Origin of the sequence: Caballeronia sp. M1242 (assembly GCF_017220215.1) — a bacterium.
Lineage (GTDB): Bacteria > Pseudomonadota > Gammaproteobacteria > Burkholderiales > Burkholderiaceae > Caballeronia.
This window is the reverse complement of the sequence record NZ_CP071129.1, coordinates 2,385,272-2,613,848: the sequence shown is the minus strand read 5'-3', so window position 1 is coordinate 2,613,848 and position 228,577 is coordinate 2,385,272. Positions and strand designations below refer to the sequence as shown.

Genomic DNA, 228,577 nt, shown 5'->3' with positions numbered 1-228,577 from the left:
GCCGCGATGGCGGCTGCGGTGCCCGTCGAGGTCGTCCTCGGAACGGCGAAATGAGCATCCGGAAAGGGGCCGCAAAAAAACTCGCGTCATCACCTTGTCATCGGCGTTTGCTTGGCCTAGAATTCCGCTCCTCGTCGCAAGATGAGCGCCGCCAGAGAAACAGGCGGTCTCCGAAGTCCTCAGTTTTGAAAGCGAAAGCAGAAAAAAGCTGTTGACAAGGAGAAAAAGATTCTTCATAATCTCGTTTCTCTGCTGCTGATGCAGCGACGCAAGACGAAGCGGTTGAGCCCAGTGCTCGATGCGGCGAGGTGAAAAGTCTTGGCGGATTGCTCTTTAAAAACTAACAGCCGATAAGTGTGGGCGCTTGATGGCGAGTGCGGTTGCGGTGCTTAGGCGCTGCAGCATAAGCAAAAGTATCAAGAGTCTCACACGAAGTATCAGAGGAAGGTTTATCTGTCTTAGGACGGATTAATCATCGTCAGTACGTTGAGTGAGCGACCGGTTTCTAACGGAACCGAAAACAGTAACAGGCATTGAACTGAAGAGTTTGATCCTGGCTCAGATTGAACGCTGGCGGCATGCCTTACACATGCAAGTCGGACGGCAGCGCGGGCTTCGGCCTGGCGGCGAGTGGCGAACGGGTGAGTAATACATCGGAACGTGTCCTGTAGTGGGGGATAGCCCGGCGAAAGCCGGATTAATACCGCATACGATCTACGGAGGAAAGCGGGGGATCTTCGGACCTCGCGCTGTAGGGGCGGCCGATGGCAGATTAGCTAGTTGGTGGGGTAAAGGCCTACCAAGGCGACGATCTGTAGCTGGTCTGAGAGGACGACCAGCCACACTGGGACTGAGACACGGCCCAGACTCCTACGGGAGGCAGCAGTGGGGAATTTTGGACAATGGGGGCAACCCTGATCCAGCAATGCCGCGTGTGTGAAGAAGGCCTTCGGGTTGTAAAGCACTTTTGTCCGGAAAGAAAACTTCGCCGCTAATATCGGTGGAGGATGACGGTACCGGAAGAATAAGCACCGGCTAACTACGTGCCAGCAGCCGCGGTAATACGTAGGGTGCGAGCGTTAATCGGAATTACTGGGCGTAAAGCGTGCGCAGGCGGTCTGTTAAGACCGATGTGAAATCCCCGGGCTTAACCTGGGAACTGCATTGGTGACTGGCAGGCTTTGAGTGTGGCAGAGGGAGGTAGAATTCCACGTGTAGCAGTGAAATGCGTAGAGATGTGGAGGAATACCGATGGCGAAGGCAGCCTCCTGGGCCAACACTGACGCTCATGCACGAAAGCGTGGGGAGCAAACAGGATTAGATACCCTGGTAGTCCACGCCCTAAACGATGTCAACTAGTTGTTGGGGATTCATTTCCTTAGTAACGTAGCTAACGCGTGAAGTTGACCGCCTGGGGAGTACGGTCGCAAGATTAAAACTCAAAGGAATTGACGGGGACCCGCACAAGCGGTGGATGATGTGGATTAATTCGATGCAACGCGAAAAACCTTACCTACCCTTGACATGGTCGGAAGTCTGCTGAGAGGCGGACGTGCTCGAAAGAGAACCGGCGCACAGGTGCTGCATGGCTGTCGTCAGCTCGTGTCGTGAGATGTTGGGTTAAGTCCCGCAACGAGCGCAACCCTTGTCCTTAGTTGCTACGCAAGAGCACTCTAAGGAGACTGCCGGTGACAAACCGGAGGAAGGTGGGGATGACGTCAAGTCCTCATGGCCCTTATGGGTAGGGCTTCACACGTCATACAATGGTCGGAACAGAGGGTTGCCAAGCCGCGAGGTGGAGCCAATCCCAGAAAACCGATCGTAGTCCGGATCGCAGTCTGCAACTCGACTGCGTGAAGCTGGAATCGCTAGTAATCGCGGATCAGCATGCCGCGGTGAATACGTTCCCGGGTCTTGTACACACCGCCCGTCACACCATGGGAGTGGGTTTTACCAGAAGTGGCTAGTCTAACCGCAAGGAGGACGGTCACCACGGTAGGATTCATGACTGGGGTGAAGTCGTAACAAGGTAGCCGTATCGGAAGGTGCGGCTGGATCACCTCCTTTCTCGAGCTTCGCACACCAAGTTAAGCGCTCACGCTTATCGGCTGTGGTTTAGAAACAGGCTAAGGGTCTGTAGCTCAGTCGGTTAGAGCACCGTCTTGATAAGGCGGGGGTCGTTGGTTCGAATCCAACCAGACCCACCATGTCGGCGGTCGTTAGCGCGTGAGCGCTTACGAAGGCCCCACCCTCGAAGAGGGCAGGGTCAATAGACGCGGGGGATTAGCTCAGCTGGGAGAGCACCTGCTTTGCAAGCAGGGGGTCGTCGGTTCGATCCCGTCATCCTCCACCATCAATCTTCAATGCCTAGCGTTCACGAGCAGTGAATGTTAAGCATTGGCGATTGCTAGCCAGTTGATGCTGTAGGTATTGCAAGACACCTATCGGCTAAACGTTCTTTAACAATCAGGAAGAAGTAGTAAAGAGATTATCTGAAAGCACTTAGAGATGGGTGTGAGTAGGGTAGTCAGGGTAGTGATTGTATCGAGTATGAAAAGTGATCTTCATTGATGACTTGGAATACGGCACAACGCGAATACTCAGCCTATGACAGAGGTGTCGCGAGACACACTCGTTATAGGGTCAAGCGAACAAGTGCATGTGGTGGATGCCTTGGCGATCACAGGCGATGAAGGACGCGGTAGCCTGCGAAAAGCTTCGGGGAGCTGGCAAACGAGCATTGATCCGAAGATGTCCGAATGGGGAAACCCACTCCGTATGGAGTATCCATAGCTGAATACATAGGCTATGTGAAGCGAACGCGGTGAACTGAAACATCTAAGTAACCGCAGGAAAAGAAATCAACCGAGATTCCCAAAGTAGTGGCGAGCGAAATGGGAAGAGCCTGTACTCTTTATTTGTATTGTTAGCTGAACGCTCTGGAAAGTGCGGCCATAGCAGGTGATAGCCCTGTAAGCGAAAACAGTATGAAAGAACTAGGGGTACGACAAGTAGGGCGGGACACGTGAAATCCTGTCTGAAGATGGGGGGACCATCCTCCAAGGCTAAATACTCGTGATCGACCGATAGTGAACCAGTACCGTGAGGGAAAGGCGAAAAGAACCCCGGGAGGGGAGTGAAATAGATCCTGAAACCGCATGCATACAAACAGTCGGAGCCTCGTAAGGGGTGACGGCGTACCTTTTGTATAATGGGTCAGCGACTTACGTTCAGTAGCGAGCTTAACTGATTAAGGCAGGCGTAGCGAAAGCGAGTCCGAATAGGGCGATCAGTTGCTGGGCGTAGACCCGAAACCAAGTGATCTATCCATGGCCAGGTTGAAGGTGCGGTAACACGTACTGGAGGACCGAACCCACTAACGTTGAAAAGTTAGGGGATGAGCTGTGGATAGGGGTGAAAGGCTAAACAAACTTGGAAATAGCTGGTTCTCTCCGAAAACTATTTAGGTAGTGCCTCGTGTATCACCTTCGGGGGTAGAGCACTGTCATGGTTGTGGGGTCCATTGCGGATTACTACGCCATAGCAAACTCCGAATACCGAAGAGTGCAATCACGGGAGACAGACATCGGGTGCTAACGTCCGGTGTCAAGAGGGAAACAACCCAGACCGCCAGCTAAGGTCCCAAAGATTGGCTAAGTGGGAAACGAAGTGGGAAGGCTAAAACAGTCAGGAGGTTGGCTTAGAAGCAGCCACCCTTTAAAGAAAGCGTAATAGCTCACTGATCGAGTCGTCCTGCGCGGAAGATGTAACGGGGCTCAAGCCAGTCACCGAAGCTGCGGATGCGAGTTTTACTCGCATGGTAGGAGAGCGTTCCGTAAGCCTGCGAAGGTGCGTTGAAAAGCGTGCTGGAGGTATCGGAAGTGCGAATGCTGACATGAGTAGCGATAAAGGGGGTGAAAAGCCCCCTCGCCGTAAGCCCAAGGTTTCCTACGCAACGTTCATCGGCGTAGGGTGAGTCGGCCCCTAAGGCGAGGCAGAAATGCGTAGCTGATGGGAAGCAGGTCAATATTCCTGCACCATTGTTAGATGCGATGGGGGGACGGATCGCGGAAGGTTGTCCGGGTGTTGGACGTCCCGGTCGCTGCATTGGAGAAGGTGCTTAGGCAAATCCGGGCACGTAATTCAAGGGTGTGGCGCGAGTGACTTCGGTCACGAAGCAATTGGAAGTGGTTCCAAGAAAAGCCTCTAAGCTTCAGTCTAACGATGACCGTACCGCAAACCGACACAGGTGGGCGAGATGAGTATTCTAAGGCGCTTGAGAGAACTCGGGAGAAGGAACTCGGCAAATTGGTACCGTAACTTCGGGATAAGGTACGCCCTGGTAGCTTGACTGGCCTGCGCCAGGAGGGTGAAAGGGTTGCAATAAACTGGTGGCTGCGACTGTTTAATAAAAACACAGCACTCTGCAAACACGAAAGTGGACGTATAGGGTGTGACGCCTGCCCGGTGCCGGAAGATTAAATGATGGGGTGCAAGCTCTTGATTGAAGTCCCGGTAAACGGCGGCCGTAACTATAACGGTCCTAAGGTAGCGAAATTCCTTGTCGGGTAAGTTCCGACCTGCACGAATGGCGTAACGATGGCCACACTGTCTCCTCCCGAGACTCAGCGAAGTTGAAGTGTTTGTGATGATGCAATCTCCCCGCGGCTAGACGGAAAGACCCCATGAACCTTTACTGTAGCTTTGCATTGGACTTTGAACCGATCTGTGTAGGATAGGTGGGAGGCTATGAAACCGGAACGCCAGTTTCGGTGGAGCCGTCCTTGAAATACCACCCTGGTTTGTTTGAGGTTCTAACCTTGGTCCGTGATCCGGATCGGGGACAGTGCATGGTAGGCAGTTTGACTGGGGCGGTCTCCTCCCAAAGCGTAACGGAGGAGTACGAAGGTACGCTAGGTACGGTCGGAAATCGTGCTGATAGTGCAATGGCATAAGCGTGCTTAACTGCGAGACCGACAAGTCGAGCAGGTGCGAAAGCAGGTCATAGTGATCCGGTGGTTCTGTATGGAAGGGCCATCGCTCAACGGATAAAAGGTACTCTGGGGATAACAGGCTGATACCGCCCAAGAGTTCATATCGACGGCGGTGTTTGGCACCTCGATGTCGGCTCATCTCATCCTGGGGCTGTAGCCGGTCCCAAGGGTATGGCTGTTCGCCATTTAAAGAGGTACGTGAGCTGGGTTTAAAACGTCGTGAGACAGTTTGGTCCCTATCTGCCGTGGGCGTTGGATATTTGAAGGGGGCTGCTCCTAGTACGAGAGGACCGGAGTGGACGAACCTCTGGTGTACCGGTTGTCACGCCAGTGGCATCGCCGGGTAGCTATGTTCGGAAGAGATAACCGCTGAAAGCATCTAAGCGGGAAACTCGCCTTAAGATGAGATATCCCCGGGGCTTCGAGCCCCTTGAAGGGTCGTTCCAGACCAGGACGTTGATAGGTCAGGTGTGTAAGTGCAGTAATGCATTGAGCTAACTGATACTAATTGCCCGTAAGGCTTGATCCTATAACTGGTGTGTCTTAAGCCACCCCGAAGCGGGTGCGCCACCGGTTGAGTAGCGACTGTGCCCACAGTCACTACCCCAAACCACTACTTCTTCCCCGATTGGTTGTCGCGCCCTCAACGCGAGACAACATCCCCTTAAAGCCTGATGACCATAGCGAGTCGGTCCCACCCCTTCCCATCCCGAACAGGACCGTGAAACGACTCCACGCCGATGATAGTGCGGATTGCCCGTGTGAAAGTAGGTAATCGTCAGGCTCCCCCTTGCTCAAAACAAAAACCCCACCCCTCAAAGGTGGGGTTTTTGCGTTTGGGGCGACGACTATAAGTGAGAGCCTCATCGATTCGCTTCGCAAGAAGTACTTGACAACCGCGTGTTGTTACCCCATAATCGATAGTTCTCTGCGGAGGGGTGCCCGAGTGGCTAAAGGGGGCAGACTGTAAATCTGTTGGCTTACGCCTACGTTGGTTCGAATCCAACCTCCTCCACCAGAATTCAAGCGGTAAGGGAATCCAACCCTCGCGGGTGTAGCTCAATGGTAGAGCAGAAGCCTTCCAAGCTTATGACGAGGGTTCGATTCCCTTCACCCGCTCCAGTGTCGGTTTTGTAGTGCCCATGTGGCTCAGTGGTAGAGCACTCCCTTGGTAAGGGAGAGGTCGGCAGTTCGATCCTGCCCATGGGCACCAGCTGTATCAGTCTAGTAAGTTGCGCGCGGCGCAAGGTGCGAAAATCCTGTTAGGAGTCGAAAATGGCCAAAGGTAAATTCGAGCGGACCAAGCCGCACGTGAACGTGGGCACGATCGGTCACGTTGACCACGGCAAGACCACGCTGACGGCAGCGATCACGACGGTGCTGACCGCCAAGTTCGGCGGCGAAGCCAAGGCGTACGACCAGATCGACGCGGCGCCGGAAGAAAAGGCACGCGGCATCACCATCAACACCGCGCACGTCGAGTACGAAACGGCTAACCGCCACTACGCACACGTCGATTGCCCGGGCCACGCCGACTACGTGAAGAACATGATCACGGGCGCCGCGCAGATGGACGGCGCGATCCTGGTGTGCTCGGCCGCTGACGGCCCGATGCCGCAAACGCGCGAGCACATCCTGCTGGCCCGTCAGGTTGGCGTGCCGTACATCATCGTGTTCTTGAACAAGTGCGACATGGTGGACGACGCCGAACTGCTCGAGCTCGTCGAAATGGAAGTGCGGGAACTCCTGTCGAAGTACGACTTCCCGGGCGACGACACGCCGATCATCAAGGGTTCGGCCAAGCTCGCGCTGGAAGGCGACAAGGGCGAACTCGGCGAAGTGGCGATCATGAGCCTGGCCGACGCGCTGGACACGTACATCCCGACGCCGGAGCGCGCAGTTGACGGCGCGTTCCTGATGCCGGTGGAAGACGTGTTCTCGATCTCGGGTCGCGGCACGGTGGTAACGGGCCGCGTCGAGCGCGGCGTCATCAAGGTCGGCGAGGAAATCGAAATCGTCGGTATCAAGCCGACGGTGAAGACGACCTGCACGGGCGTGGAAATGTTCCGCAAGCTGCTCGACCAAGGTCAAGCGGGCGACAACGTCGGTATCCTGCTGCGCGGCACGAAGCGTGAAGACGTCGAGCGCGGCCAAGTGCTGGCCAAGCCGGGTTCGATCACGCCGCACACGCACTTCACCGCTGAAGTGTACGTGCTGAGCAAGGACGAAGGCGGCCGTCACACGCCGTTCTTCAACAACTACCGTCCGCAGTTCTACTTCCGTACGACGGACGTGACGGGCTCGATCGAGCTGCCGAAGGACAAGGAAATGGTGATGCCGGGCGACAACGTGTCGATCACGGTCAAGCTGATCGCCCCGATCGCCATGGAAGAAGGTCTGCGCTTCGCAATCCGCGAAGGCGGCCGTACCGTCGGCGCAGGTGTCGTTGCGAAGATTATCGAGTAAGAGCCAGAGATCTCTCGGTAGTCTGTAGTTTTCGGGGTCGGCGAAACCGTCGGCCCCAAATGGTTTAGGGGTATAGCTCAACTGGCAGAGCGTCGGTCTCCAAAACCGAAGGTTGGGGGTTCGATTCCCTCTGCCCCTGCCACATTCTCGCGCCAGGTGGCGCTGCTTAAGGTGTTATGGCGAATCCTTCAGTCGAAACTGTAAATACTTCCAGCGATAAGTTGATGTTGGTGGCTGGGGTATTGTTGGTCTTGGCCGGGTTCGTGGGTTTCTTTCTGCTCAGCGGCCAAGAGTGGTATGTCCGCGGTGCGGCGCTTGCTGTCGGTTTGGTTGCTGGTGTCGCTGTCGGCCTTCTTTCTGCGCCCGGGAAGGGCTTCATTGCCTTCGCGAAAGACTCGTACAAAGAAGTTCGAAAGGTCGTCTGGCCTACGCGCAAAGAGGCGACGCAGACCACGCTGGTGGTCTTTGCATTCGTCCTCATCATGGCCATCTTCCTTTGGCTTAGCGACAAGTCAATCGAATGGGTAATTTTCTCGGCGATTCTGGGTTGGAAATGATATGAGCGATACTCCGACATCTCCGAGTGGAAAGCGTTGGTATGTGGTGCACGCCTACTCCGGCATGGAGAAGAGCGTGCAACGTGCGCTTCAGGAGCGCATCGAGCGAGCGGGAATGCAGGACCAATTCGGTCAAATTCTCGTTCCGACGGAAGAAGTAGTGGAAGTCAAGGGTGGCCATAAATCGGTCACCGAGCGTCGTTTCTTCCCGGGCTACGTCCTGGTTGAAATGGAAATGACGGATGAAACGTGGCACCTCGTCAAGAATACGGCGAAGGTGACCGGTTTTGTCGGCGGTGCGCGCAATCGGCCGAGCCCCATCTCCCCGCGCGAGGTCGAAAAGATCATGTCGCAGATGCAGGAAGGTGTCGAGAAGCCGCGGCCGAAGACACTGTTCGAAGTCGGCGAGATGGTGCGTGTGAAGGAAGGTCCTTTCACCGACTTCAACGGGAACGTCGAAGAAGTCAACTACGAGAAGTCCCGGGTCCGCGTTTCGGTCACGATCTTCGGGCGTTCGACGCCGGTTGAACTCGAATTCGGTCAGGTCGAGAAGGTGTAAGAATACGTCGCGCGAGGTCATCGGTCTCGCGCGATTCGCGCTTACGGTCCGCGTAATGGCCGTTGAGGAGCGTCAGTAGTCGTCAAGTCGAACGCGCGCTATCACTCACCGAACGCTTACGCGTTCAGCAGAGGTTTTCAACATGGCAAAGAAAATCATCGGCTTTATCAAGCTGCAGATTCCTGCAGGTAAAGCCAATCCGTCGCCGCCGGTCGGTCCGGCGCTGGGCCAGCGTGGCCTGAACATCATGGAGTTCTGCAAGGCGTTCAACGCGCAGACTCAGGGCATGGAGCCGGGTCTGCCGGTGCCGGTCGTCATTACGGCATTCGCGGACAAGAGCTTCACGTTCATCATGAAGACGCCGCCGGCTACCGTTCTGATCAAGAAGGCAGCCGCAGTGCAGAAGGGCTCGAGCAAGCCGCACACCGACAAGGTCGGCAACATCACCCGCGCTCAAGCGGAAGAAATCGCGAAGACCAAGATGCCGGACCTTACGGCAGCTGATCTGGACGCAGCCGTGCGCACCATCGCCGGTAGCGCGCGTTCGATGGGTATCACTGTGGAGGGCGTGTAAATGGCTAAGCTTTCGAAGCGCCTTCAGGCATTTGCAAACAAGGTCGATCGTCAGAAGCTGTATCCGATCGACGACGCGCTGAACCTGATCAAGGAATGCGCAAACGCCAAGTTCGACGAGTCGATCGACGTCGCCGTTCAGCTCGGCATCGACGCAAAGAAGTCGGACCAAGTGGTTCGTGGTTCCGTCGTTCTGCCCGCCGGCACCGGCAAGTCGGTTCGCGTTGCAGTGTTCGCGCAAGGCGACAAGGCCGAGCAAGCACGTGCAGCTGGCGCGGACGTGGTCGGCATGGAAGACCTGGCTGAGCAAGTCAAGGCCGGCAATCTGAACTTCGACGTCGTGATCGCTTCGCCGGACACGATGCGCGTGGTCGGTACGCTGGGCCAGATCCTCGGTCCGCGTGGCCTCATGCCGAACCCGAAGGTCGGTACCGTGACGCCGGACGTCGCTCAAGCGGTCAAGAACGCCAAGGCTGGTCAGGTGCAGTTCCGCGTCGACAAAGCCGGTATCATCCACGGCACGATCGGCCGTGCGTCGTTCGAACCCGCTTCGCTGCGTCAGAACTTGTCGGCGCTGATCGACGCGCTGAACAAGGCGAAGCCGGCGACGAGCAAGGGCGTGTACCTGCGCAAGATCGCGCTGTCGAGCACGATGGGCGTCGGCGTTCGCGTGGACCAAGCCACGCTCGCGCAACAATAAGAATTTCGACGCGGTCGCATGACCGCGTTCTCAAGGGCTTTGGGCGGTTGCGCAACAGTCGTTTAGTTGGGTAACCGGTTGTCAAAGACCGTTGGTGGCGGTGCAGCAGTTGGGCGGCGCCTTAATTCAAGCCAACGCAGATGGCGAACCCGAAACAGTTTTGCAGTGGTTGAAGCCGGTTGTCGATCGTTCTCAGACGGTCACCAACCGCTTGAAATACTCCTAACAGTCGGACGCCGTTGTCGAACGTGGTGCATGAAGGTTGGACACCTGAGTGCATCGAATCTGGAGGTTTAACCGTGCCACTGAACAAAGAAGATAAGCAGGCAGTCGTCGCTGAAGTCGCCGCGCAAGTCGCGAAGGCTCAGACGATGGTGCTCGCTGAGTATCGTGGGATCACGGTTGGCGATCTGACCAAGCTGCGCGCGAAAGCGCGTGAGCAACAGGTGTATCTGCGCGTGTTGAAGAACACGCTGGCGCGTCGCGCCGTCGAAGGTACGCCGTTCGCTCCGCTGGCTGAGCAGATGACCGGTCCTCTGATCTACGGCATCTCGGAAGATGCCATTGCCGCAGCCAAGGTCGTCAACGACTTCGGCAAGAGCAATGACAAGTTGATCATCAAGGCTGGTTCCTACGAAGGCAAGGTGATGGACAAGGCGGGCGTGCAAGCGCTGGCCAACATCCCGAGCCGCGAAGAGCTGCTCTCCAAGCTGTTGTTCGTCATGCAAGCACCTGTTTCCGGCTTTGCGCGCGCTCTCGCCGCGCTGGCAGAGAAGCAAGGCGAAGCTGCATAACGTCACGCTTGAGCCACAGTTGCTCAGTTAGGTAAAGATCGCTAGCTCGATCCGAATTCAATTTAGGAGTATTTCAAATGGCAATCGCAAAAGAAGACATCCTGGAAGCCGTTGGCGCGATGTCGGTTCTGGAACTGAACGAGCTGGTCAAGGCGTTCGAAGAGAAGTTTGGCGTGTCGGCAGCTGCTGTTGCTGTCGCTGGCCCGGCTGCTGGCGGCGCTGCCGCTGCTGCTGAAGAGCAAACCGAATTCACGGTGAACCTGCTCGAAGCTGGCGCAAACAAGGTCTCGGTCATTAAGGCTGTTCGCGAACTGACGGGTCTCGGCCTGAAGGAAGCGAAGGACCTGGTCGATGGCGCACCGAAGCCCATCAAGGAAGCGGTGCCCAAGGCTGCTGCTGAAGAAGCGAAGAAGAAGCTGGAAGACGCAGGCGCGAAGGCTGAAATCAAGTAAGTTTCATTGCGCTGTGCGAAGGCTGGCGGTTTTTCACCGCCGGCCTTTTTGTGCTTTGTGGGGACCGAGTTTTTATGCGCGTTGGCAAGCATAAATGTCCCCGCAGAAGCCAAAGACAACGGTCGGGTCGGCAATATATTCCGGCAGTTGTCTTTGTCTTCTGAAGCGACTGCAGAAGGCAAGTTTGGTCGGGTAGCGGGAAACACAGGCATCCGCTGCCGTCAGCCAGCGGTTGGTAGCGGCCAACCACCAAGCTTCTAGACTCGCGCGTCCTCCCCGGACAGCGGCGCGGGTCTCAGTCGGTGAACACCGGGCCGTGTCGTCGAGGTATCCCGCCTCGGTAACGCCCGCCGTGATTCGGAGATCGTATGCAATATTCCTTCACCGAGAAGAAGCGTATTCGCAAGAGTTTCGCGAAGCGCCCCATCGTTCACCAAGTTCCCTTTTTGCTGGCGACCCAGCTTGAATCATTCCAGACGTTTCTGCAAGCGGATACGTCTTCTTCGCAGCGCAAGGCAGAAGGCTTGCAAGCTGCGTTCACCTCTGTTTTCCCGATCGTTTCGCACAACGGCTTCGCGCGGCTCGAGTTCGTCAGCTACATGCTGTCGCCGCCCGCATTCAACATCAAGGAATGCCAGCAGCGCGGCCTGACCTATTGCTCGGCCCTGCGCGCGAAGGTCCGTCTCGTTCTGCTCGACAAAGAGTCGCCGAGCAAGCCCGTCGTGAAGGAAGTCAAAGAACAGGAAGTGTACATGGGCGAAATTCCGCTCATGACGCCGACCGGTTCTTTCGTCATCAACGGTACCGAGCGCGTGATCGTGTCGCAGCTCCACCGTTCGCCCGGCGTGTTCTTCGAGCACGACAAGGGCAAGACGCATAGCTCCGGCAAGCTGCTGTTCTCGGCGCGTATCATTCCTTACCGCGGTTCGTGGCTCGACTTCGAGTTCGACCCGAAGGACGTGCTGTACTTCCGCGTCGACCGTCGCCGCAAGATGCCGGTCACGATTCTGCTGAAGGCCATCGGCCTGACGCCGGAACAGATCCTCGCGAACTTCTTCGTTTTCGACAACTTCGCGCTGATGAGCGAAGGCGCGCAGATGGAATTCGTGCCCGAGCGTCTGCGCGGCGAAGTGGCGCGCTTCGACATTCAGGATCGCGAAGGCAACGTCATCGTCACGAAGGACAAGCGGATCAACGCGAAGCACATTCGCGACCTCGAAAACGCCAAGACGAAGTTCATCTCGGTGCCCGAGGAGTATCTGCTCGGCCGCGTGCTCGCGAAGAACGTGATCGATCCCGAAACGGGCGAAGTCATCGCGAACGCTAACGAGGAAATCACCGAAACGGTCCTCGAAAAGCTGCGCGAAGCGAAGGTCAAGGAAATCCAGACGCTGTACACGAACGATCTCGACCAGGGTCCGTACATCTCGTCGACGCTGCGTATCGACGAAACCGCGGACAAGATGGCCGCGCGTATCGCGATCTACCGCATGATGCGCCCGGGCGAGCCGCCGACCGAAGAAGCGGTCGAGGCGCTGTTCAATCGTCTCTTCTACAGCGAAGACGCGTACGACCTGTCGAAGGTCGGCCGCATGAAGTTCAACCGCCGCGTGGGCCGTGATGAAATCATCGGGCCGATGACGCTGCAGGACGACGACATCCTCGCGACCATCAAGATCCTCGTCGAGCTGCGTAACGGCAAGGGCGAAGTGGACGACATCGACCACTTGGGTAATCGTCGCGTGCGTTGCGTCGGCGAACTCGCGGAGAACCAGTTCCGCGCGGGTCTCGTGCGTGTCGAGCGTGCTGTGAAGGAACGCCTCGGCCAGGCCGAAAGCGAAAACCTGATGCCGCACGACCTGATCAACTCCAAGCCGATTTCGTCGGCGATTCGCGAGTTCTTCGGTTCGTCGCAGCTGTCGCAGTTCATGGACCAGACCAACCCGCTGTCGGAAATCACGCACAAGCGTCGCGTTTCCGCACTCGGCCCGGGCGGTCTGACGCGTGAACGCGCAGGCTTCGAAGTCCGCGACGTGCATCCGACGCACTACGGCCGCGTGTGCCCGATCGAAACGCCGGAAGGTCCGAACATCGGTCTGATCAACTCGCTCGCGCTGTACGCGCACCTGAACGAATACGGCTTCCTCGAAACGCCGTATCGCAAGGTGGTCGACGGCAAGGTGACGGACCAGATCGACTATCTGTCGGCGATCGAAGAAGGCCGTTACGTGATCGCGCAGGCGAACGCGGCAGTCGCGGAAGACGGCACGCTGACCGACGAACTCGTCTCGTCGCGTGAAGCCGGCGAAACGCTGATGGTCACGCCGGATCGCATCCAGTACATGGACGTGGCGCCGTCGCAGATCGTGTCGGTCGCGGCATCGCTGATTCCGTTCCTCGAGCACGACGACGCGAACCGCGCGTTGATGGGCTCGAACATGCAGCGTCAGGCCGTGCCGTGTCTGCGTCCGGAGAAGCCGGTCGTCGGTACGGGCATCGAGCGTACCGTGGCGGTCGACTCGGGCACGACGGTTCAGGCCATGCGTGGCGGTGTCGTGGATTACGTGGACGCGGGCCGTATCGTGATTCGCGTGAACGACGATGAAGCCGTCGCCGGCGATGTCGGCGTGGACATCTACAACCTGATCAAGTACACGCGTTCGAACCAGAACACGAACATCAACCAGCGTCCGATCGTGAAGATGGGCGACAAGGTCTCGCGCGGCGACGTGCTGGCCGACGGCGCCTCGACGGATCTGGGCGAGCTCGCGCTCGGTCAGAACATGCTGGTCGCCTTCATGCCGTGGAACGGCTACAACTTCGAAGACTCGATCCTGATCTCGGAGAAGGTCGTCGCGGACGATCGTTACACGTCGATCCACATCGAAGAACTGAACGTCGTTGCTCGCGACACCAAGCTCGGACCGGAAGAAATCACGCGCGACATTTCGAACCTCGCGGAAGTGCAGCTTGGCCGTCTCGACGAGTCGGGCATCGTGTACATCGGCGCGGAAGTCGAAGCAGGCGACGTGCTGGTCGGCAAGGTCACGCCGAAGGGCGAAACCCAGCTGACGCCGGAAGAAAAGCTGCTGCGCGCGATCTTCGGCGAAAAGGCATCGGACGTGAAGGACACGTCGCTGCGCGTGCCGTCGGGCATGAGCGGCACGGTCATCGACGTGCAGGTGTTCACGCGCGAAGGCATCACGCGTGACAAGCGCGCGCAACAGATCATCGACGATGAACTGAAGCGTTACCGCCTGGACCTGAACGATCAGCTTCGTATCGTGGAAGGCGACGCGTTCTCGCGTCTCGCGCGCATGCTGAACGGCAAGGTCGCGAACGGCGGTCCGAAGAAGCTCGCGAAGGGCACGAAGATCGACCTCGCGTACCTCGAAGACCTCGACCACTACCACTGGTTCGACATCCGCCTCGCGGACGAAGAAGCAGCGGCGCAGCTGGAAGCCATCAAGGACTCGATCGAGCAGAAGCGTCACCAGTTCGACCTCGCGTTCGAAGAGAAGCGCAAGAAGCTCACGCAAGGCGACGAACTGCCGCCGGGCGTGCTGAAGATGGTCAAGGTGTATCTCGCCGTGAAGCGTCGCTTGCAGCCTGGCGACAAGATGGCGGGCCGTCACGGTAACAAGGGTGTCGTGTCGAAGATCGTGCCGATCGAAGACATGCCGTACATGGCCGATGGCCGTCCGGCCGACGTCGTGCTGAATCCGCTCGGCGTGCCGTCGCGGATGAACGTGGGTCAGATTCTCGAAGTGCATTTGGGCTGGGCCGCGAAGGGTCTCGGCTGGCGCATCGGCGAGATGATGCAGCGTCAGGCGAAGATCGAAGAACTGCGTCAGTTCCTCACGCAGATCTACAACGAGTCGGGCCGCAAGGAAGAGCTGGAAGGCTTCTCGGACGACGAGATCGTGGAACTGGCGAAGAACCTGCGCGAAGGCGTGCCGTTCGCGACGCCGGTGTTCGACGGCGCGACGGAAGACGAAATGTCGCGCGCGCTGGACCTCGCGTTCCCGGACGACGTGGCGCAGAACCTCGGCATGAACGCGTCGAAGAACCAGGTCACGCTGCACGACGGCCGCACGGGCGAGCCGTTCGAGCGCAAGGTCACGGTCGGCTACATGCACTACCTGAAGCTGCACCACCTGGTCGACGACAAGATGCACGCGCGTTCGACCGGTCCGTACTCGCTCGTCACGCAGCAGCCGCTGGGTGGTAAGGCGCAGTTCGGTGGCCAGCGTTTCGGTGAAATGGAAGTGTGGGCGCTCGAGGCGTATGGCGCATCGTATGTGCTGCAGGAAATGCTGACGGTCAAGTCGGACGACGTGACGGGCCGGACGAAGGTGTATGAGAACCTCGTCAAGGGCGATCACGTGATCGACGCCGGCATGCCGGAATCCTTCAACGTGTTGGTGAAGGAAATCCGCTCGCTCGGTATCGACATCGATCTCGACCGCAACTAATCGGACTACGGAGAGAAAGCAATGAAAGCTCTGCTCGATCTATTCAAGCAAGTCCAACAAGAAGAAGTTTTTGATGCGATCAAGATCGGCCTCGCGTCGCCCGACAAGATCCGTTCGTGGTCGTTCGGCGAAGTGAAGAAGCCGGAGACCATCAACTACCGCACGTTCAAGCCGGAGCGGGATGGTCTGTTTTGCGCGAAGATTTTCGGGCCGATCAAGGACTACGAGTGCCTGTGCGGCAAGTACAAGCGCCTCAAGCACCGTGGCGTGATCTGCGAGAAGTGCGGCGTCGAAGTGACGCTGGCCAAGGTGCGCCGCGAGCGCATGGGTCATATCGAACTGGCTTCGCCGGTCGCGCACATCTGGTTCCTGAAGTCGCTGCCGTCGCGTCTGGGCATGGTGCTCGACATGACGCTGCGCGACATCGAGCGCGTGCTGTACTTCGAAGCGTACGTGGTGATCGACCCGGGCATGACGCCGCTAAAAGCGCGGCAGATCATGACGGAAGAGGATTACTACAACAAGGTCGAAGAGTACGGTGACGAATTCCGTGCCGAAATGGGCGCGGAAGGCGTGCGCGAACTGCTGCGTTCGATCAACATCGACGAGCAGGTCGAGCTGCTGCGCACCGAACTCAAGAACACGGGTTCCGAAGCGAAGATCAAGAAGTACGCGAAGCGCCTGAAGGTGCTCGAGGCTTTCCAGCGTTCGGGCATCAAGCCTGACTGGATGGTGCTCGAAGTCCTGCCGGTGCTGCCGCCGGAACTGCGTCCGCTCGTGCCGCTGGACGGCGGCCGTTTCGCGACGTCGGACCTGAACGACCTGTATCGCCGCGTGATCAACCGTAACAACCGGTTGAAGCGTCTGCTCGAACTGAAGGCGCCTGAAATCATTGTCCGCAACGAAAAGCGGATGCTGCAGGAAGCCGTCGATTCGCTGCTCGACAACGGTCGTCGCGGTAAGGCCATGACCGGCGCGAACAAGCGTCCGCTGAAGTCGCTCGCTGACATGATCAAGGGTAAGGGCGGTCGTTTCCGTCAGAACCTGCTCGGTAAGCGCGTGGACTACTCGGGCCGTTCGGTGATCGTGGTCGGCCCGACGCTCAAGCTGCACCAGTGCGGTCTGCCGAAGCTGATGGCGCTCGAACTGTTCAAGCCGTTCATCTTCAACAAGCTGGAAGTGATGGGCGTCGCGACCACCATAAAGGCTGCGAAGAAGGAAGTCGAGAACCAGACGCCGGTGGTGTGGGACATCCTCGAAGAGGTGATCCGCGAGCATCCGGTCATGCTGAACCGTGCGCCGACGCTGCACCGTCTCGGCATTCAGGCTTTCGAGCCGGTGCTGATCGAAGGTAAGGCAATCCAGCTGCACCCGCTGGTTTGCGCGGCGTTCAACGCCGACTTCGACGGTGACCAGATGGCTGTTCACGTGCCGCTGTCGCTCGAAGCGCAGATGGAAGCGCGCACGCTGATGCTGGCGTCGAACAACGTCCTGTTCCCGGCCAACGGCGATCCGTCGATCGTGCCGTCGCAGGATATCGTGCTCGGCCTGTACTACGCATCGCGTGAAGCGATCAACGGCAAGGGCGAAGGCCTCACGTTCACGGGCGTGTCGGAAGTGATCCGCGCGTACGAGAACAAGGAAGTCGAGCTGGCTTCGCGCGTCAACGTGCGTATCACCGAAATGGTGGCGAACGAAGACACGAGCGAAGGCGCACCGAAGTTCGTGCCGAAGGTCACGCTGTACGCGACGACCGTTGGCCGTTCGATCCTGTCGGAGATTCTGCCGCCGGGCCTGCCGTTCTCGGTGCTGAACAAGCCGCTGAAGAAGAAGGAAATCTCGCGCCTGATCAACACGGCGTTCCGCAAGTGCGGTCTGCGCGAAACGGTGATCTTCGCCGACCAGCTGATGCAGATGGGCTTCCGCCTCGCGACGCGCGCCGGTATCTCGATCTGCGTGGACGACATGCTCGTGCCGCCGCAGAAAGAGACGATCGTCGGCGACGCCGCGAAGAAGGTGAAGGAGTACGACCGTCAGTACATGTCGGGTCTCGTCACCGCGCAGGAACGCTACAACAACGTGGTCGACATCTGGTCGGCAACGTCGGAAAGCGTCGGTAAGGCGATGATGGAGCAGCTCGCAACCGAACCGGTCATCGACCGTGACGGCAACGAGACGAAGCAGGAGTCGTTCAACTCCATCTACATGATGGCCGACTCGGGCGCGCGTGGTTCCGCGGTGCAGATTCGTCAGCTGGCCGGTATGCGCGGCCTGATGGCGAAGCCGGACGGCTCGATTATCGAGACGCCGATTACCGCGAACTTCCGCGAAGGCCTGAACGTGCTGCAGTACTTCATCTCGACGCACGGCGCGCGTAAGGGTCTGGCGGATACGGCACTGAAGACGGCGAACTCGGGTTACCTGACGCGTCGTCTCGTGGACGTGACGCAAGATCTGGTCGTGGTCGAAGACGATTGCGGTACGTCGAACGGCGTGGCGATGAAGGCGTTGGTCGAAGGCGGTGAAGTCGTCGAAGCGCTGCGTGACCGTATTCTCGGTCGCGTCGCGGTGGCGGACGTCGTCAATCCGGAAACGCAGGAAACGCTGTTTGCGTCCGGCGATTTGCTGGACGAAGACGCGGTGGAAGAGATCGAGCGCCTCGGCATCGACGAAGTGCGCGTGCGCACGCCGCTCACCTGCGAAACGCGCTACGGCCTGTGCGCCGCGTGCTACGGCCGCGACCTCGGCCGCGGTTCGCGCGTGAACGTCGGCGAAGCAGTCGGCGTGATCGCGGCGCAGTCGATCGGCGAGCCCGGCACGCAGCTGACCATGCGTACGTTCCACATCGGTGGCGCGGCATCGCGTGCGGCGGTTGCATCGACGGTGGAAGCGAAGAGCAACGGTACCGTGCGTTTCACGGCCACGATGCGCTACGTGACCAACGCGAAGGGCGAGCAGGTCGTCATTTCGCGTTCGGGCGAAGCGATCATCGCGGACGACTTCGGTCGCGAGCGTGAGCGTCACAAGGTTCCGTACGGCGCGACGCTGCTGCAACTCGACGGCGCTCAGATCAAGGCCGGTGCGCAACTGGCTCAGTGGGACCCGCTGACGCGTCCGATCATCACCGAGTGGGGCGGTACGGTGAAGTTCGAAAACGTCGAGGAAGGCGTGACGGTCGCCAAGCAGATCGACGACGTGACCGGTCTTTCGACCCTCGTCGTGATCGACGCGAAGCGCCGCGGCTCGCAGGCTGGCAAGAGCGTGCGTCCGCAGGTGAAACTGCTCGACGCGAACGGCGAGGAAGTGAAGATCCCGAACACCGAGCATTCGGTGCAGATCGGCTTCCAGGTCGGCGCACTGATTACCGTGAAGGATGGTCAGCAAGTACAGGTCGGTGAAGTGCTGGCGCGTATCCCGGTTGAAGCGCAGAAGACGCGTGACATTACCGGTGGTCTGCCGCGCGTGGCCGAACTGTTCGAAGCGCGCTCGCCGAAGGACGCCGGCATTCTGGCGGAAGTCACGGGCACGACGTCGTTCGGTAAGGACACGAAGGGCAAGCAGCGTCTCGTCATCACGGACCTCGAGGGCAATCAGCACGAGTTCCTGATCGCGAAGGAAAAGCAGGTGCTGGTGCACGATGGTCAGGTCGTCAACAAGGGCGAAATGATCGTCGACGGTCCTGCGGATCCGCACGACATCCTGCGTCTGCAGGGTATCGAGGCGTTGTCGCGCTACATCGTGGACGAAGTGCAGGACGTGTACCGTCTGCAAGGCGTGAAGATCAACGACAAGCACATCGAAGTGATCGTGCGTCAGATGCTGCGCCGCGTGCAGATCGTCGACAACGGCGATACGCGCTTCATTCCGGGCGAACAAGTCGAGCGGTCGGACATGCTCGACGAGAACGACCGCATGATCGCGGAAGACAAGCGTCCGGCGACGTACGAGAACGTGCTGCTCGGTATCACGAAGGCTTCGCTCTCGACCGATTCGTTCATCTCGGCAGCGTCGTTCCAGGAAACGACTCGCGTGCTGACCGAAGCGGCGATCATGGGCAAGCGCGACGATCTGCGCGGTCTGAAGGAAAACGTGATCGTCGGCCGTCTGATTCCGGCCGGTACGGGTCTCGCGTTCCACAAGGCGCGCAAGAGCAAGGAGTCGGCGGATCGCGAACGCTTCGACCAGATCGCTGCCGAAGAGGCATTCGATTTCGGTACGCCGGAAACCCCGGCAACGGAGCAGCAGCCGCATACCAACGAGTAAGCGTCTTTCGCTCGTAGCACCTCGAACCGCCCGGTTTTCGCCGGGCGGTTTTTTTTTCGCTGCTTCTTTTCGTTCTCGCGCGTCGGCCGAACGGCTAACGTTGCGATTCACGCGTGGGCGCGCGCGCTCGCGTTGATAGAATTCGTTAACCTCCACGCCGCAGTTCGCGCTTCTTTTATGTCCCGTCCGCTCGAAATTCTCAACGAAGTATTCGGCTATCCGGCCTTTCGCGGACAGCAGGCGGAAATCGTCGAACATGTCGCCAACGGCGGTGATTCGCTCGTGTTGATGCCCACGGGCGGCGGAAAGTCGCTGTGCTATCAGATTCCGTCGCTGGTGCGCAAAGAGGCGGGCTTCGGCGCGGGCATCGTCGTTTCGCCGCTAATTGCGCTGATGCAGGATCAGGTTGCCGCGCTCACCGAACTGGGCGTGCGGGCGGCGTATCTCAATTCGACGCTTTCGGGCGCCGAGGCCGCCGCGACGGAGCGCGCGTTGCGCAACGGCAGCATCGATCTGCTGTACGTCGCGCCCGAGCGTCTCATGACGCCGCGGTTTCTCGATCTGCTCGGAAGCTCGCCGGTTGGGCTTTTTGCGATCGACGAGGCGCACTGCGTCTCGCAATGGGGCCACGACTTCCGGCCTGAATACATTCAGCTGTCCGTGCTGCACGAGCGATTCCCGAACGTGCCGCGCATCGCGCTGACCGCGACGGCGGACGCCATCACGCGCGATGAAATCGTGCACCGCCTCGCCCTCGACGACGCACGCATCTTCGTGTCGAGCTTCGACCGGCCGAACATCCGCTATCGGATCGTCGAGAAGGACAACGCGCGCTCGCAACTGCTCGACTTCATTCGCGCCGAGCACACGAACAAGGACGGCACGACGGACGCCGGCGTGGTCTATTGCCTCTCGCGCCGGAAGGTGGAGGAAACCGCCGACTGGCTCAAGGGGCAGGGCGTTCGCGCGCTGCCGTACCACGCCGGCATGGAGTTCGAGACGCGCCAGAAGCATCAGGAGATGTTCCAGCGCGAAGAGGGCATCGTGATGTGCGCGACGATTGCGTTCGGCATGGGCATCGACAAGCCGGACGTGCGGTTCGTCGCGCACCTGGATTTGCCGAAGAGCGTCGAAGGCTATTACCAGGAAACCGGCCGCGCGGGCCGCGACGGTCTGCCCGCGAACGCGTGGATGGCCTACGGCCTGGGCGATGTCGTGCAGCAGCGCAAGATGATCGACGAATCCGACGCCGACGACGCGCACAAGCGCGTGCAGACGGGCAAGCTGGACGCGCTCCTCGGTCTATGCGAAGCCGCGACGTGCCGCCGCGTGCGCCTGCTCGCGTACTTCGGCGAGACCAGCACGCCGTGCGGCAATTGCGATACGTGTCTGGAACCGCCCGCGTCGTGGGACGCGACGCGCGAGGCGCAGATGGCGCTGTCGTGCGTGTATCGCGCGCAGAAGGCCAGTGGTTTCCACTTCGGCGCGGGGCATCTGATCGACATCCTGCGCGGCACGCGTAGCGAGAAGGTCTTGCAGCGCGGGCACGACAAGCTGTCCACCTTCGGCGTCGGCGCGAGCCTTTCCGAGCCGGAGTGGCGCGCGGTTTTCAGGCAGCTGGTCGCATTTGGCTTTCTTGCCGTCGATCATGACGGGTTCGGCGCGCTCGTCCTGACCGACGCCAGCAAGCCCGTCCTAAAGGGCGAAGAGCGCGTCACGCTGCGCAAGTACGTGAAACCGGTGCGCAACCGGCAGTCATCTGGCCGAACCGGCGAGCGCGCCGATCCCACCGCAGGCATGTCGCCGCGCGAGAAAGCGCGCTGGGATCGCTTGCGCACATGGCGCGCCGAGACCGCCAAAACCGACGGCGTGCCCGCGTACGTGATCTTCCACGACGCGACGCTCGCCGAAATCGCGCGGAGTGATCCCGATACGATCGACGACTTGCGGCACATTCCGGGCATCGGCGTTCGCAAACTCGAGCGTTTCGGCGACGAACTGCTCGACGTGGTCGGCGCGGACTGAGGTTGCATCGGCGAGTGAGCCAGGATTTCACGCAACGTATTGACCGCATTGGCATTTTCAGAATATCATGCTAGGTTCTCGTTCTTGGCGCATTTCGGGATCCTGTTCAACGCGGGGTCCGCGCAAGTAAGAGCCATTCACGAGAAAGTCAGACGCGCGATTCCTTCGCTTTGCCCGTTCGGAATTGCGCCGATTTTGTTCATTTTTAGGATTAAACGATGCCAACCATCAATCAACTGGTTCGCAAAGGCCGCGCGTCGGAAACGACGAAGAGCAAGTCGCCGGCCCTGCAGGACTGCCCGCAGCGTCGCGGCGTGTGCACCCGCGTGTACACGACGACGCCGAAGAAGCCGAACTCGGCACTTCGTAAAGTTGCCAAGGTTCGTCTCACGAACGGCTTCGAAGTCATTTCGTACATCGGTGGTGAAGGCCACAACCTGCAGGAACACTCGGTCGTGCTGATTCGCGGCGGTCGTGTGAAGGACTTGCCGGGTGTGCGTTACCACATGGTCCGCGGCTCGCTGGATACCCAGGGCGTCAAGGATCGTAAGCAGGCTCGCTCGAAGTACGGTGCGAAGCGTGCCAAGGCTGGCAAGTAATCGCCGGTTCGAGTAGTCGAAGTAGTTTCAGGTCGCCGCAAGGCGGTTAATGCGGTAGTGCCGGATGTGCCGGTGCTGTCGAGTAAGTGGTCACCCGGCCAAGCTGGTTTAGTCGAGAGATGGATCGGGTTAGTTGGTGGCCGCGGAGCGAAAAAAGCGCTCCAACTGAAAAAGTAAAGGAAGAATCATGCCGCGTCGTCGCGAAGTCCCCAAGCGGGAAGTATTGCCGGATCCGAAGTTCGGCAACGTAGATGTAGCCAAGTTCATGAACGTGCTGATGTTGTCCGGCAAGAAGTCGGTTGCCGAGCGCATCGTGTACGGCGCTTTTGAACAGATCCAGACCAAGGGTGGCAAGGACCCGCTGGAAGTGTTCACGGTCGCGCTCAACAACGTGAAGCCGGTGGTCGAAGTGAAGAGCCGTCGCGTTGGTGGTGCGAACTATCAAGTTCCGGTCGAAGTGCGTCCCTCGCGTCGTATGGCATTGGCGATGCGTTGGTTGCGCGAAGCCGCGAAGAAGCGCAGCGAAAAGTCGATGGCCCTGCGCCTGGCAGGTGAGCTCTCCGAAGCGGCCGAAGGCCGCGGCGGCGCGATGAAGAAGCGCGACGAAGTTCACCGCATGGCAGAGGCTAACAAGGCATTCTCGCATTTCCGTTTCTAAGCTCCCGCTCATAGGGCAACGGAAAAATCAGGGCGGGTGCGCTAGTTCGGCGCCTCGCCCGTTTGTGTTAGGGCGCTGCCGGCTCATTGATTGAGTCGGCGCGTCGACCGAATAAAGGATCCCAAGTGGCTCGCAAGACACCTATCGAGCGCTACCGCAACATCGGTATTAGCGCTCACATCGACGCCGGCAAAACGACGACGACCGAGCGCATCTTGTTTTACACGGGCGTGAACCACAAGATCGGTGAAGTTCACGACGGCGCAGCAACGATGGACTGGATGGAGCAGGAGCAGGAGCGCGGCATCACCATCACGTCGGCTGCTACCACGGCCTTCTGGAAGGGCATGGGCGGCAACTATCCCGAGCACCGCATCAACATCATCGACACGCCGGGACACGTCGACTTCACGATCGAAGTGGAGCGCTCGATGCGCGTTCTCGACGGCGCGTGCATGGTCTACTGCGCAGTGGGCGGCGTGCAGCCGCAGTCGGAAACGGTGTGGCGTCAGGCGAACAAGTACAAGGTTCCCCGTCTCGCGTTCGTCAACAAGATGGACCGTACCGGCGCGAACTTCTTCAAGGTCTACGACCAGCTGAAGACGCGTCTGAAGGCGAACCCGGTGCCCGTCGTCGTGCCGATCGGCTCGGAAGAAAACTTCAAGGGCGTCGTCGATCTGCTGAAGATGAAGGCGATCATTTGGGACGAAGCGTCGCAAGGCACGAAGTTCGACTACGTCGACATCCCGGCTGAACTCGTCGACACGTGCAACGAGTGGCGCGAGAAGATGATCGAGTCGGCTGCCGAAGCCAGCGAAGAGCTGATGGAAAAGTACCTCGGCGGCGAAGAGCTGTCGGAAGCGGAAGTCGTGAAGGCGATCCGTGACCGGACCATCGCGTGCGAAATCCAGCCGATGCTGTGCGGCACCGCGTTCAAGAACAAGGGCGTGCAGCGCATGCTCGACGCCGTGATCGACTTCCTGCCGTCGCCGGTCGACATTCCGCCGGTTACGGGCGAGCTCGAAAGCGGCGAGAAGGCCGAGCGCCGTGCTGCCGACGACGAGAAGTTCTCGGCACTCGCGTTCAAGATCATGACGGACCCGTTCGTCGGTCAGCTGATCTTCTTCCGCGTGTACTCGGGCGTCGTGAATTCGGGTGACACCGTGCTGAACGCGACCAAGGACAAGAAGGAACGTCTCGGTCGTATTCTGCAGATGCACGCGAACCAGCGCGAAGAAATCAAGGAAGTGCGCGCGGGCGATATCGCGGCGGCCGTCGGCCTGAAGGAAGCCACCACGGGCGACACGCTGTGCGATCCGCAGAACCCGATCGTGCTCGAGCGCATGATCTTCCCGGAGCCGGTTATTTCGCAGGCTGTCGAGCCGAAGACCAAGGCTGACCAGGAAAAGATGGGCCTGGCGCTGAACCGTCTGGCGCAGGAAGACCCGTCGTTCCGCGTGCAAACGGACGAAGAATCGGGCCAGACCATCATTTCGGGCATGGGCGAGCTCCACCTCGAAATTCTGGTCGACCGCATGAAGCGCGAATTCGGCGTGGAAGCGACCGTCGGCAAGCCGCAGGTTGCGTACCGCGAAACCATTCGCACGACGGCGGCTGACGTCGACGGCAAGTTTGTCAAGCAGTCGGGTGGTCGCGGCCAGTACGGTCACGCGGTCATCACGCTTGAGCCGAACGAGCAGGGCAAGGGCTACGAGTTCCTGGACGAGATCAAGGGCGGCGTGATTCCGCGCGAATACATCCCGGCCGTGGACAAGGGTATCCAGGAAACGCTGAAGTCGGGCGTGCTGGCAGGCTTCCCGGTTGTGGACGTGAAGGTGCATCTGACGTTCGGTTCGTACCACGACGTGGACTCGAACGAAAACGCGTTCCGCATGGCCGGCTCGATGGCCTTCAAGGAAGCAATGCGCAAAGCAAGCCCGGTCATCCTCGAACCGATGATGGCCGTGGAAGTCGAAACGCCGGAAGACTACATGGGCAACGTGATGGGCGATTTGTCCGGCCGTCGCGGTATCGTCCAGGGCATGGAAGACATGGTTGGCGGCGGCAAGATCGTTCGCGCCGAAGTGCCGCTGTCGGAAATGTTCGGCTACTCGACCTCGCTGCGCTCGCTGACGCAAGGCCGTGCAACGTACACGATGGAATTCAAGCACTACGCTGAAGCTCCGCGTAACGTCGCCGACGCGATCATCAACGCCAAGGGTAAGTAATACCCGCAAGTCATTCGGCGCAAGCCACAAGCTTTAACCGATAACCAAACTTTGAAAGAAGGTAATCATGGCAAAAGGTAAATTCGAGCGGACCAAGCCGCACGTGAACGTGGGCACGATCGGTCACGTTGACCACGGCAAGACCACGCTGACGGCGGCGATCACGACGGTGCTGACCGCCAAGTTCGGCGGCGAAGCCAAGGCGTACGACCAGATCGACGCGGCGCCGGAAGAAAAGGCTCGCGGCATCACCATCAACACCGCGCACGTCGAGTACGAAACGGCTAACCGCCACTACGCACACGTCGATTGCCCGGGCCACGCCGACTACGTGAAGAACATGATCACGGGCGCCGCGCAGATGGACGGCGCGATCCTGGTGTGCTCGGCCGCTGACGGCCCGATGCCGCAAACGCGCGAGCACATCCTGCTGGCCCGTCAGGTCGGCGTGCCGTACATCATCGTGTTCCTGAACAAGTGCGACATGGTGGACGACGCCGAACTGCTCGAGCTCGTCGAAATGGAAGTGCGCGAACTCCTGTCGAAGTACGACTTCCCGGGCGACGACACGCCGATCATCAAGGGTTCGGCCAAGCTCGCGCTGGAAGGCGACAAGGGCGAACTCGGCGAAGTGGCGATCATGAGCCTGGCCGACGCGCTGGACACGTACATCCCGACGCCGGAGCGCGCAGTTGACGGCGCGTTCCTGATGCCGGTGGAAGACGTGTTCTCGATCTCGGGTCGCGGCACGGTGGTGACGGGTCGCGTCGAGCGCGGCGTCATCAAGGTCGGCGAGGAAATCGAAATCGTCGGTATCAAGCCGACGGTGAAGACCACCTGCACGGGCGTGGAAATGTTCCGCAAGCTGCTCGACCAGGGTCAAGCGGGCGACAACGTCGGTATCCTGCTGCGCGGCACGAAGCGTGAAGACGTCGAGCGCGGCCAAGTGCTGGCCAAGCCGGGTTCGATCACGCCGCACACGCACTTCACCGCTGAAGTGTACGTGCTGAGCAAGGACGAAGGCGGCCGTCACACGCCGTTCTTCAACAACTACCGTCCGCAGTTCTACTTCCGTACGACGGACGTGACGGGCTCGATCGAGCTGCCGAAGGACAAGGAAATGGTGATGCCGGGCGACAACGTGTCGATCACGGTCAAGCTGATCGCCCCGATCGCCATGGAAGAAGGTCTGCGCTTCGCAATCCGCGAAGGCGGCCGTACCGTCGGCGCAGGTGTCGTTGCGAAGATTATCGAGTAAAATCTCGGTCTTTCTTGCAGTAGCAGTACAGAAGTGATGTGACCGGGGCCGGGTGTTCGCCCTCAGCGAATGCCTGGCCCCTCGCTCTTTTGCCAAATCGGCGGCGCAATACCGCCTCGCTCTTTTTCTAAGGAATCGTCATGCAGAACCAGAAAATCCGCATTCGTCTGAAGGCTTTCGACTATCGCCTGATCGACCAGTCGGCAGCCGAGATCGTCGATACGGCGAAGCGGACTGGCGCGATCGTCCGTGGCCCGGTGCCGCTGCCGACGCGTATTCAGCGTTTTGACATCCTGCGTTCGCCGCACGTCAACAAGACGTCGCGCGACCAGCTCGAAATCCGCACGCACCAGCGCCTGATGGACATCGTCGACCCGACGGACAAGACCGTCGACGCACTGATGAAGCTCGACCTGCCGGCTGGTGTCGACGTCGAAATCAAGCTGCAGTAAGCCTACAAAGCTCCGCCGGCGTCTCGGACGGAGCTAAGTCTTTGATTGCTTGCAGAAAACGAAAAGCCTTGTTATACTCCAAGGCTTTTCGCGCATTTGCGCAAAAAAGTGCGCCTTGTTTCTCGTAGCAGGGCGGACATTTTGAAATCAGCCCCGACCAATCGCAGTCGGGAATGGAGAAAACGATGAGCCTTGGACTCGTAGGTCGCAAGGTTGGCATGACCCGTATCTTCACGCCTGAGGGGGACTCGATCCCTGTCACCGTGCTGGACGTGTCGGACAACCGTGTGACGCAGATCAAGACCGTTGAAACGGATGGTTATACCGCCGTTCAGGTTGCATTCGGTACTCGCCGCGCTTCGCGCGTGACGAAGCCGTTGGCGGGTCACCTCGCCAAAGCCGGCGTTCAAGCTGGTGAAATCCTCCGCGAATTCCATATCGATACCGCCAAGGCAGGTGAACTGTCGAACGGCGCCGTCATCGGTACGGACATTTTCGAAGTCGGCCAGAAGGTTGACGTGCAAGGCACGTCGATCGGTAAGGGCTACGCCGGTACCATCAAGCGTTACAACTTCGCTTCGGGCCGCGCATCGCACGGTAACTCGCGTTCGCACAACGTTCCGGGTTCGATCGGTATGGCGCAGGATCCGGGTCGCGTGTTCCCCGGCAAGCGCATGACGGGTCACCTCGGTGACGTGACCGTCACGGTCCAGAATCTCGAAATCGCCCGCATCGACGCTGAGCGCAATCTGCTGCTCGTCCGCGGTGCTGTTCCGGGTGCGAAGGGCGGCAAGGTCTTCGTGACCCCCGCCGTCAAGACCCGTGCTGCGAAAGGAGCGAAATAATGGAACTTAAGCTCCTGAATGCCAATGGTCAGGAAGGCGCTGGCGTGACCGCATCGGACGTCGTGTTCGGTCGCGATTACAACGAAGCCCTGATTCACCAAGTCGTCGTCGCTTATCAGGCGAACGCACGTAGCGGCAACCGCGCTCAGAAGGATCGTGAGCAGGTCAAGCACACCACGAAGAAGCCGTGGCGCCAGAAGGGTACGGGCCGCGCTCGTGCCGGTATGTCGTCGAGCCCGTTGTGGCGTGGCGGTGGTCGCATTTTCCCGAACTCGCCGGAAGAAAACTTCTCGCACAAGGTCAACAAGAAGATGCATCGCGCAGGCCTCTGCTCGATCTTCTCGCAGTTGGCTCGCGAAGGCCGCATCTCGGTGGTCGAGGATCTCGCGCTCGAAGCGCCGAAGACCAAGCTGTTGGCTGATAAATTCAAGGCGATGGGTCTCGATTCCGTGTTGGTCATCACCGATACGGTCGACGAAAACCTGTACCTCGCGTCGCGCAACCTGGCCCACGTGGCGGTTGTCGAGCCGCGTTACGCCGACCCGCTCTCGCTGATCTACTTCAAGAAAGTGCTGATCACGAAGGCTGCGGTCGCTCAGATCGAGGAGTTGCTGTCATGAGCGAAGTTCGCAAAAACGATCATCGTTTGATGCAAGTTCTGCTCGCGCCGGTGATCTCCGAAAAGGCGACGCTGGTTGCCGACAAGAACGAACAAGTCGTGTTCGAAGTCGCGCCGGACGCCACGAAGCAGGAAGTGAAGGCTGCTGTCGAGCTGCTGTTCAAGGTCGAAGTCAATTCCGTCAACGTGCTCGTCACGAAGGGCAAAGCCAAGCGCTTTGGCCGCTTCAACGGCAAGCGCAAGGACGTGAAGAAGGCGTACGTCTGCCTGAAGCCCGGCCAGGAAATCAACTTTGAAGCGGAGGCCAAGTAATCATGGCAATCGTGAAAGTTAAGCCGACCTCGCCGGGTCGCCGCGCGATGGTCAAGATCGTCAACAAGGATCTGCATAAGGGCAAGCCGCATGCTGCGCTGCTCGACTCGCAATCCAAGTCGGCGGGCCGTAACAACAACGGTCGCATCACCACGCGTCACCAAGGTGGCGGTCACAAGCAGCACTACCGTATCGTCGATTTCCGTCGCAACAAGGACGGCATCCCGGCAAAGGTCGAGCGTCTCGAGTACGACCCGAACCGTAGCGCGAACATCGCGCTGGTTCTGTACGCAGACGGCGAGCGTCGCTACATCATCGCGCCGAAGGGCGTGGCGGTCGGCGCGCAGCTGATGTCCGGTTCGGAAGCGCCGATTCGCGCAGGCAACACCCTGCCGATCCGCAACATTCCGGTCGGTACGACGATCCACTGCATCGAAATGCTGCCGGGCAAAGGCGCGCAGATCGCGCGTTCGGCTGGTACGTCGGCCATGCTGCTGGCACGTGAAGGCATCTACGCGCAGGTTCGTCTGCGTTCGGGTGAAATCCGCCGCGTGCACGTCGAGTGCCGTGCAACCATCGGTGAAGTCGGTAACGAAGAGCACAGCCTCCGTCAAATCGGTAAGGCCGGTGCAAACCGCTGGCGCGGTATCCGTCCGACGGTGCGTGGTGTTGCGATGAACCCGATCGATCACCCGCACGGTGGTGGTGAAGGCCGCACGGCTGCAGGTCGCGATCCGGTGAGCCCGTGGGGCACGCCGACGAAGGGCTATCGCACCCGCAGCAATAAGCGCACGACGACGATGATCGTCCAGCGCCGTCACAAGCGTTAAGGAGTAGGCAATGACACGTTCTGCTAAAAAAGGTCCGTTCTGCGACGCTCATTTGCTGAAGAAAGTTGAGGCGGCTGCGTCCACGCGTGACAAGAAGCCGATCAAGACCTGGTCGCGTCGTTCGACGATTCTGCCGGACTTCATCGGTCTGACGATCGCCGTCCACAACGGCCGTCAGCACGTTCCGGTGTACGTCACGGAAAACATGGTCGGCCATAAGCTTGGCGAGTTCGCACTGACCCGTACGTTCAAGGGTCACGCGGCCGACAAGAAGGCCAAGAAATAAGGGGCTATCAAGATGGAAGTGAAAGCAATTCATCGCGGTGCCCGCATCTCGGCGCAGAAAACGCGCCTTGTGGCTGACCAGATTCGTGGTTTGCCGGTCGACAAGGCGCTGAACGTCCTGACGTTCTCGCCGAAGAAGGCGGCGGGTATCGTCAAGAAGGTCGTGCTGTCTGCGATCGCGAATGCGGAACACAACGAAGGCGCCGATATCGACGAGCTCAAGATCACGAGCATCTACGTCGACAAGGCCGCTTCGCTGAAGCGTTTCACCGCACGCGCAAAGGGTCGCGGTAACCGCATCGAGAAGCAATCCTGTCACATCACTGTGACGGTCGGGAATTAAGGAGCCATACGATGGGACAGAAAATTCATCCGACTGGCTTCCGTTTGGCCGTCAGCCGCAATTGGGCTTCGCGCTGGTACGCGAACAACAACAATTTCGCGGCGATGTTGCAGGAAGACATCGGTGTTCGTGAATACCTGAAGAAGAAGCTGAAGAACGCGTCCGTCGGCCGCGTCGTGATCGAGCGTCCTGCAAAGAACGCGCGCATCACGATTTTCAGCTCGCGTCCGGGTGTCGTGATCGGCAAGAAGGGCGAAGACATCGAGTCGCTCAAGTCCGAGCTGCAGAAGCGCATGGGCGTTCCGGTTCACGTGAACATCGAAGAAATCCGCAAGCCGGAAACCGATGCTCAGTTGATCGCCGATTCCATCACGCAGCAGCTCGAGCGCCGGATCATGTTCCGCCGTGCGATGAAGCGCGCGATGCAAAACGCGATGCGTCTTGGCGCCCAAGGCATCAAGATCATGAGCGCGGGCCGTCTGAACGGTATCGAAATCGCTCGTACCGAGTGGTATCGCGAAGGTCGCGTGCCGCTCCATACGCTGCGCGCCGATATCGACTACGCGACGTCCGAAGCGAAGACCACGTACGGCATCATCGGCGTGAAGGTGTGGGTCTACAAGGGCGACACGCTCGGCCGCAACGAAGCGCCGGTAGTGGAAGAAGTCGCGGAAGAGAAGCGTCCGCGTCGCAACGCACGTCCGGGTGGCGATCGCCGTCCGCGTCGTGACGGTGAAGGTGCGCCGGCTGGTGCACGCCGCGGCGGCCCCCGTCGTGGCGGCGCCGGCGGTGACGCGAAGAGTGGAGAATAACGATGCTGCAACCGAAACGCAGAAAGTATCGCAAAGAGCAGAAGGGTCGTAACACCGGCAAGGCGACGCGCGGCAACGCGGTGTCGTTCGGTGAATATGGCCTGAAGGCTATCGGTCGCGGCCGTTTGACCGCGCGTCAAATCGAAGCGGCGCGTCGTGCCATGACGCGTCACATCAAGCGTGGCGGCCGGATCTGGATCCGCATTTTCCCGGACAAGCCGATTTCGCAAAAGCCGGCAGAAGTGCGTATGGGTAACGGTAAGGGTAACCCGGAGTACTACGTCGCTGAAATTCAACCGGGCAAGATGCTGTACGAAATGGACGGTGTCTCCGAAGAACTGGCGCGCGAAGCGTTCCGTCTGGCTGCAGCCAAGCTGCCGCTGAAGACGAACTTCGTCATCCGCCAGCTCGGCGCCTAAGGAGTAAACGATGAAGGCATCTGAACTTCACCAGAAGGACCAGGCGGCGCTCAACAAAGAGCTGTCGGACCTGCTTAAGGCGCAATTCGGCCTGCGCATGCAACTCGCGACCCAGCAGCTCACGAACACGAGCCAGCTGAAGAAGGTTCGTCGCGACATCGCACGTGTGCGGACTGTCCTGACTGAAAAGGCGAACCAGAAATGAACGATAGCGTAAAAACCTCGCTCAAGCGGACGCTGGTCGGCAAGGTCGTCAGCAACAAGATGGACAAGACGGTTACCGTGCTGGTCGAGCACCGTGTGAAGCACCCGATCTACGGCAAGTACGTTGTGCGCTCGAAGAAGTACCACGCGCACGATGACGCGAACACGTACAACGAAGGCGATCTCGTCGAAATCCAGGAAACCCGTCCGATTTCGAAGACGAAGGCCTGGGTTGTGTCGAAGCTGCTCGAAGCGGCTCGCGTGATCTAAAGCTGAAGTATCGCGATGCAGTAAGTAGTGTCGCAGTAAGTTTCGCTTGCAAGACCGGGATTATTTGTTATAATCTCGGTCTTCCCTCTTTGTGGGAGCCCCGTCGCGGGCGAAATTGGTGGGGGAAGCCGGTTCGGGCGCCAGCCTGTATCGACAGATTCACCGGATTGCGATGGCGGGTTTCGTCTGCCTTCGCTGCCTGTTCTAACCCAAGCAGCCGATTGGCTGACGGGACCAAGACTGACCGGATGTGCCATGGTGGTGCGACCGGATTAAGTTGGGAAAGATAAACCATGATCCAGACCGAAACTCGGCTTGAAGTGGCCGACAACACGGGTGCGCGTGAAGTCATGTGCATCAAGGTGCTCGGCGGCTCGAAGCGTCGTTACGCTAGCATTGGCGACATCATCAAGGTGACCGTCAAGGAAGCGACGCCGCGCGGACGCGTGAAAAAGGGCGAAATCTACAACGCCGTGGTCGTTCGCACGGCCAAGGGCGTGCGTCGCCAGGATGGCTCGCTGATCAAGTTCGACGGCAATGCCGCTGTCCTCTTGAATACCAAGCTCGAGCCGATCGGCACGCGTATTTTCGGGCCGGTGACGCGTGAACTGCGTAGCGAACGATTCATGAAGATCGTTTCGCTCGCGCCGGAAGTGCTGTAAGGAGTCGCGATGAACAAGATTCGCAAGGGTGACGAAGTCATCGTCATCACCGGCAAGGACAAGGGCAAGCGCGGCACCGTGCTGGCCGTTGCGGAAGACCGTGTGACCGTCGAGGGTATCAACCTCGTCAAGAAGCACGTGAAGCCGAACCCGATGAAGGGTACGACGGGCGGTGTGGAAGCCAAGTCGATGCCGCTGCACATTTCGAACGTCGCACTCGTCGACGCGAACGGCAAGGCATCGCGTGTTGGCATCAAGGTCGAAGACGGCAAGAAGGTTCGCTTCTTGAAGTCGACCGGCGCCACGCTCAACGCCTGATGCGGAGTTAAAAAATGGCTCGTCTGCAAGAGATTTATAAAGAAACGGTTGTGCCGCAACTCGTCGAAAAGTTCGGCTACAAGTCCATCATGGAAGTGCCGCGCATCACCAAGATCACCCTGAACATGGGCCTTGGCGAAGCCGTCGCTGACAAGAAGATCATCGAAAACGCCGTGGGCGACCTGACGAAGATCGCCGGCCAGAAGCCGGTTATCACGAAGGCGCGCAAGGCAATCGCAGGCTTCAAGATTCGTCAGGGCTACCCGATCGGCGCGATGGTGACGCTGCGCGGTCAAGCGATGTACGAATTCCTGGACCGCTTCGTGACGGTTGCGCTGCCCCGCGTGCGCGACTTCCGTGGCGTGTCGGGCCGTGCATTCGACGGTCGTGGCAACTACAACATCGGTGTGAAAGAGCAGATCATTTTCCCCGAAATCGACTACGACAAGATCGACGCGCTGCGTGGGCTGAACATCAGCATCACGACCACCGCGAAGACTGACGACGAAGCAAAGGCGCTGCTCGCCGGCTTCAAGTTCCCGTTCAGAAACTGAGGTTACCGTGGCTAAACTGGCACTGATCGAACGTGAAAAGAAGCGCGCACGCCTGGCCGCGAAGTACGCTCCGAAGCGTGCTGAACTGAAGGCTGTGATCGAAGACTCGAGCAAGTCGGACGAAGAGCGTTACTTCGCTCGCCTCGCGCTGCAACAACTGCCGCGTAACTCGAACCCGACTCGCAAGCGTAACCGCTGCGCAATCACGGGTCGCCCGCGTGGCACGTTCCGCAAGTTCGGACTTGCGCGTAACAAGATCCGCGAAATCGCATTCCGCGGCGAAATCCCTGGCCTCACCAAGGCGAGCTGGTAATAGGAGAAACATAAATGAGCATGAGTGATCCTATCGCCGATATGCTGACTCGCATCCGCAATGCGCAGATGGTCGAGAAGGTTTCGGTGACTATGCCCTCGTCGAAAGTCAAGGTTGCGATTGCGCAGGTTTTGAAGGACGAAGGTTATATCGACGACTTCGCAGTGAAGGCTGAAGGTGCGAAGACGGAATTGAATATCGCGTTGAAGTACTACGCAGGCCGTCCGGTGATCGAGCGCCTCGAGCGCGTGTCGAAGCCCGGTCTGCGCGTGTACCGCGGTCGCAACGACATCCCGCAGGTCATGAACGGCCTGGGCGTTGCCATCGTGTCGACGCCGAAGGGTGTGATGACCGACCGCAAGGCGCGCCAGAACGGCGTCGGCGGCGAAGTCATCTGCTACGTCGCTTAACGCCGAAGGGAGAAGAAACATGTCTCGAGTAGGTAAAAGCCCGATCGCGCTGCCGCAAGGCGCGGAAGTGGCCGTCAAGGGCGACGTCATCACCGTCAAGGGGCCGCTCGGCACGATCTCGCAAGCGGGCAACCCGCTGGTGACCGTGGCGAACGACAACGGTACGCTGAACTTCGCGCCGGCCAACGAAAGCCGTGAAGCGAATGCGATGTCCGGCACGATGCGCGCCCTGGTGGCGAACATGGTGCACGGCGTCACTAAGGGTTTCGAGCGCAAGCTGACGCTGGTTGGCGTCGGTTATCGTGCGCAAGCGCAAGGCGACAAGCTGAACCTGTCGCTGGGTTTCTCGCACCCCGTGGTGCACCAGATGCCGGAAGGCATCAAGGCTGAAACCCCGTCGCAGACCGAAATCGTGATCAAGGGGATCGACAAGCAGAAAGTCGGACAAGTCGCGGCGGAAGTGCGCGGCTATCGTCCGCCGGAGCCCTACAAGGGCAAGGGCGTGCGCTATTCCGACGAGGTCGTGATCCTCAAAGAAACGAAGAAGAAGTAAGGGTGCGCAATCATGGATAAGACTCAATCTCGCCTGCGCCGCGCTCGTCAGACGCGTATCAAGATCGCTGAGCTGCAGGTCGCGCGTCTCGCCGTGCATCGCACGAATACGCACATCTACGCGCAAGTGTTCTCGGCGTGCGGCACCAAGGTGCTCGCAAGCGCCTCGACGCTCGAAGCCGAAGTGCGCGCAGAGCTGGCCGACAAGTCGGGCAAGGGCGGCAACATCAACGCTGCAACCCTGATCGGCAAGCGTATTGCCGAAAAGGCCAAGGCTGCCGGCATCGAATCCGTCGCCTTTGACCGCTCGGGTTTCCGCTACCACGGCCGCGTGAAGGCGCTGGCTGATGCGGCGCGCGAAGCCGGGCTCAAGTTCTAAGGGAAGAATTCGTCATGGCAAAGATGCAAGCGAAAGTTCAGGCTGACGAACGCGACGACGGCCTGCGCGAAAAGATGATTTCGGTCAACCGCGTGACCAAGGTCGTGAAGGGTGGCCGTATTCTCGGCTTCGCCGCACTGACCGTGGTTGGCGACGGCGATGGCCGCGTCGGCATGGGCAAGGGCAAGGCGAAGGAAGTTCCGGTTGCCGTTCAAAAGGCAATGGAACAAGCCCGCCGCAATATGTTCAAGGTGCCCCTGAAGAATGGCACGTTGCAACACGAAGTTCACGGCAAGCACGGCGCTTCGGCGGTCCTCCTCGCTCCGGCGAAGGACGGTACCGGCGTGATCGCTGGCGGTCCGATGCGCGCAGTGTTCGACGTGATGGGCGTGCAAAACGTTGTGGCCAAGAGCCACGGTTCGACGAACCCGTACAACCTCGTCCGTGCGACGCTGGATGGCCTGCGCAAGCAGTCGACTCCGGCCGACATCGCGGCGAAGCGTGGTAAGTCCGTCGAAGACATTCTGGGCTAAGGTGGGCACCATGTCTGAAAAAACTGTCAAGGTTCAGCTCGTCAAGAGCCTGATCGGGACCCGCGAATCGCACCGCGCAACGGTGCGTGGCCTCGGCCTGCGTCGCCTGAACTCGGTCTCCGAGCTGCAGGACACGCCGGCAGTGCGCGGGATGATCAACAAGGTCTCGTACCTCGTTAAGGTCATCGCCTAAGCGGCCGACCACGGATCCAAGGAGTTGAACATGGAATTGAATAACCTGAAGCCGGCGGAAGGCGCGAAGCACGCTAAGCGTCGCGTCGGTCGCGGGATCGGTTCGGGCCTCGGCAAGACCGCGGGCCGCGGCCACAAGGGTCAGAAATCGCGTTCGGGCGGCTTTCACAAGGTCGGCTTCGAAGGCGGTCAGATGCCTCTGCAGCGTCGTCTGCCGAAGCGCGGCTTTACCTCGCTGACGAAGGAATTCGTCGGTGAAGTGCGCCTCTCGGATCTCGAGAAGCTGCCGGTCGACGAAATCGATCTCTTGGCGCTGAAGCAAGCGGGTCTGGTCGGCGAGCTCATCAAGAGCGCGAAGATCATCAAGACCGGCGAGATCAGCCGCAAGGTCACGGTGAAGGGCCTGACGGCAACGAAGGGCGCCCGTGAGGCAATCGAAGCCGCTGGCGGCTCGTTCGCCGAGTAACGCGCTTTCGCCGTTACTAGCACTAGCATCGGAGAAGGTTCTTGGCTAACAGCCCGAGTCTCGCAAAACCCGGTCGAAGCGCGGCGAAATTCGGCGATCTGCGTCGGCGTGCAGTGTTCCTGCTGCTGGCGCTGATCGTCTACCGCATTGGTGCGCACATTCCGGTTCCCGGCATCGATCCGGATCAACTGGCCAAGCTGTTCCAGAGCCAGTCGGGCGGCATCCTTGGCATGTTCAACATGTTCTCGGGTGGCGCGCTGTCGCGATTCACGATCTTTGCGCTGGGCATCATGCCCTACATTTCGGCGTCGATCATCATGCAGTTGCTGTCGATCGTGTCGCCGCAGATGGAGGCGTTGAAGAAGGAAGGGCAGGCGGGGCAGCGGAAGATCACGCAGTACACGCGTATCTTCACCGTGGTGCTCGCGACCTTCCAGGCGTTTGGTATCGCGGTGGCGCTGGAGAATCAGCCCGCTTTGGTGCTGGACCCCGGCATGGTGTTCCGGCTGACGACGGTCGTCACGCTGGTGACGGGCACGATGTTTCTGATGTGGCTGGGTGAGCAGATCACGGAGCGCGGTCTCGGCAACGGCATCTCGATCATCATCTTCGGTGGTATCGCGGCGGGTTTCCCGAACGCGATCGGCGGTCTGTTCGAGTTGGTCCGCACCGGTTCGATGAGCATCATCTCGGCGATCATCATCGTCGTGCTGATCGCGGCGGTCACGTATCTGGTCGTGTTCATCGAACGCGGTCAGCGCAAGATCCTCGTGAACTACGCGAAGCGCCAGGTCGGTAACAAGATTTACGGCGGACAGTCGTCCCATCTGCCGCTGAAGCTCAACATGTCGGGTGTGATTCCGCCGATCTTCGCGTCGTCGATCATCCTCTTCCCGGCAACCATCCTGAACTGGTTCAGTTCGGGTACGCGCACCAACTGGTTCGCGAACACGCTGCACGGCGTGGCCGAGGCGCTTAAGCCCGGTCAACCGGTGTACGTGCTGCTGTATGCGTTGGCGATCGTTTTCTTCTGCTTCTTTTACACCGCACTGGTGTTCAACAGCCGGGAAACCGCCGACAACTTGAAGAAGAGCGGTGCATTCGTTCCGGGTATCCGTCCGGGCGATCAGACTGCACGGTATATCGACCGCATCCTCACGCGTTTGACGCTGGCCGGTGCGATCTACATTGTGTTCGTGTGCCTGTTGCCTGAGTTCTTGGTGTTGCGCTGGAACGTGCCGTTTTATTTTGGTGGAACGTCGCTGCTGATCATTGTCGTCGTCACGATGGACTTCATGGCTCAGGTGCAGTCGTACGTTATGTCGCAACAATATGAATCGCTGCTCAAGAAGGCAAACTTCAAGGGCGGCAATGTCCCGATGCGTTAATTAAGGACTATGGCCAAAGACGATGTAATCCAGATGCAGGGCGAGGTGATCGAAAACCTGCCCAACGCTACTTTCCGGGTGAAATTGGAAAATGGCCATGTCGTCCTGGGACACATTTCTGGAAAGATGCGGATGCACTACATCCGCATCCTGCCGGGCGACAAGGTTACGGTTGAATTGACGCCTTACGATCTGTCTCGTGCACGGATCGTGTTCCGGGCGAAGTGATTTGAAAAAAGGGTAATATCATGAAAGTGATGGCATCGGTTAAGCGCATTTGCCGCAATTGCAAGATCATCAAGCGCAAGGGCGTTGTGCGCGTGATTTGCAGCTCTGATCCGCGCCACAAACAGCGTCAAGGCTGAACGCCGCGCTTTTGCTTGCGCTTTTTGTTTGAGGAAAAACAATGGCTCGTATCGCAGGGGTTAACATCCCGAATCACCAGCATACCGAGATCGGCCTGACGGCAATCTTCGGCATCGGTCGCACGCGCGCTCGCGGCATTTGCACCGCAGCTGGTGTGGAATTTTCGAAGAAGGTCAAGGACCTCACTGACGCAGACCTCGAAAAGCTGCGTGACGAAGTGGGCAAGTTCATCGTCGAAGGCGACCTGCGCCGTGAAGTGACGATGAACATCAAGCGCCTGATGGACTTGGGTTGCTACCGCGGCATGCGTCACCGCAAGGGCCTGCCCCTGCGTGGCCAGCGCACCCGCACGAATGCCCGTACGCGCAAGGGTCCGCGTCGTGCAGCGCAATCGCTGAAGAAGTAAGCGGAACTGACAGTTACAGGAAAACGTAATGGCTAAGGCTTCGAACAACTCCGCGGCGCAACGCGTTCGCAAGAAGGTTAAGAAGAACGTCGCCGAGGGCGTGGTTCACGTTCACGCGTCGTTCAACAACACCATCATCACGATCACCGATCGTCAAGGTAACGCTCTCGCGTGGGCGACGTCGGGCGGTCAGGGTTTCAAGGGCTCGCGTAAGTCGACGCCGTTTGCAGCTCAGGTCGCAGCCGAATCGGCTGGCCGCGTGGCGATGGAATACGGCGTGAAGAACCTCGAAGTGCGGATCAAGGGCCCCGGTCCTGGCCGTGAATCGGCGGTGCGCGCGCTGCATGGTCTTGGCATCAAGATCACCGCGATCTCCGACGTGACGCCGGTCCCGCACAACGGTTGCCGTCCGCCGAAGCGCCGTCGCATCTAACGCGATGACGCAAACGCATGCTCCTGCTGATGCGAAAGTATCGGCGGGATTCGTGCGTCGTGAATTGACTAAGCCCACCGTTCGGCCCAAAGGGTTCGGACTAGCGCGGACGAAAGTTCGCGTGATTAATTTTTAAGGATTCAACGTGGCACGCTATACCGGTCCCAAAGCCAAGCTGTCCCGCCGTGAAGGCACCGATCTGTTCCTGAAGAGCGCGCGTCGCTCGCTCGCCGACAAGTGCAAGCTCGACAGCAAGCCCGGCCAGCACGGCCGCACCTCGGGCGCGCGTACGTCCGACTACGGCACCCAGTTGCGCGAGAAGCAGAAAGTGAAGCGTATCTACGGCGTTCTCGAGCGTCAGTTCCGCCGCTACTTCGCTGAAGCCGACCGCCGCAAGGGCCCGACGGGCGAAAACCTGCTGCAACTGCTCGAGTCGCGTCTCGACAACGTCGTGTATCGCATGGGCTTCGGCTCGACCCGCGCTGAAGCGCGTCAGCTCGTGAGCCACAAGTCGATCATGGTGAACGGCCAGGTCGCCAACATCCCGTCGCTGCAAGTGAAGGCCGGCGATGTCGTCTCCGTGCGCGAACAGTCGCGCAAGCAGGCGCGTATCGTCGAAGCGCTGTCGCTGGCAGAGCAAGGCGGCATGCCGAGCTGGGTGTCGGTCGATGCGAAGAAGTTCGAAGGTACGTTCAAGTCGATGCCGGAGCGTAGCGATATCGCTGGCGACATCAACGAAAGCCTGATCGTCGAATTGTATTCGCGTTAATCGCGCGGCCTTCGCGCAGTAACCGGATCTGCAGCCGGGGAGCCTGATTGCTCGTGGCAAAGGGGCATCCCCGGCTGTGTATTTTCAGGTTGTTACCGGTCAGCCTTATCGGTGTAACGAGCCGAGGGTATTGAAAAGGAAAACCTATGCAAACCAGTTTGTTGAAGCCCAAGATCATTGCAGTTGAATCGCTTGGCGAAAGCCACGCGAAAGTGGTTATGGAGCCGTTCGAACGCGGCTATGGCCACACCTTGGGTAACGCGCTTCGGCGCGTGCTGCTGTCGTCGATGGTGGGCTACGCGCCGACCGAAGTGACGATCGCAGGCGTCGTGCACGAATACTCGACGCTCGATGGTGTGCAAGAGGATGTGGTCAACCTGCTGTTGAACCTGAAGGGCGTCGTCTTCAAGCTGCACAACCGCGACGAAGTCACGGTCACGCTGCGCAAGGAAGGCGAAGGCGTGGTCACTGCCGGCGATATCGAACTCGCGCACGACTGCGAGGTCATCAATCCGGAACACGTGATCGCTCATCTGTCGAAGGGCGGCAAGCTCGACGTTCAGATCAAGATCGAAAAGGGCCGCGGCTATGTGCCGGGCAACGTGCGTCGCTACGGCGAAGATTCGGCGAAGATTATCGGCCGCATCGTGCTGGACGCGTCGTTCTCGCCGGTGCGTCGCGTCAGCTACGCCGTGGAAAGCGCGCGTGTCGAACAGCGTACCGACCTCGACAAGCTCGTGATGAACATCGAAACCAACGGTGTCATTTCGCCGGAAGAAGCGATCCGTCAATCGGCGCGCATTCTGGTGGATCAGTTGTCGGTGTTCGCAGCCCTGGAAGGCACGGAAGCGGCAGCGGAAGCCCCGTCGCGCGCGCCGCAGATCGATCCGATCCTGCTGCGTCCGGTGGACGACCTCGAACTCACGGTTCGCTCCGCGAACTGTCTGAAGGCCGAGAACATCTACTACATCGGCGATCTGATCCAGCGCACGGAAAACGAGCTGCTGAAGACGCCGAACCTGGGCCGCAAGTCGCTGAACGAAATCAAGGAAGTGCTGGCTTCGCGTGGCCTGACGCTCGGCATGAAGCTCGAAAACTGGCCGCCGGCCGGGTTGGACAAGTAAAGTCTGCAAGTCATCGCGGACGTCGCGCTGTAACTGGCAAAGACGCGGATTTTGCTTTAAAATCCGCGTCTTGCTTTTTTCTTCGACCGGCCCGTGCGCCTTTTCCGTGAAAGCGGAGCGCAATAGAAGAGCTGGATCAAAACTCGTTAAAGGAACTGAAAATGCGTCACAAGCATGGTCTGCGGAAACTGAACCGCACGAGCAGCCACCGTCTGGCAATGCTCCGTAACATGTCGAACTCGCTGATCGAGCACGAAGTCATCAAGACGACGCTGCCGAAGGCCAAGGAACTGCGCAAGGTCGTCGAGCCGCTGATCACGCTCGGCAAGAAGCCGTCGCTGGCAAATCGCCGTCTCGCGTTCAACCGCCTGCGCGATCGTGATTCCGTCGCGAAGCTGTTCGACGTGCTCGGCCCGCGCTACGCGAACCGTCCGGGTGGCTACCTGAGCATCCTGAAGTTCGGTTTCCGCGTCGGCGACAACGCCCCGATGGCGCTGGTCCAGCTGATGGATCGCCCGGAAGTCGAAGAAACCGAAGAAGTTCAGGAAGCTGAATAAGTTTCGGTAGTCAGCAAAAAGGCCAAGCTCAGCTTGGCCTTTTTGCTTTTGGCGTTACCTTTCCGTGGGCTGGTTCGGTAGTGATGCGGCGCAGTGCGCGAATGCTACGATATTGGTCGTTACCTGCTTATCTGGAGCCGCGAGTGAACGTTCCCGTCGTCCTGATGCTGACCACGTTGCCCGATGCCGAATCGGCGAACGCGCTCGCTCAGGGCATTCTCGAAGCGCGTCTCGCCGCGTGCGTCACCAAGCTCGGCGCGGTTGAATCGCACTATCACTGGAAGGGCGCGGTGGAGTCGTCGCAGGAAGTGCAGATGCTGATCAAAACGAGCGTCGCGCGTGCAGATGAGCTTCAGCGGTTCGTCGCGCAGCGGCATCCGTACGAAACGCCCGAGATCCTTGTCTGGCAGGCGGACGCTTCGCCGGCTTACGGCCAGTGGGTCAATGCAGAAACGCAGCGTTCTATTCATGTTTGAGCTTTTCCGACTCTTCGGGCGTCGCGCGTGGGGCGCCTTGCTGCTGCTGGCCGTGTGCTGCGGTGTGATCGGCGCGGCGCGCGCTGCCGACGATTTCCTCGACCCGGCTGTCGCGTTCCGATTCAGCGCCTCCGAGCAGCCGGGCGAAGTCGACGTGCGGTACAAGATCGCCGACGGCTACTACATGTACCGCGAGCGGTTCGCTTTCGCGGTCAAGAGCGGCGAGGCGACTATCGGCGCTGCTCAATTGCCGGCGGGCAAAGTCCACTTCGACCAGACGTTTAACAAGGACGTCGAGACGTATCGCGGCGAGTTGCTGATCCGCATTCCCGTCGCGCAGGCGAAGGGCCCCTTCGAACTGGCCGTAACATCGCAAGGTTGCGCCGATCAGGGCATCTGTTACCCGCCGATGGAGCGCACGTATCGCGTGAAAGGCGCCGCGTTGCAGCCTGCGGGCGCTTCGACGTCGAGCAAACCGGCGACGGATGCATCGCAATCCTTCTTCGAGCGCGCAACGAGCGCCGACTACGCGCAGTCCATGCTCGAAGGCGGCGGGTTCTTCGCCGTCGTCGGTCTGTACTTTCTGGCGGGTATGGTGCTGAGTCTGCTGCCGTGCTCGTACCCGATGATCCCGATTCTCTCCGCCATTATTGTCGGCGAGGGCGCGCGCGTGACGCGGGCGCGCGGCTTTGCGCTTTCCGTTTCCTATGTCGTCGGCATGGCGCTCGTGTACACCGCGCTCGGCGTGGCGGCGGCGCTGATCGGCCAGAGTCTCGGCGCGTGGCTCCAGAACCCGTGGGTGCTCGGCGCGTTCGGCGTCGTGCTCACCGTCTTCGCTGTCACGTTGATCTCGGGCGTCGATATCGCGCTGCCCGAGCGGTGGCAGAGCAGCGTGAACGAGGCATCGCAGAAGCGCAGCGGCGGCAAATTCGCCGCGGTCGCCGTGATGGGCGCGTTGTCGGCGCTCGTCGTCGGCGCGTGCATGACGGCGCCGCTTTTCGCAGTGCTGGCGTTCATCGCACATACGGGCAACGCGCTACTCGGCGGTGCTGCGCTGTTCGCGATGGGCATCGGTCTCGGTGTGCCGCTGCTGGTTATCGGGCTCGGCGCCGGCTCAATTCTGCCGCGAGCGGGCGCATGGATGGACGGCGTGAAGGTTTTCTTCGGCGTCATGCTGCTGGCGGCGGCGTTGTGGATCGTGTGGCCGGTGATCGGCGGCGTCGCGCGTATGTTGCTCGGCGCGCTGTGGCTCTTGATTGCGGCCGCGTCGCTCGGCGTCTTCGGCGCGGTCACGGCTAGGCCGGCAACCGTGTGGAAGCGCCTCGGGCGCGGGCTCGGTGCAGTTTGCGTGATTTGGGCGGCCGCGCTTATCGTCGGTCTCGCGGCGGGATCGACCGATCCGTTGCAGCCGCTCGCCGTTCTGACATCGCGCGCCGATCCGTCCGCGACTGCCGCCGCGCGGAATCAATCGCCGACTTTCGCGCCAGTGCGATCGTCGACGGAACTGGACTCAGCCGTCAAAGCCGCCGCCCGCCCGGCGATGCTGGACTTCTACGCGGACTGGTGCGTCTCCTGCAAGGAAATGGAGAACCTGACCTTCTCCGATGCCCGCGTTCAGGCGCGACTCGCCCAACTGAACCTGCTGCGCGCCGACGTCACCGCGAACAATGCGGACGATCAGGCGCTGCTGAAGCGTTTCAAGCTGTTCGGGCCACCGGGCATCATTTTCTTCGACGCTCAGGGCAACGAGGTTTTGCGCGTCGTCGGCTATGAGTCGGCGGACACGTTCCTGAAGCGCCTCGACAAGCTCGGGCCTTCGAACGGCTAAAAGAAAAGGGCGATGCCCCAAGGCATCGCCCTTTGATCTTCCAAAGCGCAGTTTTACTTCGACGCGCGCAAAATCCGCGCAGCGTCCAGCGCAAAGTACGTCAGCACGCCGTCCGCGCCCGCGCGCTTGAACGCGAGCAGCGATTCCATCATTGCCTTGTCGTGATCGAGCCAGCCGTTCTGCGTCGCGGCCTTGATCATCGCGTACTCGCCGCTGACCTGATACGCATACGTCGGAAAGCGGAACTCGTCCTTCACGCGCCAGACGATATCGAGATACGGCATGCCGGGCTTGACCATCACCATGTCCGCGCCTTCCTCGATATCCATGCGCACTTCGCGCATGGCTTCGTCCGAGTTCGACGGGTCCATCTGATACGTCATCTTGTTACCCTTGCCGAGATTGCCGGCGGAGCCGACCGCGTCGCGGAATGGGCCGTAGAACGCCGACGCGTACTTCGCGGCATACGCCATGATGCGCGTGTGGATGTGGCCGTCGCTTTCCAGCATTTCGCGGATCGCGCCGATACGCCCGTCCATCATGTCCGACGGCGCGACGATATCCACGCCCGCTTCCGCCTGCGTGCGCGCCTGATCAACGAGGATTTCGCTCGTTTCGTCGTTCTTGACGTAGCCTTCTTCGTCGAGCACGCCGTCCTGGCCGTGGCTCGTATACGGGTCGAGCGCGACGTCGGTCAGCACGCCGAGCATCGGAAAGTTCTTCTTCAGTTCGCGCACCGCGCGCGGAATCAGACCATCGGGATTCGTCGCCTCGCGGCCGTCGGGCGTCTTGAGCGACGGCTCGATCGCCGGGAAAAGCGAAATCACCGGCACGCCCAACTCGACGCATTGCTCGGCGACCTTCATCAGCAGATCGACGGACGTGCGCTCGACGCCCGGCATCGACGGCACCGCCTGACGCACATTCGCGCCTTCGACGATGAACACCGGATAAATGAGGTCGTTGGTGGTGAGAATGTTCTCGCGCATCAGACGGCGCGAGAAGTCATCGCGGCGCATGCGGCGCGGGCGATGATGCGGATAAAAACTCATGACTCGACTCGGATTGACGTGCTTCAGGAGGAGATCCAAAACGTGCGCTGTGTGCCGCAAAGCCATGCTGGACAAGCCGGCGAGCGTTTCGGAGGCGATTTGAGACAATGGTATATCATAGCCAGCGAGCAAGGCGCTCGCGCCGCGCTCCCCGCTTCTCCTCCCTGAGCGGGTGCCTGTCGTTATTCGATAAGGCTGTTCACCCGCCGTCATGCGGCGGGTTTTTTTATCCCGCTCGCAACTCTGCTGCCACTACGAGATCACTCGGCCGCGTCTTCGGATGCCGCTTCGGCGGGCAAAAGCCAGCTTTCGATCAATTCGTGCGCTTCGTCGAGGCCCGTGCGCTTGAGGGCGGAAAACAACTGCACGCTCAACTCCCCGCGATAACCGGCGGCCTTGTATTCGCCGAACGACTTCTGCGTCGCGCGCAGGGCGTTGGTCATCTCTTGTCGCGTCAATTTGTCGCACTTTGTGAGGAGCGCGTGGATCGGCTTGCCGGTCGGCGCGAACCAGTCGACCATGATGCGGTCGAGTTCCGTCAGCGGACGGCGCGAATCCATCATCAGAATCATGCCGCGTAGTTGCGCGCGGCTCTGAAGGTAGGTCGAGAGCAACTGCTGCCAGTGCGCCTTCGCCGCGCCGGGCACTTCGGCGTAGCCGTAGCCCGGCAAGTCGACGAGATGCCCGACCGGCGCGGCTTCCGGCCCCACTGAGAAGTAGTTGATGTGCTGCGTGCGTCCCGGCGTCTTACTCGCGAACGCGAGCCGTTTCTGATTGCAGAGCACGTTGATCGCCGTCGACTTTCCGGCGTTCGAGCGACCCGCGAATGCGATTTCCGGCTGCGGCGTCGGCGGAAGATCGCGCAGGTGATTGACCGTGGTGAAGAAGCGGGCTTGATGGAGCAGAAATGGCATTGGCGGGCGGGACGAAAGCGCGCGAAAGAGCGCGAGAGAGAGGCGTCGACTCGAAGCCTAGAGAACCCCGGCGATACTGGGCATGCCCCGACTGGCGTCTTTGCGTGTAGCGGGTTATTGTACAATACGACGGATTTTTAAAGACCCGCATGGGCGCAAGACCCAGGCTGCAGGCGTCACCCATAAAGGAGCGAGACAGTTTCAGGGCATCTTTTGAGCCCTTTCGTTCGGGTACTTGCGGCCATATCCGGCTGCCGTCGTTTTTTGCAGAACCTAACATTCTCACAAGACGAAAAACAGGGTACGCGAATGAACCGACTGTACAGGTCTCTGGTGGTGCTTCAGGCAGCGGCGGCTCTCGGTGGATTGGCGGTATCGGTTTCAGTGAATGCGGCGGAGGCGGCACAGCCGGCCAAGCCGGATGCGGCAAGAGGGCAGGCCATCGCGACCCAGGTTTGCGCAGCGTGTCACGCAGCGGACGGCAACAGCGCCGGCGCCGCGTTTCCCAAGCTCGCGGGGCAGCACGCGGACTACATCGTCAAGCAGTTGAAGGATTACAAGACGCAGCCGGGCGCAAAGGCGCCGGCCCGCAACAATCCGATCATGACGGGCGTTGCCGGGGCGCTGTCGGATCAGGACATGGTGAACGTGGCGGCGTACTTTGCGTCTCAGCAAACCAAGCCGAACTACGCTCGCGACAAGACCGACGTCGCGCTCGGCCAGAAGATCTATCGCGGCGGCATCGCCGACAAGGGCGTGCCGGCGTGCGCCGCGTGCCACGGCGCGACGGGCATGGGCATTCCGGTGCAGTATCCGCGGCTGTCGTGGCAGTGGGGCGATTACACCGTCGCGCAACTCAATGCCTTCGCCCAGGGCACGCGCAACAACAGCGAACCGATGCACGCCATCGCGTCGCGCCTGAACGAAGCGGAAATGAAAGCGGTAGCGGATTACGTCGCCGGATTGCATTAAACGCAGCACGAGAGCGTCCAGCGGTCCCCGGCGAAGAGCAAAAACGCGGGGAATCGCCCATACTACGCACGAAGCCGGCCCACAGAGGCAGGCGCGAAAACAAGAAAAAGGGTGGGACGTCGGTCGGTCAGACCGCTTACGTCTCCACCCTTTTTTGCTGTCAGCCGGAGTTTGAATGAGCATCACCACATCGGGATTGCAGTCGAAATCGAGCCGTCGCGCCATGAAGCATTTCGTCGAGCTCGTGAGTTCGATGCGCTTTGCCATCGCCTTGCTGGTCGTGCTGGCGATTGCGAGCATCATCGGCACCGTGCTGACGCAGGAAGACCCGTATCCCAACTACGTCAACCAGTTCGGCCCGTTCTGGGCGGACATCTTCCGCGGCCTGAGCCTCTACAACGTGTACAGCGCGTGGTGGTTCATGCTGATCCTCGTATTCCTCGTGATTTCGGTGTCGCTGTGCGTCGTGCGCAATGGCCCGAAGATGATCGCGGATATCAAGAACTGGAAGGATCGCGTGCATGAAGGCAGCCTGCGCGCGTTCCATCACAAGGGCGAGTTCCTGGTTGGCGCGGATCGCGCTCAGACTGCTGCGACGCTCGAACGCCTCAGCGCGAAGATGGGCTATCGCTTCGTCCGGCGCGAGACCGACACCGGCGCGACGCTGATCGCCGGCAAGCGCGGCGCGCTCACGAAGCTGGGCTATATCTCGGCGCACCTCGCGATCGTCGTGATCTGCATCGGCGGGTTGCTGGACAGCAATCTGCCGATCAAGCTGCAAATGTGGCTCTTCAACAAGACGCCGGTCGCCACGAACGCGGTCATCAACGACATTCCCGCCGAACATCGCCTTTCCACGTCGAACCCGACGTTTCGCGGCTACGCCTGGGTGCCGGAAGGGCAGTACGTCGGCACGGCCATTCTGAATCAGCAGGACGGCTCGATCATTCAGGACCTGCCGTTCTCGATTCAGCTCGACAAGTTCATCGTCGATTACTACTCGACCGGCATGCCGAAGCTCTTCGCGAGCGATATCGTCGTGATCGACCACAAGACCGGCAAGCGCATTCCGGCGCGCGTCGAAGTGAACAAGCCGTTCACGTACGACGGCGTGTCCATCTATCAATCCAGCTTTCAGGACGGCGGCTCCAAACTCGAAATGACCGCCTGGCCGATGACGGGCGGCAGCGCGAAGACCTCGCCCTTCAACGGGACGATCGGCGGCACCGCGCCGGTTGCATCGCAGTTCGCGGGCGCGCAGGGCGAAACCGTCGAATTCACGGATTTCCGCGCGATCAACGTCGAGAACATGACGGACGGCAGCGGCGCGCCGGATGCGCGCGGCGTCGGCAAGAAGGAAACGCTGCGCGACGCGTTCGACGAGCGTCTCGGTTCCGGCGCGAAGACGTCGCGGCCGACGGATCTGCGCAATATCGGCCCGTCGGTGCAGTACAAGGTGCGCGGCACGGACGGCCAGGCGCGCGAGTACAGCAACTACATGCTGCCGGTAGATGTCGGCGGTCAGCGAATGTTCCTCGCCGGCATGCGCGTGAGCCCGAACGATCCGTTCCGCTATCTGCGCATTCCCGCCGACGAGCAAGGCTCCGTCAAGCAGTGGATGAACTTGCGCGCCGCGCTGCAAACGCCCGCGACGCGCGCCGCGGCGGCTCACCGATTCGCCATGCGCTCGGTGCCGCAGGAAAACGCCGAGTTGCAGAAGCATCTGGAAGAAAGCGCGCTGCGCGTGCTGAACCTGTTCGCCGGCGCGGACGCAAACGGCGCGACGAGCGCGAATGGTCAGATGAACGGCGGTTTCCAGAGCATCGCCGCATTTATCGACAAATCCGTGCCGAAGGGCGAACAAGAAAAGGCCGCGGGCCTGCTGATGCGCATGCTGGAAGGCGCCATGTGGGACGTCTGGCAACTGTCGCGCGAGCAGAACGGCGAGCCGGACGCGAAGATCGACGAAAAGAGCACGGCGTTCGTTCAGGCTTCCATCAACGCGCTTTCTGACAGCTTTCTGTACGGTTCTCCCGTCTTCCTGCAACTGGATTCGTTCAAGCAGGTGCAAGCCTCGGTATTCCAGTTGACGCGCGCGCCGGGTAAAAAAGTGGTGTATCTTGGCAGCCTTCTGCTGGTCGTCGGCATCTTCTCGATGTTCTATGTTCGTGAACGCCGGCTCTGGTTCTGGCTCAAAGATTCGGGGCAGGGCGGCGCAAGCGTGCTGATGGCCATGTCCACAGCGCGCCGGACGCTCGACTTCGAGAAGGAATTCGAGCGCACGCGGGCGTCGGTCGGCGCGGCGCTGGGCGCTTCGCCGATCGACCCGGCCGCGCCACCGACCGCTCAGAATGCGCCGGCGTCCGCCGCGCCGCAATCGCAATCCGAAGCCGCGAGCTCGGAAGTTTCATCACGGTAAGATCATGGACCTCACACAGACTTCCTCCCACGCCTCCGCCAAGACGGAACGTCCGGCATCGAGCCTTCCCGATGTCGCCGTGTTCGACGACCGTCCGTTCTTCCGCAGGCTCGGCGCGCTCGATTGGCTGTTCGCCCTCGCGATGGTCGCGGGCGCGGGTTTCGCGCTCAACCGCTATCACGCGTACATGGACGGGTACGACACGGCGGTGCTGGTCGGCGCCGTGCCGACCTTCGTCGTGCTCGGCTGGCGCTGGAAGCCGGTGCGCTTGCTGATCGCGCTGATCGCGGTCATGTCGCTGCTGTCGATTCAGCTTTATCAGCACGATCTGGCGCGCGCCGACACCAATTTCTTCCTCAAGTATTTCCTGTCTAGCCAGTCCGCGATTCTGTGGATGAGCGCGCTCTTCATTCTCGCCACGCTCTTTTACTGGATCGGGCTCGTCACGCGGTCGCAGACGGGCGGCGCGATCGGTTCCCGCATGACCTGGGTCGCCGTGCTGATGGGCTTTACCGGCATGATGGTGCGCTGGTACGAGTCGTACATGATCGGCAGCGACGTCGGCCACATTCCCATTTCGAATCTGTACGAAGTCTTCGTGCTGTTCTGCCTCATCACGTCGCTGTTCTACCTCTACTACGAGCAGCATTACGCCACGCGGCAAATGGGCGCGTTCGTTCTGCTCGTGATCAGCGCGGCCGTCGGCTTCCTGATGTGGTATTCGATTGCGCGCGACGCGCAGCAGATTCAGCCGCTCGTACCCGCGCTGCAAAGCTGGTGGATGAAGATTCACGTGCCGGCGAACTTCATCGGATACGGCAGCTTCGCGCTTTCCGCGATGGTGTCGGTCGCGTATCTCGCCAAGCAGCGCGGCGTGCTGGCGGACCGCCTGCCGTCGCTCGAAGTGCTCGACGACGTCATGTACAAGTCGATCGCGGTCGGCTTCGCGTTCTTCACCATCGCGACCATTCTCGGCGCGCTCTGGGCGGCGGAAGCGTGGGGCGGCTACTGGAGCTGGGACCCGAAGGAAACGTGGGCGCTGATCGTCTGGCTGAACTACGCGGCGTGGCTGCACATGCGGCTGATGAAGGGCCTGCGCGGCGCGGCGGCGGCGTGGTGGGCGCTCACGGGTCTGATCGTGACGACGTTCGCGTTCCTCGGCGTCAACATGTTCCTGTCGGGCTTGCACAGTTACGGCAAGCTGTGAGCCGGCCGGCATAGAAAAAGGAGAAACCGCCATGCGTCGCGCTGGCGGTTTTTTTTCGTTTGGGCGCGGAATACGGGCACTGGTTCTGCTGTTTGCCTGTGTATCGCGAAAGCAAAGGAGTCGGCTCCATGTGGATCAAACGTAATGGCGCGCTTTACGGCGACGACATCCCCCGTCACGAGATCACGCCGCGCGACGTGTTCGAAAACCGCCGCCGCGCGCTGCGTTCGTTGGGCGCGCTAGCGGCAACGGGACTCGCGGGCGCGAGCGGTCTCGCCCACGCGACGCTGACTTCGCCCGATGCGAAGGGTCAGAAGCTCGCCGCGAAGACCAATGCGAAGTTCGTCGCGCTTGACAAGCCGACGCCGCTCAAAGACGTCACCACCTACAACAACTTCTACGAGTTCGGCACCGACAAGGGCGATCCGGCCGAGCACGCGGGCACGCTGCGTCCGCGGCCGTGGAGAGTGTCGGTGGAAGGCGAGATCAAGAATCCGAAGGTCTACGACATCGACGAGATCCTGAAGCTCGCGCCGCTGGAAGAGCGCATCTACCGGCTGCGATGCGTCGAAGGCTGGTCGATGGTCATTCCGTGGATCGGCGTATCGCTGTCCGAGTTGATCAAGCGCGCCGAGCCGACGGGCAACGCGAAGTACGTGCAGTTCATCACGCTCGCGGACCGTTCGCAGATGCCGGGCCTCTCCACGCCGATCCTCGACTGGCCGTATTCCGAGGGTCTGCGCATGGATGAAGCGATGAACCCGCTCACGCTCCTGACTGTCGGCCTGTACGGCGAAGTGCTGCCGAACCAGAACGGCGCGCCGGTGCGTATCGTGGTGCCGTGGAAATACGGCTTCAAGAGCGCGAAGTCGCTGGTCAAGATCCGCTTCGTGGAAAAGCAGCCGCCGACGAGCTGGAACACCTACGCGCCGAACGAATACGGCTTCTATTCGAACGTGAATCCGAACGTGGATCACCCGCGCTGGAGCCAGGCGACGGAACGGCGCATCGGCGAGGACGGATTCTTCACGCCCAAACGCAAGACGCTGATGTTCAACGGCTACGGCGATCAGGTCGCGTCGCTGTATCAGGGCATGGACCTCAAGAAGAACTTCTGACCATGCCGACGGCAACCGATATCAAGACGGCGCAGCCGCGGGCGCGCGCACAGACGGGGCCGCGCTGGATCGTGCCCGCGAAGGTCGTCGTGTTCATTGCCGCGCTGTATCCGCTCGCGCGCCTCGTGCTGCTCGGCGTGACGGGCGTGCATGGCGGGCTGGGCGCGAACCCGATCGAGTTCATCACGCGCTCGACCGGGCTCTGGACGCTCGTATTCCTGTGCATCGCGCTCGCCATCACGCCCGCAAGACGCCTGACCGGCGTGACCGCGCTCGTGCGCTTTCGCCGCATGATCGGGCTCTTTGCGTTCTTTTACGCCGCGCTGCATTTCACGACGTACTTCTGGTTCGACAAGTGGTTCGACGTCGCAGAGATTCTGAAGGACATCGGCAAGCGGCCGTTCATCACGGTCGGATTCGCGGCGTTCGTGTTGCTGATTCCGCTCGCCGTCACATCGCCCAAAGCGATGGTGCGCAAGCTCGGCCGACGCTGGCAGACGCTGCATCGCGCGATCTATGTCATCGCCGCGCTCGCCATCCTGCACTTCTGGTGGATGAAGGCGGGGAAGCACGATCTGATACTGCCGAAGATCTATGGCGCGATCGTGATTGCGTTGCTCGGCTGGCGTCTCGTTGTGTGGCTGAAGGCGAAAGCCGCGACGCGCGCATGAAAAAAGCGATGCCTCGGCATCGCTTTTTCGGTCTGCGTTCGAGCGAGCGTCAGTCCGGCAGGATCGACTCTCCGGCGAACAACTGCCGCACCTCTTCGCGTTGGCGCACGAGGCGGGCGCGCTCGCCGTCGACCATGATTTCGGCGGCGCGCGGGCGCGTGTTGTAGTTCGAGCTCATCACGAAGCCGTACGCGCCGGCCGAGCAGATGGCGAGCAGGTCGCCCGGCTCGACAGCCAGATCGCGATCGCGTCCGAGCCAGTCGCCGCTTTCGCAGACGGGGCCGACCACGTCGTACCGGTGCGCGGGCGCATCTCGCTTCACGACCGGCACGATGCGATGAAACGCCTCGTACATCGCGGGGCGCGCGAGGTCGTTCATGGCGGCATCGACGATTGCGAAGCTCTTCACCTCGCCCGGCTTCAGGTATTCGACGCGCGTCAGCAGCACGCCCGCATTGCCGACGAGCGAGCGCCCCGGCTCGAAGTACACTTCCCGCTGACCGTGGCCGCGCTTTTGGATATGCGCGAGCAGCGCGCGCACGAAATCGCCGATATCGGGCGGCGTCTCGTCGTCGTACGTGATGCCGAGACCGCCGCCGACGTCCACATGACGAATGGACATGCCGTCCGCTTCGATCTGCTCGACGAGTTCGAGCAGTTTGTCGAGCGCGTCGAGATACGGGCTGATTTCCGTGATCTGCGAGCCGATATGACAGTCGATGCCGACGACGTCGAGATTGGGCATCGCGTGCGCCTCGCGATACGTCGCGCGCGCGTCGCTGAACGCGACGCCGAACTTGTTCGACTTGAGGCCCGTGGAGATGTACGGATGCGTCTTCGCGTCCACGTCCGGGTTCACGCGCAACGAAACCGGCGCGCGCTTGCCGAGCGACTTTGCCACTTCGTTGAGCGCGTGCAGCTCGGGAATCGACTCGACGTTGAAGCATTTGACGCCCGCTTCCAGCGCCTCGCGCATCTCCGCCGCCGACTTGCCGACGCCCGAAAACACCGTGTTCTCCGCCTTGCCGCCCGCCGCGAGCACGCGCGCCAGTTCGCCCGACGAGACGATATCGAAGCCGGCGCCCATGCGCGCGAACACGTTGAGCACCGCGAGATTGCTGTTGGCCTTCACGGCGACATGCACGACCGCGGGGCGTCCGGCGCACGCATCGGCGTAAGCGCGATAGGCGCGCGTCAGCGCATCGCGTGAATAGACGTAGAGCGGCGTGCCAAACTGCTGCGCGAGCGACGCGGCGGAGACGCCTTCGGCGTGCAGCACGCCGTCGACATAATGGAATGCGGAATCACTCATGCGTGCTTGGAATGGAAGATGCGCGGTGCGCGAAGAGCTTGCCGGTCACTCGGCCGACGACGCGGCTTTCGGTGCCGCGGGCGTCGATTTGAGGTCGGTCTCGGGAGCGAGCGAAAGCGGTGCGCCGGACGTGTCGGGCACGTCGCCCGCCGCGTTCGCTCCGGTCTTGCCGGCGCGCGACGCGGTTTCGTCGCCGGGAGTCACGTCGGAAGGCGGCGTATCCTGAAGGTTCTCAGGGCGCTGCGGCATGGGAGGCACGACGGGGAGATAAAGCGGACCGCGTTGCCCGCAACCGCCGAGCGTGAGCGTGGTCGCGGCACAAACGCTGACAGCCGCTACAATCGCGCTCATCCTGAAAACAGCTCGCATGACCGTCCCTGTACATAGAATCGATGGAGTTTAGCATGACAGACCAGGAATACCTGACCTTGGCGGAGGCCGTGCTGACGGCGATCGAGCGGTCCGTCGACGAGGCCGAAGCGGACATCGAATTCGAGCGAAGCGGCAACGTGTTGACGCTCGAATTCGAGAACCGGACGAAGATGATCGTGAACCTGCAGCCGCCGAAACACGAGGTCTGGCTCGCGGCGAAGGCGGGCGGATTCCACTACAAGTACGTCGACGGCCAGTGGCGCGATACCCGCGATAACAGCGAGTTTTTCGCGGCGCTGTCGCAGCATTCCACCGCGCAGGCAGGCGAGCCGGTCAGCTTCAAAGCGTGACCGGCGCGGGGCGCGCGACGCTTATTGCCCCTTGAACAGATTCATGATGTCCTGCTTTTCCTGTTCGCCGACGTCCGGCGTAGGCGTGGGCGCGGTCACGCCCGACACGCCGCCTTCCTGCGGCGGCGCCTGACTGACGCCGATGGTCGCGATGAACCCGTGGCCCGGCGTCATGTCGTCGTAGTACAGTTCGCCGCCGAGCGATTTCACGTCGGGCGGCATTAACGGCTTGTACTCGGGCACGCCTTGCAGCGCGCGGCTCATGTAGTCCATCCAGACCGGCAGCGCGAGCCCGCCGCCGGTTTCCTTGTCGCCAAGGCTGCGCGGATTGTCGTAGCCGACCCACGCGATCGCCACGAGCGAACGCTGGTAGCCGGCGAACCACGCGTCGCGCGAATCGTTCGTCGTGCCGGTCTTCCCGGCCAGATCACTGCGCTTGAGCTGATTCGTCTTCGCGGCCGTGCCGTGCTGCGCGACGCTTTGCAGCAGGCTGTTCATCACATACGCGTTGCGCGGCGTGATGGCGAGCGGCGCGCTCTGCTGCGCGACGAGCGGTTGCGGATGCGACACGACCGCGCCGTACGGGTCGGTGATATCGGCAATCAGATACGGATTCACGCGATACCCGCCGTTCGCGAACACCGCGTAGCCGGCGGCCATTTGCAGCGGCGTGACGAGACCCGCGCCGAGCGCCATCGGCAGATAGGCGGGATGGCGGTCGGCGTCGAAGCCGAAGCGCGTGATGTACTGCTGTCCGTACTTCGTGCCGATGGTGTTCAGAATGCGGATCGACACCATGTTCTTCGACTTCTGTAGCGCGGTGCGCATGGTCATCGGGCCGTCGAAGCCGCCGCCGTAGTTCTTCGGCTCCCACGCCTGGCCGCCGGTTTCCGCGGCGCTGAAGAAGAGCGGTCCGTCGTTGATGATCGTCGCCGGCGACAAGCCCTTCTCCAGCGACGCCGAGTAAATGAACGGCTTGAAGCTCGACCCCGGCTGACGCCATGCCTGTGTGACGTGGTTGAACTTGTTCTTGTTGAAGTCGAACCCGCCGACGAGCGCGCGGATCGCGCCGTCCTGCGGCACCATCGAAATGAGCGCGCCTTCCACTTGCGGCAGTTGCGTGATGGTCCAGTCGCCGTCGTCGTTCTTCACGAGCCGCACGATGGCGCCCGGACGAATGCGCTGGTTCGGCTGCGCGCGCGGCGAAAGCGCGTTCGCGACGAAGCGCAGATTGCTGCCGCTCACGGTGGCCACGTTGCCGTCGATGAAGCTCGCCTTCACTTCCTTCGTGCTCGCCGCCGTCACAACAGCCGCGACGATTTCGCCGTTGTCCGGATGCTCGGCGAGCGCGTCGTCGATAGCCTGTTCGCGGTCGTCCGCGTTCGACGGCAGATCGATGAAACCCTCCGGCCCGCGATAGCCGTGACGCCGTTCGTAGTCCATCAAGCCTTTGCGCACGGCGTGATACGCGGCGTCCTGATCGGCGGAATCGATCGTCGTCACGACGTTGAGGCCGCGCGTGTACGCTTCCTCGCGATACTGCGCGTACATCATCTGGCGCACCATCTCCGCGACGTATTCGGCGTGAACGCTGAACTCGCGCCCCTGGCCCTTTACGACGAGCGGCTGCTTGGCCGCTTGTTCGTACTCGTCCTCGGTGATGAAGCCGAGTTCGCGCATGCGCTGAAGGATGTACTCCTGGCGCACTTTCGCGCGCTTCGGATTGACCACCGGGTTATACGCCGACGGCGCTTTCGGCAGACCGGCGAGCATGGCGGCTTCCGCGAGCGTGATGTCCTTGAGATCCTTGCCGAAATAGACGCGCGCCGCGCTCGCGAAACCGTAGGCGCGCTGCCCGAGATAGATCTGATTCATATACACCTCGAGAATCTGATCTTTCGTCAGTGCCCGCTCGATCTTGTACGCGAGCAGCATTTCGTAAATCTTGCGCGTATAGGTCTTCTCGCTCGACAGGAAGAAGTTTCGCGCGACCTGCATGGTGATCGTGCTCGCGCCCTGCGATGCGTGGCCGTTCGTCAGCGCGACGCTGCCCGCGCGCAGAATGCCCGTCAGATCGACGCCGCCGTGGTCATAGAAACGCGCGTCTTCGATGGCGAGCACCGCCTTCTTCAGATGATCGGGCACGTCCTTGATACGTACGACGCTGCGGCGCTCTTCGCCGAATTCGCCGATTAGCACGTGATCCGCCGTATAGATGCGCAGCGGCACCTTCGGACGATAGTCGGTGAGCGCTTCGAGCGACGGCAGGTTCGGCATCGCGACGACGAGCGCATAGCCCAGCACCAGTCCAGCACAGACGATCAGCGCGAAAACGCTGACGAGAAAACCGAGAAACAGCCGCGTGTACCAGGGGCGTGATGCCTTCTTAGGCCGTTCGGGCGGCGTGGCAGGCGGATTGGTCGGGGAAGAGGATTGCATAGCACCACCAAAAACAGTCCCGCGATTATAGCCGTCCGGGTTTCGGGTTTTTCCTAGGGACTCCAGACACCTGACCGATGCATCGCGCTGGCTTTTCCACCTCCAACAATACCCGCGATAGCCCCGCAAAACATCCTGCCACCGCACGCGTTAGCCATTCGGCCGAATGTTCGCCATGCGCCGCCGTCGCGACAATTCTTCAATGCATGCGCACGAACGGTTCGGCGCGCGAGTAAGAGAAGGAGTGGTCATGAGAAACGAAAATGCCTTGCGCGGCACGATGCTGACGGTGACGCGCCGGTTCGCGGCGGGCATCGACGTGAGCGAGGACGCGGTGCGCATCGCCGTGTTGAGCCGGCGTCTGAAAAGGGACTCGACGGTGTGCGTCGAGCATCTGGATAAAGTGCCGCTCGCGCCGGGCGCGGTGGTCGGTAGCGAGTTCATCGACCGTGCCGCCGTCGTCGCCGCGCTGCGCGAAGTGGTCGCGCGCCTGCCGCAGAACGGCGCGTGGCGGGCGCTGCGTTGCGCCATGGGACTGCCGGCGTCCGCGACGCACACCACGCGCGTGCCGCTCGCGCGCCTGATCGAATTGCGCGAGCCCGACATGGCGACCCTTGGCGCCGACCCTTGCGGACTGCTCGAACCTGCGGTGCTCGCCGAAGCCGAGCGCGTGTCGGGCATCGAGCGCAGCGCGCTGGCGGTCGACTGGTCGGTGCGATCGCGCGAGGGCGGCCAGCCGGACGTTGCCATTTCCGCGACGGCGCGTCAGCACGTCGAAGCACGCGTGGAAACGGCGGCTGCGGCGGGCATCGCGCTGTGCGCCATCGACGGCGAGCCCGCCGCAGCGCTGCGCGCGATGCGTCATTCCGGCAGAACGGAGCTGGGTTCCGAGGCGCGCTACGTGGCGTGCTGGCTCGAAGGCGGGGGCTTGCACGGCTGGCTCGTGAACGCGGGTGAAGTCGAGCGCGATTTGTTCTATCCGGCGCCGGAGTACGGCAGCGCCTTGGACGCGCTGCGCGATCTGGCGGGCGCCGCGCCGCTCGGCGGCATCTTCGTGGGCGGGCAAGAGCAGTTGCTGAAACAGGCCGGGCTTTCCCTCGAAGCGTTGACCGAGGTCTTCGGCTGTCCGGTGCTGCCGTTCGAGTCCGCGCCGTATTGCCACGGCGCATCCGAGATCGCGGGCGCGCTGAAACATTCGCCGGTCTTCGCGGTGGCCTTCGGACTCGCACTGCGCGAGGTGCTGCAATGACGAGCGCCGCCATTGTCGAAGGATTCAACCTGCTTCCTCATCGAGCGCTGAAACGTCGCTCGGTGCGGCGTCAGCGGATCGCGATTCTCGCGGCTGCCGGGCTGGCGGGATGCGCGGCAGTCGGCGGCGTCGTCGGCTGGGACGCGTTCGAGCGGGCGCGTCTCGACCACCGCCGCATCGCGCTCGAAGCGACGCTGCGCGCATCGAGCGCGCAGATCGACGAGCACGCCCGGCTGCTGCGCGTCGAAGGCGAACGGCGTCGCGCGCGCGAGGCCGCGCAGCCGCTCGCCGCCCCGCGCGATCGCTTTCTCGCGCTTCTCGATGCGCTCGCGGACGGACCGGCTTCGAGCGAAGTCGCGCTGCAACGCGTCTCGCAACGCGCGGAAGAAGTGGAACTGGCCGCGCTCGCGCCCGACTCGCAGACGGCGGCGCGCTGGCTCAAGCGTCTGGAAGGGCTGCGCGGCGTGCAATCGGTGGAAGTCGTGGAGATGAAGCGGCGCGCCGACACCGTGTCGCCGGGCAGGCGCGAACCCGTCGCGCCCGTCGCGCCCGTTGCGCCCGTTGCGCCCGTTGCGCCCGCCGCCGACCGTTACGAGTTCACGGCGCTCGTGCGCTATGCACCGGCGGCCGGCAAGCCGATACCGGCGAGCACGAAAGCGTCGATCACGAGGAGAGCCCGATGAGCACGATCAGCATGAATTTCCCCGCGCGCCCGCGCCAGCCGCTTCTTCAGCCGCTCGATCAATGGTCGAAACGCCGGACTGCGATCACGGCGGTGGCGCTTGCATTCGTCGTCTTCGCGCTGGCTTTGCAAACCTGGCGGAACGCCGGCTTGAGTCAGCGGGATGCGAGCCGCGCCGCGCTCGCCGCGACGCAGCGCAAGCTGGACGACGCAGGGCGCGTGGCTGCCCAACTGCCCGATCTGCGAACCCGCGTGGCGGCCAGCGCGATGAAGCCCGAAAACTGGACCGCCGGCGATGCGCTGCACGCCGTCGCCGCGCTCGCCGCGCAGAACGGGCTGCGCGTGACCGAGATCGATCCGCAAGCATCGAAAAGCGGTGCGCCGAAAACGGCGCTGGCGCCCTCCGAACGCGCGCTGACGTTTCGCGCGGAAGGCGCGTTTCCCGAGATACGACGCTTTCTGGAGGCACTTTCCGGACTGCCGCGCCTTGTTATTCCGGAGGCGGTGCAGATCAGGCGGCAGGCGGGCGCGCTGACCATCGACGCGACGCTGCGCATCCACGACACATTGCCCGCCGTGCCGCTCGCGGAGCCGCCGCGCATGGACGCGTTCGTCGTCGATCCTTTCGCAAAGGACGGCGCTGCCGGTTCTTCGCGCGGCGCGGGCATGCTGCTCGTCGGCACCTTCGTCGGACGGCATCGCGCGATGGCGGTCGTGCAGAGCGCCAAGAGCGTCGAGCATGTCGAGCCGGGGCAGACAATCGGCGGTGAGCGGCTCGAGCGCGTGCAGCCGCGTGTCATCCAGCTCGTGAGCGGCGAAGGCACGTCGCGCACGCTCACGTTCGCGGAGGATGGCAAGTGAGCGCGGCCGTTTCGATCCTCCGCGCCGTCGGCGTCGCTGCGCTGGTGATCGCGCGCGCGGTGAACGCGGCAGAAATTGGCGATGCCCCGGTTGCGCCGTTGCCGCCGCTGCCCGCTTCGTTCGATACCTTGCCGACCGACCAGTTCGCCATCGATACGAGCATGCCGGCAGCGTCGGCGTCGCCCGTGATCGTGCCGCCGCCTGCGGGCACGTCCGCGCAGCCGGCCGCGAGTGCCGACGAGCCGCTCGAAGGCCCGCCCGTGCCGCTGCCGAAGCTGCAACGGCTGAGCGCATCGGATAACGCACGCCCCGCCGCCGACGACGGCAAGCCGATCACGCTCGACCTCAAGAACGCGGACCTGAGCGCCGCGCTGCAGAGCTTCGCGCGCTTCACCGGGCTCAACATCATCGCGAGCGAAAAGGTGCGCGGTCAGGTGTCGATCAACTTGGCTTCCGTGCCCTGGCGGCGCGCGTTCGATACGCTCCTCGACGTCAACGGGCTTGCCATGGAGCAGCACGGCAACGTGATCTGGGTCGCGCCGCTCGCCGAACTCGCCGCCCGCGAAAAGCTGCGATACGAAGCGCATGCGCGCGCCGCCGATCTCGAACCGCTCGCGAGCCGCACGTTCCTGCTGCGCTATCCGCGCGCCGAGGACGTTCGCAAGCTGCTCACCGGCTCCGGCACGCAGCGCGTGCTGTCCAAGCGCGGTTCTGCGATGGCCGATGCGCGCACCAACCTGCTCTTCGTCACCGACCTCGACGCACGCGTGCAGCAGATCGCCGATCTGATCGCCTCGATCGACAAACCGACGCCGCAAGTCATGATCGAAGCGCGGATCGTGGAGGGCGAGACCGGGTTGTCGCGCAATCTCGGCGTGAAACTGGGCGTCGCGCCGACGGGCGATGCGGCGCGCGGGATCGCAGGCGGCAAGGACGGCGTGGTATACGATCTGTCGGCGCAGCCTCTCAATGGCTTCGACGCGGCGACGGCCGGCCTCACGCTCTTCGCCGCGCAAGCCACGCGGCTGCTGGATATCCAGCTGAGCGCGCTCGAAGCCGAAGGGCGCGGGCAGGTCGTGTCGCGGCCGCGCGTCGTGACGGCGGACCGCGCGAAAGCCATCGTCGAGCAGGGCACGGAGTTGCCGTATCAGGCGAAAGTCGGCAATGGCGTCTCCGGCGTGCAGTTTCGCCGCGCTGCGCTCAAACTGGAGGTCGAGCCGCAGATCACGCCGCACGGTCATGTCGTGCTGGATCTGGATGTGGCGAAGGACAGCGTCGGCGAACAGACCGTGTCCGGGCCCGCCATCAATACGAAGCACGTGCAGACGCGCGTCGAAGTGGAGGACGGCGGCACCGTGGCGATCGGCGGCATCTATTCGGACGACGACCGCGAGGACGTGACGGGCGTGCCGGGACTGATGAGACTGCCGCTCATCGGCTGGCTTTTCCGTCACGACGGGCGTCGCAGGGCGCACAGCGAGCTTGTCATCCTGATCACGCCGCATGTGATTGCGTCGGACGGATAGCGGCACGCTGATGGCCGGCGGAGCGCGAATTGGCGCGGCGGGCGCGACTCGACAAAGCGGGCGGTTTGCCCTTAAGCTGCCGCACGAACAAATTCGATACCGTAAAGGATTGACGTTGCAGGAAGGGCACGCGAACGCGAACATTTTTTTCGTCGGACTCATGGGGGCGGGTAAAACCACCGTGGGCCGCGCGGTTGCGCGCCGTTTGCAGCGCGATTTCATCGACTCGGACCTGGAGATCGAGGCGCGCACGGGCGCGCGTATCCCGGTGATCTGGGAACTGGAAGGCGAGAGCGGGTTTCGTCAGCGCGAAGTCAATGTCATCGACGAACTGTCGCAGAAGAGCGGCATCGTGCTCGCAACGGGCGGCGGCGCGGTGCTGCGCCCGGAGAACCGGGAACATCTGAAGAATCGCGGCATCGTCATCTATTTGCGCGCCAATCCGCACGATCTCTGGCAGCGCACGCGCCGCGACAAGAACCGGCCGCTTTTGCAGACAGACGACCCGCGCGGCAAGCTCGAAACGTTGTTCCGCACGCGCGACCCGCTCTATCACGAGTGCGCGCACTTCGTCGTGGAAACCGGCCGCCCGACCGTCAACGCGCTCGTCAACATGGTCCTGATGCAACTGGAGGTGGCCGGCGTCATCAAGTCGGCTAAGTCATAATGTCCGCCATGATTACCCCAACGATCACCGTCAATGTCGAACTGGGCGAGCGCGCCTATCCCATTCATATCGGCGCGGGTCTGATTGGCCGCACCGAGCTTTTCACGCCGCATATCAAGGGTTCGTCGGTCGCGATCGTCAGCAATTCCACGGTCGATCCGCTCTACGGCGACACCTTGCGCGCCGCGCTCGAACCGCTCGGCAAGAAGGTGACGACCGTCGTGCTGCCTGACGGCGAAGCGCACAAGAACTGGGAAACGCTCAACACTATCTTCGACGCGCTGCTGTCGAACCGCGCCGACCGCAAGACCACGCTCATCGCGTTGGGCGGCGGCGTCGTCGGCGACATGACCGGCTTCGCGGCGGCATGCTACATGCGCGGCGTGCCGTTCATTCAGGTGCCGACCACGCTGCTGGCGCAAGTGGATTCGTCGGTGGGCGGCAAGACCGGCATCAACCATCCGCTCGGCAAGAACATGATCGGCGCGTTCTACCAGCCGCAAGCGGTCATCGCGGATATCGGCGCGCTGCATACGCTGCCTGAGCGCGAACTGGCGGCGGGCATTGCGGAAGTCGTCAAGACGGGCGCAATCGCCGATGCCGAATTCTTCGACTGGATCGAAGCGAACATCGGCGCGTTGAATGACCGCGGCGAAAGCGCGCTTGCGCACGCGGTCAAGCGTTCGTGCGAGATCAAGGCTTCGGTGGTAGCGTCGGACGAGCGCGAGGGCGGACAGCGCGCCATCCTCAATTTCGGCCACACGTTCGGCCACGCGATCGAAGCCGGCCTCGGCTACGGCGAATGGCTACACGGCGAGGCCGTCGGCTGCGGCATGGTGATGGCGGCGGATCTTTCCGTGCGCCTCGGCAGGCTCGACGATGCCGCGCGCAAGCGGCTCGTGCGTGTGATCGAAGCGGCAAAGCTGCCCGTCCGCGCGCCGAAGCTCGGCGACGACCGTTACATCGACCTGATGAAGGTCGACAAGAAAGCCGAAGCCGGCGAGATCAAATTCATTCTGCTGACCCGCTTCGGCGCGACGGAAATCACCGGCGCGCCCGATCAGGCCGTGCGCGAGACGCTCGCTGCCAGCGTCTGATCAATCGGGCATCAGCCGGGACCACGACGATGCACGACGAAGCGGAGCCGCCGGTGAGCGAAACAGAAGCTGGATTTGGAGTGCCTTCGTCGCTTGCGCTCGAAGCGCATCTCGCGCCGTACGCGGCGCGGTCGGCGTTGTCGCGCGGGCGCCGGCATGCGGAGCCGCCGCCCGCCGCACGCACGGAGTTTCAGCGCGACCGCGACCGTATCGTGCATTCGACCGCCTTTCGACGGCTCGAATACAAGACGCAGGTCTTCGTCAATCACGAAGGCGACCTCTTTCGCACGCGTCTTACGCATAGTCTCGAAGTCGCGCAGATCGCGCGGTCGGTCGCGCGCAATCTTCGCCTCAACGAAGATCTGGTCGAAGCGATTTCGCTCGCGCACGATCTCGGCCATACGCCGTTCGGTCACGCCGGCCAGGACGCGCTCAACGAATGCATGCGCGATCACGGCGGCTTCGAACACAACTTGCAGAGCCTCGCGGTCGTCGATCAACTCGAAGAGCACTACGGCGCGTTCAATGGCCTGAACCTGTGCTTCGAAACGCGCGAAGGCATTCTCAAGCATTGCTCGCGCGAAAATGCGCGGCAACTCGGCGATCTCGGTGAGCGGTTTCTCACGGGCAAACAGCCTTCGCTCGAAGCACAGATCGCGAATGTCGCCGATGAAATCGCGTACAACAATCACGACGTGGACGACGGCCTGCGCTCCGGCCTCATCACGCTCGACCAGCTCGCGGAAGTGAGCTTGTGGCACACGCATTTCGAAGCGGCTCGCGCGGAGTTTCCCGCCATCGAAGGGCGCAGGCTGATTCACGAGACCATTCGGCGGATCATCAACACGCTGATCGTCGATCTGATCGAAGCCACGAGCCGCAATCTCGCGCGCGCCGCGCCGGCCTCGCTCGACGACGTGCGCAATGCGCCGCCGCTCGTCGCCCATAGCGACGAAGTCGCCGCGCAAGCCGCCACGCTGAAGCGTTTCCTGTTCAAGAACCTGTACCGGCATTACCGCGTCATGCGCATGGCCAATAAGGCAAGGCGCGTCGTGACCGGTCTCTTCGACGCCTTCACCGACGATCCGCGCCTTCTGCCGCCGGCGTATCAGGCGCGCATTGCGGCAGCGGAGGAGTCGGCGAACGATCCCGCCGCGCCCAGCCACAACAGCACGCAGGCGCGGCTCATCGCGCATTACATCGCGGGCATGACGGATCGGTACGCACTAAAAGAATATCAACGCCTGTTTGTCATCGACAACAACTAACATCGCGCGATTCACGCGCAGACGTTCGACAACCGGAGACTCACTCGATGCGATGCATGCCCTCGTTCCGTTCCCTCTCGGCCGCGGCCATTCTGGCTTTCGGCGCTAGCACGGCGGCTCAGGCCGCGACGGAAATCCAGTTCTGGCACGCGATGGAAGCCGCCCTCGGCGAGCGCGTGAACGACATCGCGAACGACTTCAATGCATCGCAGAGCGATTACAAGATCGTGCCGGTGTTCAAGGGCACGTATGACCAGACGCTCGCGGCGGGCATCGCGGCGTATCGCAGCGGCAACGCGCCCGCGATCCTGCAAGTCTATGAAGTCGGCACCGCGACGATGATGCAGGCGAAGAAGGCCGTGCTGCCGGTCTACGACGTCTTCAAGCAGGCGGGCGTTCCGCTCGACGAGAAAGCGTTCGTGCCGACCATCTCCGGCTATTACAGCGACGCGAAGACCGGGCATCTGATCTCGATGCCGTTCAACAGTTCCACGCCAGTCCTGTACTACAACAAGGACGCGTTCAAGAAGGCGGGCCTCGATCCGAACCAGCCGCCAAAGACCTGGGCCGATGTCGAAGCCGATGCGAAAAAGCTCAAGGCCGCGGGCTACTCGTGCGGGTATTCGTCGGGCTGGCAGAGCTGGATTCATCTCGAGAACTACAGCGCGTGGCACGCCGCGCCGTTCGCATCCAAGAACAACGGCTTCGATGGCCTCGACGCCACGCTCGAATTCAACAAGCCGCTGCAGGTCGCGCATATCCAGTTCCTGCAGAACATGGCGAAGGACGGCACGTTCACGTATGTCGGCCGCAAGGACGAGCCCGTCTCGAAGTTCTATAGCGGCGACTGCGGGATCATCACGAATTCGTCGGGATCGCGGGCGACCATCCAGAAATACGCGAAGTTCGAGTACGGCGTCGGCATGATGCCGTACGACGCGAGCGTGAAGGGCGCGCCGCAGAACGCGATCATCGGCGGCGCGAGTCTGTGGGTGCTCTCGGGCAAGGACCCGGCGGTGTACAAGGGCGTCGCGAAGTTCCTCGCGTATCTGTCGTCGCCGAAGGTGGCGGCGAAGTGGCATCAGGACACGGGTTATCTGCCGGTGACGACGGCCGCCTACGAACTCACGCAGAAGCAGGGCTTCTACGACAAGAATCCCGGCGCGGACATCGCCATCAAGCAGATGTTGAACAAGCCGCCGCTTGCCTACACGAAGGGCTTGCGCCTCGGCAACATGCCGCAGATCCGCACGGTCGTCGATGAGGAACTGGAGCAAGTCTGGGCCGGCAAGAAGACGCCGCAGCAGGCGCTCGATTCTTCCGTTCAGCGCGGCGACGAACTTCTGCGCCGCTTCGAGAAAAGCGGCGGCTGAACAAGACGCTCGACGCTTAAGCGCCCGCGACTCGCGCGGGCGCGCTTGAAGGACATGTCAATGGAAAAACGGTCTCGTTTCGACGCGAGCGTCTTGCCGTATCTGCTGGTCGCGCCGCAGCTCGCCATCACCGCGCTCTTTTTTCTGTGGCCGGCGGGCGAGGCGCTCTGGCAGGCCACGCAAAGCCAGGACGCATTCGGCACATCGAGCGAATTTGTGGGCTTCGCGAACTTCAGGCAGCTTTTTGCGGACCCGCTCTATCTTTCGTCGTTCAGTACGACGATGATTTTCTGCGCGCTCGTGACCGTGTCGGGCCTCGTGATATCGCTCGTGCTCGCCGCCTGCGCGGATCGCGTGACGCGTGGCGCGAAGGCGTATCAAACGCTGCTCATCTGGCCGTATGCGGTCGCGCCCGCCATCGCTGCGGTGCTGTGGTCGTTTTTGTTCAACCCGAGCATCGGGCTCGTGACGTATGCGCTCGCCAAAGAGGGCATCGTCTGGAATCACGCGCTCAATGGCACGCAGGCGATGTTTCTCGTCGTGCTCGCGTCCGTCTGGAAGCAGGTCAGCTACAACTTCCTGTTCTTCTACGCCGGGCTTCAGGCGATCCCGCAATCGCTGATCGAAGCCGCCGCCATCGACGGCGCCGGTCCCGTGCGACGTTTCTTCGGCATTGCGCTGCCGCTCCTTTCGCCGACGACGTTCTTCCTGCTCGTCGTCAATCTGGTCTACGCGTTCTTCGATACCTTTCCCGTCATCGACGCCGCGACGGGCGGCGGACCCGCGCAATCGACCAAGACGCTCATCTACAAGATCTTCGCGGAAGGGTTTCAGGGCCTCGACATCGGCAGTTCCGGCGCGCAGTCCGTCGTGCTGATGGTGATCGTCGTGGCGCTCACCATCGTGCAGTTCCGCTTCGTCGAACGCAGGGTGCAATATTCATGATCGAGAATCGCCGCGGCTTCGATATCTTCTGTCATGCGGTGCTGATACTCGGCGTCGCGCTGGTCGTGTTTCCGGTCTATGTCGCGTTCTGCGCGGCCTCGATGAGCGCGAAGGAAGTCTTCACCGTGCCGCTTTCGCTCATCCCGAGCACGCATCTGTTCGAGAACGTCGCGCATATCTGGACGCACGGCAGCGGCAACGCCGCCGCGCCTTTCGGGCGCATGCTCGTCAACAGTCTCGTGATGGCGCTCGTCATCTCCATCGGCAAGATCGCGGTGTCCATCATTTCGGCGTACGCCATCGTGTTCTTCCGCTTTCCATTGAAGAACCTCGCGTTCTGGCTAATCTTCGTCACGTTGATGCTGCCAGTCGAAGTGCGCATCTTTCCGACGGTGCAGGTCGTTTCGTCGATGCATCTCGCGAACACGTATGCCGGGCTCACGCTGCCGCTCATCGCCTCGGCGACGGCCACGTTCCTGTTCCGCCAGTTCTTCATGACGCTGCCCGACGAACTGATGGAAGCGGCGCGCATCGACGGCGCGGGGCCGCTGCGCTTTTTCTGGGACGTGGTGCTGCCGCTTTCGAAGACGAACATCGCGGCGCTATTCGTCATCACGTTCATCTATGGCTGGAATCAGTATCTCTGGCCCATTCTCATCACCAACGAGCAGTCGCTGCAAACGGCGGTGGTCGGCATCAAGAGCATGATCGCCTCGGGCGATACGGCGACCGAGTGGCATCTCGTGATGAGCGCGACGCTGCTCGCGATGCTGCCGCCGCTCGCGGTCGTGTTGACGATGCAGCGGTGGTTCGTGCGCGGCCTCGTCGATGCGGAAAAATAATAAGGAGAACCGGGTTCAATGGCTGCACTGACACTCCAGGGCGTCAAGAAGACTTACGACGGCAAGCAGTACGTACTGCATGGCATCGACGTGGCGGTGAACGACGGCGAGTTCGTCGTGATGGTCGGGCCTTCGGGCTGCGGCAAGTCGACGCTTCTGCGCATGGTCGCGGGCCTCGAAAGCGTGTCGGAAGGCACGATCGAGATCGGCGGGCGCGTGGTGAACAAGCTGGAGCCGAAGGATCGCGATATCGCGATGGTCTTTCAGAATTACGCACTTTATCCGCACATGAGCGTCGCGCAGAATATGGCGTATGCGCTGAAGATCGGCGGCGCGGACCGCGCGACCATCGAGAGTCGCGTCGCGAATGCCGCGCGTATTCTCGAACTCGAACACCTGCTCGCGCGCAAGCCGCGCGAGCTGTCGGGCGGGCAACGTCAGCGCGTGGCAATGGGGCGCGCGATCGTCCGCGAGCCGGCCGTCTTTCTCTTCGACGAGCCGCTCTCGAATCTCGACGCCAAGCTGCGCGTGCAAATGCGCCTCGAAATACAGCGCCTGCATGCGCGTCTCGCCACCACGAGCCTGTATGTGACGCACGATCAGATCGAAGCCATGACGCTCGCGCAGCGCGTGATCGTGATGAACAAGGGCCGCGCGGAGCAGATCGGTGCGCCGACGGACGTGTACGAGCGTCCCGCGTCGGTGTTCGTCAGAGCTTTATCGGTTCGCCCGCGATGAATCTGCTCGAAGGCCGCTTGTCGGAAGATGGTTCGGTGTTCGAAGTGGCGCACGGCGGACCGAAGCTCCCGGTTGTGGGCGCGCAGGGATTGACGCGCGATATGTGCGGGCGCGAGTGGATCATGGGCATTCGCCCGGAACACATGACCCCCGGCTATATCGAAACGGCTAGCGCCACGCTCGACGTCGATTCGGCCGAATTGCTCGGCGCGGACAATCTCGCGCATGGCAAGTGGGGCAAGCATGACGTGGCGGCGCGCTTGCCGCACGCGCATCGGCCGCAGCGGGGCGAGAAGCCGCTGGTTTCGGTGCCGGCGCGGCAACTGCACTTTTTCGATCCGGCTACCGGATTGCGCGCCAATTGAGGAGAATCGCGATGAGAACCTGGCCGTATCCCGCTATCGTCGCGCATCGCGGCGGCGGCAAGCTCGCGCCGGAGAACACGCTCGAAGGCATCCGGACGGGCGCGCGTCTCGGCCTAAAGATGATCGAGTTCGATGCGAAGCTGTCGGCGGACAACGTCGTGTTCCTGCTGCATGACGACGACGTGGACCGCACGTCCAACGGCCACGGCGCGGCGAAGTCGATGATTTATGCGCACTTGCGCGCGCTCGACGTCGGGTCGTGGTTCAGCGAGGAATTTGCCGGCGCGCACATGCCGACGCTCGCGGAAGTGCGCGAGCTGTGCGCGTCGCTGAATCTCGCGGCGAACGTGGAGATCAAGCCGTGTCCGGGGCGCGAAGTCGAAACGGGCGAAGTCGTCGCGCGCGAGGCGGCGCGTCTTTGGAATGGCGCCGAGCCCGCGCCGCTGCTGTCATCGTTTTCGTTCGAGGCGCTGGAAGCCGCGCGCAACGCCGCGCCCGATCTGCCGCGCGGCATGTTGTACGAGCGCGTGCCGGCGGACTGGCGCGAGCAGACCGCGGCGCTCGCGTGTGTCTCGCTGCATGCGGACCATCGTTCGCTCGACGAAACGCTCGTGCGCGACATCCGGGACGCGGGCCTGCGCGTGCTCGCCTACACCGTGAACGATCCCGAGCGGGCACGCCTGCTCGCGCGATGGGGCGTCGATGCGATCTGCACGGACCGCATCGACATCATCGGCGCGGACTTCCTTGGCAGCTAGCCGGGCGTAGAGTCGGGCCGAGAAGCGTCAGCGGGCGCGCGCCAGCAGCACGCCCGCGAGCAACGCGAGACCGCCGACCAGCGCGATGGTTCGCCACGGCCTGTCGCGCAAGTAGGCGTCGGCGTCGTCCATGACCGCGGCGGCGCGCTCGCGCACTGCCGCTTGCGAGTCGTTCAGACGGGCGCGGGCCGCGTCCACTTGGTCACTGATGCGCGCGCGCAGCATCGCGGCATCGGCGGATGCGCCTTCGCCCAAGAGCTCTTCGAGTTCGGAAAGCAGCGCGCGCAGTTCGGTGCCGATATCTTCGGCAGCCTCGCGGCCGTGGCGCGCCATGCGGCGTGCGCGGCGGCTCGTGCTGTTCCATGAATCTCCGATGGCGTCTCGCGTGTTAGGCAGTGCGTTCATGATCGCTCCGTCGATGGATGAATCGTGGATGGATGACACTCCGCTTTCGCGGCGGAAAGTGCCATTGAGCAAGTTGGATGCCGGTGCCAGCGCGCAATGCACAGGCCGTTGACGCGTAATTACTGCATGACATGCGCCGCCGCGCAAGTCACATTTACAAGGCGCGTGTAAAAGAAAACGCCGTCATGCTGACTGCACGACGGCGTTCGGACTGCATAGCGAATGTTGCTCACGCGATCAGAATCGATAGCCGACGCGCAGATACGTCACGATCGGATTGATGGTGATCTTCGCCTGCGACTGCACGTTAAGCGTGCCGACCGGCGTTTGCGCTTGCGTGCTCAACTTGGCGGTCGCCTTCAACGGAATGAAGGACACGGAGAACGCCGCGAACCAGTGTTGTGTGAAATTGTACTGAGCACCCAGGTTGAAGACCGGCGCCCACGAACTATCCGTATCGACGGTGGTCGGACCATGCAGCACGGTGCTCTCGAATGCGCCGTTGCTGATCTGCGCATCGGTGAACCAGGTGCGCGTCACGCCGATGCCGGCAAAGGGGCGGAATTTCGCGTCAGGAGCGTTGAAGAAGTATTTGAACAGCAGCGTGGGACTCCACTGCTTGGCGCTGCCGATCTTGCCGTACTGCGAAAGCGTTCCGGTTCCGTTGAGATCGAACGAGGGCGGAATGCCTATCTCGAACTCGCTGGCAATGTGGTCGGTGATGAAATAGCCCAGCGTGAAGCCGGCGGTATCAGCGCTTCCGATGCCGGCGCCCGTGCCGGGTACGCTGATATTAACGGGAGATCCGCCTACACTTGTTTCTTTGAGCGGACCGCTGCTGTCTTGCGGTGCAAAGTGAAACCAGCCTGCAGTTGCGTAGATGGACCCAGCCGATTGCGCGTGTGCCGCGGTGGACACACATGCGAGCGCTGCGATCCCCGCCATGACTTGTTTTAATTTCAATTTGTGCTCCTCCTGAAAGCACGCCCATTATGAACACATCATTTCAAAGTCACCATAGCGGCACGGTAGAGCATTTTCCCTAGGGCGAGAGACCGCTTCGGAGTCCCGTTGCACGGCCCTTGCATGCGTCTTGTGTTCCCGCTGCAGCAGCGTCTCCAGTCAGCCCCCGCTTGGGGTAACACAAACGCGACCCATGGAATATCCAGAATGGCACGGCTTGCACGACTCTACGTCCCCGAACAGCCGCAGCATGTCATCCTGCGCGGTCTCGACCAGCAGCCCGCCTTCGTCGACGACCAGGACTACGAGCTTTTCATCGAATGCCTGAGGACGGCCTCACGCGATCACCATCTCGCCATCCACGCTTATGCGCTGATGCCGCAAGCCGTCCATCTGCTCGTCACGCCCCGCGACGAGGCCAGCTTGCCCAAGGCGATGCAGGCGGTCGGCCGGCGTTACGTCGCGCACTTCAACCGGCGTTACACGCGGCGCGGCACATTGTGGGAAGGCCGGTATCGCGCGACGGTCATCGAGGGAGAGCGGTACTTTCTCCTGGCCACGCGCGTCGTCGAGATGGCGCCGGTGCGCGCGCAGCTCGTCGCGTCGCCGCAGGACTACAAGTGGTCGAGCTACCGGCATCACATCGGGCTGACAGTGGATTCGCTGATCACGGACCACTCGCTGTTCTGGCTGCTCGGCAACACGCCGTTCGAGCGCCAGCACGCGTACAAGGAACTGAGCGAGCAACCGCTCGACGAGCGCGAGACGACCCGTCTGCTTCAGGCGACGCTCAAGGGCTGGGTGCTCGGCAGCGATTCGTATCGCGAGTGGGCGGCGCGCGCCGCGAACCGCCGCGTGTCGCCGCTGCCGCGCGGGCGGCCGCGCAAAATCCGGGAAACGCCCCAGACGCAGTGAGAGCGCCGCGCCGTAATAAACGGCGGCCCGATTTGCGGGACGCCGTTTATTTTTGCCGCTTTATGATATGGCACCAAATAAAAGAGGCCGCTATGCACCATTTCGATAATAGGTGACAGACCATCGAATTTAATTTGCCATCTTTTTGATTCGTCGCGTATATTTCGATTTCCGGCGTTTATTGCGATGCAGCGCGAGCGCTGCGCGACCGGCTCCGCGTCTTGCGGCGCAGCCGAAAGCGCCGGGGCGAGAGATAACAAAACGGTTCAACGGCCGAGTCGGCCCCCACAGTAGAGACGGTGTCCCATGAACGATCATCAGCAGCCGGCAGCCGGTTCGCTTCCCGCCGCGCAGGGCATGTACGACCCCGCGAACGAACACGACGCGTGCGGCGTCGGCTTCGTCGCCCATATCAAGGGCAAGAAGAGCCACGAGATCATTCAGCAAGGTCTCAAGATTCTTGAGAATCTGGATCACCGTGGCGCGGTCGGCGCGGATCCGCTGATGGGCGACGGCGCGGGCATCCTCATTCAGGTGCCGGACGGTTTCTATCGCGAGGAAATGGCCAAGCAGGGCGTGACGCTGCCGCCCGCTGGCGAATACGGCGTCGGCATGATCTTCCTGCCGAAGGAACACGCGTCGCGTCTCGCGTGCGAGCAGGAACTGGAGCGCACCGTGAAGGCCGAGGGGCAAGTCGTGCTCGGCTGGCGCGACGTGCCGGTCGACGCGACCATGCCCATTTCGCCCGCCGTGAAGGCGAGCGAGCCGCTGATCCGCCAGATCTTCATCGGGCGCGGCAAGGATATCGTCGTGACGGATGCGCTGGAGCGCAAGCTCTACATCATCCGCAAGACGGCGAGCCATCGCATTCAGGCGCTCAAGCTCAAGCACGGCAAGGAATACTTCGTGCCGTCGATGTCGTCGCGCACGGTCGTCTACAAGGGGCTGCTGCTGGCCGGTCAGGTCGGCGTGTATTACCGCGACCTGCAAGACGAGCGCGTCGTGTCCGCGCTCGCGCTCGTGCACCAGCGTTTCTCGACGAACACGTTCCCCGCATGGGAACTGGCGCACCCGTACCGCATGATCGCGCACAACGGCGAGATCAACACCGTGAAGGGCAACGTCAACTGGCTGAACGCGCGCACCGGCGCCATCGCCTCGTACGTGCTCGGCGACGATCTTCCGAAGCTCTGGCCGCTAATCTATCCGGGCCAGTCGGACACCGCTTCGTTCGACAACTGTCTCGAACTGCTGGTGATGGCGGGCTACCCGCTCGTCCACGCGATGATGATGATGATTCCCGAAGCATGGGAACAGCACACGCTGATGGACGACAACCGCCGCGCGTTCTACGAATACCACGCCGCGATGATGGAGCCGTGGGACGGTCCCGCCGCGATCGCGTTCACGGACGGCCGCCAGATCGGCGCGACGCTCGACCGTAACGGCCTGCGCCCGGCGCGCTACATCGTGACGGACGACGACCTCGTGATTCTCGCGTCGGAATCCGGCGTGCTGCCCATTCCCGAATCGAAGATCGTCAAGAAGTGGCGTCTTCAGCCGGGCAAGATGTTCCTGATCGACATGGAGCAGGGCCGCATCATCGAGGACAAGGAACTCAAGGACAACCTCGCGAACGCGAAGCCGTACAAGAGCTGGATCGACGCCGTGCGCATCAAGCTGGACGAAATCGAGCCGAAGGCGGAAGACGTCGAAGCGCAGCGCCGCGAGGCCGCCGCGCTGCTCGACCGCCAGCAGGCGTTCGGCTATACGCAGGAAGACCTCAAGTTCCTGATGGCGCCGATGGCCCAATCGGGCGAGGAAGCCGTCGGCTCCATGGGCAACGACTCGCCGCTCGCGGTCATGTCCAGCAAGAACAAGACGCTCTATCACTATTTCAAGCAGCTGTTCGCGCAAGTGACGAACCCGCCGATCGACCCGATCCGCGAAAACATGGTGATGTCGCTCGTCTCGTTCATCGGGCCGAAGCCGAACCTGCTCGACACCATCAACATCAACCCGACGATGCGCCTGGAAGTGTCGCAGCCCGTGCTCGACTTCAAGGACATCGCGAAGATCCGCGCCATCGACACGTACACCGGCGGCAAATTCCGCTCGTACGAGTTGAGCATCTGCTATCCGGTCGCGTGGGGCAAGGAAGGCGTGGAAGCGCGCATCGCGTCGCTGTGCGCCGAAGCCGTCGATGCCGTGAAGTCCGGCTACAACATCCTGATCGTGTCGGACCGCAAGATGGACCGCGACAACGTCGCGATTCCGGCGCTGCTCGCCACCTCGGCCATTCACACGCACCTCGTGCAGCACGGTTTGCGCACAAGCACGGGCCTCGTCGTGGAAACGGGTTCGGCGCGCGAGACGCATCACTTTGCGCTGCTCGCGGGCTACGGCGCGGAAGCCGTGCATCCGTATCTCGCGCTGGAAACGCTCGCCAACATGGCCGAAGGGCTGAAGGGCGATCTGTCGGCGGACAAGGCCATCTACAACTTCACGAAGGCAGTCGGCAAGGGCCTGCACAAGGTCATGTCGAAGATGGGCATTTCGACGTACATGTCCTATACCGGCGCGCAGATTTTCGAAGCGGTCGGCCTGTCGTCGGATCTCGTGGAGAAGTATTTCAAGGGCACGGCGTCGAAGGTCGGCGGCATCGGCATCTTCGAAGTGGCCGAGGAAGCCATTCGCCTGCATCGCGATGCGTTCGGCGACAACCCCGTGCTCGCGACCATGCTGGATGCGGGCGGCGAGTACGCGTACCGCGTGCGTGGCGAAGAGCATATGTGGACGCCGGATGCCATCGCCAAGCTGCAACATTCGGCGCGCAGCAATTCGTACCAGACGTACAAGGAATACGCGCACCTCATCAACGACCAGACCCGGCGTCACATGACGTTCCGCGGCCTGTTCGAGTTCAGGCTCGACCCGGCGAAGGCCATTCCGCTCGACGAAGTGGAACCGGCGAAGGAAATCGTCAAGCGTTTCGCGACGGGCGCGATGTCGCTCGGCTCGATCAGCACGGAAGCGCACGCCACACTGGCGGTCGCGATGAACCGCATCGGCGGCAAGTCGAACACGGGCGAAGGCGGCGAGGACGAAACGCGCTATCGCAACGAACTGCGCGGCATTCCGATCAAGACTGGCGATTCGCTGCAATCGATCATCGGCAAGGAAGTCGTCACCGACATTCCGCTGAAGGACGGCGATTCGCTGCGCTCGAAGATCAAGCAGGTCGCGTCCGGCCGCTTCGGCGTGACGGCGGAATATCTGTCGTCGGCGGATCAGATCCAGATCAAGATGGCGCAGGGAGCGAAGCCCGGCGAAGGCGGCCAGCTGCCCGGCCACAAGGTGTCGGACTACATCGGCAAGCTGCGTTATTCGGTGCCGGGCGTGGGCCTCATCTCGCCGCCGCCGCACCATGACATCTATTCGATCGAAGACCTGGCGCAGCTCATTCACGATCTGAAGAACGTGAATTCGTCGTCGAGCATTTCGGTCAAGCTGGTGTCCGAAGTGGGCGTCGGCACCGTGGCGGCGGGCGTCGCGAAGGCGAAGGCGGATCATGTCGTGATCGCCGGTCATGACGGCGGCACCGGCGCGTCCCCGCTGTCGTCGCTCAAGCATGCCGGCACGCCGTGGGAACTCGGCCTCGCCGAAACGCAGCAGACGCTCGTGCTCAACCGCCTGCGCGGCCGTATCCGCGTGCAGGCCGACGGCCAGATGAAGACCGGCCGTGACGTCGTGATCGGCGCGCTGCTCGGCGCGGACGAGTTCGGCTTCGCGACGGCGCCGCTCGTCGTCGAAGGCTGCATCATGATGCGCAAGTGCCACCTGAACACGTGCCCGGTCGGCGTCGCGACGCAAGATCCGGTGCTGCGGGCGAAGTTCACGGGCCAGCCGGAACACGTCGTCAACTTCTTCTTCTTCGTTGCGGAAGAAGTGCGCGAGATCATGGCGCAGCTCGGCCTGCGCAAGTTCGACGACCTGATCGGCCGCGTCGATCTGCTCGACACGAAGAAGGGCGTCGAGCACTGGAAGGCGAAGGGACTGGACTTCTCGCGCATCTTCTATCAGGTGCCGGTCAGCGAAGAAGTGGCGCGCAAGCATGTGGACGTGCAGGACCACGGTCTTGACAAGGCGCTGGATCACGTGCTGATCGAGAAGTCGAAGGCGGCGATCGAGAAGGGCGAGCACGTCTCGTTCATTCAGCCGGTGCGCAACGTGAATCGCACGGTCGGCGCCATGCTGTCCGGTCTGATCGCGAAGAAGTACGGCCACGACGGCTTGCCGGACGACACCATCCACATTCAGTTGAAGGGCACGGCGGGCCAGAGCTTCGGCGCGTTCCTCGCGAAGGGCGTGACGCTCGATCTCGTCGGCGATGGCAACGACTACGTCGGCAAGGGCTTGTCGGGCGGGCGCATCATCATTCGCCCGACCAACGACTTCCGCGGCAAGTCCGAGGAAAACATCATCTGCGGCAACACGGTGATGTACGGCGCGATCGAAGGCGAATCGTACTTCCGCGGCGTCGCGGGCGAGCGGTTCTGCGTGCGTAACTCGGGCGCGACGGCGGTTGTCGAAGGCACGGGCGACCACGGCTGCGAATACATGACGGGCGGCACGGTGGTCGTGCTAGGCGAAACGGGCCGCAACTTCGCGGCGGGTATGTCGGGCGGCATCGCGTTCGTGTACGACGCCGACGGCACGTTCGCCGCGAAGTGCAACAAGTCGATGGTCGCGCTCGATCCGGTGCTGCAACAAGCCGAACAGGAACGCACGGTGGACAAGGCACTGTGGCACGCGGGCCAGACCGACGAAGCGTTGCTCAAGGGTCTCGTCGAGCGCCACTTCCAGTTCACCGGCTCGCCGCGTGCCAAGGCGCTGCTCGAAAACTGGGATGCGTCGCGTCGTCAGTTCGTGAAGGTGTTCCCGACCGAATACAAGCGCGCGCTCGGCGAAATCGGCGCGAGAAAGGCGAAGGAAGCACTGGCGGCTTAAGCCCGTAACACAACAAGTCAGGGCTCTCCGGTGAAAAGGCATCGGAGAGCGCGATCCTCACTCAATACAGAGAAAGATATGGGCAAGGCAACCGGTTTTCTCGAATTCGAACGCCGCCACGAGGCGTACGAAGCACCGCTGACCCGCGTCAAGCACTACAAGGAATTCGTCGCTGCGCTGACCGACGACGACGCCAAGGTTCAAGGCGCGCGCTGCATGGATTGCGGCATTCCGTTCTGCAACAACGGCTGTCCGGTCAACAACATCATTCCGGACTTCAACGATCTCGTGTTCCGCCAGGACTGGAAGAGCGCGATCGAAGTGCTGCATTCGACCAACAACTTCCCGGAGTTCACGGGCCGCATCTGCCCGGCGCCGTGCGAGGCGGCGTGCACGCTCGGCATCAACGAAGATCCGGTCGGCATCAAGTCGATCGAGCGCAAGATCATCGACAAGGCGTGGGAAGAAGGCTGGGTCGCGCCGCAGCCGCCGAAGCACAAGACGGGCAAGAAAGTCGCTGTCGTGGGTTCGGGTCCGGCGGGGCTCGCGGTCGCGCAGCAACTGGCGCGCGCGGGACATGACGTGGTCGTGTTCGAAAAGAACGATCGCATCGGTGGACTGCTGCGCTATGGCATCCCCGACTTCAAGCTGGAGAAGTGGCTGATCGACCGCCGCATGCGCCAGATGGAAGCGGAAGGCGTGTCGTTCCGCACGAACGTGTTCGTCGGCCGCGATGCGATTCCGTCGCACATCGGCAATACGGCGAAGGAAAGCATCACGCCGGAAGAACTGAAAGAGCAGTTCGACGCGGTAGTGGTCGCGGGCGGCTCGGAAACGCCGCGCGATTTGCCGGTGCCGGGGCGCGAGCTGGAAGGCATCCACTTCGCGATGGAATTCCTGCCGCAGCAGAACAAGGTCAACGCGGGCGACAAGGTCGCGGATCAACTCGTCGCGAAGGGCAAGCATGTCGTCGTGATCGGCGGCGGCGATACGGGCTCCGACTGCGTAGGCACGTCGAACCGTCATGGCGCGAAGAGCGTCACGCAATTCGAACTGCTCGCGCAGCCGCCCGAAGAAGAGAACAAGCCGCTCGTGTGGCCGTACTGGCCGATCAAGCTGCGCACGTCGTCGTCGCATGAGGAAGGTTGCGAGCGCGACTGGTCGGTTGCGACCAAGCGGTTCGAAGGCAAGAACGGCAAGGTGGAGAAGCTGATCGCGGCGCGCGTCGAGTGGAAGAACGGCAAGATGCAGGAAGTGCCGAATTCCGAATTCGAGATGAAGGCGGATCTCGTTCTGCTCGCGATGGGTTTCACGCAGCCGCTCTCGCCGGTGCTGGAAGCGTTCGGCGTCGACAAGGACGCGCGCGGCAACGTGCGGGCAACGACTGAAGGCGAGAAGGCGTACTACACGTCGGTGGACAAGGTGTTCACGGCGGGTGATATGCGGCGCGGGCAGTCGCTCGTCGTCTGGGCGATTCGCGAAGGGCGTCAGTGCGCGCGGTCGGTGGATGCGTATTTGATGGGGTCGAGTGAGTTGCCGCGGTAATCGTTCGACGCATCGTGAAGCGAAAAGGCCACGCGTTCCGTGGCCTTTTTTGCTATCTACGCGAAGAAATCAAGCCTCGACCATCGCCCTTTCGATCTCGATCTTGTAGTCATGAAACATCGCGACCGACTCCCGATGCGCGACGCTTAAGATCGCCGCTTTCGGCAGCCGCTCGACCAGCGTGTTGTAGATGTGCAGCTCGTTTTCGGCATCGAGCGCGCTCGTCGCTTCGTCGAGGAACACGAAGTCCGGCTTGTGCAGCAGCACGCGCGCCGCAGCCAGCCGCTGCTGCTCGCCCGGCGACAAGCTGCGCGCCCAGTGCGCGCTTTCGTCGAGCCGGTCCGCGTACGCTTCGAGATTGCAGGAGCGCAAGGCTTCGCGCAGTGCGTCGTCGCCGAAAGTCTCGCCCGGCGACGGATACGACAGCGCCGCGCGCAACGTCCCGATCGGCAGATAACTCTGCTGCGGCACGAACATGAGTTTCGCATCGACGGGCGCGTCGATGGTGCCGTCGCCGAACGGCCACAGGCCCGCGAGCGCGCGCATCAACGTGCTCTTGCCAGAACCCGACGGCCCGACGACCAGCCAGCGCGACCCCGGCTCAACGGAGACATCCGCCACGCGCGAAAGCGGCGTGCCATTCGGAAGCGCGAGCGTGAGGCCGGTCGTCGTCAGCGACGGCGTGCTCGTGTAATGCAGATTAATGCCGCCGCGTTCCGTCGCAGGCGACGTTTCCTCGCGAATATGCGTCGAGCGCATCACGCGCTTGAATTCGCGCAGACGGTTGACGGTGGCGCGCCATTCGACCAGCGTCGAATAACTGTTGATGAACCACGAAAACGAATCGCTGACCGTGCCGAACGCCGATGAAATCTGCATCAGCACGCCGAACGAAAACGCGCCCGCGAAGTAGCGGGGCGCGGCGACCATGATCGGAAAGATGATCGCAATCTGCCCGTAGAAGGACAGCACGAAGGTCATGCGCTTCGTGTACTTCATGATGAGCCACCAGTTGTCGCGAATGCGCTGGAAGATGCCCTTCGCGTTGGCGGTCTCGGTGGCGATGCCGTCGTAGAACGCGATCTGCTCGGCGTTTTCGCGCACGCGAATCAGGCCGAAGCGAAAGTCCGCCTCCACTTTCTGCTGCTGATAGTTAATCGACACCAGCGGATGCCCGACCTTCTGGATGATGAGCGAGCCGAGAATCGCGTAGAGCGCGGCGGCCCACACCATGTAACCTGGAACGACGAGCGGCTTGCCGAAGAGCGTGAGCGTCAAAGCGCCCGCGAGCGTCCACAAAATGGTGATGAAGGTGACGAGCGTGACGAGCGTCGACAGCAGGTCGAGCGACAGCGTAAGCGTGGTGGTCGCGAAGGATTGCAGGTCGTCGCTGATACGCTGGTCGGGGTTGTCGGCGAGGCGGTCGCGTTCGATGCGGTAGAACGCCTTGTCGCCGAACCATTGTTCGAGATACCGGTTCGTGAGCCATTGCCGCCAGCGGAACGCGAGCATTTGGCGGAGATAGCGCCCGTAGACGGCAAGCAGAATGTACGCGAACGCGAGCCCCGTGAAGATCAGCAGCAAGTGCGGAAAGTCGCGCACGTTCTTGTTTTGCAGCGCGTTATAGAAGTCTGCGTTCCAGCTGTTGAGCCGCACGTTGATCCAGACGACCGTCATGTTGATCGCGATGATCGCGACCAGCAGGCCCCACGCGATGCCGCGCTCTTCCGAGACCCAGTAAGGTTTGATGAGGCTCCACGCCGATACGTCATCCGCCTTCTGCTGCGTGCTTTCGAGATTCGTGTTGACCATGACCTTGTGTTCGGGTGCGCCGGATCGCCGGCGGGTTGAGACGGTGTCGCTTGCCGTTCGGCGCGCCGCATCGACGTGCGCGCAGCCAGCTCCGGGTTCGCAGATTGTTGTGATGCTGCCTTAACTGTCGCTTAATTCGGCCCGATCGTCCGATGAACCGGTGTTCGGGGCATTGTGCCAGAGTGCCGCCGGCCGCGACCGAAGCGGCACGACGCGGCACGACGCGGCAAGACGGGAGCGGCACGGCCGCAGCGGGCAATCCCGGTTTGCAGCGGCTTTGCCTTTTATGCTCTAATGATCTGCGACGAAACAGGGGTGCTTCGCGCGCAATGTCACTGGAAACGGTGGCCGGCGCGGCGAGGCTGAGAGAGACCCTTTGCACCCGATCCGGGTAATACCGGCGAGGGAAGTTTCCGGAGAACGCGCGTTCACCGCGCCATTCCTCCAGTCTCTTCCAGTCTTCCTTTTCCGCCCGGTGCGTCTGTCTGCCGCCGTGCAGGTCTCTCCTCCCGCTGATTCGTCACGTTAGTCAATCGGTATGCCGCTTCCTGCGGCGACGCTCGCTTACGTCGAGGCGACGCGCGGGATCGGATGAGGAGACATCGGATTGTGAACAGCATGGAACAGGGCGACGCGCGCCGGCCGGATTTCGCGGTGATCGGCGGCGGGCTCGTCGGGCGGCTCGTCGCCTGGCAGCTTGCGGGCGCGGGGCACGGCGTCGCGCTCTACGAGCGTGGCGACGAAGCCGGCTCGCAGTCGGCCGCGTGGGTCGCCGCGGCCATGCTCGCGCCGCTCGCAGAAGCGACGAGTGCGGAGCCGCTCGTCGTCGAGCTTGGCGCGGCGTCGCTCGCGCGCTGGCCGGATGTGCTCGCGGCATTGCGCGAGCCGGTCTTCTTTCAGCGCAACGGGACGCTCGTCGTGTGGCACGGCGCGGATCGCGCGGAAGCGCCGCTTTTCGAGCGCCGGCTGCGCGCGAACGCCCCGGCATCGCTACTCGACGGCGGTTTCGTCAAGCTAGCCGGCGCGCAGGTCGCCGAGGCGGAACCGGCGCTCGGCTCGCGCTTCGCTCAGGGCTGGCTGCTGCCGCACGAGGGCCAGCTCGACAACCGGCAGGCGCTCAAGGCGCTCGCGGTGGGGCTGGCGGCGCGCGGCGTGCGCACGCACTGGAACACGCCCGTCGATGTCATGCCCGATGCGCGTTGGATCATCGATTGCCGCGGTCTCGGCGCAAAGCCCGCGTGGCCCGCGCTGCGCGGCATTCGCGGAGAAGTGGCGCGGGTGCACGCGCCGGGCATCGGGCTCACGCGGCCGGTGCGCCTGCTGCATCCGCGGTATCCGCTTTACATCGCGCCGAAGCAGAACGACGTCTACGTGATCGGCGCGACCGAAGTCGAGGGCGAGGACATGTCGCCCGTCAGCGTGCGCTCGGCGCTCGAATTGCTGAGCGCGGCGTTCGCCGTGCATCCCGGATTCGGCGAAGCGCGCATTCTCGAACTCAACTCGCAATGCCGGCCGACGCTGCCCGATCATCGTCCGGCCATTGTCTGGGATGGCGCGCAGACGCTGCGCGTGAACGGGCTGTATCGGCACGGCTTCATGATCGCGCCGGAAGTGGCCGATGCCGCCTGCGCGCTCGCCGATGCGCTCATCGGAGGAACGGTGCGCGACGCCGCTTCGTTCGCGCAGTTCCGCGGCGCTGCCAGATGGCCCGAGCTGCTGCACGGCGCATTTGCGGCCGTAGCCGCGTGACACGATTCAGAGACAGGACCATGAACATCCACATCAATCAGCGCGAGTTCACGTTGCCCGATGCCGCGACCGTCACTGACGCGCTCGCCGCGTTCGGCGCGAAGCCGCCGTTCGCGGTCGCGCTGAACGGCCAGTTCGTCGCGCGCGGCGAGCATGGCACGAAGACGCTCGCGCCGGGCGACAAGCTCGACGTCGTTTCGCCCGTCGCGGGCGGCTGAACACACGAAGGATTCCATCATGACCACACAGACCGCCGATGTGCTCACGCTCTACGGCGAGGCGTTTCCGAGCCGCGTGCTGCTCGGCACGTCGCGCTATCCGTCGCTGCAATCGCTGTCCGATTCCATCGATGCCGCGCGTCCCGGCATGGTGACGGTCGCGCTGCGCCGCCAGTCGGAGACGGGCGAAGCCGGCTTTTTCGACGTGCTCAAGCGGCACGGCGTCGCGCTGTTGCCGAACACGGCGGGCTGCCAGAGCGTGGACGAAGTGCTGACGACCGCCTACATGGCGCGCGAAGTGTTCGACACGCCGTGGATCAAGCTCGAACTGATCGGCGATGACTACACGCTCCAGCCCGACCCGATCGGCCTGGTCGAAGCGGCGGCGAAGCTCGTACGCGACGGCTTCAAGGTGCTGCCGTACTGCACGGAAGATCTGGTGATCGGCCGGCGCCTGCTCGATGCCGGCTGCGAAGCGCTGATGCCGTGGGGCGCGCCCATCGGCACCGGCAAGGGCGTGACGAACCCTTACGGCCTGCGCACGTTGCGCGAGCGGCTACCGGACGTGCCGCTGATCGTCGATGCGGGTCTCGGCGTGCCGTCGCACGCGTGTCAGGTCATGGAGTGGGGCTTCGACGGCGTGCTGCTCAATACGGCGGTATCGCAGGCCACGTTTCCGCCGCAGATGGCGCGTGCGTTCGCGCTGGGTGTCGAAGCGGGCCGCAGCGCGTTTCTCGCCGGTCCGATGGCCGAGCGCGACAGCGCGCAGGCGAGCACGCCGGTCGTCGGCATGCCGTTCTGGCATCAGGACGGAGGTGCGGCATGAGCCTGCTCGGTCGCGAAGTGTTCTGGCCGCCGGCGGACGAACTGCTGGAAGTCGCGGAGCGCATCCGCGCGCGGCTCGGCGACTGGCCCGCCGCGTCGACGCGCTGGCGCATCTGCCTGACCGCGCCCGAATCGGCCGGCGCGCAGGATTTGATCGTGCTCACGAAACCGCGTGAGTCCGAGTCCTTCGTGCTTGCCGGCGACGCCGCCGTGCTCGAAGCGCACGGCTCGCGCGTGACGCTGACGCGCAAGGGCGAGCGCTTCGTGCTCGACGGCGAGCGGTCCGACGACTGGCTCGCCGCGCTCGCCGCGTTCCTCGACTGCAACTTCGAGCCGCACGACGCGCTCGTTCTGGCGCTGGCCTGGCGGACCGGCGACGAGTCGAAAGACGACGCGTGGCCTGTCGATTTCGCGACGTTCCCACGCGTGGCCGACCTGCCGCCCGCGCCGGAGCCTGCATTCCCCGCGTGCCCCGACGCGCTCGGCTTGTATCCCGTGCTACCGACCGCAGAATGGGTCGAGCGCGTGCTCGATCTGGGCGTCGCCACGGCGCAACTGCGCCGCAAAAGCGTGGACGCCGACGATCTTCGACGCGAGATCGAGCGGTCCGTGGCGGCGGGGCGTCGTCATCAGGCGCGGCTCTTCATCAACGATCACTGGCGCGAGGCGATCGCGGCAGGCGCTTACGGCGTGCATCTCGGCCAAGAAGACGTCGAGACCGCCGATCTGAGCGCGATTGCGCGCGCCGGCCTGCGCCTCGGCCTCTCGACGCACGGCTACTATGAAATGCTGCGCGCGCTGCACTTCCGGCCGAGCTATCTCGCGCTCGGCGCCGTCTTCCCGACGACGACCAAGGTCATGCCGACCAAGCCGCAAGGTCTCGCACGCTTGCGCCGCTATGTGCAGTTGTTAAGCGGCCGGGTGCCGCTCGTCGCGATCGGCGGAATCGACGGCAAAGTGATCGGCGACGTGCTCGCGACGGGCGTCGGCAGCGCGGCGGTCGTGCGCGCCGTGACCGAAGCGCCGGACACTGCTCAGGCGGTCGCGTCGCTGCAACAAAACTTTGCAGGTCAATGCTGACAGTTCCGAAAAAATTAGGCACCGCGCACTAGGCAAAGCACCGATTGCACGCAGGCCCTATAATGCGGCGTTTTGCGTCAACGGAATTTCTTACCCAGTGCCAGACTCTTCTGAGACTCTGCTCGAGCTACGCGACGTCGACTTCGGTTACGGCGACCGGCTCGTCCTGTCGAACCTGAACATGCGCTTCACGCGCGGTCAGGTCGTCGCGGTCATGGGCGGCTCGGGCTGCGGCAAGACCACGACGCTTCGGCTGATCGGCGGTCTCGTCAAGGCGAGCCGCGGCCAGGTGCTGTACGGCGGGCAGGACGTGGGCGCGCAGACCCGCGACGGCCTCTACGCGCTGCGCCGGAAGATGGGCATGCTGTTTCAGTTCGGCGCGCTCTTCACGGATCAAACGGTCTTCGAGAACGTCGCGTTTCCGCTGCGCGAGCACACGGATCTGCCCGAGGCGCTCATCCGCGATCTCGTTCTGATGAAGCTCAACGCCGTGGGCTTGCGCGGCGCGCGCGATCTCGCGCCGTCGGAGATTTCGGGCGGCATGGCGCGTCGCGTGGCGCTGGCGCGCGCCATCGCGCTCGATCCCGAACTCATGATGTACGACGAGCCGTTCGCCGGCCTCGATCCCATTTCGCTCGGCATCACCGCGAAGCTGATCCGCACGCTGAACGACGCGCTCGGCGCCACGTCCATTCTCGTTTCGCACGACGTCCCGGAGTCGTTCGCCATTGCCGACTACGTGTACTTCGTGGCCAACGGCGGCATCCATGCGGAAGGCACGCCCGCGCAACTGCGCGCGTCGCAGGACCCGACCGTGCGCCAGTTCATCGACGGTACGCCCGACGGCCCCTTCAAGTTCCACTACGCGAGCCAGAATCTCGCGGCGGATTTCGGCATCGGAGGCAAGGCATGATCAGCGCACTCGGACGCTGGGTGCTCGACGGCTTCGGCACCGCTGGTTACGCGACGCGCATGCTCGCCCGTCTCGTGCTCGAATTCTTCCCGCTGCTGCGTCGCCCGCGCCTTGTCACGAAACAAATCCACTTCGTCGGCAATTATTCGCTGGTGATCATCGCAGTGTCGGGCCTGTTCGTGGGCTTCGTGCTCGGCTTGCAGGGCTACTACACGCTCAACCGCTACGGCTCGGAGCAGGCGCTCGGGCTGCTCGTCGCGCTGTCGCTCGTGCGCGAGCTCGGGCCCGTGGTCACGGCGCTGCTCTTCGCCGGGCGCGCGGGCACGTCGCTGACGGCGGAAATCGGCCTCATGAAGGCGGGCGAGCAACTCACTGCAATGGAAATGATGGCCGTCGATCCCATCAAGGTGGTCGTCGCGCCGCGCATGTGGGCGGGCATCATCTCGATGCCGGTGCTCGCGGCCATCTTCAGCGCGGTCGGCGTGATCGGCGGCTATGTGGTCGGTGTGCTGCTGATCGGCGTGGATTCGGGCGCGTTCTGGTCGCAGATGCAGGGCGGCGTGGATGTCTGGCGCGATGTCGGCAACGGCGTCGTGAAAAGCGTCGTGTTCGGTTTCGCGGTGACGTTCATCGCGTTGTTCCAGGGCTACGAAGCCCGGCCGACGCCGGAAGGCGTGTCGCGCGCGACGACGAAAACGGTCGTGTACGCGTCGCTCGCCGTGCTCGGCCTCGACTTCCTGCTGACCGCGTTGATGTTCAGCTAATGGACCACTCGCGGACGCCCGCGAGGGCGTGGGCGTTGTGAAGGGCACAGACCATCACGCGCAACCCGCGACAAGATTCTCTTTGGAAAGACGATGAAAAAGACTGCTCTCGACTCTTGGGTCGGCCTCTTCGTGGTGCTCGGTTTCGTGGCGCTGCTGTTTCTCGCGCTGAAGGCCGGCAACATGAGTTCCCTGTCGTTCCAGCAAACCTACGCCGTTCGGCTCAAGTTCGACAACATCGGCGGCCTGAAGCCGCGCGCGCCCGTGAAGAGCGCGGGCGTGACGGTCGGGCGCGTCGGCTCCATCGGCTTCGATCCGAACGCGTATCAGGCGGTCGTGACCATCGACATCGACAAGCAGTATCAGTTTCCGAAGGATTCGTCCGCGAAGATCCTGACCTCGGGTCTGCTCGGCGAGCAGTACATCGGCCTCGAGCCGGGCGGCGACGATCAGATGCTCAAGAACGGCGACACCATCACGATGACGCAATCGGCTGTCGTGCTCGAAAACCTGATCGGACAGTTCCTCTACAACAAGGCGGCGGATTCGGGCGCGTCGAAGGCAGCAACGCCGGCCGCGCCGGCCGCTGCCGCGCCGGCGTTCCCGGGCGCGGCAAGCGCCATGGGCGCTGCACCCGCGGCACCCGCGGCGTCGGGCGCGTCGGCAGCGAGCGCGGCATCGGGCTCGGCTCAATAAGGAGAAGCTATGTACGCGATGGGGCTGCGGCGCGTGCTTGTCTCGGCGGCGGCGGTGACGCTCGCCGGTTGCGCGACGGTGACGACGCCCACGAAGGGCGATCCGTTCGAGAGTTACAACCGGACGATGTTCACCGTCAACGACAAGGTGGACCAGTTCGCGCTGAAGCCGGTCGCGAAGGCATACGTGTGGAGCGTGCCGGAGCCGGTCCGCAACAGCGTCACGAACTTCTTCTCGAATATCGGCGATGTGTATATCGCGGCGAACAATCTGCTGCAGTTGAAAATCGCGGATGGCGTCTCCGACATCATGCGCGTCGCGATCAACACGGTGTTCGGCGTCGGCGGCCTCTTCGACGTGGCGACCGTCGCCAAGTTGCCGAAGCACTCCGGCGACTTCGGCCTGACGCTCGGCCATTACGGCGTTCCGGCCGGTCCGTATCTGGTGCTGCCGCTGCTCGGGCCGAGCACGGTGCGCGATACGAGCGGGCTGGTCGTCGACTATTTCGGCAGTCCGCTGACCTACGTGAGTCCGGATTCCGTGAGCTGGGCGCTGTATGGCGTGAACCTCGTCAATACGCGGGCGAACCTGCTCGGCGCGACGGACGTACTCGCCGATGCAGCGCTCGACAAATACTCGTTCGTGCGTAACGCGTACTTGCAGCGTCGGCAGTATCTGATTCACGGCGACACCGACGGTGATGCCGGCAGCATGCCGAACTACGACGAAGCGCCGCTGCCGACCTACGCAGAACCGGGCGGCGCGAGCGGCGCGGTGGGCGCATCGGCAACGGCGGTGGCGCCCGCAGCGGCGTCGGCGGCGGAAGGCGCGTCGGGCGCGGCGCCTGCTTCGGGAACCGCAGCCACGCCGAACGCCGCGAGTTCGAGCGGCGCGACCGTCCCGGGCAATCAGTACGTGCCGCCGCGCGCGCCGCCCGGCTTCCCTTCGTTCCGCCTGCGTTGAGCGCATCCACGCTAACGCGCGGTAACATGATTGACAGCGTTTATTACAGATTGGCCGGTGCGCGGCCTGAACTTGGTTCAAGCGGCGCACTCCAATCCAAGCCACTTCTTTTGCAGGGTCTGCGATGAAAAAACTCTTCTTGCTTCCTTTGTTTGCCATGCTGATGGCGTTCTGCGGCGCGGCGTCGGCGCAAACGGTCGATACCAGCTCGCCCGACGGCATGATCAAGACCGTCACGCAGCAGGTTCTCGATCAGATCAAGTCGGACCCGAAGCTCCAATCGGGCGACGTGCAGCACATCACTGAACTGGTCAACCAGAAGATCCTGCCGTACACGGACTTCACGCGCACCACGCGTCTCGTGATGGGCCGCAACTGGAATTCGGCCACGCCCGAGCAGCAAAAGCAGATCGTCGAGCAATTCAAGATGCTGCTGATCCGCACGTATTCGGGCGCGCTCAGCCAGGTGCGCAATCAGACCATTCAGTACAAGCCGTTCCGCGCATCGCCGGAAGACACGGATGTCGTCGTTCGCTCGGTGGTGATGAACAACGGCCAGCCGGTGGAGCTCGACTATCGCCTGTACAAGACGCCGCAAGGCTGGCGCGTGTATGACATCAACGTGCTCGGCGCATGGTTGATCCAGGCGTATCAACAGCAGTTCAGCGAGCAGATCTCGCAACACGGCGTCGACGGCCTGCTGCAGTTCCTCACGCAGCGCAACCAGCAACTCGCGAGCGGCAAGGCTTCGTCGTGAGCGCAGTCGGCACCGGCGGCCGTTTCCAGACGGCCGCGTCCTTGACTCACGAAAGCGCGAAGGCCGCGCTCGAAGCCGGCCTTTCGCGCATCGCCGCGGGCGCGACCGAAGTCGATTGCGCGCCGCTCCGGCAGTTCGATTCGTCCGCGCTTGCCGTGCTGCTCGCATGGCAGCGCGCGGCCACCGCGCGCCGCGCCGCGCTCGGTATCGTCAACATTCCCTCCGGGCTTGCCAGTCTCGCGCAAGCCTATGGCGTCGACACGCTGCTCACCTTCCGACATTGATCCTGTCCTGATTCATCTGCTCAGGCGCGGCGGCGTTCATCAGCGTGAGCGTCGCCGCAAACAGGATCGCTCCGACGTCGGCTCTACCGGCTTTGCCCTATAATCAAACGTTTTTTCGGGCCCGAACCCGGCCCCTTTTGAAGCGAGCCCGGGTCCGTTACGCGTAATCCGCACAATCGAGGCGCGGCCGCACGAGGCGCGCGCACTGTTCATGTCAGCCATAGAAATCCGAAACGTCCGAAAGCGCTACAAGGATCTGCAGGCGCTCAAGGGCGTGAGCCTCACGGTGCAAGAGGGCGAGTTCTTCGGCCTGCTCGGCCCGAACGGCGCGGGCAAGACCACGTTGATCAGCATTCTCGCGGGACTGGCGCGCGCCGATAGCGGCACGATCAGCGTGCGCGGTCACGATGTCGTCAGCGATTTTCGCGCGGCGCGTCGGGCGCTCGGCGTCGTCCCTCAGGAGCTGGTGTTCGACCCGTTCTTCACGGTGCGCGAGTCGCTGCGCATCCAGTCGGGCTATTTTGGCCTGCGCAACAACGACGACTGGATCGACGAGGTCATGGCGAACCTCGATCTCACCGAGAAAGCCGACGTCAACACGCGCGCGCTGTCCGGCGGCATGAAGCGCCGCGTGCTGGTCGCGCAGGCGCTGGTGCATCGGCCGCCTGTGATCGTGCTCGACGAACCCACGGCCGGCGTCGACGTCGAGCTGCGGCAGACGCTCTGGAAGTTCATCTCGCGCCTGAATCGCGAGGGACATACCATCGTGCTGACGACGCATTACCTCGAAGAAGCCGAATCGCTGTGCGACCGCCTCGCGATGCTTCGCCGCGGAGAAATCGTCGCGCTGGAGCGCACGAGCGCGCTGTTGCAGCGTTTCGCTGGCATGCAGCTCTATCTGCGCTTTTCGAGCGGCGTGCTGCCCGCCGACCTGCGCTCGCTCGAAGTCGACCCTCAAGCGGTATCCGGCGCGCAGCACCTGCTGCGCTTGTCGAGCTACGACGAAGTCGAGCCGATCCTCGCGAAATGCCGCGCGGCGGGCTGCACGTTCGATGAGATCGAAGTGCGCAAAGCCGATCTCGAAGACGTGTTCCTTCAGGTCATGAACGAGCCGGAAATGGTCGAGGGGCTTTCATGAGCGGCTTCCAGACGTTGTTCTACAAGGAGTTGCTGCGCTTCTGGAAAGTGTCGTTTCAGACGGTGCTCGCGCCTATCGTCACGGCGCTGCTTTATCTCACCATCTTCGGTCACGCGCTGACCGGGCATGTGCAGGTCTATCCGGGTGTCGGGTACACGAGCTTTCTCGTGCCCGGCCTCGTGATGATGAGCGTGTTGCAGAACGCATTCGCGAACAGTTCGTCGTCGCTGATCCAGTCGAAGATCACGGGCAATCTCGTGTTCGTGCTGCTGCCGCCCATCGCGCATTGGGAGATGTTCTTCGCGTATGTGCTCGCGTCGGTCGTGCGCGGGTTGTGCGTCGGCTTCGGCGTGTTCATCGTGACGATATGGTTCATCCCGATGTCTTTTTCCGCGCCGATCTACATCATTGCGTTCGCGATGCTCGGCTCGGCCATTCTCGGTACGCTCGGCCTGATCGCCGGCATCTGGGCCGACAAGTTCGATCAATTGGCCGCGTTCCAGAACTTTCTGATCATGCCGCTCACGTTCCTGTCGGGCGTCTTCTATTCGACGCATTCGCTGCCGCCCGTCTGGCGCGCGGTGTCGCATCTGAATCCGTTCTTCTACATGATCGACGGTTTCCGCTACGGCTTTTTCGGCTCGTCGGACGTGAACCCGCTCTTGAGCCTGTGCATCGTCGGCGGCTTTCTGGTCGTGCTCGCGCTCATCGCGGTGCGGCTGCTCGCGAGCGGCTACAAGCTGCGTCACTAAATCTCAAGGAGACAATCCCATGTTGCCGACTCCCGAGCAAGTGAAGGACTACATCGCTGGCGGTCTGTCGTGCCAGCATCTCGAAGTGGAAGGCGACGGCCAGCATTTTTTCGCGACCATCGTGAGCGATGCGTTCGTCGGCAAACGCCTGATCGCGCGTCATCAACTGGTCTACGCGGCGCTCGGCGAGCGCATGCGCGAGGAGATTCATGCGCTCAGCATGAAGACCCTCACCCCGGACGAATGGAAATCGGCCTGAATCCATTCGGCGAAGCCAAATAAGTCACACGCAGGCCACACGCCCAACCCTCAGCAACAGCTAGCAACACCCGGCACGACCGGTAGAAGCAGGCAGAACCAGGCAGCACAGAGTGCGGAACATTCAAGATAACCGCGGCGCCGAATCCGGCTCCGCAGCAGGACGCTCGGTCGAAGGACAAGCAACCATGGACAAACTCGTCATTACGGGGGGCGCGAAGCTCTCCGGCGAACTCACCGTTTCGGGCGCGAAGAACGCGGCATTGCCGATTCTGTGCGCGAGCCTTCTCACCGCCGACGACGTCCATCTGTCGAACGTGCCGAACCTGAAGGACGTGCGCACCACGCTCGAACTGCTGCGTCAGATGGGCGTGCAGTCCGAAGCCATGACCGACGGCCGCGTGACGCTCAACGCGTCGCAGGTGAACAACCTCGTCGCGCCGTACGAGATGGTGAAGACCATGCGCGCGTCGATTCTCGTGCTCGGGCCGCTCGTCGCGCGTTTCGGCGAAGCGAAGGTGTCGCTGCCGGGCGGCTGCGCAATCGGCGCGCGTCCGGTCGATCAGCACATCAAGGGCCTTCAGGCGATGGGCGCCGAGATCAACATCGAGCACGGCTTCATCGAGGCGCGCGCGAAGCGCCTGAAGGGCGCGCGCATCATCACGGACATGATCACCGTGACCGGCACCGAGAATCTGCTGATGGCGGCAGTGCTGGCCGACGGCGAAACGATCATCGAGAACGCGGCGCGCGAGCCGGAAGTGAGCGATCTCGCGAACCTGCTCGTCGCGATGGGCGCGAAGATCGAAGGCATCGGCACCGACCGGCTGGTGATTCAGGGCGTCGAAAAGCTGCATGGCGCGCGTCATGCCGTCGTGCCGGATCGTATCGAAGCCGGCACGTTCCTGTGCGCGGTGGCGGCGGCCGGCGGCGATGTCACGCTGCGGCACGTGAGCCCGTCGCTGCTCGACGCCGTGACGGCCAAGCTGCGCGAAGCGGGCGTGTCCATCGAGGAGGGCGACGACTGGATGCGCGTGCGCATGAGCAAGCGGCCGGAAGCCGTGAACATTCGCACATCCGAATATCCCGCGTTCCCGACCGACATGCAGGCGCAGTTCATGGCACTGAACGCCATCGCAAGCGGCACGTCGCAAGTGGTCGAGACCATCTTCGAAAACCGCTTCATGCACGTGCAGGAGCTGAACCGCCTGGGCGCGAGCATCACGGTCGATGGCAACACGGCGCTCGTCAGTGGCGTCGCGCAACTGTCGGGCGCCAAAGTCATGGCGACCGATCTGCGCGCGTCGGCGAGTCTCGTCATCGCGGCGATGTGCGCGGACGGCGAAACGCTGATCGACCGCATCTACCATCTGGATCGCGGCTACGACCGCATGGAGTCGAAGCTGACGGCGGTCGGCGCGAACGTTCGCCGCATCAAGGGCAGCGGGAGCGAGCAATGAGCTCGTTGCCGCAGACGTCGTCGTCGGTCGAGGCCAGCGCGCCGCTCACGCTCGCGCTCTCGAAAGGGCGTATCTTCGAGGAAACGGTGCCGCTGCTCGCGGCAGCCGGCGTGCAGGTCGCCGAAGATCCGGAAAGCTCGCGCAAGCTGATTCTTCCGACCACGAACCCGAACCTGCGCGTGATCATCGTGCGCGCGACCGACGTGCCGACGTACGTCGAATACGGCGCGGCGGATTTCGGCGTGGCGGGCAAGGACGTGCTGATCGAGCATGGCGGCGGCGGTCTGTATCAGCCGGTGGATCTGAACATTGCGCGCTGCCGGATGTCGGTGGCCGTGAAGTCGGGCTTCGACTACGCGAACGCGGTGCGCCAGGGCGCGCGGCTGCGCGTCGCGACGAAATACACCGAGACGGCGCGCGAACACTTCGCGGCGAAGGGCGTCCACGTCGATCTGATCAAGCTGTACGGTTCGATGGAACTCGCGCCGCTCGTCGGCCTCGCGGATGCGATCGTCGATCTGGTGAGCTCCGGCGGCACGCTGCGCGCGAACAACCTGGTCGAGGTCGAAGAGATCATGCAGATTTCGTCGCGACTGGTGGTGAATCAGGCGGCGCTCAAGTTGAAGCGCGCGGCGCTGAAGCCCTATCTCGACGCGTTCGAGCGTGCCTCGGCAGCAACGAACAACTAGGGCGGCCGCATCACGCCTGCCGCCCAAGCACAATCGGAAACCAGCATGTCTATCAAGATTCGTAAGCTCGATTCCAGCACCGATGGTTTTCAAAAGGCGCTGCGCGCGGTGCTCGCGTTCGAAGCGAGCGAGGACGAAGCCATCGAGCGCGCCGTCGCGCAGATTCTCGCGGACGTGAAAGCGCGCGGCGACGAAGCCGTGCTCGAATACACGAACAAGTTCGATCGCCTGAAAGCGGACAGCGTCGCGGCGCTCGAATTGCCCGCGTCCGAGATGGAAGCCGCGCTGGAAGGTCTGGAGCCGAAGCGCCGCGCGGCGCTCGAAGCGGCGGCGGCGCGCGTGCGCGGCTATCACGAAAAACAGCGCATCGAATGCGGCAGCCATAGCTGGCAGTACACCGAAGCCGACGGCACCGTGCTCGGCCAGAAGGTGACGCCGCTCGACCGCGCGGGCATCTACGTGCCGGGCGGCAAGGCGGCGTATCCGTCGTCGGTGCTGATGAACGCGATTCCGGCGCGCGTCGCGGGCGTGAAGGAAATCGTGATGGTCGTGCCCACGCCGGATGGCGTGAAGAATCCGCTCGTGCTCGCGGCCGCGCTGCTCGGCGGCGTGGATCGCGTGTTCACCATCGGCGGCGCGCAGGCTGTCGGCGCGCTCGCGTACGGCACGCAGACCGTGCCGGCTGTCGACAAGATTTGCGGTCCGGGCAACGCGTATGTGGCGTCGGCGAAGCGTCGCGTGTTCGGAACCGTCGGCATCGACATGATCGCGGGACCATCCGAGATTCTCGTGATTTGCGACGCGACTACCGATCCGCGCTGGGTCGCGATGGACCTGTTCTCGCAAGCCGAACACGACGAACTCGCGCAATCCATTCTGCTGTGCCCCGACGCGGCGTTCATTCAGCGCGTCGAGGACGCCATCGTCGAACTGCTTCCCGCGATGCCGCGGCGCGACGTCATCCAGCGCTCGCTCGAAGACCGCGGCGCGCTCATCAAGGTGAAAGACATGGCCGAAGCCTGCGCCATCGCCAACGACATCGCGCCGGAGCATCTGGAGATTTCCGCGCTGGACCCGCATCAGTGGGCCGCGCAGATTCACAACGCTGGCGCGATGTTCCTCGGCCGCTACACGAGCGAAAGCCTCGGCGACTACTGCGCCGGGCCGAATCACGTGCTGCCGACTTCGCGGACCGCTCGCTTTTCGTCGCCGCTCGGCGTCTACGACTTCATGAAGCGTTCGAGCGTCATCGAAGTGAGTTCGGACGGCGCGCAGACATTGGGCGAAATCGCGGCGGAACTCGCGTATGGCGAGGGCTTGCAGGCGCACGCGAAGAGCGCCGAATACCGGATGAAAAACGTCGGCTGAAGCGGGCCGTTGAATTGAACGAGGCGGCCTCAGAGCCGCCGCCAGCGCCAGCAGCGCCACCATGACCACACCGATCGACATCATTCGTCCCGACGTTCTCGCGATGACGAGCTATCCCGTGCCGGAATCCACGGGCCTCATCAAGCTCGACGCGATGGAAAATCCCTACACGCTGCCCGACGCGCTCGCGCAACAACTTGGCGCGCACCTCGCGGGCGTCGCGCTGAACCGTTACCCCGCGCCGCGCCCGGCGGAACTCATCGCGAAGCTCAAGCGCGCAATGCACGTTCCGGCTGCGTGCGACGTGCTGCTCGGCAACGGCTCGGACGAGTTGATCAGCATGATGTCGGTCGCGTGTTCGAAGCCGGGCGCAAAAGTCGTCGCACCGGTGCCAGGCTTCGTCATGTATCAACTGTCGGCGGCGTTCGCGCATCTCGAATTTATCGGCGTGCCGCTTAATGCCGATTTCACCCTGAACGCCGACGCGCTGATCGCCGCCGTTGACGAACACGCGCCCGCGCTCGTCTATCTTGCGTATCCGAACAATCCGACCGGCACGCGCTACGACGACGCCGACATCGAACGCGTGATCGCGGCGGCGACAGAAAGTCTCGTCGTGATCGACGAGGCGTACCAGCCCTTCGCCGAGAGAACGTGGATGCCGCGCGCCGCGGAGTTCGATAACGTCGTCGTCATGCGCACGGTGTCGAAGCTCGGCCTCGCGGGCATCCGCCTCGGTTACATGGCCGGTTCGCCCGCGTGGATCGCGCAGTTCGACAAGGTGCGCCCGCCGTACAACATCAACGTGCTGACGCAGGCCACCGCCGATTTCCTGCTCGATCATCTCGACCTGCTGGACGCGCAAGCCGCCGCGCTGCGCGAGGCGCGGGCCGACCTGGCGCGTGAAGTCGCCGCGCTGCCCGGTATGACGGTCTATCCAAGCGCGGGCAACTTCCTGCTCGTGCGCGTACCCGACGCGGCGCTCGCGTTCGAAACCCTGCTGACTTCGCGGGTTTTGGTGAAAAACGTGAGTAAAATGCATCCGTTGCTTACGAATTGCGTGCGTTTGACGGTCGGAACGGCCGAAGAGAACGCGCAGATGCTCGCGGCGCTGAGAAAGCTCGCGCCCAACTGAACCCCTTTTTGAAAAGTCTCAAGGAAACACCATGCGCATTGCGGAAGTCGTTCGCAACACCAGCGAAACGCAGATCCGTGTAAAGCTCGATCTGGACGGCACCGGCAAGCAGAAGCTCGCCACCGGCGTGCCGTTTCTCGATCACATGCTCGACCAGATTGCCCGTCACGGCCTGTTCGACCTCGAAATCGAAGCGCATGGCGACCTTCATATCGACGATCACCATACCGTCGAAGACACCGGCATCACGCTCGGGCAAGCGGTGGCGAAGGCCATCGGCGATCGCAAGGGCATTCGCCGCTATGGTCATTCGTACGTGCCGCTCGACGAGGCGCTGTCGCGCGTCGTGATCGATTTTTCAGGACGGCCGGGGCTCGAATTCCATGTGCCGTTCACGCGCTCGCGCATCGGCACGTTCGATGTCGATCTCACCATCGAATTCTTCCGCGGCTTCGTGAATCATGCGGGCGTGACGCTGCATATCGACAACCTGCGCGGCATCAACGCGCATCATCAGGTCGAGACCGTGTTCAAGGCCTTCGGCCGCGCGCTGCGCATGGCCGTCGAAGTCGACGAACGCGCGGCGGGACAGATTCCATCGACCAAAGGCAGTCTCTGATCAGCCGTTTGCCGATTCGGCGCCGCACAGCGTTCAACTCGGCCGGCCATTCGCGATGGATCTCTTCAAGTCGTTCATATCCTTGCTCGCGCTGATCAACCCGATCGGCGCAATACCGTTTTTTCTGAGCCTCACCTCGCAGCAATCGGACGTGGAGAAGCGCAACACCATCCGCGTCGCGTGTATTTCGGTGTTCTGCGTGATCGCCGTGACAGCGTTGCTCGGGCAGCAGATCATCGCGTTCTTCGGTATCTCGGTCGGATCGTTCGAAGTGGGCGGCGGCATCATCATGCTGCTCATGGCGATCAGCATGCTGAACGCGCAAGTGGGCAACGCGCGCTCGACGCCCGAAGAGCGCATGGAAGCGGAAGAGCGCAACAGCATCGCAGTCGTGCCGCTCGCCATTCCGCTGCTCACGGGCCCGGGATCGATCAGCACGGTGATCGTCTATGCTGCAAGTGCGCAGCACTGGTACGACCGCTTCGGGCTCGTCGTGCTGGGCGCGATCATCGCGGCGTTGTGCTTCGGCGCGCTGAATCTCGCGGAGCCGATCGCGCGCTGGGTCGGGCGCACCGGAATCAATATCGGCACGCGTCTCATGGGATTGATGCTGTCCGCGCTGGCGGTGGAATTCATCGTCAACGGCTTGAAGGCCCTGATGCCTACCTTGAAATGAAAACTTCGATTGCGATTGTTGATTACGGAATGGGCAACCTGCGCTCGGTGTATCAGGCGCTGAAGAAGGCCGCGCCCGACGCGGACGTGGCGATCGTCGATCAGCCGCAGGCCATTCACGCGGCCGATCGCATCGTGCTGCCGGGACAGGGCGCGATGCGCGACTGCATGGCGCATCTCGGGCAATCGGGCCTCCAGGAAGCGGTGATGCAGGCGTCGCGCGAAAAGCCGATGCTCGGCGTGTGCGTCGGCGAGCAGATGCTCTTCGACTGGAGCGAAGAAGGCGACACGCGCGGCCTCGGCCTGTTCCCGGGCAAGGTGGTGCGTTTTCAGCTCGAAGGCCGCGTGCAGGACGACGGCTCGCGCTTCAAAGTGCCGCAGATGGGCTGGAACCGCGTGCGCCAGACGCAGGCGCATCCGGTCTGGGACGGCATCGCGGACGGCGCGTTCTTCTACTTCGTGCACAGCTATCACGTCGCGCCGGAGAACCCGGCGCACACATCGGGCGAAACGGTCTACGGCGATGCGTTCACGTCGGCGGTCGCCCGCGACAACATCTTCGCGACGCAGTTTCACCCGGAAAAGAGCGCCGACGCGGGCTTGCGCCTCTATCGGAACTTCGTTCACTGGAACCCGTGAGCGGCGTCGCGCGTTAGCCTCGCGGCCGCGTCCCCGCACGATTGAGTGCCGCGAGACTTGTACTACACTAGCGAGACGGCCCGCGCGGCCGTTTCAATCACATTCACCCAGAAGATACGCGATACCTATGCTGCTCATTCCGGCCATCGATCTCAAAGACGGTCAGTGCGTGCGCCTGAAGCAAGGCGATATGGACCAGGCGACCATTTTTTCAGAAGATCCGGCGGCGATGGCCCGGCATTGGGTCGATAAGGGCGCGCGCAGACTCCACCTGGTCGACCTGAACGGCGCGTTCGCGGGCAAGCCGAAGAACGGCGACGCCATTCGGGCGATCATCGAAGAAGTGGGCAGCGAGATTCCGGTGCAGCTCGGCGGCGGCATCCGCGACCTGAACACCATCGAACGCTATCTGGACGACGGCCTTTCGTACGTGATCATCGGCACGGCGGCGGTGAAGAATCCGGGTTTTCTGCAAGACGCGTGCAGCGCGTTCGGCGGGCACATCATCGTCGGACTGGACGCGAAAGACGGCAAGGTCGCCACCGACGGCTGGAGCAAGCTGACCGGCCACGAAGTCGTGGACCTCGGCCGCAAGTTCGAGGACTACGGCTGCGAGTCGATCATCTACACGGACATCGGCCGCGACGGCATGCTTCAGGGCATCAACATCGACGCGACGGTGCGGCTCGCGCAAGCGGTCAAGATTCCGGTGATCGCAAGCGGCGGGTTGTCGAGCATCTCGGACATCGAATCGCTCTGCGAAGTCGAGGACGAAGGCATCGAAGGCGTGATCTGCGGACGCGCGATCTATTCGGGCGATCTCGATTTCAAAGCGGCGCAAACGCGCGCCGACGCGCTGCGCGAAGCGGACGACGCTTAAGGCCGCATTTCCGGCTTCTCTCGCGCGAGCACACTTAAGCGCGCCGGGCGGCGCTGGCCGCCCTTAACCGTACCGAACCGGCAGTAGCTAGAACATGGCTCTCGCAAAACGCATCATCCCCTGTCTCGACGTGACCGCTGGGCGCGTGGTGAAGGGCGTCAACTTCGTCGAACTGCGCGACGCGGGCGATCCCGTCGAAATCGCGCGACGCTACGACGATCAGGGCGCCGACGAACTCACGTTCCTCGACATCACCGCGACGTCCGATCAGCGCGATCTCATTTTGCCGATCATCGAGGCGGTGGCCTCGCAGGTCTTCATTCCGCTGACCGTCGGCGGCGGTGTGCGCGCGGTCGAGGACGTCCGGCGCTTGCTGAACGCGGGCGCGGACAAGATCAGCATGAACTCCTCGGCGGTGGCAAATCCGCAACTCGTGCGCGACGCGTCGGACAAGCACGGCTCGCAGTGCATCGTCGTCGCGATCGACGCGAAGCGCGTGTCGGGAGAAGGCGAGCCGCCGCGCTGGGAAGTGTTCACGCACGGCGGCCGCAAGGCGACCGGCATCGACGCAGTGGAATGGGCGCGCAAGATGGCCGAACTCGGCGCGGGCGAAATCCTGCTGACCAGCATGGATCGCGACGGCACGAAAGCCGGCTTCGATCTGGCGCTGACGCGCGCCGTGTCGGATGCCGTGCCTGTGCCGGTGATCGCGTCGGGCGGCGTCGGGTCCCTGAAGCATCTGGCGGACGGCATCGTCGAAGGGCACGCCGACGCCGTGCTCGCCGCAAGCATCTTCCACTACGGCGAGCATACGGTCGGCGAAGCGAAGCGTTTCATGGCCGATCAAGGCATTTCGGTGAGGATCTGAGCCGTGAGCGACCCGACGAATTGGCTCGATAAGGTGAAGTGGGACGCGAACGGCCTCGTGCCCGTCATCGCGCAGGAAGCATCGACCAACGACGTGCTGATGTTCGCGTGGATGAACCGCGAAGCGTTGGCGAAAACCATCGAACTGAAGCGCGCCGTGTACTTCTCGCGCTCGCGACAGCGCCTGTGGTTCAAGGGCGAAGAATCGGGGCACGTGCAGCACGTGTACGAAGTGCGGCTCGATTGCGATGAAGATGTCGTGCTGCTCAAGGTCGAGCAGGTGTCGGGCATCGCGTGCCATACGGGCCGCCATTCCTGCTTCTTCCAGAAATTCGAGGGAACGGCCGAGGGCGGCGAGTGGGTCGCCGTCGAGCCGGTCCTGAAAGACCCAGAAAGCATTTACAAATGACGCAAGCCACCACGCTGGACACGCTGCTTCGCCTTGCCGCCGTCATCGACAGCCGGAAAGGCGGCGATCCGGAACAATCCTACGTTTCGCGACTCTTTCATAAAGGTGACGACGCGGTCCTGAAGAAGATCGGCGAGGAAGCGACCGAAGTCGTGCTCGCCGCGAAGGACGCGCGCCACGGCGGCGCGCCGAAGGCGCTCGTCGGCGAGGTCGCCGATTTGTGGTTTCATTGTCTCGTGATGCTGTCGCACTTCGACCTGAGTCCCGCCGACGTGGTCGCCGAACTGGAGCGGCGCGAAGGCTTGTCGGGCATCGAGGAGAAGGCGCTGCGCAAGTCGCGCGAGCGCGAACAGAACGGCGGCTGACGAGGCGTTCGCCCACTTTCTCGCGCGAGCGAAGGAGGCAAGCATGGCCGGGCTCGATGGACCGTACCCGCCGCCTGTGTATCAGACGCCGGCGGAAGACGAGCGGCTGCGCAGCCTGCGCACGCTCACGCACATCCTTTATGCGCTGTACGCGCTCTATTGGCTGACGGGCGGCCTGACCGTGCTCGTCGCGATCATCATCAATTATCTGAAGCGCGGCGACACGGTGGGCACGCCGTATCAGGCGCACTTTTCGTGGCAAATCCGCACGTTCTGGTGGGCAGTGCTCGGCCATGTGATCGGCGTCGCGCTGCTGTTCGTGGGCGTCGGCTTTCTCATTTTGTCCGCAGTCGGCATCTGGACGCTGTATCGCGTCATCAAGGGCTGGCTGTTTCTCTACGAAAACAAACCGATCGACCCGCAGACGTGGTTCTAGCGGCGATGCCTGGCAACGGAGTACGCACATTCATGAGCCAAGACAACTGCATCTTCTGCAAGATTGCCTCCGGGCAGATTCCCAGCACGAAAGTCTACGAGGACGACGAATTCGTCGCGTTCAACGACATCAACCCGGCCGCGCCGGTTCATGTGCTGGTGATTCCGCGTCAGCACATCGAGACGCTTTCGGACTGTTCCGAAAGCGATGCGCCGCTGCTTGGTAGAATGTTGAGTCTCGTTGGCCGTCTCGCAAAAGATTTGGGCGTTTCCTACACGGGTGGGGATACCGGTTTCCGGACGGTCATCAATACCGGGCCAGGCGGCGGGCAGGAGGTGTATCACATTCATGCGCATCTTCTGGCTGGGGCGCGTCCGTGGCGGCGAATGGGCTGACGTCGGTTTCATCGGCGTTTTGCTTTCCAATGCCATATTGGGCGCGCAAAATCGATACTGATAGCCGAGGCGGCATTGCTTCGGCTCGAGCTGCAGGCCAGCCTTCCGTCGCGGAAAGGCTTTTGCGGCGGAATAAGGAGAGTTTTCATTCATGGGTTCGTTAAGCATTTGGCATTGGTTGATCGTTTTGCTGATCGTGGCGCTCGTCTTCGGCACGAAGAAACTGCGCAATATCGGCGGTGATCTGGGCGGCGCGGTTCGCGGCTTCAAGGAAGGCATGCGTGAGGAAGACAACCCCGCATCGGCCGATAAGCGCGATCAACTGCCGCGCGACACGGTGGACGTCGAAGCGAAGGACAAGACGCGTTCGGGCGACTACCGCTAATCGAACGGGCGAACGTAACCCTGCACAGTTCCCTCAATGCTCGATCTTGGTCTGACCAAAATGGCGCTCATCGGCGTCGTCGCGCTGGTGGTGCTCGGGCCGGAGCGCTTGCCCGGCGTCGCGCGCACGGCGGGCGCGCTCTTCGGGCGCGCTCAGCGTTACATCAACGACGTGAAGTCGGAGGTGGCGCGCGAGATGGAACTCGACGAACTCAAAAAGATGCGCACGCAGTTCGAGACGGCGGCGTCGAACGTCGAATCGACGATTCACGACAATCTGCGGCGCCACGAGTCCGAACTGAACGATGCGTGGAGGGAAGGCACGTCGGTCGAGCCGAGCATCGCGGGAGGCGCTCCGGCGTCGCCTGAAGATGAAAGCGGCGCTTCCGACAAGCCTTGGGTTAACTCGACCTTCGCGCCAGCGAAGCGCAAGAACTGGCGCGTCAAGCAGACCGCGGTTCCCAACTGGTACAAGCGCACCACCGCGCGCCGCACGCGCGTGCAGTCGGGTGCGGCCCGGGTCGCGCGTCATACGCCTGCAAGCCTGCGCCGTCCGACGAAATTCTTCTGACACGGCCGCATTTCTTCCATCGATGATCCAAACCGAGGGCCGGCGTGAGCGACCCGCAACACAATAAAGACGAGCCCGTCGAAGAGACGTTTATCTCCCATCTGGTGGAACTGCGCGATCGCATCATCCGCGCGGGGGCTTCGGTCATCGTCGTTTTCGTCGGGCTGGTGTATTGGGCGCCGGACATCTTCAAACTGCTCGCGCGTCCGCTGATGCAGAACTTGCCGCGCGACGGCAAGATGATCGTCACTGACGTCACTGGCTCGTTCTTCGTGCCGATGAAAGTGACCATGCTCGTCGCCTTCGTCATCGCGCTGCCGTTCGTGCTGTATCAGATCTGGGCGTTCGTCGCGCCGGGGCTCTATCAGCATGAGAAGAAGCTCGTCGCGCCGCTGGTGTCGAGCAGCTACGCGCTCTTTCTCTGCGGCATGGCGTTCGCGTATTTCGTCGTATTCCCGACCATTTTCCGCGTGATGGCGCATTACAACGCGCCGCTCGGCGCGGAGATGACGACGGATATCGACAATTACCTGAGCTTCGTGCTCACCATGTTCCTCGCGTTCGGCGTGACGTTCGAGGTGCCGATCGTCGTCGTGCTGCTCGCGCGCATGGGCGTCGTGTCGATTCAGAAGCTCAAGCAGATCCGGCCGTATGTGATCGTCGGCGCGTTCATCATCTCGGCCGTGGTGACGCCGCCGGATGTCTTCTCGCAGCTGATTCTCGCGATTCCGCTCATCATCTTGTACGAAGCGGGAATCGTGGCGGCGCGGCTCGTGGTCGGGAAAGACGCGATCAAGAGCGAAGAGCTCACCGTGAAATAGAAGGCTGCGGCCGATTGTCGCAGCGTCGGCCGCACCGAACGCGTGTTCTCCGCAATAAAAAAGGCAGCCGAGGCTGCCTTCTTTTTGAGCGCTCGGCGCGTTATTCGTCGCCCTGATCGCCCTGATCTTCGTCCGGCGTCTGCGGCGCCTTCGGCTGCGCGGGCCGTTTGCCGATCATCACGTTCACGTCCAGTTCCTTGTTCTTGCGCATCAGATGCACTTTCACGGACGTGCCCGGCTTGATCTGAGCAACGACGTTCAAGAGGCGCGTCGTGTCGGTGATCGTGTCCTCGTTGATGCTGACAAGAATATCGCCCGGCTTGATGCCGGCTTTATCCGCCGGGCCGCCTTGCAGCACGCCCGCGACGATCGCGCCGGATTTCTGATCGAGCCCGAACGATTCCGCGATTTCCGGCGTCACATCCTGCGGTTCCACGCCGATCCAGCCGCGCGTCACCGTGCCCGTCGTGATGATGCTCTCCAGCACACTGCGCGCCGTCGACACCGGAATGGCGAAGCCGATGCCTAGCGAGCCGCCGCTGCGTGAATAAATCGCGGTGTTGATGCCGAGCAGATTGCCGTTCACGTCGACGAGCGCACCGCCCGAATTGCCGGGATTGATCGCCGCGTCGGTCTGGATGAAGTTCTCGAACGTATTGATGCCCAGGTGATTGCGCCCGAGCGCGCTCACGATGCCCATGGTCACCGTCTGCCCGACGCCGAACGGGTTGCCGATCGCCAGCACGACATCGCCGACGTGCGTCTGGTCCATTCGCCCGAGCGTGATGCTCGGCAAGTTTGTCAGCGCGATCTTCAGCACGGCGAGGTCCGTCTCGGGATCGACGCCGATCACTTTCGCGCTCGACGTGCGGCCGTCCGCGAGCGCGACTTCGATTTGGTCCGCACCGTCCACGACGTGCTGGTTCGTTAGAATGTAACCTTCCGAGCTGACGATGACGCCTGACCCGAGATTCGACGCGGGAGGCTCGTCGTTCTTGCGTCTGTTCTTGTCGCCGAAGAAGTAGCGGAAAAGCGGGTCTTTGGCTCGCGGGTCCGCCGGCAGATTGCCGTCCTTGCTGGAGAACACGTTCACCACCGCGGGCATCGCCTTTTGCGCGCCGTCCGCATACGACGACTGGAGCGGGCGCGAGCCGATGCTCGGCGCCACTTCCTGTAACGCGACGATCGGCTCGGCGAGTTGCTTGCCGAATTGGCCCTGACGTTGAAGCCACTGCGGTTTCAGGGTCGCGATGATGAACATCAGAGCCAAAAGCACGGTGACCGCTTGGGCAAAAAACAGCCAGAAGCGTCTAAGCATTTGAAGGGATAGAGGATTTCATGGATCGGATCGAACTCGAATTGTATCTGAACAACCTGCTGGAAATCGGCCGCTTCAAGGACTATTGCCCGAACGGCCTACAGGTGGAAGGCACGCGCCGCGTTCAGAAAATCGCGACCGGCGTGACGGCATCGCTCGCCTTCCTGGAAGCCGCGCTGGAGTGGGGCGCGGACACGGTGCTCGTCCATCACGGCTATTTCTGGCGCAACGAGGCGCCGCAGATCACGGGGCGCAAGCATCGTCGGCTGCGCACGCTGATCGCCAACGACATCAATCTTTTCGCCTATCACCTGCCGCTCGACGCGCATCCGGAATTCGGCAACAACGCGCAGATCGGCGCGCGGCTCGGCTTGATTGCCGACGGCCGTTTCGGCGATCAGGACATCGGCTGGGTCGCGCCGATCACCATGCCGCTTTCGCTCGAGCACTTCACCGCGACCGTCGAGAATGCGCTCGGCCGCAAGCCGCTCGTGTTCGGCGATCCCGACCGCGAGCTACGGCGCGTCGCGTGGTGCACGGGCGGCGCGCAGGGCTATTTCGAACAGGCCATCGACGCGGGCGCCGACGTGTATCTGAGCGGCGAAGTGTCCGAGCAGACAATGCATATCGCGGCGGAATCCGGCGTGGCGTATATCGCGGCGGGGCATCACGCGACGGAACGTTATGGCGTGCAGGCCGTCGGCGCGCACCTGTCCGAAGAGTTCGACATCGAGCATGTGTTTATCGATATCGATAATCCGGTCTGAAGCGGCGATTCCTCGTCGTTCGAACCCCGCTGGAGCGATGAAAAGACGCTTCACGCGAACGCGCGAAAACGTGGGGAAAACCCGGAAGGTTCGCTAAATCCGGGTAATTTTCCCCGAACGGCCCTTGTAAATGGCAACTCCATTCGCGCACACTAGCGGCGGAACACTGATGTGACGGTATAAATCCAACTCAGAAGTGGGGCGTGTGATGCGAGACAAGGACGATAAGCGCGTCGATGGCGGCCGCCGTACCTGGCTGATTACGACGACCGTGGCGGGTGGTGTCGGAGGTGTGGCAACGCTGGTTCCGTTTGTTGGTTCGTTCGCTCCGTCGGAGAAGGCCAAGGCGGCGGGCGCGCCCGTCGAGGTCGATATCAGCGGACTGAAGCCGGGCGAAATGATGACAGTCGCCTGGCGCGGCAAGCCGGTGTGGATCGTGAATCGCACGGACGAAATGCTGTCCGACGTGAAGAAGGCCGACAATGAAGTGGCCGATCCGAAGTCCAAAATGGAATTCTCGATGCCGTTGCCGGAGTACTGCAACAACGAGTTCCGCTCCCGCGCCGATCACAAGAACATATTCGTGGCCGTCGCCGTCTGTACGCACCTCGGCTGCACGCCGACGCCGCGCTTCACCGAAGGTCCGCAACCCAATCTTCCCGATAACTGGCCAGGCGGCTTTCTGTGCCCGTGCCACGGCTCGACCTACGACATGGCCGGCCGCGTCTTCAAGAACAAGCCCGCGCCGCAGAATCTGGACGTGCCACCGTACATGTTCACTTCCGCGACGCAACTCGTGATCGGCAAGGACGAAAAGGGAGAGGCTTAAATGGCGACCGCAGACAAGGATGTGGAAACGACGGGCTTCTTGGGCTGGATAGATCGCCGGTTTCCTTTGACATCCACCTGGAAGAAACACGTCACCGAATACTACGCGCCGAAGAACTTCAACTTCTGGTATTTCTTCGGCTCACTTTCAATGCTCGTGCTGGTCATTCAGATCGTCACGGGCATTTTTCTCGTCATGAATTACAAGCCCGATGCGACGCTGGCCTTTGCATCGGTCGAGTACATCATGCGCGAAGTGCCGTGGGGCTGGCTCATTCGGTATATGCATTCCACGGGCGCGTCGATGTTTTTCGTCGTCGTTTATCTTCACATGTTCCGCAGCCTGATGTACGGGTCCTACCGCAAGCCGCGCGAGCTCGTGTGGATTTTCGGTTGCGCCATTTTCCTGTGCCTGATGGCGGAAGCGTTCTTCGGCTATCTGCTGCCTTGGGGGCAAATGTCGTTCTGGGGCGCGCAAGTAATCGTGAATCTGTTTTCGGCGATTCCTTTTATCGGCCCGGATTTGTCGCTGTGGATTCGCGGCGATTATGTCGTGTCGGACGTTACGCTGAATCGCTTCTTCTCGTTTCATGTGATCGCGATTCCGCTCGTACTGATCGGGCTCGTTGTTGCGCATCTGGTCGCGCTGCATGAAGTGGGATCGAATAATCCCGATGGCATCGAAATCAAGGCAAAGAAGGACGCGAACGGCATTCCGCTCGACGGTATTCCGTTTCACCCGTATTACTCGGTGCACGACTTCATGGGCGTCTGCATTTTCTTGCTGATTTTCGCGGCAATTATTTTCTTCGCGCCGGAAATGGGCGGCTACTTCCTCGAAGCAAATAACTTCGTGCCGGCTAATCCGCTGCAAACGCCGTCTGAAATCGCGCCCGTCTGGTACTTCACCGCCTTCTACGCGATGCTGCGTGCGACCACGGATCCGTTCAAGATCGTGCTGATGATCATCATCGCGCTGCTCGGGGTGTTCGCGCTTTTGCGCGCGCGCGGAAAATGGCGCATTGGGCTGCCCGTGCTCGCGCTCTTGGTGATCGTGTTCATGGCCCTCACCGAATCCAAGTTCTGGGGCGTGGTCGTGATGGGCACGGCGGTCGTTTCGCTGTTCTTCGTGCCGTGGCTGGATCGCAGTCCGGTGAAGTCGATCCGCTACCGGCCGCTCTTTCACAAAGTCTTCTACGCAATCTTTGTCTTCGCGTTCCTCGTGCTCGGCTTTTTGGGAACGCGGCCGCCATCGCCGGCGGGAACGCTTATCGCGCAAATCTGCGCGCTCATTTATTTCGCGTTTTTCCTCGGCATGCCTTTCTGGACGCCGCGCGGCAGATTCAAGACGCCGCCCGAGCGAGTGAACTACAAACTCCACTAAGCGCCCGTCCGGAGACGACACGATGAAAAAATGGCTCTCGACTCTCGCGATGACTTGCGCGGCGATGTTCGCGTTCAGCGCGGCGCCAGTGCACGCGGCGGAAGAAGCGGTGCTGGACCGTGCGCCCGATAACGCGGACAATTTCGCGTCCTTGCAGCACGGCGCCCAAATATTTGTAAACTACTGCCTGAACTGCCATAGCGCGAGCCTGATGCGCTACAACCGTCTGACGGACCTCGGGCTCACGCAGAAGCAGATTCAGGACAATCTGCTGTTCACGACGGAAAAGATCGGCAACACCATGAGCATCGCGATGCGCCCGGACGACGCCAAAGCGTGGTTCGGCGCGTCGCCGCCGGATTTGTCGGTGGAGGCGCGGGCGCGCGGCAAGGACTGGCTCTACACGTATTTGCGCAGCTTCTACCGTGACCCGACCCGGCCGACCGGCTGGAACAATCGCGTGTTCGAGAACGTTGGCATGCCGCATGTGCTGTGGACGCTGCAAGGTATCCGCGATGCGCGGTTCGAGACGGACACGGACGAGAAAACCGGCGAAAAGACAAAAAGATTCGTGGGTTACACTCAGGTGACGCCTGGCACCATGTCGAACGTGGATTATGATTCAGCTGTGGCCGATCTGGTTTCGTACCTTTCGTGGATGTCCGAACCCGCCCAGCAGACCCGCAAGCGCCTTGGCGTCTGGGTCTTGCTGTTTCTGGCGCTCCTGAGCTTCCTCGCATGGCGTCTGAACGCGGCATACTGGCGAGATATCAAATAGCACGCCTGTGACGGCGTGGGTCGGCGCGGCTACTCCCGGGAGGGATTCGCCGCAGCCGGCCCTTCGAGTTTACTGAAGGGACTTAAATAACATGATGGTTCTGTACTCCGGCACTACTTGCCCGTTCTCCCAGCGCTGCCGGCTGGTGTTGTTCGAAAAGGGCATGGATTTCGAGATCCGCGACGTCGATCTGTTCAACAAGCCGGAAGACATCGCGGTGATGAACCCGTACGGTCAAGTGCCGATTCTCGTCGAGCGCGACCTGATCCTGTACGAGTCGAACATCATCAACGAGTACATCGACGAGCGTTTCCCGCATCCGCAGCTGATGCCGGCGGATCCCGTCCAGCGTGCGCGTGCGCGTCTGTTCCTGCTCAACTTCGAAAAAGAACTGTTCGTGCACGTCGGCACGCTCGAGAACGAGAAGGGCAAGGCAGCCGAGAAGAACCACGAAAAGGCGCGCAGCGCGATCCGCGACCGCCTCACGCAACTCGCGCCGATCTTCCTGAAGAACAAGTACATGCTGGGCGAGGAGTTCTCGATGCTCGACGTCGCGATCGCGCCGCTCTTGTGGCGTCTCGATCACTATGGCATCGAGCTGTCGAAGAACGCCGCGCCGCTGATGAAGTACGCCGAGCGCATTTTCAGCCGCCCGGCCTATATTGAAGCGCTGACGCCTTCCGAAAAGGTGATGCGTCGATAGTTTGCGAGAACGGGGCGCGCCGGGCGCGAGTTCGCGCGACCGTGCTCCGGCAGAGGAAAGTTGATGCAAGAAATCTCCACCAAGCCTTATCTGTTGCGCGCGCTGTACGAATGGTGCACCGATAACGGTTTTACGCCTCACATCGCCGTGCGAGTCGACGGCGCGACGCGCGTGCCGCGCCAGTTCGTGCGCAATGATGAGATCGTGCTCAACATCAGCTTCGAGGCGACGAGCCAGTTGCAGATGGGGAACGAATGGATCGAGTTCAGTGCGCGCTTTTCCGGGAAATCGCACAAGATCGAGGTCCAGGTCGCCAACGTGCTCGCCATTTATGCGCGCGAGAACGGGCAAGGAATGGCGTTTCCCGTCGAGCCGTCGCCTCATTCCGCGAGCGAGCCGAGTGTTTCGGCTGCGCCCCGGTCTGCCGAGCGAGAGCAGCGTCACGTTGATCCTCAGGCGGAGGATCGGTCGAGCGCTTCAGCCACTTCATCGCGCGATGAGGCGCAATCGGGCGCGTCGGATGACGACGCATCGAAATCCTCTGGCCGGTCGCACCTGAAAGTCGTTAAATGAAGTAGAATCTCGTCCTTCGCCGGCTTAGCTCATCTGGTAGAGCAGTTGATTTGTAATCATCAGGTGGCGGGTTCGAGTCCTGCAGCCGGCACCAAGACTTCAATGTCGACGGGTCGTGCGATGTCCGCACGACCCGTTCGCTTTAAGCGAGCCGATGTTGGTAAGCCGACTGGGTTCGCAGGTCCGAGCCGAAAGGCGAGTCAAAAAGAAGCTTCAAAAACTTGTTGACACTGACCGAAACGACGTACATAATCTCGTTTCTCTGCTGCTGATGCAGCGACGCAAGACGAAGCGGTTGAGCCCAGTGCTCGATGCGGCGAGGTGGAAAGTCTTGGCGGATTGCTCTTTAAAAACTAACAGCCGATAAGTGTGGGCGCTTGATGGCGAGTGCGGTTGTGGTGCTTAGGCGCTGCAGCATAAGCAAAAGTATCAAGAGTCTCACACGAAGTATCAGAGGAAGGTTTATCTGTCTTAGGACGGATTAATCATCGTCAGTACGTTGAGTGAGCGACCGGTTTCTAACGGAACCGAAAACAGTAACAGGCATTGAACTGAAGAGTTTGATCCTGGCTCAGATTGAACGCTGGCGGCATGCCTTACACATGCAAGTCGGACGGCAGCGCGGGCTTCGGCCTGGCGGCGAGTGGCGAACGGGTGAGTAATACATCGGAACGTGTCCTGTAGTGGGGGATAGCCCGGCGAAAGCCGGATTAATACCGCATACGATCTACGGAGGAAAGCGGGGGATCTTCGGACCTCGCGCTGTAGGGGCGGCCGATGGCAGATTAGCTAGTTGGTGGGGTAAAGGCCTACCAAGGCGACGATCTGTAGCTGGTCTGAGAGGACGACCAGCCACACTGGGACTGAGACACGGCCCAGACTCCTACGGGAGGCAGCAGTGGGGAATTTTGGACAATGGGGGCAACCCTGATCCAGCAATGCCGCGTGTGTGAAGAAGGCCTTCGGGTTGTAAAGCACTTTTGTCCGGAAAGAAAACTTCGCCGCTAATATCGGTGGAGGATGACGGTACCGGAAGAATAAGCACCGGCTAACTACGTGCCAGCAGCCGCGGTAATACGTAGGGTGCGAGCGTTAATCGGAATTACTGGGCGTAAAGCGTGCGCAGGCGGTCTGTTAAGACCGATGTGAAATCCCCGGGCTTAACCTGGGAACTGCATTGGTGACTGGCAGGCTTTGAGTGTGGCAGAGGGAGGTAGAATTCCACGTGTAGCAGTGAAATGCGTAGAGATGTGGAGGAATACCGATGGCGAAGGCAGCCTCCTGGGCCAACACTGACGCTCATGCACGAAAGCGTGGGGAGCAAACAGGATTAGATACCCTGGTAGTCCACGCCCTAAACGATGTCAACTAGTTGTTGGGGATTCATTTCCTTAGTAACGTAGCTAACGCGTGAAGTTGACCGCCTGGGGAGTACGGTCGCAAGATTAAAACTCAAAGGAATTGACGGGGACCCGCACAAGCGGTGGATGATGTGGATTAATTCGATGCAACGCGAAAAACCTTACCTACCCTTGACATGGTCGGAAGTCTGCTGAGAGGCGGACGTGCTCGAAAGAGAACCGGCGCACAGGTGCTGCATGGCTGTCGTCAGCTCGTGTCGTGAGATGTTGGGTTAAGTCCCGCAACGAGCGCAACCCTTGTCCTTAGTTGCTACGCAAGAGCACTCTAAGGAGACTGCCGGTGACAAACCGGAGGAAGGTGGGGATGACGTCAAGTCCTCATGGCCCTTATGGGTAGGGCTTCACACGTCATACAATGGTCGGAACAGAGGGTTGCCAAGCCGCGAGGTGGAGCCAATCCCAGAAAACCGATCGTAGTCCGGATCGCAGTCTGCAACTCGACTGCGTGAAGCTGGAATCGCTAGTAATCGCGGATCAGCATGCCGCGGTGAATACGTTCCCGGGTCTTGTACACACCGCCCGTCACACCATGGGAGTGGGTTTTACCAGAAGTGGCTAGTCTAACCGCAAGGAGGACGGTCACCACGGTAGGATTCATGACTGGGGTGAAGTCGTAACAAGGTAGCCGTATCGGAAGGTGCGGCTGGATCACCTCCTTTCTCGAGCTTCGCACACCAAGTTAAGCGCTCACGCTTATCGGCTGTGGTTTAGAAACAGGCTAAGGGTCTGTAGCTCAGTCGGTTAGAGCACCGTCTTGATAAGGCGGGGGTCGTTGGTTCGAATCCAACCAGACCCACCATGTCGGCGGTCGTTAGCGCGTGAGCGCTTACGAAGGCCCCACCCTCGAAGAGGGCAGGGTCAATAGACGCGGGGGATTAGCTCAGCTGGGAGAGCACCTGCTTTGCAAGCAGGGGGTCGTCGGTTCGATCCCGTCATCCTCCACCATCAATCTTCAATGCCTAGCGTTCACGAGCAGTGAATGTTAAGCATTGGCGATTGCTAGCCAGTTGATGCTGTAGGTATTGCAAGACACCTATCGGCTAAACGTTCTTTAACAATCAGGAAGAAGTAGTAAAGAGATTATCTGAAAGCACTTAGAGATGGGTGTGAGTAGGGTAGTCAGGGTAGTGATTGTATCGAGTATGAAAAGTGATCTTCATTGATGACTTGGAATACGGCACAACGCGAATACTCAGCCTATGACAGAGGTGTCGCGAGACACACTCGTTATAGGGTCAAGCGAACAAGTGCATGTGGTGGATGCCTTGGCGATCACAGGCGATGAAGGACGCGGTAGCCTGCGAAAAGCTTCGGGGAGCTGGCAAACGAGCATTGATCCGAAGATGTCCGAATGGGGAAACCCACTCCGTATGGAGTATCCATAGCTGAATACATAGGCTATGTGAAGCGAACGCGGTGAACTGAAACATCTAAGTAACCGCAGGAAAAGAAATCAACCGAGATTCCCAAAGTAGTGGCGAGCGAAATGGGAAGAGCCTGTACTCTTTATTTGTATTGTTAGCTGAACGCTCTGGAAAGTGCGGCCATAGCAGGTGATAGCCCTGTAAGCGAAAACAGTATGAAAGAACTAGGGGTACGACAAGTAGGGCGGGACACGTGAAATCCTGTCTGAAGATGGGGGGACCATCCTCCAAGGCTAAATACTCGTGATCGACCGATAGTGAACCAGTACCGTGAGGGAAAGGCGAAAAGAACCCCGGGAGGGGAGTGAAATAGATCCTGAAACCGCATGCATACAAACAGTCGGAGCCTCGTAAGGGGTGACGGCGTACCTTTTGTATAATGGGTCAGCGACTTACGTTCAGTAGCGAGCTTAACTGATTAAGGCAGGCGTAGCGAAAGCGAGTCCGAATAGGGCGATCAGTTGCTGGGCGTAGACCCGAAACCAAGTGATCTATCCATGGCCAGGTTGAAGGTGCGGTAACACGTACTGGAGGACCGAACCCACTAACGTTGAAAAGTTAGGGGATGAGCTGTGGATAGGGGTGAAAGGCTAAACAAACTTGGAAATAGCTGGTTCTCTCCGAAAACTATTTAGGTAGTGCCTCGTGTATCACCTTCGGGGGTAGAGCACTGTCATGGTTGTGGGGTCCATTGCGGATTACTACGCCATAGCAAACTCCGAATACCGAAGAGTGCAATCACGGGAGACAGACATCGGGTGCTAACGTCCGGTGTCAAGAGGGAAACAACCCAGACCGCCAGCTAAGGTCCCAAAGATTGGCTAAGTGGGAAACGAAGTGGGAAGGCTAAAACAGTCAGGAGGTTGGCTTAGAAGCAGCCACCCTTTAAAGAAAGCGTAATAGCTCACTGATCGAGTCGTCCTGCGCGGAAGATGTAACGGGGCTCAAGCCAGTCACCGAAGCTGCGGATGCGAGTTTTACTCGCATGGTAGGAGAGCGTTCCGTAAGCCTGCGAAGGTGCGTTGAAAAGCGTGCTGGAGGTATCGGAAGTGCGAATGCTGACATGAGTAGCGATAAAGGGGGTGAAAAGCCCCCTCGCCGTAAGCCCAAGGTTTCCTACGCAACGTTCATCGGCGTAGGGTGAGTCGGCCCCTAAGGCGAGGCAGAAATGCGTAGCTGATGGGAAGCAGGTCAATATTCCTGCACCATTGTTAGATGCGATGGGGGGACGGATCGCGGAAGGTTGTCCGGGTGTTGGACGTCCCGGTCGCTGCATTGGAGAAGGTGCTTAGGCAAATCCGGGCACGTAATTCAAGGGTGTGGCGCGAGTGACTTCGGTCACGAAGCAATTGGAAGTGGTTCCAAGAAAAGCCTCTAAGCTTCAGTCTAACGATGACCGTACCGCAAACCGACACAGGTGGGCGAGATGAGTATTCTAAGGCGCTTGAGAGAACTCGGGAGAAGGAACTCGGCAAATTGGTACCGTAACTTCGGGATAAGGTACGCCCTGGTAGCTTGACTGGCCTGCGCCAGGAGGGTGAAAGGGTTGCAATAAACTGGTGGCTGCGACTGTTTAATAAAAACACAGCACTCTGCAAACACGAAAGTGGACGTATAGGGTGTGACGCCTGCCCGGTGCCGGAAGATTAAATGATGGGGTGCAAGCTCTTGATTGAAGTCCCGGTAAACGGCGGCCGTAACTATAACGGTCCTAAGGTAGCGAAATTCCTTGTCGGGTAAGTTCCGACCTGCACGAATGGCGTAACGATGGCCACACTGTCTCCTCCCGAGACTCAGCGAAGTTGAAGTGTTTGTGATGATGCAATCTCCCCGCGGCTAGACGGAAAGACCCCATGAACCTTTACTGTAGCTTTGCATTGGACTTTGAACCGATCTGTGTAGGATAGGTGGGAGGCTATGAAACCGGAACGCCAGTTTCGGTGGAGCCGTCCTTGAAATACCACCCTGGTTTGTTTGAGGTTCTAACCTTGGTCCGTGATCCGGATCGGGGACAGTGCATGGTAGGCAGTTTGACTGGGGCGGTCTCCTCCCAAAGCGTAACGGAGGAGTACGAAGGTACGCTAGGTACGGTCGGAAATCGTGCTGATAGTGCAATGGCATAAGCGTGCTTAACTGCGAGACCGACAAGTCGAGCAGGTGCGAAAGCAGGTCATAGTGATCCGGTGGTTCTGTATGGAAGGGCCATCGCTCAACGGATAAAAGGTACTCTGGGGATAACAGGCTGATACCGCCCAAGAGTTCATATCGACGGCGGTGTTTGGCACCTCGATGTCGGCTCATCTCATCCTGGGGCTGTAGCCGGTCCCAAGGGTATGGCTGTTCGCCATTTAAAGAGGTACGTGAGCTGGGTTTAAAACGTCGTGAGACAGTTTGGTCCCTATCTGCCGTGGGCGTTGGATATTTGAAGGGGGCTGCTCCTAGTACGAGAGGACCGGAGTGGACGAACCTCTGGTGTACCGGTTGTCACGCCAGTGGCATCGCCGGGTAGCTATGTTCGGAAGAGATAACCGCTGAAAGCATCTAAGCGGGAAACTCGCCTTAAGATGAGATATCCCCGGGGCTTCGAGCCCCTTGAAGGGTCGTTCCAGACCAGGACGTTGATAGGTCAGGTGTGTAAGTGCAGTAATGCATTGAGCTAACTGATACTAATTGCCCGTAAGGCTTGATCCTATAACCAGTGTGTTTCGCAGTGAGTTAGCGCTTTAGCGCTTACTCAATGCAACCCCCGAAGGGGGCCACTGGCTGAGTAGCGGCTGTGCCCACAATCGCCACCCAACACACTATTTCTTCCCCGATTGGTTGTAGCGCCCAACAGGCGAGACAACATCCCCTTAAAGCCTGATGACCATAGCGAGTCGGTCCCACCCCTTCCCATCCCGAACAGGACCGTGAAACGACTCCACGCCGATGATAGTGCGGATTGCCCGTGTGAAAGTAGGTAATCGTCAGGCTCCCCCTTGCAAAACAAAAACCCCACCCCGAAAAGGTGGGGTTTTTGCGTTTTCTGTCACCGCGCCGCAGTGCGTGAGTCGACCCGCGCGGCGAACCGATGTGGTCGCGCTAAAATGCCCACCATATTGCGCATCGTCGTTGTCATCGAGTTCTCATGCTACGTTTAAGCGAAATCAAACTCCCGCTGGATCATCCCGAGTCCGCCATCAGACCCGCCGTCATCGCGCGTCTGGAGGAAATCGGGATTGGGGCGGAAGAACTCGTCGATTTCCAGGTCTTCCGTCGCGCTCACGATGCCCGCAAACGCGCGGACATCAAGTTGACGTACATCATCGATGTCACTGTGAAGGACGAAGCGTTCGCGCTCGATCGCCTCAAGGCGCACCCGCATCCGCACTGCGGCGTGACACCCGACATGACGTACCACTTCGTGACGCAAGCGCCCGAACGGTCCTCAATGCTGCGACCGGTGGTCATCGGCATGGGGCCTTGCGGGCTATTCGCCGGGCTGATTCTCGCGCAAATGGGTTTTCGGCCGATCATCCTCGAGCGCGGGAAAGCCGTGCGAGAAAGAACGAAAGACACATGGGGACTCTGGCGGCGAAACGAACTGCAGCCCGAGTCCAATGTGCAGTTCGGCGAAGGCGGTGCCGGTACGTTCTCGGACGGCAAACTGTATAGCCAGATCAAGGATCCGAAGCACTACGGCCGGAAGGTCCTGGACGAATTCGTCAAAGCAGGCGCACCGGAAGATATCCTTTATCTGAGCCGCCCGCACATCGGCACATTTCGGCTAGTCAGCATGGTCGAGAAGATGCGCGCGACGATCCACCAACTCGGCGGCGAAGTGCGTTTCCAGCAGCGCGTCGAAGACATCGACATCGATAACGGCAAGGTGCGCGGCCTGCGCCTGTCGACCGGTGAAACGCTTCGCTGCGATCACGTCGTGCTGGCCGTCGGCCATAGCGCGCGCGATACCTTCGAGATGCTGCACAAACGCGGCGTTTTCATGGAAGCCAAGCCGTTTTCGCTGGGCTTCCGCATCGAGCATCCGCAGGGGGTGATCGACCGTAGTCGCTTCGGCAAGTTCGCCGGGCACGAGCGCCTGGGCGCTGCCGACTACAAAGTGGTGCATCACTGCAGCAACGGGCGCTCCGTTTACAGCTTTTGCATGTGCCCGGGCGGTACGGTCGTCGCGGCGACATCCGAGCCTGGGCGCGTCGTCACGAACGGCATGAGCCAGTACTCGCGCGCTGAGCGGAATGCGAACGCGGGCATCGTCGTCGGGATCACGCCGGACGATTATCCCGGCGGTCCGCTGGCGGGAATCGCGTTTCAGCGGAAGTGGGAGGAGCGCGCGTTCGAACTCGGCGGCGGCGATTATTGCGCGCCTGCGCAGCTCGTCGGCGATTTCATTGCCGGCCGTCCGTCGACGTCGCTCGGTTCGGTGATTCCGTCATACAAGCCGGGCGTCAAGCCGACCGACCTTAGTACGGTTTTGCCCGATTACGTGATCGAGGCGGTCCGCGAAGCGTTGCCGCAGATCGACAAGAAGCTCCCCGGCTTCGCCATGCACGATGCGGTGTTGACCGGCGTCGAGACGCGTACGTCTTCGCCGTTGCGCGTGCGTCGAAAGGAAGACTATCAAAGCGTGAATGTTGAGGGCCTATACCCGGCAGGCGAGGGCGCGGGCTACGCGGGAGGCATCTACTCGGCGGCGATCGACGGCATCGAAGTCGCAGAGGCGGTAGCTCTGCAGATGATGGCGGAGCATTCCGCGACGGTCTGAGTCAGCGCGAAGGTGCCGGACCAACCACGCATCGTTGCTTATCGAGCGCTGGTCATCGTGTCGCCGAACGCGCCGTTGGTCGACTGGATCGATTGCGCCGAGCCTCATGGAAACGCCGGTCCGCCGTCACACTCGACGGGGCCCAGAAAGACCTAAACGCATTCCTGATACGTGTGCGCATGAACGATCAGGAAGCTTGCAACGAACGATGATTCGAGCGCAATTGGCGCCCGATCTCCAAGCAAATGCTCGCGAATGGGTATGTGAACGGAAGCCCGCGACCGCGCAACCACTCGCGAAAGTTCTTCCGCGAATGGTGCGCCGTCCGATTGCACCGCGTGCCCAAAACCTGAATCAAGTCACGACGCCCACCTGCCACGGCACGAATTCACTCTGCCCGTAGCCATGCTGCTCGCTCTTCGACGGCACGCCTGACGCGCAGTCCAGCATCATCTGGAAAATCTCGTCGCCGAGCTGGTCGATCGTCGCGGTGCCGTCGATCACGCCGCCGCAATTGATATCCATGTCGTCTTCCTGCCGCTCCCACAGCGCCGTGTTCGTCGCGAGCTTGAGCGAAGGCGACGGCGCGCAGCCGTAAGCCGAACCGCGGCCCGTGGTGAAGCAGATCAGGTTCGCGCCGGATGCCACCTGGCCGGTCGCGGACATCGGATCGTAGCCGGGCGAATCCATGAAAACGAAGCCCTTCGCGTCGATACGCTGCGCGTACTCGTACACCTCGACGAGATTGGTCGTGCCGCCCTTGGCGACCGCGCCGAGCGATTTCTCGAGAATCGTGGTCAGCCCGCCGACCTTGTTGCCCGCCGACGGGTTGTTGTCCATTGCCGCGCCGTTGCGCTCGCAGTAGCTCTCCCACCACTTGATGCGCGCAAGCAGCTTTTCGCCGACTTCCCGGCTCACCGCGCGCCGCGTCAGCAAATGCTCTGCGCCGTACACCTCGGGCGTTTCGGAAAGAATCGCCGTGCCGCCGTGCGCAACGAGCTTGTCGACTGCCGCGCCGAGCGCCGGATTCGCCGAGATGCCGGAATAGCCGTCCGAGCCGCCGCACTGCAAGCCGACGATCAGATGCGACGCCGGCAACGGCTCACGCCGCACGCGGTTGGCGTCTGCGAGCATCTCTTTCACCATCGCGATGCCGCGTTCGATGGTTTTCCGCGTGCCGCCGCTATCCTGAATGGTGAAGCTGCGCAGCCGCTCGCCGTCCTTCAATCCGGCCGATTCCAGCACGCCGCCGATCTGGTTCGTCTCGCAGCCCAAGCCGACGAACAGCACCGAATGAAAGTTCGGATGCACAGCGTAGCCGGCGAGCGTCCGCCGCAAAATGCCGAGCCCTTCGCCTTGCATGTCGATGCCGCATCCCAGACCGTGCGTGAGCGCGATCACGCCATCGACGTTCGGATAATCCGCCAGCACTTCCGGATGCACGTCGCGCCGGAAATGGTCCGCGATGGCGCGCGCGACCGTCGCCGAGCAGTTCACGCTCGTCAGCACGCCGACGAAATTGCGCGTGGCGACGCGCCCGTCGTCTCGGCGAATGCCCATGAACGTGGCCGGCGACTCGACGAACGGCGTCGGATGCTTGTCGACGCCGAACTCGTGTTCGCGCGCGAAATCGGACATCGAGAGATTGTGCGTGTGCACGTGCTGGCCGCGCGCAATCGCCTCTTTCGCCACGCCGATGATCTGGTTGTAGCGTTTGACGGGCTCGCCCGCCGCGATCGCGCGGGTCGCGATCTTGTGGCCCGGCGGAATCAGCCCGGTGACGACGAGATCCTCCGACGCAATGCGCGCGCCGGAGAGCAACTGACGTGTCGCGATTACGACGTCGTCTTTCGGATGCAGCCGGATGACCGCATGGTCGTTGGATACGGTGGACATGATCTTTCTTAGATGGTGGAGGGTGCGCGCTTGTCGGCGACGGCGCGTTTGTCCGCTTCATCGAGCGGCTCGATCTTGCCGACGATCACAAGATAGCTGAACGCGCCAAGGAAGCAAAAGCCGCCCGCGACGCACAACGGAATAACGAAGGAGCCCTTGGTGATGGAAAGCATCACGCCGGTGAACGTCGTGATGACGATGCCCGCCAGGTTCGACGCGAAGTTCTGAATGCCGCCGATCGAGGCGACGTGGTCCGGCGTCGGCGCGACGTCGCTCGGAAGCGACCAGATGCTGGCCGCCGCGAACGCGAGGCTCGCGTAAGCAATGCCGAAGAACGCAAGCATCAGATAGATGTTCGACGTGAACGCCGACAACGTGATGACCGACGAAAGCAGCATGCCGCCGACCATGCAGGTCTTGCGCGCCGCGGTCAGGCTCCAGCCGCGCTTGAACAGCGAGTCGGAGACGAAGCCGCCGAGCCAGCCGCCCGGAATCGACATCAGCGCGGGAATCGTGCCGAGCGTGCCGAGCGATTTCAGCGAGAAGCCGTGCGCCTGAACGAGATAGCTCGGGAACCACGTGATGAAAAAGTAGATAACGAAGTTCAGGCAGAAGAAGCCGAGCATCATGCCCCACAGCGTGCGGTACTTGAACAGCGAGGCCCACGACACTTTGTTCTTCGGGGCAACCGGTTGCGGCGGCACATCCACTTCGCCGGTGAGGTCGCCCTTCGACTTGTTCCGGTAGATCGCGAACCAGCCCACAATCCACACGAAGCCGAGCAGGCCGGTGATCACGAACGACGCTTCCCAGCCGAACGAACTGATGATCAGCGCGACGACAGGAATCGACAGCGCCGAGCCGACGCGCGAGCCGCTATCGAAGATGCTGGTCGCGAAGGCGCGCTGCTCTTTCGTGAACCATTGCGACACGAGTTTCGCGCACGACGGATACGCGCCCGCTTCGCCGATGCCGAGCATCAGCCGGCAGCCGAACATGCCAGCGACGCTCGTGGTCACCGCGGTCAGCGCCGTGAACACCGACCACCAGCCGACCGCCAGCGGGAGCGCGATGCGCGCGCCGACGCGATCGACGAACCAGCCGAACGGCATCTGCATCAGCGCGTAGGTCCAGAAGAAGCCGCTCAGAATGAAGCCCATCTCCGCGGGCCCGATGCCGAGCGCCTTTTCGATCTGAGGGGCTGCGACCGCGAGATTCGCACGGTCGATGTAATTGATGGCGATGGCCAGAAAGGCCAGAAATATCACTACCCAACGCATCTTGCGCATTTGTTGTCTCCTGCTGGAAGCGGCACTACGTTCGTGTCGGCCGGTCCGCCTTATGCCGCGCGGCGGGCCGTGTTTATGAAATTCATGGCGCTGTCCGCTTCTGCGGCGGACTGGCGTAGTTAATCAGTGTGTCGTCGTTTGCAAGGCCTCGCGCAGTCGTTTTTGCTCGACATCGAGCTTGAGCTCGCGAGCGAGCTCGATGACCGGCTGAAAGCGCCGGGCCTTCTTCTCCTCATGATTGCGCGCGATGTCCGCGAGCCGATGGACGAGAAACGGGTTCTCGAACCGGTCGCGCACGCTCGCGAGATATTCCGTCGCCACGTCGTGCTGGCCGAGCGCGGTGAACACGGGTAACACTTCGTCGCGCCAAACTGTCTCCAGCGGATCGCGGTAAGCGGGATCGCGCATGGCGTCGAGCACGGTCATGTCCGGCGCGCCGTCGCGCGTACGCCAGATTTCAGCCAGCATGGTGTGGCCGAGATTCAGCAGCAGCAATTTGAGCCGTTCGTAGTGCGCAAGATCGTCGGTCACGACGATATCGTCGTGCTCGCACGGCAGGACCATGCGCGGTTGCCGCTCGATGGCCCACAGCGCGTAAGGTTCGGCGATCGCGCCGACCGGAACGATCGGCTCCGACACGATACGGTCCACCAACGAGTTGACCCAGATGCAGTCGTTCGTCAGATAGCGGATGAAAGCGTCGTCCAGGCTCCACCCGCGCGCGACGCCACGCACGAGGTCGCGCAGCGTGTCGCCATTGCGGGAAACCAGTTCGCAGGGCAGCAGGGTGATCGGCTCGGCACCCGCGCGGAAGCGCGCATGCAAGAGCACCGCGAGCTTTGCGGCGAAGCCGCGCGGCGTGCGGCCGCCGTCGATCAGGTCGGCGGTGTCTTCATCGAAAAGCGCGTAGCCGGCATCGGCGGTATTCGAGACGATTACCTTCACGTCGCGCTGAATGCGTTGCAGAAGCAGCGGCCAGTCTTCGTTCGCGTGCAGCGCCTCGTTGATCGAATCGCTCTCGATGGTGACGTCCACAGTCTCGTCGCCCCGACGTCCGCGAATGCGTACCGGATAGCGTCCCGTCGCGCGCAGCGCATCGGTGCGGGCGCGGCTGTCCGCGCTCGACGTCGTCTGCACGACCGTAATTTTGCCGAGCGCCTTCGACGGATCGCGCCGCGCCGCTTCGGCGACGAAGAAGTCCACGTGCGCTTGCAGGAAGCGGCTCGTGCCGAACTGAAGAATCGGATTGCTCATGATTGCGTCGCTCGCGTCGTGCGGTGCATTCGCCGTGCCCGCGACGGATGACGCATTGGGCTCGGTCGTGTCCGTCTGGAAACGGTTCCAGCGGGATCGAAAAAAAGGTGGCCACGTGGCCTTACCAGATCGCATACTAGTGGCTTGAATCGTGATTGGTCAAGCCACTTGTAAGCCGCGAATGTTCGCTGAACCGCCCGCCTACGGTGCTTCAGCACCTCGCCTGATTACAATCCACGTTTTCCCCGAGCTTTCAGGAGTCAACACGTGAGTGTGAAACCACCGGAGACGCGGCGTCTTTATTTGCAAATCGCCGACAAGCTGCGCGGGTTGATCGAACAGAAGGATTTCGCGCCGAACGGCCGGCTGCCTTCCGAGCGCGAACTGGCGCAGACGCTCGGCGTGTCGCGGCCGTCCGTGCGCGAGGCGCTGGTCGCGCTCGAACTCGAAGGACGCGTCGAAATCCGCATGGGGTCGGGCGTCTATATCTGCGCGACGTCGGCCGCGAAACCGCCGCGCGCCGAAGCCGAACTCGGCGAGAGTCCCATCGAGATCATGAATGCGCGCAGCGTGATAGAAGGCGCGATTGCCGCGAGCGTCGCGCCGTTCGCTCGGCCCAAGGCGCTGAAGGCGCTGCGTACGGTGTACGAAACGATGGCGCGCGAAGTGGAGAACGGCCTCATCCCAATGAGCGCGGATCGCGCGTTTCATGTCGCGATCGCGCAGATGTCCGGCAACGACGTGCTCGTGCGCACGGTCGGCGCGCTCTACGACGAGCGGCATAGCCCGCTGTCATCGACGCTTCGGGGGCATTTCGAGGGGGAAGAAACGTGGGCGGCCGCGCTGACGGAACACCGCGACATCCTTGAGGCGCTCGAGGCGCGCGACGCGGTCCAGGCTCAGGCCGCGATGCAGCGGCACATGCGCAATTCCGCGGCGCGGCTCATGACAAAACGCAAGGCGTGAAGCCGGCGCGTCCTCGAAGGGCGGGCCGGCTCGGGCGCGACGGCGCGTCAGCCCGGATAGGCTTCATCGACCTTCAAGCCGGCTAGCTTGAAGATCACGCGCAGCGTCTGCGGGGCGATGTCCCGGCGCGACGCGAGCGTCGTCAGCACGAAATCCATCACCTTGGCGTACTTGAGCATGGTCAGGCACGTTTCGATATCAGTGGAGCCGTCGCGCATCGATTCTGCAAGGCGCAGCATCTCCACGGAAATCTCTCGTGCCATTTCCAGTTCGAGCTGCTGCTTTTCGCTCCACGCCGGCATCGCGGTCAGTGCCGCAAGCATCTCCTGAAACTGCTTCTCTGCTTTTTTGTCCGGGATCGCATCCATCGCCGTCCTCTCTTGATCATGGCGCCGGCGAGTCGCATTCGCCGCGCTGTGCGTTAGGTGTTACGTAACAGAGCCACACGGCGCGAACGCCAAGCGTTGCGAAACGCGGCTTTGCTACCCAGCTTGTTGCTCCTGCCTTTTGCATCGTCGTGCGATCTTCCGGGTCGCATCGTGTGCTGTCTGTATCAATGGCCTCATTGTCAGACGATGCACGATCCGTTCCACGCGCCTTTTCGGGCCGCGTTTGCCCTCCAACCGTCAGGCGGAACAAGAGCGTCTTTGCGCTTTTGGGTAAACTTCCTCTTTTGAGACGGCAGAACCAGCGGTTAGCGCACATTCAGCGCGAACATGCTCCGCTTTTCACACTCCAGTCACTGATTACGATGGCCAAGAAGTCCACTGCCGGGTCGCCCGGCGCGTCCGATTCGCAAACCAAGCACGAAATCCGCCCAGGACAGTCCATCGAACTGCTGAAGGAACTGCATATCCTCACGCGCGACGGCAAGATGAATCAGGACAGCCGTCGCAAACTGAAGCAGGTCTATCACTTGTTTCAGTTCATCGAACCGCTTCTGGCCGATGTGCATCAGCGGCAAGGATCCGTGTCGCTTGTCGATCACGGAGCAGGGAAGTCTTACCTGGGCTTCATTCTCTACGATCTCTTCTTCAAGACTCTGCGCGATCGGTCACACATCTATGGCATAGAGACGCGCGAGGAGCTGGTAAAAAAGTCGGAAGAATTGGCACAACGGCTCGGCTTCGATCGCATGTCGTTTCTGAATCTGTCGGTGGCCGAATCGATTCATTCGCAGCAATTGCCGGACTCGGTCGATGTCGTCACCGCATTGCACGCCTGTAATACCGCAACGGACGACGCCATCCATTTCGCTCTACAGAAGAAGGCGAAGTACATCGTGGTCGTGCCGTGCTGTCAGGCGGAAGTCGCGTCGGTGCTGCGTAAGAACAAGGGACACGCGCTGTCGAAGAATGTGCTGACCGAAATGTGGCGGCATCCGTTGCACACGCGCGAATTCGGGAGCCAGATCACCAATGTGCTACGTTGCCTGCAACTCGAATCGCACGGCTATCAGGTCAGCGTGACCGAGCTCGTGGGCTGGGAACATTCGATGAAAAACGAACTGATCATTGCGCAGTTCAAGGACTTGCCGCGCGGCCGTCCGGCGCAGCGGCTTTCGGACGTGCTCGAAACGCTCGGGCTCGACGAGCTCCGCGAGCGTTTCTTTACGCAGTGATTACCGTTTGTTCATCCACGCCTTGAAGCCGTCGTGTCCGAGACGGCGCAGCGTTTCGATGTTGCGCTCATAAATGTCCGACGCGTCCGGGAACGCGGCGACCGCGCGATCGATGCTCCCTTCGCGCAACAGATGGAAGATGGGAAACGGGGCGCGATTCGTGTAGTTGTCGATATCGTCCGGCTGGGTGCCGTCGAACTGATACTGCGGATGAAAGCTCGCAATCTGCAACTCGCCCGCCAGCCTCAGTTCGCCGAGGAGACGTTCGGCAAAAAAGAGCGCGTCGTTGTAATGGGTGAAATCGGCGAAGGCGTCGGGCGTAATGAAAAGCGTCGTGTCGATGACGTTCGGATCGCTCTCGTGCAACAGGCGCAATTCGTCCGTGAGTTCCACGACTACGTCTTCCACGGTTCGCGCTTCGCTCACCACATAACGAATCTGTCCCTTCACGTGCACGGTTTTGGCGAACGGACACAGATTGAGGCCGATGACCGCTCGCGTGAGCCAGTGCTCGGTGGCCGCGATGACATCTTCGCGGGTGCTTCGGTCCTTCATGAGCTTTCCTGATTTCCTTGCGGGTGATTGCTTTTCTCGCATGCTGCATCGACTAACGCGCGCGCCACGCGCGACGCCGCGCGCAGCGGCCCCGAGCCGGGACCGTAAGTCTGACTGGTTGCGTACACGCCATCCAGAAGCAGCGCGAGCGATTCTGCCAGTTCCACCGGCTGTTCCGCGCCGGCTGCCTGACACTTTTCGATAAAGCGCGTCATCACATAGCGTTTGTTCCGCTCGACCAGTTGCCGCGCCGGATGCGCCGGGTCGCCGAACTCACACGACACGTTGACGAACGGGCAGCCGCGATAGTCCGGCGCGGACGCGCGCTCGACCAGATCGTCAAACGCCTGCACGAGTTGTTTCACCGGATCGCCCGGATGCTTGTCGAAACTCGCTTCGAGCCGTTGCCGGAAGCGCTCGTCCATGCGCTCCAGATACGCGACGACAAGCTCGTCCTTCGACGCAAACTGCCGATACAGACTCATCTTGTTGACGCCGGCCCGCTCCACGACGGCATCGACGCCGACCGCGCGAATGCCTTCGCGATAAAAAAGTGCCTGCGCCGCGTCGAGTAGTTGCTCCTGCGCCGTTGCGCCGTCGGTACGAACCTGACGGCGGGCAGGGGTTTTCACCGGGGCGGCGGGTGATCGTGTCAAAGTCGGATCCTCAAAAACTGGATTGGTCTTGACATGTTACCGATCAGTAACTAAGCTCGCAACTCCAATGTGACTGATCAGTAACGAACAACAATCAACCGAGCGGAGCGGCGATGAATTGGGTAGCGAAACGGCTTGACGGCCGCATGCACTACGGATGGGTGACGGTGGGCGTCGTGTTTCTGGTGCTGCTGGCCGCAGCCGGCACGCGCGCCACGCCGAGCGTGATGATGCTGCCGCTCGAAAAGCAACTCGGCTGGTCACGCGGCACCATTTCACTTGCGATTTCCATCAATCTGGCGCTGTACGGCTTGACCGGACCGTTCGCCGCCGCCGCGATGCAGCGTTTCGGCGTGCGTCCGACCTTGCTCGCCGCGCTGGCGACGCTCGCGGCGGGCGTCGGCGCGTCTTCGATGATGACCGCGCCGTGGCAAATGGTGCTGGTCTGGGGCGTGGTGGTCGGCGGCGCGACGGGCGTCGCTGCCCTGACGCTTTCGGCTACGGTCGTGAATCGCTGGTTCACGACGCATCGCGGCCTCGCGATGGGCATTCTCACCGCAAGTTCGGCCACCGGTCAGCTCGTGTTCCTGCCGTTCCTCGCGTCCATTTCCGAGCACCACGGCTGGCGGCCGGTCGTGTTCGTGGTCGCGGCGGCGGCGGCGGTCGTGCTGCCGCTCGTCGCGTGGCTCCTTCCCGAGCGTCCGGCCGATGTCGCGCTGCGACCCGTCGGAGAGGCCGCCGGCACGCCGCCCGCCGCCGCTGCGGCACATAAGAATCCGATCAAGGTGGCGTTCGGCGCGCTGTCGTCGGCGAGCAGGACGCGCGATTTCTGGCTGCTCTTCTTCAGCTTCTTCGTTTGCGGCGCGAGCACGAACGGCTATGTCGGCACGCATCTGATCGCCATGTGCGCGGATTACGGCATGACGCAGGTGCAGGGCGCGACGCTGCTCGCCGCGATGGGCATTTTTGATCTCTTCGGCACCACGCTTTCCGGCTGGCTTTCCGACCGCTTCAACGCGCGCGTGCTGCTCTTCTGGTACTACGGGCTGCGCGGGCTGTCGCTGATGTATCTGCCGTATGCGTTCGGCATCGATTTCTTCGGTTTGCCGGTCTTTGCGGTGTTTTACGGCCTCGACTGGATCGCCACCGTTCCGCCGACCGTGCGTCTCGCCACCGACGTGTACGGCAAGGAATCCGCGCCGATCGTGTTCGGCTGGATCGTCGCGGGGCATCAGCTGGGCGCGGCGTTCGCGGCGCTGGGCGGCGGCATGTTGCGGTCGAGCCTCGGCAGTTACACCGTCGCGACGATGATCTCCGGCGGACTTTGCCTCGTCGCGGCGGTGGCGGTGCTGCGCATCAACCGCGCGCGGCGTGCTGCCGGCGTGGCCGCGACTTGACGCGAGAGCGGTGTCTGCGTGCTGCGGCGTCCTTGTTTATGCTTGCTCTTTCTCACATGACAAGGAGTCACGCCATGAGTGCAAAGCCCGCTCCGACCGACATCGACATTCACGATCTGCTGGCCGGCCGCTGGAGCCCGCGCGCGTATTCGAACGAGCCGGTCGACCGCGCACAGTTGCATCGGTTGCTGGAAGCGGCCCGCTGGGCGCCGTCGTCGAGTAATTTGCAGCCGTGGCGATTTCTCGTGTTCGACCGTCATCGCGACGAAGCGGCGTTTCAGCGGGCGTTCGACACGCTCGTGCCGTTCAACCAGAAGTGGAACGCGAACGTGCCGTTGCTGATCTGCGTGGCGGCGTTCACGCAGACGCCGAAGGGCGAGCCGAATCAGGCAGCCGCCTACGACACCGGCGCGGCCGCGATGGCGCTCGTGCTTCAGGCGCACGCGCTGGACCTCGCGGCGCATCAGATGGGCGGCTTCGACCGCGACGCTTTCCGCGCTGCGTTCTCGGTGCCGGACGATGTGCAGCTGATCGCGATGATTTCGGTCGGGCATCACGGCGACGCGAGTCAGCTGGACGAAACCTTGCGCGAGAGGGAAACCGCGCCGCGCACGCGTCGGCCGTTGGGGGAGACGGCGTTCGAGGGCGCGTGGGGGAAGGCGTTTGGTTGAGCGAGGGTGTCGGCGTCGGTGATCGTCGGGCGTCGCCGGGACGCCGGTTCGATTGGCGAAATCGTATAGCGAAGGCGAAACCGCCGCGCGCGCCCGCCGACTCTGCGGCGCGTGTGGCAAGGCGTTTGGCCGAAAATACGGAGTCGGTGAGCGTCGGCCATTACGGCGACGCGAGTCTCCTGGGCGAAAAGCTGCGCGAGACAGCTTCCGCCAGCCCACGAAACAAGCGTCCGGCTGCGCTCAGACTCAATGATCATCCGCGGCCGACAGCGGCCGAGCCACGTCCTCCAGAGACTTCCGCTCTGCCGCGACGCCCCAGATGCCCGCGACCACCGCCGCCGCGACCATCAGCGCCGAGCCGATCAGATAGCCGATAAAGACGGCGCCGCGCTCGTGCGTGTCGATCAAATGCCCGAAAAGCGCCGGTCCGATGATTCCGCCGAGCGCCGTCCCGAACGCATAAAACACGGCGATCGCCAGCGCGCGGATTTCGAGCGGGAACGTCTCGCTCACCGTCAGATACGCCGAACTCGCCGCCGCCGACGCGAAGAAGAAAATAATCATCCACGCGATGGTCTGCGTCGTCACCGTGAGCATGCCTTGCGTGAACATCCACCCGCTGATCGTCAGCAGCACGCCTGACGTGGCGTACGTGAACGCGATCATCCGGCGGCGGCCGAGCACGTCGAACAGCTTGCCGAGCAGCACGGGCCCCAGAAAATTGCCGGCGGCGAACGGCAGCACGTACCAGCCGATGTGATCGCCCGGTACGTGATAGAAGTCCGTCAGCACCAACGCGTAGGTGAAAAAGATCGCGTTGTAGAAAAACGCCTGCGCGGTCATCAGCATCAGCCCGACGAGCGAGCGCCGCCGATGCACCTTGAAAAGCGTATCGGCGACTTCCCGCAGCGGCGTGTGTTCGCGGGCGTGCAGCCGCAGCGGCTTGACGGGCGTGTCCGGCACGGTCACGCCGTGCTCGCGGAAATGCGCTTCGATGTCGTCGACCACCTGTCGCGCTTCGTCTTCGCGGTTGTGCGTGATGAGCCAGCGCGGGCTTTCCGGCACCCACATGCGCATGAACAGAATCGTGAGGCCGAGCGCCGCGCCAATCAGAAAGCAGCCGCGCCAGCCCCAATCGGGCGGCAGCACGCCCGGATCGAGCAGCACCAGCGACCCCGCCGCGCCGATGCCCGCGCCGACCCAGAACGTGCCGTTGATCGCGAGGTCGGTCCAGCCGCGCAGCCGGGCGGGCGTGAATTCCTGAATCGTCGAATTGATGGCGGTGTATTCCCCGCCGATGCCCGCGCCCGTCAGGAAGCGAAAGAGCACGAACGAGGCAAGATTCCACGAAAAGGCGGTCGCGGCGGTGGCGGCCACGTAGAGAAACAGCGTGATGAAGAACAGCTTGCGCCGTCCGAGCCGGTCCGTGAGCCAGCCGAATCCGAGCGCGCCGACCACCGCGCCTGCGATATACGCGCTGCCTCCGAAGCCGACATCCGCGTTCGAGAAGCGCAACACCGGACTGGTTTTCAGCGCGCTCGCGACCGCGCCGGCGAGCGTGACTTCGAGCCCATCCAGCAGCCAGGTGATGCCGAGCGCAAAGACGATGAGCGTATGAAAGCGGCCCCACGGCAGACGGTCGAGCCGGCCGGGCAAATCGGTGTCGATAATGCCGGATCGCTCACCCGAGCGGGCTGTCGAACGGGTGTCTTCGGGTGCGGTGGTTTCGTTCATAACGTCCGGCCGTCGGCGGTTGAGCGACGCAGAGGCCGGAGCAAGCTGCATTCCGCGTTTCTCGGGCTAACCCAACAGGCTAAATTTAGCCTGCGAAAGATTGATGATGCACGCGTCGCCGTGGTACAAACCCCGTCCACGTTTTTTGATACGCGGCGTTGCCTCGTAACGCCGCCGCGAATCCCATGACCTATTGCGCGATCGATTTCGGCACGTCGAACTCTGCCGTCGCCCTGCCCGATGGCCTGCGCATGCGGCTCGCGCCCGTCGAGGGCGACGCGACCACGCTGCCGACCGCCGTCTTCTTCAACACCGACGAAAACGAGCAGTCGTACGGCCGGGCGGCGCTGGAGGCGTACATCGACGGCTTCGACGGCCGTCTGATGCGCTCGATGAAGAGCATTCTCGGCTCGCCGCTCGCGGATAACGTCACCGATCTTGGCGACGGCTCCGCGATCAAATACACCGACGTCATCACGTTGTTCCTTCAGCACCTCAAGCAGAAGGCGCAGGCGGTGGCGCCCGAACCGCTGACCCGCGCCGTGCTGGGCCGGCCGGTGTTTTTCGTCGACGACGACCCGCGCGCCGACCGCATGGCGCAGCAGCAACTCGAAGCGTGCGCGCACGCGGTCGGTTTCCGCGAGATTCACTTCCAGTTCGAACCGATCGCCGCGGCCTTCGACTATGAGGCGCGTCTCACGCAAGAAGGACTCGTGCTCGTCGCGGACATCGGCGGCGGCACGTCGGACTTTTCGCTGGTGCGCGTGGGGCCGGAGCGGGCGCGTCAACTGGATCGCAAAAGCGATGTGCTCGCGCATCATGGCGTCCATGTGGCCGGCACGGATTTCGACCGTCGCGTCGAACTCGCGACGATTCTCCGGCAGCTCGGCTATCAGGCGCTCGATCCGCAGGGCCGCGAAGTGCCGAACCGCGTCTACTTCGACCTCGCGACGTGGCATCTCATCAACACCGTCTACACGCCAAAGCGCGTCGGCGAATTGCAGCTAATGCGTCATCTGTACGTCGATCCGCGCCATCACGACCGGCTGATGCGCGTGGTCGATCGCCGGCTCGGGCACGCGCTCACCGCGCACGCCGAAGAAGCGAAGATCGACGTGTCGGCGGGCGGCGCAACCGAGATCGACATGGAGGAAATCGAGGAGGCGCTGCGCGTGCCGTTCGACGAGCAGCAGCTGATCGAGGCGGGAAAAGACGAAACGCGGCGCATCGTGGAAGCGGCGCTGGAGACGGTGAAGCGCGCGGGCGTCGCCGCGGCGGATGTCGGCGCGATCTATTTCACCGGCGGCACGACCGGCTTGCGCTTCCTCTCGGACGCGCTCGCGGCGGCGTTCCCGGGCGCGCAGCCGGTGTTCGGCGATCGGCTGGCGAGCGTGGCGACCGGTCTGGGCATTTACGCGCAGCGCGTGTTCGGCTGACGCTCAACCGTTACATTTCGCCTGACGTTTTGCACGGCCCAAAGCAAAAACCCCGCGAATGCGGGGTTTTTTTCGATCGAGCGGGTCTTAGACCGGCTTGATGTTTGCAGCTTGCTTGCCCTTCGGGCCGGTCTTGACTTCGTAGCTGACCTTCTGGTTTTCCTGAAGCGTCTTGAAGCCTTCGATGCGGATTTCCGAGAAGTGCGCGAACAGGTCTTCGCCGCCGCCATCCGGGGTGATGAAGCCAAAGCCCTTTGCGTCATTGAACCACTTGACGGTACCGGTTTCCATATTACTTATTCCAAAAAATTTGATGATTAAGGCCGAAGCCAGGGGTGCATGAAAATCAAGGAAGGGGCAATGGGACCAACCGGAGTACCGTGATGGCGAACTACGAAAGAACCACTTCACTCGCCACTTGAAATCCTGCAAGAAGGTTTATACGGCGAAACCATTTCGCGGTCAAATAATATCCGACCAGTCTGAAGGGATTTTTTGAGACACGATCCTGGCGCTTCCACACGACCCGTTTCTTCACTGCCAGCAGCCCGCGACGCCGCGCAGAAATGCTGAATTCTGAGCCGCCCGGCTGCAATCGAAAGGTGCAACCGTTAAACTACGCGCCTCGTCGAGAGGGGTTGCACCAGCGTCGCCGTGTCGCCGGCAGTTTCCCGGCATCCCGGCGAATGCGGCCGCTTAAGCCGTGTTCGACTCGCGAGCGACGCGAGACATTGGAGAAGATCGTGAAAAGTTCGATACAAAGAAATATCGGGCCGTTGGCGCTGATGCTGACCGGCCTGGGATCCATCATCGGTTCGGGCTGGCTGTTCGGGGCGTGGAAAGCGTCGCAGATCGCCGGGCCGGCCGCCATCTGCGCGTGGGTGATCGGCGCGGTCGTCATTCTGGCCATTGCGCTGACGTACGCCGAACTGGGCGCCATGTTCCCCGAATCGGGCGGCATGGTGCGCTACGCGCGTTACTCGCATGGCGCGCTCGTCGGCTTCATCGCGGCGTGGGCCAACTGGATCGCCATCGTTTCGGTAATTCCCATCGAGGCCGAAGCGTCCATTCAGTACATGAGCACGTGGCCGTACGACTGGGCGCACGCGCTCTTCGTCAACGAGACGCTCACCACGAGCGGGCTCGCGCTGTCCGCGCTGCTCGTCATCATCTACTTCATGCTGAATTACTGGGGCGTGAAGGTGTTCGCGCGGGCGAACACGGCCATCACCATCTTCAAGTTCCTGATTCCGGGCGCGACCATCGCGGGCCTCATCTTCACGGGCTTTCACTCGGAGAACTTCGGCACGGTGTCGAGCTTCGCGCCGTACGGCTGGCCTGCCGTGCTGACGGCGGTTGCGACGAGCGGCATCGTGTTCAGCTTCAACGGTTTCCAGAGCCCGGTGAATCTGGCCGGCGAAGCGCGCAATCCCGCGCGCAGCGTGCCATTCGCGGTGGTCGGCTCCATTCTGATCGCGCTCGTGATCTACGTGCTGCTTCAGATTGCGTACATCGGCGCGGTGAATCCGAGCGACGTCATGCAGGGCTGGAAGCACTTCCACTTCGCGTCGCCGTTCGCGGAACTGGCCATTGCGCTCAACCTGAACTGGCTCGCCGTGCTGCTCTACATCGACGCGTTCGTGAGCCCGAGCGGCACCGGCACCACCTACATGGCGACGACCACGCGCATGATCTACGCGATGGAGCGCAACAACACGATGCCGAAGATGTTTGGCAACGTGCATCCGTTCTACGGCGTGCCGCGTCCGGCCATGTGGTTCAACCTGATCGTCGCGTTCATCTTCATGTTCTTCTTCCGCGGCTGGGGCACGCTCGCGGCGGTCATCTCGGTGGCGACGGTCATTTCGTATCTCACCGGCCCGATCAGCCTGATGGCGCTGCGCCGCTCCGCGCCGGATCTCGAACGCCCGCTCAAGTTGCCGATGATGGGCGTGATCGCGCCGTTCGCATTCGTGTGCGCGTCGCTCGTGCTTTACTGGGCGAAGTGGCCGCTGACGGGCCACATCATTCTGCTGATGGTGGTTGCCTTGCCGGTGTATTTCTACTTTCAGGGCAAGACGGGCTTCGCCGGCTGGGGCCGCGATCTGAAGGCGGCGTGGTGGCTGATCGGCTATTTGCCGTCGATGGCCGTGATGTCGCTCATCGGCAGCAAGCAGTTCGGCGGCAGCGGCCTGTTGCCGTATGGCTGGGATATGGCCGTGGTCGCTGTCATGTCGCTGCTTTATTACTACTGGGGCGTGCACACCGGTTATCGCTCGGACTACCTCGACGAGCGCGAAAGCCGCGACGACATCCTGCACGAAATCGGCGCTTGACGCGTCAGCCGCAGCAGTAAAGCGAAGCCCGCCTGAACCGAACGTTCAGGCGGGCTTCGTCGTTCTGGCGCGGCTCAAGCATCCGCGAAAACGTAGTTGGTCATGGCCAGCGCGCGCTGGAAGGTGCCGAGCGACTGGATGCGCAAGTCGTAATCGTCCGCCGCCGCGCCGAGCGCGCCGAACACGGGCAGCAGATGCTCGTCGGTCGGATGCATCAGCGCGGCGTGCGGCGCGCGGGCGCGATAGTCGAGCAGCGCGTCGATGTCCCGCGCTTTCAGCCGCGACTCGAACCAGTCGGTGAACTCGACCACGCGCGGATCGGCGTCTTCCGGCCGCGCGCCGAAGTCGGCCATGCGCAGATTGTGCGTGATCTGCCCGGAACCGACGATCATCACGCCGTCATCGCGCAGATCACGCAGCGCCCGGCCGACGCGAAAGTGATGCGCCGCGTCGAGGCGCGGCTGAATGGACAGTTGCGCGACCTGCACGTCGGCGTCCGGAAACATCAGCAGCAGCGGCACCCACGCGCCGTGGTCGAGTCCGTGAACCGCCGTTGCGCTTGGCACGCCGTGAGCGCCGAGCAACGCGGCGGCGCGCTCGGCGACATCCGGCGCGCCGGGTGCCGGATAGCGGAGTTCGTAGAGCGCGGGCGGAAAGCCGTAGAAATCGTGGATAGTCTGCGGCCGCACCGCGACGCTCGCCACGGGCTGCGCCGTGCCCCAATGCGCGGACAGTACGAGAATCGCGCGAGGCTTCGGCAGCGTCGCGGCGAGCGCGGCGAATTCGGCCGACGGCATCGCCGGGTCGATCGGCAGGGTCGGCGCGCCGTGGGAGATGAAGACGGTCGGTAGTCGGCTCATGGCAGCAGCCTCGGAAGATGTGATGCCACGAATGTATAGCCAGCCGTAGCGAAGATAAACGGCGGCAGAGGCAACGGATTATGTCCGCGGCGTTGGCAATCAGTCGCGCTCGCCGCCCATGCCCGACCACGCGGCCGCAATCGGCTGCGCCATGCCGAACAGGTCGATGACGCGCGCCACGGTGTGATCGACCATTTCATCGATGCTCGCGGGCTTGTGATAGAACGCCGGCAGCGGCGGAAAGATGATGCCGCCCATCTCGGTGACGGCCGTCATGTTGCGCAGATGCGCGAGATTGAACGGCGTTTCGCGCACGAGCAGCACGAGCCGGCGGCGCTCTTTGAGCACGACATCGGCGGCGCGGGTGACGAGGTTGTCGGAGAGACCGTGCGCGATGCTCGCGAGCGTGCGCATCGAGCAGGGCGCGACGATCATGCCGTCCGTCGCGAAGGAACCGGAGGCGATGCTCGCGCCGACATCGCGCACGTTATGCACGACGTCCGCGAGCGCGTTGACGGCGGCTTTATCGAGATCGAGTTCGTGCTGGACGTTGAGCCAGCCCGCGCTCGACACGAGCAGATGCGTCTCGACGCCGCCCAGCCGGCGCAGCGTCTCGAGCAGACGCACGCCGTAGATGGCGCCCGTTGCTCCGGTAATCGCGACGATTAGCCGTCGCTTGGCGGCAGCGGGCGCACTCACTTGCAATACGGCTTTAAGCGGCGGCGAAAAGCTGCTGCAATTCGCCCGACTGATACATCTCCATCATGATGTCCGAGCCGCCGATGAACTCCCCGTTCACGTAAAGCTGCGGAATGGTCGGCCAGTTGGAGAATTCCTTGATGCCCTGGCGAATTTCGTCGTCTTCGAGGACGTTCACCGTCATGATCTGGTCGACGCCGCACGCCTTCAGCACCTGAATGGCGCGGCCCGAGAAGCCGCACATCGGGAATTGCGCGGTGCCTTTCATGAAAAGGACCACCGGATGTTGATCGACGATCTGCTTAATGCGTTCTTGCGTTTCCATGGCGTTCCTGCGAAGAAGGTGAGTCTCGAAATGATAGCGGATTTCGCCTCTCCGGGCTCTCGCTCAGGCCGGCGCGAGGCCGCCGCTGATTCGTTCGATGCCTGCGAGATCGCGCATAGAACGCACGGCTTTGAAGCCGCGCGCGGTTAGTAACTGGCGCACCGCGTCGGCCTGATCGTAGCCGTGCTCGATCCACAGCGCGCCGGTGCGCGCGAGCAGCAAAGGCGCTGTCTCGACGATGACGCGGATCGCCGAAAGCCCGTCGGCCTCGTCGGTGAGCGCGCCGCGCGGCTCGAAGCGCAAGTCGCCTTGCGCGAGATGCGGGTCGTCGCACGCGATATACGGCGGATTACTGACGATCGCGTCGAAGCGCAGCGATGCATCGACGTTCGCGGTCCAGTCGCTTTCGATGAACGTGATCGCGCAGCCCGCGCGTGCCGGATCCAACAGCCGATCGGCGTTGCGCCGGGCGACATCGAGCGCGGCGGGCGAGCGGTCCACGGCAAAGACGCGCGCATCGGGCCGCGCGTGGGCTATAGCGATGGCGATTGCGCCGGTTCCGGTCCCGAGATCGAGCACTCGGGCATCCGGCGTCCCGGCGATGGCGTCGAGCGCCGTTTCGACGAGCAATTCGGTTTCCGGACGCGGAATCAGCACGTCGGGCGTCACGTCGAAGTCGAGGCCGAAGAACTCGCGCTTGCCGGTCAGTTGCGCGATCGGTTCGCCCGCGCCGCGCCGCGCCGCGAGCGCCTCGAACCGCGCGACAGCCGCCGCGTCGAGCGTTTCGGCATCGCGCGTAATCAGCTCGGTGCGCCGCCAGCCGAGCACGTGCGTCAGCAGCACGCGTGTCTCCAGCGCCGGCAGCGGCGAGGCGCGCAGCAAGTCCGCCGCGGTCGTCACTCCGCTTCCCCGAGCGCCGCGAGCAGTTCCGCCTGATGCTCGGACACGAGCGCGCCGATCAGTTCGTCCAGATCGCCGTCCATGATGTATTCGAGCTTGTAGAGCGTCAGGTTGATGCGGTGATCCGTCATGCGCCCTTGCGGGAAGTTGTACGTCCGAATGCGTTCTGAGCGGTCGCCCGAACCGATCAGGCTCTTGCGCGTCGCGGCTTCCTTCGCGTGCTGCTCGTGATACTGCTTGTCCTTGATGCGCGCGGCCAGCACCTTCAGCGCGCGATCCTTGTTCTTGTGCTGCGAGCGGTCGTCCTGACATTCGACGACGATGCCCGTCGGCAAGTGCGTGACGCGCACGGCCGAATCCGTCTTGTTGATGTGCTGCCCGCCCGCGCCCGACGCGCGGAAGGTGTCGATACGCAAATCCGCCGGATTGATGACGACTTCACTGATTTCATCGGCTTCGGGCATGACCGCGACCGTGCAGGCGGACGTGTGGATGCGCCCCTGCGTTTCGGTCGCCGGGACGCGCTGCACGCGATGCCCGCCCGATTCGAACTTGAGCCGCGAATACGCGCCTTGTCCCGCGATCCGAACGATCACTTCCTTATAGCCGCCGAGATCGGAGACGCTTTCGGACATCGTCTCGGCCGTCCAGCGATTGCGCTCGGCGTAGCGCAGATACATGCGCAGCAGATCGCCGGCGAAAAGCGCCGATTCGTCGCCGCCCGTGCCCGCGCGGATTTCGATGAAGATATTGCGTTCGTCGTTCGGGTCCTTCGGCAGCAGCATCGTCTGCAGATCGCTTTCAATTTTCGCCATGCGCTCGCGCGCCTCGCCGATTTCCTCTTCGGCGAAATCGCGCATCGAAGGGTCGGCGAGCAGATCCTGCGCGGTGGCTTCGTCTGTGAGCGCCTGACGCCAGAGCGCGTATTGCTCGACGATCGGGCTGATTTCGGCGTGCTCGCGCGTGAGCTTGCGGTACTGGTCCATGTCGGACGTCACGTCTTCACGACTCAGCAGTTCGTTGAGATCGACCTGCCGTTTTGCAAGCTGGTCGAGCTTGCTTTGCATGCTGGTTTTCATCGGGCGGGAATGACGCGCTCGGGCGTCAGGAAAAACTGCAATCGGAGAAGCTGCCGCGCATCAGACGCGGAGCATTTGAGAATAGCAAAGAGACGGCCGCTAACGGTCCGACGAATCGTTGCCGGCGCCGCCGTGGCGGTAGAAGCCGCTCATCAGGTCGATGAGCTGGTCGCGCTCTTCGCGGCTCGCGCGGTTGAGCGCATGCGTGGGGCCGTGAATGAGCTTGTTCGTGAGGGCTTGCGACAGCGCTTCGAGCACGGCGGCCGGATCGTCGCCACGCGCGAGCATCTTGCGGGCGCGTTCGACTTCGGCGCGGCGCAGCGCGTCGGCCTGCGTGTGCATGTGGCGGATGACCGGCACGATGCTGCGCGCATCCAGCCACTGCATGAAATTGGCGACACGCGTTTCGATGATCGCTTCGGCCTGCGCGACCGCCGCTTGCCGCGACGCATTGCCTTCGCGGACGATGGCGCCGAGGTCATCGACCGTATAGAGGAACACGTCTTGCAGATTGCCGACTTCCGGCTCGATATCGCGCGGCACGGCCAGATCGACCATGAAGATCGGCCGATGCCGCCGCGCGCGCACCGCGCGCTCGACCGCGCCGAGACCGATGATCGGCAGCGTCGACGCCGTGCACGACACGATAATGTCGAACTCGTGCATGCGCGTGGGCAGTTCCGAGAGCGGAATGGCGCGGCCGTTGAAACGCTCCGCGAGCTTTTCGCCGCGTTCGGCGGTGCGGTTTGCGACGACGAGTTCGCGCGGGTTTTGCGCGGCGAAGTGCGTCGCGCACAGTTCGATCATCTCGCCCGCGCCGATGAACAGCACGCGCTGGCTCGAAATGTCTTCGAAGATGCGCTCGGCGAGACGCACGGCGGCGGCGGCCATCGACACGGACTGCGCGCCGATTTCGGTCGTCGAGCGCACTTCCTTCGCGACCGCGAACGTCCGCTGGAAAAGCTGATTCAGATACGTGCCGAGCGCGCCCGCTTCCGACGCGGTACGCACGGCGTCCTTCATCTGGCCGACGATCTGCGTTTCGCCGAGCACCATCGAATCGAGCCCCGACGCGACGCGAAAGGCGTGGCGCACGGCTTCGGACTGCGGCAGCGCGTAGACGTGCGGCGCGAGTTCCGAGACCGGCAGATTGTGGTACTTCGACAGCCACTGGATGGCGGCGTCGCGCGCGGCGGTGTCGTCCGTCGCGCAGTAGAGTTCGGTGCGGTTGCAGGTGGACAGAATGGCCGCTTCGGGCGATGCCTTCGCGAGCGGGCCGAGCCAGACGTCCTTCAACGCGGAAAGGGCGGGCTTGAGCTGTTCGAGCGGAAACGCCACGCGTTCGCGCAAGGCGACAGGCGCAGTGTGGTGATTGATTCCGATCGTGAGGAGCTGCATGTAGTTATGCGTTGGCCCTAAGCCGTTGGCCTTTCAGATAGCCCAATATTATAGCGTTTTACGAATTCGTTCATTTATAGGCGGCATTCGGGGACGGACCGCGGACGGCAGCGCGGGGCTCGTGGAGAATGTCGGCGTTTCCCGCGCGACAATCGACCGCAGTGGACGCTTAATCGAAGTATTTGGCGAGTTCGGCGGCGCGCGCTTCAAGTTCGGGAAGCGGCATGGCGTGCGTTTGCGCGGCGGCTTCGCGGTTTCGCTGCGCGGCGGCGATCGCGTCGTGGCGCGACGTGGCGTCGTGATGCAGATGGAACAACGCGGCCCGCGATTCGGGAATGGAATGCCAGCGCACGCCGAGGCGCGTGGCACGCGTGAGCAGGTCGTCGTCTTCGCCGCCCCAGCCGGTGAAGCGCGGATCGTAACCGCCCACGCGCATGTATTCGGATCGCTTCATCAGCACGATGGCGCCCGGCGTATTTTCGTAGAGCACTTCCATTCCGTCGGGTAAGTCGGATTCCAGATATTCTTCCAGTGCCGCGTAATTCCCCGAGCGGATGAAGTCACTCCGAAAATCGCCGGTGATATTAATGACGCGAAGAAACGGGCATAACGCATCGCTCGCTGTTCCGTCTGTCAAAGAAGCAATGCTGAGCGGCATGTATTCCGGATTGGCGATCATATCCGCGTCGTGGAAGCAGATGATATTGCCGGTGCATAAGCGCGCGCCGAGATTACACAGTTTCGCTTTCGGAAAGGGCCCGTCGTCGTGAATAAAGATATGGCGGATTTTCTCATCCCCGAAACCCGACCAGTGGAAGGTCGGCGTGGCGTCCGCTTCTAGCAGATAGAGCACGTAATCGCAGTAGGCGAGGTCAAGATGGCGCAGCACGCCACGCAGGTTTTCACGCCGCTCCTGCGTCGCGCCGCGGTAGGTCATGATTATTTCGAGACCACCAAGGGAGATCCGCTCGTTTTCACTCATGATGTTTTATAGCGTTAAGAACCCAGATCGGCCTTGCAATTAGCACGGCCGGATTGGATGAAAGAAATGCGGGGCGTATTGATCAATGCAAAGTTGTTGAGTTGATCGGCCCTCCTGAATGTATTTCGGAGTTTAGCACTCGCGCGTCGTTTCATTTTTAGGCATATTCGCAGAAACAAATCGCAGAATCGAATGCAAATGCCGCCTTTTGAGGGCGCTTGCCTTCGCCAACCCGGCCCCCTAAACTCGTTCGCTTACGTCCGGCGCAGCGCGCCGTTCTCCTTCTTCCGAGCCTGTGGAGCAGCATCCCGATGAACTGGATCGGCTTGATTTTTCTGGGCGCGGTCATCGGCGTGGCAGGCTGGTGGCTGCATCCGCTGCGACGGGCGGGGCGCGTCGGTCGCGGCGCTGCGGGGCGCGTGTGGGCCGCGATTGTCGCGGGCATCATCGCCACCGTGGTTGCGCGCATGTTCGGCAATGTCATCGATGTTTATCACGATGGCGAGACGCTCGAATGGTTCGCGTGCACGCTCTTCGCGCTCATCGCCGTGACGGCGACCGTCGGGCTGGCCGCGCGCCGCTAAAGTTTTCGCATCTTAATTCGCCACTTTCGGCAGGTGATTCATGAACGACCGCATCGCACATTCCGCTGTTCCCGATCCTTCGACATTCGCCGCGCGCGTCGGAACGCTTCGCAGCCGAATGGCAGCGGAGCGCATCGACGCCGTTCTCATTCCGTCCGCCGATCCTCACCTTTCCGAATATCTGCCCGAGCGCTGGCAGGGCCGCCAATGGCTGTCGGGCTTTACCGGCTCGGTCGGCACGCTCGTCGTGACGAAAGACTTCGCGGGCGTTTGGGTCGATAGCCGCTATTGGACGCAGGCCGAAGCCCAACTGGCCGGCACCGGCATCTTGCTCATGAAGATGATGGGCGGGCAGCAGACCGCGCCGCATGTCGAATGGCTCGCGGAGAACGTGCCGGCGGGCGGCGTCGTCGCGGTGGATGGCGCGGTGCTCGGCGTGGCGGCGGCGCGCACGCTGGCCGATGCGCTGACGGCGCGCGGCATCACGCTTCGGACAGACGTGGACGTGCTCGAATCCGTCTGGCCCGAGCGTCCCGGCCTGCCGGATGCGCCGGTGTACGAACACGCCGCGCCGCACGCGAGCGTCGGCCGCGCCGAAAAACTGGCGCATATCCGCGAAGCCATGCGCGGCAAGGGCGCGCAGTGGCATATCATTTCGACGCTCGACGATCTCGCGTGGCTCTTCAATCTGCGCGGTGCGGATGTCAGCTACAACCCGGTGTTCGTCGCGCATGCGCTGGTCGGCCTGGACGACGCCACGCTTTTCGTCGCCGAAGGCAAGGTGCCCGACGCGCTGAAGGCGGCGCTCGCCCGAGACCACGTGCGCGTCGCTCCGTACGCGGACGCCATGCAGGCGCTCGCCTCGTTGCCGGCCGGCTCGACGCTGCTCATCGATCCGCGCCGCATCACGCACGGCCTGCTGGAGAAGGTGCCGTCGGCGGTGAAGATCGTCGAAGCGGTGAATCCGTCGACGTTCGCGAAATCGCGCAAGACCGCGGCGGAGGCCGAGCATATTCGCGCGACGATGGAGCAGGACGGCGCGGCGCTTGCAGAATTCTTCGCGTGGTTCGAAGACGCGCTGGGGCGCGAGCGCATCACGGAACTGACCATCGACGAGAAGCTCACGGCGGCGCGCGCACGGAGGCCGGGCTTCGTGACGCTGAGCTTCGGCACGATCGCGGGTTTCAATGCGAACGGCGCGATGCCGCATTACCGCGCGACGGAGGCGTCGCATTCCGTGATCGAAGGCAACGGACTGCTGCTGATCGATTCCGGCGGTCAATATGTAAGCGGCACGACGGACATCACGCGCGTCGTGCCCGTGGGCGAGATCACGCCTGAGCACAAACGGGATTTCACGACGGTGCTCAAAGGCACGATTGCGCTTTCGCGCGCGCGCTTTCCGCGCGGCATTCGCTCGCCGATGCTGGATGCCATCGCCCGCGCGCCGATCTGGGAAGCGGGCGCGGACTATGGTCACGGCACGGGCCACGGCGTCGGCTACTTCCTGAACGTGCATGAAGGACCGCAAGTGATCTCGCACTACGCGCCCGCCGAGCCGTGGACGGCCATGGAAGAGGGCATGATCACGTCGATCGAGCCGGGCATCTATCGCCCGGGCAAGTGGGGCATCCGCATCGAAAACCTCGTGCTGAACCAGAGCGCGGGCAAGACCGAATTCGGCGATTTCCTCTCGTTCGAAACGCTGACGCTGTGCCCGATCGACACGCGCTGCATCGACATGTCGCTCATGCGCGAGGACGAACGCGCGTGGCTCAACGCGTATCACGAGACGGTGCGGCGGCGCGTGTCGCCGCATGTGGAGGGCGCGGCGAAGGCGTGGCTGGAGAAGCGGACGCAGGCGGTTTGAGACCAGAACAGGAGCAGCGTGCAATGACCATCAAAGCAGTCGTGTTCGATTTCGGCGGCGTGCTGATCGACTGGAACCGGGACTATCTGTACAAGCAGCTGATCCCCGACGAAGCCGAGCGCCGCTGGTTCCTGGACAACGTCTGCAAGATGGACTGGGTCATGCAGCAGGACGGCGGGCAAAGCGTGGAAGAGGGGACGGCCGAGCTCGTCGCGCAGTACCCGGAACACGAGCCGCTGATCCGCGCGTTCTATGCGCGCTGGCACGAAATGGTGGCAGGCGTGCTGGAAGAAGGCGTTACGCTCGTCGACCGGCTCGATGCGGCCGGCGTGCCGCTTTTCGGGCTGACGAACTGGTCGGCAGAGACGTTTCCGTACGCGTGGGAACGCTTCGACGTGCTGCGGCGTTTCAGGGAAATCGTGGTGTCGGGGCGCGTCGGGCTGGTGAAGCCCGATCCGCAGATTTTCGCGCTGATGCGCGCGGAAATCGAAAAGCATCTGCCGGGCATCCAGCCGCACGAACTCGTTTTCATCGACGACAACGCCGCCAACGCGCAAGCCGCGACGGATCTCGGCTGGCACGGCGTGCATCACACCGGCGCGCAGGAAACGGAAGCGAAGCTGCGCGCGCTGGGCGTTCCCGTCTGAGCCAATCCCGCTCCGAGCGAAGCAAACGGCGGCGCGCTACTGCCCCAGTAGGTTCTTCAGCGCGTTGCCGATTCCCTTCACCGTTTCGCCCGCGCCCTTCGCCACGCCTTCGGCGCTCACGCCGAGCGCCTTCGCGAAGCCGGCCGCGAGCTTCTTCGACAGACTCTCCGAGAGCGAGAACTTCGGATCGCGCAAGTCGCCTTCGAGCACGAAGTCGAGCTTAATTTCCTCTTTGCGGTCCTTCAGCGCGGCGATCGCTGCTTTCGTCGGAATGGAGAGAAAAGTGTCGAGCGGACTGTCGCCGTCGCTGATCTGCAAGTGGTTCAGCGTGAGCGTTCCCGGCGCGTGGATGCGGTAATCGCGGACGTTCGCGTCGATGGTCATGTCGATGGTCCCCCCCGTCACCGCTGCCTTCGCGCCGGCTTTCTTCAGCAGGTACGGATCGAGCATCGAAATATCGACGCTGCGCAGCATCGCGTGCGTTTGTGAATCCTTGTTCGCGATGACCATCCAGCCGCCCCACGAAACGGCGCCCGTGTGCGACGGACCTTTGATCGAGCCGTTCATCGACAGCGCGGTGCGGTCGGTCAGCGCGGGCAGATGCAAATGGTCGATGGTCGCGCGCGCGTCGCTGATCAGCACGCGATACGGCGGCTGCCGCACGGAGGCATCGAAGAACTCCATCGCGCCGCGCTCGAACGACACACGGTCGATCAGCTTCTCCTCCTCCGCGTGTTGGGCGGCTTTGTCGCCGGGCTTCGCGTCGGCTTCGCGCGCCGTTTCCTTGAGGCCCGGCAGCACGCGCACGCGGCCATCGGCGGAACGGGCGATCGAAAGGTAATAGTTGTCGACGCTGACATCGCGCAAGTGAACGCGGTTCGACAGTGCCGCGCGCATGTCCACGTCGAGCACGATGCGCTCGGCGCGTAACGCGTCGCTTGTCGGCCAGTCATGCGGGCCGCGCAGCCGCACACGCGAGAGCGTGATGTGTCCGAAGCCGACATCGATTTCATCGACGGAACCGTTCGGCCCGAGCGTCTCGCGGATGCGCTCCTTCATCTGATGCGCGACGAAGAACCAGCCGCCGACCGCCACGACGACGAGCGCCGCGACGATTCCCATTGCCCACCGCGCTCCCCGCTGCGCGCGCCGTCCCGCCATCTGATGCGTCTCCATTTTTGGGCGTTATCGTGCCGCCAAAAACAGAAATGGCGACGGTCGCTAGACGGTCGCCATTTTCGGAGCCGATGTCGGTGCGCGCGCCCGCATTAGGCGCGCTTTGCCGCTCATCGCATGATTAGCGCGTGATCGGCTTGTACCGCAGACGCTTCGGCTTCGCGGCTTCTTCGCCCAGACGCTTGCGCTTGTCGGCCTCGTATTCCTGATAGTTGCCGTCGAAGAATTCGACGTGCGATTCGCCTTCGAACGCGAGAATGTGCGTCGCGATGCGGTCCAGGAACCAGCGGTCGTGCGAGATGACCATCACCGAGCCGGCGAATTCGAGCAGCGCGTCTTCGAGCGCGCGCAGCGTTTCGACGTCGAGGTCGTTCGACGGTTCGTCCAGCAGCAGCACGTTGCCGCCCGCGATCAGCGTCTTGGCGAGATGCAGCCGCCCGCGCTCGCCGCCCGAGAGGTTGCCGACCAGCTTCTGCTGATCGCTGCCTTTGAAGTTGAACCGGCCGATATACGCACGCGACGGCGTTTCGTACTTGCCGACCGTCAGCACATCCGCGCCGCCGGAGATTTCCTCGAAGACGGTCTTATCGGCGGCGAGCGCGTCGCGGCTCTGATCGACATAGGCCAGCTTGACGGTCGGCCCCATGATGATCTCGCCCGAATCCGGCTGCTCGCGGCCGGTCAACATGCGGAACAGCGTCGATTTACCCGCGCCGTTCGGCCCGATGATGCCGACGATCGCGCCCGCCGGAATCTTCATGCTCAGGTTGTCGATGAGCAGACGATCGCCGTACGCCTTGCTCACGTTCTTGAACTCGATGACTTCGTTGCCGAGCCGATCACCGACCGGAATGAAGATTTCCTGCGTCTCGTTGCGCTTCTGGTATTCCTGGCTATTGAGTTCCTCGAACCGCGCGATACGCGCCTTCGACTTCGCCTGGCGTCCCTTCGGATTCTGGCGCACCCACTCCAGTTCTTTCTTAATCGCCTTCTGGCGCGCGGATTCGCTCGCTTCTTCCTGCTTGAGGCGCTCTTCCTTCTGATCGAGCCAGCTCGAATAGTTGCCTTTCCACGGAATGCCGTGGCCGCGGTCGAGTTCGAGAATCCATTCGGCGGCGTTGTCGAGGAAGTATCGATCGTGCGTCACGGCGACGACGGTGCCCGGATAACGCGTCAGGAACTGTTCGAGCCATTCGACGGATTCCGCGTCGAGGTGGTTGGTCGGCTCGTCGAGCAGCAGCATGTCGGGCTTTTGCAGCAGCAGCTTGCACAGCGCGACGCGACGCTTTTCGCCGCCCGACAGATGTTCGATTTTCGCGTCCCACGCCGGCAGGCGCAGCGCGTCGGCGGCGACTTCGAGCTGCTGCTCGGGACTGCCGCCGTCGCTCGTCGCGAGAATGGCTTCGTACTTCGCCTGCTCGGCGGCGAGCTTGTCGAAGTCGGCGTCGGGCTCGGCGTACGCGGCGTAGATCTCGTCGAGCTTCTTCTGCGCCTGGAACACATCGCCGAGACCTTCCTCGACAGCCTGACGCACGGTCTGCTGCGGATCGAGCTGCGGCTCCTGCGGCAGATAACCGATGTTGAGATTGGGCATCGGCTGCGCTTCGCCTTCGATGTCCTTATCGACGCCCGCCATGATCCGGATGAGCGTGGACTTGCCCGAACCGTTCAGCCCGAGCAGACCGATCTTCGCGCCGGGAAAGAACGAGAGGGAGATGTCTTTCAGAATCTGACGCTTCGGCGGCACGATCTTGCCGACGCGGTTCATGGTGAAGACGTATTGGGCCATGGTGTGCGTGATGTGAGTGAGGGGATGAACGCGGCGCCTGAACGGGCCCGCGATTCGGTATTCGATGGAAGCCAGCGCGGAATGACGCACGCGCCGGGTTGCGTGTCATTGTACTTCGGGCGTGCGCCGCTATTCCCAGCGCGCGACGCCCCCATGCCGCGAACACGTCCCGCTGTGATGCTGGCTGAAGCTGTAGGTTCCGTCGCGGCATTGCGCGCTTGCGCCTTCGGGAACGGCGCCCGAACGCGAGCGGGCGGGGGAGTGGATGACGTTGCCGTCGTGGTTGCGGTAGTGGCGGTGGGAATCGAGGTCGGATTCGTTCGGTTGCTGCGGGCTGTAATAAGCATGGGCGGGCGCGCACGTCAGTGCGATCACGCAACCCGCTACGAACGCGCCGATTCGTGAATGTCTCTTCATCTTCTTGTGATCTCTCGTTGTGGTCTTCGGCGGTCTTCGCCGCCGTCCGCCCATGAAAAAAGCGGAGCGCCATTTTTCAGGCACTCCGCTTTTCGAATCAAGCCGTTGTGACGACTTTTGACGCTCAGACGTTGAACAAGAAATTCATCACATCCCCGTCCTGCACGACATATTCCTTCCCTTCCGCGCGCATTTTCCCGGCTTCCTTCGCGCCTTGCTCGCCCTTGAACGCGACGTAGTCATCGAACGAGATGGTCTGCGCACGGATGAAGCCGCGCTCGAAATCTGTGTGGATGGCGCCGGCCGCCTGGGGCGCCGTATCGCCGATGTGAATCGTCCACGCGCGGACTTCCTTCACGCCGGCCGTGAAGTACGTCTGCAAGCCGAGCAGTTTGAAGCCCGCGCGGATGACACGGTTCAGCCCCGGCTCGTCCATGCCCATGTCGGCGAGGAAATCCTGTTTGTCGGCATCGTCCAGATCGGCGATTTCTGCTTCGATCGCCGCGCACACCGCGACCACCGGCGCGCCCTCGGCTTCCGCGTGCTTGCGCACGGCGTCGAGGTACGGATTGTTCTCGAAGCCGTCTTCCTTCACGTTCGCGACGTACATCGTCGGCTTGGACGTGATGAGGCAGAACGGCTTGATGAGCGCCTGCTCCTCGTCGGTCAGCGAAAGCGCCCGCACCGGCTTCGCCTGATCGAGCTGCGCGCGCACTTTGTCGAGCACCGCGACGAGTTTCGCCGCTTCCTTGTCGTTGCCCGATTTCGCCGCTTTCGAATAACGCGTGAGCGCCTTCTCGACTGTGGCGAGGTCGGCGAGCGCGAGTTCCGTGTCGATGACTTCGATGTCCGCGAGCGGATCGACCTTGCCCGCGACGTGAATCACGTTTTCGTCTTCGAAGCAGCGCACGACGTGCGTGATCGCATCCGTTTCGCGGATGTTCGCCAGAAACTGGTTGCCGAGGCCTTCGCCCTTGCTCGCGCCCGCGACGAGACCCGCGATATCGACGAACTCGACGACAGCCGGCAGGATGCGCTCGGGTTTCACGATCTCGGCGAGCGCCTGAAGGCGCGCGTCCGGCACTTCGACGACGCCGACGTTCGGCTCGATGGTGCAGAACGGATAGTTCTCGGCGGCAATCCCCGCCTTGGTCAGTGCATTGAAAAGCGTGGACTTGCCGACGTTAGGCAAGCCGACGATGCCGCATTGGAGGCTCATGGAATCCTTCGAACTGGTGAGACGGCGCTTCGCCGCGCGGGGTTCGTCAAACGATGCGCGCCGGGCGGCGACAAGAGGGTCCGCCAGCGCAGCGGCCGCTCGGGCGGCCGGACAAACCGCTATTGTACCGCCGGGCCGGGCCGGCGTTTCCGCCGACTCGTCCTTTGAGCAAGCGCCAAAACCCGCGCAACCCTCGCAGCTATAATGCCCGCATGACTTCGCATCCCTTGACCTTTCACGCGGTCGTCGTCGGTGGCGGGCTTGTCGGCAAGACCGCCGCGCTCGCGCTCGCCCAGTCCGGCCGGCGCGTCGCGCTGCTTGCGCCGCCCGCAGCCGGTCTGCCGCCCGGCGCCGTCTTCGATTCGCGCATCTACGCGTTGTCGTCCAGTTCGGAGACGCTGCTCGAACGACTGCGCGTGTGGCAGGCGCTCGATCGCTCGCGGCTCGGCCCGGTGTTCGACATGCGCGTGTTCGGCGACACGCACGCCGAACTGCACTTCTCGGCGTTTCAGGCTTCGGTGCCGCAACTCGCGTGGATCGTCGAATCGACGTTGATCGAACAGGCGCTCGACGCCGCCTTGCGCTTCCAGCCGAGCCTTTCGTGGTTCGAGGCGCGCGCGCAGGGCATGACGATCGACGACGACGCCGCGCACGTCACGCTGTCGAGCGGCGAAACGCTGGAAACGGACCTGATCGTCGGCGCGGACGGCGCGCATTCGTGGGTGCGCGCGCAAATGGGCGCGAAGATGCATCGCCGCGATTACGGTCAAACGGGCGTCGTCGCGAACTTCAAGTCCGAGCGGCCGCACGGCGAAACCGCATATCAATGGTTCCGCGATACCGAAATCATCGCGCTGTTGCCGCTTCCGGGCGATCATGTGTCGCTCGTCTGGTCCGCGCGCACGGAGCACGCGGACGAACTGCTCGCGCTCGATCCGGCGCAACTGGCCGCGCAAGTCGAAGCGGCTACGCAAAACACGCTCGGCGCGCTCGAATGCGTGACGCCCGCGCAGGGCTTTCCGCTCGGGCTGCAGACGGTGGACCGGCTCGTCGCGCCGCGCGTGGCGCTCGTCGGCGATGCCGCGCATCTCATTCATCCGCTGTGCGGGCAGGGCATGAATCTCGGCCTGCGCGATGTCGCCACGCTCGCCGATGTCATCGCGAACAAGGAAGCCTTCCGCGATCTCGGCGACCCGATTCTGCTGCGCCGCTACGAGCGCGCGCGCCGCGAAGACATACAGAAGCTGACGATCGTGACGGACGGCATGCAGCGCCTGTTTTCCGCGCCGGGCACGTTCGCGCAGGCGATTCGCAATACCGGCATGGCGCTCGTCGGCGCCCAGCCGCTCGCCAAGCGCTGGCTCGTCTCGGCGGCGCTCGGGTGACGCGTCGAGTTCAACGGTTCAACTCACAACATCAAGGCGGGCGCGGTCGTTACGCGTCGCCCCATCATCGGGAAACGGCATGAAAACAACTCTTCGCCTTGCTCTCGCCGCGGCAGCCACGCTCGCCGCGACGCTCGGCCTCGGCTGCTCGGCGCAGGCCGATCAAACCACCGACAAGCTCAAATCGACGCTCGAAGCGCGCATGGGCGAAGCGACCATCAAGAGCATCGACAAGACGCCGATTCCGGGGCTCTACGAAGTGAACCTCGGCACGCAGATCGTCTATAGCGACGCGACCGGCAACTACGTGATGGTCGGCGATCTCGTCGACACGCGCAGCAACAAGAATCTGACCGAAGCGCGGCTTTCCGAGACCAACAAGATCGACTTCGCGAAGCTGCCGTTTGAGAACGCGGTGAAGGTCGTCAAAGGCAACGGCAGCCGCAAGATCGCGGTGTTTTCGGATCCGAACTGTCCGTATTGCAAGCAGCTCGAATCGTCGCTGAAGTCCATCGACAACGTGACCGTGTACACGTTTCTGTATCCGGTGCTGTCGCCGGATTCGACCGAGAAGTCGAAGTCGATCTGGTGCTCGAAAGATCGCGCGATGAGCTGGGAAAGCTGGATGCTCGACCGCAAGCCGCCGACCACCGCCGGCACGTGCGACACCGCCGCGATCGACAAGAACCTGAAGCTCGGCCACGCGATGAACGTCTCCGGCACGCCGACGGTGTTTCTCGCGGACGGCCGCCGTCTGCCGGGCGCGGTGCCCGCCGACCGGCTGGAAAAGGAAATCTCGGCCGCGCACTGATCGCGGCCCGATCTGGCAAGAGGAGGCGTGAGGGCGCCTCCTTTCGTTTTACGGCTCGCCATTGCGCATCCGGCGCAATGAAGCAACGCTCAGAACAAGAACAAGGACGACTATGGCAATGACTCCGCTCACGCAACCGGTGCGCTACAGCATCGTTCCGAAGAACCCGGCGGCGCATCTGTTCGAAGTGACGCTCACCGTCGCGCAGCCCGATCCGGCTGGACAGCGGTTCCTGCTGCCGGTGTGGATTCCCGGCAGCTACATGATCCGCGAATTCGCCCGCAATATCGTGACGCTGCAGGCGTTCAACGCGGCCGGCCGGCGCGTCGCCATCGAAAAGACGGACAAGCACGCGTGGCGAGCCGCGCCAGTCGACGGCCCGATCACGCTGCGCTACGAAGTCTATGCGTGGGACATGTCGGTGCGCGCCGCGCATTTGGACGATACCGTCGGATTCTTCAACGGCACCAGCGTCTTTCTCGCGGTGGAAGGGCAATCGAGCGCGCCGTGCGTCGTCGATATTCAGCCGCCGCCCGGCGGCGCGCACCGTAACTGGCGCGTCGCGACGGCGCTCGCCGAATCTCGCGGAACGAAGCGCTACGGCTTCGGCAGCTACGAAGCGGCGAACTACGACGAACTGATCGACCATCCCGTCACGCTCGGCGAATTCGCGCTCGGCAACTTCACCGCGCACGGCGTGAAGCACGACATCGTGATCGCGGGGCGCGTCGTCGCGCTGGACATGCAGCGGCTCGCGGCGGACCTGAAGCGCGTGTGCGAAGCGCAGATCGCGCTCTTCGAGCCGCGCACGAAGAAAGCGCCGATGGACCGCTACGTGTTCATGACCGTCGCCGTCAGCGATGGTTATGGCGGGCTGGAGCACCGGGCATCGACGGCGCTGATCTGCAATCGCACCGACCTTCCGGTGCAGGGCCGCCCGGAAATGACGGACGGCTATCGCACGTATCTGGGCTTGTGCAGCCACGAGTACTTCCATACGTGGAACGTGAAGCGCATCAAGCCGGCGGCGTTCGCGCCGTACGACTTGTCGCAGGAGAATTACACGTCGCTGCTTTGGCTTTTCGAGGGCTTCACGTCGTATTACGACGATCTGATGCTCGTGCGCAGCGGTCTCATCGGCGCGGGCGATTATTTCTCGCTGCTCGGCAAGACCATCGGCGGCGTGCTGCGGGGCAGCGGGCGGCTCAAGCAATCGGTCGCGCAGAGTTCGTTCGATGCATGGGTCAAGTACTATCGCGCCGACGAAAATGCGGCCAACGCCATCGTCAGCTATTACCAGAAGGGATCGCTGGTCGCGCTGGCGTTCGACTTGTCGATTCGCGCGCAGACCGAGAACCGCAAGTCGCTCGATGACGTGATGCGGCTGCTCTGGCAGCGATACGGCCGCGACTTCTACAACGGCAAGCCGCGCGGCATCCGCGAGGAAGACGTCGAGGCGCTGTTTGCGGAGGCAACCGGCGCGGACCTGCGCGCGCTCTTTCGCGATGGCGTGCGCGGCACGCGCGATCTGCCGCTCGATGCGCTGCTCGACCCGTTCGGTATCGCGCTCGCGCCCGACATGCCGACCAACGGCACGGCCGGCAAGCCGTCGCTCGGGGCGCGGGTGCGCGGCGGCGCGGAATGCACGCTCGCGGTCGTTCATGACGGCGGCGCGGCGCAGAAGGCGGGACTGTCGGCAGGCGACGTGCTGGTGGCCATTGACGGCCTGCGCGTCACCGGGTCGAATCTGGACGCGCTGCTGTCGCGCTATCTGCCGGGCGCGAGAATCGAGGTGCACACGTTCCGCCGCGACGAACTGCGTCGCACTGAAGTCAGGCTCGACGCGCCGGAAGTGTCGCGCTATGTGCTGACCGCGATGGACGGCCGCGGTCCGTCGAAGCAGTGGCGCGAGCGCTGGCTGAAAGGCTGAACGAAAGAGGCGGCGCACGTCGGAGGATTGTTCTACCGATGCAACGATCCTTCACGGCCGCGCCGCTTTTTCCCGAACGTCGAAAATTGAAGAATGCTTCCTAACGCGGGCGCAGTTGCCGCCCGCTCCCCACTCAGGAAGGAAGCCATCATGACGACGATTCTGCAAATCAATTCCGCCGCGCGTTCGCAAGGCGCTCAGTCGACGCTGCTCGCCGACGAACTCACCGCGAAACTGCAACAAAGCAATCCGGGCGCGAAGATCGTTGTGCGCAATCTGCTCGCCGACAACCTGCCGCACCTCGACGACGCCACGCTAGGCGCGTTCTTCACGCCCGCCGACAAGCGCACGCCCGAGCAGGCCGCCATCGACGCGAAGAGCATCGCGCTGATCGAAGAACTGCAGGCGGCGGATATCGTCGTGATCGCGGCGCCGCTGTACAACTTCGGCATTTCGTCGCAACTGAAGGCGTACTTCGACCAGATCGCGCGGGCCGGCATCACGTTCCGCTACACGGCGAACGGTCCGGAAGGTCTCGTGAAGGGCAAGAAGGTGTTCGTGGTATCGGCGCGCGGCGGCAAGTATGTCGGCACGCCGCATGACTCGCAGACGCCGTATCTGAAGTCGTTCCTCGGCTTCCTCGGCATGACGGATGTCAACTTCATCTACGCCGAAGGCCTGAACATGGGCGCGGACGTGGCCGGCACGGCGCTGGCGCAAGCGCGCGAGGCGATCGCGGCGCTGTAAGCGGCTTCTAGAGCCGCCGATAGTCAAAGCCCGCTGCGTCGTTCGACGCAGCGGGCTTTTTTATGCAGGCGGCAAGCGCCAGTCGATCGGCGCTCGTCCGTGTTCGACGAGATACGCGTTCGCCCGCGCGAAATGCCCGCAGCCGAGAAACCCGCGATGCGCGGAGAGCGGCGACGGATGCGGCGCTTCCAGCACGCAGTGCGCCTTGCCGGTGCCCTCGATCAACCCGCGCTTGGCCTGCGCGTGCGCGCCCCACAACATGAACACGAGTCCGTCGTGCCGCAGCGCCATCTCGTGGATGAGCGTGTCGGTGCATTGCTCCCAGCCGCGCTTGGCGTGACTGCCCGCCTTATCGCGCTCGACCGTGAGCGACGTGTTCAGAAGCAGCACGCCTTGCTTCGCCCAGGCATCGAGACAACCATGCGACGGCGCCGCGAACCCGAGACTCGCCTGAATCTCCTTGAAGATATTGCGCAGCGACGGCGGCGGCCGCACCGGCGCGGGCACCGAAAACGCGAGGCCGTGCGCTTGCGGCGCGCCCTTGTCTTCCCCGTGATACGGGTCCTGGCCGAGAATGATGACCTTGACGTCGCCGGGGTGCGTCAGACGCAGCGCGCGAAAAACGTCGGCGGGATAGACGGTCTTGCCGGCGGCGCGCTCCGCATCCACGAACGCGCAGAGCGTCGCATAGCGCGGGCTTTCGATGAACGGCATCAAATGCCGCCGCCAATCGGCGGGCAGCGCGTCGAACTGGCTTTCGAGCGTGGTGAACGCGGGTGCGTCCATCGCGCCTTCCGGCTCGGCAAACAGGGAAGGCTGGCGATTCATGCTTCGGCGTCTTGAATACCGCTTTGTGGCTGCTCGCGCAGCCGGTAGCCGCGCTGCGCCTTGCTCAGATCTTCGGGAACGAGTTCCGGAAACGCGCCGCGCACTTCGGCGGAGAGCGTTTCCAGCGCGTGTTCGTTACCCGACTTCAACTCGAATTCCAGTTCACTGATTTCCGCGCGACGTGTTTCGCCGTCGACATCCGCCGTCACTTCGCCGAGGTCGAGCGCCACTTCGATCTGCGCGCCCTCATGCTCGACGTCCCACACGATGCGCCGGTAGTCCGTGCGAAACAGCGCGACCAGCTCCGGCGCGGCGGCTTTGAGCGCCTCGCGGGCGGCTTCGTCGTCGCAGGCGGCGAGCAGCGCGTCGATTTCGAGCGCCTCGCCTTTCACCGGCATTTCCCACTCGTGGCGGCTGTGCATGCCCGCGCGCGATTCGCCGAGCGTCTTGTACGTCTGCAGCCATTCGTCCGGCGCGCGGCGCAGGCGCAGCGCGGCCTTGGCCTCGGCGAGCGCGAGCTGAGGCGTGTCGAAATACACGTTGCCCAGATCGAACGGCCTGCCCGCGCCGGCGCGTTGGTCGAAGAAACGCGCCACGTCGTCATGCTGCGACGGCGGCAGCGCCAGCTTGATTTCGCGTTCCATTGCCACGATGCAGTCCGGTTAAAAGAACATGCGGGCGAGTTCAGCGCCCGGGTCGTCGGCGCGCATGAACGCCTCGCCGACGAGGAAGGTGTCCACGCGCATCGCGCGCAGCCGCTCGACGTCGAGACGCGAGAGAATGCCCGATTCCGTCACCACGATACGGTCGTCCGGCATGGATTCGAGCATGCCGATGGTCGTGTCGATCGTCGTCTGGAACGTGCGCAGGTTGCGATTGTTGATGCCGATGAGCGGCGTCTTGAGCGTGAGCGCGTCGCGCAGTTCGTCGGTGTCGTGGACTTCGACGAGCACGGCGAGACCGAGCGAATGCGCGTACGCTTCCAGGTCCTGCATCTGCGAGAGTTCCAGTGCTGCTGCGATCAGCAAGATGCAGTCCGCGCCCATCGCGCGGGCTTCGATCACCTGGTAAGGATCGACGATGAAGTCCTTGCGCAGCACCGGCAGGCTGCACGCGGCGCGCGCTTCTTCCAGATACGCGACGCTGCCTTTGAAGAACTGCACGTCGGTGAGCACGGACAGGCACGCGGCACCGCCTTTTTCGTACGAACGCGCGATGTCGGCGGGCACGAAGTCCTCGCGTATCACGCCTTTCGACGGGCTCGCCTTCTTCACCTCGGCGATCACCGCGGCTTGTCCGGCGGCGTGCTTCGCGCGCAATGCGCCGACGAAATCGCGCAGGTCACGCGCGCTCGCTTCGAGCTTCAGCTCTTCGAGCGGCGCGCTCTGTTCGGCGGCGCGAACTTCCTCGCGCTTGACCGCGATGATGCGATCGAGAATGTCGCTCATGATGGGTTCCGTTATTTCGTGAATTGCTGCGTGAAGCGTACCAAGGCCTCGACCTTCTCGCGCGCCGCGCCGCTTTCGATGGTTTCGCGCGCGGCGGCCATGCCGTCGGCGATCGAATCGCACCTGTCGGCGGCATAGAGCGCCGCGCCCGCGTTCAGTATGACGATCTCGCGCGCGACGCCCGCCTTGTTGTTCAGCGCGCCGAGCAGCATGGCCTTCGACTCCTGCGCGTCCTGCACTTTGAGCGATCGGTTCGAGACCATCTGCAAGCCGAAGTCTTCCGGATGAATCTCGTACTCGCGCACTTCGCCGTGCCTCAGTTCGCCAACTTTCGTCGCCGCGCCGAGCGAGACTTCATCCATGCCGTCCTTGCCGTGCACGACGAGCACGTGTTTCGCGCCCAGCCGCTGCATCACGCGAACCTGAATGCCGACGAGGTCTTCGTGGAACACGCCCTGAAGCTGGTTCGGCGCGCTCGCCGGATTCGTGAGCGGCCCGAGAATATTGAAGATGGTTCGCACGCCGAGTTCGCGCCGCACGGCCGCGATGTTCTTCATAGCCGGATGATGATTCGGCGCGAACATGAAGCCCATGCCCGTTTCGGCGATGGAGGCGGCCACTTGCTCCGGCGTGAGGTCGATGTTGACGCCGAGTGCTTCGAGCACGTCCGCGCTGCCCGATTTGCTCGACACGCCGCGATTGCCGTGCTTTGCGACTTTCGCGCCGGCTGCTGCCGTGACGAACATCGACGCCGTGGAGATGTTGAAAGTGTGCGAGCCGTCGCCACCCGTGCCGACGATATCGACGAAATTGGAGTTGTCCGCCACGTCGACGTGATTGGCGAATTCGCGCATGACGGTCGCCGCCGCCGCGATCTCGCCGATGGTTTCCTTCTTCACGCGCAAGCCGGTGATGATCGCGGCGGCCATCACGGGCGACATCTCCGCGCGCATGATCTGGCGCATGAGATGCAGCATTTCGTCGTGAAAGATTTCGCGGTGCTCGATGGTGCGTTGCAGGGCTTCTTGTGCAGTGATCGTCATGTTCTTAAGCCCGCTTGCCGGACGCCGTGTTCTTCACGAAGTTTTCGAGCAGCGCGTGGCCGTGCTCGGAAAGAATGGATTCCGGATGGAACTGCACGCCTTCCACGGCGAGTTCCTTGTGGCGCACGCCCATGATTTCGCCGTCCGCCGTCCACGCCGACACTTCGAGGCAGTCCGGCAACGACTCGCGCTCGATGGCGAGCGAGTGATAGCGCGTGACGTTGAAGTGCTTCGGAAGATCGGAGAAGACGCCCTTGCAGTCCGTCTCGATCTGGCTCACCTTGCCGTGCATGATGGTCTGCGCGCGCACGACACGCCCGCCGAACGCCTCGCCGATTGCCTGATGGCCGAGGCAGACGCCGAGAATCGGCAGCTTGCCGGAGAATTCGCGCAGCACGTCGAGCGTGATGCCCGCGTGCTGCGGATTGCTCGGCCCGGGCGAGAGACAGATGCGCTCGGGTTGCAGTTCCGCGATCTGGTCGAGCGTGATTTCGTCGTTGCGATACGTGCGCACGTCCTCGCCGAGCTCGCCGAAGTACTGGACCAGGTTATAGGTGAACGAATCGTAGTTGTCGATCATCAGCAGCATGGTCTTGTCTCCTCAGAAGTCGCTGTCGAGGCCGTCTTGCACTTGCTCGGCCGCGCGCAATACGGCGCGCGCCTTGTTCTCCGTCTCTTGCCATTCGGATTCGGGCACGCTGTCCGCGACGACGCCCGCCGCCGCCTGCACGTACAGATTTCCTTTGTGGATGAGACCTGTGCGAATCGCGATGGCCAGATCCATCTCGCCGCTGAACGACAGATAGCCGACGGCGCCGCCATACAGCCCGCGCTTCACGGGCTCGAGTTCGTCGATCAATTCCATCGCGCGGACCTTCGGCGCGCCCGAAAGCGTGCCGGCGGGAAAGGTCGCGCGCAGCACGTCGAAGTTGTTCATGTCCGGCTTGAGCCGGCCTTCGACCGAGCTCACGATATGCTGCACGTGCGAGTATTTCTCGATGACCATCTTGTCCGTCACCGCGACCGAGCCCGTCTCGGCGATACGGCCCACGTCGTTACGCGCGAGGTCGATCAGCATGACGTGCTCGGCGATCTCCTTCGGATCGTTCAGCAGTTCGGTGGCGAGTTCGGCGTCGCGCTCGGGCGTGTTGCCGCGCGGCCGCGTGCCGGCGAGCGGGCGAATGGTGACGATACGGTCCTCGGCGCGCTTTTCCTGACGCACGAGAATTTCGGGCGATGCGCCGACCACGTGAACGTCGCCGCCGAAGTTGTAGTAGTACATGTACGGCGACGGATTCAGCGACCGCAACGCGCGATACAGCGAAAGCGGATTGTCGCGGAACGGCTTGATCAGACGCTGGCCGACTTGCACCTGCATGAGTTCGCCCGCCGCGATGTACTCCTTCGCGCGCCGCACGGCCTTGAGATAGTCCTCTTTCGCGAACTCGCGATACGTCTCCGTACGCACGCTCGCCGATGTCACCGGCGGCTGAACCGTCGCGCGCAGACGGCCGCGCAACTCGCGCAGACGGTGCTTCGCCTTTGCATACGCTTCGGGCTTCGTCGGGTCGGCATAGACGATGAGGTAGAGCTTGCCCGCGAGATTGTCGATGACCGCGACTTCCTCAGTCAGCAGCAACTGGATGTCGGGCAGATTGAGGTCGTCGCGCGGGGCCGTGTCGGCGAGCTTCTTTTCGATGTAGCGGACCGCGTCGTAACCGAAGTATCCGGCGAGACCGCCGCAGAAGCGCGGCAGCCCGGGGCGCAAGGCGACTTTGAAGCGTTTCTGGAAGCGTTCGATGAACGCGAGCGGATCGCCTTCGTCGGTCTCGGTGACCGTGCCGTCCGTGACCACTTGCGACACGCCGTTCTGCACGCGCACCGTCGTGTGGGCCGGCAAGCCGATGAACGAATAACGCCCGAACCGCTCGCCGCCGACAACCGATTCCAGCAGGAAAGAGTTCGCGCCATTGCGCTCGCTTTGGGCAAGCTTGAGGTAGAGCGAGAGCGGCGTTTCGAGGTCGGCGAGGGCTTCGGCGATCAGCGGAATACGGTTGTAGCCTTCGTTCGCCAGCGATTGGAATTCGAGTTCGGTCATCTTGCGGTCCTTGAGCGACGCGTTCGTTATGTCAGGGCGCGTCAAAGGGGATGCTTACGGCGCTGCGAGCGGCTCGTTTGCCGGATTGTCGGTCGATGCGGCTTGGCCGCGCGGCATCGAACGAGTTCGATGTCACGTGGGTGGCCTGCGCGTACGGCACATGCCGCGCGCAACGCTAGACGGCGCGCGCCGAAGCAACGCTCGATATACGACCGACGTACGACCAATCAACGGAAACGGCGCGGGAATGCGCAGCGAAACAAAAAACGGTTGCTGAAGCGAGTGAAGCGGAACGCAACGTCACTTCAGCGTACCTCGGGCGAGGTTAGCGCGACCAGCGACGCCAGGGCCAGGCTCCCCGGTCGATGCTGCTCAGACTCCGTTTTCTGTTGAGAAACATGAGAGATGGACTATTCAGTCAGTGTGGTATTCGGCGGCGCAAGCGTGGCGGCAATTGCCGAAGCGGCTGCGCGCAGCGAGGAAACTATACCATCGGATTTCACCGATTGCACGGCTTTCCCATGGTTGTAACCGTAGGGCACCGTGAGCGTCGCCATACCGGCGGCGCGGCCCGCGAGCGCGTCGTTCTCGGAATCGCCGACGGCCACCGTCTCGCGCGGCAGCACGTCCAGCCGCTCGCATGCGGTGAGCATCGGCAGCGGATCCGGTTTCTTCAACGGCACGGAATCGCCGCCGAGAATGACCTTGAAGTATTGCGCGATGCCGAAGTGCGACAGCAATTCCACCGCGAAGCGATGCGGCTTGTTGGTGACGCACGCGAGGGCAATGCCGAGCTCGCGCATGGCTTCGAGCCCTGCCTCGACTTCGGGAAAGAGCGTCGAATGCTTGCCGTTGATCTTCGCGTATTCGCTCTGATACGTGGCCAGGGCGTCGTCGAACTGAGCGGTGGCCTGCGGGTGCGGCAGGCGCGCGCCGAGCACGCTGCGGATCAGGTTTTCCGAACCTTTGCCGATGTAGCCGACGACTTCCTCCCGCGTGGCGGGCTGGTCGATGCCCACGCGCGTGAGCATGCCGTTGAGCGCGGCGACGAAGTCGTCTGCGGTGTCGACCATCGTGCCGTCGAGGTCGATGATCGCGGCGCGGATAGGGCGGTTCGTGAACGCCGGCGGCGGCGCGATGACGTCGCTCATTGCTGCGCTCCCGATTTTGCCAGTTCGGCGCGCATGGCGTCGATGACCTGCTTGTAGTCGTGCTTGCCGAAAATGGCCGACCCCGCGACGAACGTGTCCGCCCCGGCCGCTGCAATTTCCGCGATGTTGTCCACTTTCACGCCGCCGTCGATCTCCAGATGAATCTCGCGGCCCGTGCGCTCGCGGTAGGCGTCGATGCGCGCGCGCGCCTCCCGCAGCTTGTTGAGTGCTTCCGGAATGAACGACTGCCCGCCGAAGCCCGGATTCACCGACATGATCAGCACGAGATCGAGCCGGTCCATCACGTGATCGAGATAATTGAGCGGCGTTGCGGGATTGAAGACGAGACCGGCCTTGCAGCCGTGATCGCGAATGAGCGAAAGCGTGCGGTCGATGTGATCCGAACCTTCCGGGTGAAAGCTGATCACATTCGCGCCGGCTTTCGCGAAATCGGGCACGATGCGATCCACCGGCCGCACCATCAGATGCACGTCGATAGGCACTTCCGTGTGCGGGCGAATGGCTTCGCACACCATCGGGCCAATCGTGAGATTCGGCACGTAATGGTTGTCCATCACGTCGAAATGAATCCAGTCGGCTCCCGCGGCCACGACGTTGCGGACTTCCTCGCCGAGCCGGGAAAAGTCGGCGGAAAGGATGCTGGGAGCGATGTGAAATTGCGCCATGGACGTATCCGGTTTGGGGCCGCAGGGACCACGAGACTCGATTCGCGCGGCCGAGCGTGCAGCCGACGGTCTGAAGCGCAATTCTAACCCGCGTTGTCTTTAGCGTAAGTCGGCCGGACGGTCAGCTTGACGGCGCGGAAAACGCCCGCGAGGCCTGCTCCGTGTTGCGGGCGCGGGCTGCATCAAGCAGAATGCCTGACCAGTAGCGGCGCACCCGCGCGCTGTTTTTGCGCAGCGCAGCGTTGAATTGAATTGGAACGACGATGAGCCAGTACGAATTCACCGTGTCCGTCGAGACGCGATATATGCCCGAGCAGTCCGACCCGGACAGCCGCCAATACGCGTTCGCCTACACGTTGACGATCCGCAATACGGGCCAGGTGACGGCTCAGTTGATTTCGCGCCACTGGATCATCACGGACAGCGACAATCAGGTGCAGGAAGTGAAGGGACTGGGCGTGGTCGGCCAGCAGCCGTTGCTTGCGCCGGGCGAGCAATTCGAATATACGAGCTGGGCTGTGATCGCGACGCCGGTGGGCACCATGCGCGGCGAGTATTTCTGCGTGGCGGACGACGGCGAACGCTTCGAAGCGCCCATCGCGGAATTCGCGTTGCACGTGCCGCGCACGCTGCACTGAGCGCGCAGGCAGCGGCCAAGCGCAGACTAGCGGCGTTTGGCCGAATCGTTCGCGCGGTTCTGGTGTTTCTTTTTGCCCGAAGCCGTCCACGCGACGATGAAAATCAAGAGCCCGAGCGCCACGAGCGCCTCGAGCGCGAAGATCAGCATTGGATATTCGTCGAACAGATCAGACATGGCGGTTCCCATCAAGAACGAGCATTGTATGCGGTTAGCGCCACGCGCCGCGCGAGGAGCGGCCTGGGCCGCGTCGATTGCAACGGCCGTGCTGCTCGCCTCGTGCGGCGGCGGCAGTTACGTGAAGCCGGGGCCGAGCACGGCGGGCGGCCCGCCCATCACCACGGGCCAGCGCGCGTCCTCGCGACTGACCGCGGTCAGCTGGCAGCAGGTTCCGGGCTGGCAGGACGATAGCCTGATCGGCGCGACGGCTGCGCTCCGGCAGAACTGCAGCCGGCTCGCGCGTCAGCCCGGATGGCAGAAGGCATGCGCGGCGGCACAAAGCCTCGACGATCTGGACATGTCGGCGGCGCGCAGTTTCTTCGAAGCGTATTTCACGCCGTTCCAGCTTGCCAATACCGACGGGACCGTCGACGGCCTGGTGACCGGCTATTACGAGCCGTTGCTGCGCGGCTCGCGCACGCGCCACGGTGCTTATCAGTACGCGTTGTATCGCTGGCCGTATCGGTACAAGCCGGGTTCCGCGCTGCCGGCGCGCGCGCAACTCGAACGCTCCGGCGTGCTGAACGGCAACGAGCTCGTGTGGGTCGACGACCCCATCGAAGCGTTCTTCCTGCAAGTGCAGGGGTCGGGGCGCATCGTGATGGAAGACGGCAGCGTTATGCGTGTGGGTTTCGGCGGGACGAATAACCAGCCGTACCGATCCATCGGCAAGGAATTGCTCGATCGCGGCGAACTCACGCCCGCGCAGGCGACGATGCAGGGCATCAAGGCGTGGGCGAAGGCGAACCCGGCGCGCGTCGATGCGCTGCTCGACGTGAACCCGCGCTTCGTGTTCTTCCGCGAGATGCCCGCGAACGACGTGATGAGCGCGAGTCTCGGCGATGGTCCCGTCGGCGCGCTCGGCGTACCGCTCACGCCCGAACGTTCGATCGCGGTCGATCCGTCCGCCATTCCGCTCGGCACGCCCGTGTTCCTGCAGACCACGCGGCCGCTCAGCAACCAGCCGATGAACCGCCTGGTCTTCGCGCAGGACACCGGCACGGCGATCAAGGGCGGCGTGCGCGCCGATTATTTTTGGGGCCTCGGCGACGACGCCGGCGATCTCGCCGGTCGCATGAAGCAAGGCGGCCGGATGTGGCTGCTAATGCCGAACTCCTGAGCGCAGGGACGCTTACGCGCCTAACTTGCGCTTGTCCACCACGCGCCGCGCCTTGCCGACCGACCGCTCTATGCCGTTGACCGCAAGGACGTTCACGACCGCGCTCACGCCGATGAGCGCCTTGATGTCGTAGGCAAGCGCGGTCTTTGCGCTTGCCAGCGCGGCCAGATCCGGCGCCGATTCCGGACACGGCTCGCAGTTGAGCGTGAGAACGTCGAGCGGGCCGTCCTTCGTCAGCACGATCTGATAATGCGGCGCGAGCACCGGACGCTTCAGCAGCAATTCCTCGATCTGCGTCGGGAACACGTTGACGCCACGCACGATCATCATGTCGTCTGAGCGGCCGGTGATCTTCTCCATGCGGCGCATCGTCCGCGCAGTGCCCGGCAGAAGGCGTGTCAGATCGCGTGTGCGATAGCGGATGATCGGCAACGCTTCCTTCGTGAGCGATGTGAACACGAGTTCGCCGAATTCGCCGTCGGGCAGGACTTCGCCCGTTTCGGGATCGATGATCTCGGGATAGAAGTGATCTTCCCAGATCGTCGGGCCGTCCTTGGTCTCGGCGCACTCGGACGCGACGCCCGGTCCCATGACCTCCGACAATCCGTAAATGTCCACGGCATCGATACCCATGCGTTGCTCGATGGCACGACGCATGTCGTTCGTCCACGGTTCCGCCCCGAAGATGCCGATTCGCAGTGACGAGTTCGACGGATCGAAGCCTTGCCGCTCGAGCTCGTCTGCGATGGACAGCATGTAGCTCGGCGTGACCATGATGATGTCGGGCCGGAAGTCCTGAATCAGTTGCACCTGCTTCTCGGTTTGCCCGCCGCCGAACGGAATAACGGTGAGCCCCGCGCGTTCGGCGCCGTAATGCGCGCCGAGCCCGCCGGTGAAGAGGCCGTAGCCGTAGCTCACGTGTACCTTGTCGCCGCGCCGCGCGCCCGCTGCGCGAATCGAACGCGCGACGAGATCCGCCCACGTGTCGATATCTTTCGCCGTGTAGCCGACGACCGTCGGCTTGCCCGTGGTTCCCGACGACGCGTGAATGCGCGCAACCCGCTCTTGCGGCACGGCGAACATGCCGAACGGATAGTTGTCGCGCAAGTCTTTCTTGGTCGTGAACGGAAAGCGCGCGAGATCGGCGAGTGACTGCACTTCGTCGGGATGCACGCCCGCTTCGTCGAACTTGCTCCGGTAGACCGGCGAGTTCTCGTAGGCGTGCTTCAGCGTCCATTTCAGGCGTTGCAGTTGCAACGCGACGAGTTCGTCGCGGCTCGCCTTTTCGATCGGATCGAGCGGCAATGCTGTGGTCATCAGTGTCTCCTTCATGCTCGCTGTCGTGGTGCGCTGGACGGCCCGTCAGACGGGAATCACAGTTCCCTTGATTTGCGCCGACTTGCCGCGAAACATCGCCACCGTTTCGCTGTCGCGGTTGGTCACGCGGATGTCGTAGATGCCCGCGCGTCCGCTCAACGTCTGTTCGACCGCCTCCGCAGTCAGCCGGTCGCCGCCTTGCACGGGCCGCAAAAACTCGATCGAGCAGCCCGCCGCGACCGTGCTGACGTTGTACGAATTGCACGCGAAGGCGAACGCGGAATCCGCGAGCGTGAAGATCAGACCGCCGTGGCAGATCGCGTGACCGTTGAGAAAGTCAGGACGGACGTTCATCTGCAGGCGGGCATAGCCCGGGCGCACTTCGATCAACTCGATACCGAGCGCGCGCGAGCAGGCGTCCGCTTCGTACATGGCCTTGGCGGTGGCTTCCGCCAGCTGTTGAGGCGTCACAAGTCTCTCCAATAAATGGTCTTACAGGCCTTCGAAGTGCGGCGCGCGCTTCTCCTTGAACGCGGCGACGCCCTCGATATAGTCGGGCGATGCGCCGAGTTCGCGCTGAATGTCGCGTTCGAGATCGAGCTGAGCATCGAACGTGTTGTTCGCGCTCGCACGCACCAGTTGTTTGATCGCGGCCACGGCTCGCGCCGGCTGTTGCGCGAGCTGCGCCGCCAATTGCGCGGCTGCCTGCTGCAGTTCGCTGTCTTCGACGACCCGCCACACGATGCCCCAGGCTTCCGCCTTTTCCGCGCTCAACTTCTCGCCGGTGAGCGCGAGGGCGAGGGCACGCGCTTCGCCGACGCGGCGCGGCAGCAGCCACGTCCCGCCCGAATCGGGCACAAGGCCGATCTTCACGAATGCCTGGATGAAGCTCGCCGAGCGCGCGGCGATGACGAGGTCGCATGCCATCGCCAGATTCGCCCCCGCGCCGGCGGCGGTGCCATTGACAGCAGCGATGACGGGCAGCGACATCGTCTGCAGGCGACGCACGAGCGGATTGAAGTGCGCGTCGATCAGCTCGCCGAGGTCGGACATCGAACCGGGCGTGAAGTCGAGGTCGGCCAAGTCCTGTCCCGCACAGAAGCCGCGCCCGGCACCCGTGATGACGACCGCGCGCGCGTTGCTGGCCTCTACCTCCGTGAGCGCGTGGCTGAGATGGCCGTGCATTTCGCGCGTGAAACTGTTCAGCTTGTCCGGGCGGTTCAGCGTGATAGTTGCGACGCGCGTATCGCCGTCGATGTGGTACAGGACAGACTTCTCCGACATGGCATCTCCTTGAACAGCTGCCGGCTGCGTTGCTCACTCACCCGCCGATACTAGGCGTGCTGCGCGCCGCTTTCCATTCGGCCGAACGGCATAAGCCGATTGCACGCTTTCGCGCGTTGTCGTTTTCGCCTATGCCGTTTGGCCAGCTTCCGCGGGCGTTGCTTTCGGGGCAACATGGACCCGACTCTGAACAACCCGGAAGCGATTCGCGACGAAGGCGGCATCCGCGAGCGCGGCGTTGGCGGCCGGGTTGGCGCCGGTGCCGTGGAAGTCCGAAAACGCGGCCGACTGATTGACGAACACGCCACCGGTCAGATTGATCGAAAGCGCGACGCCGCCGCGTATCGCGGCCTCATGAGCGGAATGAATGACGGCGTCGTCGGTGCTGTAGACGGACAACGTGAGCGCGCCGTGCTCCTGAGCGATCGAACCGGCGAGGTCCAGGGAGTGCGCGGTCGAATCCGTTGCGATGACGAACGAGATGGGGCCGAACCATTCCTTCGTGAACTTCGCTTGGTCGGAGCGGGCGTCCATCTTGAGCAGGAGAGGCGTATGAATGCGCGCGTCGGGGAAGACTGGATGGGCGAGCGTCTGGCTATCGAGCAAAACCTCGCCGATTGCGCGGGCCTCGGCAATGCGCGCGACGACGCCTTCGTTCTGGATTGCGCCGATCAGCTCGACGGCGCGCGCCGGATCGGACGTCAGCTTTTCGACCGCGCCGGCGAGCGATTTCGCGACATCGTCGAAGCTCAAGTGACCGTCGGCGGTACGGATGCCGTCGCGCGGCACGTAGATGTTCTGCGGCGCGGTGCACATTTGACCGGAGTAGAGCGCGAGCGAGAACGCGATGTTGCGGGCGGCGGCTTTCATGTCGTCGACGGAATCGATGACGATCTGGTTGACGCCCGCCTTCTCGGTGTAGACCTGAGCCTGATGCGCATTGCGCTCAAGCCAGGTGCCGTTTTGCGTGCTACCGGTGAAGTCGATGACTTTGATCTCGGGGCGAACCGCGAGCTGCTGCACAAGCGGGCCGTCATTCGGCTCCGTTGCGAGCAGCGTGACGACGTTGGGATCGAAGCCCGCTTCGCGAAGCACCTCGCGGGCAATCCGGACGGTGATCGCCAGCGGCAGGATCGCGCCCGGGTGGGGTTTGACGATGACGGCGTTTCCGGTGGCAAGATCGGCGAAGAGACCGGGGTATCCATTCCACGTCGGAAACGTGCAGCAGCCGAGCACGAGCCCCGTGCCGCGAGGCACGACGGTGTAACGCTTCTGCATGGCGAGCGGCGGATTCTTGCCCTGCGGCTTTTCCCAGTGCGCTTCGGAAGGAATGCGGCGCAGCTGGTCCCAGGCGTAGACCACGGCCTCGAGCGCGCGGTCCTGCGCGTGCGGGCCGCCTGCCTGGAAGGCCATCATGAAAGCCTGTCCGGTGGTGTGCATCACGCTGTAGCCGATTTCGAAGCTCGCGCAATTCAGACGTGACAGGATCTCGAGGCTCACGCCGACCCACGCCTGCGAACCGGCGGCGCGCCATTCGGCTTGCGCTTTCGCAGCGGCGTGAATGAGCGCGTCCGGGTCCGCCTTCGGATAGCGAATATCGAGCGCGATGCCGAAAGGCGATTGCTCTTTGCCGACGGTTTCGCCCGTCGACGGTTGGTCCAGCTCGAACGTCTTGCCAAGGTACGCCTTGAACGTCGCTTCTCCGTCCGCGTTGGCGGTTTCCCCGTACACTTTGGGACTGGGCATTTCGGCGAACGGGCTCCAGTAGCCGCGGGTTTCGATGGCAGCGAGAGCTTTGTCGAGCATCGCCTCATGCTTCGTGAATAGCGGATGTGTCATGGTCGCGAGAACGGAAGTGAAGGACGGTTCAGCCGATTAATTAACCGACCGGTTGGTTGGTGATGTTAGCATTATCGAGATGACGGACAAGAGGTCTTTTCATTAGGACTTACCTGAGGATCGCTAGGAGGAGCGCATGACTTACGAGAATCTGCTGGTCGAGACACGCGGGCGGGTCGGACTGATCACGCTGAATCGTCCCAAGGCGCTGAACGCGTTGAACGATGCGTTAATGGACGAACTCGGCGCGGCCCTGAAGTCGTTCGACGCGGACGACGACATCGGTGCGATCGTGCTGACCGGCAGTGAGAAGGCTTTCGCGGCGGGCGCGGACATCGGCATGATGGCCAAGTATTCCTATATGGACGTCTACAAAGGCGACTACATCACGCGAAATTGGGAGACGATCCGGTCCATTCGGAAGCCGATCATCGCTGCGGTGGCGGGGTTCGCGCTCGGCGGCGGGTGCGAGTTGGCCATGATGTGCGACATCGTCATCGCGGCGGACACGGCGAAGTTCGGTCAGCCGGAAATAAAGCTCGGCGTGATCCCGGGCGCGGGCGGCACGCAGCGCCTGCCGCGCGCCGTATCGAAGGCAAAAGCGATGGACATGTGCCTCACGGCGCGAATGATGGACGCAGCCGAAGCCGAGCGTGCGGGCTTGGTGTCGCGCGTGGTGGGAGCCGAGCGTCTACTCGACGAAGCTGTCGAGGCCGCGACCATCATTGCAGGCTTCTCGTTGCCCGCGGTCATGATGGCCAAGGAGTCGGTGAACCGCGCCTATGAGACGACGCTCGCCGAAGGCGTCCACTTCGAGCGGCGCCTGTTCCATTCGCTGTTCGCGACCGAGGATCAGAAGGAGGGAATGTCGGCGTTCGTCGAGAAGCGCAAACCGGCGTTCAAACATCGATAATTTCTTGCGCGGGACCCTTGCGTATTGCCGTGCCGGTCACTAGAATTCCGTTCCTTCGCGATTCAAACGAACGCGAAGGAAGCGGGAACGGTGGTGTCGTGGTGGTGGGCTTGGAAGGCAATATGGTTCTGAGCGCGGTTGACGAGTGAAATGCTTCAAAAACTTGTTGACACTGACCGAAACGACGTACATAATCTCGTTTCTCTGCTGCTGATGCAGCGACGCAAGACGAAGCGGTTGAGCCCAGTGCTCGATGCGGCGAAGCAGGAAAGTCTTGGCGGATTGCTCTTTAAAAACTAACAGCCGATAAGTGTGGGCGCTTGATGGCGAGTGCGGTTGCGGTGCTTAGGCGCTGCGGCATAAGCAAAAGTATCAAGAGTCTCACGCGAAGTATCAGAGGAAGGTTTATCTGTCTTAGGACGGATTAATCATCGTCAGTACGTTGAGTGAGCGACCGGTTTCTAACGGAACCGAAAACAGTAACAGGCATTGAACTGAAGAGTTTGATCCTGGCTCAGATTGAACGCTGGCGGCATGCCTTACACATGCAAGTCGGACGGCAGCGCGGGCTTCGGCCTGGCGGCGAGTGGCGAACGGGTGAGTAATACATCGGAACGTGTCCTGTAGTGGGGGATAGCCCGGCGAAAGCCGGATTAATACCGCATACGATCTACGGAGGAAAGCGGGGGATCTTCGGACCTCGCGCTGTAGGGGCGGCCGATGGCAGATTAGCTAGTTGGTGGGGTAAAGGCCTACCAAGGCGACGATCTGTAGCTGGTCTGAGAGGACGACCAGCCACACTGGGACTGAGACACGGCCCAGACTCCTACGGGAGGCAGCAGTGGGGAATTTTGGACAATGGGGGCAACCCTGATCCAGCAATGCCGCGTGTGTGAAGAAGGCCTTCGGGTTGTAAAGCACTTTTGTCCGGAAAGAAAACTTCGCCGCTAATATCGGTGGAGGATGACGGTACCGGAAGAATAAGCACCGGCTAACTACGTGCCAGCAGCCGCGGTAATACGTAGGGTGCGAGCGTTAATCGGAATTACTGGGCGTAAAGCGTGCGCAGGCGGTCTGTTAAGACCGATGTGAAATCCCCGGGCTTAACCTGGGAACTGCATTGGTGACTGGCAGGCTTTGAGTGTGGCAGAGGGAGGTAGAATTCCACGTGTAGCAGTGAAATGCGTAGAGATGTGGAGGAATACCGATGGCGAAGGCAGCCTCCTGGGCCAACACTGACGCTCATGCACGAAAGCGTGGGGAGCAAACAGGATTAGATACCCTGGTAGTCCACGCCCTAAACGATGTCAACTAGTTGTTGGGGATTCATTTCCTTAGTAACGTAGCTAACGCGTGAAGTTGACCGCCTGGGGAGTACGGTCGCAAGATTAAAACTCAAAGGAATTGACGGGGACCCGCACAAGCGGTGGATGATGTGGATTAATTCGATGCAACGCGAAAAACCTTACCTACCCTTGACATGGTCGGAAGTCTGCTGAGAGGCGGACGTGCTCGAAAGAGAACCGGCGCACAGGTGCTGCATGGCTGTCGTCAGCTCGTGTCGTGAGATGTTGGGTTAAGTCCCGCAACGAGCGCAACCCTTGTCCTTAGTTGCTACGCAAGAGCACTCTAAGGAGACTGCCGGTGACAAACCGGAGGAAGGTGGGGATGACGTCAAGTCCTCATGGCCCTTATGGGTAGGGCTTCACACGTCATACAATGGTCGGAACAGAGGGTTGCCAAGCCGCGAGGTGGAGCCAATCCCAGAAAACCGATCGTAGTCCGGATCGCAGTCTGCAACTCGACTGCGTGAAGCTGGAATCGCTAGTAATCGCGGATCAGCATGCCGCGGTGAATACGTTCCCGGGTCTTGTACACACCGCCCGTCACACCATGGGAGTGGGTTTTACCAGAAGTGGCTAGTCTAACCGCAAGGAGGACGGTCACCACGGTAGGATTCATGACTGGGGTGAAGTCGTAACAAGGTAGCCGTATCGGAAGGTGCGGCTGGATCACCTCCTTTCTCGAGCTTCGCACACCAAGTTAAGCGCTCACGCTTATCGGCTGTGGTTTAGAAACAGGCTAAGGGTCTGTAGCTCAGTCGGTTAGAGCACCGTCTTGATAAGGCGGGGGTCGTTGGTTCGAATCCAACCAGACCCACCATGTCGGCGGTCGTTAGCGCGTGAGCGCTTACGAAGGCCCCACCCTCGAAGAGGGCAGGGTCAATAGACGCGGGGGATTAGCTCAGCTGGGAGAGCACCTGCTTTGCAAGCAGGGGGTCGTCGGTTCGATCCCGTCATCCTCCACCATCAATCTTCAATGCCTAGCGTTCACGAGCAGTGAATGTTAAGCATTGGCGATTGCTAGCCAGTTGATGCTGTAGGTATTGCAAGACACCTATCGGCTAAACGTTCTTTAACAATCAGGAAGAAGTAGTAAAGAGATTATCTGAAAGCACTTAGAGATGGGTGTGAGTAGGGTAGTCAGGGTAGTGATTGTATCGAGTATGAAAAGTGATCTTCATTGATGACTTGGAATACGGCACAACGCGAATACTCAGCCTATGACAGAGGTGTCGCGAGACACACTCGTTATAGGGTCAAGCGAACAAGTGCATGTGGTGGATGCCTTGGCGATCACAGGCGATGAAGGACGCGGTAGCCTGCGAAAAGCTTCGGGGAGCTGGCAAACGAGCATTGATCCGAAGATGTCCGAATGGGGAAACCCACTCCGTATGGAGTATCCATAGCTGAATACATAGGCTATGTGAAGCGAACGCGGTGAACTGAAACATCTAAGTAACCGCAGGAAAAGAAATCAACCGAGATTCCCAAAGTAGTGGCGAGCGAAATGGGAAGAGCCTGTACTCTTTATTTGTATTGTTAGCTGAACGCTCTGGAAAGTGCGGCCATAGCAGGTGATAGCCCTGTAAGCGAAAACAGTATGAAAGAACTAGGGGTACGACAAGTAGGGCGGGACACGTGAAATCCTGTCTGAAGATGGGGGGACCATCCTCCAAGGCTAAATACTCGTGATCGACCGATAGTGAACCAGTACCGTGAGGGAAAGGCGAAAAGAACCCCGGGAGGGGAGTGAAATAGATCCTGAAACCGCATGCATACAAACAGTCGGAGCCTCGTAAGGGGTGACGGCGTACCTTTTGTATAATGGGTCAGCGACTTACGTTCAGTAGCGAGCTTAACTGATTAAGGCAGGCGTAGCGAAAGCGAGTCCGAATAGGGCGATCAGTTGCTGGGCGTAGACCCGAAACCAAGTGATCTATCCATGGCCAGGTTGAAGGTGCGGTAACACGTACTGGAGGACCGAACCCACTAACGTTGAAAAGTTAGGGGATGAGCTGTGGATAGGGGTGAAAGGCTAAACAAACTTGGAAATAGCTGGTTCTCTCCGAAAACTATTTAGGTAGTGCCTCGTGTATCACCTTCGGGGGTAGAGCACTGTCATGGTTGTGGGGTCCATTGCGGATTACTACGCCATAGCAAACTCCGAATACCGAAGAGTGCAATCACGGGAGACAGACATCGGGTGCTAACGTCCGGTGTCAAGAGGGAAACAACCCAGACCGCCAGCTAAGGTCCCAAAGATTGGCTAAGTGGGAAACGAAGTGGGAAGGCTAAAACAGTCAGGAGGTTGGCTTAGAAGCAGCCACCCTTTAAAGAAAGCGTAATAGCTCACTGATCGAGTCGTCCTGCGCGGAAGATGTAACGGGGCTCAAGCCAGTCACCGAAGCTGCGGATGCGAGTTTTACTCGCATGGTAGGAGAGCGTTCCGTAAGCCTGCGAAGGTGCGTTGAAAAGCGTGCTGGAGGTATCGGAAGTGCGAATGCTGACATGAGTAGCGATAAAGGGGGTGAAAAGCCCCCTCGCCGTAAGCCCAAGGTTTCCTACGCAACGTTCATCGGCGTAGGGTGAGTCGGCCCCTAAGGCGAGGCAGAAATGCGTAGCTGATGGGAAGCAGGTCAATATTCCTGCACCATTGTTAGATGCGATGGGGGGACGGATCGCGGAAGGTTGTCCGGGTGTTGGACGTCCCGGTCGCTGCATTGGAGAAGGTGCTTAGGCAAATCCGGGCACGTAATTCAAGGGTGTGGCGCGAGTGACTTCGGTCACGAAGCAATTGGAAGTGGTTCCAAGAAAAGCCTCTAAGCTTCAGTCTAACGATGACCGTACCGCAAACCGACACAGGTGGGCGAGATGAGTATTCTAAGGCGCTTGAGAGAACTCGGGAGAAGGAACTCGGCAAATTGGTACCGTAACTTCGGGATAAGGTACGCCCTGGTAGCTTGACTGGCCTGCGCCAGGAGGGTGAAAGGGTTGCAATAAACTGGTGGCTGCGACTGTTTAATAAAAACACAGCACTCTGCAAACACGAAAGTGGACGTATAGGGTGTGACGCCTGCCCGGTGCCGGAAGATTAAATGATGGGGTGCAAGCTCTTGATTGAAGTCCCGGTAAACGGCGGCCGTAACTATAACGGTCCTAAGGTAGCGAAATTCCTTGTCGGGTAAGTTCCGACCTGCACGAATGGCGTAACGATGGCCACACTGTCTCCTCCCGAGACTCAGCGAAGTTGAAGTGTTTGTGATGATGCAATCTCCCCGCGGCTAGACGGAAAGACCCCATGAACCTTTACTGTAGCTTTGCATTGGACTTTGAACCGATCTGTGTAGGATAGGTGGGAGGCTATGAAACCGGAACGCCAGTTTCGGTGGAGCCGTCCTTGAAATACCACCCTGGTTTGTTTGAGGTTCTAACCTTGGTCCGTGATCCGGATCGGGGACAGTGCATGGTAGGCAGTTTGACTGGGGCGGTCTCCTCCCAAAGCGTAACGGAGGAGTACGAAGGTACGCTAGGTACGGTCGGAAATCGTGCTGATAGTGCAATGGCATAAGCGTGCTTAACTGCGAGACCGACAAGTCGAGCAGGTGCGAAAGCAGGTCATAGTGATCCGGTGGTTCTGTATGGAAGGGCCATCGCTCAACGGATAAAAGGTACTCTGGGGATAACAGGCTGATACCGCCCAAGAGTTCATATCGACGGCGGTGTTTGGCACCTCGATGTCGGCTCATCTCATCCTGGGGCTGTAGCCGGTCCCAAGGGTATGGCTGTTCGCCATTTAAAGAGGTACGTGAGCTGGGTTTAAAACGTCGTGAGACAGTTTGGTCCCTATCTGCCGTGGGCGTTGGATATTTGAAGGGGGCTGCTCCTAGTACGAGAGGACCGGAGTGGACGAACCTCTGGTGTACCGGTTGTCACGCCAGTGGCATCGCCGGGTAGCTATGTTCGGAAGAGATAACCGCTGAAAGCATCTAAGCGGGAAACTCGCCTTAAGATGAGATATCCCCGGGGCTTCGAGCCCCTTGAAGGGTCGTTCCAGACCAGGACGTTGATAGGTCAGGTGTGTAAGTGCAGTAATGCATTGAGCTAACTGATACTAATTGCCCGTAAGGCTTGATCCTATAACTGGTGTGTCTTAAGCCACCCCGAAGCGGGTGCGCCACCGGTTGAGTAGCGACTGTGCCCACAGTCACTACCCCAAACCACTACTTCTTCCCCGATTGGTTGTCGCGCCCTCAACGCGAGACAACATCCCCTTAAAGCCTGATGACCATAGCGAGTCGGTCCCACCCCTTCCCATCCCGAACAGGACCGTGAAACGACTCCACGCCGATGATAGTGCGGATTGCCCGTGTGAAAGTAGGTAATCGTCAGGCTCCCCCTTGCAAAACAAAAACCCCACCCCGAAAAGGTGGGGCTTTTGCGTTTGGGGCGACATAGAGCGTCGCGCCACTCGACTGAGCCCCTAGATCATCGGGCTAAGAACCGCTCAGCGAGCCTGACCCAATACGAAGCCCCGACCGACAAAAGCGCGTCGTTGAAGTCGTAGCTCGCGTTGTGCAGCATGCACGGACCTTCACCGTGTCCGTGCGCACGATGCGCCCCATCTCCGTTACCGAGAAACGCGTAGCAGCCGGGCTTCTCAAGCAGCATGAACGAGAAGTCTTCAGCGCCCATCGTCGGTTCGACGGAGGAGTCGACATTCTGCTCGCCGACCACTTCAGCCATTACCTCGGCCGCGAATCTCGTCTGCGCCGGATCGTTAATCGTCGGCGGATAGTTTCGATGGAAATACACTTCAGCTTCGCAGTCGTAAGCCGAAGCGGTCGATTCAGCGATCTTCCGCATACGCGCTTCGATCAAATCGAGCGTTTCCACCGTAAAAGTACGCACCGTTCCGCCCAGCCACGCATGGTCGGGCACCACGTTGACTGCATCGCCCGCATGAATCTGCGTGATCGACAGCACGGCGGTATCGAGCGGCTTTTTACTACGCGTGATGATACTTTGCAGCGCATTGGCGATTTGAACCGCGCTGAAGACCGGATCCCGTCCGTTATGCGGCAACGCGGCATGCGACCCAACCCCGCGGACGGTGATGCGGAACTCATTGCTCGACGCCATGATCGGTCCTTCCGTCACGCCGAAGTGCCCTGCCGGAATTCCGGGCCAGTTGTGTACGCCGAAAACTGCGTCGACTGGGAAGCGGGTAAAGAGTCCGTCGTCGATCATGGCTTTCGCGCCGGCGCCGCCTTCTTCTGCCGGTTGAAAGATGAAGACAACCGTCCCGTCGAACTTGCCGTATTCCGCCAGGTACTTGGCCGCGCCTAGCAGCATGGCCGTGTGCCCGTCGTGGCCGCACGCGTGCATGCGTCCGGCGTGAGTCGATTTGTGGCCGAAGCTGTTGATCTCCTGAATCGGCAAGGCGTCCATGTCGGCACGCAACCCGATAGACCCGCGCCCCGTCCCACGCTTCAAAACGCCGACGACGCCTGTCTTGCCCAAGCCTCGATGTACCTCAATTCCCCAGCGTTCGAGATTCTCCGCCACCAGTTTCGCAGTCCCTACCTCTTCATAACGCAGTTCGGGATGAGCGTGGATCGTTCGTCGGAGAGCCTGGATTTCATCGTGAGATGCTTCGATTTCCGGAATCAGATTCATTGAACTGCTCGCTTGTTTGAATTCGGACCAACCGTGTGATGCACCGCTGGTTCATTCTACGCCGTCACTATTTGAGGCATCGGACGGACGGCCGCATAGCCGGCGTAATAGAATTCTGGTATCTGCCGCCCTTGCCGATTGACCGGACCATCCGATGAACGCCCCAGCCGAGTTTGCCCGAGCCGTTTGCCCCCACGATTGCCCCGACACCTGCGCGATGCGCGTGACCGTACAGAACGGCAGGGCAGTGAAGGTGAGTGGTGACCCGGATCATCCGCCGACGCAAGGCGTGCTCTGCACGAAAGTCACGCGATACGCCGAGCGGACGCATCACAAGGACCGCCTGCTGACGCCGCTGATTCGTGTCGGGCCGAAGGGCTCCAATCGGTTCGAACGGATCAGCTGGGACGCGGGGCTGCGAATAGCCGCCGAGCGCCTCGGTCCGATCGCGCGCCGTGCGCCGGAAGCGATCCTTCCGTACAGCTACGCCGGAACGATGGGCCTCGTCCAAGGAGAGAGCATCGCCGCGCGCCTTTTCAATGTGCTCGGCGCGTCACGACTGGATCGCACGATTTGCGCGGCAGCTGGTGCGGCCGGGCTGCGCTATACGTATGGCGCGGGCATCGGCATGCACGTCGAGTTCTTTGAGGAAAGCGAGCTGATTCTGATCTGGGGCTCGAATCCGATCGCCTCGAGCCTGCACTTCTGGACGCGCGCGCAGGAGGCGAAGCGGCGCGGTGCGAAACTCATCGCGATCGATCCCTACCGGTCGCTGACGGCCGAGAAATGTCATCAGCACATCGCGCTGCGGCCGGGAACGGATGCGGCGCTCGCGCTCGGCATGATTCACGTGCTGATCCGCGAGAACCTGGTGGATCACGCGTACATCGCAGACCACACCGTCGGTTTCGACGAACTCGCGGCGCGGGCCGCAGAGTATCCGCCGTCGCGCGCGGCGACAATTTGCGGCATCGAGGAACAGACCGTCGTCGATCTGGCGCGTGCGTTTGGCTCGACCAAGAAAGCCGCCATCCGCCTGAACTACGGCATGCAGCGCGTGCGCGGCGGTGGCAACGCGGTGCGCGCCGTCGCGTGTCTGCCGTCGCTGACGGGCGCGTGGCGCGAGCGGTCGGGCGGTCTACTGTTGTCGTCGTCGGGCTGGGCACCGGTCGACAATGCCGCGCTCGAACGCCCGGATTTGCTGCCGGGCTGGCCGCACAAGCGGCCGCGCAGCATCAATATGAACGCAATCGGCGACGCCTTGCTCCATCCGGGAGACGACACGTTCGGGCCGAAAATCGAAGCGCTGATCGTCTACAACTCGAACCCGGTCGCCGTTGCGCCGGACTCGGCGAAAGTTGCGGCCGGCTTCGCGCGCGAAGACTTGTTCACCATCGTGCTGGAGCACTTCCAGACCGATACTGCCGACTACGCCAATCTCATCTTTCCGGCGACCACGCAGCTCGAGCACTTGGACGTCCACAAGTCGTACGGCCACACGCACATCATGGCGAACCTGCCGGCTATACCGCCGGTGGGCGAGTCTCGTCCGAACACCGATTTCTTTCGCGGCCTTGCCCGCGCGATGCATCTCACCGAGCCAGCTCTTTTCGAAACCGACGAGCAGATTGCGTCGAAAGCCTTTCGCTGGGACGACCCCACGCTGAAGGGCCGCGGATGGGAAGCACTAAAGGCGTCGCGCTGGCTCGAACTCGACATTCCCGACGCGCCGCTCGCGCAGGGAGGATTTCGCACGCCATCAGGAAAGTGCGAATTCTTCAGCGAACGTCTCGCACGCGAAGGTCTCGACCCGCTGCCGGATTACCTTCCCCCGTACGAGTCGGCGGAAGTGGCGCCGGAACTCGCCGCGCGCTATCCGCTCGCGATGATCTCGCCGCCCGCGCGCAACTTCCTGAACAGCAGCTTCGTAAACATCGAGAGTCTGCGCGCGACCGAGGCGGAGCCGCATCTCGACATTCACCCGGCGGACGCGGACGCACGCGGTATCGCGGACGGCGCTCAAGTGCGGATCTTCAACGATCGCGGGTCGATGCAGGCGCGTGCGCGTGTCACCGATCGGGCGCGCGAAGGCGTGGTTGTCGGCTTGTCGATCTGGTGGAAGAAGTTGTCCCCCGATGGCTGCAATGCCAATCAAGTAACGAGCCAGGCTTTGACCGATCTGGGGGGATCGGCGACGTTCTACGATTGCCTGGTGGAAGTGGAGTCAGTGCATTGAGAAGTATGGAAAGACCCGACCCGAAGTGGTCTGGAATGCGGCGTCTAACCGGATTGTCGGAACGGAAGGGAGCGGCTAGCATCCTGTTTTCGCACGACCATTCGAAAATTAAATAAGGAGACGCCGTATGGAGAAACTCTGGCTGAAATCGTATCCGGCCGGCGTACCTGCGGAGATCGACGTGTCGGCGTACCGGTCGGTCTCGCAGTTGCTCGAAGACAGTTTCCGCAACAACCGCGACCGTCGCGCCTTCCTCTGCATGGGGCAGGCGATCACCTACGGCGAGCTCGACGACATGTCGAAAAAGCTCGCTGCATGGCTGCAGCACAAGGGCTTGAAGCGCGGCGCGCGCGTCGCGCTGATGATGCCGAACGTCCTGCAATACCCGGTCGCCATCGCCGCCGTGCTGCGGGCGGGCTATATCGTCGTGAACGTGAACCCGCTCTACACGCCGCGCGAACTGGAACATCAGCTTCGCGACAGCGGCGCGGAAGCCATCGTCATTCTGGAGAACTTCGCGACCACGCTCGAAGCCGTAGTCAAGAACACGGCGATCAAGCATGTCGTCGTCGCGGCAATGGGCGACCTGATGGGCATGAAAGGCCTGCTGGTCAATTTCGTCGTCCGAAAAGTGAAGAAGATGGTGCCTGCGTTCAACTTGCCGGGCAGCATCCGCTTCAACGATGCGATCAGCGAAGGCAGCCGCCACGCGCTGGAGCCGGTCGCGCAGACACCGGACGACGTCGCGTTCCTTCAATACACCGGCGGCACCACCGGCGTGGCGAAGGGCGCGACGCTGACACATCGGAATCTGATCGCCAATGTGCTGCAATCCGAGGTGTGGCTGGAACCGGCGCGCAGACAGCGGCCCGACATCGACCAGTTCGTGTGCGTCGTCGCGCTCCCGCTGTATCACATCTTCGCGTTGACGGTGTGCGGCATGCTCACCATCCGCACGGGCGGGCTCGGCGTGCTGATTCCGAATCCGCGCGATATCGCGGGCACCATCAAGGAACTGAAGGGCATTCCGATCAACACGTTCCCGGCGGTGAACACGCTCTATAACGCGTTGCTGAATCATCCCGACTTCTCGAAGCTGGATTTTTCCAAGTTGATCGCGGCGAACGGCGGCGGCATGGCGGTCCAGGAAGCAGTCGCAAAGCGCTGGTTCGCGGTGACCGGCGTGCCTATCGTCGAAGGCTACGGGCTGTCGGAGACTTCACCCTGCGTCACGTGCAACCCGGTGACGGCCACCGAGTACACCGGCACCATCGGTTTGCCGTTGCCATCGACCGAAGTCTCCATCCGCGACGACGACAACAACGAAGTGCCGCTCGGGCAGGCCGGCGAGATCTGCATCAAGGGACCGCAGGTGATGGCCGGCTACTGGAATCGCCCGGACGAAACGGCCAAGGTGATGACGCCCGATGGTTTCTTCCGCTCAGGCGATGTCGGCGTGTTCGACGAGCGCGGCTACGTGAAGATCGTCGATCGCAAGAAGGACATGATTCTCGTCTCGGGCTTCAACGTGTATCCGAACGAAATCGAGGATGTCGTGGCGATGCTGCCGGGCGTGTTCGAAGTGGCTGCGGTCGGCGTGAAGGATCAGAATTCGGGCGAGGCGGTGAAGCTCTTCATCGTGCGTAAGGACGACAACCTGACCGAAGCGGACGTGATCGCGTTCTGCAAGGAACGGCTGACGGGCTATAAAAGGCCGCGCATCATCGAATTCCGCAAGGACTTGCCGAAGAGCAACGTCGGCAAGATTCTACGCCGCGAGTTGCGCGACGGTACGGTCTGAGCGAATCGCGGTAAGTTCTATCAAAGCCTTCGCGTCGCAAAGACGCGGGGGCTTTTTTTATGGCGCGTGGCGGGATCATGAGACGAAAAAAAGGCGCCCGAAGGCGCCTTTTAACAGATCCTGCTTTGTTGTTACGAGCTTCTTAGAACTTGTGGCGGATACCGACCAGCGCTGCGACCTGGTTCGACGTCGACGACGGCGACAGGCCGTTGATGTTGGCGACTGCGCCTTGGTTCGTCGAGTCCGTGCCCGAAGCGTGTTGATAGACGCCGTCGATATACACGTCGGTGCGCTTCGACAGGAAGTAGTCCGCGCCGAGCATGCCTTGGTGATACTTGGCATTGCCCAGGCCGTAACCCTTCGTGTAGTCATAGGCAGCGCCAACCAGCAGGGCCGGGGTCAACTGATACTTGAAGTTGATTTCGGCGTTGTGGAACTTGCCCGTGCCGCCCGTGAAGCCGCCAGGCGCGATCAGACCCGTGCCCGGCTCCGAACCGAGATCCTTGAATTGCGTGTTGCTATACGTCGCGCCGACCGTCGCTGCGCCGAACGTGTAAGCCGCGCCCGCCGAGATCACTTGCTGCGTGCGAGCCGAAGCGTAGCCCGAATAGACGCGGGTGGCGCCCATGTTCGAGGCGGTCGCGCTCGACGCCGGCGTGTTGCCGAAGAACGAATAGTTCGGGTCCTTGACGTTCAGGTAGCCCGCGCCCAATTGCAGCGGACCTTGCGAGTAGCCGAGGCCGACCGACCAAATCTGGTTGCGGTTGAACTGGCCAGCGTTGCCGCCGAGGCTATACAGACCGCCGAACGAGAAACCTGCGTAGTTGGCGCTCGTGAACTTGATCGCGTTGTTCACGCGGTTCGTGTTGTTCATGTTGTCGAGGTCGCCCGGGTGCGCGCCGTAGTACGTCGCCCACTGGCTGCCGACTTCGAACGCGCCGGTGAAGTCGACCACGGAGTCATACTGGCGACCTAGCGTGACCGTGCCGAATTGCGCCGTCGACAGACCGACATACGCCTGACGGCCGAACTCCGAGCCGCCTTGGCCGAGACGGCCGTTAAACACGTTGAAGCCGTTCTCCAACACGAACAGGGCCTTCAGGCCGCCGCCCAGATCTTCCGTGCCACGCAGGCCCCAACGGCTGCCCTGCACGTTGCCGCTGCTCATCGAATACAGCTTCTGACCGCGGACGTTATTGGAATATGCGAAGCCTGCGTCGATGATGCCGTACAGCGTCACGGTGCTCTGCGCATGTGCGGCGCCAGCGAAGACGCCCAATGCTGCGAGAGCGAGAAGCGACTTTTTCATTGTGTAGATCTCCAAGGAGTGTTTTGCGACTTGTTTGGCAAGGTCACTGTTCTAGCGCCAGTGTGTTGACGGTCCCTGCCGGGGTCTTCTTTGCGAAGTGACACGTAATGTAACAAACACGACTTTTCGCACAAAGGAAAAGGGACCGCGCCCGCGGCCACGTGTGACGTTTACGCAACATGCGCTAAAATCCTGGTTTTGCAGCAGTTTTGCGAGTCGTGTTTGCCCTAATTACAAAAAATGGCGCTCGTCGACGGCCGTTTTCGCATGTCTGACCGGGAGAATAGGGATTGCTAATCGTCCCGTACGACATTGCGCGAAAACGATGACATCAACAACGAGGTGAGAACATGACGCTCGATGAAATCATTGGCGAGTTCGATCGCGGCCTGCGTTCCATGACCGGAGTAAGCCGCATGTCGCGGCCTGTGCCGCAATCGAACATGCCGGTTCTCGTGGAGGGCGGCATGGTCGCTGACGCGCCGCAACTCACCGACGAGGAAAAGGCTCATTCGGCCGGTCTGATGCGCGTGAATCATGTCGGCGAAGTCTGCGCGCAGGCGCTTTATCAGGCGCAGAAACTCGCGACTCAATCACCGGGCCTGAAGGCGAGCTTCGAGCAGGCCGCCCGCGAAGAGGAAGATCACCTTGCATGGACGTCGCAGCGTCTCAAGGACCTCGATTCGCGCCCGAGCCTTCTCAACCCTCTGTGGTATGCGGGCGCGCTCGCCATCGGTTTCGTCGCGGGGCGCTTCGGCGATCGCGCGAGCCTCGGCTTCATGGCGGAAACAGAGCGCCAGGTCGAGCAGCATCTCGATGGCCACATGAAAACGCTGCCCGCTACCGACTACGCGTCCCGCGCGATCGTCGAGCAGATGCGGCAGGACGAAAGCGCGCACGCGGCGGCCGCCATCGGCGCGGGTGGATCGGAGATGCCGTTTCCGGTCCGTGTCATGATGCGTGCAGCAGCAAGGGTGATGACGCGCACCGCATACTATGTATAGACGCCGAAGTGTCGCGTGAAGCGGTTTGTATGATGAATGCCAGCCGGCGAGCGCCCGCGAGCGCTCGCGGAAACCGTTACATTTCACGCGTCTGCGGTGCGCATGTTCATACTTTACGTTCGCTTCGCTCACTAGCCCTCTAATTTCAAACGATTTTCCCCTTCCTGCCGGCAACAAGTCCCTTCGCTAAGTCCTTGTTCTAACGAGTAAAAGCTCCCCGAAAAAAAGCCCCGCGTCTTGACCGAGGAAATCCGTTCCTCTAAAGTGGGAGACAGTGTGAGAAAGTGGTTGTTTGTGTGATCGGGCGACTACTTTTCGGCAGTTTCAAGGCATGCGCGGCGTCTCGGTGGGCATCGACAGTCAGGCAGCGACAAACGGGGAGAGGGGCGAGTGTTCCAAGGGGCGTCGGCGCTGACGCTCGATGCGAAAGGGCGGATGTCGGTTCCGTCCCGCTATCGGGAGGCGCTGCAAGGGCAGGCAGAAGGCCGGGTGACGCTCACGAAGAGCCCGGATGGATGCCTGTTGCTGTTTCCTCGCCCGGAGTGGGAAGTCTTTCGCGCCAAGGTTGCCGCGCTTCCCATGGAAGCTATGTGGTGGCGGCGCATTTTCCTCGGTAACGCAATGGATGTCGAACTCGATACCGCCGGGCGCGTCTTGGTCTCGCCCGAGCTTCGTGCTGCCGCTTCGCTGGAAAAGGAAGTGACGCTGCTCGGCATGGGCGCTCACTTCGAATTGTGGGACTCGCAGACGTACGCGGCGAAGGAAGCCGCAGCCATGGCGCAGGGCATGCCCGAAGCGCTAAAGAACTTCACTTTCTGACGCGGCGCTGAAAAACATGGCATCTGCGATGGGAAATGACTTGCAGCATCGCACGGTGCTGTTGAAGGAAGCGGTAGACGGACTGATCACGCGCGCCGACGGTATCTATATAGATGGCACCTTTGGGCGCGGCGGTCATAGCCGGGCGGTATTGCAGCGGCTGGGCGAAGCAGGGCGGCTGATCGCGTTCGACAAGGACCCGCTCGCCATCGCCACGGCGCAACAGATTCAGGATCCGCGCTTTTCGATCGTGCATGACAGCTTCGCCGCGTTGCGAAGCGCGGCGATCGAGCGCGGGATAGAGCGGGTGTCGGGCGTGTTGCTGGACCTCGGAGTGTCGTCGCCGCAGGTGGACGATCCCGAGCGCGGTTTCAGTTTCCGCGCGGAAGGTCCGCTCGACATGAGGATGGACCCGACTCGCGGCGAGTCGGCGGCCGAGTGGCTCGCGCGGGCCACGGTGCAGGAAATGACGGAGGTGATCAGAGATTATGGGGAAGAACGGTTTGCTTTTCAGATTGCAAAGGCGCTTGTTGCTCGCAGGGCAGAGTCCGACCGTCTTGGGCCTCTCGTCAGCACGCGCGAGCTTGCCGAAATCGTGGGTCACGTCGTCAAGACCCGTGAAAAGGGCAAGGACCCGGCAACTCGCACCTTTCAGGCTATACGGATTCATATCAATCAAGAGCTTGCGGAGCTGCAAGTAGTTCTTGAATCGGCACTTTCGTTGTTGGAGCAAGGGGGGCGGCTGGTCGTGATCAGCTTTCATTCGCTCGAAGACCGGATCGTCAAGCGGTTCATGCAGGCGCAATCGAGCGCGCCGGCGGTGGACCGTCGTTTGCCGATCCGCGCGGTCGATCTGCCGAGTCCGCCTCTGCGGATCGTCGGCCGCGTGTTTCCGAGCGATGCGGAAGTCGCCGACAACCCGCGCGCCCGGTCCGCGGTCATGCGTATCGCGGAGCGCATCGCGCCATGAACCGTCTCAACATTTTTCTCCTCATCGTCGTGCTCGGGTGCGCGCTGTCGGTCGTCAGCGCCACGAACAAGCAGCGGCAGGTGTTCATCGAACTGCAGCGGGCGCAGTCGCAGGAGCGCCAGCTTCAACAGGATTACGCGCAGTTCCAGTATCAGCAGAGCGCATTGTCGAAGACTTCGCGCATCGAGCAGTTGGCCACTAATTCACTGAAGATGCAGCCCGTGACAACCGGCCGCACGCAATACCTGACCTACGACCCGGCGACCGCGAAGGCCGCCGAAGCACCCATGCCGCCGCCGTTGCCTGCCTCGGCGCCGTCCGCACGCGGAGTCAAACGATGAAGAAATCCGCGAAGCAGAAGGACGTCGCCTACACGCCCAACCCGATTCTCGCCGTGCGCCTGCCCATGTGGCGCTCGAAGCTCGTCGTGTTCCTGTTGTTCATGGCGTTCGTCGCGCTGGCGGCACGCGCCTTCTGGATTCAGGGCCCGGGCAACGCTTTCTTCAAGAAACAGGGCGAGAGCCGCTATCAGCGCACGCTGGAAATGCCCGCGACTCGCGGCCAGATCCGCGACCGCAATGGCCTCGTGCTCGCCACGAGCCTGCCCGTGAAGGCTATCTGGGCGATTCCCGAAGCCGTCCCGAACGATCTTGGCGCGGACAAGCTCGCCGAACTCGCGAAGCTGCTCGACATGACGCAGAAAGACCTGCGCGCGAAACTGTCGATGGACAAGACGTTCGTCTACGTGAAGCGTCAGGTCCCGCTCGAAGTCGCGCAGAAAGTGGCGGCGCTCGACATTCCGGGCATCTATTCGCGCGGCGAATACAAGCGCTTCTATCCGGAAGGCGAAATCACCGCGCACCTGATCGGCTTTACTAATATTGAAGACAAGGGCCAGGAAGGCGTCGAACTCGGCGACCAGAGCGTGCTGGCCGGCACGCCGGGCATGCGTCGCGTCATCAAGGACCGGATGGGGCATATCGTCGAGGACGTCGACGAACAGGTCGTGCCGCATAACGGCCAGGACGTCGAGCTTTCGATCGACAGCAAGATTCAGTACATCGCGTACACGGACCTGAAAGCGGCCGTCGAAAAGACGAAGGCGAAGGCCGGCGCTGCGATGGTGATCGACGTGAAGACGGGCGAAGTGCTCGCGCTCGTCAACTATCCCACCTACAACCCGAACGACCGCTCGCGCATGACCGGCGAGCAGTTGCGCAACCGCATTCTGACGGACACTTTCGAGCCGGGCTCGATCATGAAGCCGTTCACCGTTTCGCTCGCGCTCGATCTGCATCGCGTGACGCCGAATACGCTCGTGGAAACGGGCGGCGGCGTGTTCGTGCTGGACGGCGCGCGCATCACGGACGACTCCGGTTTCGGCACGCTCACCGTCGGCGGCGTGATTCAGAAGTCGAGCAATATCGGCGCGACCAAAATTGCGATGCAATTGCGGCCCGAGGAAATGTGGAACATGTACACGAGCCTGGGTCTCGGTCAGGCGCCGAAAGTCGGTTTTCCGGGCGCCGTCACCGGACGTCTGCGGCCGTGGAAAAGCTGGCGGCGCATCGAGCAGGCGACCATGTCTTATGGCTACGGCTTGTCGGCGTCGCTGTTTCAGCTGGCTCGCGCGTACACCGCCATCGCGCATGACGGCACGATTCTGCCGGTCTCGATTTTCCGCACGCCGGGCGATCAGCCGCCGGCGGGCCAGCAAGTCTTCTCGCCGACCACCGCGCGCGAGGTTCGCGCCATGCTCGAGACGGTCGTGTCGAAGAACGGCACGTCGCCGGATGCGGCAGTGCCGGGCTATCGCGTCGGCGGCAAGAGCGGTACGGCGTACAAGCACGCGGGCCGCGGCTACGATCATTCGAAGTACCGCGCGTCGTTCGTCGGCATGGCGCCGATGCCGAATCCGCGCATCGTGGTGGCCGTATCGGTCGACGAACCGACGGCGGGCAGCCACTTCGGCGGGCAGGTATCGGGGCCGGTGTTCTCGGGCATCGTCGGCGACACACTCCGCGCGCTGAACGTGCCGCCGGACATGCCGGTCAAGCAAATGGTCGTGACGGACGAGTCCAATTCCGCCACGCAAGCGTCCGCGCAGCCCGCGAACGCGAACGGTTCGAACAACGCTAAAACGGTGAAGAAAGTCGCCGTTTCGAGCAACACGAAGACACATCCGGGAGTCGTGCGATGAGCGCGCCCCGTCAGAGCAAGATGCAGAAGGACGTTTCACATGCCGTTCAATGGCTGCGCGCCCATGCGCGGCCCGAGGCCCAGTTGCACGCCGACACGCGCTCGCTCAAAAGCGGCGACGTGTTCCTGGCGTACGCCGTCGACGGCGCGGACAACCGGCCGTATCTCGACGCGGCGCTCGGCGCGGGCGCGGCTGCCGCGCTGTATCAGCCGGAGAACTTCGCGGGCAAGCCGGACGCGTCGAAGGCGTTGGCCGTGCCCGCGCTCAACGAACTCGCGGGTCCGATTGCGTCCGCGTGGTACGGCGAGCCGAGCGCCTCGATGCTCACCGTCGGCGTGACGGGCACCAACGGCAAGACATCGTGCAGCCAGTGGATCGCCACCGCGCTGACCGCGCTCGGTCGGCCGTGCGCGATCGTCGGCACGCTCGGCATCGGCATGCCGGGCAAGCTCGCGTCCACTGGCTTCACCACGCCCGATGCGCCGCAGCTTCAGCGCAGCCTCGCGCAACTGAAGGCGCAAGGCGCGGAGGCTGTCGCGATGGAAGTCTCGTCGCATGCGCTGCATCAGGGGCGCGTGAACGGCACGGACTTCGACATCGCCATCTTCACGAATCTCACGCAGGATCATCTCGACTATCACGGCACGTTCGAGGCTTACGAAGCCGCGAAAGCGCGTCTTTTCGCGTGGCCGTCGCTGAAAACGGCCATCGTCAATCGCGACGATGCCGCCGGTCAGCGTCTCATCGAATCGCTGCGCGGGAAGGTCCGCACGATTGCGTACGCCGTCGACATGCCGGCCGATGCCCCGCCGAGCGCCGACGCCGTGCTGCTCGCGAGCCGCGTGCGCGCAACCGCCACGGGCACCGCGTTTCATCTTTCGTCCGACTGGGGCGAGGCCGAAGTCGAAGTGAACACGCTCGGCACGTTCAACGTGAGCAATCTGCTCGCGGTGCTCGGCGTGCTGCTCGAAGTCGGCGTTCCGTTCGATGCCGCGCTCGCGCGCATCTCGAAGCTCGAATCGGTCAACGGCCGCATGGAGCGTCTCGGCGGCCGGCTGCAAAACGATGAGCCGCTCGTCGTGATCGACTACGCGCACACGCCCGACGCGCTCGAAAAAACGCTCGCCGCCCTGCGCCCGATCGCTGCCGCGCGCGGCGGCGAGCTCGTCTGCATGTTCGGCTGCGGCGGTGACCGCGACGCGACCAAGCGTCCGCTGATGGGCGAAATCGCCGAGCGTCTCGCGGATCAGGTCGTCATCACCAGCGACAATCCGCGCAGCGAAGATCCGCTCGCCATCATCGACCAGATTGCCGCCGGCATGAAGCACGCGGCGAAGGTTCGGCGCATCGAGGATCGCGCGAGCGCCATTCTGCAGGCGCTGCGCTCGGCGGCGCGCGAAGATGTCGTACTGCTCGCCGGAAAAGGACACGAGGCCACGCAGGAAATCATGGGCAAAAAGCGCGCGTTCTCGGATCAGGATCACGCGCGCCTCGCGCTTGCCGCACGCGCCACGCACCAACGCGGAGGCGGCGAATGACGATGTTCACCTTGCGCGAAGCCGCCGCGCTGATTCCCGGCGCGGTCTTTCAGGGCGACGAAGCTATCGCCATTGAACGCGTCGTGACCGACAGCCGCGCCGTGCAGGCGGGCGATCTGTTCGTCGCGGTGAAGGGCGATCGCTTCGATGCGCATGACTTCCTCGATCAAGTGGCGAAGAGCGGCGCGGCCGCCGCGCTCGTCTCGCGCGATGTGCGCAATTCCGATGCCTGGCCGCTGCCAGTCATCAAGGTAAAGGACACGCGTGCGGCGCTCGGTGCGCTGGCGCACGGCTGGCGCAAGCGCTTCAGCATGCCGCTCGTCGCCGTCACCGGCAGCAATGGCAAGACGACGGTCAAGGAAATGATCGCGTCGATCTTCGCGGCGGCAGTCGGCGAAGACGCGCGGCTCGCGACCGCGGGCAACTTCAACAACGACATTGGCCTGCCGCTCACGCTGTTTCGCCTGAGCGCGGCGCATCGGCTCGCGGTAGTCGAGCTCGGCATGAATCATCCGGGCGAGACGGATGCGCTCGGCAAGATCGCTGCGCCGACGGTCGCTGTAGTCAACAACGCGCAGCGCGAGCATCAGGAGTTCATGGCCACCGTCGAAGCCGTCGCGCTCGAACATGCGTCCGTCATTCACGCGCTCGGCGACACCGGCACGGCCGTGTTCCCCGCCGACGACCACTACGCGAGCATCTGGCGCGTGGCGGCCACCGGCAATCCGATCATGGACTTCGCGCTGACGGACGACGAGTCGAAGGCGGCAGTCACGGGCACGGTCGACGGCGCGACGGTTCATGTCCGCACGCCGCAAGGCCGCATCGACATTGCGCTTACCGTGCTCGGCGAACACAACGCGCGCAATGCGCTCGCGGCCACGGCCGCCGCGCTGGCGGCGGGCGTATCGCTCGACGTCATCAAGCGCGGCCTCGAAGCGTTTCAGCCGGTGAAGGGCCGCTTGCAGGTGAAGCGCGCGGTGACGGGCGCGCTCGCGGGCGCGACCATCATCGACGACACGTACAACTCCAATCCCGATTCCATGCGCGCCGCCATCGACGTGCTCGCGGCGCAGGCCGCGCCGCGCGTGCTCGTGATGGGCGACATGGGGGAAGTCGGTGAAGAAGGGCCGGCGTTTCATCGCGAAGTCGGCGCGTATGCGGCCGAGCGCGGCATCGATGCGTTGTTCGCACTCGGCGAAGCGAGCCGCGATTCGGTGAACGCATTCCGCGCGGCGGCGTCGAAGCAGACCGCCGTTCATTTCGACGACGTGACCACGCTCATCGACGCTCTTCAGCAAGCCGGGTTCGGACCCGGCGCAACGTATCTCGCGAAAGGCTCGCGCTTCATGAAGATGGAGCGCGTGGTGGACGCCCTGACGAGCCCACAACAACCCGCGGCGGGCAATGCGCCCGCTGCACACTGACTCACAGAAAGAGAAGGACCAGCATGCTACTCGCACTCGCGCAATGGCTTCAGAATGACGCCAGCTTCATGCGCGTGTTCACCTACATTACGTTCCGCGCGGTGGGCGCCACCGCGACGGCGCTTTTGATCGGTCTCGTCTGCGGCCCGTGGGTCATCCGCAAGCTGACCGCGATGAAAGTCGGTCAGGCGGTGCGCAAGGACGGCCCGCAAACGCACCTCGTCAAGTCGGGCACGCCGACGATGGGCGGTGTGCTGATCCTCATGGGCATCGCGGTTTCGACGCTTCTCTGGGCCGATCTCACGAACCGCTTCGTGTGGATCGTGATGCTCGTCACGTTCGGCTATGGCGTGATCGGCTGGGTGGACGACTATCGCAAGGTCGTGCACAAGGACCCGCGCGGCATGTCGTCGCGCGAGAAGTATTTGTGGCAGTCGGTCATCGGCCTGTTCGCGGCCGTGTATCTGGCGTTCAGCGTATCCGAGGCGAGCAACACGCGCGTCTTCGATCTCTTCATGGCGTGGGTGCGCAGCGGCCTCTCGATGGGCCTGCCCGCGCGCGCCGACCTCATGCTGCCGTTCCTCAAGTCGATCACGTATCCGCTCGGCGTGTGGGGCTTCATCGCGATGACGTACTTCGTGATCGTCGGATCGAGCAATGCGGTGAACCTCACCGACGGCCTCGACGGTCTCGTCATCATGCCCGTCGTGCTGGTGGGCGCGTCGCTCGGCGCGTTCGCGTACGTGATGGGCAGCTCGGTCTATTCGAAGTACCTGCTCTTTCCGCACATTCCCGGCGCGGGCGAACTGCTGATCTTCTGCTCAGCCATGGGCGGCGCGGGCCTCGCGTTCCTTTGGTACAACACGCACCCCGCGCAAGTCTTCATGGGCGATGTCGGCGCGCTCGCGCTCGGCGGCGCGCTCGGCACCATCGCGGTAATCGTTCGTCAGGAAATCGTGCTGTTCATCATGGGCGGCATTTTCGTGGCGGAAACGCTCTCCGTCATGCTGCAAGTCTTCTGGTTCAAGTTCACGAAGCGCCGTTACGGCGAAGGCCGGCGCTTCTTCAAGATGGCGCCGCTCCATCACCACTACGAACTGTCCGGCTGGACGGAAACGCAAGTGGTGGTGCGCTTCTGGATCATCACGTTGATGTTGTGTCTCTTCGGCTTGTCGACGCTCAAGCTGCGTTGATCGTGCACGTCTGCGGTTTCTTCGGTTTCAGGAAAGGGTAAAGCGATGTTTGGCGAGAAGTTTTCCGGTCGGCAAAGTCCGATGGTGCTCGTGCTGGGGCTCGGTGAATCCGGCCTCGCGATGGCGCGCTGGTGCGCCAGGCACGGGTGCCGGCTGCGGATCGCCGATACGCGCGAGAACCCGCCGAATCTGTCGGAACTGGTAATCCACAACATCGACGCGGAGTTCGTCGGCGGCGCGTTCACGACCGGACTGCTCGACGGCGGCATCGAACTGCTTGCCATCAGCCCCGGTCTTTCGCCGCTCGCGCCGGACCTCGCGCCGCTCATCGCGGCGGCGAAGGAGCGCGGCATTCCGGTGTGGGGCGAACTCGAACTGTTCGCGCAGGCGCTCGCCGGTCTAGCCGTGAACGGCTACGAGCCGAAGGTGCTCGCGATCACCGGCACCAACGGCAAGACCACGACCACGGCGCTCACCGGTCTTCTGTGCGAACGCGCGGGCAAGCGCGTGGCGGTCGCGGGCAACATCAGCCCGGCGATGCTCGACAAGCTCGCCGAAGCCATCGATCAAACCGCGCTGCCGGACGTCTGGGTGCTCGAACTCTCCAGCTTCCAGCTCGAAACATCGCACAGCTTCGCGCCGGATGCGGCTGCCGTGCTGAACATCACGCAGGATCATCTCGACTGGCACGGCGGCCTGGACGCCTACGCCGCCGCGAAGGGCCGCATCTTCGGGCCGCGCACGGTGCGCGTGCTGAATCGCGACGACGCCCGCACGATGGCGCTCGCCGCAAACATCGCGCAGGACCGCATCGTGACGTTCGGGCTGGATGAGCCGTCGAAGGTCGGCGACTACGGCTTGTTGCGCGACAACGGCATTGCGTGGCTCGCGCAAGGTATCGACCGCGACGCTGCCGACGAACCCGCGCCATCGCGCCGCCGCAAGCAGGATGTCGCCGCGCCGAACGTCGTTGCCAAGCGGCTGATGCCCGCCGACGCGCTGCGCATTCGCGGCCTGCACAACGCGGCCAATGCGCTCGCCGCGCTCGCGCTCGCCCGCGCCATCGACCTGCCGCTCGCCGCTCTCTTGCACGGCTTGCGCGAGTATCGCGGCGAACCGCATCGCGTGGAGGTGATCGCGCAGATCGACGGCGTCGATTATGTGGACGACAGCAAGGGCACGAACGTCGGCGCGACGGTCGCCGCGCTGGATGGCCTCGCGCAACGCGTCGTGCTGATTGCAGGCGGCGACGGCAAAGGTCAGGACTTCTCGCCGCTGGAAGCGCCGGTTGCGCGCTGGGCGCGTGCGGTGATGCTGGTCGGCCGCGACGCGCCGCGCATTCGCGAGACGCTCGCATCGACGGGCGTCGCGCTCGAAGATCACGCCACGCTCGAAGCCGCGACCGAGGCGGCATCGCGCATCGCCGAGCCGGGCGACGCCGTGTTGCTTTCGCCCGCGTGCGCGAGCCTCGACATGTTCAAGAACTACGCACACCGCGCCGACGTGTTTCGCAGCGCGGTCGAAGATATCGCCGCCGCGCGGGGAGTGATGCTATGAGCTGGTCGGACCGCTTCGGATCGAAAATCACCGGGCAGCGGAACGCGGTTCCGAACGATTCGCTCGCCGGGCGCTCGGGCGGCATTTCGAGCGCCGTCAACGGCGTGCGTCCCGCGCGCTCGCGCATGCTCGACTACGACCATTCGCTCTTGTGGGTGACGATCGCGTTGCTCGGGCTCGGCATCGTGATGGTGTATTCGGCGTCCATCGCCATGCCGGATTCGCCGAAGTACGCGCAGTACCGCGACTATCACTTCCTCGTGCGGCACCTCGTTTCCGTCGCGACCGCGCTCGTCGGCGCGGTCATCGCGTTCAAGATTCCGGTGAAGACCTGGGACAAGCTCGCGCCGAAGCTCTTTCTGGTCGCGCTCGTGATGCTCGTCATCGTGCTGATTCCGCATATCGGCAAGGGCGTGAACGGCGCGCGCCGCTGGATTCCGCTCGGCATCACGAACATGCAGCCGTCCGAAATCATGAAGCTCGCGGTCACGATCTACGCCGCGAATTACACGGTGCGCAAGCAAGAGTTCATGCACAGCTTCGGCAAGGGCTTCTTGCCGATGGCCGTAGCGGTCGGCGCGGTCGGCGCGCTCTTGCTGCTCGAACCGGACATGGGCGCGTTCATGGTGATCGCCGCCATTGCAATGGGCGTGCTGTTCCTCGGCGGCGTGAATGGCAAGCTCTTCGGCGGTCTGGTGCTCACGGCGGTCGGCACGTTCACGATGCTCGTGTGGCTCTCGCCGTGGCGTCGCGAGCGGATCTTCGCTTATCTCGATCCGTGGGACGACCGCTACGCGCAGGGCAAGGCGTATCAGCTGACGCACTCGCTGATCGCGTTCGGGCGCGGCGAGTGGTTCGGCGTCGGTCTCGGCGGAAGCGTCGAGAAGCTCAACTATCTGCCGGAAGCGCATACCGACTTCATTCTCGCGGTGATCGGCGAGGAACTCGGTTTCGTCGGCGTCATCTGCGTGATTCTGCTGTTCTACTGGATCGTGCGCCGCGCGTTCGAGATCGGACGTCAGGCGCTCGCGCTCGATCGCACGTTCGCCGGTCTGATGGCGAAGGGCGTCGGCATTTGGTTCGGCGCGCAGACGTTCATCAACATGGGCGTCAACCTCGGTCTTCTGCCGACCAAGGGCCTCACGCTGCCGCTCGTCAGCTACGGCGGCTCGGGCATCTTGCTGAACTGCGTCGCGCTGGCGGTGCTGCTGCGCGTCGATTATGAGAATCGCGTGCTCATGCGCGGAGGCAAAGTATGAGCGCGCAACGCCCCACGCTGATGGTCATGGCGGGCGGCACCGGCGGCCACGTGTTTCCGGGGCTCGCGGTCGCGCACTGGATGCAGGCGCGCGGCTGGCGCGTCGTCTGGCTCGGCAACGCGAGCGGCATGGAAGCGACGCTCGTACCCAAGCACGGCATCCCGATGGAATGCGTGCGCTTCGGCGGCGTGCGCGGCAAGGGCATCAAGACGAAGCTGATGCTGCCGGTGAATCTCATGCGCGCGTGCTCGCAAAGCCTGCGCGTGCTGCGTCAGGTGAAGCCGGACGTGGTTCTCGGCATGGGCGGCTACATCACGTTTCCGGCGGGCATCATGACGAAGCTCGCGGGCTGCCCGCTCGTGCTGCACGAACAGAACTCCATCGCGGGTCTCGCGAACAAGGTGCTCGCGCATCTCGCAAAGCGCGTGCTTGTCGCGTTTCCCAATGCTCTGCCGAATGCCGAATGGACCGGCAATCCCATTCGCGCGGAACTTACGTCGACATTGCCGCCCAAAGAACGCTACGCGTCGCGCACGGGCAAGCTGAACGTGCTTGTCGTCGGCGGCAGTCTGGGCGCGGCCGCGCTGAACGAAACGGTGCCGAAGGCGCTCGCGCTGCTGTCGCCGGATGAACGTCCGCGCATCGTGCATCAGGCCGGCGCGAAGCACATCGAAGCATTGCAGGCGAACTACGCGGCGGCCGGTCTTTCGCGCGGCGAAGACTTGCAGCTCGTGCCGTTCATCGAGGACATGGCGAGCGCGTACGCATCCGCCGATCTCGTGATTTGCCGCTCGGGTGCGATGACGGTGTCCGAAATCGCGGCGGTCGGCGTGGCGGCGCTCTTCGTGCCGTTCCCGTTCGCCGTCGACGATCACCAGACGACCAACGGCGCGTTCCTCGCGAAGAACGGCGCAGCGGAATTGATACAACAACGCGACTTGTCGGCGGAAAAGCTCGCCGGCTGGTTGCGTGCGCAGACGCGCGACACGCTGGCGGAGATGGCCGCGCGCTCACGCGCCCTGGCGAAACCGGACGCGACCGAACGGGTCGCGACCGTCTGCGCCGACGTCGCCGGCGCGCGTCTTACGGGCCAAGCTCGGGAGGCACATTAAGTCATGAAACACATCGTCAAGCACATTCACTTCGTCGGCATCGGCGGAGCAGGGATGAGCGGCATCGCGGAAGTGCTGCTGAACCTCGGCTACCAGGTCAGCGGCTCGGACCTTTCGAAGAACGCCGTCACCGAGCGGCTGAAGGCGCTCGGCGCGCGCGTCGAGATCGGACACAACGAGCAGAACATCGAAGGCGCGAACGCGGTCGTCGTATCGACGGCCGTGCGTCCCGACAATCCCGAAGTGCTGGCGGCGCGCCATCGGCGCGTGCCGATCGTGCCGCGCGCCGTCATGCTCGCCGAACTCATGCGGCTGAAGCAGGGCATCGCCATTGCCGGCACGCACGGCAAGACCACGACGACATCGCTCGTCGCAAGCGTGTTGGCCGCGGGCGGGCTCGATCCGACGTTCGTGATCGGCGGGCGTCTGATCAGCGCGGGCGCGAACGCGCGGCTCGGCACGGGCGATTTCATTGTCGCCGAAGCCGATGAATCGGACGCGTCGTTCCTCAATCTCTTCCCGGTGATCGAAGTCATCACGAACATCGACGCCGATCACATGGACACCTACGGCCACGACTTCGCGCGGCTCAAGCAGGCGTTCATCGAATTCACGCACCGGCTGCCGTTCTACGGCATCGCGGTGCTGTGCGTCGACGACCCGAACGTGCGCGAGATCCTGCCGTTCGTGTCGAAGCCGATCATCCGCTATGGCATCGGCGCGGAAGCGCAGGTGCGCGCGGTCAACGTCGAGGCGCGCGACGGCCGCATGCACTTCACGACGCTGCGCGAAGATGCGCCGCCGCTCGACATCGTGTTGAATCTGCCGGGCCTGCATAACGTGCAGAACGCGCTCGCCGCCATTGCGATTGCGACTGAACTCGAAGTGGCGGATGCCGATATCCAGAGGGCGCTCGCCGAATTCAACGGTGTCGGCCGGCGCTTCCAGCGTTACGGCGACGTGAAGACGAACGACAACGAAGGCGCGTACACGCTGATCGACGACTACGGGCATCACCCGGTGGAAATGGCCGCGACCATCGCGGCGGCGCGCGGCGCGTTCCCGGACCGGCGTCTCGTGCTGGCGTTCCAGCCGCATCGCTATACGCGCACGCGCGACTGTTTCGAAGATTTCGTGAAGGTGCTCTCCACCGTGGACGCACTCGTTCTCACCGATGTTTATGCCGCAGGCGAAGCGCCGATCGTCGCCGCCGACGGCCGCGCGCTCGCACGCGCGATCCGCGTGGCGGGCAAGGTGGAGCCGGTGTTCGTCGAAACGGTGGATGAAGTGCCGGACGCCGTGACGACGCTCGCGCGCAACGGCGACGTGGTGATCACGATGGGCGCGGGTTCCATCGGCGGTGTATGCGGGCGGCTCGCGCAGAGCCAGCCGCAGTGAAGACAGCAACAAACGACGTCATGAGTAACACAGTGAACAACATCGATCCGAAGGTCTTCGGCAAAGTGGCGGTGCTTCTCGGCGGGAATTCCGCCGAGCGCGAAGTCTCGCTCAACTCGGGCCGCCTCGTGCTGGAAGGGCTGCGAGAGGCGGGCGTCGACGCGCATCCGTTCGATCCCGCCGAACGCCCGTTGTCGGATCTAAAGGCGGAAGGTTTCGAGCGCGCGTTCATCGCGCTGCACGGCGGCTATGGCGAGAACGGCCAGTTGCAAGGCGCGCTGGATTTCTACGGCATTCGCTATACGGGCAGCGGCGTGCTCGGCTCGGCGCTCGGCATGGACAAGCTGCGCACCAAGCTCGTGTGGCAGCAGACCGGCATTCCGACGCCGCCGTTCGAAACCGTCTATCGCGGCGACGACTATGCGGAGCGCGCGCAGGAAATCATCGCGAAGCTGGGGCTGCCGCTCTTCGTGAAGCCGGCGAGCGAAGGATCGAGCGTCGCGGTCATCAAGGTAAAGAGCGCGCAACGGCTCGTGCCGGCGCTGGAAGAGGCCGCGAAGTTCGACAAGATCGTGATCGTCGAGCAGAGCATCGAAGGCGGCGGCGAGTACACGTGCTGCATCGCCGGCGATCTCGATTTGCCGGTCATCAAGATCGTGCCGGCGGGCGAGTTCTACGACTATCACGCGAAGTACGTCGCCGACGACACGAAGTATCTGATTCCCTGCGGTCTGACGGAGGCCGAAGAAGCGCGCATGAAGCAACTGACGCAGCGCGCGTTCGACATGCTCGGCTGCACGGACTGGGGCCGCGCCGATTTCATGCTGGACGCCGACGGCAATCCGTACTTCCTCGAAGTGAACACCGCGCCGGGCATGACGGATCACTCGCTGCCGCCGAAAGCGGCGCGCGCGGTCGGCATCAGCTACAAGGATCTGGTTGTGAAGGTGCTGTCTCTCACCCTCAAGAACTGACGAAGCGCAACCATGTGGAACAACGTTCGCCAGATGAATCTCGCCGCCAGCGCGCTCAACGCCATGCTCGTGTTGATGCTGCTGTGCGCGGCGGGCGTCTACGCGATCCAGCGTCCCGAGTTTCGTCTGCGCGAGATTCAGATCGACGGCGATACGACGCACATCAATTCCCCGACCGTGCGCGCGAGCGTCGTGGGGCATCTGAAGGGCAACTTCTTCACCGTCGATCTCGACGCCGCGCGCACCGCGTTCGAGCAGATGCCGTGGGTGCGCCGCGCGAGCGTGCGTCGCGTGTGGCCGAACGCGATCGCCGTGACGCTGGAGGAATACAAGCCGCTCGGCACGTGGGGCAACGATCAGCTGGTCAGCGTGGATGGCGAGCTTTTCACCGCGAACCAGGGCGAACTGGACGACGACCTGCCCGCGTTCGACGGTCCGGAAGGCACGGCGAAGGAAGTGGTCGCGCGGTATCACGACTTTCAGAAGTGGTTCGCGCCGCTCGACGCGCAGCCGGAGGAAGTCACGCTGTCGCCGCGCTTCGCGTGGACCGTGAAGCTTTCGAACGGCACGCAGATCGAACTGGGCCGCGAGCGCAATCAGGACACGCTGGATGACCGTTGCAAGCGCTTCGTCGCGTCGTGGGCAGCGGTCACGGGGCGGTGGGGCAAGGACATCGAATATGCGGATTTGCGTTATCCCAACGGCTTCGCGATACGCGCCGCCGGCATGCGCTTCATCAACGACACCGACAAGGCCAAGAAGTAAGCAGACATCACAGGCATGAGCACGCTATGAGCAAAGACTACAAAGACCTGCTGGTTTCCCTCGACATCGGAACGTCGAAGGTGGTCGCGATCGTCGCCGAATTGAAGGGCGAAGGCCACTACGAGGTGATCGGACTCGGTCAGAGCGACTCGAAGGGGTTGAAGAAAGGCGTCGTGGTCAACATCGAGGCAACGGTGCAATCCATTCAGCGCGCGCTTGAAGAAGCCGAGCTGATGGCGGATTGCAAGATCACGAACGTCTTCACCGGCATCGCGGGCAGCCATATCCGCAGCTTCAATTCGAGCGGCATGGTCGCGATCAAGGACAAGGAAGTCACGCAGACGGACGTCGCCCGCGTGATCGAAACGGCCAAGGCGATCAACATTCCGACCGATCAGCAGGTGCTGCACATCCTGACGCAGGAATTCATCATCGACGGTCAGGAAGACGTGCGCGAGCCGATCGGTATGAGCGGCATTCGCCTCGAAGTGAAGGTGCATATCGTCACGGGCGCGGTGAGCGCGGCGCAGAACATCGTGAAGTGCGTGCGCCGCTGCGGGCTCGAAGTGAACGATCTCATCTTGCAGCCGCTCGCGTCGTCGCTGGCGGTGCTGACCGAGGACGAGAAGGAACTGGGCGTCGTGCTCGTCGATATCGGCGGCGGGACGACGGACATCGCCATCTTCAGCGAAGGCGCGATTCGTCATACGGCGGTGATTCCGATTGCCGGCGATCAGATCACGAGCGACGTCGCGATGGCGCTGCGCACGCCCACGCCCGACGCGGAAGACATCAAGGTGACGTACGGCATCGCGAAGCAGGCGCTCGCGGACCCCGACGAGATGATCGAAGTGCCGGGTCTCGGCGAACGCGGTCCGCGCACGCTGTCGCGTCAGGCGCTGGCGGCGGTGGTCGAGCCGCGCGTCGAGGAGCTGTTCTCGCTCGTGCAGCAGGTCGTGCGCGAATCCGGCTACGAAGAGTTGCTGTCGAGCGGCGTCGTGCTGACCGGCGGCGCGGCGATGATGCCCGGCATGGTGGAGCTCGGCGAAGACATCTTCCTGAAGCCGGTGCGCATCGGCGTGCCCGAGTACGCCGGCGGTCTCGCGGACGTCGTGCGCAACCCGCGCTATTCGACCGCCATGGGCCTGCTCGCCGAAGGACGCTCGCAACGCATGCGCGGTCGCAAGGTCGCGGTGCAGAACGGATCGATGGGGCAAGTGCTCACACGAATGAAAGACTGGTTCCTCGGAAACTTCTGAAGCTTGCACGGAACAGAGCAGTACGAAACAAACGTATTTAAGTAATGAATATAATTCGCGCCGGTACCGGCGGCTAGCGCGCGGCGAGGGGTTGCCCGATCTCTCACCGGATAACGCCGATCTTCATTCTTGACGGAGGCAACATGGATTTCGAAATGCTGGAAACGGAAACCAACGGAACGATCATCAAGGTGGTCGGAGTTGGTGGTGCGGGCGGCAATGCCGTTCAGCACATGATCAACCGGGGTGTGCAGGGCGTCGACTTCATCGTGATGAACACCGACGCACAGGCGCTCGCGCGTTCGCGCGCGCCGCAAGTGTTGCAGTTGGGCATGACCGGTCTGGGCGCGGGCGCCAAGCCGGAGAAGGGCAAGGAAGCTGCCGAAGATGCGCGCGAGCGTATCGCCGATGCGCTGCGCGGCGCGCACATGGTGTTCATCACCGCGGGCATGGGTGGCGGCACGGGCACGGGCGCGGCACCGGTGGTCGCGCAAATCGCGAAGGAAATGGGGATTCTGACGGTCGGCGTCGTGAGCAAGCCGTTCGAATTTGAAGGCGGCCGCCGCATGCGCGTGGCGGAAGCCGGCTCGCAGCAACTGGAGGATCACGTCGATTCGCTGATCGTCGTGCTGAACGACAAGCTCTTCGAGGTGATGGGCGACGACGCCGAGATGGACAAGTGCTTCCAGTGCGCGGATGACGTGCTGAACAACGCTGTCGCGGGCATTGCGGAAATCATCAACGTCGACGGTCTCGTGAACGTCGACTTCGAAGACGTGAAGACGGTGATGGGCGAGCAGGGCAAGGCGATGATGGGCACGGCGACCGTCGCCGGCGTCGATCGCGCGCGTCTTGCTGCGGAACAAGCTGTGGCGAGTCCGCTGCTCGAAGGCGTCGATCTGTCGGGTGCGCGGGGCGTGCTGGTCAACATCACGTCGAGCCGTTCGCTGCGTCTCTCGGAAACGCGCGAAGTGATGAACACCATCAAGAGCTACGCCGCCGACGACGCAACCGTGATCTTCGGCGCGGTGTACGACGACGCCATGGGCGACGCCCTGCGCGTGACGGTGGTCGCAACGGGCCTCGGCCGCGCGGCGAAGAAGCAGCAGCAAGCGCCGATGACGCTCCTGCGCACGGGCACCGACAATCAGCCGGTCGCGCACGCGTCGCACAACACGTACGCGCCGCAGCACGGTCAGGCAACGGATTACGGTTCGCTGGACACGCCGGCTGTGTGGCGTTCGTCGCGCGAAACGGCGGCATCGCACGTGCAGGCATTGCAGGAAAAGGGCGTCGATACGTACGACATCCCGGCGTTCCTGCGCAAGCAAGCGGACTGAAGTCGCGCTGTGCTCGTTGCTCGCTAGCTAGCAAGAGCAATGCAGCCACCGCAGGCACGCGCCGGGCATGAGAAGGCGGCGCAGGTTTCGCGTGGGGCGACTGTCCAAGGCCGCGTCAGCATCAGACGCCAGGCCGTGGCCAGCCGACCTCCACGAATTTGCCGACGAGCAAATGAAACCTGAATCGTCGATTAAGCGCGAGGCGGGACTGCGGGACGATGCAATCGCAAGGTGTTTCGAGCACTGACGAGGGAAGGACCGAGCATGATCGAAGTGGGTGAAACGTTGCCTGATGCGCGTCTCTTCGAGTTCATCGAAGTGGCGAGCGAGGGCTGTGCCGTGGGACCGAACGGGTTCGCGGTGCGCGAGCGGACCGCCGGCAAGCGCGTGGTGATCTTCGGATTGCCGGGCGCGTTCACGCCGACGTGTTCCGCCAGACACGTGCCGGGTTATGTCGAGGCGGCGGATGAGTTTCGGGCCGCCGGCATCGACGAAATCTGGTGCGTTTCCGTCAACGACGCGTTCGTCATGAACGCGTGGGGACGCGATCTCCAAGCCGCGGGCAAGGTGAGGATGATGGCGGACGGCAGTGCGCGTTTCACTCAGGCACTCGGACTGGATCAGGATTTGTCCGAGCGTGGCATGGGAATCCGTTCCCAGCGTTACGCGATGGTGGTCGACAACGGCGTGGTCAAGACGCTCGCTGTCGAAGCGCCCGGAAAGTTCGAAGTCAGCGACGCTCGCAGCATTCTGGCGACGTTGCGCTGAGCGCAGCGGCGTCGCGTTGTCTTTGTACAACGCTTGAAGACGCCCTCGCATTCGGCGACAACTTGGGGCCGATGACCGGAAATGCCTCCATTCCGGCCATCGGCCCGTTCTACTTGACTGTCCCTGCATCGCGGCGTAACACAGGGAAACAGTTGATACCTCTTCGTTTGGGACGGCTTAGTCCGAATGGAGTATACTTCGATCTATTAGAATTCAATGAACGATTAATTCTCTTTATTGGGAATTGCTATCGGAAAAAAATCATGTTGAAGCAGCGAACAATTAAGACCGTCGTCAAAACCGTGGGAATCGGGCTCCATTCCGGCCGCAAGGTCGATCTGACGCTGCGCCCGGCACCGGTTGGAACGGGCATCGTGTTTTCTCGGATCGACCTGCCGCAGCCGGTCGACATCCCTGCGTCTGCCATGGCGATCGGCGATACGCGGCTCGCGTCCGTGCTCCAGAAGGACGGCGCGCGCGTGTCGACTATCGAGCACCTGATGTCGGCGTGCGCGGGCCTGGGCATCGACAATCTGTACGTCGATGTCACCGCCGAGGAAATCCCGATCATGGACGGCAGCGCGTCTTCGTTCGTGTTTCTCATTCAGTCGGCGGGTATCGAAGAGCAGAACGCGCCGAAGAAGTTCATCAAGGTGAAAAAGCCGGTCGAAGTGCGCGATGGCGATAAATTTGCGCGTCTCGAACCGTATTTCGGCTTCAAACTGAGCTTTACTATCGATTTCCGCCATCCGGCAGTCGACAAGACGGGCCAGGCGCTGGAAGTCGATTTCGCGACGACGTCGTATGTGCGCGAAATTGCTCGCGCTCGCACGTTCGGTTTTGCGCATGAAGTGGAAATGATGCGCGAGCTGGGTCTCGCGCGCGGCGGCAGCATGGACAACGCCATCGTGCTCGACGAGTACCGCATCCTGAACAACGACGGCTTGCGCTACGACGACGAGTTCGTGAAGCACAAGATGCTCGACGCCATCGGCGACCTGTACGTCGTGGGTCATCCGCTGCTCGCGTCGTACACCGCGTACAAGGGCGGTCACGCGATGAACAACATGCTTCTGCGCGAACTTCTCGCGAACGAAGAGGCTTACGAAATCGTCACGTTCGAGGACACCCAGAAAGCGCCGCGCGGTTTCGCATTCGATACGCAGACGGCGTTTGCCTGATCATCGGCAAAAAGCAGGACGAAAGGTGAGCGGCAGCGAAAGCGCCGCTCATTTTTTTTGCCCGCGCCCCTGGTGACGCGCCGCCATGCGCCCGAGCGCTTCCTGTAGCGGCGAAGGCGCGAGCGTCTCTGCAAGGTCGTGCAGCGCCGACGCGCCCGCCGCCGACATGCGCGCCTGCTTCGGCGGCGGCGCTTCCTTCATCGACTGCGGACGCACGCGAATCTTGAGCGAATCCACCGCCCAGCCTCGCTGCTGGAGATCCGACAGAAGCCGCGGCTCGATATGCCGCAAGCGCGCGGCGAGCGCATTGTGCGCGGCGAAAAGCGCGAGCACGCCGTCCTTGATGAAGCCCGGCTCGACATTCGCCGCGAGATAGTCGGGCAGCAGCGCGGTCAGATCGCGCTGGAGCGCCGCCACTTGCTCGACGCCCGCGCGCAGCGCGCGGAACGCGTCGGTGCGATCCAGCACGTCGGCCAGGGCTTGCGGACGGCGCGGATCGAACCGCCCCGGCGCAGACCTTGAATTTGTAGAAAAGCGGCTCATTTTTTAATCAGCGGACGCCTGATGCGACCGCTCGATTGTACCGCGAGCCTGACTTCCGCTTCTCGTGGACGCCCGCCGCCAAAGCCCTCGCGGCCAAGCTTTCAACGCGTTGACTGTCGCGTGGCGCAGACGCCCGAGGGCCCACGCTGACGCAAGATGTGCTTGACTCGCGTGCTAAAATTCCCGATTCGAATTTCACCCAATGGACTTAAGTCGCCGAGGTTTTCCGAGCCCGGACGCAGCATCGCGCTGCCGCCCATCCGAAACCGCGACGCAGACACTGATCCAATGACGACCGGTTTCCTTCAGAAGATTTTTGGCAGCCGCAATCAGCGGCTGGTCAAGCAGTACCAAAAGACCGTTGTGGCGATCAATGCCCTCGAGCCGACCGTCGAGAAATATACGGACGATCAGTTGCGCGCGAAGACGGACGAGTTCCGCAAGCGCGTCGCGGGCGGCGAGTCGCTGGACGTGATTCTTCCGGAGGCGTTCGCCGTCTGCCGCGAAGCGAGCCGGCGCGTGCTGAAAATGCGCCACTTCGACGTCCAGTTGATCGGCGGCATGGTTCTGCACTACGGCAAGATCGCGGAAATGCGCACCGGCGAGGGAAAGACGCTCGTCGCCACGCTCGCCGCGTATCTGAACGCGCTGTCGGGCCGCGGCGTGCATGTGGTGACGGTGAACGACTACCTCGCCCAGCGTGACGCCGAGTGGATGGCGCGCCTCTACAACTTTCTCGGGCTGTCGTGCGGCGTGAATCTGTCGCAGATGGAGCACTCGCAGAAACAGGAGGCGTACGCGGCGGACATCACCTACGGCACGAACAACGAGTTCGGCTTCGACTATCTGCGCGACAACATGGTCTACGAGACCGACGCGCGCGTGCAGCGGCCGCTCAACTTCGCCATCGTCGACGAAGTGGACTCCATCCTGATCGACGAAGCGCGTACGCCGCTCATCATTTCCGGTCAGGCTGAAGATCACACCGACCTCTACGTGCGCATGAACGCGCTGCCGCCGCTGCTCGAACAGCAGATCGGCGAGGAAAAGGCGGATGGCACGGGCGTCGAAAAGCCGGGCGACTACACCCTCGACGAGAAAGCGCGTCAAGTGTTCCTTACCGAATCGGGTCACGAGAAGGCCGAGCGCCTGCTCGCCGAGTGGGGACTGATCGGCGAAGGCGAGAGCCTTTACGCGCCGCAGAACATCACGCTGATGCACCACATCTATGCCGCTCTGCGCGCGCATACGCTTTTCCATCGAGATCAGCATTACGTGGTGCAGAACGGCGAAGTCGTGATCGTCGACGAATTCACCGGCCGCATGATGACGGGCCGCCGCTGGTCCGACGGTCTGCATCAGGCGGTCGAGGCGAAAGAACACGTGCAGATTCAGGCCGAGAACCAGACGCTCGCCTCGATCACGCTGCAAAACTACTTCCGCATGTACGCGAAGCTGTCCGGCATGACCGGCACGGCAGACACGGAAGCGTACGAGTTCCAGGAGATCTACGGCCTGGAAACGGTCGTGATTCCGACGAACCGTCCGCCGAAGCGCGTCGACAAGCAGGACCAGATCTACAAGACATCGAAGGAACGTTACGACGCTGTCATCCGCGACATTCGCGATTGCGTCGAACGCGGCCAGCCGACGCTCGTCGGCACGACGTCGATCGAAGCGTCTGAACTGCTGTCCGGCATGCTGATGCAAGCCGGCATCAAGCACGAAGTGCTCAACGCGAAGCAGCACGCGCGCGAAGCGGCAATCGTCGCGGAAGCGGGGCGGCCGGGCGTCGTCACCATCGCGACGAACATGGCGGGTCGCGGTACGGACATCGTGCTCGGCGGCAATGTGGAGAAACAGGCGTCGTTCATCGAAGCCGATCTGTCGATTCCCGAGAACGAGAAGGCCGCGCGCATCCAGAAGCTGCACGACGAATGGCAGGCGCTGCACGACCACGTGAAGGCGGCGGGCGGACTGCATATCATCGGCACCGAGCGTCACGAGTCGCGCCGTATCGACAACCAGTTGCGCGGCCGCGCGGGCCGTCAGGGCGATCCGGGCTCGTCGCGCTTCTATCTGTCGCTGGATGATCCGCTATTGCGCATCTTCGCGGGCGACCGCGTGCGCGCCATCATGGATCGCCTGAAGATGCCGGAAGGCGAGCCGATCGAAGCGGGCATGGTCACGCGCTCCATCGAAGGCGCGCAGCGCAAGGTGGAAGCGCGCAACTTCGATATCCGCAAGCAACTGCTCGAATACGACGACGTCGCGAACGATCAGCGCAAGGTCATCTATCAGCAGCGCAACGAACTGCTCGAAGCGAACGACGTGCAGGAAACGATCGCGGCCATGCGCCATAGCGTGATCACCGACCTCGTGCGCACGTTCGTTCCGGCGGGCAGCATCGAAGAGCAGTGGGACGCGCCCGAGCTGGAAGAAGTGCTGCGCAACGAGTGGTCGCTCGATCTCGCCATTCAGGAGATGATCAACGAGTCGAATTCGATCGACGCCGAGGAGATCTGCGAAGCCGTTCTCGCCGCCGCCGACGAAGCGTACGAGGCGAAGGTCGCGCTCGTGGGCCGCGAATCGTTCAGCGCGTTCGAGCGCTCGATCATGCTGCAGACGCTCGACAGCCGCTGGCGCGAGCATCTGGCGGCGCTGGATCATCTGCGTCAGGGCATCCATCTGCGCGGCTATGCGCAGAAAAACCCGAAGCAGGAATACAAGCGCGAGGCGTTCGAACTGTTCGCCGCCATGCTCGACGCGGTGAAGCAGGAAGTCACGCGCATCGTGATGAACGTGCAGATCCAGTCGCCGGAGCAGCTCGAAGAAGCCGCCGAGCAGTACGAAGAGAAGGGCAGCCACGTCGAGAACGTGTCGTTCACGCATGCGGACTACAACGCGGCGGCCGCGCCGGCTGCGCCCGCAGCAGCGGCAGCCACGGCCACCGCGCAGATGATCAGCCAGGCAATGGCTGGCGGCGACGACATCAGCGTGGCCACGCGCCCCGCCGACGACGTGCCGAAGGTCGGCCGCAACGATCCGTGCCCGTGCGGCAGCGGCAAGAAGTACAAGAACTGTCACGGCAAGCTCGTATAACGAACGGTCCGTCCGACAAATCCGGCAAGCGACGCAGCAATGCGTCGTTTGTTTTTGCGGGCTCGAGCACGCCTTGTGCTGCGCGCCCGGCGTTTCACGGCGCTCCCGGCCTGCCGGGCGGCGTCAGTCTTTCACAGCGTGCCGGCGCATGCGAGCCGGCACTCGCCACCTTCAGCGAGTCGCGAACATGGCTGTCAACTTCCCCTCGATCGATCCCGCCGCGCTTCATCCGGTCACTGGCGTCACGCTAGGCTGGGCCGAAGCGAATATCCGCAAGCCGAATCGCAAGGACGTGCTCGTGATTCGCGTCGATGAAGGCGCGACGGTCGCGGGCGTGTTCACGCAAAACCGCTTCTGCGCGGCGCCCGTGACGGTGTGTCGCGAGCATCTGGACGCGGTACGCGGGGGCGGCAAGGGCATTCGCGCGCTGGTGGTGAACACGGGCAACGCGAACGCCGGCACGGGCGAGCCCGGCATGGCGCACGCACGGGAGACCTGCGCGGAGCTCGCGCGTCTCGCGGGCGTCGAGCCGCAGCAGATTCTGCCGTTCTCGACCGGCGTGATTCTGGAGCCGCTGCCGATCGATCGCCTGAAAGCGGGGCTGCCCGCCGCGCTCGCCAATCAACAGGCCGCGCACTGGTTCGATGCCGCGCAAGCCATCATGACGACCGACACGCTGCCGAAAGCGGCGTCGCGTCAGGTGCAGATCCACGGCCATACGGTGACGCTGTCGGGCATCAGCAAGGGCGCGGGCATGATCAAGCCGAACATGGCGACGATGCTCGGCTTTCTCTCATTCGATGCCGCCGTCGCACAGCCGGTCCTCGACGAACTGGTGAAGCACGTGGCGGATCGCTCGTTCAACTGCATCACCATCGACGGCGATACGTCCACCAACGATTCGTTCATTCTGATCGCGTCGGGCAAGTCGAGCCTGCCCGCCATCACGTCCACCGATTCGCCCGCGTACGCCGCGTTGCGCGACGCGGTCACGTCCGTGGCGCAGGAACTTGCGCAGTTGATCGTGCGCGACGGCGAAGGCGCGACCAAGTTCATGACCATCACGGTCGAAGGCGGCAAGGACGTCGCGGAGTGCCGCCAGATTGCGTACGCAATCGGTCATTCGCCGCTCGTGAAGACGGCGTTCTACGCGTCGGACCCCAATCTGGGCCGCATTCTTGCCGCCATCGGCTATGCGGGCGTGACGGATCTGGACGTCGGCAAGATCGACCTGTATCTCGACGACGTGCTCGTCGCGAAGGCGGGCGGACGCAACCCCGACTACCGCGAAGAAGACGGCCAGCGCGTGATGAAAAAGAGCGAGATCGCCATTCGCGTGTTGCTTGGCCGCGGCCAGCAGCAGGCGACCATCTGGACCTGCGACCTCTCGCACGACTACGTGAGCATCAACGCGGATTACCGCTCGTAACGCGCGCCCGATCGGCGCGCACAGAAATGGACATGGACAAACTCGAACAATTTCTCACGCGCGCCGAGGCGGTTCTGGCGCGCATCGAAGGCATGCTGCCGCCCGCTGCGCCGGAAATCGACTGGGAATCGGCCGTGGCGTTTCGCTGGCGCAAGCGGCAAGGTCGCGGCTTTCTGCAGCCGGTGCCGGCCATCTCGCAGATTGCGCTCGGCGACCTGCAAAACATCGACCGGCAGAAGGCGCTCATCGAGCAGAACACGCGGCAGTTCGTCAACAAGCTGCCGGCCAACAACGTGCTGCTCACGGGCGCGCGCGGCACGGGCAAGTCGTCGCTCATCAAGGCGTGCCTCAATGCGTACGCGAAGGACGGCCTGCGCCTGATCGAAGTCGACAAGGACGATCTGCACGATCTCGGCGATATCGTCGATCTGATCTCGACGCGGCCTGAGCGTTTCATCGTGTTTTGCGACGATCTCTCGTTCGAAGAAGGCGAGTCCGGCTATAAGGCGCTGAAAGTGGCGCTCGATGGCTCGGTCGCGGCGCAATCGGACAACGTGCTGATCTACGCGACCTCGAACCGCCGGCATCTGCTGCCGGAGTACATGAGCGACAACGAGACCTACAAGCACACGCCCGATGGCGAGATTCACCCCGGCGAAGTGGTCGAGGAGAAGATTTCGCTGTCCGAACGCTTCGGGCTGTGGGTCAGCTTCTATCCGTTCAAGCAGGACGACTATCTGTCGATCGTCGGGCACTGGCTGAAGCATTTCGGCTGCGACGCGAGCGAGATCGAAGCCGCTCGCGGCGATGCGCTCGTCTGGGCGCTGGAGCGTGGATCGCGCTCGGGCCGCGTGGCGTGGCAATTCGCGCGCGACTGGTCGGGCCGCAAGCAATGACCGGGGCGTCGGACGTTGTGAACGCTTCGGGTGATCTCGCTCCCGATGGCCGCAAGGTGACGGAAGTTGCCGTCGGCGTGATGGTGCAGCCGGACGGCCGTTATCTGCTCGCGCAGCGCCCCGAAGGCAAGCCGTACGAGGGCTACTGGGAGTTTCCGGGCGGCAAGCTGGAACCGGGCGAAAGCGTCGAAGCGGCGCTCGGGCGCGAATTGCACGAGGAACTCGGCATCGACGTGACCGCGTGCAAGCTGTGGCGCACGCTCGAGCACGACTATCCGCACGCGTACGTGCGGCTTTTCTTCTGCAAGGTGATGGAGTGGACCGGCACGCCGCTCGGCCGCGAAGGGCAGGCTATCGCGTGGCAGACGCTGCCCGTGGAAGTCGGGCCGCTGTTGCCCGCCGCCATTCCCGTGCTGGAGTGGCTCGCGGCGGAAGCGCAGCCATAGTGCGCGTTAGTTGAGACCGCCGTGCGAGTCGTCGTCCGGCGGCGTTTCCTGGGAGTTACCGGAGATACGGTACTTTTCGGTCGCCCAGGCGCCGAGATCGATTTGCTTGCATCGCTCGGAGCAGAACGGACGAAAGCGGTTTTCCGGGACCCAGCGCACTTCTTTCGCGCAGGTCGGGCATTTGACGACAGTGGTCATGACGGTGAGACGTTTTGGATTGAGCCAGCGTTGATCGACATTCGATCATATAAGGCCGAAGCGCGTGGTTCAAAGACTGCAAAGCGTCAGATGAAAGGGCACGTCGACATCGACGGCGCGCGGTTTCAGGTCGCCGTCCTGCACGGTGAAGCGCACCCAGAGCATGTACTTGTTCGCGCTCGCCTCGGGAATGACGCGCACTTCCGGCGACACGCGCACCTGCATCAACTGATACGTACGGCCGGAGAGCATCTGCTGATAGCTGCCCTGCATGGCCATGACCTTCGACGCCTGACCGGATTCCCGCGCGAGCCGCAGCACGATAGCGGCGGCGTCGCGTAGCGCGAGCATCGGCATGACCCATTTGGCGATGTCCTGACGGCGATCTTCGACGGGCAACTGCTGCCACGCGTAGTACGACGGCAGATCGAACTTGCAGGTTCCACCGGGAATGATCGTGCGGCTGCGAATGCTCGCGAGCCATTCGTTGTCGGCCAGATGCTGCCCCGTCTTGCCGTGCATGTCGGTGAGCCCGGCAAGCGTCTGCTCGATCTCGCCGAGAACGGCTTCCAGCGCTTCCTGTTCGATGCCTGGATTGCCGCGAAACGGCGCCAGCGTCTGCCGCTGCCGTTCCAGTTCCTTCATCAGATCGGCTTTGAGGTCCGTACGGCCCGCGACTTCCGCGATCTCGAACAGCGTGGTGAGCGCAACGTGATGTTCCCGGGGATCTTCCTGCGTGAGGAAGAACGTGAAGCGCTCGAACAAGTCTTCGAGACGCAGCAGCGTCCGAATCCGCTCGTTGAAGGGATACTCGTAAAGAATCAAGCGCTCGCCTCGGCGTGGGTCGGTTGCTTCCATGAGCGGAAGTCAGGACATTCTAATGCCGCATCTTTGCCCTAGCAAATCCGCTCACATTTAGGGCGCTTTTGACGCGGTTCGCGGCAATAAATGGAACTTTTCCTGATGTTTCAGGCAAGCAATGCGCTGCTCACGGCTCTGTGCGCGCTGCGAGTTCCAGATATCGCGCGTGCAGCGCCTCGACGTCATGCGCCAGCGATTCGAGCGTGGCTGATTCGTCGTTGACCACGATGTCGTCTGCTGCGGCGAGGCGGGTTTCGCGCGATGCCTGCTTCGCGATGATCGCCAGCACCTGCTCGCGCGAAAAGCCGTTGCGCCGCATGACGCGCGCGATCTGCGTCTCGACAGGGCAATCGACGACAAGCACCCGCGATACCCGCGACGCCCAGTTGCCCGACTCGACGAGCAGCGGCACCACGACGATGTGGTACGCGCCGCCGGCCGCCGCCCGCTGCCGCTCCGTTTCCGCGCGAATCAGCGGATGAAGAATGGCTTCGAGACGCGCGCGCGCGGTGTCATCGGAGAACACGAGCTCGCGCATCTTCGCGCGATCCAGCGAGCCGTCCGGCGCGACATACGCGCTGCCGAACTCGCTCGCGATCAGCGGCATCGCGACGCCGCCCGGTGCGCTCACCTGATGCGCGATGAGATCCGTATCGACTAGCGGCACGCCGCGCGCCGCGAAGAGGTCGGCGACCGTGCTTTTGCCGCTGCCAATGCCGCCCGTCAAGCCGATGCTGAACATCCGATGCTCCCTTCGCTCAACCGAACAATGAATAAAGCGGCGTCCCGATAAAAAGCGTGATCGCGCCGCCCGCCGCGAGAAACGGGCCGAAGGGCAACGGCTCCTCGAAACGCATGCGTCCGCGCCATGTCGCGAGGATACCGAAGAGCGCGCCCGCCACCGCCGATATCAGCAGCACTTGCGCGAGCGCGGCCCAGCCGAGCCACGCGCCGATGGCCGCGAGCAGCTTGAAATCGCCGTAGCCCATGCCTTCCACGCCGCGCGCCAGTTTGAAGAGCCAGTACACGCACCAGAGAAACAGGTAGCCCGCGATCGCGCCGATCACGCCGTCATGCAGCGTCGCGAAGCCGCCGTCGCCGAAATTGACGATCAGCCCCGCCCACAGCAGCGGCAACGTGAGCACGTCGGGCAGGTAGCGCGTGTCGTAGTCGATCAGGCCCGCGGCCAGCAGCGTCGCGCACAGTCCGAAGGCGGCGAGCGCGGGCCAGTCCGGACCGAACGCATAGAGCGAGAGCGCGGCGAAGGCGCCGGTCGCCAGTTCGATCAGCGGATAGCGCGGACTCACGCGCGCGCCGCACGCGGAACAGCGCCCGCGAAGCGCGAGATAGCTGATCACCGGAATGTTTTCCCACGCGCGCAGGACGTGACCGCAATGCGGGCAGGCGCTGCGTGGAACGGCGAGATTGAACCGCGCCGGATAGCCGTCCAGCGGCGGCTTCGGCGCATCGGGGATTGCCGCGTCGAGCTCCGCGCGCCACGCGCGTTCGAGCATGACCGGCAGGCGATGCACGACCACGCTCAGAAAGCTCCCGACGATCAGCCCGAACACGATCGCGAACGCGTATTGCGCGCCCACCGGCAACGCGGCGAACGTTGCCAGATAAGGGCTCGCGTGATGCGCGGCGGATGTAGTAATCGGAGGCTGCATGGTCGTGATGCGATGTCTTTGGCCCGCGATGCTACACCACGTTGCCGAGCTGGATGATCGGAAGATACATCGCGATGACGAGTCCGCCGACGAGCGCGCCCAACACCGCGATGACGAGCGGTTCGCACAGGCTCGCGAACGCGCCGATGCGCTCGTCCACCTGACGATCGGCGAGCGCGGCGAGATCGAGCAGCATGGAGTCGAGCGAACCGGATTCTTCTGCGACGGCAATCGGCTGCACCACGTCCTGCGCAAAGCAGCCGAGCGCGCGCATCGCGGCGGCGAGCCGCTCGCCGTTACGCAGGCGCGACGCGATCTCGACGGTGGCGCTATCGAACACCGGACTGCCCGTGGCCTGCGAGAGCGAGTCGAACGCGTCGGAAAGCGGCGTGCCGGCCGCGAGCAGCGTGCCGAGCGCGCGGCTCCAGCGCGCGACGGCCAGTGACCGGAGCAAGGGACCGGCAATCGGCAACTTCAGTGCGATGCGGTCGGCCGTCTCGCGCGCGTGGGCCGATCGCTTGATCCAGCGAGCCGCGACGAGCGTCATGCACGCGCATGCCGCAACGAACGGCACGCCGTGACGCGCGACCCCATCGGACAACGCGAGCACGAAGCGCGTCGGTGCGGGCAGCGCGGCGCCGAAGCCGTCGAAGATCGTTTTGAAAGTCGGCACGACGCCGATGAGCAGTCCTGCGGTGATCGCGAGCGACAGGAGCAGCACCATGACCGGATAGGCGAGGGCCGCGCGCAGCTTCGCGCGCTGGGCGCTGGCCCGCTCGCGATCGTCGGCGAGACGCGCGAGCACCGCGGGCAGCGCACCGGCTACTTCTCCGACCGCGACCAACTGACAGTACAACGCGCCGAACGCCGGATGACGCGCGAGCGCGGCCGAGAACGGCACGCCGCGCGTGATGTCGCTTGCCAACGAACGCACGATGCGCGGCAAACCGCCGTGCCCGCCCGCGTTGCCGAGCAGTTCCAGCGCGCTCGCGAGCGGCAACCCGGCGCGAAGCAATCCGGCGAGTTGGCGCGTGAACACGCCGACTTCCGCCGACGATGCCTTTGCCGGCGGCGCTGCGCCCAACGCGTCGAGTTCGAGCACGGTCACGCCTTCCCGCCGCAACGAGGCGCGCGCCGAAGCGGAGTCCGCCGCGATCAGCTTGCCGCGTTTGGACGCGCCTTGCCCGTCGATGCCGCGCCACGCGTAGCGCATCTCGCGAATCTCGGATGCGGCGGCGGCCATCACGCGATCTCCGTCGCGTCGGCGGCTTCCGCGACGCTCGTCACGCCTTCGCGCACGCGCGCGAAAGCGGCGTCGCGGAGGGCGGGCATGCCTTCGGATTGCGCGAGCCGCGCAACCGCGTGAGTCGCCGCGCGGCCGACGATCAACTCGCGAATGCCGTCCGACACCGGCATCAACTGATGCACGCCGACGCGCCCGCGATATCCGATGCCGTGACACGCCGGGCAGCCGCGCGGCTCGAACGGACGAAAGCCATCAGGGAGTGTCAGCGCGGACGGCGCGCGGCACGTGTCGCAGAGCTTGCGCACGAGCCGTTGCGCCGTCACGAGCCGCAACGCCGACGCGAGGTTGTACGGCGCGACGCCGATGTCGATCAGGCGCGCGATGGCGGCGGGCGCGTCGTTGGTGTGGAGCGTCGAGAGAACGAGGTGGCCCGTCTGCGCGGCTTTCACGGCGACGTCGGCGGTTTCGGCGTCGCGGATCTCGCCGACCATGATGACGTCCGGGTCCTGCCGCATGAACGCACGCAGCGCGACGGCGAAGGTCAGGCCGGCCTTTTCGCGCACGCTGACCTGATTGATGCCCGCAAGCTGGATCTCGGCGGGATCTTCCACGGCGCAGATGTTGCGCGCTTCGGCGTTGAGCATCTGAAGGAAACAGTACAGCGACAGCGTCTTGCCGCTGCCGGTCGGCCCGGTCACGAGCACGAGGCCGTGCGGCGCGCGGATGGCGGATTCGACAACGCTGCTTTGCTCGTCACTGAGCCCGAGCGCGCCGAGCGACAGGTCTCGCGGCAACGCATCGAGCCGGCGGAGAACCAGCTTCTCGCCGAAGAGCGTCGGCAGTGAATTCACGCGATAGTCGCCGGTCTGGCCGCCCGGCAAGGCGAGCCGCAGACGTCCGTCCTGCGGCACGCGCCGCTCTGCGATATCCATGCGCGCGAGCACCTTGATTCGCGTGACGAAGGCATCGCGCAAATGCGGCGGCGGACGGCGCAGCACATGCAGCGCGCCATCCACGCGCAGCCGGATGCGCCATTCGTGCTCGGACGGCTCGACGTGAATATCCGACGCGCCGCGCTCGGCGGCTTCGCGCAAGGTGTCGGCGAGCAGCGAAACGGCGGGCAAGTGCCCGTCGGACGTTGTCTCGAAGGTGGGGTCGGCCGGGCGTGGGAACGCGGCGGGAGGAGCGGAATTCATCGGCGGTAGCGGGTCGGGGGTCGGGATCGGAACGAGATGACCGATCATCCCGCCGTCCCGCGTGCCCGGCTACTCGTCCGAATGGCTAACGCAAAGCGCGCTTCGCCGGCGCGGCCGGGCGAAAGATCTTGACCGTGCGGACCGCCTGATCGTCGCTGCGCATGACTTCCAGATACACGCCGCCGATGCGCATCGCCACGTCGCCGTCCGGAATGTCTTCGAGCGTTTCGAGGATCAGGCCGTTGAGCGTCTTCGGGCCGTCCGTCGGCAGCGTCAGCTTGAGCCAGCGGTTCAGTTCGCGCAGCGGCATGCTGCCCGGCACGATGCACTCGCCGTTTTCGTCCCAGCCGCGCGAGCCCGCGCCGCGCGGAATCGTCGACGTGAATTCGCCGATCAGTTCCTCGATGATGTCTTCCGGCGTGACGAGCCCTTGCAACTCGCCGTATTCGTCGACGACGATCGCGATGCGGTGACCGCTCTCCTGAAAGTACTGCAACTGCTGAAAGACAGGCGTGCCGGCCGGCACGAAATAAGGCTCGGTCAGCAGTTCGCGCAGCGTGTCGCGCTCGAGTTCCTGGTTATGCAGCGCCGACAGCGTCTTGCGCACGTGAAGCACGCCGAGCACGCGGTCGATATCGCCCTGATAGACGACGAGCTTGTTGTGATAGCACGTCTCCAACTGATGCAGGATGTCGTCGAACGGCGCGTCGAAGTCCAGCGCCTCGATGCGGCGGCGCGGGATCATCACATCATCGACGGAGATGTTTTCCAGGTCGAACAGATTGAGCAAAATGCTGCGGTGCTTGGTCGGCATGAAGCTGCCGGTTTCCAGCACGATGGTGCGCAGTTCTTCGGGCGAAAGACGCTGATCGCGGTTGCCCTTCAGGTTGATATGCAGCGCGGCGAGAATCGCGTTGGCAAAGAGGTTGACGAACCACACCAGCGGCCGCGCGATGCGCATGAGCGGCGCGAGCACGAGGCTCGCCGGCAACGCCACCTTTTCGGGATACGTCGCGCCCACGATCTTGGGCGCGATTTCCGCGAACACGATGATGAGGAACGCGATCACGCCCGTCGTGACCGAGAGCACGACGTTGTCGTGCCCGAACGTGCGCAGCGCGATGGAGGTGGTCAGGACCGGGATGATCGTGTTGATCAGATTGTTGCCGATCAGGATGACCGAAAGCAGCTGATCGGTCTTGGCGAGCAAGCCTTGCGTCGTGCGCGCGCCCAACGAGCCTTGGCTGGCCAGGAACTTCAGCCGATGGCGATTGAGCGCCATCATCGACGTTTCAGAGATGGAGAAGAAACCGGAGAGGAACAGCAGCAGAAAAATGGCGCAGATTTGCGCCCATAAGGGAAGGTTGTCCACGCGGTGATCGAGTAGGGGCGGTGATGAAGGGACTATAGCAGACGGCTTTCCCGGACCGCCGGGGCCCGCCCGCTGGGGCTCGCGCGCGGAGCATCGGCCGAAAAGAAAAAACCCGCATGGCGAACCATGCGGGTTTTTGCAATTCTGGTCGGGGTGAGAGGATTCGAACCTCCGGCCTCTACGTCCCGAACGTAGCGCTCTACCAGGCTAAGCTACACCCCGAATTCGTTACTTGGACGTTTTTGGCTTGAAAGTCTCTTTCAAGACTGCCTCGACGTCGAGTAAGAACATAATTCTAGCAGGCTCTCTTTGTAAATGGAAGCGGGGAATGCAGAAATCGCGTTCGCCGCTGCCTGCGCTTCTTTCCGCGCGCATTCGAGCGTATGGTCCAGCGCGCCCGACGTGGTGATGGCGTGGAAGATCGTGTCGAAGCGATCCGTGCCGCCGTGCTCGATCGCCTCGCGCGCGAGCGCCGCCTGTTCCGCCGTGCCGTGCTCCATCAAATAGATGAGCGGGAGAGTGGGCTTGCCTTCGCGCAGATCGTCGCCGGCGTTCTTGCCCATGGACTCGGGCGTGCCGGTGTAGTCGAGCCAGTCGTCCATGATCTGGAACGCCGTGCCGATGCGCCGGCCGAATTCCGCCGCCGCCGCTTCCGTGCGCGCGTCGGCACCCGAGAGCACCGCGCCCAGCTGCGCGGCCGCCTCGAAGAGCTTCGCGGTCTTGTAGCGGATGACCTGCATGTAGCGCGCTTCGTCCACATCCGGGTCGTGCATGTTGAGAAGCTGCAGCACTTCGCCTTCGGAGATAATGTTGGTCGCGACTGACAGAATCTCCATCACGCGCATTTTGCCGACGCTCACCATCATCTCGAACGAGCGCGAGTAGAGGAAATCGCCGACGAGCACGCTCGCCGCGTTGCCGAACAGCGCATTGGCCGTCTTGCGGCCGCGGCGAAGGTCGGACTCGTCGACAACGTCGTCGTGCAGAAGCGTGGCCGTGTGGATGAACTCGACCACGGCGGCCAGTTCATGGCGATGCCCGGTCGTATCGCCCAGCGCGCCCGCCACAAGCAACAAGAGCGCCGGGCGCAGCCGCTTGCCGCCCGCGCCGATGATGTACTCGGAAATCTGGTTGATGAGCATCACTTCTGATGCCAGGCGCTGCCGGATGACGCGATTGACCTGCTGCATGTCCTCGGCGATCGGGGCAAGCAGTGCGGCGGCGTCGGGGGAGGAAGTGGCGGTGGACGACATGATCGGCAAATGAGGTAATGCGGCGGATTATAAGGCGAATCGGACCCGCGACGAATCACCGGGCGCTTTGCGGCGTCCTTCGCGCACCGCTTTGCGGCTGCCATCGCCTTCAGCGGGCTGCCAAAGCCGCTTGCGCGAAATGTCAATGCCTTTTGACGCGGCGTCTAAGCCTATGTATAATCTCGTGTTTTCCCCGCGCGGTGCGTGGAAAAACGAATTCTGAGTGAGGTTCTCAATGTACGCGGTCATAAAAACCGGCGGCAAGCAGTACAAAGTTGCCGTTGGCGAAAAATTGAAAGTAGAACAGATACCGGCAGACATTGACGCTGAAATCACGCTCGACCAGGTTCTCGCAGTAGGCGAAGGCGAATCGATTCAGTTCGGTACGCCGCTGGTCAGTGGGGCTTCCGTCAAGGCTACCGTCGTGTCCCAAGGTCGTCACAAGAAAGTGACCATCTTCAAGATGCGTCGCCGGAAGCACTACCAAAAGCACGCTGGCCATCGCCAGAACTACACCGAACTGCGCATCGACGCGATCAACGCTTAAGCGTCGCGCAACGGTCAAGGAGCTATAGCAAATGGCACACAAAAAAGCAGGCGGGTCTTCCCGCAACGGCCGCGATTCGGAATCGAAGCGCCTCGGCGTGAAGGTTTACGGCGGCCAGGCAATCAATGCAGGCGGCATCATCGTTCGCCAGCGCGGCACGCGCATGCACCCGGGTGAGAACGTCGGCATCGGCAAGGATCACACCTTGTTCGCGCTGACGGACGGTCACGTCCAGTTCACGACGAAGGGCGCAGCGAAGAAGCACACGGTCGTCGTCGTCCCGGCAGCAGCGTAAGGTTTACTGCACGGGCTTCAGGACCGCAAAAAAGGCCCCGCGAAGTTCGCGGGGCCTTTTTCATTGGCGCGCGGAAAACACCGCGCCAGAATCGAAGCATATGAGTGCCCGGCACGCGCCGGTCACGGCAAAATAGCGTGTCGACTGAGCGAGTTCGAACTCGCGGCAGTCATCGCACGGAAACACGGGACGGAGCAACGCATGAAGTTCATTGACGAAGCGAGGATCGAAGTCATCGCCGGCGACGGGGGAGATGGCAGCGCGTCGATGCGCCGCGAAAAGTTCGTCCCCTTCGGCGGGCCGGACGGCGGCGACGGCGGGCGCGGCGGCAGCGTCTACGCGGTCGCGGACCGCAACATCAACACGCTGATCGACTACCGGTTCGCGAAGAAGCACCAGGCGCGCAACGGCGAAAACGGTCGCGGTTCGGACTGCTACGGCAAAGGCGGTGACGACATCACGCTGCGCATGCCGGTCGGCACCATCATTTCGGATCAGGAAACGGGCGAGATCATCGCGGACCTGACCGAGCACAATCAACAAGTGCTGATCGCGCAAGGCGGCGCGGGCGGTCTCGGCAACCTGCACTTCAAGTCGAGCACGAACCGCGCGCCGCGTCAGAAGACCGACGGCAAGCCGGGCGAGCGCCGCATGCTCAAGCTCGAACTGAAGGTGCTCGCGGATGTCGGCCTGCTCGGCATGCCGAACGCGGGCAAATCAACGTTCATCGCGTCTGTTTCGAACGCGCGGCCGAAGATCGCCGACTATCCGTTCACGACGCTCGCGCCGAATCTCGGCGTCGTGCGCGTCGGGCCGAGCAAGAGCTTCGTGATCGCGGATATTCCGGGGCTGATCGAAGGCGCGGCGGAAGGCGCGGGCCTCGGCCACCGCTTCCTGCGTCATTTGCAGCGCACGGGCGTGTTGCTGCATCTCGTGGACCTCGCTCCGTTCGATGAAAACGTCGATCCGGTCGCGGAAGCGAAGGCGATCGTCAACGAACTGCGCAAGTACGACGAGTCGCTCTATGAGAAACCGCGCTGGCTCGTGCTGAACAAGCTCGACATGGTGCCGGAAGACGAGCGCGCGTCGCGCGTGAAGGACTTCCTCGACCGCTTCGAGTGGGACGGCCCGGTGTACGAAATTTCGGCGCTCACCGGCCAAGGCTGCGAGGCGCTGGTCTACGCCATCTACGACTACATCTCGACGCATTCGGACGCGTCGCGCGCCGCCGAAGCGGAAGATCTCGCGGCCGACGTGCGTTTTCGCGACGACATCGCCGGGAACAAAGCGGGCGACGAAGACAGATAATCGAGGAGAGAAGCGCACGATGCGTTCGGTCATTGCCGCTGCGAAGCGAATCGTAGTGAAAGTGGGGTCCAGCCTCGTCACCAACGACGGGCGCGGACTGGATCACGCGGCCATCGCCCGGTGGGCGTCGCAGATTGCGGCGCTGCGCGAACAGGGCAAGGAAGTCGTGCTCGTGAGCTCGGGCGCGATTGCGGAAGGCATTCACCGGCTCGGCTGGACCAAGCGCCCGAGCGAAATCGACGAATTGCAGGCCGCCGCGGCCGTCGGGCAAATGGGCCTCGCGCAAGTCTACGAGAGCAGCTTCGGCGCGCACGGCATCCGCACCGCGCAGATTCTGCTCACGCACGCCGACCTCGCCGACCGCGAGCGTTATCTCAACGCGCGCTCCACGCTGCTCACGCTGCTGCGTCTGGGCGCGGTGCCGGTCATCAACGAGAACGACACCGTCATCACCGACGAGATCAAGTTCGGCGACAACGACACGCTCGGCGCGCTGGTCGCCAATCTGATCGAAGGCGACGCGCTCGTCATTCTCACGGATCAGCGCGGCCTGTTCACCGCCGATCCGCGCAAGGATCCGAACGCGACGCTCGTCGAACAGGCCGATGCCGGCACGCCAGAACTCGAAGCGATGGCCGGCGGCGCGGGATCGAGCCTCGGCCGGGGCGGCATGCTGACCAAGATTCTGGCGGCCAAGCGCGCCGCGCACAGCGGCGCGAACACCGTGATCGCGAGCGGCCGCGAGGCTGACGTGCTCACGCGCCTTGCATCGGGCGAGATGATCGGCACGCAGCTTATCGCGCGCACCGCTCGCATGGCTGCGCGCAAGCAGTGGATGGCGGATCACCTGCAGGTGCGAGGCCACGTCGTGATCGACAATGGCGCGGTGCAGAAGCTCACCGCCGACGGCAAGAGCTTGCTGCCGATCGGCGTGGTCGATGTGAAAGGCGCCTTCGGTCGCGGAGAAGTGATCGCGTGCGTCAACGATAACGGGCAGGAAGTCGCGCGCGGCATCACGAATTACAGCAGCGCCGAGGCGCGGCTGATTCATCGGCGGCCGAGCGCGGAGATCGAAGCCGTGCTCGGGTATATGCTGGAGCCGGAACTCATCCATCGCGACAATCTGGTGCTCGTCTGAGGCACTTCATCCCGCCGGATGAACAAAGCCCGCTGAGCCGAAAGGCCAGCGGGCTTTTTACTGCGCGAACGCAATCAGCGCAGGTTGATGGACCGTTGCGTGCGCTCGTACTGAATGTTGTTGACGATCTGCTTCGCGGTGCCGACCGGCAGCTTGCTCGTGCAGAAGTAATCCTGATACAGCGCTGCCTGATACGCGTTCAGTTCGCCGTTCTCGATGCGCCGGAAGTCGAACGCGACGCCGCGATCCCAGCCGGTGCCGTCTTCGTTGATGCTCGCGTAGCGGCGCCATTCGTACGTGTCGCAGCGAATGCCTTCGTAGTTGACGTTGCGCGCGCCGCTCGGGCTCGTCGCCACGACGACGTAGCGCACGACGCCGTCATCGCCGACCGTGAGCGAGGTCTTGTCGACCGCGAACGTCAGCGGTGTGTTCTGCGAAACATTGAACGGCAGCAGGTTCGACGCCTGCGGCAGCGGCGGCAGCGTATTCACTTTGTTCTCCACCCATTCGGTCTTGCGGTCGAGCAGATAGGTGAACACGCCGTCGTCCTGATTGGACGGGCCTTTGGAACTGGAACAGCCGGCAAGCGCGGCGAGCATGGCGACGAGTACCGCGGATGAGACGATGACTTTCAATTCGATGTTCCCGAATAACGGATGCGCGGACGGCGAACGCCCGGCGCCGCGAGCAGTGCTCGCCGCGCCGGGCTATGAAACATGCCGAGTGTCAGAATGAACGAAGAATCGCCGCGCTCGACGCCAGGACCGAACGCGAAGTCAGTCGCACGATGAACGCCGCGCGATGATCTGCACTTCTTCGCTGACCGTACATTCTGCCTGAACCGCGGCACCGGCGGCGGTTACGGCAGGTGTCTCGATCGTCATGGTCTGAATGACGCGCGGATAACGCGGCCCATAATGCGCGGCGCGCTCACCGCGTTCGCCACGAGTATTGGTTCGCCGCAAGAAGCGGGAAAGCTCGGTGAGAGCCAGTTGATAAACGTCGCGCTTGAACTCGATCACCGCGTCGAGCGGCACCCAGTATTCGTTCCAGCGCCAGGCATCGAATTCCGGATGGTCCGTCGCGCGCAGGCAAATGTCGCAGTCGCGCCCGACCATGCGCAGCAGAAACCAGATCTGTTTCTGACCGCGATAATGACCGCGCACTTCGCGCTTGATGAACTTATCCGGCACCTCATAACGCAGCCAGTCGCGCGTGCGACCGACAACTTTCACGTGCTCAGGAAGCAGGCCGGTTTCTTCGTGTAACTCCCGATACATTGCTTGCACGGGGGTCTCGCCGTATTTGATACCCCCTTGCGGAAACTGCCAGGAATGTTCACGCAGCCGCTTGCCCCAAAACACTTCGTTGCGCGCGTTCAAGAGGATGATGCCGACGTTCGGGCGAAAGCCTTCCCGATCCAGCATACAACCACCTTCGAATCCTTTAAAATTGCTTTGATTATAAACAGATAACGGCCCCGGCGCATCCGTTCCAACCCGTGTCGGAGCCCTAATTTCGGGGCTCGCGGTACGCCTTCACGCAAGGAATCTTTGCCAGGCAACCCGGAAGTCGGCAGAATCTTCTTTTCCGGCTTCATGCAGGGCGGTCGGCCGCAAATGTCGCGCGAGCGTTTCATTGCGGCCTCGTGCAGAGCCGTCGACCGTTTCGTCGTTCACCCGTTTCGCCAGCCTTCAACCACATGGTTTCGTGGGCGCGCGCCGCTTTTGGAAAATTTCTGAATGAAAGCATCCCGTTTCTTCATCGGCACCCTGAAGGAAGCTCCCGCCGACGCCGAGATCGTCAGCCACAAGCTGATGATGCGCGCCGGCATGATCCGCCGCGTCGCGGGCGGTATCTACGATTACATGCCGATCGGCCTGCGCTCCATCCGCAAGGTCGAAGCCATCGTGCGTGAAGAGATGAATCGCGCGGGCGCGCTCGAACTGCTGATGCCGGCCGTGCAGCCGGCCGAGTTGTGGCAGGAATCGGGACGCTGGGAGCAGTACGGCCCGGAACTGCTGCGCATCAAGGACCGTCACGAACGCGATTTCGTCGTCGGACCGACGCACGAGGAAGTGGTCACGGACATCGCGCGGCGCGAGATCAAGAGCTATCGGCAGTTGCCGGTCAACTTCTATCAGATCCAGACGAAGTTCCGCGACGAGATTCGTCCGCGCTTCGGCGTCATGCGCGGCCGCGAGTTCATCATGAAGGACGCTTATTCCTTCGATAAGGACACCGCCGGCCTCGCGGAGTCGTACAAGAAGATGTACGACGCATACGTGCGCATCTTCACGCGCATCGGGCTGGAGTTCCGCGCGGTCGCGGCGGACAACGGGTCGATTGGCGGCAGCGGATCGCACGAGTTTCACGTCATCGCGGAAACGGGCGAGGACGATATCGCGTACTGCCTGGACTCGGACTTCGCGGCCAACGTGGAAGCGGCCGACGCGTTGCCGCTGATCGCCGAGCGCGCCGCGCCCGCCGAGGAGATGAAGAAGACGCCGACGCCCGGCGCGGCCAAGTGCGAAGCCGTCGCACAGTTGCTCAACATCCCGCTCGAACGCACGATCAAGTCGATCATTCTCGCGACCGACAACGAAGGCGCCGAGCCGACCATTTGGCTCCTGATGCTGCGCGGCGATCATTCGCTGAACGACATCAAGGTCAGCAAGCTGCCGGGCCTGAAGGGTTACCGCTTTGCGACGGAAGCCGAGATCGTCGAATGGTTCGGCACGCCGCCGGGCTATCTCGGTCCCATCGGCACGAAGAAGCCGGTGCGCGTGATCGCGGATCGCACGGTCGCGAACATGAGCGATTTCGTCGTCGGCTCGAACGAGGTCGACTATCACACGACCGGCGTGAACTGGGGCCGCGATCTGCCGGAACCGGAAGTCGCGGATATCCGTAACGTCGTGGCGGGCGATCCTTCGCCGGACGGCCGTGGCACGCTGGAAATCTGCCGCGGCATCGAAGTGGGGCACGTGTTCCAGCTGGGCACGAAGTACTCGGATTCGATGGGCGCCACGTTCCTCGACGAAGGCGGCAAGCCCGCGCCGATGCAGATGGGCTGCTACGGCATCGGCGTGACGCGCGTGCTGGGCGCGGCTATCGAACAGAATTTCGACGATAAGGGCATCATCTGGCCGGAAGCCATTGCGCCGTTCGAAGTCGTGATCTGCCCGATGGGCTACGACCGCAGCGACGCCGTGCGCGAGCAGGCCGACAAGCTGTACGCCACGCTGCAGGACGCGGGCATCGACGTGATTCTCGACGATCGCGGTGAGCGCCCCGGCGTGATGTTCGCGGACTGGGAACTGATTGGCGTGCCGCATCGCATCGTCATCGGCGATCGCGGGCTGAAGGAAGGCAAGCTCGAATATCAGGCGCGCCGCGACACCGAAGCCACGCTGCTGCCGGTGGACGAAGCGGCGGGCGTCGTGACGGCGAAGATTCGGGCCGCGCTCGGGAAGTAAATGCAGTACAACTTCCTGTCGGCGACGATCCTTCTGCTCTTGATCACCGATCCGCTCGGCAACATCCCGATCTTCATCAACGCGCTGCGCGGTGTCGCCACCGAGCGGCGCCGCGTGGTGATCTTGCGCGAAGTGGCGATCGCGTTCGGCATCCTGCTCGTCTTCATGCTGGCCGGCGACCGCTTCCTGCGCGCGATGAATCTCACGGACGTGTCGCTGCGCATCGGCGGCGGGATCGTGTTGTTTCTGATCGCGCTTCGGATGATCTTCCCGCATCCGGATGGCCCGATGGGCGGCGACACGCGCGGCGGCGAACCGCTGATCGTGCCGCTTGCGATTCCGGCGCTCGCCGGCCCGTCCGCGCTCGCGACGGTGATGCTGCTGACGTCGCAGGCGCCGGGCAAGATGTTCGAGTGGATCGGCGCGCTGACCGTCACGATGGTCGTCTGCGCCGTCGTGCTGATCCTCGCGGAGAAGATCCAGCAATGGCTGGGCGAGCGCGCGGTCACGGCGTTCGAACGGTTGATGGGACTCGTGCTCGTCGCGATTTCCGTCGAGATGATTCTCACGGGCATACGCGCGTTCGTGCATCAGTTGTGAAAAAAGCGGCCGAGGCCGCTTTTTCTTTTTCGTCGCACGTGCGATTGATTACGCGCCGTCCGTCAACGCCCGGATAGTCGGCAGATTGCGCCAGTAACCCTTCGCATCCATCCCGCAGCCGAACACGTAACGGTCGGGCACTTCGAACCCGCAGAAATCCGGGCGCAGCGGCTTTGCCTTCGGGATCAGCTTCTCGCACAGCACCGCCGATAGAAACTGCTTCGCGCCCATCGCCATGATGCGGTCGCGAATGGCGGCCATCGTTTCGCCTTCGTCGAGAATGTCGTCGAGCACGAGCACCACGCGATCCTTCACCGATTCGGCCGGCGCCACGCGCCACTGCATCTCGCTGCCGCCCTTGATGGCGTTGCGATAACGCGTCAAATGGATGTAGTCGAATTCGAGCGGGAAATCCAGATGCGGCAGCAGCATGCCGGTGAACACGGCCGCGCCGCCCATGACTGATAGCAGCAACGGGAAGTCGTCCTGCGTCGCGGCCTTGATGTCCGCAGCCATACGCTTGATCGACGCGTCGACCTGATCGGCACTGACGATCTCTTCGGAGTGGCTGAAAATGTGGAGAGCTTCTTCGCGGTTCATAAAGGCAGGCGGGAGAGACGACGACTCAGTGTGGAAAAAACGGCGGCGTGCGCCATATGATAAACCCGCGTTCCTTTCGCGTCGGGCGAACGAAAGCGCGGGTTCGAAGCGGCGCGGATCAGCGCATGCCCGGCATCATGCCTTTCATGCCGCGCATCATCTTTTGCAGATTGCCGCCCTTGAGCTTCTTCATCATGCCGCGCATCTGCTCGTACTGATTCAGCATGCGGTTGACTTCCTGTACGTGCACGCCCGCGCCCGCGGCGATACGGCGCTTGCGAGCCGCCTTGATGAGCTCGGGCTTCGCGCGCTCCTGAAGCGTCATCGAATTGATGATGCCTTCCATGCGGCGCATCTGTTTCTCGGCGTTGTTCATGTCCGCGCCTTGCGCCGCCTGCTGGAACTGCGCGGGCAGCTTGTCCATCAGCGACGACAGCCCGCCCATCTTCTTCATTTGCGAGAGTTGCGCCTTGAAGTCGTTCAGGTCGAAGTCGCCGCCTTTCTTGACCTTGTCGGCGAGCTTCTGCGCCGCTTGCGTATCGACGCCGCGCTGCGCTTCCTCGACGAGCGCGAGAATGTCGCCCATGCCGAGAATCCGGTTCGCCATGCGATCCGGGTGGAAGACTTCGAGGCCGTCGAGTTTTTCGGCGACGCCGACGAACTTGATCGGCTTGCCGGTGACGTGCCGCACTGAAAGCGCCGCGCCGCCGCGCGAATCGCCGTCGAGCTTCGTGAGCACGACGCCCGTGAGCGGCAGCGCGTCGTTGAACGCCTTCGCGGTGTTCACGGCGTCCTGACCGAGCATCGCGTCGACGACGAAGAGCGTTTCAGCGGGCTTGAGCAGCGCGTGCAGCTCGCTGATCTCTTTCATCATCGCTTCGTCGATACCGAGACGACCGGCCGTATCGACGATCACGACATCGTGGTAATGACGCTTCGCCCAGTCGATGGCGGCGCGCGCGATGTCCGCGGGCTTCTGGTCAGGCTCTGACGGGAAGAAGTCCGCGCCGACCTGTTCGGTCACCGTTTGCAGCTGGCGAATAGCGGCGGGGCGGTACACGTCGACGGAAACCGTCAGCACCTTCTTCTTCTGCTTTTCGCGCAGCAGCTTCGCGAGCTTGCCGGTGGTCGTGGTTTTACCCGCGCCCTGCAAGCCGGCCATCAGGATGACAGCGGGCGGCGTGACGGCGAGATTCAGCTCGGCGGCCTTGCCTTCGTAGTCGCCGCCGATCACGGCGGTCAGCTCGCGCTGCACGACGCCGACGAGCGCCTGACCCGGCGACAGGCTCGAAAGCACTTCTTCGCCGAGCGCCTTTTCCTTCACCTTGGCGATGAACTCGCGCACGACGGGCAGCGCCACGTCGGCTTCGAGCAGCGCGAGGCGCACTTCGCGCAGCATCTCCTGCGTGTTGGCCTCGGTGAGCCGGGCCTCGCCGCGCAGCGTCTTGACGACGCGCGCCATCCGTTGAGTGAGGTTGTCGAGCATGGGAATGTGAGAGTGCGGCCCTGGTTTCCGGCGACGCGCAGGCGGTTTCGCGGCGATGCGCCCTACTTTGGCGCAAGGGGGAAGACGTCGCGGGTTCGGGGCCTAGTGTAAACTTCGAACATGGATATTGTACTGTATGCCCTCACTGCGTTTCTCTACGGCGGACTGGCCGTGGCGGGCTGGCGCGCGCATCGCCATACGGCCGTGGAGCCGGTTCTGGCGGGCGTGCCATCGGGCATCGGGGCCGCGCCGGCGAGTCCATCGAAGGCGTCGGGCATGAGCGGCATGGGACGCGCACTATTATTAATAGCGTTGGTCGTGCACGGCGTTCTCCTGCACATGACCATCTTCCCGCAGAACGCGATGATCTTCGGCTTCGCGTTCGCGTTGTCCGCGATGTTCTGGCTCGGCGCGGGCATTTACTGGATCGAGAGCTTCTTCTTTCCGCTCGACGGCCTGCGCCTGCTCGTGCTGCCGCTCGCCTGCGTCGCGTCGCTGTTGCCGCTCGCGTTCGGCGGCGTGCGCGTGCTGTCGTACTCCGCCGCGCCGATGTTCAAGCTGCATTTTCTGATCGCGAATATCGCGTATGGCCTCTTTGCGATTGCCGCGCTGCATGCCGTGCTGATGCTGATGCTCGAACGACGCCTTCAGCGCATGCGCGGCCTCGCGATGCGTCACAGTGGCGGCAACGGCTGGCTCGCGAGCTGGCTCGACACCTTGCCGCCGCTGCTCACGCTCGAAAAGCTGTTGTTCCGGTTGATCGGCGCGGGCTTCGTGCTGCTGACGCTCACGCTCGTGTCGGGCATCGCGTTCAACGAGCAACTGGTCGATCGCGCGCTGCGTTTCGATCATAAGACCGTCTTCGCCATTCTGTCCTGGCTGATGTTCGGCGGGCTGCTGACTGCGCGCCGCATTTCCGGCTGGCGCGGACGCGCCGCGCTGCGCTGGGTGCTGGCTTCGTTCGTGGCGCTGCTGCTCGCGTATGTCGGCAGCCGCTTCGTGTTCGAAGTGCTGCTGCATCGCGCGGTCGTCTGAGCGCGGTCTTACTTCTTCAAGCCGATGCGAAATTTTCTTCTTCTTATCGTTCTCTTCTTCGTGACGCAATGGCTCCTGAAGAAGCTGCGCCGCGCCAACGAGCGCGAGCAGGCGGGAACGCGTGCTTCGTCTAACCGCGCATCCTCGACGGCGGGCGGCGCGGGCGCCGGCAACGGCGCGGCTCGCCGCGATGCGCCTCAACTCGCTGATCCGCTGATCCGCTGCGCGCAGTGCGGCGTGCATACGCCGACGAGCGAATCCATAGCGGTCGCGGGACAACGGTTCTGCTGCGCGGAGCATGCGCGGCGTCATGCGGCGCGTCCTGGCGGTCGGGACGCGAGATGAGGGCGCTGGCTGCGGGCATCGAGGCGCTGGGGCGAAGAGGGCACCTTGCTCTCCAACGACGCGTACGCGAAGTTCTCCGGCGTGCGGCACCCCGGCATTCTCGGCGTGCCGATCATCTGCGCCCGCGCGTGAAGCAATAATCGTAGGGGACAAGCGTTCGGCCGCGTCGGCGCGTCCGACGCCGTTGCGACGCGCGCTGAATGCGTTGCCTGCGAGCGATGCGGATAGCTACGCGCCCGTGTGCCCACGAGCGAATCAATAGACGTTGCGGGACAGCGTTAGCTGCGTCTAGCGCGCGGCGTCGCGCGGGCGCGTAAGAGCGGTCGCGACGCCAGATCAATGCGCTGCCTGCGCGCGGTGCCTTATCCGCGCGCACGGCCGGCTTGGAAGCGCGGCGCGTATGCCGCCGCTGAACGTCGAGGCGCGTCCTCGCGGCATAACGCCGACGCTCGGCACGATTCGCAACATTTGCATGCCATCCGGTGATACCAGCGCGGCGCTTCTTCGAACACGTTGGATCGCGACGCGCATCCGTCCTTCGATCGCCTCCGCCGCATGCGCGCGTCGGCGCATTTCATGATTCACCGCGAGGGCGCGTTGGCGCTGCCCATCCCGAGTGATGAACGCGCGTGCCACGCGTGTGTGTCGTCGTTTCGGGAACGCGGGCGTCGCAGCGACGACTTGATGAGCGTCGGACTCGAAGGCAGCGACAACCTGCGGTTAGACGAGTACCGTAGCTTGCGCGCTCGTGTGAATCATCGCGAAGCGATATCCGATCGACGCGTTCCCGCTGTTCGTCCCCAGAGATTAACCCGCGAGCCACTCGTTCGAGTCGTCGTTTAGGAAGGCGAGCGTTGCAACCACTACGCGACAACCTGCGGTCCGACGAGTACGTGCAGCTTGCCTCTCGTGTGAAGCATCGCGAGCCGATATCCGATTGACGCGATCGCCCCGGCGCCTGCGCTGCGACCACGCGCCGCCGCCGCTTCAATGAGTCGCCCTCGACAGTCTCCGACCACCACCCACGGTCATTCTCGCTGCGACGCAACAGCGTCGCGCGGGAGCCCTTGCCGCGCTTCGACGCCGCAAAAGTCAACCCCGCGCAAGCGCTTCCGAAGCAAATAAACCTTTTTGAGACCGTGCGAAGTTCCACTATACTTGGTGCCGAAGGACGTGATTTGCACTATATCTTGTGTTGTACAGGCGGCGCCCGCTCCCACGAGCCGGCGCCGTCGGCTTTCCGGCGTATCTGAAGTTTGGCTGGCCCGGGGCGGTGCGCAAGCGGTCTCATCAAGAGGCCCTCAGCGCATCGAGCGCCAGCACAGCAGCACCGTGAAGAACGCATGCAAGTGAATGCGAGTCGCGTCAACCGACACCGCGCGCCAACGCGGGCACCGCACGCGACGCCATGACAGTGCGGGCCGCCATCGCGCGACTCGTGTTCAGGGCCTGCTGTCTTCACAGCCCGCACCACTGCCAAACACCGCGACGCGCGTCTCATGAGGCGACGCACGCGGCATAAGTGATAAATCCGCGGATCATCCGCACCATTCGAACACCAGGAGTTTTGCACATGCAAACCACCGACAACGCCACGACTTCCTACGAAGGCGCATCCGCGCAGCATGCGGGCGGGGCGCACGTTCAGGGCGCGCAATCGCCCGCGTCGAACACGACGTATGCCGACTACAAGGTCATCCGTCGCAACGGAAGCGTGGTGTCGTTCGAGCCGTCGAAGATCGCGATTGCCGTGACGAAGGCGTTCATCGCCGTGAACGGCGGCCAGGGCGCGGCGTCCGCTCGCGTGCGCGAGCAGGTCGAGCAACTGACGCAGGCGGTCGTGCGCGCGCTGCTGCGCAGCCGTCCGCACGGCGGCACGTTCCATATCGAAGACATTCAGGATCAGGTCGAACTCGCGCTGATGCGCGGCGGCGAGCACAACGTCGCGCGCGCCTACGTGCTGTATCGCGAGAAGCGCACGCAGCAGCGTGAGCAGGACCGCGGCCATGCGCAGAACGCGAAGACGCACGAAGGCGTCATCAACGTGACGGACAACGGCATCACGCGCCCGCTCGATCTCGACGCGCTGAAGGCGCTGATCGTCTCCGCCTGCGCGAATCTGGGCGATGCCGTCTCGGCTGATCCGATCGTCGCGGAAACGGTGAAGAACCTGTACGACGGCGTGCCGATGAATCAGGTCTACGATTCGGCCATTCTCGCCGCGCGCACGATGATCGAGAAAGACCCGGCGTACAGCCAGGTCACCGCGCGCATTCTGCTGCACACGATCCGCCGCGAGATTCTCGAAGGCGAAGTGACGCAAGCCGAAATGGGCGAGCGTTATGCCGAATACTTCCCGCAGTTCATCAAGCGCGGCGTCGAAGCCGGCCTGCTCGACGACAAGCTGCAGCAGTTCGACCTGAAGCGTCTCGGCGCCGCGCTCGACGCGAACCGCGACCTGCAGTTCGGTTACCTCGGCCTGCAAACGCTGTACGACCGCTACTTCCTGCACGTCGAGGGCACGCGCATCGAGTTGCCGCAGGCGTTCTTCATGCGCGTCGCGATGGGTCTGTCGCTGAACGAAATCGACCGCGAAGCACGCGCCATCGAGTTCTACAACGTGCTGTCGTCGTTCGACTTCATGTCGTCGACGCCGACGCTCTTCAACTCGGGCACGCATCGCTCGCAGCTTTCGTCCTGCTATCTGACGACGGTGGCCGACGACCTCGACGGCATCTACGAGGCGCTCAAGGAAAACGCGCTGCTCTCCAAGTTCGCGGGCGGCCTCGGCAACGACTGGACGCGAGTGCGCGCGCTCGGCTCGCACATCAAGGGCACGAACGGCAAGTCGCAAGGCGTCGTGCCGTTCCTGAAGGTCGTGAACGACACGGCCGTCGCGGTGAACCAGGGCGGCAAGCGCAAGGGCGCCGTGTGCGCGTACCTCGAGACGTGGCACCTCGACATCGAAGAATTCCTGGAACTGCGCAAGAACACGGGCGATGACCGCCGCCGCACGCACGACATGAACACGGCGAACTGGATTCCCGACCTGTTCATGAAGCGCGTGATGGAAGGCGGCGAATGGACGCTGTTCTCGCCGTCGACGTGTCCGGACCTGCACGATTTGTTCGGCGCGGACTTCGAGAAGGCGTACGTCGCTTACGAAGAGAAAGCCGCGCGCGGCGAGATCAAGCTCTTCAAGAAGGTGCCGGCGCAGCACTTGTGGCGCAAGATGCTCGGCATGCTGTTTGAAACCGGCCATCCGTGGATCACGTTCAAGGATCCGTGCAACGTGCGTTCGCCGCAGCAGCACGTCGGCGTCGTGCATTCGTCGAACCTGTGCACGGAAATCACGCTCAATACGAGCGACACCGAAATCGCCGTGTGCAATCTCGGTTCGGTGAACCTGGTCGCGCACCTGACGAAGCAGGCCGACGGCACGCTCGCGCTCGATCACGCGAAGCTCAAGCGCACCATCAGCGTCGCGATGCGCATGCTCGACAACGTGATCGACATCAACTACTACGCGGTGCCGAAGGCGCGTAATTCGAACCTGAAGCATCGTCCGGTGGGCATGGGCATCATGGGCTTCCAGGACTGCCTGCACTTGCTGCGCACGCCGTACGCGTCGCAGGAAGCGGTGGAGTTCGCGGATCGTTCGATGGAAGCCGTCTGCTACTACGCGTACTACGCGTCGACGGAACTGGCGGAAGAGCGCGGCCGTTATTCGAGCTATCGCGGCTCGCTGTGGGATCGCGGCATTCTCCCGCAAGACACGGTGAAGCTCTTGGCCGAAGCGCGCGGCGGTTACGTGGAAGTGGACACGTCCGAGTCGATGGACTGGTCGACGCTGCGTTCGCGCATCGCGACGCACGGCATGCGCAATTCGAACTGCGTGGCGATTGCGCCGACGGCGACGATCTCGAACATCATCGGCGTGTCGGCGTGTATCGAGCCGACGTTCCAGAACCTGTACGTGAAGTCGAATCTGTCTGGCGAATTCACGGTGGTCAACGACTACCTGGTGCGTGATCTGAAGGCGCGCGGCCTGTGGGATGAAGTGATGGTGTCGGACCTGAAGTACTTCGACGGCACGCTCTCGCGCATCGACCGCGTTCCGGCCGACCTGCGCGCGATCTACGCGACGGCGTTCGAAGTGGATCCGAAGTGGCTGGTGGAAGCGGCGTCGCGTCGTCAGAAGTGGATCGATCAGGCGCAGTCGCTGAATATCTACATGGCGGGCGCATCGGGCAAGAAGCTCGATGAGGTGTACAAGCTCGCGTGGCTGCGCGGTCTGAAGACGACGTACTACCTCCGCACGATGGCGGCGACGCACGTCGAGAAGTCGACCGTGGCGCACGGCGCGTTGAACGCGGTGCCGTCGGGTGAGGGCGGTGCGGGTTCGGGCGGTGGCTTCGGGGTGTCGTCGGGCGGTGCTTCTTCCGCTGCCGGCGGCGTCGGTGGTGGTTTCAATGCTGCCGCTGCTGCGCCTGCGGTCGAGGCGGCTGCGCCGGAAGCCGACGGTCCCGTCTGCATGATGCGTCCGGGCGATCCGGGGTTCGACGAGTGCGAGGCATGTCAGTGAGGTTTTTTGCTGGCGCCTGAGTAGGGTTCTGCTCGCGGCGAACGCCGGTGCTGAGATGGTTTCTCGGTGCCGGCTTTTTTGTTTTCTGGCTTTGGATCTTCTTGGAACTTGTTTTCGCGTCGGTCTATTGGGCGTTGCCCTTGCCGGGCTGACGTAAGGTCGTAGGTCTGCCCCTTTGCTTCGTTGTCTCGCGCGACAAGAGCAACGACACGGGAACGGCAGCACGAAGGAAGCGCGAAGCAAAGGAACCCTTACCCCCGCGTCCCACGCGAAATCTCAACGCCCGCATCCCGCGACAACCGAGCCGTAACCGGCATGGAAAGAAACGAGAACAGCCCAACGACAACAAACGCAGGCCAAAAGTCCGACCACCGCACGGTCGCATGACCATTCACGTACTGCGTGAGTTCGAGCGTAATGCCCGCCACCGTGACGCCAAGCCCGAGCGACACCTGCTGCACGAAGCTGGCAAGACTCGTCGCCCGTCCGACATCGCGGGTTTCGATCTCCGCGTAGGCGAGCGAATTGAGGCTCGTGAACTGCAGCGCCGGAAAGAAGCCGCCGAGCAGCACCACAGCCCAGATCACCCAGGTCGGCGTGCCGGGAAAGAACGTGCCGCATGCCGCAATCGCCAAGCCCGACAACGCCGCGTTGAAGAGAAGCGTCTGCCGAAAGCCGAATCGATGCAGCACGCGGGACGCAAGCGAGCGCATGAACATGCCGCCGAACGCCGATGCGCAGGTGATCGCGCCGGACTTGAACGCCGTCATGCCAAGACCTTCCTGCAACGCGAGCGGCAAAAGGAACGGCACCGCGCCGAGCCCGATGCGAAAGAGCGAGCCGCCGAGGACGCTCGCCTGAAACGTCGGCACGCGAAAGAAGCGCAGGTCGAGCAGCGGTCGCGCGGCCCGGCGCGCGTAGAGACAGTACAGCGCGGCCATCAGCGCGCCGGCCGCGCACATCGCGAACGCAA

Annotated in this window: 207 protein-coding genes, 12 tRNA genes, 9 rRNA genes, 1 pseudogene and 1 riboswitch (2 of these 230 cut by a window edge); of the genes and pseudogenes, 172 read left to right on the top strand and 57 right to left on the bottom strand. The window is 62.5% G+C overall.

Annotation, left to right across the window (positions count from 1 at the left end):
- The 55 genes from JYK05_RS12225 to dsbD all read left to right on the top strand — a co-directional run.
- Positions 1-54: the end of an SGNH/GDSL hydrolase family protein gene (locus JYK05_RS12225; protein ID WP_206467149.1), read on the top strand. 1,233 nt of this gene lie to the left of the window's left edge; 54 of the gene's 1,287 nt are visible here — the last part of the coding sequence; its start codon lies off the left edge, out of view; it ends in the stop codon at positions 52-54.
- A 481-nt stretch (positions 55-535) separates the two neighbouring features.
- Positions 536-2,067, top strand: a 16S ribosomal RNA gene (locus JYK05_RS12220).
- Positions 2,068-2,130: 63 nt separating this feature from the next.
- Positions 2,131-2,207 (top strand) — tRNA-Ile (locus JYK05_RS12215).
- Between the two features lie 70 nt (positions 2,208-2,277).
- A tRNA-Ala gene (locus JYK05_RS12210) sits at positions 2,278-2,353 on the top strand.
- 288 nt (positions 2,354-2,641) lie between these two features.
- Positions 2,642-5,523: ribosomal RNA gene (locus tag JYK05_RS12205) — 23S ribosomal RNA — on the top strand.
- Between the two features lie 141 nt (positions 5,524-5,664).
- Positions 5,665-5,778 (top strand): 5S ribosomal RNA (gene rrf, locus JYK05_RS12200).
- Together the 16S, 23S and 5S rRNA genes with 5 tRNA genes alongside form the textbook arrangement of a ribosomal RNA operon.
- Positions 5,779-5,926: 148 nt before the next feature.
- Positions 5,927-6,012: transfer RNA gene (locus JYK05_RS12195), tRNA-Tyr, on the top strand.
- A gap of 30 nt (positions 6,013-6,042) precedes the next feature.
- Positions 6,043-6,116, top strand: a tRNA-Gly gene (locus JYK05_RS12190).
- A 16-nt stretch (positions 6,117-6,132) separates the two neighbouring features.
- A tRNA-Thr gene (locus JYK05_RS12185) sits at positions 6,133-6,207 on the top strand.
- 62 nt (positions 6,208-6,269) lie between these two features.
- Complete coding sequence (gene tuf, locus JYK05_RS12180) at positions 6,270-7,460, top strand: elongation factor Tu (RefSeq protein ID WP_175946421.1); 1,191 nt, start codon at positions 6,270-6,272, stop codon at positions 7,458-7,460.
- Positions 7,461-7,526: 66 nt separating this feature from the next.
- Positions 7,527-7,602: transfer RNA gene (locus JYK05_RS12175), tRNA-Trp, on the top strand.
- Between the two features lie 34 nt (positions 7,603-7,636).
- The gene (gene secE / locus JYK05_RS12170) at positions 7,637-8,017 is read left to right on the top strand and encodes a preprotein translocase subunit SecE (protein ID WP_175946423.1); all 381 of its coding nucleotides are present in this window, start codon (positions 7,637-7,639) and stop codon (positions 8,015-8,017) included.
- A gap of 1 nt (position 8,018) precedes the next feature.
- Entirely contained in the window at positions 8,019-8,576 is a 558-nt protein-coding gene (gene nusG / locus JYK05_RS12165) for a transcription termination/antitermination protein NusG (protein ID WP_159837189.1), read from the top strand.
- Positions 8,577-8,718: 142 nt separating this feature from the next.
- The gene (gene rplK, locus JYK05_RS12160) at positions 8,719-9,150 is read left to right on the top strand and encodes a 50S ribosomal protein L11 (RefSeq protein ID WP_008343796.1); all 432 of its coding nucleotides are present in this window, start codon (positions 8,719-8,721) and stop codon (positions 9,148-9,150) included.
- Positions 9,151-9,849, top strand: coding sequence for a 50S ribosomal protein L1 (gene rplA, locus JYK05_RS12155; protein WP_175946425.1), 699 nt, complete (start codon positions 9,151-9,153; stop codon positions 9,847-9,849).
- A gap of 299 nt (positions 9,850-10,148) precedes the next feature.
- Positions 10,149-10,643, top strand: coding sequence for a 50S ribosomal protein L10 (rplJ, locus tag JYK05_RS12150; protein WP_159837187.1), 495 nt, complete (start codon positions 10,149-10,151; stop codon positions 10,641-10,643).
- Positions 10,644-10,720: 77 nt separating this feature from the next.
- Positions 10,721-11,095: a 50S ribosomal protein L7/L12 gene (rplL, locus tag JYK05_RS12145; protein ID WP_175946426.1), complete on the top strand. Its 375-nt coding sequence runs from the start codon at positions 10,721-10,723 to the stop codon at positions 11,093-11,095.
- A 368-nt stretch (positions 11,096-11,463) separates the two neighbouring features.
- On the top strand, positions 11,464-15,570 hold the full coding sequence (gene rpoB, locus JYK05_RS12140) for a DNA-directed RNA polymerase subunit beta (protein WP_175946428.1): 4,107 nt from the start codon (positions 11,464-11,466) through the stop codon (positions 15,568-15,570).
- Positions 15,571-15,591: 21 nt separating this feature from the next.
- Positions 15,592-19,833 carry a DNA-directed RNA polymerase subunit beta' gene (rpoC, locus tag JYK05_RS12135; RefSeq protein ID WP_206467148.1) on the top strand — a complete coding sequence of 1,414 codons (4,242 nt, stop codon included), beginning with the start codon at positions 15,592-15,594 and terminating at the stop codon, positions 19,831-19,833.
- A gap of 177 nt (positions 19,834-20,010) precedes the next feature.
- Complete coding sequence (gene recQ / locus JYK05_RS12130) at positions 20,011-21,858, top strand: DNA helicase RecQ (protein ID WP_206467147.1); 1,848 nt, start codon at positions 20,011-20,013, stop codon at positions 21,856-21,858.
- 218 nt (positions 21,859-22,076) lie between these two features.
- Positions 22,077-22,457 (top strand): 30S ribosomal protein S12, encoded by a 381-nt coding sequence (gene rpsL / locus JYK05_RS12125; RefSeq protein WP_006998493.1) that lies wholly within the window; start codon positions 22,077-22,079, stop codon positions 22,455-22,457.
- A gap of 187 nt (positions 22,458-22,644) precedes the next feature.
- A complete protein-coding gene (rpsG, locus tag JYK05_RS12120) occupies positions 22,645-23,115 on the top strand; it encodes a 30S ribosomal protein S7 (RefSeq protein ID WP_006053291.1) in 471 nt (156 codons plus the stop codon).
- 125 nt (positions 23,116-23,240) lie between these two features.
- Positions 23,241-25,343: an elongation factor G gene (fusA, locus tag JYK05_RS12115; protein WP_206467146.1), complete on the top strand. Its 2,103-nt coding sequence runs from the start codon at positions 23,241-23,243 to the stop codon at positions 25,341-25,343.
- 67 nt (positions 25,344-25,410) lie between these two features.
- On the top strand, positions 25,411-26,601 hold the full coding sequence (tuf, locus tag JYK05_RS12110) for an elongation factor Tu (protein WP_175946421.1): 1,191 nt from the start codon (positions 25,411-25,413) through the stop codon (positions 26,599-26,601).
- A 140-nt stretch (positions 26,602-26,741) separates the two neighbouring features.
- Positions 26,742-27,053, top strand: coding sequence for a 30S ribosomal protein S10 (gene rpsJ, locus JYK05_RS12105; RefSeq protein ID WP_006998489.1), 312 nt, complete (start codon positions 26,742-26,744; stop codon positions 27,051-27,053).
- A 185-nt stretch (positions 27,054-27,238) separates the two neighbouring features.
- Positions 27,239-27,898 carry a 50S ribosomal protein L3 gene (gene rplC / locus JYK05_RS12100; protein ID WP_175946437.1) on the top strand — a complete coding sequence of 220 codons (660 nt, stop codon included), beginning with the start codon at positions 27,239-27,241 and terminating at the stop codon, positions 27,896-27,898.
- Complete coding sequence (gene rplD, locus JYK05_RS12095; RefSeq protein ID WP_175946439.1) at positions 27,898-28,518, top strand: 50S ribosomal protein L4; 621 nt, start codon at positions 27,898-27,900, stop codon at positions 28,516-28,518. Before rplC ends, rplD begins: the two co-directional genes overlap by 1 nt.
- The gene (gene rplW, locus JYK05_RS12090) at positions 28,515-28,829 is read left to right on the top strand and encodes a 50S ribosomal protein L23 (protein WP_035967599.1); all 315 of its coding nucleotides are present in this window, start codon (positions 28,515-28,517) and stop codon (positions 28,827-28,829) included. Before rplD ends, rplW begins: the two co-directional genes overlap by 4 nt.
- Positions 28,830-28,831: 2 nt before the next feature.
- Positions 28,832-29,659, top strand: coding sequence for a 50S ribosomal protein L2 (rplB, locus tag JYK05_RS12085; protein ID WP_175946441.1), 828 nt, complete (start codon positions 28,832-28,834; stop codon positions 29,657-29,659).
- A 10-nt stretch (positions 29,660-29,669) separates the two neighbouring features.
- Entirely contained in the window at positions 29,670-29,945 is a 276-nt protein-coding gene (gene rpsS, locus JYK05_RS12080; RefSeq protein ID WP_008343850.1) for a 30S ribosomal protein S19, read from the top strand.
- A gap of 12 nt (positions 29,946-29,957) precedes the next feature.
- Positions 29,958-30,287, top strand: coding sequence for a 50S ribosomal protein L22 (gene rplV / locus JYK05_RS12075; RefSeq protein WP_007730533.1), 330 nt, complete (start codon positions 29,958-29,960; stop codon positions 30,285-30,287).
- Positions 30,288-30,298: 11 nt separating this feature from the next.
- Positions 30,299-31,099 carry a 30S ribosomal protein S3 gene (gene rpsC, locus JYK05_RS12070; RefSeq protein ID WP_175946444.1) on the top strand — a complete coding sequence of 267 codons (801 nt, stop codon included), beginning with the start codon at positions 30,299-30,301 and terminating at the stop codon, positions 31,097-31,099.
- A 2-nt stretch (positions 31,100-31,101) separates the two neighbouring features.
- Positions 31,102-31,518, top strand: a complete 417-nt coding sequence (gene rplP / locus JYK05_RS12065) for a 50S ribosomal protein L16 (RefSeq protein WP_035967605.1) — start codon at positions 31,102-31,104, stop codon at positions 31,516-31,518.
- A gap of 10 nt (positions 31,519-31,528) precedes the next feature.
- A complete protein-coding gene (rpmC, locus tag JYK05_RS12060; protein WP_007180130.1) occupies positions 31,529-31,723 on the top strand; it encodes a 50S ribosomal protein L29 in 195 nt (64 codons plus the stop codon).
- Positions 31,720-31,992: a 30S ribosomal protein S17 gene (gene rpsQ / locus JYK05_RS12055; protein ID WP_035933074.1), complete on the top strand. Its 273-nt coding sequence runs from the start codon at positions 31,720-31,722 to the stop codon at positions 31,990-31,992. Before rpmC ends, rpsQ begins: the two co-directional genes overlap by 4 nt.
- 293 nt (positions 31,993-32,285) lie before the next feature.
- Complete coding sequence (gene rplN, locus JYK05_RS12050) at positions 32,286-32,654, top strand: 50S ribosomal protein L14 (protein ID WP_006998478.1); 369 nt, start codon at positions 32,286-32,288, stop codon at positions 32,652-32,654.
- Between the two features lie 9 nt (positions 32,655-32,663).
- Positions 32,664-32,972, top strand: coding sequence for a 50S ribosomal protein L24 (rplX, locus tag JYK05_RS12045; protein ID WP_175946446.1), 309 nt, complete (start codon positions 32,664-32,666; stop codon positions 32,970-32,972).
- 14 nt (positions 32,973-32,986) lie between these two features.
- On the top strand, positions 32,987-33,526 hold the full coding sequence (rplE, locus tag JYK05_RS12040) for a 50S ribosomal protein L5 (protein WP_159837176.1): 540 nt from the start codon (positions 32,987-32,989) through the stop codon (positions 33,524-33,526).
- 7 nt (positions 33,527-33,533) lie between these two features.
- Positions 33,534-33,839, top strand: a complete 306-nt coding sequence (rpsN, locus tag JYK05_RS12035) for a 30S ribosomal protein S14 (RefSeq protein ID WP_175946448.1) — start codon at positions 33,534-33,536, stop codon at positions 33,837-33,839.
- A gap of 14 nt (positions 33,840-33,853) precedes the next feature.
- Positions 33,854-34,249: a 30S ribosomal protein S8 gene (gene rpsH, locus JYK05_RS12030; protein WP_035967610.1), complete on the top strand. Its 396-nt coding sequence runs from the start codon at positions 33,854-33,856 to the stop codon at positions 34,247-34,249.
- Positions 34,250-34,268: 19 nt separating this feature from the next.
- Complete coding sequence (rplF, locus tag JYK05_RS12025) at positions 34,269-34,802, top strand: 50S ribosomal protein L6 (RefSeq protein ID WP_175946450.1); 534 nt, start codon at positions 34,269-34,271, stop codon at positions 34,800-34,802.
- Positions 34,803-34,814: 12 nt separating this feature from the next.
- Positions 34,815-35,180 (top strand): 50S ribosomal protein L18, encoded by a 366-nt coding sequence (rplR, locus tag JYK05_RS12020; RefSeq protein ID WP_035967614.1) that lies wholly within the window; start codon positions 34,815-34,817, stop codon positions 35,178-35,180.
- A gap of 14 nt (positions 35,181-35,194) precedes the next feature.
- Positions 35,195-35,713, top strand: coding sequence for a 30S ribosomal protein S5 (rpsE, locus tag JYK05_RS12015; RefSeq protein WP_061170928.1), 519 nt, complete (start codon positions 35,195-35,197; stop codon positions 35,711-35,713).
- A 10-nt stretch (positions 35,714-35,723) separates the two neighbouring features.
- The gene (rpmD, locus tag JYK05_RS12010) at positions 35,724-35,906 is read left to right on the top strand and encodes a 50S ribosomal protein L30 (protein ID WP_006400644.1); all 183 of its coding nucleotides are present in this window, start codon (positions 35,724-35,726) and stop codon (positions 35,904-35,906) included.
- Between the two features lie 30 nt (positions 35,907-35,936).
- On the top strand, positions 35,937-36,371 hold the full coding sequence (gene rplO / locus JYK05_RS12005; protein ID WP_175946452.1) for a 50S ribosomal protein L15: 435 nt from the start codon (positions 35,937-35,939) through the stop codon (positions 36,369-36,371).
- 41 nt (positions 36,372-36,412) lie between these two features.
- Positions 36,413-37,759 (top strand): preprotein translocase subunit SecY, encoded by a 1,347-nt coding sequence (secY, locus tag JYK05_RS12000; RefSeq protein WP_175946454.1) that lies wholly within the window; start codon positions 36,413-36,415, stop codon positions 37,757-37,759.
- A 9-nt stretch (positions 37,760-37,768) separates the two neighbouring features.
- Positions 37,769-37,987, top strand: a complete 219-nt coding sequence (gene infA, locus JYK05_RS11995) for a translation initiation factor IF-1 (RefSeq protein WP_004521905.1) — start codon at positions 37,769-37,771, stop codon at positions 37,985-37,987.
- A gap of 20 nt (positions 37,988-38,007) precedes the next feature.
- Complete coding sequence (gene rpmJ, locus JYK05_RS11990; RefSeq protein ID WP_004199844.1) at positions 38,008-38,124, top strand: 50S ribosomal protein L36; 117 nt, start codon at positions 38,008-38,010, stop codon at positions 38,122-38,124.
- A gap of 41 nt (positions 38,125-38,165) precedes the next feature.
- Positions 38,166-38,531 carry a 30S ribosomal protein S13 gene (gene rpsM, locus JYK05_RS11985; RefSeq protein ID WP_175946456.1) on the top strand — a complete coding sequence of 122 codons (366 nt, stop codon included), beginning with the start codon at positions 38,166-38,168 and terminating at the stop codon, positions 38,529-38,531.
- 28 nt (positions 38,532-38,559) lie between these two features.
- Positions 38,560-38,964, top strand: a complete 405-nt coding sequence (gene rpsK / locus JYK05_RS11980) for a 30S ribosomal protein S11 (protein ID WP_006052224.1) — start codon at positions 38,560-38,562, stop codon at positions 38,962-38,964.
- A 145-nt stretch (positions 38,965-39,109) separates the two neighbouring features.
- The gene (rpsD, locus tag JYK05_RS11975) at positions 39,110-39,733 is read left to right on the top strand and encodes a 30S ribosomal protein S4 (protein ID WP_159837171.1); all 624 of its coding nucleotides are present in this window, start codon (positions 39,110-39,112) and stop codon (positions 39,731-39,733) included.
- Positions 39,734-39,879: 146 nt separating this feature from the next.
- Positions 39,880-40,857, top strand: coding sequence for a DNA-directed RNA polymerase subunit alpha (gene rpoA / locus JYK05_RS11970; protein WP_159837170.1), 978 nt, complete (start codon positions 39,880-39,882; stop codon positions 40,855-40,857).
- Positions 40,858-41,018: 161 nt separating this feature from the next.
- Positions 41,019-41,414, top strand: a complete 396-nt coding sequence (gene rplQ / locus JYK05_RS11965) for a 50S ribosomal protein L17 (RefSeq protein ID WP_008344047.1) — start codon at positions 41,019-41,021, stop codon at positions 41,412-41,414.
- A 164-nt stretch (positions 41,415-41,578) separates the two neighbouring features.
- Positions 41,579-41,890 carry a divalent-cation tolerance protein CutA gene (cutA, locus tag JYK05_RS11960; protein WP_175946561.1) on the top strand — a complete coding sequence of 104 codons (312 nt, stop codon included), beginning with the start codon at positions 41,579-41,581 and terminating at the stop codon, positions 41,888-41,890.
- Complete coding sequence (gene dsbD, locus JYK05_RS11955) at positions 41,883-43,718, top strand: protein-disulfide reductase DsbD (RefSeq protein WP_206467145.1); 1,836 nt, start codon at positions 41,883-41,885, stop codon at positions 43,716-43,718. Before cutA ends, dsbD begins: the two co-directional genes overlap by 8 nt.
- A gap of 53 nt (positions 43,719-43,771) precedes the next feature.
- Here dsbD and hemB read toward each other — a convergent pair whose 3' ends face one another.
- Together hemB and yihA are read right to left on the bottom strand one after the other, a co-directional pair.
- On the bottom strand, positions 43,772-44,770 hold the full coding sequence (hemB, locus tag JYK05_RS11950; RefSeq protein WP_175946460.1) for a porphobilinogen synthase: 999 nt from the start codon (positions 44,768-44,770) through the stop codon (positions 43,772-43,774).
- Between the two features lie 260 nt (positions 44,771-45,030).
- Positions 45,031-45,684: a ribosome biogenesis GTP-binding protein YihA/YsxC gene (gene yihA, locus JYK05_RS11945; protein WP_175946462.1), complete on the bottom strand. Its 654-nt coding sequence runs from the start codon at positions 45,682-45,684 to the stop codon at positions 45,031-45,033.
- Positions 45,685-45,993: 309 nt separating this feature from the next.
- On the opposite strand from yihA, the gene JYK05_RS11940 reads away from it, so the two are divergent.
- The 5 genes from JYK05_RS11940 (at position 45,994) to msrQ (ending at position 52,071) form a co-directional block, all read left to right on the top strand.
- On the top strand, positions 45,994-46,656 hold the full coding sequence (locus JYK05_RS11940) for a cytochrome c (protein ID WP_206467144.1): 663 nt from the start codon (positions 45,994-45,996) through the stop codon (positions 46,654-46,656).
- A gap of 175 nt (positions 46,657-46,831) precedes the next feature.
- Entirely contained in the window at positions 46,832-49,075 is a 2,244-nt protein-coding gene (locus JYK05_RS11935) for a cytochrome c biogenesis protein ResB (RefSeq protein ID WP_206467143.1), read from the top strand.
- 4 nt (positions 49,076-49,079) lie between these two features.
- Positions 49,080-50,282, top strand: coding sequence for a c-type cytochrome biogenesis protein CcsB (ccsB, locus tag JYK05_RS11930; RefSeq protein WP_206467142.1), 1,203 nt, complete (start codon positions 49,080-49,082; stop codon positions 50,280-50,282).
- Positions 50,283-50,410: 128 nt separating this feature from the next.
- On the top strand, positions 50,411-51,400 hold the full coding sequence (gene msrP, locus JYK05_RS11925) for a protein-methionine-sulfoxide reductase catalytic subunit MsrP (protein WP_206467141.1): 990 nt from the start codon (positions 50,411-50,413) through the stop codon (positions 51,398-51,400).
- Between the two features lie 2 nt (positions 51,401-51,402).
- A complete protein-coding gene (gene msrQ, locus JYK05_RS11920; RefSeq protein ID WP_206467140.1) occupies positions 51,403-52,071 on the top strand; it encodes a protein-methionine-sulfoxide reductase heme-binding subunit MsrQ in 669 nt (222 codons plus the stop codon).
- A gap of 49 nt (positions 52,072-52,120) precedes the next feature.
- Here msrQ and lysA read toward each other — a convergent pair whose 3' ends face one another.
- Positions 52,121-53,383, bottom strand: a complete 1,263-nt coding sequence (gene lysA, locus JYK05_RS11915) for a diaminopimelate decarboxylase (RefSeq protein ID WP_206467139.1) — start codon at positions 53,381-53,383, stop codon at positions 52,121-52,123.
- A 45-nt stretch (positions 53,384-53,428) separates the two neighbouring features.
- The gene (locus JYK05_RS11910) at positions 53,429-53,752 is read right to left on the bottom strand and encodes a lipoprotein (protein WP_175946476.1); all 324 of its coding nucleotides are present in this window, start codon (positions 53,750-53,752) and stop codon (positions 53,429-53,431) included.
- Between the two features lie 35 nt (positions 53,753-53,787).
- Here JYK05_RS11910 and cyaY point away from each other — a divergent pair, with 35 nt between their 5' ends.
- Positions 53,788-54,105 carry an iron donor protein CyaY gene (gene cyaY / locus JYK05_RS11905; protein ID WP_206467138.1) on the top strand — a complete coding sequence of 106 codons (318 nt, stop codon included), beginning with the start codon at positions 53,788-53,790 and terminating at the stop codon, positions 54,103-54,105.
- A 21-nt stretch (positions 54,106-54,126) separates the two neighbouring features.
- On the opposite strand, the gene JYK05_RS11900 is transcribed toward cyaY, so the two are convergent.
- Entirely contained in the window at positions 54,127-56,544 is a 2,418-nt protein-coding gene (locus JYK05_RS11900) for a penicillin-binding protein 1A (protein ID WP_206467137.1), read from the bottom strand.
- 250 nt (positions 56,545-56,794) lie between these two features.
- On the opposite strand from JYK05_RS11900, the gene pilM reads away from it, so the two are divergent.
- The 12 genes and pseudogenes from pilM to ugpQ all read left to right on the top strand — a co-directional run bounded on the left by pilM (position 56,795) and on the right by ugpQ (position 68,915).
- Positions 56,795-57,793, top strand: a complete 999-nt coding sequence (gene pilM, locus JYK05_RS11895; protein ID WP_206467136.1) for a type IV pilus biogenesis protein PilM — start codon at positions 56,795-56,797, stop codon at positions 57,791-57,793.
- Positions 57,790-58,476 (top strand): fimbrial assembly family protein, encoded by a 687-nt coding sequence (locus JYK05_RS11890; protein WP_175946483.1) that lies wholly within the window; start codon positions 57,790-57,792, stop codon positions 58,474-58,476. The genes pilM and JYK05_RS11890 overlap by 4 nt, the downstream gene beginning before the upstream one ends.
- On the top strand, positions 58,473-59,336 hold the full coding sequence (pilO, locus tag JYK05_RS11885) for a type 4a pilus biogenesis protein PilO (protein WP_175946484.1): 864 nt from the start codon (positions 58,473-58,475) through the stop codon (positions 59,334-59,336). The genes JYK05_RS11890 and pilO overlap by 4 nt, the downstream gene beginning before the upstream one ends.
- The gene (locus JYK05_RS11880; RefSeq protein WP_371826384.1) at positions 59,333-60,862 is read left to right on the top strand and encodes a type IV pilus secretin PilQ; all 1,530 of its coding nucleotides are present in this window, start codon (positions 59,333-59,335) and stop codon (positions 60,860-60,862) included. The genes pilO and JYK05_RS11880 overlap by 4 nt, the downstream gene beginning before the upstream one ends.
- A gap of 115 nt (positions 60,863-60,977) precedes the next feature.
- Positions 60,978-61,529 carry a shikimate kinase gene (locus tag JYK05_RS11875; protein WP_175946485.1) on the top strand — a complete coding sequence of 184 codons (552 nt, stop codon included), beginning with the start codon at positions 60,978-60,980 and terminating at the stop codon, positions 61,527-61,529.
- Complete coding sequence (aroB, locus tag JYK05_RS11870) at positions 61,529-62,626, top strand: 3-dehydroquinate synthase (RefSeq protein ID WP_206467135.1); 1,098 nt, start codon at positions 61,529-61,531, stop codon at positions 62,624-62,626. The genes JYK05_RS11875 and aroB overlap by 1 nt, the downstream gene beginning before the upstream one ends.
- A 29-nt stretch (positions 62,627-62,655) precedes the next feature.
- A complete protein-coding gene (locus JYK05_RS11865; protein WP_206467134.1) occupies positions 62,656-63,894 on the top strand; it encodes a deoxyguanosinetriphosphate triphosphohydrolase in 1,239 nt (412 codons plus the stop codon).
- Positions 63,895-63,941: 47 nt separating this feature from the next.
- Positions 63,942-65,267, top strand: coding sequence for a sn-glycerol-3-phosphate ABC transporter substrate-binding protein UgpB (gene ugpB / locus JYK05_RS11860; RefSeq protein WP_206467133.1), 1,326 nt, complete (start codon positions 63,942-63,944; stop codon positions 65,265-65,267).
- 60 nt (positions 65,268-65,327) lie between these two features.
- The gene (gene ugpA / locus JYK05_RS11855; RefSeq protein ID WP_175946489.1) at positions 65,328-66,212 is read left to right on the top strand and encodes a sn-glycerol-3-phosphate ABC transporter permease UgpA; all 885 of its coding nucleotides are present in this window, start codon (positions 65,328-65,330) and stop codon (positions 66,210-66,212) included.
- Positions 66,209-67,054 (top strand): sn-glycerol-3-phosphate ABC transporter permease UgpE, encoded by an 846-nt coding sequence (gene ugpE, locus JYK05_RS11850; RefSeq protein WP_206467132.1) that lies wholly within the window; start codon positions 66,209-66,211, stop codon positions 67,052-67,054. Before ugpA ends, ugpE begins: the two co-directional genes overlap by 4 nt.
- 18 nt (positions 67,055-67,072) lie before the next feature.
- Positions 67,073-68,157 (top strand): annotated as a pseudogene (locus tag JYK05_RS11845) (sn-glycerol-3-phosphate import ATP-binding protein UgpC).
- Positions 68,158-68,168: 11 nt separating this feature from the next.
- Positions 68,169-68,915: a glycerophosphodiester phosphodiesterase gene (ugpQ, locus tag JYK05_RS11840; protein ID WP_206467131.1), complete on the top strand. Its 747-nt coding sequence runs from the start codon at positions 68,169-68,171 to the stop codon at positions 68,913-68,915.
- Between the two features lie 27 nt (positions 68,916-68,942).
- On the opposite strand, the gene JYK05_RS11835 is transcribed toward ugpQ, so the two are convergent.
- Positions 68,943-69,320 (bottom strand): DUF883 family protein, encoded by a 378-nt coding sequence (locus JYK05_RS11835; protein WP_175946495.1) that lies wholly within the window; start codon positions 69,318-69,320, stop codon positions 68,943-68,945.
- Positions 69,321-69,557: 237 nt separating this feature from the next.
- Positions 69,558-70,283 (bottom strand): OmpW family protein, encoded by a 726-nt coding sequence (locus JYK05_RS11830; RefSeq protein ID WP_371826383.1) that lies wholly within the window; start codon positions 70,281-70,283, stop codon positions 69,558-69,560.
- Positions 70,284-70,490: 207 nt separating this feature from the next.
- Here JYK05_RS11830 and JYK05_RS11825 point away from each other — a divergent pair, with 207 nt between their 5' ends.
- From JYK05_RS11825 to JYK05_RS11815, 3 genes are all read left to right on the top strand, one after another.
- The gene (locus JYK05_RS11825) at positions 70,491-71,198 is read left to right on the top strand and encodes a transposase (protein WP_175946496.1); all 708 of its coding nucleotides are present in this window, start codon (positions 70,491-70,493) and stop codon (positions 71,196-71,198) included.
- Between the two features lie 306 nt (positions 71,199-71,504).
- A complete protein-coding gene (locus tag JYK05_RS11820; RefSeq protein ID WP_175946497.1) occupies positions 71,505-76,208 on the top strand; it encodes a glutamate synthase-related protein in 4,704 nt (1,567 codons plus the stop codon).
- 78 nt (positions 76,209-76,286) lie between these two features.
- Positions 76,287-77,753: a glutamate synthase subunit beta gene (locus JYK05_RS11815; protein ID WP_175946498.1), complete on the top strand. Its 1,467-nt coding sequence runs from the start codon at positions 76,287-76,289 to the stop codon at positions 77,751-77,753.
- 69 nt (positions 77,754-77,822) lie between these two features.
- Here JYK05_RS11815 and JYK05_RS11810 read toward each other — a convergent pair whose 3' ends face one another.
- Positions 77,823-79,565: an ABC transporter ATP-binding protein/permease gene (locus tag JYK05_RS11810; RefSeq protein WP_206467130.1), complete on the bottom strand. Its 1,743-nt coding sequence runs from the start codon at positions 79,563-79,565 to the stop codon at positions 77,823-77,825.
- Positions 79,566-79,866: 301 nt separating this feature from the next.
- Positions 79,867-79,991: riboswitch (TPP riboswitch) on the top strand.
- A 192-nt stretch (positions 79,992-80,183) separates the two neighbouring features.
- On the opposite strand from JYK05_RS11810, the gene JYK05_RS11805 reads away from it, so the two are divergent.
- From JYK05_RS11805 to tatC, 29 genes are all read left to right on the top strand, one after another.
- Complete coding sequence (locus JYK05_RS11805; protein ID WP_206467129.1) at positions 80,184-81,314, top strand: FAD-dependent oxidoreductase; 1,131 nt, start codon at positions 80,184-80,186, stop codon at positions 81,312-81,314.
- A 20-nt stretch (positions 81,315-81,334) separates the two neighbouring features.
- Positions 81,335-81,532 carry a sulfur carrier protein ThiS gene (gene thiS / locus JYK05_RS11800; RefSeq protein ID WP_159837137.1) on the top strand — a complete coding sequence of 66 codons (198 nt, stop codon included), beginning with the start codon at positions 81,335-81,337 and terminating at the stop codon, positions 81,530-81,532.
- Positions 81,533-81,551: 19 nt separating this feature from the next.
- Entirely contained in the window at positions 81,552-82,358 is an 807-nt protein-coding gene (locus JYK05_RS11795; protein WP_175946500.1) for a thiazole synthase, read from the top strand.
- On the top strand, positions 82,355-83,437 hold the full coding sequence (gene thiE / locus JYK05_RS11790) for a thiamine phosphate synthase (RefSeq protein WP_206467128.1): 1,083 nt from the start codon (positions 82,355-82,357) through the stop codon (positions 83,435-83,437). The genes JYK05_RS11795 and thiE overlap by 4 nt, the downstream gene beginning before the upstream one ends.
- 97 nt (positions 83,438-83,534) lie before the next feature.
- On the top strand, positions 83,535-84,350 hold the full coding sequence (locus JYK05_RS11785; protein ID WP_206467127.1) for an ABC transporter ATP-binding protein: 816 nt from the start codon (positions 83,535-83,537) through the stop codon (positions 84,348-84,350).
- On the top strand, positions 84,347-85,114 hold the full coding sequence (mlaE, locus tag JYK05_RS11780; RefSeq protein WP_175946503.1) for a lipid asymmetry maintenance ABC transporter permease subunit MlaE: 768 nt from the start codon (positions 84,347-84,349) through the stop codon (positions 85,112-85,114). Before JYK05_RS11785 ends, mlaE begins: the two co-directional genes overlap by 4 nt.
- A 93-nt stretch (positions 85,115-85,207) precedes the next feature.
- Positions 85,208-85,810, top strand: a complete 603-nt coding sequence (mlaD, locus tag JYK05_RS11775) for an outer membrane lipid asymmetry maintenance protein MlaD (RefSeq protein WP_206467126.1) — start codon at positions 85,208-85,210, stop codon at positions 85,808-85,810.
- Positions 85,811-85,819: 9 nt separating this feature from the next.
- Positions 85,820-86,773, top strand: coding sequence for a VacJ family lipoprotein (locus JYK05_RS11770; RefSeq protein ID WP_206467125.1), 954 nt, complete (start codon positions 85,820-85,822; stop codon positions 86,771-86,773).
- Positions 86,774-86,897: 124 nt separating this feature from the next.
- On the top strand, positions 86,898-87,530 hold the full coding sequence (locus JYK05_RS11765) for a phospholipid-binding protein MlaC (protein WP_175946508.1): 633 nt from the start codon (positions 86,898-86,900) through the stop codon (positions 87,528-87,530).
- A complete protein-coding gene (locus JYK05_RS11760; RefSeq protein ID WP_206467124.1) occupies positions 87,527-87,814 on the top strand; it encodes a lipid asymmetry maintenance protein MlaB in 288 nt (95 codons plus the stop codon). The genes JYK05_RS11765 and JYK05_RS11760 overlap by 4 nt, the downstream gene beginning before the upstream one ends.
- Positions 87,815-88,025: 211 nt before the next feature.
- Complete coding sequence (locus tag JYK05_RS11755; protein ID WP_206467123.1) at positions 88,026-88,952, top strand: ABC transporter ATP-binding protein; 927 nt, start codon at positions 88,026-88,028, stop codon at positions 88,950-88,952.
- Positions 88,949-89,704 (top strand): ABC transporter permease, encoded by a 756-nt coding sequence (locus tag JYK05_RS11750; protein WP_175946514.1) that lies wholly within the window; start codon positions 88,949-88,951, stop codon positions 89,702-89,704. Before JYK05_RS11755 ends, JYK05_RS11750 begins: the two co-directional genes overlap by 4 nt.
- Positions 89,705-89,723: 19 nt before the next feature.
- Positions 89,724-89,963 carry a BolA family protein gene (locus JYK05_RS11745; RefSeq protein WP_035506651.1) on the top strand — a complete coding sequence of 80 codons (240 nt, stop codon included), beginning with the start codon at positions 89,724-89,726 and terminating at the stop codon, positions 89,961-89,963.
- A 187-nt stretch (positions 89,964-90,150) separates the two neighbouring features.
- Positions 90,151-91,422 (top strand): UDP-N-acetylglucosamine 1-carboxyvinyltransferase, encoded by a 1,272-nt coding sequence (murA, locus tag JYK05_RS11740; RefSeq protein ID WP_206467122.1) that lies wholly within the window; start codon positions 90,151-90,153, stop codon positions 91,420-91,422.
- On the top strand, positions 91,419-92,111 hold the full coding sequence (gene hisG / locus JYK05_RS11735) for an ATP phosphoribosyltransferase (protein ID WP_206467121.1): 693 nt from the start codon (positions 91,419-91,421) through the stop codon (positions 92,109-92,111). The genes murA and hisG overlap by 4 nt, the downstream gene beginning before the upstream one ends.
- Before the next feature lie 45 nt (positions 92,112-92,156).
- The gene (hisD, locus tag JYK05_RS11730; RefSeq protein WP_175946520.1) at positions 92,157-93,479 is read left to right on the top strand and encodes a histidinol dehydrogenase; all 1,323 of its coding nucleotides are present in this window, start codon (positions 92,157-92,159) and stop codon (positions 93,477-93,479) included.
- Between the two features lie 61 nt (positions 93,480-93,540).
- Positions 93,541-94,614, top strand: coding sequence for a histidinol-phosphate transaminase (gene hisC, locus JYK05_RS11725; RefSeq protein ID WP_206467120.1), 1,074 nt, complete (start codon positions 93,541-93,543; stop codon positions 94,612-94,614).
- 31 nt (positions 94,615-94,645) lie between these two features.
- Positions 94,646-95,233 carry an imidazoleglycerol-phosphate dehydratase HisB gene (gene hisB / locus JYK05_RS11720; RefSeq protein ID WP_206467119.1) on the top strand — a complete coding sequence of 196 codons (588 nt, stop codon included), beginning with the start codon at positions 94,646-94,648 and terminating at the stop codon, positions 95,231-95,233.
- 55 nt (positions 95,234-95,288) lie between these two features.
- Complete coding sequence (locus JYK05_RS11715) at positions 95,289-95,909, top strand: YchE family NAAT transporter (protein WP_206467118.1); 621 nt, start codon at positions 95,289-95,291, stop codon at positions 95,907-95,909.
- Complete coding sequence (gene hisH, locus JYK05_RS11710; protein WP_206467117.1) at positions 95,906-96,547, top strand: imidazole glycerol phosphate synthase subunit HisH; 642 nt, start codon at positions 95,906-95,908, stop codon at positions 96,545-96,547. Before JYK05_RS11715 ends, hisH begins: the two co-directional genes overlap by 4 nt.
- A 127-nt stretch (positions 96,548-96,674) precedes the next feature.
- The gene (gene hisA, locus JYK05_RS11705) at positions 96,675-97,427 is read left to right on the top strand and encodes a 1-(5-phosphoribosyl)-5-[(5-phosphoribosylamino)methylideneamino]imidazole-4-carboxamide isomerase (RefSeq protein WP_206467116.1); all 753 of its coding nucleotides are present in this window, start codon (positions 96,675-96,677) and stop codon (positions 97,425-97,427) included.
- A gap of 94 nt (positions 97,428-97,521) precedes the next feature.
- A complete protein-coding gene (gene hisF / locus JYK05_RS11700; protein WP_175946532.1) occupies positions 97,522-98,295 on the top strand; it encodes an imidazole glycerol phosphate synthase subunit HisF in 774 nt (257 codons plus the stop codon).
- Between the two features lie 3 nt (positions 98,296-98,298).
- Positions 98,299-98,703: a phosphoribosyl-AMP cyclohydrolase gene (gene hisI, locus JYK05_RS11695; RefSeq protein ID WP_206467115.1), complete on the top strand. Its 405-nt coding sequence runs from the start codon at positions 98,299-98,301 to the stop codon at positions 98,701-98,703.
- On the top strand, positions 98,700-99,068 hold the full coding sequence (locus JYK05_RS11690; RefSeq protein ID WP_175946536.1) for a phosphoribosyl-ATP diphosphatase: 369 nt from the start codon (positions 98,700-98,702) through the stop codon (positions 99,066-99,068). The genes hisI and JYK05_RS11690 overlap by 4 nt, the downstream gene beginning before the upstream one ends.
- A gap of 43 nt (positions 99,069-99,111) precedes the next feature.
- On the top strand, positions 99,112-99,504 hold the full coding sequence (locus JYK05_RS11685) for a hypothetical protein (protein ID WP_175946538.1): 393 nt from the start codon (positions 99,112-99,114) through the stop codon (positions 99,502-99,504).
- 32 nt (positions 99,505-99,536) lie between these two features.
- Complete coding sequence (locus JYK05_RS11680; protein WP_175946540.1) at positions 99,537-99,899, top strand: histidine triad nucleotide-binding protein; 363 nt, start codon at positions 99,537-99,539, stop codon at positions 99,897-99,899.
- A 151-nt stretch (positions 99,900-100,050) separates the two neighbouring features.
- Positions 100,051-100,284 (top strand): Sec-independent protein translocase subunit TatA, encoded by a 234-nt coding sequence (gene tatA, locus JYK05_RS11675; RefSeq protein ID WP_206467114.1) that lies wholly within the window; start codon positions 100,051-100,053, stop codon positions 100,282-100,284.
- Between the two features lie 36 nt (positions 100,285-100,320).
- Positions 100,321-100,854: a Sec-independent protein translocase protein TatB gene (gene tatB / locus JYK05_RS11670; RefSeq protein ID WP_175946544.1), complete on the top strand. Its 534-nt coding sequence runs from the start codon at positions 100,321-100,323 to the stop codon at positions 100,852-100,854.
- Between the two features lie 44 nt (positions 100,855-100,898).
- Positions 100,899-101,675: a twin-arginine translocase subunit TatC gene (gene tatC / locus JYK05_RS11665; RefSeq protein WP_206467113.1), complete on the top strand. Its 777-nt coding sequence runs from the start codon at positions 100,899-100,901 to the stop codon at positions 101,673-101,675.
- 100 nt (positions 101,676-101,775) lie between these two features.
- Here the strand turns inward: tatC and JYK05_RS11660 are convergent, their stop codons facing one another.
- Positions 101,776-102,993: a S1C family serine protease gene (locus tag JYK05_RS11660; protein ID WP_175946549.1), complete on the bottom strand. Its 1,218-nt coding sequence runs from the start codon at positions 102,991-102,993 to the stop codon at positions 101,776-101,778.
- 20 nt (positions 102,994-103,013) lie between these two features.
- Between JYK05_RS11660 and JYK05_RS11655 the strand changes: the two genes are divergently transcribed.
- The 13 genes from JYK05_RS11655 (at position 103,014) to JYK05_RS11595 (ending at position 115,633) form a co-directional block, all read left to right on the top strand.
- Entirely contained in the window at positions 103,014-103,760 is a 747-nt protein-coding gene (locus tag JYK05_RS11655; protein ID WP_206467112.1) for a Nif3-like dinuclear metal center hexameric protein, read from the top strand.
- A 208-nt stretch (positions 103,761-103,968) separates the two neighbouring features.
- Positions 103,969-104,589 (top strand): ubiquinol-cytochrome c reductase iron-sulfur subunit, encoded by a 621-nt coding sequence (gene petA / locus JYK05_RS11650; protein ID WP_175946553.1) that lies wholly within the window; start codon positions 103,969-103,971, stop codon positions 104,587-104,589.
- The gene (locus JYK05_RS11645) at positions 104,590-105,972 is read left to right on the top strand and encodes a cytochrome bc complex cytochrome b subunit (protein ID WP_175946555.1); all 1,383 of its coding nucleotides are present in this window, start codon (positions 104,590-104,592) and stop codon (positions 105,970-105,972) included.
- Between the two features lie 22 nt (positions 105,973-105,994).
- Complete coding sequence (locus JYK05_RS11640) at positions 105,995-106,750, top strand: cytochrome c1 (RefSeq protein WP_175946557.1); 756 nt, start codon at positions 105,995-105,997, stop codon at positions 106,748-106,750.
- A gap of 91 nt (positions 106,751-106,841) precedes the next feature.
- Complete coding sequence (locus tag JYK05_RS11635; protein WP_008344155.1) at positions 106,842-107,453, top strand: glutathione S-transferase N-terminal domain-containing protein; 612 nt, start codon at positions 106,842-106,844, stop codon at positions 107,451-107,453.
- A 63-nt stretch (positions 107,454-107,516) separates the two neighbouring features.
- Positions 107,517-108,026 carry a ClpXP protease specificity-enhancing factor gene (locus JYK05_RS11630; RefSeq protein ID WP_175946558.1) on the top strand — a complete coding sequence of 170 codons (510 nt, stop codon included), beginning with the start codon at positions 107,517-107,519 and terminating at the stop codon, positions 108,024-108,026.
- Positions 108,027-108,044: 18 nt separating this feature from the next.
- A tRNA-Thr gene (locus tag JYK05_RS11625) sits at positions 108,045-108,120 on the top strand.
- Between the two features lie 454 nt (positions 108,121-108,574).
- Positions 108,575-110,106: ribosomal RNA gene (locus JYK05_RS11620) — 16S ribosomal RNA — on the top strand.
- A 63-nt stretch (positions 110,107-110,169) separates the two neighbouring features.
- A tRNA-Ile gene (locus JYK05_RS11615) sits at positions 110,170-110,246 on the top strand.
- Between the two features lie 70 nt (positions 110,247-110,316).
- Positions 110,317-110,392: transfer RNA gene (locus JYK05_RS11610), tRNA-Ala, on the top strand.
- A gap of 288 nt (positions 110,393-110,680) precedes the next feature.
- Positions 110,681-113,562, top strand: a 23S ribosomal RNA gene (locus JYK05_RS11605).
- Between the two features lie 167 nt (positions 113,563-113,729).
- Positions 113,730-113,843 (top strand): 5S ribosomal RNA (gene rrf, locus JYK05_RS11600).
- Positions 113,844-113,998: 155 nt separating this feature from the next.
- Positions 113,999-115,633: an NAD(P)/FAD-dependent oxidoreductase gene (locus JYK05_RS11595; protein WP_206467111.1), complete on the top strand. Its 1,635-nt coding sequence runs from the start codon at positions 113,999-114,001 to the stop codon at positions 115,631-115,633.
- Between the two features lie 354 nt (positions 115,634-115,987).
- On the opposite strand, the gene JYK05_RS11590 is transcribed toward JYK05_RS11595, so the two are convergent.
- The 3 genes from JYK05_RS11590 to JYK05_RS11580 all read right to left on the bottom strand — a co-directional run bounded on the left by JYK05_RS11590 (position 115,988) and on the right by JYK05_RS11580 (position 120,072).
- Entirely contained in the window at positions 115,988-117,529 is a 1,542-nt protein-coding gene (locus JYK05_RS11590; protein WP_206467110.1) for a UxaA family hydrolase, read from the bottom strand.
- Between the two features lie 8 nt (positions 117,530-117,537).
- Complete coding sequence (locus JYK05_RS11585; RefSeq protein WP_175946573.1) at positions 117,538-118,818, bottom strand: MFS transporter; 1,281 nt, start codon at positions 118,816-118,818, stop codon at positions 117,538-117,540.
- 123 nt (positions 118,819-118,941) lie between these two features.
- Complete coding sequence (locus JYK05_RS11580) at positions 118,942-120,072, bottom strand: mannitol dehydrogenase family protein (protein WP_206467109.1); 1,131 nt, start codon at positions 120,070-120,072, stop codon at positions 118,942-118,944.
- Between the two features lie 267 nt (positions 120,073-120,339).
- Between JYK05_RS11580 and JYK05_RS11575 the strand changes: the two genes are divergently transcribed.
- Positions 120,340-121,038: a FadR/GntR family transcriptional regulator gene (locus tag JYK05_RS11575; protein ID WP_206467108.1), complete on the top strand. Its 699-nt coding sequence runs from the start codon at positions 120,340-120,342 to the stop codon at positions 121,036-121,038.
- A 47-nt stretch (positions 121,039-121,085) separates the two neighbouring features.
- On the opposite strand, the gene JYK05_RS11570 is transcribed toward JYK05_RS11575, so the two are convergent.
- The gene (locus JYK05_RS11570) at positions 121,086-121,406 is read right to left on the bottom strand and encodes a hypothetical protein (RefSeq protein WP_061125643.1); all 321 of its coding nucleotides are present in this window, start codon (positions 121,404-121,406) and stop codon (positions 121,086-121,088) included.
- 383 nt (positions 121,407-121,789) lie between these two features.
- Here JYK05_RS11570 and JYK05_RS11565 point away from each other — a divergent pair, with 383 nt between their 5' ends.
- Positions 121,790-122,659, top strand: coding sequence for an SAM-dependent methyltransferase (locus tag JYK05_RS11565; protein WP_206467107.1), 870 nt, complete (start codon positions 121,790-121,792; stop codon positions 122,657-122,659).
- On the opposite strand, the gene JYK05_RS11560 is transcribed toward JYK05_RS11565, so the two are convergent.
- Together JYK05_RS11560 and JYK05_RS11555 are read right to left on the bottom strand one after the other, a co-directional pair.
- Complete coding sequence (locus JYK05_RS11560; protein ID WP_206467106.1) at positions 122,660-123,214, bottom strand: DUF1415 domain-containing protein; 555 nt, start codon at positions 123,212-123,214, stop codon at positions 122,660-122,662.
- Positions 123,211-123,870, bottom strand: coding sequence for a TetR/AcrR family transcriptional regulator (locus JYK05_RS11555; RefSeq protein ID WP_206467105.1), 660 nt, complete (start codon positions 123,868-123,870; stop codon positions 123,211-123,213). The genes JYK05_RS11560 and JYK05_RS11555 overlap by 4 nt, the downstream gene beginning before the upstream one ends.
- Before the next feature lie 113 nt (positions 123,871-123,983).
- On the opposite strand from JYK05_RS11555, the gene JYK05_RS11550 reads away from it, so the two are divergent.
- Both JYK05_RS11550 and JYK05_RS11545 read left to right on the top strand, forming a co-directional pair.
- Positions 123,984-125,267 (top strand): MFS transporter, encoded by a 1,284-nt coding sequence (locus JYK05_RS11550; protein WP_175946584.1) that lies wholly within the window; start codon positions 123,984-123,986, stop codon positions 125,265-125,267.
- A gap of 74 nt (positions 125,268-125,341) precedes the next feature.
- Complete coding sequence (locus tag JYK05_RS11545; RefSeq protein ID WP_175946586.1) at positions 125,342-125,938, top strand: nitroreductase family protein; 597 nt, start codon at positions 125,342-125,344, stop codon at positions 125,936-125,938.
- Positions 125,939-126,184: 246 nt separating this feature from the next.
- Here JYK05_RS11545 and JYK05_RS11540 read toward each other — a convergent pair whose 3' ends face one another.
- Positions 126,185-127,672, bottom strand: coding sequence for an MFS transporter (locus JYK05_RS11540; RefSeq protein ID WP_206467104.1), 1,488 nt, complete (start codon positions 127,670-127,672; stop codon positions 126,185-126,187).
- Between the two features lie 185 nt (positions 127,673-127,857).
- On the opposite strand from JYK05_RS11540, the gene JYK05_RS11535 reads away from it, so the two are divergent.
- Positions 127,858-129,108: an Hsp70 family protein gene (locus JYK05_RS11535; protein WP_206467103.1), complete on the top strand. Its 1,251-nt coding sequence runs from the start codon at positions 127,858-127,860 to the stop codon at positions 129,106-129,108.
- 87 nt (positions 129,109-129,195) lie between these two features.
- On the opposite strand, the gene JYK05_RS11530 is transcribed toward JYK05_RS11535, so the two are convergent.
- Positions 129,196-129,399 (bottom strand): cold-shock protein, encoded by a 204-nt coding sequence (locus JYK05_RS11530; RefSeq protein WP_007000074.1) that lies wholly within the window; start codon positions 129,397-129,399, stop codon positions 129,196-129,198.
- Between the two features lie 452 nt (positions 129,400-129,851).
- Here JYK05_RS11530 and JYK05_RS11525 point away from each other — a divergent pair, with 452 nt between their 5' ends.
- Positions 129,852-131,444, top strand: coding sequence for an APC family permease (locus JYK05_RS11525; protein ID WP_206467102.1), 1,593 nt, complete (start codon positions 129,852-129,854; stop codon positions 131,442-131,444).
- A 74-nt stretch (positions 131,445-131,518) separates the two neighbouring features.
- On the opposite strand, the gene JYK05_RS11520 is transcribed toward JYK05_RS11525, so the two are convergent.
- From JYK05_RS11520 to JYK05_RS11490, 7 genes are all read right to left on the bottom strand, one after another.
- Complete coding sequence (locus JYK05_RS11520; protein ID WP_206467101.1) at positions 131,519-132,304, bottom strand: class III extradiol ring-cleavage dioxygenase; 786 nt, start codon at positions 132,302-132,304, stop codon at positions 131,519-131,521.
- A 99-nt stretch (positions 132,305-132,403) separates the two neighbouring features.
- A complete protein-coding gene (locus JYK05_RS11515; protein ID WP_206467100.1) occupies positions 132,404-133,003 on the bottom strand; it encodes a UbiX family flavin prenyltransferase in 600 nt (199 codons plus the stop codon).
- 13 nt (positions 133,004-133,016) lie between these two features.
- Positions 133,017-133,328 (bottom strand): Grx4 family monothiol glutaredoxin, encoded by a 312-nt coding sequence (gene grxD / locus JYK05_RS11510; protein ID WP_206467099.1) that lies wholly within the window; start codon positions 133,326-133,328, stop codon positions 133,017-133,019.
- Positions 133,329-133,391: 63 nt separating this feature from the next.
- Entirely contained in the window at positions 133,392-134,228 is an 837-nt protein-coding gene (gene prmC / locus JYK05_RS11505; RefSeq protein WP_206467098.1) for a peptide chain release factor N(5)-glutamine methyltransferase, read from the bottom strand.
- Positions 134,225-135,307 carry a peptide chain release factor 1 gene (gene prfA, locus JYK05_RS11500; RefSeq protein WP_206467097.1) on the bottom strand — a complete coding sequence of 361 codons (1,083 nt, stop codon included), beginning with the start codon at positions 135,305-135,307 and terminating at the stop codon, positions 134,225-134,227. The genes prmC and prfA overlap by 4 nt, the downstream gene beginning before the upstream one ends.
- A 99-nt stretch (positions 135,308-135,406) precedes the next feature.
- On the bottom strand, positions 135,407-136,705 hold the full coding sequence (gene hemA / locus JYK05_RS11495; protein ID WP_206467096.1) for a glutamyl-tRNA reductase: 1,299 nt from the start codon (positions 136,703-136,705) through the stop codon (positions 135,407-135,409).
- Positions 136,706-136,874: 169 nt separating this feature from the next.
- Positions 136,875-137,687: a galactosyltransferase-related protein gene (locus JYK05_RS11490; protein WP_206467095.1), complete on the bottom strand. Its 813-nt coding sequence runs from the start codon at positions 137,685-137,687 to the stop codon at positions 136,875-136,877.
- A 311-nt stretch (positions 137,688-137,998) separates the two neighbouring features.
- On the opposite strand from JYK05_RS11490, the gene JYK05_RS11485 reads away from it, so the two are divergent.
- Genes JYK05_RS11485 through JYK05_RS11475 form a run of 3 tightly spaced genes read left to right on the top strand, consistent with a single transcriptional unit; the run spans position 137,999 to position 140,788 of the window.
- The gene (locus JYK05_RS11485) at positions 137,999-138,271 is read left to right on the top strand and encodes a hypothetical protein (protein ID WP_206467094.1); all 273 of its coding nucleotides are present in this window, start codon (positions 137,999-138,001) and stop codon (positions 138,269-138,271) included.
- Between the two features lie 40 nt (positions 138,272-138,311).
- Entirely contained in the window at positions 138,312-140,141 is a 1,830-nt protein-coding gene (locus JYK05_RS11480) for an aminopeptidase P family protein (protein WP_206467093.1), read from the top strand.
- Between the two features lie 23 nt (positions 140,142-140,164).
- Entirely contained in the window at positions 140,165-140,788 is a 624-nt protein-coding gene (locus JYK05_RS11475) for an HAD family hydrolase (RefSeq protein ID WP_206467092.1), read from the top strand.
- A gap of 36 nt (positions 140,789-140,824) precedes the next feature.
- On the opposite strand, the gene JYK05_RS11470 is transcribed toward JYK05_RS11475, so the two are convergent.
- The 4 genes from JYK05_RS11470 to ychF form a co-directional block, all read right to left on the bottom strand.
- Positions 140,825-141,949, bottom strand: coding sequence for a DUF748 domain-containing protein (locus JYK05_RS11470; protein ID WP_206468287.1), 1,125 nt, complete (start codon positions 141,947-141,949; stop codon positions 140,825-140,827).
- A 136-nt stretch (positions 141,950-142,085) separates the two neighbouring features.
- Positions 142,086-143,753, bottom strand: a complete 1,668-nt coding sequence (gene ettA / locus JYK05_RS11465; protein WP_206467091.1) for an energy-dependent translational throttle protein EttA — start codon at positions 143,751-143,753, stop codon at positions 142,086-142,088.
- A gap of 129 nt (positions 143,754-143,882) precedes the next feature.
- Positions 143,883-144,170 carry a DUF3761 domain-containing protein gene (locus tag JYK05_RS11460; protein ID WP_175946617.1) on the bottom strand — a complete coding sequence of 96 codons (288 nt, stop codon included), beginning with the start codon at positions 144,168-144,170 and terminating at the stop codon, positions 143,883-143,885.
- 124 nt (positions 144,171-144,294) lie between these two features.
- A complete protein-coding gene (ychF, locus tag JYK05_RS11455; protein WP_175946619.1) occupies positions 144,295-145,389 on the bottom strand; it encodes a redox-regulated ATPase YchF in 1,095 nt (364 codons plus the stop codon).
- Positions 145,390-145,601: 212 nt separating this feature from the next.
- Between ychF and JYK05_RS11450 the strand changes: the two genes are divergently transcribed.
- From JYK05_RS11450 to JYK05_RS11435, 4 genes are all read left to right on the top strand, one after another.
- A complete protein-coding gene (locus tag JYK05_RS11450; RefSeq protein WP_206467090.1) occupies positions 145,602-146,774 on the top strand; it encodes a UbiH/UbiF family hydroxylase in 1,173 nt (390 codons plus the stop codon).
- Between the two features lie 79 nt (positions 146,775-146,853).
- On the top strand, positions 146,854-147,585 hold the full coding sequence (locus tag JYK05_RS11445) for a DsbC family protein (RefSeq protein WP_175946624.1): 732 nt from the start codon (positions 146,854-146,856) through the stop codon (positions 147,583-147,585).
- A gap of 118 nt (positions 147,586-147,703) precedes the next feature.
- Complete coding sequence (locus JYK05_RS11440; protein WP_206468286.1) at positions 147,704-149,515, top strand: M61 family metallopeptidase; 1,812 nt, start codon at positions 147,704-147,706, stop codon at positions 149,513-149,515.
- A 150-nt stretch (positions 149,516-149,665) separates the two neighbouring features.
- Entirely contained in the window at positions 149,666-150,262 is a 597-nt protein-coding gene (locus tag JYK05_RS11435; protein ID WP_175946626.1) for an FMN-dependent NADH-azoreductase, read from the top strand.
- A gap of 60 nt (positions 150,263-150,322) precedes the next feature.
- Here the strand turns inward: JYK05_RS11435 and JYK05_RS11430 are convergent, their stop codons facing one another.
- From JYK05_RS11430 to rpe, 8 genes are all read right to left on the bottom strand, one after another.
- Positions 150,323-151,090 carry a uracil-DNA glycosylase gene (locus JYK05_RS11430; RefSeq protein ID WP_206467089.1) on the bottom strand — a complete coding sequence of 256 codons (768 nt, stop codon included), beginning with the start codon at positions 151,088-151,090 and terminating at the stop codon, positions 150,323-150,325.
- Positions 151,087-151,740, bottom strand: a complete 654-nt coding sequence (locus tag JYK05_RS11425) for a CYTH domain-containing protein (RefSeq protein WP_206467088.1) — start codon at positions 151,738-151,740, stop codon at positions 151,087-151,089. Before JYK05_RS11425 ends, JYK05_RS11430 begins: the two co-directional genes overlap by 4 nt.
- A gap of 12 nt (positions 151,741-151,752) precedes the next feature.
- Positions 151,753-152,538 carry an indole-3-glycerol phosphate synthase TrpC gene (trpC, locus tag JYK05_RS11420; protein WP_206467087.1) on the bottom strand — a complete coding sequence of 262 codons (786 nt, stop codon included), beginning with the start codon at positions 152,536-152,538 and terminating at the stop codon, positions 151,753-151,755.
- 11 nt (positions 152,539-152,549) lie between these two features.
- Complete coding sequence (gene trpD / locus JYK05_RS11415; RefSeq protein WP_206467086.1) at positions 152,550-153,581, bottom strand: anthranilate phosphoribosyltransferase; 1,032 nt, start codon at positions 153,579-153,581, stop codon at positions 152,550-152,552.
- A gap of 4 nt (positions 153,582-153,585) precedes the next feature.
- On the bottom strand, positions 153,586-154,170 hold the full coding sequence (locus JYK05_RS11410) for an aminodeoxychorismate/anthranilate synthase component II (protein WP_159837057.1): 585 nt from the start codon (positions 154,168-154,170) through the stop codon (positions 153,586-153,588).
- Between the two features lie 12 nt (positions 154,171-154,182).
- Positions 154,183-155,679, bottom strand: coding sequence for an anthranilate synthase component I (trpE, locus tag JYK05_RS11405; RefSeq protein ID WP_206467085.1), 1,497 nt, complete (start codon positions 155,677-155,679; stop codon positions 154,183-154,185).
- Between the two features lie 410 nt (positions 155,680-156,089).
- Positions 156,090-156,830 (bottom strand): phosphoglycolate phosphatase, encoded by a 741-nt coding sequence (gph, locus tag JYK05_RS11400; protein ID WP_175946639.1) that lies wholly within the window; start codon positions 156,828-156,830, stop codon positions 156,090-156,092.
- The gene (rpe, locus tag JYK05_RS11395; RefSeq protein WP_206467084.1) at positions 156,827-157,516 is read right to left on the bottom strand and encodes a ribulose-phosphate 3-epimerase; all 690 of its coding nucleotides are present in this window, start codon (positions 157,514-157,516) and stop codon (positions 156,827-156,829) included. Before rpe ends, gph begins: the two co-directional genes overlap by 4 nt.
- Before the next feature lie 263 nt (positions 157,517-157,779).
- On the opposite strand from rpe, the gene apaG reads away from it, so the two are divergent.
- The gene (apaG, locus tag JYK05_RS11390) at positions 157,780-158,154 is read left to right on the top strand and encodes a Co2+/Mg2+ efflux protein ApaG (protein ID WP_206467083.1); all 375 of its coding nucleotides are present in this window, start codon (positions 157,780-157,782) and stop codon (positions 158,152-158,154) included.
- Positions 158,155-158,250: 96 nt separating this feature from the next.
- The gene (locus JYK05_RS11385) at positions 158,251-159,492 is read left to right on the top strand and encodes a murein transglycosylase A (protein WP_175946645.1); all 1,242 of its coding nucleotides are present in this window, start codon (positions 158,251-158,253) and stop codon (positions 159,490-159,492) included.
- A 12-nt stretch (positions 159,493-159,504) separates the two neighbouring features.
- Here the strand turns inward: JYK05_RS11385 and paaK are convergent, their stop codons facing one another.
- The 4 genes from paaK to paaN all read right to left on the bottom strand — a co-directional run bounded on the left by paaK (position 159,505) and on the right by paaN (position 163,932).
- Positions 159,505-160,809 (bottom strand): phenylacetate--CoA ligase PaaK, encoded by a 1,305-nt coding sequence (gene paaK / locus JYK05_RS11380; RefSeq protein WP_206467082.1) that lies wholly within the window; start codon positions 160,807-160,809, stop codon positions 159,505-159,507.
- Positions 160,810-160,854: 45 nt separating this feature from the next.
- Positions 160,855-161,241, bottom strand: a complete 387-nt coding sequence (gene paaI / locus JYK05_RS11375) for a hydroxyphenylacetyl-CoA thioesterase PaaI (RefSeq protein ID WP_241269903.1) — start codon at positions 161,239-161,241, stop codon at positions 160,855-160,857.
- A 60-nt stretch (positions 161,242-161,301) separates the two neighbouring features.
- A complete protein-coding gene (gene paaG, locus JYK05_RS11370) occupies positions 161,302-162,093 on the bottom strand; it encodes a 2-(1,2-epoxy-1,2-dihydrophenyl)acetyl-CoA isomerase PaaG (RefSeq protein ID WP_175946652.1) in 792 nt (263 codons plus the stop codon).
- 129 nt (positions 162,094-162,222) lie between these two features.
- The gene (gene paaN / locus JYK05_RS11365) at positions 162,223-163,932 is read right to left on the bottom strand and encodes a phenylacetic acid degradation protein PaaN (RefSeq protein WP_206467080.1); all 1,710 of its coding nucleotides are present in this window, start codon (positions 163,930-163,932) and stop codon (positions 162,223-162,225) included.
- Positions 163,933-164,068: 136 nt separating this feature from the next.
- Between paaN and JYK05_RS11360 the strand changes: the two genes are divergently transcribed.
- From JYK05_RS11360 to rrf (JYK05_RS11335), 6 genes are all read left to right on the top strand, one after another.
- Positions 164,069-164,845: an enoyl-CoA hydratase gene (locus JYK05_RS11360; RefSeq protein WP_175946657.1), complete on the top strand. Its 777-nt coding sequence runs from the start codon at positions 164,069-164,071 to the stop codon at positions 164,843-164,845.
- A gap of 491 nt (positions 164,846-165,336) precedes the next feature.
- A 16S ribosomal RNA gene (locus JYK05_RS11355) occupies positions 165,337-166,868 on the top strand.
- A gap of 63 nt (positions 166,869-166,931) precedes the next feature.
- Positions 166,932-167,008, top strand: a tRNA-Ile gene (locus JYK05_RS11350).
- Between the two features lie 70 nt (positions 167,009-167,078).
- Positions 167,079-167,154: transfer RNA gene (locus tag JYK05_RS11345), tRNA-Ala, on the top strand.
- Between the two features lie 288 nt (positions 167,155-167,442).
- Positions 167,443-170,324 (top strand): 23S ribosomal RNA (locus JYK05_RS11340).
- A 141-nt stretch (positions 170,325-170,465) separates the two neighbouring features.
- Positions 170,466-170,579, top strand: a 5S ribosomal RNA gene (gene rrf / locus JYK05_RS11335).
- Positions 170,580-170,673: 94 nt separating this feature from the next.
- On the opposite strand, the gene JYK05_RS11330 is transcribed toward rrf (JYK05_RS11335), so the two are convergent.
- Positions 170,674-171,864 carry a M20 aminoacylase family protein gene (locus JYK05_RS11330; RefSeq protein ID WP_206467079.1) on the bottom strand — a complete coding sequence of 397 codons (1,191 nt, stop codon included), beginning with the start codon at positions 171,862-171,864 and terminating at the stop codon, positions 170,674-170,676.
- 154 nt (positions 171,865-172,018) lie between these two features.
- On the opposite strand from JYK05_RS11330, the gene JYK05_RS11325 reads away from it, so the two are divergent.
- Both JYK05_RS11325 and JYK05_RS11320 read left to right on the top strand, forming a co-directional pair.
- Positions 172,019-174,100, top strand: coding sequence for a molybdopterin-dependent oxidoreductase (locus JYK05_RS11325; RefSeq protein ID WP_206467078.1), 2,082 nt, complete (start codon positions 172,019-172,021; stop codon positions 174,098-174,100).
- Positions 174,101-174,227: 127 nt separating this feature from the next.
- The gene (locus JYK05_RS11320; RefSeq protein ID WP_175945206.1) at positions 174,228-175,901 is read left to right on the top strand and encodes a long-chain fatty acid--CoA ligase; all 1,674 of its coding nucleotides are present in this window, start codon (positions 174,228-174,230) and stop codon (positions 175,899-175,901) included.
- Between the two features lie 142 nt (positions 175,902-176,043).
- On the opposite strand, the gene JYK05_RS11315 is transcribed toward JYK05_RS11320, so the two are convergent.
- On the bottom strand, positions 176,044-177,210 hold the full coding sequence (locus JYK05_RS11315) for a porin (protein ID WP_175945204.1): 1,167 nt from the start codon (positions 177,208-177,210) through the stop codon (positions 176,044-176,046).
- Positions 177,211-177,560: 350 nt separating this feature from the next.
- Here JYK05_RS11315 and coq7 point away from each other — a divergent pair, with 350 nt between their 5' ends.
- From coq7 to lpxC, 18 genes are all read left to right on the top strand, one after another.
- Positions 177,561-178,214, top strand: coding sequence for a 2-polyprenyl-3-methyl-6-methoxy-1,4-benzoquinone monooxygenase (coq7, locus tag JYK05_RS11310; RefSeq protein WP_175945202.1), 654 nt, complete (start codon positions 177,561-177,563; stop codon positions 178,212-178,214).
- 390 nt (positions 178,215-178,604) lie between these two features.
- Positions 178,605-179,033: a division/cell wall cluster transcriptional repressor MraZ gene (mraZ, locus tag JYK05_RS11305; protein ID WP_040050492.1), complete on the top strand. Its 429-nt coding sequence runs from the start codon at positions 178,605-178,607 to the stop codon at positions 179,031-179,033.
- A 16-nt stretch (positions 179,034-179,049) separates the two neighbouring features.
- Positions 179,050-180,003, top strand: coding sequence for a 16S rRNA (cytosine(1402)-N(4))-methyltransferase RsmH (gene rsmH / locus JYK05_RS11300; protein ID WP_206467077.1), 954 nt, complete (start codon positions 179,050-179,052; stop codon positions 180,001-180,003).
- On the top strand, positions 180,000-180,344 hold the full coding sequence (gene ftsL / locus JYK05_RS11295; RefSeq protein WP_175945199.1) for a cell division protein FtsL: 345 nt from the start codon (positions 180,000-180,002) through the stop codon (positions 180,342-180,344). The genes rsmH and ftsL overlap by 4 nt, the downstream gene beginning before the upstream one ends.
- The gene (locus tag JYK05_RS11290; protein WP_206467076.1) at positions 180,341-182,203 is read left to right on the top strand and encodes a penicillin-binding protein 2; all 1,863 of its coding nucleotides are present in this window, start codon (positions 180,341-180,343) and stop codon (positions 182,201-182,203) included. Before ftsL ends, JYK05_RS11290 begins: the two co-directional genes overlap by 4 nt.
- A complete protein-coding gene (locus JYK05_RS11285; RefSeq protein WP_206467075.1) occupies positions 182,200-183,741 on the top strand; it encodes a UDP-N-acetylmuramoyl-L-alanyl-D-glutamate--2,6-diaminopimelate ligase in 1,542 nt (513 codons plus the stop codon). The genes JYK05_RS11290 and JYK05_RS11285 overlap by 4 nt, the downstream gene beginning before the upstream one ends.
- The gene (gene murF / locus JYK05_RS11280) at positions 183,738-185,168 is read left to right on the top strand and encodes a UDP-N-acetylmuramoyl-tripeptide--D-alanyl-D-alanine ligase (protein ID WP_206467074.1); all 1,431 of its coding nucleotides are present in this window, start codon (positions 183,738-183,740) and stop codon (positions 185,166-185,168) included. The genes JYK05_RS11285 and murF overlap by 4 nt, the downstream gene beginning before the upstream one ends.
- A gap of 23 nt (positions 185,169-185,191) precedes the next feature.
- Positions 185,192-186,361: a phospho-N-acetylmuramoyl-pentapeptide-transferase gene (gene mraY / locus JYK05_RS11275; RefSeq protein WP_175945189.1), complete on the top strand. Its 1,170-nt coding sequence runs from the start codon at positions 185,192-185,194 to the stop codon at positions 186,359-186,361.
- Between the two features lie 45 nt (positions 186,362-186,406).
- On the top strand, positions 186,407-187,918 hold the full coding sequence (murD, locus tag JYK05_RS11270; protein WP_206467073.1) for a UDP-N-acetylmuramoyl-L-alanine--D-glutamate ligase: 1,512 nt from the start codon (positions 186,407-186,409) through the stop codon (positions 187,916-187,918).
- Positions 187,915-189,177, top strand: coding sequence for a putative lipid II flippase FtsW (gene ftsW, locus JYK05_RS11265; protein WP_175945185.1), 1,263 nt, complete (start codon positions 187,915-187,917; stop codon positions 189,175-189,177). The genes murD and ftsW overlap by 4 nt, the downstream gene beginning before the upstream one ends.
- Positions 189,174-190,289 carry an undecaprenyldiphospho-muramoylpentapeptide beta-N-acetylglucosaminyltransferase gene (murG, locus tag JYK05_RS11260; RefSeq protein ID WP_206467072.1) on the top strand — a complete coding sequence of 372 codons (1,116 nt, stop codon included), beginning with the start codon at positions 189,174-189,176 and terminating at the stop codon, positions 190,287-190,289. Before ftsW ends, murG begins: the two co-directional genes overlap by 4 nt.
- 3 nt (positions 190,290-190,292) lie before the next feature.
- Entirely contained in the window at positions 190,293-191,687 is a 1,395-nt protein-coding gene (murC, locus tag JYK05_RS11255; RefSeq protein WP_175945181.1) for a UDP-N-acetylmuramate--L-alanine ligase, read from the top strand.
- Between the two features lie 32 nt (positions 191,688-191,719).
- Positions 191,720-192,661 carry a D-alanine--D-alanine ligase gene (locus tag JYK05_RS11250; protein ID WP_206468285.1) on the top strand — a complete coding sequence of 314 codons (942 nt, stop codon included), beginning with the start codon at positions 191,720-191,722 and terminating at the stop codon, positions 192,659-192,661.
- 12 nt (positions 192,662-192,673) lie between these two features.
- Positions 192,674-193,426 carry a cell division protein FtsQ/DivIB gene (locus JYK05_RS11245; protein ID WP_206467071.1) on the top strand — a complete coding sequence of 251 codons (753 nt, stop codon included), beginning with the start codon at positions 192,674-192,676 and terminating at the stop codon, positions 193,424-193,426.
- Positions 193,427-193,452: 26 nt separating this feature from the next.
- Complete coding sequence (ftsA, locus tag JYK05_RS11240) at positions 193,453-194,685, top strand: cell division protein FtsA (RefSeq protein ID WP_159837031.1); 1,233 nt, start codon at positions 193,453-193,455, stop codon at positions 194,683-194,685.
- 143 nt (positions 194,686-194,828) lie between these two features.
- Positions 194,829-196,025, top strand: a complete 1,197-nt coding sequence (ftsZ, locus tag JYK05_RS11235; protein WP_175945177.1) for a cell division protein FtsZ — start codon at positions 194,829-194,831, stop codon at positions 196,023-196,025.
- Positions 196,026-196,289: 264 nt separating this feature from the next.
- Positions 196,290-196,793, top strand: a complete 504-nt coding sequence (locus JYK05_RS11230) for a peroxiredoxin (protein WP_206467070.1) — start codon at positions 196,290-196,292, stop codon at positions 196,791-196,793.
- A gap of 263 nt (positions 196,794-197,056) precedes the next feature.
- On the top strand, positions 197,057-197,974 hold the full coding sequence (gene lpxC / locus JYK05_RS11225) for a UDP-3-O-acyl-N-acetylglucosamine deacetylase (protein ID WP_206467069.1): 918 nt from the start codon (positions 197,057-197,059) through the stop codon (positions 197,972-197,974).
- A 48-nt stretch (positions 197,975-198,022) separates the two neighbouring features.
- On the opposite strand, the gene JYK05_RS11220 is transcribed toward lpxC, so the two are convergent.
- Complete coding sequence (locus JYK05_RS11220; RefSeq protein WP_206467068.1) at positions 198,023-198,517, bottom strand: DUF721 domain-containing protein; 495 nt, start codon at positions 198,515-198,517, stop codon at positions 198,023-198,025.
- A 288-nt stretch (positions 198,518-198,805) separates the two neighbouring features.
- Here JYK05_RS11220 and secA point away from each other — a divergent pair, with 288 nt between their 5' ends.
- From secA to JYK05_RS11200, 4 genes are all read left to right on the top strand, one after another.
- Positions 198,806-201,619: a preprotein translocase subunit SecA gene (secA, locus tag JYK05_RS11215; protein WP_206467067.1), complete on the top strand. Its 2,814-nt coding sequence runs from the start codon at positions 198,806-198,808 to the stop codon at positions 201,617-201,619.
- Positions 201,620-201,806: 187 nt separating this feature from the next.
- Positions 201,807-203,048: a bifunctional glutamate N-acetyltransferase/amino-acid acetyltransferase ArgJ gene (argJ, locus tag JYK05_RS11210; protein ID WP_206467066.1), complete on the top strand. Its 1,242-nt coding sequence runs from the start codon at positions 201,807-201,809 to the stop codon at positions 203,046-203,048.
- A gap of 32 nt (positions 203,049-203,080) precedes the next feature.
- Positions 203,081-203,944 carry an ATP-binding protein gene (locus tag JYK05_RS11205; protein WP_175945164.1) on the top strand — a complete coding sequence of 288 codons (864 nt, stop codon included), beginning with the start codon at positions 203,081-203,083 and terminating at the stop codon, positions 203,942-203,944.
- Positions 203,941-204,390: an NUDIX domain-containing protein gene (locus tag JYK05_RS11200; protein WP_206467065.1), complete on the top strand. Its 450-nt coding sequence runs from the start codon at positions 203,941-203,943 to the stop codon at positions 204,388-204,390. Before JYK05_RS11205 ends, JYK05_RS11200 begins: the two co-directional genes overlap by 4 nt.
- Before the next feature lie 6 nt (positions 204,391-204,396).
- Here JYK05_RS11200 and JYK05_RS11195 read toward each other — a convergent pair whose 3' ends face one another.
- The 9 genes from JYK05_RS11195 to JYK05_RS11155 form a co-directional block, all read right to left on the bottom strand.
- A complete protein-coding gene (locus tag JYK05_RS11195; protein WP_175945160.1) occupies positions 204,397-204,588 on the bottom strand; it encodes a DNA gyrase inhibitor YacG in 192 nt (63 codons plus the stop codon).
- Between the two features lie 69 nt (positions 204,589-204,657).
- Positions 204,658-205,413 carry a cell division protein ZapD gene (gene zapD / locus JYK05_RS11190; RefSeq protein ID WP_175945315.1) on the bottom strand — a complete coding sequence of 252 codons (756 nt, stop codon included), beginning with the start codon at positions 205,411-205,413 and terminating at the stop codon, positions 204,658-204,660.
- Positions 205,414-205,576: 163 nt separating this feature from the next.
- Positions 205,577-206,191 carry a dephospho-CoA kinase gene (gene coaE, locus JYK05_RS11185; RefSeq protein ID WP_206467064.1) on the bottom strand — a complete coding sequence of 205 codons (615 nt, stop codon included), beginning with the start codon at positions 206,189-206,191 and terminating at the stop codon, positions 205,577-205,579.
- A 16-nt stretch (positions 206,192-206,207) separates the two neighbouring features.
- Positions 206,208-207,119: an A24 family peptidase gene (locus JYK05_RS11180; RefSeq protein ID WP_206467063.1), complete on the bottom strand. Its 912-nt coding sequence runs from the start codon at positions 207,117-207,119 to the stop codon at positions 206,208-206,210.
- Between the two features lie 31 nt (positions 207,120-207,150).
- Positions 207,151-208,362, bottom strand: coding sequence for a type II secretion system F family protein (locus JYK05_RS11175; RefSeq protein ID WP_206467062.1), 1,212 nt, complete (start codon positions 208,360-208,362; stop codon positions 207,151-207,153).
- Entirely contained in the window at positions 208,362-209,561 is a 1,200-nt protein-coding gene (locus JYK05_RS11170) for a GspE/PulE family protein (protein ID WP_206467061.1), read from the bottom strand. The genes JYK05_RS11175 and JYK05_RS11170 overlap by 1 nt, the downstream gene beginning before the upstream one ends.
- Positions 209,562-209,646: 85 nt before the next feature.
- Positions 209,647-210,933, bottom strand: coding sequence for an HlyC/CorC family transporter (locus JYK05_RS11165; RefSeq protein WP_206467060.1), 1,287 nt, complete (start codon positions 210,931-210,933; stop codon positions 209,647-209,649).
- A 145-nt stretch (positions 210,934-211,078) separates the two neighbouring features.
- Positions 211,079-211,155, bottom strand: a tRNA-Pro gene (locus JYK05_RS11160).
- Between the two features lie 38 nt (positions 211,156-211,193).
- Positions 211,194-212,186 carry a polyprenyl synthetase family protein gene (locus JYK05_RS11155; protein WP_206467059.1) on the bottom strand — a complete coding sequence of 331 codons (993 nt, stop codon included), beginning with the start codon at positions 212,184-212,186 and terminating at the stop codon, positions 211,194-211,196.
- 235 nt (positions 212,187-212,421) lie between these two features.
- Between JYK05_RS11155 and rplU the strand changes: the two genes are divergently transcribed.
- From rplU to proB, 4 genes are all read left to right on the top strand, one after another.
- Positions 212,422-212,733: a 50S ribosomal protein L21 gene (rplU, locus tag JYK05_RS11150; RefSeq protein ID WP_008342953.1), complete on the top strand. Its 312-nt coding sequence runs from the start codon at positions 212,422-212,424 to the stop codon at positions 212,731-212,733.
- A gap of 31 nt (positions 212,734-212,764) precedes the next feature.
- On the top strand, positions 212,765-213,028 hold the full coding sequence (rpmA, locus tag JYK05_RS11145; protein WP_175945147.1) for a 50S ribosomal protein L27: 264 nt from the start codon (positions 212,765-212,767) through the stop codon (positions 213,026-213,028).
- A gap of 201 nt (positions 213,029-213,229) precedes the next feature.
- Positions 213,230-214,336, top strand: a complete 1,107-nt coding sequence (cgtA, locus tag JYK05_RS11140; RefSeq protein ID WP_206467058.1) for an Obg family GTPase CgtA — start codon at positions 213,230-213,232, stop codon at positions 214,334-214,336.
- A gap of 19 nt (positions 214,337-214,355) precedes the next feature.
- Positions 214,356-215,474, top strand: a complete 1,119-nt coding sequence (proB, locus tag JYK05_RS11135) for a glutamate 5-kinase (RefSeq protein ID WP_206467057.1) — start codon at positions 214,356-214,358, stop codon at positions 215,472-215,474.
- Positions 215,475-215,548: 74 nt separating this feature from the next.
- On the opposite strand, the gene JYK05_RS11130 is transcribed toward proB, so the two are convergent.
- Together JYK05_RS11130 and JYK05_RS11125 are read right to left on the bottom strand one after the other, a co-directional pair.
- Complete coding sequence (locus JYK05_RS11130; RefSeq protein ID WP_206468284.1) at positions 215,549-216,073, bottom strand: CNP1-like family protein; 525 nt, start codon at positions 216,071-216,073, stop codon at positions 215,549-215,551.
- 177 nt (positions 216,074-216,250) lie between these two features.
- Positions 216,251-216,901 carry an RNA pyrophosphohydrolase gene (locus tag JYK05_RS11125; protein WP_206467056.1) on the bottom strand — a complete coding sequence of 217 codons (651 nt, stop codon included), beginning with the start codon at positions 216,899-216,901 and terminating at the stop codon, positions 216,251-216,253.
- Positions 216,902-217,216: 315 nt separating this feature from the next.
- Here JYK05_RS11125 and JYK05_RS11120 point away from each other — a divergent pair, with 315 nt between their 5' ends.
- Both JYK05_RS11120 and JYK05_RS11115 read left to right on the top strand, forming a co-directional pair.
- Positions 217,217-218,953, top strand: a complete 1,737-nt coding sequence (locus JYK05_RS11120; protein ID WP_206467054.1) for a proline--tRNA ligase — start codon at positions 217,217-217,219, stop codon at positions 218,951-218,953.
- On the top strand, positions 218,954-219,553 hold the full coding sequence (locus JYK05_RS11115) for a MarC family protein (protein ID WP_175945138.1): 600 nt from the start codon (positions 218,954-218,956) through the stop codon (positions 219,551-219,553). It begins immediately after the preceding gene.
- A 48-nt stretch (positions 219,554-219,601) separates the two neighbouring features.
- Here the strand turns inward: JYK05_RS11115 and JYK05_RS11110 are convergent, their stop codons facing one another.
- Complete coding sequence (locus tag JYK05_RS11110; protein ID WP_175945136.1) at positions 219,602-220,153, bottom strand: hypoxanthine-guanine phosphoribosyltransferase; 552 nt, start codon at positions 220,151-220,153, stop codon at positions 219,602-219,604.
- 118 nt (positions 220,154-220,271) lie between these two features.
- The gene (gene ffh / locus JYK05_RS11105) at positions 220,272-221,639 is read right to left on the bottom strand and encodes a signal recognition particle protein (protein ID WP_175945134.1); all 1,368 of its coding nucleotides are present in this window, start codon (positions 221,637-221,639) and stop codon (positions 220,272-220,274) included.
- A gap of 120 nt (positions 221,640-221,759) precedes the next feature.
- On the opposite strand from ffh, the gene JYK05_RS11100 reads away from it, so the two are divergent.
- The 3 genes from JYK05_RS11100 (at position 221,760) to JYK05_RS11090 (ending at position 227,604) form a co-directional block, all read left to right on the top strand.
- A complete protein-coding gene (locus JYK05_RS11100; RefSeq protein ID WP_175945132.1) occupies positions 221,760-222,674 on the top strand; it encodes an inner membrane protein YpjD in 915 nt (304 codons plus the stop codon).
- Positions 222,675-222,698: 24 nt separating this feature from the next.
- Positions 222,699-223,019, top strand: coding sequence for a PP0621 family protein (locus tag JYK05_RS11095; protein ID WP_175945130.1), 321 nt, complete (start codon positions 222,699-222,701; stop codon positions 223,017-223,019).
- Between the two features lie 1,573 nt (positions 223,020-224,592).
- Positions 224,593-227,604: a ribonucleoside-diphosphate reductase subunit alpha gene (locus JYK05_RS11090; protein WP_175945128.1), complete on the top strand. Its 3,012-nt coding sequence runs from the start codon at positions 224,593-224,595 to the stop codon at positions 227,602-227,604.
- Between the two features lie 251 nt (positions 227,605-227,855).
- Here JYK05_RS11090 and JYK05_RS11085 read toward each other — a convergent pair whose 3' ends face one another.
- Positions 227,856-228,577: the 3' portion of an MFS transporter gene (locus tag JYK05_RS11085; RefSeq protein WP_175945126.1), read on the bottom strand. Its footprint extends 676 nt past the window's final position; 722 of the gene's 1,398 nt are visible here — the last part of the coding sequence; its start codon lies off the right edge, out of view; its stop codon occupies positions 227,856-227,858.

What these genes read in the sequence shown, in the direction of transcription:
- tuf (WP_175946421.1), top strand. Translation starts at nt 6,270, where the DNA reads ATGGCCAAAGGTAAATTCGAGCGGACCAAGCCGCACGTGAACGTGGGC.
- secE (WP_175946423.1), top strand. Translation starts at nt 7,637, where the DNA reads ATGGCGAATCCTTCAGTCGAAACTGTAAATACTTCCAGCGATAAGTTG.
- nusG (WP_159837189.1), top strand. Translation starts at nt 8,019, where the DNA reads ATGAGCGATACTCCGACATCTCCGAGTGGAAAGCGTTGGTATGTGGTG.
- rplK (WP_008343796.1), top strand. Translation starts at nt 8,719, where the DNA reads ATGGCAAAGAAAATCATCGGCTTTATCAAGCTGCAGATTCCTGCAGGT.
- rplA (WP_175946425.1), top strand. Translation starts at nt 9,151, where the DNA reads ATGGCTAAGCTTTCGAAGCGCCTTCAGGCATTTGCAAACAAGGTCGAT.
- rplL (WP_175946426.1), top strand. Translation starts at nt 10,721, where the DNA reads ATGGCAATCGCAAAAGAAGACATCCTGGAAGCCGTTGGCGCGATGTCG.
- rpoB (WP_175946428.1), top strand. Translation starts at nt 11,464, where the DNA reads ATGCAATATTCCTTCACCGAGAAGAAGCGTATTCGCAAGAGTTTCGCG.
- rpoC (WP_206467148.1), top strand. Translation starts at nt 15,592, where the DNA reads ATGAAAGCTCTGCTCGATCTATTCAAGCAAGTCCAACAAGAAGAAGTT.
- recQ (WP_206467147.1), top strand. Translation starts at nt 20,011, where the DNA reads ATGTCCCGTCCGCTCGAAATTCTCAACGAAGTATTCGGCTATCCGGCC.
- rpsL (WP_006998493.1), top strand. Translation starts at nt 22,077, where the DNA reads ATGCCAACCATCAATCAACTGGTTCGCAAAGGCCGCGCGTCGGAAACG.
- rpsG (WP_006053291.1), top strand. Translation starts at nt 22,645, where the DNA reads ATGCCGCGTCGTCGCGAAGTCCCCAAGCGGGAAGTATTGCCGGATCCG.
- tuf (WP_175946421.1), top strand. Translation starts at nt 25,411, where the DNA reads ATGGCAAAAGGTAAATTCGAGCGGACCAAGCCGCACGTGAACGTGGGC.
- rpsJ (WP_006998489.1), top strand. Translation starts at nt 26,742, where the DNA reads ATGCAGAACCAGAAAATCCGCATTCGTCTGAAGGCTTTCGACTATCGC.
- rplC (WP_175946437.1), top strand. Translation starts at nt 27,239, where the DNA reads ATGAGCCTTGGACTCGTAGGTCGCAAGGTTGGCATGACCCGTATCTTC.
- rplD (WP_175946439.1), top strand. Translation starts at nt 27,898, where the DNA reads ATGGAACTTAAGCTCCTGAATGCCAATGGTCAGGAAGGCGCTGGCGTG.
- rplW (WP_035967599.1), top strand. Translation starts at nt 28,515, where the DNA reads ATGAGCGAAGTTCGCAAAAACGATCATCGTTTGATGCAAGTTCTGCTC.
- rplB (WP_175946441.1), top strand. Translation starts at nt 28,832, where the DNA reads ATGGCAATCGTGAAAGTTAAGCCGACCTCGCCGGGTCGCCGCGCGATG.
- rpsS (WP_008343850.1), top strand. Translation starts at nt 29,670, where the DNA reads ATGACACGTTCTGCTAAAAAAGGTCCGTTCTGCGACGCTCATTTGCTG.
- rplV (WP_007730533.1), top strand. Translation starts at nt 29,958, where the DNA reads ATGGAAGTGAAAGCAATTCATCGCGGTGCCCGCATCTCGGCGCAGAAA.
- rpsC (WP_175946444.1), top strand. Translation starts at nt 30,299, where the DNA reads ATGGGACAGAAAATTCATCCGACTGGCTTCCGTTTGGCCGTCAGCCGC.
- rplP (WP_035967605.1), top strand. Translation starts at nt 31,102, where the DNA reads ATGCTGCAACCGAAACGCAGAAAGTATCGCAAAGAGCAGAAGGGTCGT.
- rpmC (WP_007180130.1), top strand. Translation starts at nt 31,529, where the DNA reads ATGAAGGCATCTGAACTTCACCAGAAGGACCAGGCGGCGCTCAACAAA.
- rpsQ (WP_035933074.1), top strand. Translation starts at nt 31,720, where the DNA reads ATGAACGATAGCGTAAAAACCTCGCTCAAGCGGACGCTGGTCGGCAAG.
- rplN (WP_006998478.1), top strand. Translation starts at nt 32,286, where the DNA reads ATGATCCAGACCGAAACTCGGCTTGAAGTGGCCGACAACACGGGTGCG.
- rplX (WP_175946446.1), top strand. Translation starts at nt 32,664, where the DNA reads ATGAACAAGATTCGCAAGGGTGACGAAGTCATCGTCATCACCGGCAAG.
- rplE (WP_159837176.1), top strand. Translation starts at nt 32,987, where the DNA reads ATGGCTCGTCTGCAAGAGATTTATAAAGAAACGGTTGTGCCGCAACTC.
- rpsH (WP_035967610.1), top strand. Translation starts at nt 33,854, where the DNA reads ATGAGCATGAGTGATCCTATCGCCGATATGCTGACTCGCATCCGCAAT.
- rplF (WP_175946450.1), top strand. Translation starts at nt 34,269, where the DNA reads ATGTCTCGAGTAGGTAAAAGCCCGATCGCGCTGCCGCAAGGCGCGGAA.
- rplR (WP_035967614.1), top strand. Translation starts at nt 34,815, where the DNA reads ATGGATAAGACTCAATCTCGCCTGCGCCGCGCTCGTCAGACGCGTATC.
- rpsE (WP_061170928.1), top strand. Translation starts at nt 35,195, where the DNA reads ATGGCAAAGATGCAAGCGAAAGTTCAGGCTGACGAACGCGACGACGGC.
- rpmD (WP_006400644.1), top strand. Translation starts at nt 35,724, where the DNA reads ATGTCTGAAAAAACTGTCAAGGTTCAGCTCGTCAAGAGCCTGATCGGG.
- rplO (WP_175946452.1), top strand. Translation starts at nt 35,937, where the DNA reads ATGGAATTGAATAACCTGAAGCCGGCGGAAGGCGCGAAGCACGCTAAG.
- infA (WP_004521905.1), top strand. Translation starts at nt 37,769, where the DNA reads ATGGCCAAAGACGATGTAATCCAGATGCAGGGCGAGGTGATCGAAAAC.
- rpmJ (WP_004199844.1), top strand. Translation starts at nt 38,008, where the DNA reads ATGAAAGTGATGGCATCGGTTAAGCGCATTTGCCGCAATTGCAAGATC.
- rpsM (WP_175946456.1), top strand. Translation starts at nt 38,166, where the DNA reads ATGGCTCGTATCGCAGGGGTTAACATCCCGAATCACCAGCATACCGAG.
- rpsK (WP_006052224.1), top strand. Translation starts at nt 38,560, where the DNA reads ATGGCTAAGGCTTCGAACAACTCCGCGGCGCAACGCGTTCGCAAGAAG.
- rpoA (WP_159837170.1), top strand. Translation starts at nt 39,880, where the DNA reads ATGCAAACCAGTTTGTTGAAGCCCAAGATCATTGCAGTTGAATCGCTT.
- rplQ (WP_008344047.1), top strand. Translation starts at nt 41,019, where the DNA reads ATGCGTCACAAGCATGGTCTGCGGAAACTGAACCGCACGAGCAGCCAC.
- cutA (WP_175946561.1), top strand. Translation starts at nt 41,579, where the DNA reads ATGCTGACCACGTTGCCCGATGCCGAATCGGCGAACGCGCTCGCTCAG.
- dsbD (WP_206467145.1), top strand. Translation starts at nt 41,883, where the DNA reads ATGTTTGAGCTTTTCCGACTCTTCGGGCGTCGCGCGTGGGGCGCCTTG.
- hemB (WP_175946460.1), bottom strand. Translation starts at nt 44,770, where the DNA reads ATGAGTTTTTATCCGCATCATCGCCCGCGCCGCATGCGCCGCGATGAC.
- yihA (WP_175946462.1), bottom strand. Translation starts at nt 45,684, where the DNA reads ATGCCATTTCTGCTCCATCAAGCCCGCTTCTTCACCACGGTCAATCAC.
- JYK05_RS11940 (WP_206467144.1), top strand. Translation starts at nt 45,994, where the DNA reads ATGAACCGACTGTACAGGTCTCTGGTGGTGCTTCAGGCAGCGGCGGCT.
- JYK05_RS11935 (WP_206467143.1), top strand. Translation starts at nt 46,832, where the DNA reads ATGAGCATCACCACATCGGGATTGCAGTCGAAATCGAGCCGTCGCGCC.
- ccsB (WP_206467142.1), top strand. Translation starts at nt 49,080, where the DNA reads ATGGACCTCACACAGACTTCCTCCCACGCCTCCGCCAAGACGGAACGT.
- msrP (WP_206467141.1), top strand. Translation starts at nt 50,411, where the DNA reads ATGTGGATCAAACGTAATGGCGCGCTTTACGGCGACGACATCCCCCGT.
- msrQ (WP_206467140.1), top strand. Translation starts at nt 51,403, where the DNA reads ATGCCGACGGCAACCGATATCAAGACGGCGCAGCCGCGGGCGCGCGCA.
- lysA (WP_206467139.1), bottom strand. Translation starts at nt 53,383, where the DNA reads ATGAGTGATTCCGCATTCCATTATGTCGACGGCGTGCTGCACGCCGAA.
- JYK05_RS11910 (WP_175946476.1), bottom strand. Translation starts at nt 53,752, where the DNA reads ATGCGAGCTGTTTTCAGGATGAGCGCGATTGTAGCGGCTGTCAGCGTT.
- cyaY (WP_206467138.1), top strand. Translation starts at nt 53,788, where the DNA reads ATGACAGACCAGGAATACCTGACCTTGGCGGAGGCCGTGCTGACGGCG.
- JYK05_RS11900 (WP_206467137.1), bottom strand. Translation starts at nt 56,544, where the DNA reads ATGCAATCCTCTTCCCCGACCAATCCGCCTGCCACGCCGCCCGAACGG.
- pilM (WP_206467136.1), top strand. Translation starts at nt 56,795, where the DNA reads ATGAGAAACGAAAATGCCTTGCGCGGCACGATGCTGACGGTGACGCGC.
- JYK05_RS11890 (WP_175946483.1), top strand. Translation starts at nt 57,790, where the DNA reads ATGACGAGCGCCGCCATTGTCGAAGGATTCAACCTGCTTCCTCATCGA.
- pilO (WP_175946484.1), top strand. Translation starts at nt 58,473, where the DNA reads ATGAGCACGATCAGCATGAATTTCCCCGCGCGCCCGCGCCAGCCGCTT.
- aroB (WP_206467135.1), top strand. Translation starts at nt 61,529, where the DNA reads ATGTCCGCCATGATTACCCCAACGATCACCGTCAATGTCGAACTGGGC.
- JYK05_RS11865 (WP_206467134.1), top strand. Translation starts at nt 62,656, where the DNA reads ATGCACGACGAAGCGGAGCCGCCGGTGAGCGAAACAGAAGCTGGATTT.
- ugpB (WP_206467133.1), top strand. Translation starts at nt 63,942, where the DNA reads ATGCGATGCATGCCCTCGTTCCGTTCCCTCTCGGCCGCGGCCATTCTG.
- ugpA (WP_175946489.1), top strand. Translation starts at nt 65,328, where the DNA reads ATGGAAAAACGGTCTCGTTTCGACGCGAGCGTCTTGCCGTATCTGCTG.
- ugpE (WP_206467132.1), top strand. Translation starts at nt 66,209, where the DNA reads ATGATCGAGAATCGCCGCGGCTTCGATATCTTCTGTCATGCGGTGCTG.
- ugpQ (WP_206467131.1), top strand. Translation starts at nt 68,169, where the DNA reads ATGAGAACCTGGCCGTATCCCGCTATCGTCGCGCATCGCGGCGGCGGC.
- JYK05_RS11835 (WP_175946495.1), bottom strand. Translation starts at nt 69,320, where the DNA reads ATGAACGCACTGCCTAACACGCGAGACGCCATCGGAGATTCATGGAAC.
- JYK05_RS11825 (WP_175946496.1), top strand. Translation starts at nt 70,491, where the DNA reads ATGGCACGGCTTGCACGACTCTACGTCCCCGAACAGCCGCAGCATGTC.
- JYK05_RS11820 (WP_175946497.1), top strand. Translation starts at nt 71,505, where the DNA reads ATGAACGATCATCAGCAGCCGGCAGCCGGTTCGCTTCCCGCCGCGCAG.
- JYK05_RS11815 (WP_175946498.1), top strand. Translation starts at nt 76,287, where the DNA reads ATGGGCAAGGCAACCGGTTTTCTCGAATTCGAACGCCGCCACGAGGCG.
- JYK05_RS11810 (WP_206467130.1), bottom strand. Translation starts at nt 79,565, where the DNA reads ATGGTCAACACGAATCTCGAAAGCACGCAGCAGAAGGCGGATGACGTA.
- JYK05_RS11805 (WP_206467129.1), top strand. Translation starts at nt 80,184, where the DNA reads ATGGAACAGGGCGACGCGCGCCGGCCGGATTTCGCGGTGATCGGCGGC.
- thiS (WP_159837137.1), top strand. Translation starts at nt 81,335, where the DNA reads ATGAACATCCACATCAATCAGCGCGAGTTCACGTTGCCCGATGCCGCG.
- JYK05_RS11795 (WP_175946500.1), top strand. Translation starts at nt 81,552, where the DNA reads ATGACCACACAGACCGCCGATGTGCTCACGCTCTACGGCGAGGCGTTT.
- thiE (WP_206467128.1), top strand. Translation starts at nt 82,355, where the DNA reads ATGAGCCTGCTCGGTCGCGAAGTGTTCTGGCCGCCGGCGGACGAACTG.
- mlaE (WP_175946503.1), top strand. Translation starts at nt 84,347, where the DNA reads ATGATCAGCGCACTCGGACGCTGGGTGCTCGACGGCTTCGGCACCGCT.
- mlaD (WP_206467126.1), top strand. Translation starts at nt 85,208, where the DNA reads ATGAAAAAGACTGCTCTCGACTCTTGGGTCGGCCTCTTCGTGGTGCTC.
- JYK05_RS11770 (WP_206467125.1), top strand. Translation starts at nt 85,820, where the DNA reads ATGTACGCGATGGGGCTGCGGCGCGTGCTTGTCTCGGCGGCGGCGGTG.
- JYK05_RS11765 (WP_175946508.1), top strand. Translation starts at nt 86,898, where the DNA reads ATGAAAAAACTCTTCTTGCTTCCTTTGTTTGCCATGCTGATGGCGTTC.
- JYK05_RS11755 (WP_206467123.1), top strand. Translation starts at nt 88,026, where the DNA reads ATGTCAGCCATAGAAATCCGAAACGTCCGAAAGCGCTACAAGGATCTG.
- JYK05_RS11750 (WP_175946514.1), top strand. Translation starts at nt 88,949, where the DNA reads ATGAGCGGCTTCCAGACGTTGTTCTACAAGGAGTTGCTGCGCTTCTGG.
- JYK05_RS11745 (WP_035506651.1), top strand. Translation starts at nt 89,724, where the DNA reads ATGTTGCCGACTCCCGAGCAAGTGAAGGACTACATCGCTGGCGGTCTG.
- murA (WP_206467122.1), top strand. Translation starts at nt 90,151, where the DNA reads ATGGACAAACTCGTCATTACGGGGGGCGCGAAGCTCTCCGGCGAACTC.
- hisG (WP_206467121.1), top strand. Translation starts at nt 91,419, where the DNA reads ATGAGCTCGTTGCCGCAGACGTCGTCGTCGGTCGAGGCCAGCGCGCCG.
- hisD (WP_175946520.1), top strand. Translation starts at nt 92,157, where the DNA reads ATGTCTATCAAGATTCGTAAGCTCGATTCCAGCACCGATGGTTTTCAA.
- hisC (WP_206467120.1), top strand. Translation starts at nt 93,541, where the DNA reads ATGACCACACCGATCGACATCATTCGTCCCGACGTTCTCGCGATGACG.
- hisB (WP_206467119.1), top strand. Translation starts at nt 94,646, where the DNA reads ATGCGCATTGCGGAAGTCGTTCGCAACACCAGCGAAACGCAGATCCGT.
- JYK05_RS11715 (WP_206467118.1), top strand. Translation starts at nt 95,289, where the DNA reads ATGGATCTCTTCAAGTCGTTCATATCCTTGCTCGCGCTGATCAACCCG.
- hisH (WP_206467117.1), top strand. Translation starts at nt 95,906, where the DNA reads ATGAAAACTTCGATTGCGATTGTTGATTACGGAATGGGCAACCTGCGC.
- hisA (WP_206467116.1), top strand. Translation starts at nt 96,675, where the DNA reads ATGCTGCTCATTCCGGCCATCGATCTCAAAGACGGTCAGTGCGTGCGC.
- hisF (WP_175946532.1), top strand. Translation starts at nt 97,522, where the DNA reads ATGGCTCTCGCAAAACGCATCATCCCCTGTCTCGACGTGACCGCTGGG.
- JYK05_RS11690 (WP_175946536.1), top strand. Translation starts at nt 98,700, where the DNA reads ATGACGCAAGCCACCACGCTGGACACGCTGCTTCGCCTTGCCGCCGTC.
- JYK05_RS11685 (WP_175946538.1), top strand. Translation starts at nt 99,112, where the DNA reads ATGGCCGGGCTCGATGGACCGTACCCGCCGCCTGTGTATCAGACGCCG.
- JYK05_RS11680 (WP_175946540.1), top strand. Translation starts at nt 99,537, where the DNA reads ATGAGCCAAGACAACTGCATCTTCTGCAAGATTGCCTCCGGGCAGATT.
- tatA (WP_206467114.1), top strand. Translation starts at nt 100,051, where the DNA reads ATGGGTTCGTTAAGCATTTGGCATTGGTTGATCGTTTTGCTGATCGTG.
- tatB (WP_175946544.1), top strand. Translation starts at nt 100,321, where the DNA reads ATGCTCGATCTTGGTCTGACCAAAATGGCGCTCATCGGCGTCGTCGCG.
- JYK05_RS11660 (WP_175946549.1), bottom strand. Translation starts at nt 102,993, where the DNA reads ATGCTTAGACGCTTCTGGCTGTTTTTTGCCCAAGCGGTCACCGTGCTT.
- JYK05_RS11655 (WP_206467112.1), top strand. Translation starts at nt 103,014, where the DNA reads ATGGATCGGATCGAACTCGAATTGTATCTGAACAACCTGCTGGAAATC.
- petA (WP_175946553.1), top strand. Translation starts at nt 103,969, where the DNA reads ATGCGAGACAAGGACGATAAGCGCGTCGATGGCGGCCGCCGTACCTGG.
- JYK05_RS11645 (WP_175946555.1), top strand. Translation starts at nt 104,590, where the DNA reads ATGGCGACCGCAGACAAGGATGTGGAAACGACGGGCTTCTTGGGCTGG.
- JYK05_RS11640 (WP_175946557.1), top strand. Translation starts at nt 105,995, where the DNA reads ATGAAAAAATGGCTCTCGACTCTCGCGATGACTTGCGCGGCGATGTTC.
- JYK05_RS11635 (WP_008344155.1), top strand. Translation starts at nt 106,842, where the DNA reads ATGATGGTTCTGTACTCCGGCACTACTTGCCCGTTCTCCCAGCGCTGC.
- JYK05_RS11630 (WP_175946558.1), top strand. Translation starts at nt 107,517, where the DNA reads ATGCAAGAAATCTCCACCAAGCCTTATCTGTTGCGCGCGCTGTACGAA.
- JYK05_RS11595 (WP_206467111.1), top strand. Translation starts at nt 113,999, where the DNA reads ATGCTACGTTTAAGCGAAATCAAACTCCCGCTGGATCATCCCGAGTCC.
- JYK05_RS11590 (WP_206467110.1), bottom strand. Translation starts at nt 117,529, where the DNA reads ATGTCCACCGTATCCAACGACCATGCGGTCATCCGGCTGCATCCGAAA.
- JYK05_RS11585 (WP_175946573.1), bottom strand. Translation starts at nt 118,818, where the DNA reads ATGCGCAAGATGCGTTGGGTAGTGATATTTCTGGCCTTTCTGGCCATC.
- JYK05_RS11580 (WP_206467109.1), bottom strand. Translation starts at nt 120,072, where the DNA reads ATGAGCAATCCGATTCTTCAGTTCGGCACGAGCCGCTTCCTGCAAGCG.
- JYK05_RS11570 (WP_061125643.1), bottom strand. Translation starts at nt 121,406, where the DNA reads ATGGATGCGATCCCGGACAAAAAAGCAGAGAAGCAGTTTCAGGAGATG.
- JYK05_RS11565 (WP_206467107.1), top strand. Translation starts at nt 121,790, where the DNA reads ATGGCCAAGAAGTCCACTGCCGGGTCGCCCGGCGCGTCCGATTCGCAA.
- JYK05_RS11560 (WP_206467106.1), bottom strand. Translation starts at nt 123,214, where the DNA reads ATGAAGGACCGAAGCACCCGCGAAGATGTCATCGCGGCCACCGAGCAC.
- JYK05_RS11550 (WP_175946584.1), top strand. Translation starts at nt 123,984, where the DNA reads ATGAATTGGGTAGCGAAACGGCTTGACGGCCGCATGCACTACGGATGG.
- JYK05_RS11545 (WP_175946586.1), top strand. Translation starts at nt 125,342, where the DNA reads ATGAGTGCAAAGCCCGCTCCGACCGACATCGACATTCACGATCTGCTG.
- JYK05_RS11540 (WP_206467104.1), bottom strand. Translation starts at nt 127,672, where the DNA reads ATGAACGAAACCACCGCACCCGAAGACACCCGTTCGACAGCCCGCTCG.
- JYK05_RS11535 (WP_206467103.1), top strand. Translation starts at nt 127,858, where the DNA reads ATGACCTATTGCGCGATCGATTTCGGCACGTCGAACTCTGCCGTCGCC.
- JYK05_RS11530 (WP_007000074.1), bottom strand. Translation starts at nt 129,399, where the DNA reads ATGGAAACCGGTACCGTCAAGTGGTTCAATGACGCAAAGGGCTTTGGC.
- JYK05_RS11520 (WP_206467101.1), bottom strand. Translation starts at nt 132,304, where the DNA reads ATGAGCCGACTACCGACCGTCTTCATCTCCCACGGCGCGCCGACCCTG.
- grxD (WP_206467099.1), bottom strand. Translation starts at nt 133,328, where the DNA reads ATGGAAACGCAAGAACGCATTAAGCAGATCGTCGATCAACATCCGGTG.
- prfA (WP_206467097.1), bottom strand. Translation starts at nt 135,307, where the DNA reads ATGAAAACCAGCATGCAAAGCAAGCTCGACCAGCTTGCAAAACGGCAG.
- hemA (WP_206467096.1), bottom strand. Translation starts at nt 136,705, where the DNA reads ATGCAGCTCCTCACGATCGGAATCAATCACCACACTGCGCCTGTCGCC.
- JYK05_RS11490 (WP_206467095.1), bottom strand. Translation starts at nt 137,687, where the DNA reads ATGAGTGAAAACGAGCGGATCTCCCTTGGTGGTCTCGAAATAATCATG.
- JYK05_RS11485 (WP_206467094.1), top strand. Translation starts at nt 137,999, where the DNA reads ATGAACTGGATCGGCTTGATTTTTCTGGGCGCGGTCATCGGCGTGGCA.
- JYK05_RS11480 (WP_206467093.1), top strand. Translation starts at nt 138,312, where the DNA reads ATGAACGACCGCATCGCACATTCCGCTGTTCCCGATCCTTCGACATTC.
- JYK05_RS11475 (WP_206467092.1), top strand. Translation starts at nt 140,165, where the DNA reads ATGACCATCAAAGCAGTCGTGTTCGATTTCGGCGGCGTGCTGATCGAC.
- JYK05_RS11470 (WP_206468287.1), bottom strand. Translation starts at nt 141,949, where the DNA reads ATGGCGGGACGGCGCGCGCAGCGGGGAGCGCGGTGGGCAATGGGAATC.
- ettA (WP_206467091.1), bottom strand. Translation starts at nt 143,753, where the DNA reads ATGGCCCAATACGTCTTCACCATGAACCGCGTCGGCAAGATCGTGCCG.
- JYK05_RS11460 (WP_175946617.1), bottom strand. Translation starts at nt 144,170, where the DNA reads ATGAAGAGACATTCACGAATCGGCGCGTTCGTAGCGGGTTGCGTGATC.
- ychF (WP_175946619.1), bottom strand. Translation starts at nt 145,389, where the DNA reads ATGAGCCTCCAATGCGGCATCGTCGGCTTGCCTAACGTCGGCAAGTCC.
- JYK05_RS11450 (WP_206467090.1), top strand. Translation starts at nt 145,602, where the DNA reads ATGACTTCGCATCCCTTGACCTTTCACGCGGTCGTCGTCGGTGGCGGG.
- JYK05_RS11445 (WP_175946624.1), top strand. Translation starts at nt 146,854, where the DNA reads ATGAAAACAACTCTTCGCCTTGCTCTCGCCGCGGCAGCCACGCTCGCC.
- JYK05_RS11440 (WP_206468286.1), top strand. Translation starts at nt 147,704, where the DNA reads ATGACTCCGCTCACGCAACCGGTGCGCTACAGCATCGTTCCGAAGAAC.
- JYK05_RS11435 (WP_175946626.1), top strand. Translation starts at nt 149,666, where the DNA reads ATGACGACGATTCTGCAAATCAATTCCGCCGCGCGTTCGCAAGGCGCT.
- JYK05_RS11430 (WP_206467089.1), bottom strand. Translation starts at nt 151,090, where the DNA reads ATGAATCGCCAGCCTTCCCTGTTTGCCGAGCCGGAAGGCGCGATGGAC.
- trpC (WP_206467087.1), bottom strand. Translation starts at nt 152,538, where the DNA reads ATGAGCGACATTCTCGATCGCATCATCGCGGTCAAGCGCGAGGAAGTT.
- trpD (WP_206467086.1), bottom strand. Translation starts at nt 153,581, where the DNA reads ATGACGATCACTGCACAAGAAGCCCTGCAACGCACCATCGAGCACCGC.
- JYK05_RS11410 (WP_159837057.1), bottom strand. Translation starts at nt 154,170, where the DNA reads ATGCTGCTGATGATCGACAACTACGATTCGTTCACCTATAACCTGGTC.
- trpE (WP_206467085.1), bottom strand. Translation starts at nt 155,679, where the DNA reads ATGACCGAACTCGAATTCCAATCGCTGGCGAACGAAGGCTACAACCGT.
- gph (WP_175946639.1), bottom strand. Translation starts at nt 156,830, where the DNA reads ATGAGCGACGTCATCGCGCCGCCGCCGGCGTTCACGAACCGCCCTATC.
- rpe (WP_206467084.1), bottom strand. Translation starts at nt 157,516, where the DNA reads ATGGCGCAATTTCACATCGCTCCCAGCATCCTTTCCGCCGACTTTTCC.
- apaG (WP_206467083.1), top strand. Translation starts at nt 157,780, where the DNA reads ATGAGCCAGTACGAATTCACCGTGTCCGTCGAGACGCGATATATGCCC.
- JYK05_RS11385 (WP_175946645.1), top strand. Translation starts at nt 158,251, where the DNA reads ATGAAAATCAAGAGCCCGAGCGCCACGAGCGCCTCGAGCGCGAAGATC.
- paaK (WP_206467082.1), bottom strand. Translation starts at nt 160,809, where the DNA reads ATGACCACAGCATTGCCGCTCGATCCGATCGAAAAGGCGAGCCGCGAC.
- paaI (WP_241269903.1), bottom strand. Translation starts at nt 161,241, where the DNA reads ATGTACGAAGCGGACGCCTGCTCGCGCGCGCTCGGTATCGAGTTGATC.
- paaG (WP_175946652.1), bottom strand. Translation starts at nt 162,093, where the DNA reads ATGTCGGAGAAGTCTGTCCTGTACCACATCGACGGCGATACGCGCGTC.
- paaN (WP_206467080.1), bottom strand. Translation starts at nt 163,932, where the DNA reads ATGACACATCCGCTATTCACGAAGCATGAGGCGATGCTCGACAAAGCT.
- JYK05_RS11360 (WP_175946657.1), top strand. Translation starts at nt 164,069, where the DNA reads ATGACTTACGAGAATCTGCTGGTCGAGACACGCGGGCGGGTCGGACTG.
- JYK05_RS11330 (WP_206467079.1), bottom strand. Translation starts at nt 171,864, where the DNA reads ATGAATCTGATTCCGGAAATCGAAGCATCTCACGATGAAATCCAGGCT.
- JYK05_RS11325 (WP_206467078.1), top strand. Translation starts at nt 172,019, where the DNA reads ATGAACGCCCCAGCCGAGTTTGCCCGAGCCGTTTGCCCCCACGATTGC.
- JYK05_RS11320 (WP_175945206.1), top strand. Translation starts at nt 174,228, where the DNA reads ATGGAGAAACTCTGGCTGAAATCGTATCCGGCCGGCGTACCTGCGGAG.
- JYK05_RS11315 (WP_175945204.1), bottom strand. Translation starts at nt 177,210, where the DNA reads ATGAAAAAGTCGCTTCTCGCTCTCGCAGCATTGGGCGTCTTCGCTGGC.
- coq7 (WP_175945202.1), top strand. Translation starts at nt 177,561, where the DNA reads ATGACGCTCGATGAAATCATTGGCGAGTTCGATCGCGGCCTGCGTTCC.
- rsmH (WP_206467077.1), top strand. Translation starts at nt 179,050, where the DNA reads ATGGCATCTGCGATGGGAAATGACTTGCAGCATCGCACGGTGCTGTTG.
- ftsL (WP_175945199.1), top strand. Translation starts at nt 180,000, where the DNA reads ATGAACCGTCTCAACATTTTTCTCCTCATCGTCGTGCTCGGGTGCGCG.
- JYK05_RS11290 (WP_206467076.1), top strand. Translation starts at nt 180,341, where the DNA reads ATGAAGAAATCCGCGAAGCAGAAGGACGTCGCCTACACGCCCAACCCG.
- JYK05_RS11285 (WP_206467075.1), top strand. Translation starts at nt 182,200, where the DNA reads ATGAGCGCGCCCCGTCAGAGCAAGATGCAGAAGGACGTTTCACATGCC.
- murF (WP_206467074.1), top strand. Translation starts at nt 183,738, where the DNA reads ATGACGATGTTCACCTTGCGCGAAGCCGCCGCGCTGATTCCCGGCGCG.
- mraY (WP_175945189.1), top strand. Translation starts at nt 185,192, where the DNA reads ATGCTACTCGCACTCGCGCAATGGCTTCAGAATGACGCCAGCTTCATG.
- murD (WP_206467073.1), top strand. Translation starts at nt 186,407, where the DNA reads ATGTTTGGCGAGAAGTTTTCCGGTCGGCAAAGTCCGATGGTGCTCGTG.
- ftsW (WP_175945185.1), top strand. Translation starts at nt 187,915, where the DNA reads ATGAGCTGGTCGGACCGCTTCGGATCGAAAATCACCGGGCAGCGGAAC.
- murG (WP_206467072.1), top strand. Translation starts at nt 189,174, where the DNA reads ATGAGCGCGCAACGCCCCACGCTGATGGTCATGGCGGGCGGCACCGGC.
- murC (WP_175945181.1), top strand. Translation starts at nt 190,293, where the DNA reads ATGAAACACATCGTCAAGCACATTCACTTCGTCGGCATCGGCGGAGCA.
- JYK05_RS11245 (WP_206467071.1), top strand. Translation starts at nt 192,674, where the DNA reads ATGTGGAACAACGTTCGCCAGATGAATCTCGCCGCCAGCGCGCTCAAC.
- ftsA (WP_159837031.1), top strand. Translation starts at nt 193,453, where the DNA reads ATGAGCAAAGACTACAAAGACCTGCTGGTTTCCCTCGACATCGGAACG.
- ftsZ (WP_175945177.1), top strand. Translation starts at nt 194,829, where the DNA reads ATGGATTTCGAAATGCTGGAAACGGAAACCAACGGAACGATCATCAAG.
- JYK05_RS11230 (WP_206467070.1), top strand. Translation starts at nt 196,290, where the DNA reads ATGATCGAAGTGGGTGAAACGTTGCCTGATGCGCGTCTCTTCGAGTTC.
- lpxC (WP_206467069.1), top strand. Translation starts at nt 197,057, where the DNA reads ATGTTGAAGCAGCGAACAATTAAGACCGTCGTCAAAACCGTGGGAATC.
- JYK05_RS11220 (WP_206467068.1), bottom strand. Translation starts at nt 198,517, where the DNA reads ATGAGCCGCTTTTCTACAAATTCAAGGTCTGCGCCGGGGCGGTTCGAT.
- secA (WP_206467067.1), top strand. Translation starts at nt 198,806, where the DNA reads ATGACGACCGGTTTCCTTCAGAAGATTTTTGGCAGCCGCAATCAGCGG.
- argJ (WP_206467066.1), top strand. Translation starts at nt 201,807, where the DNA reads ATGGCTGTCAACTTCCCCTCGATCGATCCCGCCGCGCTTCATCCGGTC.
- JYK05_RS11205 (WP_175945164.1), top strand. Translation starts at nt 203,081, where the DNA reads ATGGACAAACTCGAACAATTTCTCACGCGCGCCGAGGCGGTTCTGGCG.
- JYK05_RS11200 (WP_206467065.1), top strand. Translation starts at nt 203,941, where the DNA reads ATGACCGGGGCGTCGGACGTTGTGAACGCTTCGGGTGATCTCGCTCCC.
- JYK05_RS11195 (WP_175945160.1), bottom strand. Translation starts at nt 204,588, where the DNA reads ATGACCACTGTCGTCAAATGCCCGACCTGCGCGAAAGAAGTGCGCTGG.
- coaE (WP_206467064.1), bottom strand. Translation starts at nt 206,191, where the DNA reads ATGTTCAGCATCGGCTTGACGGGCGGCATTGGCAGCGGCAAAAGCACG.
- JYK05_RS11180 (WP_206467063.1), bottom strand. Translation starts at nt 207,119, where the DNA reads ATGCAGCCTCCGATTACTACATCCGCCGCGCATCACGCGAGCCCTTAT.
- JYK05_RS11175 (WP_206467062.1), bottom strand. Translation starts at nt 208,362, where the DNA reads ATGGCCGCCGCCGCATCCGAGATTCGCGAGATGCGCTACGCGTGGCGC.
- JYK05_RS11170 (WP_206467061.1), bottom strand. Translation starts at nt 209,561, where the DNA reads ATGAATTCCGCTCCTCCCGCCGCGTTCCCACGCCCGGCCGACCCCACC.
- JYK05_RS11155 (WP_206467059.1), bottom strand. Translation starts at nt 212,186, where the DNA reads ATGTCGTCCACCGCCACTTCCTCCCCCGACGCCGCCGCACTGCTTGCC.
- rplU (WP_008342953.1), top strand. Translation starts at nt 212,422, where the DNA reads ATGTACGCGGTCATAAAAACCGGCGGCAAGCAGTACAAAGTTGCCGTT.
- rpmA (WP_175945147.1), top strand. Translation starts at nt 212,765, where the DNA reads ATGGCACACAAAAAAGCAGGCGGGTCTTCCCGCAACGGCCGCGATTCG.
- cgtA (WP_206467058.1), top strand. Translation starts at nt 213,230, where the DNA reads ATGAAGTTCATTGACGAAGCGAGGATCGAAGTCATCGCCGGCGACGGG.
- proB (WP_206467057.1), top strand. Translation starts at nt 214,356, where the DNA reads ATGCGTTCGGTCATTGCCGCTGCGAAGCGAATCGTAGTGAAAGTGGGG.
- JYK05_RS11130 (WP_206468284.1), bottom strand. Translation starts at nt 216,073, where the DNA reads ATGCTCGCCGCGCTTGCCGGCTGTTCCAGTTCCAAAGGCCCGTCCAAT.
- JYK05_RS11125 (WP_206467056.1), bottom strand. Translation starts at nt 216,901, where the DNA reads ATGCTGGATCGGGAAGGCTTTCGCCCGAACGTCGGCATCATCCTCTTG.
- JYK05_RS11120 (WP_206467054.1), top strand. Translation starts at nt 217,217, where the DNA reads ATGAAAGCATCCCGTTTCTTCATCGGCACCCTGAAGGAAGCTCCCGCC.
- JYK05_RS11115 (WP_175945138.1), top strand. Translation starts at nt 218,954, where the DNA reads ATGCAGTACAACTTCCTGTCGGCGACGATCCTTCTGCTCTTGATCACC.
- JYK05_RS11110 (WP_175945136.1), bottom strand. Translation starts at nt 220,153, where the DNA reads ATGAACCGCGAAGAAGCTCTCCACATTTTCAGCCACTCCGAAGAGATC.
- ffh (WP_175945134.1), bottom strand. Translation starts at nt 221,639, where the DNA reads ATGCTCGACAACCTCACTCAACGGATGGCGCGCGTCGTCAAGACGCTG.
- JYK05_RS11100 (WP_175945132.1), top strand. Translation starts at nt 221,760, where the DNA reads ATGGATATTGTACTGTATGCCCTCACTGCGTTTCTCTACGGCGGACTG.
- JYK05_RS11095 (WP_175945130.1), top strand. Translation starts at nt 222,699, where the DNA reads ATGCGAAATTTTCTTCTTCTTATCGTTCTCTTCTTCGTGACGCAATGG.
- JYK05_RS11090 (WP_175945128.1), top strand. Translation starts at nt 224,593, where the DNA reads ATGCAAACCACCGACAACGCCACGACTTCCTACGAAGGCGCATCCGCG.